This is a genomic window from Vibrio vulnificus NBRC 15645 = ATCC 27562 (assembly GCF_002224265.1).
GTDB lineage: Bacteria > Pseudomonadota > Gammaproteobacteria > Enterobacterales > Vibrionaceae > Vibrio > Vibrio vulnificus.
Map to the genome: position 1 here is coordinate 1038087 of NZ_CP012882.1, position 230686 is coordinate 1268772.

Annotated in this window: 174 protein-coding genes, 2 tRNA genes, 3 pseudogenes and 1 riboswitch (2 of these 180 only partly in view); of the genes and pseudogenes, 92 read left to right on the top strand and 87 right to left on the bottom strand. The window is 47.0% G+C overall.

Annotation, left to right across the window (positions count from 1 at the left end):
* Positions 1 to 385, bottom strand: partial view of an OmpA family protein gene (locus AOT11_RS20270; RefSeq protein WP_017419624.1) — the start only. The gene continues 689 nt to the left of window position 1, outside the view; only the first 385 of its 1074 coding nucleotides appear in the window; the start codon lies at positions 383 to 385; its stop codon lies off the left edge, out of view.
* A gap of 380 nt (positions 386 to 765) precedes the next feature.
* Here AOT11_RS20270 and aroG point away from each other — a divergent pair, with 380 nt between their 5' ends.
* Both aroG and AOT11_RS20280 read left to right on the top strand, forming a co-directional pair.
* Positions 766 to 1818, top strand: coding sequence for a 3-deoxy-7-phosphoheptulonate synthase AroG (gene aroG / locus AOT11_RS20275; RefSeq protein ID WP_017419625.1), 1053 nt, complete (start codon positions 766 to 768; stop codon positions 1816 to 1818).
* Between the two features lie 312 nt (positions 1819 to 2130).
* Positions 2131 to 3693, top strand: a complete 1563-nt coding sequence (locus tag AOT11_RS20280; RefSeq protein ID WP_017419626.1) for a methyl-accepting chemotaxis protein — start codon at positions 2131 to 2133, stop codon at positions 3691 to 3693.
* Positions 3694 to 3742: 49 nt separating this feature from the next.
* Here AOT11_RS20280 and AOT11_RS20285 read toward each other — a convergent pair whose 3' ends face one another.
* The 4 genes from AOT11_RS20285 to tal all read right to left on the bottom strand — a co-directional run bounded on the left by AOT11_RS20285 (position 3743) and on the right by tal (position 10038).
* Positions 3743 to 6136: a bifunctional diguanylate cyclase/phosphodiesterase gene (locus AOT11_RS20285; protein ID WP_017419627.1), complete on the bottom strand. Its 2394-nt coding sequence runs from the start codon at positions 6134 to 6136 to the stop codon at positions 3743 to 3745.
* On the bottom strand, positions 6133 to 6744 hold the full coding sequence (locus AOT11_RS20290) for a methylamine utilization protein (RefSeq protein ID WP_017419628.1): 612 nt from the start codon (positions 6742 to 6744) through the stop codon (positions 6133 to 6135). Before AOT11_RS20290 ends, AOT11_RS20285 begins: the two co-directional genes overlap by 4 nt.
* Before the next feature lie 270 nt (positions 6745 to 7014).
* Entirely contained in the window at positions 7015 to 9006 is a 1992-nt protein-coding gene (gene tkt, locus AOT11_RS20295) for a transketolase (protein ID WP_038939855.1), read from the bottom strand.
* Positions 9007 to 9087: 81 nt separating this feature from the next.
* Positions 9088 to 10038, bottom strand: a complete 951-nt coding sequence (gene tal, locus AOT11_RS20300; RefSeq protein ID WP_017422634.1) for a transaldolase — start codon at positions 10036 to 10038, stop codon at positions 9088 to 9090.
* Between the two features lie 463 nt (positions 10039 to 10501).
* Here tal and AOT11_RS20305 point away from each other — a divergent pair, with 463 nt between their 5' ends.
* Positions 10502 to 11494 carry a sugar-binding transcriptional regulator gene (locus AOT11_RS20305; RefSeq protein WP_026050802.1) on the top strand — a complete coding sequence of 331 codons (993 nt, stop codon included), beginning with the start codon at positions 10502 to 10504 and terminating at the stop codon, positions 11492 to 11494.
* A 136-nt stretch (positions 11495 to 11630) separates the two neighbouring features.
* Positions 11631 to 12929, top strand: coding sequence for a glycoside hydrolase family 18 protein (locus AOT11_RS20310; RefSeq protein ID WP_026050803.1), 1299 nt, complete (start codon positions 11631 to 11633; stop codon positions 12927 to 12929).
* A gap of 75 nt (positions 12930 to 13004) precedes the next feature.
* On the opposite strand, the gene AOT11_RS20315 is transcribed toward AOT11_RS20310, so the two are convergent.
* From AOT11_RS20315 to moeA, 5 genes are all read right to left on the bottom strand, one after another.
* The gene (locus tag AOT11_RS20315) at positions 13005 to 15281 is read right to left on the bottom strand and encodes a bifunctional diguanylate cyclase/phosphodiesterase (protein ID WP_017422637.1); all 2277 of its coding nucleotides are present in this window, start codon (positions 15279 to 15281) and stop codon (positions 13005 to 13007) included.
* Positions 15282 to 15310: 29 nt separating this feature from the next.
* Positions 15311 to 16141, bottom strand: a complete 831-nt coding sequence (locus AOT11_RS20320) for a sulfurtransferase (RefSeq protein ID WP_017422638.1) — start codon at positions 16139 to 16141, stop codon at positions 15311 to 15313.
* A gap of 12 nt (positions 16142 to 16153) precedes the next feature.
* Positions 16154 to 16465, bottom strand: coding sequence for a hypothetical protein (locus AOT11_RS20325; RefSeq protein ID WP_039560512.1), 312 nt, complete (start codon positions 16463 to 16465; stop codon positions 16154 to 16156).
* Between the two features lie 145 nt (positions 16466 to 16610).
* Positions 16611 to 17405 carry a molybdopterin-synthase adenylyltransferase MoeB gene (gene moeB, locus AOT11_RS20330; RefSeq protein ID WP_017422639.1) on the bottom strand — a complete coding sequence of 265 codons (795 nt, stop codon included), beginning with the start codon at positions 17403 to 17405 and terminating at the stop codon, positions 16611 to 16613.
* A 9-nt stretch (positions 17406 to 17414) separates the two neighbouring features.
* Positions 17415 to 18650: a molybdopterin molybdotransferase MoeA gene (moeA, locus tag AOT11_RS20335; protein WP_017422640.1), complete on the bottom strand. Its 1236-nt coding sequence runs from the start codon at positions 18648 to 18650 to the stop codon at positions 17415 to 17417.
* 175 nt (positions 18651 to 18825) lie between these two features.
* On the opposite strand from moeA, the gene folE reads away from it, so the two are divergent.
* Positions 18826 to 19479: a GTP cyclohydrolase I FolE gene (gene folE, locus AOT11_RS20340; RefSeq protein WP_011081489.1), complete on the top strand. Its 654-nt coding sequence runs from the start codon at positions 18826 to 18828 to the stop codon at positions 19477 to 19479.
* A gap of 98 nt (positions 19480 to 19577) precedes the next feature.
* Here the strand turns inward: folE and AOT11_RS20345 are convergent, their stop codons facing one another.
* Positions 19578 to 20540, bottom strand: a complete 963-nt coding sequence (locus AOT11_RS20345) for a TDT family transporter (protein WP_086016775.1) — start codon at positions 20538 to 20540, stop codon at positions 19578 to 19580.
* Between the two features lie 255 nt (positions 20541 to 20795).
* The gene (gene clcA, locus AOT11_RS20350; RefSeq protein ID WP_017422642.1) at positions 20796 to 22199 is read right to left on the bottom strand and encodes a H(+)/Cl(-) exchange transporter ClcA; all 1404 of its coding nucleotides are present in this window, start codon (positions 22197 to 22199) and stop codon (positions 20796 to 20798) included.
* A gap of 509 nt (positions 22200 to 22708) precedes the next feature.
* Between clcA and AOT11_RS20355 the strand changes: the two genes are divergently transcribed.
* On the top strand, positions 22709 to 23248 hold the full coding sequence (locus tag AOT11_RS20355; protein WP_017422643.1) for a hypothetical protein: 540 nt from the start codon (positions 22709 to 22711) through the stop codon (positions 23246 to 23248).
* Here the strand turns inward: AOT11_RS20355 and AOT11_RS20360 are convergent.
* Complete coding sequence (locus tag AOT11_RS20360; RefSeq protein ID WP_017422644.1) at positions 23211 to 23621, bottom strand: hypothetical protein; 411 nt, start codon at positions 23619 to 23621, stop codon at positions 23211 to 23213. The two genes, AOT11_RS20355 and AOT11_RS20360, sit on opposite strands and share 38 nt — an antisense overlap.
* A 93-nt stretch (positions 23622 to 23714) precedes the next feature.
* Here AOT11_RS20360 and AOT11_RS20365 point away from each other — a divergent pair, with 93 nt between their 5' ends.
* The 3 genes from AOT11_RS20365 (at position 23715) to pepT (ending at position 27045) form a co-directional block, all read left to right on the top strand.
* Positions 23715 to 24623 carry an aldo/keto reductase gene (locus AOT11_RS20365; RefSeq protein ID WP_017422645.1) on the top strand — a complete coding sequence of 303 codons (909 nt, stop codon included), beginning with the start codon at positions 23715 to 23717 and terminating at the stop codon, positions 24621 to 24623.
* A gap of 80 nt (positions 24624 to 24703) precedes the next feature.
* Entirely contained in the window at positions 24704 to 25591 is an 888-nt protein-coding gene (locus tag AOT11_RS20370; RefSeq protein WP_017422646.1) for a DUF6279 family lipoprotein, read from the top strand.
* Between the two features lie 224 nt (positions 25592 to 25815).
* Complete coding sequence (pepT, locus tag AOT11_RS20375) at positions 25816 to 27045, top strand: peptidase T (RefSeq protein ID WP_026050804.1); 1230 nt, start codon at positions 25816 to 25818, stop codon at positions 27043 to 27045.
* A gap of 90 nt (positions 27046 to 27135) precedes the next feature.
* Here pepT and AOT11_RS20380 read toward each other — a convergent pair whose 3' ends face one another.
* Positions 27136 to 27594: a dCMP deaminase family protein gene (locus AOT11_RS20380; RefSeq protein ID WP_015728084.1), complete on the bottom strand. Its 459-nt coding sequence runs from the start codon at positions 27592 to 27594 to the stop codon at positions 27136 to 27138.
* Positions 27595 to 27939: 345 nt separating this feature from the next.
* On the opposite strand from AOT11_RS20380, the gene AOT11_RS20385 reads away from it, so the two are divergent.
* Together AOT11_RS20385 and vmeZ are read left to right on the top strand one after the other, a co-directional pair.
* On the top strand, positions 27940 to 29067 hold the full coding sequence (locus AOT11_RS20385) for an efflux RND transporter periplasmic adaptor subunit (protein ID WP_017422648.1): 1128 nt from the start codon (positions 27940 to 27942) through the stop codon (positions 29065 to 29067).
* A gap of 9 nt (positions 29068 to 29076) precedes the next feature.
* The gene (gene vmeZ, locus AOT11_RS20390; RefSeq protein WP_017422649.1) at positions 29077 to 32229 is read left to right on the top strand and encodes a multidrug efflux RND transporter permease subunit VmeZ; all 3153 of its coding nucleotides are present in this window, start codon (positions 29077 to 29079) and stop codon (positions 32227 to 32229) included.
* A gap of 78 nt (positions 32230 to 32307) precedes the next feature.
* Here the strand turns inward: vmeZ and AOT11_RS20395 are convergent, their stop codons facing one another.
* Positions 32308 to 34080 (bottom strand): methyl-accepting chemotaxis protein, encoded by a 1773-nt coding sequence (locus AOT11_RS20395; protein ID WP_026050805.1) that lies wholly within the window; start codon positions 34078 to 34080, stop codon positions 32308 to 32310.
* 333 nt (positions 34081 to 34413) lie between these two features.
* Here AOT11_RS20395 and AOT11_RS20400 point away from each other — a divergent pair, with 333 nt between their 5' ends.
* Entirely contained in the window at positions 34414 to 35016 is a 603-nt protein-coding gene (locus AOT11_RS20400; protein WP_017422651.1) for a beta-phosphoglucomutase family hydrolase, read from the top strand.
* Between the two features lie 75 nt (positions 35017 to 35091).
* Here AOT11_RS20400 and AOT11_RS20405 read toward each other — a convergent pair whose 3' ends face one another.
* Both AOT11_RS20405 and AOT11_RS20410 read right to left on the bottom strand, forming a co-directional pair.
* On the bottom strand, positions 35092 to 35565 hold the full coding sequence (locus AOT11_RS20405; RefSeq protein ID WP_017422652.1) for an FKBP-type peptidyl-prolyl cis-trans isomerase: 474 nt from the start codon (positions 35563 to 35565) through the stop codon (positions 35092 to 35094).
* A gap of 17 nt (positions 35566 to 35582) precedes the next feature.
* Positions 35583 to 36209 carry a thiol:disulfide interchange protein DsbA/DsbL gene (locus tag AOT11_RS20410; protein ID WP_026050806.1) on the bottom strand — a complete coding sequence of 209 codons (627 nt, stop codon included), beginning with the start codon at positions 36207 to 36209 and terminating at the stop codon, positions 35583 to 35585.
* Positions 36210 to 36427: 218 nt separating this feature from the next.
* Between AOT11_RS20410 and AOT11_RS20415 the strand changes: the two genes are divergently transcribed.
* Entirely contained in the window at positions 36428 to 37030 is a 603-nt protein-coding gene (locus AOT11_RS20415; protein ID WP_017422654.1) for an OmpA family protein, read from the top strand.
* A 91-nt stretch (positions 37031 to 37121) separates the two neighbouring features.
* On the opposite strand, the gene AOT11_RS20420 is transcribed toward AOT11_RS20415, so the two are convergent.
* The 4 genes from AOT11_RS20420 to AOT11_RS20435 all read right to left on the bottom strand — a co-directional run bounded on the left by AOT11_RS20420 (position 37122) and on the right by AOT11_RS20435 (position 38905).
* Positions 37122 to 37481: a glutaredoxin family protein gene (locus AOT11_RS20420; protein WP_017422655.1), complete on the bottom strand. Its 360-nt coding sequence runs from the start codon at positions 37479 to 37481 to the stop codon at positions 37122 to 37124.
* A 68-nt stretch (positions 37482 to 37549) separates the two neighbouring features.
* The gene (locus AOT11_RS20425; RefSeq protein ID WP_017422656.1) at positions 37550 to 38089 is read right to left on the bottom strand and encodes a hypothetical protein; all 540 of its coding nucleotides are present in this window, start codon (positions 38087 to 38089) and stop codon (positions 37550 to 37552) included.
* Entirely contained in the window at positions 38082 to 38621 is a 540-nt protein-coding gene (locus AOT11_RS20430) for a YaeQ family protein (protein ID WP_017422657.1), read from the bottom strand. Before AOT11_RS20430 ends, AOT11_RS20425 begins: the two co-directional genes overlap by 8 nt.
* A 74-nt stretch (positions 38622 to 38695) precedes the next feature.
* Positions 38696 to 38905, bottom strand: a complete 210-nt coding sequence (locus AOT11_RS20435; RefSeq protein WP_017422658.1) for a cold-shock protein — start codon at positions 38903 to 38905, stop codon at positions 38696 to 38698.
* A gap of 457 nt (positions 38906 to 39362) precedes the next feature.
* Between AOT11_RS20435 and AOT11_RS20440 the strand changes: the two genes are divergently transcribed.
* On the top strand, positions 39363 to 39641 hold the full coding sequence (locus tag AOT11_RS20440) for an alternative ribosome-rescue factor A (protein WP_017422659.1): 279 nt from the start codon (positions 39363 to 39365) through the stop codon (positions 39639 to 39641).
* On the opposite strand, the gene AOT11_RS20445 is transcribed toward AOT11_RS20440, so the two are convergent.
* Entirely contained in the window at positions 39601 to 40764 is a 1164-nt protein-coding gene (locus AOT11_RS20445) for a threonine/serine exporter family protein (RefSeq protein WP_026050807.1), read from the bottom strand. The genes AOT11_RS20440 and AOT11_RS20445 overlap by 41 nt on opposite strands.
* A gap of 313 nt (positions 40765 to 41077) precedes the next feature.
* On the opposite strand from AOT11_RS20445, the gene AOT11_RS20450 reads away from it, so the two are divergent.
* A complete protein-coding gene (locus AOT11_RS20450) occupies positions 41078 to 42451 on the top strand; it encodes a transporter substrate-binding domain-containing diguanylate cyclase (RefSeq protein WP_017422660.1) in 1374 nt (457 codons plus the stop codon).
* Between the two features lie 114 nt (positions 42452 to 42565).
* Positions 42566 to 42640 (top strand) — tRNA-Gly (locus AOT11_RS20455).
* 266 nt (positions 42641 to 42906) lie between these two features.
* Here AOT11_RS20455 and manA read toward each other — a convergent pair.
* The 9 genes from manA to AOT11_RS20500 all read right to left on the bottom strand — a co-directional run bounded on the left by manA (position 42907) and on the right by AOT11_RS20500 (position 52187).
* A complete protein-coding gene (manA, locus tag AOT11_RS20460) occupies positions 42907 to 44115 on the bottom strand; it encodes a mannose-6-phosphate isomerase, class I (RefSeq protein WP_017422661.1) in 1209 nt (402 codons plus the stop codon).
* A gap of 104 nt (positions 44116 to 44219) precedes the next feature.
* Positions 44220 to 45560: an MFS transporter gene (gene uhpC / locus AOT11_RS20465; RefSeq protein WP_017422662.1), complete on the bottom strand. Its 1341-nt coding sequence runs from the start codon at positions 45558 to 45560 to the stop codon at positions 44220 to 44222.
* A 5-nt stretch (positions 45561 to 45565) separates the two neighbouring features.
* On the bottom strand, positions 45566 to 47065 hold the full coding sequence (gene uhpB, locus AOT11_RS20470; protein ID WP_017422663.1) for a signal transduction histidine-protein kinase/phosphatase UhpB: 1500 nt from the start codon (positions 47063 to 47065) through the stop codon (positions 45566 to 45568).
* A complete protein-coding gene (gene uhpA / locus AOT11_RS20475) occupies positions 47065 to 47673 on the bottom strand; it encodes a transcriptional regulator UhpA (RefSeq protein WP_026050808.1) in 609 nt (202 codons plus the stop codon). Before uhpA ends, uhpB begins: the two co-directional genes overlap by 1 nt.
* A gap of 136 nt (positions 47674 to 47809) precedes the next feature.
* Positions 47810 to 49207: a hexose-6-phosphate:phosphate antiporter gene (gene uhpT, locus AOT11_RS20480; protein ID WP_011152339.1), complete on the bottom strand. Its 1398-nt coding sequence runs from the start codon at positions 49205 to 49207 to the stop codon at positions 47810 to 47812.
* 232 nt (positions 49208 to 49439) lie between these two features.
* Positions 49440 to 49700 carry a DUF3012 domain-containing protein gene (locus tag AOT11_RS20485; RefSeq protein ID WP_017422665.1) on the bottom strand — a complete coding sequence of 87 codons (261 nt, stop codon included), beginning with the start codon at positions 49698 to 49700 and terminating at the stop codon, positions 49440 to 49442.
* A gap of 156 nt (positions 49701 to 49856) precedes the next feature.
* Positions 49857 to 50474, bottom strand: a complete 618-nt coding sequence (locus AOT11_RS20490) for a glutathione S-transferase family protein (protein WP_017422666.1) — start codon at positions 50472 to 50474, stop codon at positions 49857 to 49859.
* 9 nt (positions 50475 to 50483) lie between these two features.
* The gene (locus AOT11_RS20495; RefSeq protein WP_017422667.1) at positions 50484 to 51515 is read right to left on the bottom strand and encodes an NADP-dependent oxidoreductase; all 1032 of its coding nucleotides are present in this window, start codon (positions 51513 to 51515) and stop codon (positions 50484 to 50486) included.
* Positions 51516 to 51602: 87 nt separating this feature from the next.
* Positions 51603 to 52187, bottom strand: coding sequence for a TetR/AcrR family transcriptional regulator (locus AOT11_RS20500; protein WP_017422668.1), 585 nt, complete (start codon positions 52185 to 52187; stop codon positions 51603 to 51605).
* A 414-nt stretch (positions 52188 to 52601) separates the two neighbouring features.
* Here AOT11_RS20500 and AOT11_RS20505 point away from each other — a divergent pair, with 414 nt between their 5' ends.
* On the top strand, positions 52602 to 53570 hold the full coding sequence (locus tag AOT11_RS20505; protein WP_017422669.1) for a calcium/sodium antiporter: 969 nt from the start codon (positions 52602 to 52604) through the stop codon (positions 53568 to 53570).
* A gap of 94 nt (positions 53571 to 53664) precedes the next feature.
* Here AOT11_RS20505 and AOT11_RS23645 read toward each other — a convergent pair whose 3' ends face one another.
* The 9 genes from AOT11_RS23645 to AOT11_RS20550 form a co-directional block, all read right to left on the bottom strand.
* Positions 53665 to 53805 (bottom strand): hypothetical protein, encoded by a 141-nt coding sequence (locus AOT11_RS23645; RefSeq protein ID WP_017422670.1) that lies wholly within the window; start codon positions 53803 to 53805, stop codon positions 53665 to 53667.
* A 545-nt stretch (positions 53806 to 54350) separates the two neighbouring features.
* On the bottom strand, positions 54351 to 54563 hold the full coding sequence (cspE, locus tag AOT11_RS20515; protein WP_011081453.1) for a transcription antiterminator/RNA stability regulator CspE: 213 nt from the start codon (positions 54561 to 54563) through the stop codon (positions 54351 to 54353).
* Positions 54564 to 54867: 304 nt separating this feature from the next.
* A complete protein-coding gene (ahpF, locus tag AOT11_RS20520; protein ID WP_017422672.1) occupies positions 54868 to 56436 on the bottom strand; it encodes an alkyl hydroperoxide reductase subunit F in 1569 nt (522 codons plus the stop codon).
* Positions 56437 to 56572: 136 nt separating this feature from the next.
* Positions 56573 to 57130, bottom strand: a complete 558-nt coding sequence (ahpC, locus tag AOT11_RS20525; protein WP_011081451.1) for an alkyl hydroperoxide reductase subunit C — start codon at positions 57128 to 57130, stop codon at positions 56573 to 56575.
* A gap of 252 nt (positions 57131 to 57382) precedes the next feature.
* Complete coding sequence (locus AOT11_RS20530) at positions 57383 to 58300, bottom strand: hydroxymethylglutaryl-CoA lyase (protein ID WP_017422674.1); 918 nt, start codon at positions 58298 to 58300, stop codon at positions 57383 to 57385.
* A complete protein-coding gene (locus tag AOT11_RS20535; protein WP_017422675.1) occupies positions 58297 to 59106 on the bottom strand; it encodes an enoyl-CoA hydratase-related protein in 810 nt (269 codons plus the stop codon). Before AOT11_RS20535 ends, AOT11_RS20530 begins: the two co-directional genes overlap by 4 nt.
* 26 nt (positions 59107 to 59132) lie before the next feature.
* Positions 59133 to 60737 carry a carboxyl transferase domain-containing protein gene (locus tag AOT11_RS20540; protein ID WP_017422676.1) on the bottom strand — a complete coding sequence of 535 codons (1605 nt, stop codon included), beginning with the start codon at positions 60735 to 60737 and terminating at the stop codon, positions 59133 to 59135.
* 38 nt (positions 60738 to 60775) lie between these two features.
* On the bottom strand, positions 60776 to 61945 hold the full coding sequence (locus AOT11_RS20545; RefSeq protein ID WP_017422677.1) for an isovaleryl-CoA dehydrogenase: 1170 nt from the start codon (positions 61943 to 61945) through the stop codon (positions 60776 to 60778).
* A 65-nt stretch (positions 61946 to 62010) separates the two neighbouring features.
* A complete protein-coding gene (locus tag AOT11_RS20550; protein WP_015728056.1) occupies positions 62011 to 62400 on the bottom strand; it encodes a MerR family transcriptional regulator in 390 nt (129 codons plus the stop codon).
* 194 nt (positions 62401 to 62594) lie between these two features.
* Here AOT11_RS20550 and AOT11_RS20555 point away from each other — a divergent pair, with 194 nt between their 5' ends.
* The 7 genes from AOT11_RS20555 (at position 62595) to AOT11_RS20585 (ending at position 70344) form a co-directional block, all read left to right on the top strand.
* A complete protein-coding gene (locus AOT11_RS20555; RefSeq protein ID WP_026050809.1) occupies positions 62595 to 63809 on the top strand; it encodes a thiolase family protein in 1215 nt (404 codons plus the stop codon).
* A 43-nt stretch (positions 63810 to 63852) separates the two neighbouring features.
* Positions 63853 to 65346, top strand: a complete 1494-nt coding sequence (locus tag AOT11_RS20560) for a CoA-acylating methylmalonate-semialdehyde dehydrogenase (RefSeq protein ID WP_026050810.1) — start codon at positions 63853 to 63855, stop codon at positions 65344 to 65346.
* 37 nt (positions 65347 to 65383) lie between these two features.
* A complete protein-coding gene (locus AOT11_RS20565; protein ID WP_026050811.1) occupies positions 65384 to 66538 on the top strand; it encodes an acyl-CoA dehydrogenase family protein in 1155 nt (384 codons plus the stop codon).
* A gap of 26 nt (positions 66539 to 66564) precedes the next feature.
* Positions 66565 to 67362 (top strand): enoyl-CoA hydratase, encoded by a 798-nt coding sequence (locus AOT11_RS20570; RefSeq protein ID WP_017422681.1) that lies wholly within the window; start codon positions 66565 to 66567, stop codon positions 67360 to 67362.
* 21 nt (positions 67363 to 67383) lie between these two features.
* Positions 67384 to 68514 (top strand): enoyl-CoA hydratase/isomerase family protein, encoded by a 1131-nt coding sequence (locus AOT11_RS20575; RefSeq protein ID WP_017422682.1) that lies wholly within the window; start codon positions 67384 to 67386, stop codon positions 68512 to 68514.
* A 115-nt stretch (positions 68515 to 68629) separates the two neighbouring features.
* Positions 68630 to 69538, top strand: a complete 909-nt coding sequence (mmsB, locus tag AOT11_RS20580) for a 3-hydroxyisobutyrate dehydrogenase (protein WP_017422683.1) — start codon at positions 68630 to 68632, stop codon at positions 69536 to 69538.
* Positions 69539 to 69585: 47 nt separating this feature from the next.
* On the top strand, positions 69586 to 70344 hold the full coding sequence (locus tag AOT11_RS20585; protein WP_011081439.1) for an SDR family oxidoreductase: 759 nt from the start codon (positions 69586 to 69588) through the stop codon (positions 70342 to 70344).
* 19 nt (positions 70345 to 70363) lie between these two features.
* Here the strand turns inward: AOT11_RS20585 and AOT11_RS20590 are convergent, their stop codons facing one another.
* From AOT11_RS20590 to AOT11_RS20600, 3 genes are all read right to left on the bottom strand, one after another.
* Complete coding sequence (locus tag AOT11_RS20590; protein ID WP_017428883.1) at positions 70364 to 71047, bottom strand: RES family NAD+ phosphorylase; 684 nt, start codon at positions 71045 to 71047, stop codon at positions 70364 to 70366.
* Positions 71038 to 71439 (bottom strand): MbcA/ParS/Xre antitoxin family protein, encoded by a 402-nt coding sequence (locus tag AOT11_RS20595; RefSeq protein WP_017422685.1) that lies wholly within the window; start codon positions 71437 to 71439, stop codon positions 71038 to 71040. The genes AOT11_RS20590 and AOT11_RS20595 overlap by 10 nt, the downstream gene beginning before the upstream one ends.
* Positions 71440 to 71609: 170 nt before the next feature.
* On the bottom strand, positions 71610 to 72311 hold the full coding sequence (locus AOT11_RS20600; protein ID WP_225448807.1) for a substrate-binding periplasmic protein: 702 nt from the start codon (positions 72309 to 72311) through the stop codon (positions 71610 to 71612).
* Positions 72312 to 72681: 370 nt separating this feature from the next.
* On the opposite strand from AOT11_RS20600, the gene AOT11_RS20605 reads away from it, so the two are divergent.
* Positions 72682 to 73323, top strand: coding sequence for a substrate-binding periplasmic protein (locus AOT11_RS20605; RefSeq protein ID WP_017428884.1), 642 nt, complete (start codon positions 72682 to 72684; stop codon positions 73321 to 73323).
* An 80-nt stretch (positions 73324 to 73403) separates the two neighbouring features.
* Here AOT11_RS20605 and AOT11_RS20610 read toward each other — a convergent pair.
* The 3 genes and pseudogenes from AOT11_RS20610 to rtxB all read right to left on the bottom strand — a co-directional run.
* Positions 73404 to 75506: pseudogene (locus AOT11_RS20610) on the bottom strand (type I secretion system permease/ATPase); the annotation flags it as partial.
* Positions 75507 to 75574: 68 nt separating this feature from the next.
* A complete protein-coding gene (locus AOT11_RS20615) occupies positions 75575 to 76936 on the bottom strand; it encodes an HlyD family type I secretion periplasmic adaptor subunit (RefSeq protein ID WP_017422689.1) in 1362 nt (453 codons plus the stop codon).
* Positions 76933 to 79038: an RTX toxin T1SS ABC transporter subunit RtxB gene (gene rtxB / locus AOT11_RS20620; RefSeq protein ID WP_086016770.1), complete on the bottom strand. Its 2106-nt coding sequence runs from the start codon at positions 79036 to 79038 to the stop codon at positions 76933 to 76935. The genes AOT11_RS20615 and rtxB overlap by 4 nt, the downstream gene beginning before the upstream one ends.
* A gap of 439 nt (positions 79039 to 79477) precedes the next feature.
* On the opposite strand from rtxB, the gene rtxH reads away from it, so the two are divergent.
* The 3 genes from rtxH to rtxA are packed head-to-tail and all read left to right on the top strand — an operon-like array spanning position 79478 to position 94449.
* The gene (gene rtxH, locus AOT11_RS20625) at positions 79478 to 79837 is read left to right on the top strand and encodes a protein RtxH (RefSeq protein ID WP_011988329.1); all 360 of its coding nucleotides are present in this window, start codon (positions 79478 to 79480) and stop codon (positions 79835 to 79837) included.
* Positions 79838 to 79862: 25 nt separating this feature from the next.
* Positions 79863 to 80324, top strand: coding sequence for an RTX toxin-activating lysine-acyltransferase RtxC (gene rtxC, locus AOT11_RS20630; protein ID WP_011081431.1), 462 nt, complete (start codon positions 79863 to 79865; stop codon positions 80322 to 80324).
* A 22-nt stretch (positions 80325 to 80346) separates the two neighbouring features.
* Positions 80347 to 94449, top strand: a complete 14103-nt coding sequence (gene rtxA, locus AOT11_RS20635) for an MARTX multifunctional-autoprocessing repeats-in-toxin holotoxin RtxA (RefSeq protein WP_017422691.1) — start codon at positions 80347 to 80349, stop codon at positions 94447 to 94449.
* A gap of 148 nt (positions 94450 to 94597) precedes the next feature.
* Here the strand turns inward: rtxA and alr are convergent, their stop codons facing one another.
* The 3 genes from alr to AOT11_RS20650 all read right to left on the bottom strand — a co-directional run bounded on the left by alr (position 94598) and on the right by AOT11_RS20650 (position 99572).
* Positions 94598 to 95824 (bottom strand): alanine racemase, encoded by a 1227-nt coding sequence (gene alr, locus AOT11_RS20640; RefSeq protein ID WP_017422692.1) that lies wholly within the window; start codon positions 95822 to 95824, stop codon positions 94598 to 94600.
* A gap of 47 nt (positions 95825 to 95871) precedes the next feature.
* The gene (locus tag AOT11_RS20645) at positions 95872 to 97503 is read right to left on the bottom strand and encodes a methyl-accepting chemotaxis protein (protein WP_017422693.1); all 1632 of its coding nucleotides are present in this window, start codon (positions 97501 to 97503) and stop codon (positions 95872 to 95874) included.
* Between the two features lie 401 nt (positions 97504 to 97904).
* A complete protein-coding gene (locus AOT11_RS20650; RefSeq protein ID WP_017422695.1) occupies positions 97905 to 99572 on the bottom strand; it encodes an electron transfer flavoprotein-ubiquinone oxidoreductase in 1668 nt (555 codons plus the stop codon).
* Between the two features lie 206 nt (positions 99573 to 99778).
* On the opposite strand from AOT11_RS20650, the gene AOT11_RS20655 reads away from it, so the two are divergent.
* Together AOT11_RS20655 and AOT11_RS20660 are read left to right on the top strand one after the other, a co-directional pair.
* Complete coding sequence (locus tag AOT11_RS20655) at positions 99779 to 100555, top strand: electron transfer flavoprotein subunit beta/FixA family protein (RefSeq protein WP_017422696.1); 777 nt, start codon at positions 99779 to 99781, stop codon at positions 100553 to 100555.
* Positions 100556 to 100586: 31 nt separating this feature from the next.
* On the top strand, positions 100587 to 101552 hold the full coding sequence (locus AOT11_RS20660) for an electron transfer flavoprotein subunit alpha/FixB family protein (protein WP_026050814.1): 966 nt from the start codon (positions 100587 to 100589) through the stop codon (positions 101550 to 101552).
* Positions 101553 to 101734: 182 nt separating this feature from the next.
* Here the strand turns inward: AOT11_RS20660 and AOT11_RS20665 are convergent, their stop codons facing one another.
* The 4 genes from AOT11_RS20665 to add form a co-directional block, all read right to left on the bottom strand.
* Positions 101735 to 102880, bottom strand: coding sequence for a dihydrolipoamide acetyltransferase family protein (locus AOT11_RS20665; RefSeq protein WP_017422698.1), 1146 nt, complete (start codon positions 102878 to 102880; stop codon positions 101735 to 101737).
* Positions 102877 to 103860 carry an alpha-ketoacid dehydrogenase subunit beta gene (locus AOT11_RS20670; protein ID WP_017422699.1) on the bottom strand — a complete coding sequence of 328 codons (984 nt, stop codon included), beginning with the start codon at positions 103858 to 103860 and terminating at the stop codon, positions 102877 to 102879. Before AOT11_RS20670 ends, AOT11_RS20665 begins: the two co-directional genes overlap by 4 nt.
* Positions 103853 to 104947 carry a pyruvate dehydrogenase (acetyl-transferring) E1 component subunit alpha gene (gene pdhA / locus AOT11_RS20675; RefSeq protein ID WP_017422700.1) on the bottom strand — a complete coding sequence of 365 codons (1095 nt, stop codon included), beginning with the start codon at positions 104945 to 104947 and terminating at the stop codon, positions 103853 to 103855. Before pdhA ends, AOT11_RS20670 begins: the two co-directional genes overlap by 8 nt.
* A 725-nt stretch (positions 104948 to 105672) precedes the next feature.
* Positions 105673 to 106668, bottom strand: coding sequence for an adenosine deaminase (add, locus tag AOT11_RS20685; protein ID WP_017422701.1), 996 nt, complete (start codon positions 106666 to 106668; stop codon positions 105673 to 105675).
* A 23-nt stretch (positions 106669 to 106691) separates the two neighbouring features.
* Positions 106692 to 106791, bottom strand: a riboswitch (purine riboswitch).
* Between the two features lie 150 nt (positions 106792 to 106941).
* Here add and AOT11_RS20690 point away from each other — a divergent pair.
* Together AOT11_RS20690 and AOT11_RS20695 are read left to right on the top strand one after the other, a co-directional pair.
* Positions 106942 to 107262, top strand: a complete 321-nt coding sequence (locus AOT11_RS20690; protein WP_011152302.1) for a DOPA 4,5-dioxygenase family protein — start codon at positions 106942 to 106944, stop codon at positions 107260 to 107262.
* Between the two features lie 94 nt (positions 107263 to 107356).
* Complete coding sequence (locus AOT11_RS20695) at positions 107357 to 108898, top strand: DUF3369 domain-containing protein (protein ID WP_017422702.1); 1542 nt, start codon at positions 107357 to 107359, stop codon at positions 108896 to 108898.
* A gap of 89 nt (positions 108899 to 108987) precedes the next feature.
* Here the strand turns inward: AOT11_RS20695 and AOT11_RS20700 are convergent, their stop codons facing one another.
* Positions 108988 to 110985 (bottom strand): PAS domain-containing sensor histidine kinase, encoded by a 1998-nt coding sequence (locus AOT11_RS20700; protein ID WP_017422703.1) that lies wholly within the window; start codon positions 110983 to 110985, stop codon positions 108988 to 108990.
* 77 nt (positions 110986 to 111062) lie between these two features.
* Here AOT11_RS20700 and AOT11_RS20705 point away from each other — a divergent pair, with 77 nt between their 5' ends.
* Complete coding sequence (locus AOT11_RS20705) at positions 111063 to 112043, top strand: ABC transporter substrate-binding protein (protein WP_017422704.1); 981 nt, start codon at positions 111063 to 111065, stop codon at positions 112041 to 112043.
* Positions 112044 to 112063: 20 nt separating this feature from the next.
* Here AOT11_RS20705 and elbB read toward each other — a convergent pair whose 3' ends face one another.
* Both elbB and AOT11_RS23650 read right to left on the bottom strand, forming a co-directional pair.
* Positions 112064 to 112714 (bottom strand): isoprenoid biosynthesis glyoxalase ElbB, encoded by a 651-nt coding sequence (gene elbB / locus AOT11_RS20710; RefSeq protein ID WP_017422705.1) that lies wholly within the window; start codon positions 112712 to 112714, stop codon positions 112064 to 112066.
* 88 nt (positions 112715 to 112802) lie between these two features.
* Positions 112803 to 112964 (bottom strand): hypothetical protein, encoded by a 162-nt coding sequence (locus AOT11_RS23650; protein ID WP_017422706.1) that lies wholly within the window; start codon positions 112962 to 112964, stop codon positions 112803 to 112805.
* 126 nt (positions 112965 to 113090) lie between these two features.
* Here AOT11_RS23650 and yddG point away from each other — a divergent pair, with 126 nt between their 5' ends.
* The gene (gene yddG, locus AOT11_RS20715; RefSeq protein WP_017422707.1) at positions 113091 to 113987 is read left to right on the top strand and encodes an aromatic amino acid DMT transporter YddG; all 897 of its coding nucleotides are present in this window, start codon (positions 113091 to 113093) and stop codon (positions 113985 to 113987) included.
* A gap of 30 nt (positions 113988 to 114017) precedes the next feature.
* Here the strand turns inward: yddG and AOT11_RS20720 are convergent, their stop codons facing one another.
* Both AOT11_RS20720 and AOT11_RS20725 read right to left on the bottom strand, forming a co-directional pair.
* Complete coding sequence (locus AOT11_RS20720) at positions 114018 to 114911, bottom strand: cation diffusion facilitator family transporter (protein ID WP_017422708.1); 894 nt, start codon at positions 114909 to 114911, stop codon at positions 114018 to 114020.
* Between the two features lie 174 nt (positions 114912 to 115085).
* Positions 115086 to 115964 carry a LysR family transcriptional regulator gene (locus tag AOT11_RS20725; RefSeq protein WP_011081412.1) on the bottom strand — a complete coding sequence of 293 codons (879 nt, stop codon included), beginning with the start codon at positions 115962 to 115964 and terminating at the stop codon, positions 115086 to 115088.
* Between the two features lie 147 nt (positions 115965 to 116111).
* On the opposite strand from AOT11_RS20725, the gene AOT11_RS20730 reads away from it, so the two are divergent.
* The gene (locus tag AOT11_RS20730) at positions 116112 to 116705 is read left to right on the top strand and encodes a class I SAM-dependent DNA methyltransferase (protein WP_017422709.1); all 594 of its coding nucleotides are present in this window, start codon (positions 116112 to 116114) and stop codon (positions 116703 to 116705) included.
* Between the two features lie 115 nt (positions 116706 to 116820).
* On the opposite strand, the gene AOT11_RS20735 is transcribed toward AOT11_RS20730, so the two are convergent.
* A complete protein-coding gene (locus AOT11_RS20735) occupies positions 116821 to 118797 on the bottom strand; it encodes an acetoacetate--CoA ligase (protein WP_026050815.1) in 1977 nt (658 codons plus the stop codon).
* A 226-nt stretch (positions 118798 to 119023) separates the two neighbouring features.
* Here AOT11_RS20735 and phhA point away from each other — a divergent pair, with 226 nt between their 5' ends.
* Entirely contained in the window at positions 119024 to 119815 is a 792-nt protein-coding gene (gene phhA / locus AOT11_RS20740) for a phenylalanine 4-monooxygenase (RefSeq protein WP_011081409.1), read from the top strand.
* Positions 119808 to 120140: a 4a-hydroxytetrahydrobiopterin dehydratase gene (locus AOT11_RS20745; protein WP_011081408.1), complete on the top strand. Its 333-nt coding sequence runs from the start codon at positions 119808 to 119810 to the stop codon at positions 120138 to 120140. Before phhA ends, AOT11_RS20745 begins: the two co-directional genes overlap by 8 nt.
* Before the next feature lie 99 nt (positions 120141 to 120239).
* Here AOT11_RS20745 and AOT11_RS20750 read toward each other — a convergent pair whose 3' ends face one another.
* Entirely contained in the window at positions 120240 to 121838 is a 1599-nt protein-coding gene (locus AOT11_RS20750; RefSeq protein WP_225460600.1) for a putative bifunctional diguanylate cyclase/phosphodiesterase, read from the bottom strand.
* Between the two features lie 262 nt (positions 121839 to 122100).
* On the opposite strand from AOT11_RS20750, the gene AOT11_RS20755 reads away from it, so the two are divergent.
* Positions 122101 to 122445 carry a HopJ type III effector protein gene (locus tag AOT11_RS20755; RefSeq protein WP_017422713.1) on the top strand — a complete coding sequence of 115 codons (345 nt, stop codon included), beginning with the start codon at positions 122101 to 122103 and terminating at the stop codon, positions 122443 to 122445.
* A 19-nt stretch (positions 122446 to 122464) separates the two neighbouring features.
* Here AOT11_RS20755 and AOT11_RS20760 read toward each other — a convergent pair whose 3' ends face one another.
* On the bottom strand, positions 122465 to 122770 hold the full coding sequence (locus tag AOT11_RS20760) for a cysteine-rich CWC family protein (protein ID WP_017422714.1): 306 nt from the start codon (positions 122768 to 122770) through the stop codon (positions 122465 to 122467).
* A 71-nt stretch (positions 122771 to 122841) separates the two neighbouring features.
* On the opposite strand from AOT11_RS20760, the gene AOT11_RS20765 reads away from it, so the two are divergent.
* Complete coding sequence (locus AOT11_RS20765) at positions 122842 to 123066, top strand: DUF3820 family protein (protein WP_026050817.1); 225 nt, start codon at positions 122842 to 122844, stop codon at positions 123064 to 123066.
* A gap of 3 nt (positions 123067 to 123069) precedes the next feature.
* Here AOT11_RS20765 and AOT11_RS20770 read toward each other — a convergent pair whose 3' ends face one another.
* Positions 123070 to 123468 carry a PPC domain-containing DNA-binding protein gene (locus AOT11_RS20770; RefSeq protein WP_017422716.1) on the bottom strand — a complete coding sequence of 133 codons (399 nt, stop codon included), beginning with the start codon at positions 123466 to 123468 and terminating at the stop codon, positions 123070 to 123072.
* The gene (locus tag AOT11_RS20775; protein ID WP_017422717.1) at positions 123465 to 124052 is read right to left on the bottom strand and encodes a TetR/AcrR family transcriptional regulator; all 588 of its coding nucleotides are present in this window, start codon (positions 124050 to 124052) and stop codon (positions 123465 to 123467) included. The genes AOT11_RS20770 and AOT11_RS20775 overlap by 4 nt, the downstream gene beginning before the upstream one ends.
* Positions 124053 to 124152: 100 nt before the next feature.
* Here AOT11_RS20775 and AOT11_RS20780 point away from each other — a divergent pair, with 100 nt between their 5' ends.
* On the top strand, positions 124153 to 124770 hold the full coding sequence (locus AOT11_RS20780) for a glutathione S-transferase (protein ID WP_017422718.1): 618 nt from the start codon (positions 124153 to 124155) through the stop codon (positions 124768 to 124770).
* A 68-nt stretch (positions 124771 to 124838) separates the two neighbouring features.
* Here the strand turns inward: AOT11_RS20780 and AOT11_RS20785 are convergent, their stop codons facing one another.
* Positions 124839 to 127007 (bottom strand): serine/threonine-protein kinase, encoded by a 2169-nt coding sequence (locus AOT11_RS20785; RefSeq protein WP_017422719.1) that lies wholly within the window; start codon positions 127005 to 127007, stop codon positions 124839 to 124841.
* 316 nt (positions 127008 to 127323) lie between these two features.
* Between AOT11_RS20785 and tagH the strand changes: the two genes are divergently transcribed.
* The 26 genes and pseudogenes from tagH to AOT11_RS20915 all read left to right on the top strand — a co-directional run bounded on the left by tagH (position 127324) and on the right by AOT11_RS20915 (position 160004).
* Positions 127324 to 128541, top strand: coding sequence for a type VI secretion system-associated FHA domain protein TagH (gene tagH / locus AOT11_RS20790; RefSeq protein WP_026050818.1), 1218 nt, complete (start codon positions 127324 to 127326; stop codon positions 128539 to 128541).
* Complete coding sequence (tssJ, locus tag AOT11_RS20795) at positions 128542 to 128997, top strand: type VI secretion system lipoprotein TssJ (protein WP_017422721.1); 456 nt, start codon at positions 128542 to 128544, stop codon at positions 128995 to 128997. It abuts the gene before it with no gap.
* Positions 128998 to 129020: 23 nt separating this feature from the next.
* On the top strand, positions 129021 to 130343 hold the full coding sequence (gene tssK, locus AOT11_RS20800) for a type VI secretion system baseplate subunit TssK (RefSeq protein WP_017422722.1): 1323 nt from the start codon (positions 129021 to 129023) through the stop codon (positions 130341 to 130343).
* Positions 130344 to 130351: 8 nt separating this feature from the next.
* The gene (gene tssL, locus AOT11_RS20805) at positions 130352 to 131680 is read left to right on the top strand and encodes a type VI secretion system protein TssL, long form (RefSeq protein ID WP_017422723.1); all 1329 of its coding nucleotides are present in this window, start codon (positions 130352 to 130354) and stop codon (positions 131678 to 131680) included.
* Positions 131658 to 135182 carry a type VI secretion system membrane subunit TssM gene (gene tssM, locus AOT11_RS20810; RefSeq protein WP_017422724.1) on the top strand — a complete coding sequence of 1175 codons (3525 nt, stop codon included), beginning with the start codon at positions 131658 to 131660 and terminating at the stop codon, positions 135180 to 135182. Before tssL ends, tssM begins: the two co-directional genes overlap by 23 nt.
* A complete protein-coding gene (tagF, locus tag AOT11_RS20815) occupies positions 135164 to 135859 on the top strand; it encodes a type VI secretion system-associated protein TagF (RefSeq protein WP_017422725.1) in 696 nt (231 codons plus the stop codon). Before tssM ends, tagF begins: the two co-directional genes overlap by 19 nt.
* A 10-nt stretch (positions 135860 to 135869) precedes the next feature.
* Complete coding sequence (locus AOT11_RS20820; protein ID WP_026050819.1) at positions 135870 to 136664, top strand: PP2C family protein-serine/threonine phosphatase; 795 nt, start codon at positions 135870 to 135872, stop codon at positions 136662 to 136664.
* On the top strand, positions 136664 to 137797 hold the full coding sequence (gene tssA / locus AOT11_RS20825; protein WP_017422727.1) for a type VI secretion system protein TssA: 1134 nt from the start codon (positions 136664 to 136666) through the stop codon (positions 137795 to 137797). Before AOT11_RS20820 ends, tssA begins: the two co-directional genes overlap by 1 nt.
* A gap of 16 nt (positions 137798 to 137813) precedes the next feature.
* The gene (gene tssB, locus AOT11_RS20830) at positions 137814 to 138326 is read left to right on the top strand and encodes a type VI secretion system contractile sheath small subunit (RefSeq protein ID WP_011081391.1); all 513 of its coding nucleotides are present in this window, start codon (positions 137814 to 137816) and stop codon (positions 138324 to 138326) included.
* A gap of 11 nt (positions 138327 to 138337) precedes the next feature.
* Positions 138338 to 139831, top strand: a complete 1494-nt coding sequence (gene tssC, locus AOT11_RS20835) for a type VI secretion system contractile sheath large subunit (protein ID WP_038941142.1) — start codon at positions 138338 to 138340, stop codon at positions 139829 to 139831.
* Complete coding sequence (tssC, locus tag AOT11_RS20840) at positions 139762 to 141369, top strand: type VI secretion system contractile sheath large subunit (RefSeq protein ID WP_017422730.1); 1608 nt, start codon at positions 139762 to 139764, stop codon at positions 141367 to 141369. Before tssC (AOT11_RS20835) ends, tssC (AOT11_RS20840) begins: the two co-directional genes overlap by 70 nt.
* A 10-nt stretch (positions 141370 to 141379) precedes the next feature.
* On the top strand, positions 141380 to 142183 hold the full coding sequence (locus tag AOT11_RS20845) for a type VI secretion system accessory protein TagJ (protein ID WP_017422731.1): 804 nt from the start codon (positions 141380 to 141382) through the stop codon (positions 142181 to 142183).
* Entirely contained in the window at positions 142180 to 142653 is a 474-nt protein-coding gene (gene tssE / locus AOT11_RS20850) for a type VI secretion system baseplate subunit TssE (protein WP_017422732.1), read from the top strand. Before AOT11_RS20845 ends, tssE begins: the two co-directional genes overlap by 4 nt.
* Positions 142650 to 144476 (top strand): type VI secretion system baseplate subunit TssF, encoded by a 1827-nt coding sequence (gene tssF, locus AOT11_RS20855; protein WP_017422733.1) that lies wholly within the window; start codon positions 142650 to 142652, stop codon positions 144474 to 144476. The genes tssE and tssF overlap by 4 nt, the downstream gene beginning before the upstream one ends.
* Entirely contained in the window at positions 144473 to 145441 is a 969-nt protein-coding gene (gene tssG / locus AOT11_RS20860) for a type VI secretion system baseplate subunit TssG (RefSeq protein ID WP_017422734.1), read from the top strand. The genes tssF and tssG overlap by 4 nt, the downstream gene beginning before the upstream one ends.
* 13 nt (positions 145442 to 145454) lie before the next feature.
* Entirely contained in the window at positions 145455 to 148019 is a 2565-nt protein-coding gene (gene tssH / locus AOT11_RS20865) for a type VI secretion system ATPase TssH (protein ID WP_017422735.1), read from the top strand.
* A gap of 215 nt (positions 148020 to 148234) precedes the next feature.
* Positions 148235 to 148714, top strand: coding sequence for an Hcp family type VI secretion system effector (locus tag AOT11_RS20870; protein WP_011081383.1), 480 nt, complete (start codon positions 148235 to 148237; stop codon positions 148712 to 148714).
* Between the two features lie 54 nt (positions 148715 to 148768).
* Positions 148769 to 150604 carry a type VI secretion system Vgr family protein gene (locus AOT11_RS20875; protein WP_017422736.1) on the top strand — a complete coding sequence of 612 codons (1836 nt, stop codon included), beginning with the start codon at positions 148769 to 148771 and terminating at the stop codon, positions 150602 to 150604.
* Positions 150605 to 150613: 9 nt separating this feature from the next.
* A complete protein-coding gene (locus AOT11_RS20880; RefSeq protein ID WP_011081381.1) occupies positions 150614 to 150904 on the top strand; it encodes a PAAR domain-containing protein in 291 nt (96 codons plus the stop codon).
* On the top strand, positions 150905 to 151813 hold the full coding sequence (locus AOT11_RS20885) for a hypothetical protein (RefSeq protein ID WP_017422737.1): 909 nt from the start codon (positions 150905 to 150907) through the stop codon (positions 151811 to 151813).
* Positions 151814 to 156361, top strand: coding sequence for a Tle-like phospholipase domain-containing protein (locus AOT11_RS20890; protein WP_017422738.1), 4548 nt, complete (start codon positions 151814 to 151816; stop codon positions 156359 to 156361). It abuts the gene before it with no gap.
* Complete coding sequence (locus AOT11_RS20895) at positions 156354 to 157181, top strand: ankyrin repeat domain-containing protein (RefSeq protein WP_017422739.1); 828 nt, start codon at positions 156354 to 156356, stop codon at positions 157179 to 157181. The genes AOT11_RS20890 and AOT11_RS20895 overlap by 8 nt, the downstream gene beginning before the upstream one ends.
* A gap of 1 nt (position 157182) precedes the next feature.
* A pseudogene (locus AOT11_RS20900) lies at positions 157183 to 157809 on the top strand (RHS repeat-associated core domain-containing protein); the annotation flags it as partial.
* 124 nt (positions 157810 to 157933) lie between these two features.
* Positions 157934 to 158611 carry a DNA/RNA non-specific endonuclease gene (locus AOT11_RS20905; protein WP_223848384.1) on the top strand — a complete coding sequence of 226 codons (678 nt, stop codon included), beginning with the start codon at positions 157934 to 157936 and terminating at the stop codon, positions 158609 to 158611.
* A complete protein-coding gene (locus AOT11_RS20910) occupies positions 158601 to 158942 on the top strand; it encodes an immunity protein YezG family protein (protein ID WP_017422742.1) in 342 nt (113 codons plus the stop codon). The genes AOT11_RS20905 and AOT11_RS20910 overlap by 11 nt, the downstream gene beginning before the upstream one ends.
* 231 nt (positions 158943 to 159173) lie before the next feature.
* Entirely contained in the window at positions 159174 to 160004 is an 831-nt protein-coding gene (locus AOT11_RS20915; protein ID WP_017422743.1) for an ankyrin repeat domain-containing protein, read from the top strand.
* 180 nt (positions 160005 to 160184) lie between these two features.
* Here AOT11_RS20915 and AOT11_RS20920 read toward each other — a convergent pair whose 3' ends face one another.
* The 11 genes from AOT11_RS20920 to AOT11_RS20970 form a co-directional block, all read right to left on the bottom strand.
* Positions 160185 to 161549, bottom strand: a complete 1365-nt coding sequence (locus tag AOT11_RS20920) for an endonuclease/exonuclease/phosphatase family protein (protein WP_017422744.1) — start codon at positions 161547 to 161549, stop codon at positions 160185 to 160187.
* 342 nt (positions 161550 to 161891) lie between these two features.
* On the bottom strand, positions 161892 to 163745 hold the full coding sequence (locus AOT11_RS20925) for a M48 family metallopeptidase (RefSeq protein ID WP_017422745.1): 1854 nt from the start codon (positions 163743 to 163745) through the stop codon (positions 161892 to 161894).
* Positions 163745 to 164335 (bottom strand): LemA family protein, encoded by a 591-nt coding sequence (locus AOT11_RS20930; RefSeq protein ID WP_017422746.1) that lies wholly within the window; start codon positions 164333 to 164335, stop codon positions 163745 to 163747. Before AOT11_RS20930 ends, AOT11_RS20925 begins: the two co-directional genes overlap by 1 nt.
* Before the next feature lie 203 nt (positions 164336 to 164538).
* Positions 164539 to 165906, bottom strand: a complete 1368-nt coding sequence (gene dcuC, locus AOT11_RS20935; protein WP_026050821.1) for an anaerobic C4-dicarboxylate transporter DcuC — start codon at positions 165904 to 165906, stop codon at positions 164539 to 164541.
* A gap of 399 nt (positions 165907 to 166305) precedes the next feature.
* Positions 166306 to 166860 carry a type II secretion system protein gene (locus AOT11_RS20940; RefSeq protein WP_017422748.1) on the bottom strand — a complete coding sequence of 185 codons (555 nt, stop codon included), beginning with the start codon at positions 166858 to 166860 and terminating at the stop codon, positions 166306 to 166308.
* A 239-nt stretch (positions 166861 to 167099) separates the two neighbouring features.
* Positions 167100 to 168443, bottom strand: coding sequence for a TldD/PmbA family protein (locus AOT11_RS20945; protein WP_017422749.1), 1344 nt, complete (start codon positions 168441 to 168443; stop codon positions 167100 to 167102).
* Positions 168443 to 169828 carry a TldD/PmbA family protein gene (locus AOT11_RS20950; RefSeq protein ID WP_017422750.1) on the bottom strand — a complete coding sequence of 462 codons (1386 nt, stop codon included), beginning with the start codon at positions 169826 to 169828 and terminating at the stop codon, positions 168443 to 168445. The genes AOT11_RS20945 and AOT11_RS20950 overlap by 1 nt, the downstream gene beginning before the upstream one ends.
* Before the next feature lie 268 nt (positions 169829 to 170096).
* Positions 170097 to 171155: a glycerophosphodiester phosphodiesterase gene (glpQ, locus tag AOT11_RS20955; RefSeq protein WP_017422751.1), complete on the bottom strand. Its 1059-nt coding sequence runs from the start codon at positions 171153 to 171155 to the stop codon at positions 170097 to 170099.
* Between the two features lie 250 nt (positions 171156 to 171405).
* Positions 171406 to 172782 carry a glycerol-3-phosphate transporter gene (glpT, locus tag AOT11_RS20960; protein ID WP_017422752.1) on the bottom strand — a complete coding sequence of 459 codons (1377 nt, stop codon included), beginning with the start codon at positions 172780 to 172782 and terminating at the stop codon, positions 171406 to 171408.
* Positions 172783 to 173225: 443 nt separating this feature from the next.
* Positions 173226 to 174641 carry a leukocidin family pore-forming toxin gene (locus tag AOT11_RS20965; RefSeq protein ID WP_017422753.1) on the bottom strand — a complete coding sequence of 472 codons (1416 nt, stop codon included), beginning with the start codon at positions 174639 to 174641 and terminating at the stop codon, positions 173226 to 173228.
* Between the two features lies 1 nt (position 174642).
* On the bottom strand, positions 174643 to 175194 hold the full coding sequence (locus AOT11_RS20970; RefSeq protein WP_017422754.1) for a hypothetical protein: 552 nt from the start codon (positions 175192 to 175194) through the stop codon (positions 174643 to 174645).
* 729 nt (positions 175195 to 175923) lie between these two features.
* Here AOT11_RS20970 and AOT11_RS20975 point away from each other — a divergent pair.
* Together AOT11_RS20975 and AOT11_RS20980 are read left to right on the top strand one after the other, a co-directional pair.
* Positions 175924 to 177810 carry a methyl-accepting chemotaxis protein gene (locus AOT11_RS20975; protein ID WP_011152261.1) on the top strand — a complete coding sequence of 629 codons (1887 nt, stop codon included), beginning with the start codon at positions 175924 to 175926 and terminating at the stop codon, positions 177808 to 177810.
* Between the two features lie 196 nt (positions 177811 to 178006).
* Positions 178007 to 179896, top strand: a complete 1890-nt coding sequence (locus AOT11_RS20980; RefSeq protein ID WP_017422755.1) for a methyl-accepting chemotaxis protein — start codon at positions 178007 to 178009, stop codon at positions 179894 to 179896.
* A gap of 86 nt (positions 179897 to 179982) precedes the next feature.
* Here AOT11_RS20980 and AOT11_RS20985 read toward each other — a convergent pair whose 3' ends face one another.
* Positions 179983 to 181383 (bottom strand): alpha-amylase family protein, encoded by a 1401-nt coding sequence (locus AOT11_RS20985; RefSeq protein ID WP_017422756.1) that lies wholly within the window; start codon positions 181381 to 181383, stop codon positions 179983 to 179985.
* 367 nt (positions 181384 to 181750) lie between these two features.
* On the opposite strand from AOT11_RS20985, the gene AOT11_RS20990 reads away from it, so the two are divergent.
* The 11 genes and pseudogenes from AOT11_RS20990 to nirD (AOT11_RS21040) all read left to right on the top strand — a co-directional run bounded on the left by AOT11_RS20990 (position 181751) and on the right by nirD (AOT11_RS21040) (position 195169).
* Positions 181751 to 182221, top strand: a complete 471-nt coding sequence (locus tag AOT11_RS20990) for a GNAT family N-acetyltransferase (RefSeq protein ID WP_017422757.1) — start codon at positions 181751 to 181753, stop codon at positions 182219 to 182221.
* A 218-nt stretch (positions 182222 to 182439) separates the two neighbouring features.
* Positions 182440 to 185085: a nitrate reductase gene (locus AOT11_RS20995; protein WP_017422758.1), complete on the top strand. Its 2646-nt coding sequence runs from the start codon at positions 182440 to 182442 to the stop codon at positions 185083 to 185085.
* 26 nt (positions 185086 to 185111) lie between these two features.
* On the top strand, positions 185112 to 186005 hold the full coding sequence (cobA, locus tag AOT11_RS21000) for a uroporphyrinogen-III C-methyltransferase (protein WP_017422759.1): 894 nt from the start codon (positions 185112 to 185114) through the stop codon (positions 186003 to 186005).
* Positions 186006 to 186080: 75 nt separating this feature from the next.
* Positions 186081 to 187049, top strand: a pseudogene (locus AOT11_RS21005) (glycosyl transferase family protein); the annotation flags it as partial.
* Positions 187050 to 187179: 130 nt separating this feature from the next.
* Positions 187180 to 188088, top strand: a complete 909-nt coding sequence (locus AOT11_RS21010) for a dienelactone hydrolase family protein (protein ID WP_026050824.1) — start codon at positions 187180 to 187182, stop codon at positions 188086 to 188088.
* Between the two features lie 175 nt (positions 188089 to 188263).
* Complete coding sequence (locus tag AOT11_RS21015; RefSeq protein WP_026050825.1) at positions 188264 to 188842, top strand: ANTAR domain-containing response regulator; 579 nt, start codon at positions 188264 to 188266, stop codon at positions 188840 to 188842.
* A 294-nt stretch (positions 188843 to 189136) separates the two neighbouring features.
* Positions 189137 to 190498, top strand: a complete 1362-nt coding sequence (locus AOT11_RS21020) for a CmpA/NrtA family ABC transporter substrate-binding protein (RefSeq protein ID WP_237342686.1) — start codon at positions 189137 to 189139, stop codon at positions 190496 to 190498.
* A gap of 27 nt (positions 190499 to 190525) precedes the next feature.
* On the top strand, positions 190526 to 191494 hold the full coding sequence (locus tag AOT11_RS21025) for an ABC transporter permease (RefSeq protein WP_017422764.1): 969 nt from the start codon (positions 190526 to 190528) through the stop codon (positions 191492 to 191494).
* An 11-nt stretch (positions 191495 to 191505) separates the two neighbouring features.
* Positions 191506 to 192348, top strand: a complete 843-nt coding sequence (locus AOT11_RS21030; RefSeq protein WP_017422765.1) for an ABC transporter ATP-binding protein — start codon at positions 191506 to 191508, stop codon at positions 192346 to 192348.
* Positions 192349 to 192358: 10 nt separating this feature from the next.
* The gene (nirB, locus tag AOT11_RS21035) at positions 192359 to 194842 is read left to right on the top strand and encodes a nitrite reductase large subunit NirB (RefSeq protein ID WP_017422766.1); all 2484 of its coding nucleotides are present in this window, start codon (positions 192359 to 192361) and stop codon (positions 194840 to 194842) included.
* A 3-nt stretch (positions 194843 to 194845) separates the two neighbouring features.
* Positions 194846 to 195169, top strand: a complete 324-nt coding sequence (nirD, locus tag AOT11_RS21040) for a nitrite reductase small subunit NirD (protein WP_017422767.1) — start codon at positions 194846 to 194848, stop codon at positions 195167 to 195169.
* 92 nt (positions 195170 to 195261) lie between these two features.
* Here nirD (AOT11_RS21040) and AOT11_RS21045 read toward each other — a convergent pair whose 3' ends face one another.
* Positions 195262 to 198384: a thrombospondin type 3 repeat-containing protein gene (locus AOT11_RS21045; protein ID WP_017422768.1), complete on the bottom strand. Its 3123-nt coding sequence runs from the start codon at positions 198382 to 198384 to the stop codon at positions 195262 to 195264.
* A gap of 408 nt (positions 198385 to 198792) precedes the next feature.
* On the opposite strand from AOT11_RS21045, the gene AOT11_RS21050 reads away from it, so the two are divergent.
* Complete coding sequence (locus tag AOT11_RS21050; protein WP_017422769.1) at positions 198793 to 200757, top strand: tetratricopeptide repeat-containing diguanylate cyclase; 1965 nt, start codon at positions 198793 to 198795, stop codon at positions 200755 to 200757.
* A 32-nt stretch (positions 200758 to 200789) separates the two neighbouring features.
* Here AOT11_RS21050 and AOT11_RS21055 read toward each other — a convergent pair whose 3' ends face one another.
* Positions 200790 to 201467, bottom strand: a complete 678-nt coding sequence (locus tag AOT11_RS21055; protein WP_017422770.1) for a tRNA (adenine(22)-N(1))-methyltransferase — start codon at positions 201465 to 201467, stop codon at positions 200790 to 200792.
* A gap of 151 nt (positions 201468 to 201618) precedes the next feature.
* On the opposite strand from AOT11_RS21055, the gene AOT11_RS21060 reads away from it, so the two are divergent.
* Entirely contained in the window at positions 201619 to 202605 is a 987-nt protein-coding gene (locus AOT11_RS21060) for a CobW family GTP-binding protein (RefSeq protein ID WP_011152241.1), read from the top strand.
* A 56-nt stretch (positions 202606 to 202661) separates the two neighbouring features.
* Here the strand turns inward: AOT11_RS21060 and AOT11_RS21065 are convergent, their stop codons facing one another.
* A complete protein-coding gene (locus tag AOT11_RS21065; RefSeq protein ID WP_017422771.1) occupies positions 202662 to 205649 on the bottom strand; it encodes a DUF6701 domain-containing protein in 2988 nt (995 codons plus the stop codon).
* Between the two features lie 357 nt (positions 205650 to 206006).
* Between AOT11_RS21065 and AOT11_RS21070 the strand changes: the two genes are divergently transcribed.
* On the top strand, positions 206007 to 207290 hold the full coding sequence (locus AOT11_RS21070) for a DEAD/DEAH box helicase (protein WP_026050828.1): 1284 nt from the start codon (positions 206007 to 206009) through the stop codon (positions 207288 to 207290).
* A gap of 42 nt (positions 207291 to 207332) precedes the next feature.
* On the opposite strand, the gene AOT11_RS21075 is transcribed toward AOT11_RS21070, so the two are convergent.
* From AOT11_RS21075 to AOT11_RS21100, 6 genes are all read right to left on the bottom strand, one after another.
* Positions 207333 to 208169: an arginase family protein gene (locus AOT11_RS21075; protein WP_026050829.1), complete on the bottom strand. Its 837-nt coding sequence runs from the start codon at positions 208167 to 208169 to the stop codon at positions 207333 to 207335.
* A gap of 7 nt (positions 208170 to 208176) precedes the next feature.
* On the bottom strand, positions 208177 to 208911 hold the full coding sequence (locus AOT11_RS21080; RefSeq protein ID WP_026050830.1) for an IclR family transcriptional regulator: 735 nt from the start codon (positions 208909 to 208911) through the stop codon (positions 208177 to 208179).
* Between the two features lie 229 nt (positions 208912 to 209140).
* On the bottom strand, positions 209141 to 210157 hold the full coding sequence (locus AOT11_RS21085; protein WP_011081337.1) for a GGDEF domain-containing response regulator: 1017 nt from the start codon (positions 210155 to 210157) through the stop codon (positions 209141 to 209143).
* Between the two features lie 2 nt (positions 210158 to 210159).
* On the bottom strand, positions 210160 to 210741 hold the full coding sequence (locus AOT11_RS21090; RefSeq protein WP_017422775.1) for a chemotaxis protein CheB: 582 nt from the start codon (positions 210739 to 210741) through the stop codon (positions 210160 to 210162).
* A gap of 2 nt (positions 210742 to 210743) precedes the next feature.
* A complete protein-coding gene (locus AOT11_RS21095) occupies positions 210744 to 211583 on the bottom strand; it encodes a CheR family methyltransferase (RefSeq protein WP_011081335.1) in 840 nt (279 codons plus the stop codon).
* 1 nt (position 211584) lies between these two features.
* Entirely contained in the window at positions 211585 to 215697 is a 4113-nt protein-coding gene (locus tag AOT11_RS21100) for a response regulator (protein WP_017422776.1), read from the bottom strand.
* Between the two features lie 496 nt (positions 215698 to 216193).
* On the opposite strand from AOT11_RS21100, the gene AOT11_RS21105 reads away from it, so the two are divergent.
* The 3 genes from AOT11_RS21105 to AOT11_RS21120 all read left to right on the top strand — a co-directional run bounded on the left by AOT11_RS21105 (position 216194) and on the right by AOT11_RS21120 (position 220664).
* Positions 216194 to 216871, top strand: coding sequence for a MaoC family dehydratase (locus tag AOT11_RS21105; protein ID WP_017422777.1), 678 nt, complete (start codon positions 216194 to 216196; stop codon positions 216869 to 216871).
* 714 nt (positions 216872 to 217585) lie between these two features.
* Positions 217586 to 217659, top strand: a tRNA-Cys gene (locus AOT11_RS21115).
* Positions 217660 to 217829: 170 nt separating this feature from the next.
* On the top strand, positions 217830 to 220664 hold the full coding sequence (locus AOT11_RS21120; protein ID WP_223848386.1) for a hypothetical protein: 2835 nt from the start codon (positions 217830 to 217832) through the stop codon (positions 220662 to 220664).
* A 65-nt stretch (positions 220665 to 220729) separates the two neighbouring features.
* Here AOT11_RS21120 and AOT11_RS21125 read toward each other — a convergent pair whose 3' ends face one another.
* Positions 220730 to 222274 (bottom strand): methyl-accepting chemotaxis protein, encoded by a 1545-nt coding sequence (locus AOT11_RS21125; protein ID WP_017422781.1) that lies wholly within the window; start codon positions 222272 to 222274, stop codon positions 220730 to 220732.
* A 508-nt stretch (positions 222275 to 222782) separates the two neighbouring features.
* Here AOT11_RS21125 and nirB (AOT11_RS21130) point away from each other — a divergent pair.
* From nirB (AOT11_RS21130) to cobA (AOT11_RS21145), 4 genes are all read left to right on the top strand, one after another.
* Positions 222783 to 225344: a nitrite reductase large subunit NirB gene (gene nirB / locus AOT11_RS21130; protein WP_017422782.1), complete on the top strand. Its 2562-nt coding sequence runs from the start codon at positions 222783 to 222785 to the stop codon at positions 225342 to 225344.
* 14 nt (positions 225345 to 225358) lie between these two features.
* Complete coding sequence (nirD, locus tag AOT11_RS21135; RefSeq protein ID WP_011081328.1) at positions 225359 to 225682, top strand: nitrite reductase small subunit NirD; 324 nt, start codon at positions 225359 to 225361, stop codon at positions 225680 to 225682.
* Positions 225683 to 225834: 152 nt separating this feature from the next.
* Entirely contained in the window at positions 225835 to 226692 is an 858-nt protein-coding gene (locus AOT11_RS21140; RefSeq protein WP_017422783.1) for a formate/nitrite transporter family protein, read from the top strand.
* A 175-nt stretch (positions 226693 to 226867) separates the two neighbouring features.
* Positions 226868 to 227626, top strand: a complete 759-nt coding sequence (gene cobA / locus AOT11_RS21145) for a uroporphyrinogen-III C-methyltransferase (protein ID WP_026050831.1) — start codon at positions 226868 to 226870, stop codon at positions 227624 to 227626.
* 6 nt (positions 227627 to 227632) lie between these two features.
* On the opposite strand, the gene AOT11_RS21150 is transcribed toward cobA (AOT11_RS21145), so the two are convergent.
* Positions 227633 to 228064: a DUF4174 domain-containing protein gene (locus AOT11_RS21150; protein ID WP_017422785.1), complete on the bottom strand. Its 432-nt coding sequence runs from the start codon at positions 228062 to 228064 to the stop codon at positions 227633 to 227635.
* 125 nt (positions 228065 to 228189) lie between these two features.
* On the opposite strand from AOT11_RS21150, the gene AOT11_RS21155 reads away from it, so the two are divergent.
* The 3 genes from AOT11_RS21155 to AOT11_RS21165 form a co-directional block, all read left to right on the top strand.
* Positions 228190 to 228678: a LabA-like NYN domain-containing protein gene (locus AOT11_RS21155; protein WP_017422786.1), complete on the top strand. Its 489-nt coding sequence runs from the start codon at positions 228190 to 228192 to the stop codon at positions 228676 to 228678.
* A gap of 265 nt (positions 228679 to 228943) precedes the next feature.
* Positions 228944 to 229711, top strand: a complete 768-nt coding sequence (locus AOT11_RS21160) for a DUF3450 domain-containing protein (RefSeq protein ID WP_017422787.1) — start codon at positions 228944 to 228946, stop codon at positions 229709 to 229711.
* Positions 229712 to 230686: the 5' portion of a MotA/TolQ/ExbB proton channel family protein gene (locus tag AOT11_RS21165; protein WP_017422788.1), read on the top strand. 393 nt of this gene lie beyond the right edge of the window; only the first 975 of its 1368 coding nucleotides appear in the window; it begins with the start codon at positions 229712 to 229714; its stop codon lies beyond the right edge, outside the window. It abuts the gene before it with no gap.

Sequence of the window (230686 nt, forward strand, 5' to 3'; positions counted from 1 at the left end):
TATCATCGCCATAGATCATGTATGCCGCGCCAACTTTGGCAAAAGCATCGAGCTTTTCATTCAGTGGTAGGCTGAACTTCGGTGCCAGTGTGTAAGCGGCCAGTTTTGCTTCAGAGAAATAGCCGTTAGAGAAGTTCGTTTCATGCTCACCAAGAAGGTCGATCCCTAGCTCAGCAGAGACATGTTTGCTGAAGTTGTAGCCGTAATAAAGGCCAAAACCTGCGGACTCGTCGTCACACTTTGAGCTTACGTAACAAGCGTCGTCTAGATTTACATAGCCAATTTTGCCTCCGAAATAGAGATCTGACCAAGCTGCGTTCGCTGTTGCTGAGAAAAAACCACTGCTAGCGAGCACCGCAGATAGGGTGACGGCTAATTTTTTCATATATTTTCCTTAATTTATGCTTAAGTTCATCAATGTGCATATTGGTGCTGTTTAATATATTTTAAAAAATCACCAATTCCAATTTGATGTGTTTATTTTTTCTCATTCTAGTAACAAAATGTAATTGAAAAAATAGCATTCCAACCAATAGATTCGTACAAATGCTAATTTCTAAAGAATAAGACAACTATGTTTGGGTGTAATTATTTTTTTACATAGCATGTAAAGCGTAAAATTATTTAAAAATTTGCCTTCTTTTAAAAAAAGTGCTTGCGGTATTGTTTTTCTGCCGATAAGTTACTTGCCTATACCAAGAAGAAAGGGCGGTCGGTAGCCGTATCCCTAAAATTTTCGCCCAGAGATAGTGATAGGAAGAAGCAATGTTCCAAACAGATGATGTAAGAATTAATAACGTTAAAGAGTTACTTCCACCAGTAGCTGTTTTAGAGAAGTACCCAGCGACTGAAACCGCTTCTTCGACAACCTTCCAATCGAGAAATGACATTCACAACATTCTCATCGGCAAAGACGATCGCCTGCTGGTTATTGTCGGCCCTTGCTCTATCCACGATCCTGTAGCCGCGGTTGAATACGGCAAGCGTTTGAAAACGCTGCGTGACGAACTCAAAGGTGATCTTGAAATTGTTATGCGCGTTTACTTTGAAAAGCCACGTACCACGGTGGGCTGGAAAGGTTTGATTAATGACCCGTACCTCAACGATACCTACAAGTTGAATGATGGTTTACGAATGGGCCGAAAACTGTTGTTGGATCTTACCGATATGGGTCTTCCAACGGCGAGTGAGTTCCTTGACATGATCACACCACAGTATGTGGCAGATTTGATCAGTTGGGGTGCTATTGGTGCGCGTACCACGGAATCTCAGGTTCACCGTGAACTGGCCTCGGGTCTTTCTTGTCCGGTTGGTTTTAAAAATGGCACGGATGGCAACATTAAGATTGCAAGTGATGCGATTCGCTCAGCAAGTGCTTCTCACCATTTCCTATCGGTAACGAAATACGGCCATTCTGCTATCGTTGAAACCGCGGGTAATCCGGACTGCCACATTATTTTGCGTGGTGGTAAAGAGCCAAACTACAGTGCAGCGCATGTTTCAGCAGTAAAAGAAGAGCTAGCTACATCGGGTTTACCACAAAAAGTGATGATCGACTTCAGCCACGCCAACAGCTCCAAGCAGTATAAGCGTCAAATGTTGGTCGCAGACGATGTCTCTGAGCAGCTAGCGGCTGGTGAAGAAGCTATCTTTGGGGTGATGATCGAATCACATCTTGTGGAAGGTCGACAAGATCTTGTGGAAGGTAAAGCGGCGACTTATGGTCAGTCGATTACCGACGCTTGTATCGGTTGGGAAGATACTGAAACTGTGCTTCGCCAATTGGCAAATGCAGTGGCAGCTCGCCGAGCAAAATAGCCCTGTTTAGTCTCCCATTGTGTTATTGAGTAAGCCAGCGATTCGCTGGCTTTTCTTTTTCAATGTGATGCGTAGTGAAAAGAGCGATAAGAGTCCTGCTTTTGCGAGCCATAGAGAAGGTGCTAACTTCTGTCTATTTTAAAATCACTCATGTCTTTTGTTCTCATTTTAGCTCACACCATATTGATATTAAGAAACTGGATGTGTGTGAAATGTGTTGGTTAGTTTAAAATTTGATATCAACATTTTGTAATAAAGAGAAATATTGTGTATATATCTGCCCACAATTACTCTCCATAACAAAAGTTTATAATGTCAGCACTTATTTCTAATTCAGCTCATGAAACTCTCCTGAAAGAGCACGAACAGCTCGTTTCTACTACTGATTTAAAAGGTGTGATCACCTATTGTAACGAGGCATTTTGCCGAATCGCCGAATTCAGTGAACAAGAACTGTTGGGTGAAAACCACAATATTGTGCGTCACAGTGATATGCCCAAAGCGGCATTTGGCGATATGTGGCAAAACCTAAAGCAAGGGAAAGCTTGGCGAGGTATCGTGAAAAATCGAACCAAGTCAGGTGGTTTTTACTGGGTTGATGCCTATGTGACGCCCATTTATGAAAATGGTGTGATGTCTGGCTACCAATCAGTGCGTGTCAAGCCAAAACGCGAATGGGTCGAGATAGCTTCGAAAGCGTATCACTCTTTACTGGATGCGGAGCGAAATGGCCGGCGGTGGTCACTCAAACTGAATGATTCACTTCGATACGCGATCTTGCTGGGTTCTATCTCGGCACCGGTGCTTGCGCAAATGCTGAGTTTGGACGGCACGTATTCTGTTTTGGCCAACTTGATGCCTTTGACTACATTGGCACTGCTGTTTAGGCAAGAGTTAATTGATACACCTCAGCAGTTAAAGGCGCTACAAAGTAAATTTGATAGCGTGAGTCGTTTAATTTATTCCGGAAAAAACCAGTTCTCTATCGCTGATTTTCATTTAAAAATGGCGTCGGCTCGCATTCGCACGGTCCTGGGGCGGATGACGGATTCTGCTAGACCTTTACAGCAATTGGCAGATGATTTGAGTGCGACGACAGAGGAAGTGTCACAAGCGTTGGGTCAGCAGGCGTCGGATATTCGCCAAGTTCAACAAGCGACGGACTCGATGGAGGTGGCGGCTCAATCAGTAGTGAGCAGCACGCAAGACGCTGATCGCCTAATCGAAGAAACAGCTCAGCGCTGCGTTGCGGCAAAGCAAAGTATCGATCAAACCCATCGGAACTTAGAACAGTTGATGCTGCAGGCTGAAAAAGCGACGGCAACAACGTATCAGTTATCCGAACAGGCACAGAAAGTCAGTCAGTTTATGGAGGAAATTGGTGGCATTGCGGAACAAACGAACTTACTGGCTTTGAACGCTGCGATTGAAGCGGCTAGGGCCGGTGAGCAAGGTCGAGGTTTCGCGGTGGTCGCTGATGAAGTTCGTGCATTGTCGGGCAGAACGTCAAATGCCACACTGCAAATTAGAAGCAGTATCGACACCATGCTGGCTACCATTCAATCTTGGCAAAACGACATTCTAGAGAATAAACAGCAAACGGAATCGTGTTCAGAAGTCGCCGCAATCAGCGCTGAACGATTATTGGAGGTGGAGAAAATGATGTGCTCTATGAGTCAATTGATGGAGACAGTAGCAGCGTCGGCGGACAATCAAATGCAACTCTCCAGTCAGGTGAATCAACACATTCATTCGATTGTGACCACTTCGGAACAAAATCTTGCAGCGACCTATTCCGTGGAAGAAAACAGCCAGAAGCTGAAGTCTCGAGTGGACGATTTCTATCAGCTTGCCTATCGATTTGAAGAGAAATAGGTGCAGCGATGATAAAAGCAAACCCCGTCGCTGTTTGATTCGGCGGGTTCTAACCTTTTTTCTGCAAACTCTCCACCGTGTATGGGTTCGATTGCATCCACTCTTCTCGCCATGCAATAAATTCTTCCAAGGCTATTGGTTTGCTTACACAATAGCCTTGTATTTCATTACAGCCTAGCTCTTTAAGTGATTCAAATAAGGCGTAGGATTCCACGCCTTCTGCCACCACCTGTAACCCTAAACTATGCGCAAGGTGGATGGTGGAACTCACGATCACCTTATCATTTGGATTTTCCAGCATGTTTAAGACAAACGATTTGTCGACTTTCAATTCATTGACGGGTAACCGCTGTAGATAGCCAAGGGAAGAATAGCCAGTACCAAAGTCATCGATAGAGAGATGAAAGCCCATTTGAGACAACTGCAGCAACGTCAGTTCTGATGTTGCTGGATCATCCATGATGGCGCTTTCCGTGATTTCTAAACAGAGGCCACTGGCAGGAACATTGTATTCGCTGAGCCAGTGTTTTAAGTCATCGATTAGTTGCGGGTTAATCAAATCCCACGTCGAGAGATTGACCGAAATGGTCAGTTGACCGGAGAGTGGTTGTAACTCGCGCCAATGCTGAATTACTTGTTGTATCATCCAGCGCGTCAACTCCCTTACATAACCCGTTTGTTCAGCAAAAGGCACAAAGAAGAAGGGGGCAAGCAAGCCTCTTTCCGGATGCTGCCAGCGAATCAGCGCCTCTGCTGACGACACCACTTTGGTTGTGGCCGTGACTTTGGGTTGAAGATAGACGCGTAACTCGTTTTGTAATAGCGCCTTCCTCAATTCTGACAATAGCGAAAGGTTCTCGGGAATGGCGGTGACTAAGGCACTGTCGTAGAAAACCACTTGTTCTTTTTTGCGTTTGGCGCTGTACATGGCGATCTGGGAGGCGTTGATTAAGCTGTCAACATCCCCGCCATCGCTTGGCCAAGTGGCGACTCCGATAGAGACACTGATATCAATTGGGGTATCGTTGATATAGAAAGGGGTATCAAGACGTTGCTTGAGCGTTGCAACACTGTCAGCCAGCTCACCACTGTTGGTTTTAATTTCACACACAAACTCGTCACCACTGATTCGAGCCGCAAAAAGAGAAATGCTTTCCGAGGTTAACGTGAGTCTTTGCGCCATCTCTTGCAACACCGCATCGCCAACATGGTAACCCAGTACATCATTGATGTGTTTGAAGCGGTCTAGGTTGATGGTGATGACCGAAATTGACTTGAGCGATGGATGGGCCAGCGCTTGTTTCAAGTGTTGTCGGAAGTTTTCCCGGTTTGGGAGATGCGTCAAAGTATCGAAGTAAGCGAGTTGAGTGATGGTCTGTTTTTGCTCCTCAAGACGTCCGCGCATTTGATCAAATCCCCGTGTCAGTTGACCAATTTCATCAGGACGCTGTGTACCTTCAATCGTTGCCGTGTAGTTGCCGTCGGCGAGTGCTTTGGTTGCTTTGGTGAGTGTGATTAAAGGGCGGATAACGCGATGAGATAAGGCGAGAACGGCAAGAGTGAAGAGCACAATCGCCAATCCAGATACCCATAAATATTGAGACGCAAGCTTATCAAAGCGAAGGCTTGCCGCATCCAAAGATTCAAGGAAAACAACGTGAATCCAATGCTGGTTCGGCAGTTTTTCCGTCAGCGTTTCGGTGACGAAGATTCTGTCGGCGATGGAGCGATCCTGCATAGTTGAACTCGCGATGGTGCGAGGTTCAGGCAAGGAAGAGAAGTAGGCTTTTATTGGCGCTTCGTTTGATACCACGTAAATGTTCGATGAATCGCTGAGAGATGAAAGTAGCGCAATATCAACTCCAGCCAATTGGCTTGCAAGACTGATACGCTGGTGGGAGACCTCAAAACCAAACAGCACATAACCAATAATGCGCGGCGCTCTGATTGGCGCGAGGACAAACTGAGTCGGCTTACCTTTGTAGATCATGAGATGGTATGGCCTCGCGGTCGTAAACTGTTTAATGGCGGTGACGAGATCTTTGCGTGAGGCTTCGGAAATGTTGTCTTCAGACAGCGCCTGCAGTTCCCATTGGTGATCGATAAGCACAGCAATAGAGGCATCCACCCTGGCTGCGTTGTTTTGCAGTGCTGAGGTAATAGTTTGTTGATCTTGGGTGGCTACCGCGGTGCGAAAGCCAAAATCAGATGCCAGTAGGTCGGCGTTTTCTTGTAAACGGAAACTGGCTTGAGTCAATAACTGATCCCATACTCGCTTCGAGACCTCGAGCGTCTCTCGTATCTCTTCGCGAATGTGGGCTTCTACCGTCACTTGCACCAATGTGTAACTGACAAATTGGATCGAAATGAGAAAGGCAAGAACGAACGTGATAAACCGACGGGAAAGACTAGTCCGTAGGTAGTGGCCCAATAGCGAGTTCACAGATTCCCTCCTAACGCGGGCATCACCACTTCGACAGCAGTATTGTTTTCAGTTAAAACGGCGCTTTGAGTGACTAAGGGAGAGCCAAAGGGTAACGCAGAATGCCACACTTCAATCTGATAGGTATCGGCTTGTTGCTGTGTGAAATACACTTCACCTTGATTGTTTGTTTTGGCAAAGAGTGGCGTGTCGGAGACTAGAATCCATGCCAGCATGCTATCGTGAATATTGCAGCCAATCTCAACAACCCCCGCCTTATCAAACACGACGGGTTTTTCAGGCCGACCTGAATAGAGTTTGAGTTCAAATGTTTTTGCGTTTGAGAACGAGTAAACATGGTGTCGAACTCTATCACGATTAGGAAATTCAACAGCACTGCCTTTAGTGATCACCAATACATTCGGGGTAAAAGTTCGGTGGTTTTGGCTTAATTCAGTGACAGGCATCGGCTGGAGAGATTGAAGAAGCGCTTCTGACTTGAGAAGCACGACCGCGTTTTCAAGCGGTTCCCGTTGTTGAGTGAGTACCCTTACCGTCAAATCCGCTGCGAAGCAGGGCAAGGAAACTAGAGACAACCACAGTATGTGAATAGTTCGTTTGCTCACCATGTTACTTCCTCAATAGCTTAGGGGTGTTTTTGGATCGGGCATCGCTTCTTGTGACGGCTTGATAGCGGTGATGTTTTAACTATAGATGAAAGATGGCAAACAGAATGCTTGATGCAAGAAGAAAGCGGTTTGTGCGTTTGTGCAGCCAGTGGAAGGTGGGCAAAATCGACGGGTGTGTTAGCCTCGCTCGACATGGCAAGATTGTAAGGATAATAAAAAGCCCCGCTAAATAAAGCAGGGCTTTGAATTCGATTTGGTCTGAAATCGTGATTACGCGAGAAGTTCTTTCGCTGTGTTCACCACGTTTTCTACCGTGAAACCGAACATTTCGAACAGCTGGTCAGCAGGTGCTGATTCACCGAAAGTCGTCATACCGATGATGCGACCGTCGAAACCAACGTACTTGTACCAGAAATCCGCAATGCCCGCTTCGATAGCGATACGTGCCGTTACGTCTGATGGCAATACAGATTCACGGTAAGCCGCGTCTTGCTTGTCGAAAGTATCAGTAGCAGGCATTGAAACCACACGTACTTTCTTACCTTCAGCCGTTAGTTGTTCAGCCGCTTTCACTGCTAGCTCAACTTCTGAACCCGTCGCGATTAGGATCAGCTCAGGCTTACCATCGCTGTCTTTCAGGATGTAACCACCTTTGGCGATGTCTGCCACTTGCTCAGCACTGCGTGGTTGCTGTGCTAGGTTTTGACGAGAGAAAATCAGTGCCGATGGACCATCTTTACGTTCAATCGCCAGTTTCCATGCAACTGCCGATTCCACTTGGTCACATGGACGCCATGTGCTCATGTTTGGCGTTAGACGCAGCGATGCGATTTGCTCAACCGGTTGGTGAGTTGGGCCATCTTCGCCAAGACCGATAGAATCGTGTGTGTAAACTTGGATGTTTTGCACTTTCATCAGAGCGGCCATACGCATTGCGTTACGTGCGTATTCCATGAACATCAGGAAGGTTGCGCCGTAAGGAACGAAACCGCCGTGTAGCGCGATACCGTTCATGATCGCAGTCATACCAAATTCACGTACACCGTAGTGGATGTAGTTACCAGAGAAGTCGTTTGCTTCTAGCGATTTAGAACCCGACCACATGGTGAGGTTAGAAGGCGCTAGGTCAGCAGAGCCGCCCATGAATTCTGGCAGCATTTTACCAAACGCTTCTAGCGCGTTTTGCGATGCTTTACGTGATGCGATGTTCGCTGGGTTTGCTTGAAGATCTGCAATGATTTGGTTTGCTTTCTCTTCCCACTGAGCTGGCAGTTCGCCATTTACGCGGCGTTTAAACTCCGCAGCTTCGACTGGGTACGCTGCTGCGTACGCATCAAACTTCGCATTCCAAGCGGCTTCTTTTGCCGCGCCAGCTGCTTTTGCATCCCACTCTGCGTATACGTCAGCAGGGATTTCAAATGCTGGGTGTTCCCAACCTAGGAACTCACGAGCTGCGGCAATTTCTTCCGCACCTAGTGGTGCACCGTGACAGTCGTGTGAACCTGATTTGTTTGGTGAACCAAAACCGATGATAGTTTTAGTACAGATTAGAGTTGGGCGAGGATCCGCTTTAGCAGCTTCAATTGCTGCGTTGATCGCTTCAGCATTGTGACCATCCACAGCTGGGATAACGTGCCAGCCGTACGCTTCGAAACGCTTAGGCGTATCGTCAGAGAACCAACCTTCAACGTGGCCGTCGATAGAGATGCCGTTGTCATCCCAGAATGCAATCAGTTTACCAAGGCCTAGCGTACCCGCTAGAGAACATGCCTCGTGCGAGATACCTTCCATCAGACAGCCATCACCCATGAACACGTAAGTGAAGTGGTCAACGATGTCGTGGCCTTCTTTGTTGAACTGCGCTGCGAGCGCTTTCTCAGCCATTGCCATACCAACCGCGTTGGTGATGCCTTGACCTAGAGGGCCTGTGGTTGTTTCGATACCAGGCGCGTAGCCGTATTCTGGGTGGCCCGGAGTCTTAGAATGCAATTGACGGAAGTTTTTCAGATCATCGATAGAAAGCTCGTAACCGCTTAGGTGCAGTAGCGAGTAAATCAGCATCGAGCCGTGGCCGTTAGAGAGTACGAAACGGTCGCGATCAGCCCACTCTGGGTTTGATGGGTTGTGGTTTAGGTGGCCACGCCAAAGAACTTCAGCGATGTCCGCCATACCCATAGGTGCGCCTGGGTGGCCTGAGTTTGCTTTTTGTACGCCGTCCATGCTGAGTGCGCGGATTGCATTAGCTAAATGTTTACGATCCATAATAAATACCGAATATTATTTGAGTCTAAAGAGGAAATAAGTAGGGGAACGTTTGCGTTCCCCTAGTTTGATTCTGTGTGATTACAGTTTCGCTGCAATCATCGCTTCTAGTTTGCCTTGGTCAACGGCGAAGTTACGGATACCCTCTGCCAGTTTCTCAACCGCCATTGGGTCTTGGTTGTGCTCCCATAGGAATTCCGCGTGCGTCATTGGTGCTGGACGCTCTGCTGTGCCTTTAGAGTCAACCAGTTTCTCAACCACTTCACCTTCAGCCGCTTCAAGTTCTGCAAGTAGAGCAGGCGCGATAGTCAGACGGTCACAACCAGCCAGTTCTAGGATCTCACCGATGTTACGGAAGCTTGCACCCATAACGACGGTTTTGTAGCCGTACTCTTTGTAGTAGTTGTAGATCTTAGTCACAGACAGTACGCCTGGATCTTCTTGAGCTTCGAAAGAGCGACCTTCTTTCGCTTTGTACCAGTCCATGATACGACCAACGAATGGAGAGATCAGGAATACGCCCGCTTCAGCACAAGCACGCGCTTGAGCGAAAGAGAATAGTAGAGTCAGGTTACAGTTGATGCCTTCTTTCTCTAGGATTTCCGCTGCGCGGATACCTTCCCAAGTTGACGCTAGTTTGATAAGGATGCGATCGTTTGTGATGCCAGCATCGTTGTACATTTTTACTAGCTGACGAGCTTTCGCTACGCTGCCTTCCATGTCGTAAGAAAGACGTGCGTCCACTTCTGTAGAAATACGACCAGGGATTGTTTTTAGGATTTCTTTACCGATGTTTACTGCAAGCATGTCGCAAGTGTCTTGAACCTGCTGTGCTTTGTCATCGCTTTGAGTTTTTGCATACTCGATAGAAGCATCGATCAGAGGCGCATACTCAGCGATTTGAGCAGCTTTAAGAATCAGAGAAGGGTTTGTTGTTGCATCTTCTGGTTGGTATTTTTTGATTGCATCAATTTCACCAGTGTCTGCTACGACAGTTGTTAGCTTGCGAAGTTGCTCTAACTTGTTGCTCATAATCGATCATCCTATATAACGGGCTATCGCTCGGTGTACACACCTAAGCCAATACATTTGTAAACTGACTAGCGAATAGTTTAGTGCGATTTTTACAATGCACGCTCTATTCATCAGAAAAAATTTAGCGACCGAACATTTGTTTTGAACATTTGCTCGATGGCTGAGTAAATGATGTGTCCATATTTATCCTAACGTGTAGGAAAGTCAATGGTTGAATGAGCTTTAAGGTGATGCTCATCAACGTTTTTTTTCGCGTAAAATCGAACAAACAACAATTAAACGTTTGCCCTTACTCAGTAAGGTTTAGTGAGCAAAAGTCATTAACAAAATCTTTACTGAGAAAATGTCATTTCAATGAGCAAAAGTTGCGGTTAGAATCGTGTGTAACATATGCTAAGTCAATGAGCATACGCTCAATGACAGATTAAAATAGCACTCTGAAATGAGGGTGAGAGTAAATATGAGCAGTTCAAACCAAGATATATCGATTGAAAGCACGGATCTTCTGACGGAGATCTCGGTCGCTTACTATCAGGATGGCGCTACTCAGGAAGAGATTTCAAAGAAGTTTTCGGTTTCTCGCGCCAAAGTGGGCCGAATGCTTAAGCAAGCAAGGGACGAAGGGATCGTCGAAATCACCGTGAAGTATCACCCGGTGTTCAGTGCCAAAATTGAGCAGCGTTTAATTGAACGCTTTGGTGTGAAGCGAGCATTAGTCGCGCTTGACCAACACCACGAAGAAGCACAGCGCCAGCAAGTGGCTGGTTTGGTGTCAAACTACCTAACGAGCACATTAAAAAATGGCATGGTGGTGTCGGTTGGGCAAGGGCGAAATGTCTCTGCGGTTGCGCACCACGTTGGTGTCATTACCCCGCGTGACTGCAAATTTGTCTGTGGGATTGGTGGCATTCACCCTCGCGGCGGTATGTTTAACGCTGACCATATTTGCCGCCAGTTGGCGAAAAAATATGGTGGCACATCAGAAACACTCTATGCGCCGGCGTACGCCGAAAACCGCGAGCAGAAGATGGCCTTCATGCAAAACGCGACAGTGAAACAGACCCTCGATCTTGCGCGTAAAGCCGACATCGCCCTGATTGGCATCGGTGACATGAGTGAAAACAGCTATATGGTCGATCTAGGGTGGTTTACCCCCGATGAAGTGGTGCAGTCTCGCTTACAGCAAGGGGTTGTGGGGGATTTTGCGGGTTATGACTTTTTCGATATTTATGGCAACGTCGCGAATACGGTGATGAGTGATCGTGTGATTGGTCTAGGTATTGAAGAGTTTAGGCCGATCTCCCAAGTCATCGCTATCGCTGCCGAGAACAGTAAGCCATTAGCACTGCTTGGCGCACTGAGAACGGGAGCCATTGACGTTATTGCTACGAGCGTGAGTAATGCGCTCACCGTACTGAACCTTGACGAGCAGATGCAAGGAAAAGCGCAATAGCAATTCAGGTGGCATATTTTTATGCAACTTGTGCAATCAGGCTGCGAGAGTTTATAAATGACTCGCAGCCTGATTTGATTTCTAAGCTGAAAATAATCCCGAGGAGTACTTTTAAAACAGTTACTTGGAGGGACTTATGAAAAAAACACTGATAACCGCTGCTTTACTCAGCACGTTTGCTGGCAGCGTAATGGCACAAGAAAAAGTAGTTGCGGGTTATTTTGCTGACTGGCAGTACGCGAATGCATCTAATCCATATACAGTAAAAGACATACCTGCAGAAAAGCTGACTCATGTTATCTACGCCTTTTTAAGCATGTGTGGTCCTCACACTGGAGCATCAGAGACGGTACAAAAGTTGGTAGCCAAACAGTGTGAAGGCAAAGAGCCATTCAGTGCGATTGTCGTTGATACCGAAGCCGCCTTAGAAAAAGACTTCGGCAACGTCTCGGTGAAGGTACCATTCAAAGGCCATTTTGCCCAGCTTGCAGAACTGAAAAAGCAGCACCCAGATCTTAAAATTCTCCCTTCTTTTGGTGGCTGGACCATGTCCGAGCCTTTCCATGCAATGGCCAAGGATCCTAAAGCAATGGCGCAGTTCTCGAAAACCGCCGTTGAACTTATCAAACAATATGACTTCTTTGATGGTATTGACTTGGATTGGGAATACCCTGGTGGTGGTGGCTTAACCACGTCCCCTTGGAATCCTGCGACGAAACTGTCTGATGAACAGAAAGTGGCAGAGCGTGATGCTTTTACTTACCTAGTCAAAACGTTGCGTGCCGATCTTGACGCGTTAGAAAAGAAAACCAATCGAGAGTATGAACTATCAACAGCGGTTGGTGTGGGCGCGAAAGCGGCACAAATCGATTGGAAAGCCGCACAGCCTTATCTCACCAACATGTTTGCAATGACCTACGATTTCCTCGGTGGGTGGGGGCAGCAGACCGGACACACTACCAATTTGCATGCAACAGAACGCAGTTGGTGGGGTATGGGCGCAGATGTTTTCATCAACCAAATGATTGAACTTGGTATTCCAAGTGAGAAGCTCGTGATTGGCGCAGCGTTCTATGGTCGTGGATGGCAGGGAACACAAGATTATGACGGTCAAGCGCCGAAAGGGGACTTGCTCTCTGAACAAGGCGCGCAATTTGGCACTGGCGAGAATGGTTACTTCATGTTCTGGGATCTGGTAAAGAACTATGGAGAGAAACAAGGCTATCAGTACAACTACGACGAACAGTCTCAAGCACCTTATTTGTGGAACCCAGAGAAAAAAGTCTTTATCTCATTTGAAGATCAGCGCTCGATTAAAGCGAAAGCACAGTGGGCGAAGCAATCGAATCTTGGAGGTATCTTTACGTGGGAACTTTCTGGCGATCCAAGCGGTAAATTGGTTGATACCATGCACGCTGAAATGACGAGCAAGTAAGTTCAATCATTGGCTTTTATATAAAAACCCGCTGTTTTAGCGGGTTTTTGTTTCGCCGTAATTGGGTATGAGCGTCTATTTTTCCGTCTGTTCGTCCAGATAGCTTTGCAGTTGCTCGACATTGAGCGGTTTCGCGTAGTAATAGCCTTGTAACAAGTCGCAACCACATTCCGCCAGCTTGTTCGCTTGCAACTCCGTTTCTACCCCTTCAGCTAACACTGCCATGCCAAAGTTTTTCCCGATAGCGATGATGTTTTTGACCATGTTGAAAGACTTTGCGTCATTCTCAATGTGATCAACAAAGCTCTTGTCGATCTTCAGCTCATCAATGGGTAGATCTTTCAGCATGCTTAACGAGGAATAGCCGGTGCCAAAATCATCCAGAGAGATTTTAAGCCCTTGGTGGTTCATCTCGTTACAAATGGGTTTGAACTGCTCAAGATCTTCAATAAACAGGTTTTCTGTAATTTCGAGCGTAATGCGTTTTCTATCGAGTCTTGCTGTGTCGATGGTGGTGAGAAGGTGCTCAGCAAAATCCTGCTGAATAAACTGTTTCACAGATATGTTGATTGAGAGATTCAAGTCTTGACGTTGTGGTAATACATAAGTCGCAATATCACTGACACTGCGTTCAATGATGAATTTACCTAGTTTAACCATGAGTCCTGAGCTTTCGGCGACAGGAATAAACAGATCGGGTGGGACAAAACCGAGCTCTTCGTCCTGCCAGCGAACCAAGGCTTCGACACCATGCAGCTTGCCATCCATATCAACCTGAGGTTGGTAAACCATAAAGAGCTTTTGTTGTTCAATCGCAAATCTTAAACGTTGTTCAACTTTCGTTTTGTATAAATGCTGCTCTTGCATTTCAGTGGTGAAAATATTGAACGAGTTACGCTCTTGTTTGGCACGATACATCGAGATATCGGCGGCGCGAAGTAACGCGTCGAGGTCATTGCCGTGAGTGGGATAAACGGCGATGCCTACGCTACAGCTTAATAGGAACTGAACGTCGTTAATCACATACGGCTCGGCCATTTTAGCGATCATGGTAGTGGCCAATGACTTAAGTAACGCAGGATCGCTCTCTTTTACCAATAAAATGAATTCATCGCTGGCTTCACGCACCAGCAAGCGTTGGTCGTTGTTGAATGAACCTAATCGTTGCGTGATTTGTTTTAGAACATGGTCACCAAAATCGTGACCATGAGTGTCGTTGACACTTTTAAAGTTATCCATATCGATGAACAGCAGTGAAAAAGGCGACGTTTTATTTTTGAGCCAACTGTTTACGTTATTGCGCAAATAGAGTCTGTTTGGCAGGCCAGTTAAGGTGTCGTGTGTCGCTTGCTTATTTAAGCGTTCAATGGTTTGTTGTTCGTTGTTGGCGATCGAGCGCACTAAGCCGTAAAACGCGAGCTGTAAGATAGTGAAGATCAGCAAGTAGAAGCCGAGTTGGCTGTAAAACTGTTGACGAATAAAATGCATTTCAGTAGCAGAAACGGCCCAAACTTTATAATCCGACAGGTATTTCACTGTCATTAGATAGGAGACTTGGGGGCCATTTGTCGTCACTGTGACGGCTTTTTGAGAAGCTTTGAGTTCCGGTTCGGAAAGCGATAACTGAGAAGCCGCCGCGGCGATGACCTCTTTGTAACGATGATCATCAATGGGTGCATCGTAACGATTGACGAGGGAGGCGTCGGCAGAAACAAAAGTGCGGTACAAGTCTTCTCGTATCAGGCTCACAATATTGTAGGGGTTAGCATGAATATTGTTGCGAAAAACCAGTGTCGACTCGACTTTTAGTCCCGCGGTCATGACGGCTTCCACTTCACCGCGCTGATTGCGAATGGACTTGCGAATGGGAATCACCAAGGAATCGATGGCATCAAAATAGTAGGTATGCCCCAATACCATACGATTGGAATTGAGTGCTTCGGTGAAACCAACTTTTGTCGCGGGGTTGGCGATTAAGTTTTCTGCTCGCGCTAAATCGACATTGCTGCTGACCGCGATAAAGTCACCGTTAGGATTGGCAAGGCCAAAACCAGCAATAATAGGATGAATACGCATCAAGTTATCGAGTAGCGGCCGTATCTGCATGGCTGCCGTCCGAGTGAAATCGCTTTGCTCGACTAATTGATGCCCAACCACTTCGAGTAGGGATTCTTGGCTTTTGAACAGTGAGTCGACGGAAGCCGCAAAAAGCTCAAGTTGCAGCAGTTGCTTATCTTGGTATTTCTGTAGGTTGGAATGATAGAAATTATGGCCAAAAAGGATAAAAAGCCCCATGGTAACCACCACGAGGACCCAATATAGCAGCCAAATATTTTTCTTCATTCCAGCCATTCTTTGCCTTCTGTTTGACGCTGTCTTCGTTAAGGTTCAATAGGTAATTGAGGGTTGGCTCCCCATTCCGTCCATGAACCGTCGTAGACAGACAAATTTTTGTAACCGATTAGGTATGCGCCTAATAGCAAAATGCATGCAGTGACCCCCGAGCCACAACTGAAAATGATCGGTTTACTCTGGTCTAATGGTAGCGACTCGAAAGCCTCTTGCAAACCAGACAAAGGTTTAATATGGCCTTTGTCCATCAGTTGTGAAAACGGCAAACACAGGGAACCCGGAATGTGGCCACTGCGTATACCTTCTCTGGGCTCTGGGACCTGAGCTAAAAACCGTTCCATAGATCGTGCATCGACAATTGAGGCGGAGCGCAAATTACTGTGCTTCAGAACAATATCGGCATTTAAGAAATAATCTGGATCGATTTGTCCGTTGAATACGCCAATCTGTGATGCTGCTTCAAAGTTGTCTTGGGTTTCAAAGCCTGCGTCAATCCACGCTTTCAGGCCACCATTGAGCACTTGAACGTTATGATGTCCCATCGCTTTTAGCATCCACCAAGCTCTTGGCGAGGCGTAAGTGCCCGCGTTATCGTAGACCACGATATGGCTATCATTGTTTAAACCGATCTGCTGTGCTTTCTCATTGAAGGTTGCTTGATCGGGCATCATATGAGGCAAAGCACTGGAAAGATCGCAGAACTCGTGGTCGTAATCGAATCGACGAGCACCAGGGATGACCTTGCCGAAAATTTTGGGCTCAGCATTGGGAATCGTGAACTCCATGCTGGCATCTAAAATGACCAAATTTTGTTGTTGTTTAATCTCATTCAGTTCACTGGCAGAAATAAGCGGGGACATAGAGTGATTTCCTTATGGTTTCTGACATTCAATAAAGTGATAGCGAGGTTGCTTGGTGAGCGCGTTTGTTCCTTTCGCTAAAAGTACTTGCGCAGGTGGCAGACAATCATTGTCGGGTTTGACTGTCAATCTCAGCACGCTGGAGTCTGGGAGCTTGACCGTTAAATAACGTCGATGCCCATCTAAAGATTGAGTTAACGTATTGCTAAGCAGTATTGCGTGAATCCTCTCATTATCCGGCTTATCTCTTAGCAGGTGTTGCAGCGAGATAAGCAAAGCGATGCCTGACAACAGTAATCCAAATCCTTTTATGAGTGGTCTCATCGAATGCTCGTCAAAACAATTGGTTATTAGCGTTTAGGGCCAAGATAAAACAATTTCCTTCCGTTGTAACCATGTCCTTTTATCGCAACCACGGCAGAAGTGGATCGTTAAAAAAAGCCCTCCACAATATAGGAGGGCGTTTCAATCAACTCTCGCTTGTATGTTGTGAATCACAGTTGCGTTGTGAATCATCGTTGCACACTGGGCAAGCGGGCAGTTTCATGAGATTCATTTCTCGCCAAGACATCGACATGGCGTCAAGGATCAAAATTTTACCGCTTTTTGGGGTACCAAATTGAGCCAACACTTTGATCGCTTCCATCGCTTGAACGGCACCTATGATGCCAACGACCGGTGCCATGACCCCTGCTTCGACACAACTTAGCGCATTTGCACCAAATAGTGCACTAAGACATTGATAGCAAGGCTCATTAGCGTTTTGGTAGGTGAAAACGCTCACCTGGCCTTCCATGCGAATCGCAGCGCCAGATACCAATGGTGTCTTGGTCGCAAAGCAGAGGCGATTCAATTGATTGCGCGTCTCAACGTTGTCACTGGCATCCAACACTAAGCTGTGGTTTTTGATCAAAGTTTCAAGCTCAGAGTCGCTAAGACGCTGCGCCACCGTTAACACTTCGATGTGAGGATTCAGCTCTCGCAGCGACTGTGCTGCCGACTCGACTTTTTTACGCCCAATATCCGCATCGTGATGCAGGACTTGGCGCTGCAAATTGGACAACTCAACAATATCGTCGTCAATCAATGTCAGCCTGCCGACCCCCGCAGTCGCCAGATATTGACTCGCAGCACAGCCAAGGCCACCGGCACCCAAAATTAAGATGGAACTCTGTTTGAGAGCTTCTTGGCCTTCAAAATCAAACTGACGTAGGATGATTTGGCGGTTGTAGCGCAGCATTTCCTGATCGGAAAGAATCTCCACCTTCAGCTCCTAAAATAGGGTTGAGTTAAACAATTCGATATTGACGGTTTCACCCACTTCAACACGTCCACGCTCTCGTTCTAAAACCACAAAACAATTTGCCAAGCTCATTGAACGAAACGCGCCAGAGCTTTGATTCCCAGTTGTTTCGACAAAGAACTGACCATTCTCAATGGTGTAGATGCCGCGTTGGTAGTCGGTACGACCGGGGGCCTTTTTAAACGCCGTTCGTGTTGTGGCAGGTATGGACTCTGGAGCCTTCCATTGTGAATGGCCTGCCAATTTGGCCAGCATTGGCTGAACCAAAACATACATCGTTAAAACGGCAGAAACGGGGTTACCTGGCAGACCGCAGAACCACGCGGTGCTGAGTTTGCCAAAAGCAAAGGGTTTACCCGGTTTGATCGCCAATTTCCAAAATCCGATTTCGCCTAGCTGCTCCAAAATGTCTTTGGTGTAGTCGGCTTCGCCCACGCTGACGCCACCAGAAGTCACCACCACATCCGCTAGTGATTGGGCTTTTTCGAAGGTGTTTTTTAATGTTTCAGGGCAATCAGGAATGATGCCGAGATCGATGGCTTCGCAGCCAAAGTTCTCAATCAGCGGCTTAATGCCGTAGCGGTTGCTATCGTAGATCTGACCTTCCAGTAGTGGTTCACCCAGCGATTTGAGCTCATCACCAGTAGAAAAGAAGGCGACACGGGGTTTTCTGACCACCGTAACGTGGCTGATGCCTAAAGAGGCAATCATTGGAATATCGCGAGGCGTGAGGCGAGCCCCTTGGGCCAAGACTAAGTCGCCCGCTTGGATATCGTCGCCTGTTGGTCGAATGTTTTCGTTCGGCTTAATCTGGCACTGTTGGATGACAATACCTTCGTCGCTCGCTTCGGTGTTTTCCTGCATGATGACGGCGTCACATCCCTCTGGGATTTTTGCGCCCGTCATGATGCGAATACAACTGTTTTGCGGCCATTCCCCGTCAAAAGGCTGGCCTGCAAATGACTTGCCCGCAAGCGGTAGTGGTTGGTTGTGCTCTAAATCGGCAAGGCGAATCGCGTATCCATCCATTGCAGAGTTATCAAAAGGAGGCACATTAATGGGGGAAAGAATATCTTCAGCTAAGACATAACCAAGCGCTTCAGCAAGCGGTAGTTTTAACGTTGTTTGAATCGGTTTAATGCGGGAAAGCATCTTTTCCATCGCATCTTCAATTGGCATTAAGCCAGGTGCATCACAACAGCCCATATTGAATTTCCGTTGAATTATGGTTTTAGCGCACTTTAGCACAAATCGATGAGTGGCACGAATGACCCTCAGTAAAATATGGGTGTAATTATTCAAAAATCCGAGTATCCTTGTCAGCCATCCTAAAGGGGTATTCTTCCCTTTATGAGAGTCTTGAGATGTAAGAGGAAGTGGAATGTCAGGTCTTAGCGAATCCGCCCAACTGGTTAAACAAGCGTTAGAAAAGCGCGGTTTGGAAACGCCGATGGTGCCGAACCAGTTCAGTCGTGAAGAAAAGAAAGAGAAAATCGAACACCACATGCGTGAGATCCTTTCTTTGCTCGAATTGGATCTGACCGACGATAGTTTGGAAGAAACGCCAAGACGCATTGCTAAAATGTACGTCGACGAAGTTTTTTCCGGCCTTGATTATCAGAACTTCCCTAAGATTACAGTGATTGAAAACAAGATGAACGTCAGCGAGATGGTTCGAGTGAAAGAGATCACCTTAACCAGTACTTGCGAGCATCATTTGGTGACCATCGATGGCAAAGCAGCGGTGGCCTATATTCCTCGTGGCAAAATCATTGGTTTGTCTAAGATCAACCGCATTGTTCGTTTCTTTGCGCAGCGTCCTCAGGTGCAAGAGCGTATGACACAACAGATTCTAGTGGCGTTGCAAACCTTACTCGAATCGGATGACGTTGCGGTAACCATCGACGCAACACACTATTGCGTGAAGTCTCGCGGCGTGATGGACGCGACCAGTGAGACGACCACAACCGCATTGGGTGGCATTTTTAAGAGTAACCCAGCGACACGGGCCGAGTTTCTGCATGGTCTGCGTTAATCAACAGTCTATTTAATACAAAAAACGCCCAACTTATGAGTTGGGCGTTTTTTATGCCTGACAAAATCTTTGAACCCCAGCATCCATGTCAACGGATGCTAAACGACTTGTTTGGTTTTGAACACTTCAGGCCAATACATCTTAACGTAGCCAGCAGATACCCACACAACAAGCACGGTGGCAATACTCAGTTCAAGAAAACCAAAATCATGCAGCCATGCCCATTGAGGGTGGGATTCAGCAAAAAATGCGGTTAAGCGATGCATCGCAATGGCACTGATCACCGATGGGAATGTAACGGCCGCGATGGAAGGTTGGAACTTCAATCTCAGTAATCGAATGTAGCATAGGTAAATCAGCAGCGTCATGGTAATGGCGATGCCCGCTAACGCGCCAGTGAGGATAGGGTCTGGCTCTTTGAAGTTCACCAAATATGCAGCGAGCGAAAGGTTAACCGGAGCGGCCATGATGGCTAATGTTGGCCTTGCTCGCTTAGGTAGAGAACCAAAAAACACCAATCGGTAGAGAACCAGAGGCAGTAGGAAAAAATAGATCCCAATACAGACCATAGCCAGCGTTTCTGAAAAGACATTGTGACCAAATTGAGAACCGGCCAATGAGCTGCTGATCAATCCAACTGGGTAGAGGAACCAGCTTGGCACAATATTGGACATCTTAAAATTCATGATTTGGAAACTGAAAAACAGCACCATCATGGTAAAGTGCAGCAAAACCGCCATAAACCAAAGAGGGTAGGCGATCAACGGCGATACGACGGCCAAATAATCGCACAACACCAACAGCGCCATACTCATTGGAGCCATCAAACTTCCACTCAGAGGATGACGAATATCGTTGAGAAAGGTTTTGCCGTTGGTGGCATATTTGGCCAATACAGGTAAGAGTAATATCGCACCAAAAGCCGCAAGGAAAGGACGAATAGGTACGCCAACTTCTGGTAAATAGAGAGCCCAAGCTTGGCCTAAACCAATCATGCCCAACGCTAATGCAGCTTGAGAAGGAGGAACACTTTGGACTTGAACCAGCCTTCTCCAATTCAGCGAAAATTCCATTTGCGAATTTAACCTCAATTCGACGCACTACTTTTCTAGAGTGGGGATCCGTTCCCACTTAACCATGACTTAATAGAAGAATCAGCACCATTTAACCGCACATTCAAGAAATCAGATACGCATGAGAAAAATGGGCTCAGGGATGGTATCAACTTTGTGTGGTTGTTGCTTGGAAAAAATCGAATTCAGCGCAAAAAATCGGGATAAAGTCGTTTATCCCGATGCATTATTAGTGAGGAATTTTTACGAGTTTTGCTGCTCTGGTAGATCTTGCTGACGTAACTTGTCGTTCTTGATGGTTCTATGTAAAAGCTGGCTGTAGATGGGCTTACCGCCACAAACTTGCGCACAAATCACCGCACCAAGACTGGTAATGATCAGTGGCAAAATAAGGTAATAGTTGTTGGTCATTTCAATCACGAGCAGAATTCCTGTAATTGGTGCGCGGACCGTAGCGGCGAACAAAGCCCCCATGCCTGCAATGGCGAACATGCCCGGCTCGATGGGAAGATCGGGAAGTAGGATTTTCGCGGTGGCACCAAAGGCATAGCCGAACAGTGTGCCCAATGCCAACATAGGCGCAAAAATCCCGCCGGGTGCTCCTGAGCCAAAACAGATTAAAGTGGTCAAAACTCGTCCGACAAAGAGCATCACCAGAAGAGAAACGCTGTAGTTGCCGTTAGTGACGTCTGGAATAAGATGAATGCCGCCGCCCGTCAGCTCGGGAACATACAGCAATAGCAAACCAAAGATGCCACCGAGACAGGTTCCGGTGATCAAATAGCGTTTGCGATCGTTTTTGTGCAAGGCAACAAAGGCGTCTTGTGCGACAGTAACCAGTTTATTAAACAGCACACCGAATACGCCAAATAGCGCGCCCAATAACAAAAAGAGCCACAAAGCTTTTAGCTCGGGTGGTTGATATTGCGGCATGGTGATGACCGCATCTTGGCCGTTGATGGCACGAAACACGATATTGGCCATGACAGCAGAAATAATCACAGCTCGAATAGAGATCAGCGAGTAGCGAAATTGTGGACGCATCTCTTCGACCACGAACATGATCCCCGCAAGCGGAGCATTAAACGCGGCTGCCAAACCACCTGCCGCCCCTGAGGCGAGCAAAGAGTGGCGAGTGTCATCATCTTTTACTCGGAAAATGTCAGTGACCATGCGACCAACGGCGCCACCCATCTGAACGGTAGGCCCTTCTCGGCCCAGTACCATTCCAGAACCCAGTGCCCCCATGCCGCCAAAAAACTTCACGGGAATGACTCGCCACCATCTGACAGGGCGGATATTATCCATCGCCCCCTCAATTTCTGGTATACCTGAGCCAGCGGCCTCTGGCGCAAAGCGATGAACCAGAAAGTACCCCACAAATGCAAGCGCAGCACTGATCAAAATTGCAGCAAGCCAAAGGGGCAACAAATGACCAATTTCACTCTTTAACCACTCCGTCCGAGTCTCAGAAACAAAATGCACGGCGATTTCGAAATAGGTTCCAACCAGCCCAGCCAATACGCCAACCAGTGCCGCAAGGAAGAGCACAGAAATAGGGGTTGATCCGTGTGAGAGAAACTGATTGATCGCATCCTTGGGTACTTTTACTAATACGGACTGAATGATTCTCTCACGTTTGGTCATTTACCTTCTCCGACACAAATAGCTGAAGCACGAATTATAAGCTTGACCACTGTTACGCCTTAATCAGTAAAGATGCAAATTAGCTTTGCAGAAATCGTATTTAACGATGTACTAAATGTGATGGAGGTATCATTAATAAACGGGTGTGTCACTTGCAAATTCACCAATCTGAACCACACTTAAATTGTAAAGCAACATGCTGCTCGATAAGGAGGGATGTGAGGTTTTACACACAATTTGGATGGAATCAAAACTCTACTGTAGTTCCTCGTTTTTTGTTAGGGATGCATCTATAGTAATCCCAAATCGCAGACTCACGATTGAGTAACGAGGTAAAGGCGCACTGCTAGGTGCGCCTTATTAATTTGCGCTGTCCATGATTGATTTCCTGACATCTTGCTCTATGCTGTCTCTCCTCTGTTGCCTCAAAAATCAATCAAATGCGTCGTTATTTAAGCTCGTTGTCCCTTTACATTTTTGCTATCGCTTCTCTATTGATGAGTGGGGTTGTGATTGCGCAATCTTGGTCCGTCGTTGGTCAAATAACACAAGCTGCTCTCCCTCTTTCCAGTGCAGAAGTAGAACAAGAATCAGATAGTTATCGCTGTGAACAACAAGATGGAGAAGCTGTCTATTGTTATGATGCGCTTAATTATTATCAGCAAACATTCATAGGTGAAGTGACGTTTGAGACAAATTTCGTCACCATGAAGTTAATGACGCCTTTCAACATGGCGGATTGGTCGCAACTGCAGTTGAACCTAAGAAAAGATTTGATGCAGATTGCGGAGGTTTCCGCGTTGGGTGACTCATTCGATGTGCAAGCACAATTAGCCAAAGCCAAGACTCAAAAGGAAAGAAACCTTGTTGATAAAAATTTGGTCATTTTTATCAATAAATACCGAACGCATTCACAAACACAGCGTTGGCTTCCAGCTTCGCAGTATCACCTTCAACAGCCCAGCGTGTTAGCCGAAATCAGCCATGATAGTGAGTGGATAACCTTGGTGATTACTCGTTTTCTGCCGCCAAAGAAGAACGAGAAATGAACGCTGCCATACCTTCTTGATCTAAAAAACCATCTGCTTTCTTGTGCGCACGCAGGTACTGATAGCCAGCAATTATTTGTTGTTGGTTTGGCCATTCTTGTTCGTTGAGCTTTTGCCCCGTTACGTATTGATAAGCCATTTTAAATGCCTGCTCATCGACGACTTCTGCTTGTCGGTAAAGATAGCCGCAGCCAGTGGCTAACCACTCCAATGAACAGTTAGCTCGCATCGCAATTTGATTGGCCTTGGATAGACTAGGCTCAGTGCCTTTTAAGTACTTGCGAATCAGGGCTTCCGACAGGTCTACACGGCGAGCGAAACCACTGACGCTCTCTTGGCCAATTAAGCTGGCTAATCTTTGGGCAAAACTCATCAATTCGTACTCCAGTTCGAATTCCTTGGGTTTACGCGTTGAGTCGACGGCAAAACAAGTCTAGGATTTAACAAGATAAATAAGGAGTACGCAATGGTAGCGAAAGTTGTAACAGCGCCACAAGGGCCAGAGTTTTCGGCGCTGGTTCAAGGTTATTGGCGTTTGGCTGAATGGAACATGACCCCTCAGCAACGTTTAACATTTCTAAAGCAACATATCGAAATGGGCATCACGACGGTTGACCATGCAGACATTTATGGACAATACGAGTGTGAACACTTATTCGGTGAGGCGTTGGCGTTAGACAAAAGCTTACGTAGCGATATTCAAATCGTGACGAAATGCGACATTAACTTATGTGGGGCAAAGCACCCAGATCGTAAGGTTAACCATTACGATACCAGTGCCGCGCATATTTATCAGTCAGTGAACAACTCGTTGGAACGTTTAGGGGTGGATGAGCTGGATGTGCTACTTATCCATCGTCCTGATGCTTTAATGGATGCCGACGAGGTAGCGGAAGCCTTCAGCGAGCTGCACAAAGTGGGCAAGGTGAAGCACTTCGGTGTGTCGAACTTCTCTCCCCGTCAATTTGAGTTGCTTCAATCTCGATTGAGTAAGCCACTGGTGACTAACCAAGTGGAAATCAATCCTCTTCAATTTGACGTAGTACACGATGGCACTCTGGACCAACTGCAGATGTTACGTGTTCGCCCAATGGCTTGGTCGTGTTTAGGTGGTGGCGCGCTGTTTTCCGGCCAAGGCGAGCAGGAGAGTCGTGTGCGTAAAGAGTTAGAGGCGATTCGCGAAGAAGTTGGTGCGCAGAGCATCGATGAAGTGGTTTACGCTTGGGTGAGAAAGCTGCCATCGCTACCGATTCCTATCATTGGTTCAGGCAAAATAGAGCGAGTTCAAAGTGCCGTGAATGCATTGCAAATTGAGCTAAGCCGTGAACAGTGGTATCGAGTGTGGGTGGCTTCAAAAGGCCATGGTGTGCCATAGAAAAAAAGAATCAGTGACGGGTGAACCGTCACTGATTCACACGCGTATAACGCATCACTTGGGCGAGAAAAGGATGTTTGATGACACTAGGATGTGGAAGTTTGGGGCGAAATAAAGCCACTTGGCGGACGTTGAGTTATCTTGCTTTGGCCTTTATTTTATTAGGCTGTTCCAATAAATTTCTATACACCAACCTCGATTGGGTGGTGCTCGAATATGTCGATGACTATGTGACATTGGAAAACGAGCAAGAAGCAATGTTGGACGAACGCTTGCAGCAATTGCTGCGCTGGCATCAAGAAGAAGAGTTACCGCTTTACGCCAAACAACTACAACAGTTGGAAACGATCACCTCTGCACAAGTGTCCGCTGAATTTGTTATCGAGCAGCGAGAAGCCATTAAGCAGCACACAGCAAGGCTCGCCACGCGGGCCGCTCCAGATATCTACGCTTTAACACTTTCCCTTAGTGCCAAACAAGAACAAGAGTTGTTGAATAATTTGGCAAAAAAATATCAAGAGTTGGATGAAAAATACGGTGGCTGGTCGGAGCAAGAGCGTCGGCGTCGTTATGTTGAACGCATCGAAGAGAGCCTAGAGAAGTGGGTTGGCCGTTTAAACACAGAGCAAAAAGCGCTGGTGGTTCGTTGGGCCGATGAACTGCAAATCACTACACCACATTGGAAAGAGCATAGAAATAAAATGTTGGAAGTTGCCCGCCAACTGTTAAACAACAAGCATGATCCCCATTATCTACATGAAAATTTGATGCGCCTTCTGTTGCAACCAGAGAGTTACTATAGTCCTGAGTTAAGCGAGAAAGTGAATTTCAATATTGCGTTAGCCAACCAGTACATTCCCCAAATCAGCCAAACCATGAGCGATAAACAGTGGCGACATTTTCGTGCTGAAGTAAAAAACTGGCGTGATTTAGCGAGTGAGTTGAACAATCAAATAGTCGGGCGCTAACAGACATACACTATGGAATGGTTTGCGTAATATTCCTCGTCAATGACAGAAAAACTGATTCAAAGCAATTTCTCATCTTTTCAAGTGCGTAAGATAGTTGCGTCGGGTTGTTCATACCACACTAACTTGTGCCTTCATTCTATGCCCGACAACTCGTAGAGCAGGTGTCTTCACCATAATGACTATATTCACCACTCTCGTTGGCTAAGAAGAAGAGAATTGCCATGAAACATTTAGTACAAAGATTTATTCGCTATGTGACGTTTGATACTCAATCAAACCCTAAAAAGAAATGCTGCCCAAGCACGTCTGGACAAATGAAGTTTGCAGAGCATCTCAAACAAGAGCTGCTTGACCTTGGTCTCAGTCAAGTTGAGTTGGATGAGCATGGTTACTTGATGGCAAAGCTGCCAAGTAATGTGGCGTACCCAGTTCCAGCGATTGGCTTTATCGCACACATGGATACCGCGCCAGACGCCTCTGGCAAAAATGTGAAACCGCAGATCATAGAAGATTATCATGGCGGTGACATCGCGCTCGGCATTGGAGACGAAGTGCTTTCTCCAGTGCAGTATCCTGAGCTGCATGCGCTACATGGTCACAATTTAATTACCACAGATGGCACTACTTTGCTGGGTGCCGACAACAAAGCTGGTATTGCGGAAATCTTATCGGCCATTGAGATGCTTATGGAAAATCCAAGCATTCCACATGGCGATATTTGTATTGGCTTTACGCCTGATGAAGAGATTGGCCGCGGTGCGGATTTGTTCAATGTGGAACGCTTTGGCGCAGAATGGGCCTACACCATTGATGGTGGGCCACAAGGCGAGTTGGAATATGAAAACTTCAATGCATCCAGTGCAGACGTTATTTTTCATGGTGTGAGTGTTCACCCTGGCACAGCAAAAGACAAAATGGTGAACGCAATGACATTGGCATCGCAATTCCATTGCCGAATGCCAGCAGATGAAACGCCGGAAACCACCGAAGGCTACCAAGGTTTTTATCACCTCAAATCTGCCGAAATGGGTGTGGCGCGATCAGAGCTGGGCTACATTCTTCGAGACTTCGAGCGCGACGGCATTGCTCGCCGTAAGGCGCTTATGCAGTCCCTCGTGGACGATATGAACACACAACTTAAGCATGGCTCGGTTGAGATCTGCTTCACCGACAGCTACTACAACATGAAAGAAAAAGTTGAGCCTTTCCCACATGTGATTGAGTTGGCGAAGCAAGCAATGGAAGTGTGCGATGTTGAACCTATCATTAAGCCTATCCGTGGTGGAACGGATGGAGCTCGTTTATCCTTCATGGGATTGCCTTGTCCAAACATTTTTACGGGCGGCTACAATTTCCACGGTATTCATGAATTTGCGTCAATAGAACAGATGGAAAAATCGGTTCAGGTGATCGTGAAAATTGCGGAATTAACAGCGAAAAAGTACGCTTAACGCTTCTATATGCATCAAAAAATAGCCCAGCATTGCTGGGCTATTTCCTTAATAATTTCCTCAATAACGTGCCGTTTAATGGCGGAGAGATCAGCGTACGCCTTCTTCGCCTAGTTCATCGACAGGAAGCCAATTTACTTCGACACCTGCTTGATTGAACATATCTTGGCTTACGGCAATTTTGTCACCCCACCGGGAAAGAAAATCTTCCGATTGTTCAGGGCAGTGCACGCGCGAAATGCCCGTTTGAATAATCTTTGCGGCACAATTTGGGCAAGGAAAATGGGTGACCCAAATTTCACATCCGTCTAAATCACGTTTAGAAAATAGAATGGCATTCTCTTCGGCGTGCAGTGTTTTGAGGTATTTCAGTTCACGCTCGTCGGTGTCGACGCTATCGGAAACACCGTGTGGATATCCGTTGAAGCCAACAGAAACGATACGGTTCTGTTTGGTGATCACCGCACCCACTTGAGTGGATGGGTCTTTACTCCAAGAGGCGACTAATTCTGCCATTTGATAGAAGCGTTTTGCCCATTTAGAAATCATTCATTACCCTCTCTTCATTAGGCTGTTGGCTGAATAATAACGTATTTTATTTAAAAACATAGTCATCACTGATGATATCTGCTGAAAAGCCTTCTCTGCACTCATCAATCCGATGGAAAAACCGCTTCTTTAGCCGGTGAATCTTGCTCATGTCCCTCGTGCTTCAAGGGATTCGGTGTTACATCAGTTCAACAACTCGATGCAGTTGATAACCTTCTTTTCTGCTCGTTTCAGACCTTTACAGTTTGAAACAGTTTTGAGTTTTTATCTGATAGTTCTCGGACAATTCTTGTAGCAAGCTTGCGTATTTTAAACAAAACTTCGTTTTATAAGTATGGTAAATGTATGAAATTAAAACCAATTGTCGGACTTATTGTGGCTTCGGCTCTGTTGGCAGGATGCGAGGACAAAGCTCTTCAGCAGCATAATACGATGGCGCCACTGGTCGTGACGCAAGAGATACTGATGTTAGATTATCAACCTAGCAACGCCTATATCGGGCGTGTGGAAGCGGTTGAAGATACCAACATTACTGCACAAGTCTCTGGCTATCTGAAAGCTCGCCATTTTGAGGAAGGCCAATTGGTTGAAAAGGGTGCGCTACTTTACACCATTGAACCATCGTCGTTTGAAGCTCAGGTTGCCAGTGCGAAGGCGTCGCTGGCTCAAGCGAAAGCCTCATTGAAGAAAGCGGAGTTAGATCATCAACGTGGTAAGAACTTGCTACCACGTGGCAGTATTTCGCAGTCGGAATTTGATGCTTTGACTGCTGGTCTACTGGGCGCACAAGCGCAACTTGAAGCGGCAAACGCACAGTTGAAATTGGCGGACGTTAACCTTTCTTATACTCAAATTCGAGCGCCATTTTCAGGCCGCATTAGCGATTCCAAAGTCAGTACGGGAGATCTGGTTTCTCCTTCTTCAGGCATCTTAACCACCTTAGTCAGTCTCGATCCCATTCATACTGCATTCAGCATTAGCGAGCGTGAGCGTTTGGCTCTCGGTATCGAAAGAATAAAGGGAGATGGCTCTACACCATCGGCTGGTGTGGAAGTCCAGCTGCAACTGGAAAATGGTAAAGAATATCCCCATTTAGGGCGCTTGGATTACTTGGGTAATCGCATTGATACCAAAACGGGCACCATTGCATTGAGAGCGGTAGTGGAAAATCCCGATCATCAATTGCTGCCGGGTCAACACATCAAAGTCAATTTGCGAGAGAAACAAGCTAAGTCGGTGGTGGTGGTTCCGCGTCGTGCAGTGCAGACGGATCTTGAAGGGCATTTCGTAATGGTTATGACACCGGGGGAGGTGGCAGAGCGTCGAAATGTCTCTTTAGGCGCACAAGTTGAACAAGGTGTGGTGATTCGCCAAGGCTTGACGCTGGATGACGTTGTTATCACCCAAGGATTGCAGCGTGTGAGAAACGGCATGCAAGTGCGTGTGCAAACGCCAGCCGAATCGAAGCAGTAAGGAGGCGTTATGTTAAGTCGTTTCTTTATTCAGAGACCCAAGTTTGCACTGGTGATCTCAATTATTCTCACGCTGGCTGGTGCCATTGCTCTGGCGGTTTTACCCGTTGCGGAATACCCCAAAATTAGCCCACCGTCGGTGAGCGTGACCGCGTATTACACCGGCGCGAGTGCCGAGGTAGTGGAGCAGGCGATTGCGGATCCGATCGAAACCTCGGTCAACGGCGTAGAAAACATGATCTACATGTCGTCCAAGAGTGCCAACGATGGATCGTACAGCCTAAATGTGACCTTTGATGTCGGCACCGATCCAGACATGGCACAGGTGAACGTGCAAAACCGTGTTGCCCAAATTGAGTCAAAGCTGCCGCAAGAAGTACGTATGGTCGGCGTGACAGTGAAAAAACGCTCTCCGGATTTGTTGATGGTACTGAACTTCTATTCGCCCGATGGCAAATATGACGATCAATTCTTAATCAACTACATCAACCTCAACGTTAAAGACCAACTTGCGCGCGTTAAAGGCATTAGTGAAGTTAACGTGATTGGTGGTGGTGAGTATGCGATGCGCGTTTGGCTTGATCCTGAAAAAATGGCTAACCTCAAGCTTACCACCTCGGATGTCTATTCTGCATTAAGCCAGCAAAACGTCCAAGTTGCCGCCGGGCGTATTGGTGCTGCGCCCTACAATAACCCTCAGGAAGTTCAGTTCAACCTAGTAACAAAAGGGCGTTTGGAGGGCGTTAGCGAGTTTGAGAATGTGGTATTGCGAGCCAACCCAGATGGTTCAAGCGTTTACTTAAAAGATGTCGCCAGAGTGGAACTGGGGAAAAAGTTCTACGATGGTAACGGTAAGTTCCGTGGGCGCGATGCGTCGATCGTGGCACTGTCGCTGCAATCTGATGCCAATGCGCTAGAAAGCGGGCAAGCAGTGATGGCGCTGCTAGAACGTTTAAGTGGCAATTTCCCTGAAGGGATGGTGTATGAAACCAGCTATGACACAACGGTGTTTGTGGCGGAATCCATTAAAGGGGTAGTGAAGACTCTGATTGAAGCGATTCTACTGGTGATTGCTGTGACTTACTTGTTCTTGGGGAGTGCACGTGCAACGTTGATACCGGTTGTGGCGATCCCTGTCTCTCTGATCGGTACCTTTGCGGTTATGCTCGCCACGGGCTTTACCATCAACACCGTCACGCTGTTTGGTTTGATCTTGGCCATTGGTATCGTGGTTGATGATGCAATTTTGGTGATCGAAAACGTCGATACGACGATGGCGAAGGATCCAAGTATCTCACCACGCAAAGCTACTTTAATGGCGATGAAAGAAGTGACCGGGCCAATCATTACCTCTACGTTAGTACTGTTGGCGGTTTTCTTGCCAGTGGCGATGCTACCGGGTATTACCGGCATCATGTACCGCCAGTTCGCGTTGACTATCTGTATCTCGGTGGTGATCTCGTCGATTAACGCCTTGACCTTAGCGCCCGCACTTTGTTCGTTGGTGCTTAAACAGGGTGGTGAAAACACCGCAAATTGGTTTAAAACCTTCAACCGTGGTCTCGAGCGCGTCACTGAACGTTATGGCCAGGTGGCGGGATTCTTAGTGAAAAAATCACTGTTACTGGTGGCTTTTTTCATGGTTGCTGTTGCTGCGGTTGTGTTCTTTGCCAAAACCACGTCTACCGCTTTTGTACCGCAAGAAGATAAAGGCATCTTGCTGGTCAATGTGCAACTGCCAGACTCTGCTTCTTTGTCTCGCACCGAAGAAGTGACCAATCATCTTCTTAACATGGTAGAGCAAGAGCCGGGAGTGGATGGTGTGACGGTGGCCAATGGCTTCTCGTTTATGACGGGAGCTGCCGCTTCGAATGGCGCTTCACTGTTTATCAAGTTGCACGATTGGGAAATGCGCAATGGGCTAAATGGCAACCACTCGGCGAATGCGATTGCTCAGCGTATTAATGGCAGAGCAGCAATGGAACTGCCACAGGCCGTTGTGTTTGCTATGGGGCCGCCGGCAGTGCCGGGAATGGGCGCCGCTTCAGGTTTTGAGTTTGTACTAGAAGATACGCTGGGCCGAAGCCGAACCGATTTAGCGATGGTGATGGGAGAAATGATCCAAGCGGCGAATCAAGCGCCTGAAATTGCCTATACCTTTAGCACGTTTCGAGCGAATGTACCGCATTACTATGTCGATATTGATCGTGAGAAAGCGCAGCAACTAGGCATTCCGTTGTCGTCGATCTTCCAAACGTTACAGGGCAATCTTGGTTCGATGTACGTGAATGATTTCACTATGTTTGGCAAAAACTTCCGTGTGACGATGCAGGCCGATAGTGAACATCGCAGCAGTATGGACGATCTGTCACGTTTCCACGTTCGTACCTCCTCCGGTGACATGGTGCCACTTAGCACACTGCTGAGTTATGAACAGGTGTTTGAACCGGATGTGGCATGGCGTTACAACATGTATCGCAGCGCCATTATTCAAGGCCAACCTGCGCCCGGTTATTCCAGTGGTGATGCCATTGCGGCGATGGAACGCATTGCGGCAGAGCTGCTTCCTCAAGGGTACACTTACGAGTGGACTGGTATGGCGTATCAAGAAGTATTGGCAGGAAACCAAGCGATTTACGCTTTTGCGCTGGCGTTAATTTTCATCTACCTGTTCATGGTGGCTCAGTATGAAAGTTGGACCATTCCGTTGGCGATTATTTTGGTGGTACCCGTGGCGACGTTAGGATCATTCCTTGCGCTGAACTTAACCGGGACACCACTGAATCTCTATGCTCAGATAGGTTTGGTTCTTCTCATCGCCCTGGCGGCCAAGAATGCCATCTTGATTGTGGAATTTGCCAAGCAGCAAAGGGAAGAGAAAGAGGTGGCCATTGATGAGGCTGCCGTTCAAGGTGGTAAACTGCGCTTCAGGGCCGTAAACATGACATCTTGGTCGTTTATTCTCGGGATTTTCCCGCTGATTTTCGCTGCAGGCGCTGGTCATGTGAGTCAAAACTCACTGGGCATCTCTCTTGTTGGCGGCTTGCTGTGCGTGTTATTGGCCGGTACCTTCCTGATCCCTGGTTTCTATGCGTTGGTACAAAGAAAGCGAGAGCAAGCGCACGGAGGCAGTACCAAGCTCATTCCATTGGATGATGAATAGTGAGAAGAACCTCTTCTTCTGACCGATAAAAAAATGCCCCAACTGAGTTGGGGCATTTTTTATAAGCATTGAATGCTATTAACGTTGACGAGTTTTAAACTGAGCGACCGCGTTGTCCATCGAATGCGCTTGTTCGGAGACAAGGTCTACTTCTCTCAAACACTCTTGTGCTGAGTGCATGTTGTTTTCCGAAATGGTGTTCAGCTCGGTAATGGAGCCGCTTACTTGGCCCATAACCACACCTTGCTCTTCAATGGCTGAAGCGATGCGTTCAGAGTTGGCCTGAATATTGGTCATGTCATTGATGATCTGGCGCAGGCTTGAATCCAACTGTTCAGAAGCATGTAGGGTTTCTTGGCCTTGTTCATTACATTGGTCGATATCTGATACCACTTTAGCCATTTGCGATTGGATCGCTGAGACCACCTTTGTGATCTCTTCTGTTGACTGATGGGTGCGGCTGGCTAGAGCACGAACTTCATCCGCAACCACGGCAAAGCCTCGGCCTTGTTCTCCGGCACGTGCTGCTTCAATTGCCGCATTGAGCGCCAATAGGTTAGTTTGCTCTGCGATGCCTTGAATGATCTCGACCGCGCCGCCAATTTTTTCAACATGGCCATTCAGTGAACCAATCGACTGCTGACTGTTGGCTAAGATCCCTGTCAATTGATCGATGTTTTTCACGGTCGACTCAACGACGTTACGGCCAGATTCCGCATTCTTCGCCGCTTGTTGTACACCTTCCACCGCAATATTGGTGCTTTCAGAAATCTCACCAATAGTTGCCACCATTTCTTGAACAGAAGTGGCCATCGTGCTGGTGTGATCCGCTTGAACGTGGAACTGCTCGATCACGCCTTCAAGCTCAGTGTGCATATTATTAGTGCTACTGGTGAGCTGGGACGATTTTTCTTGAGAGCTGAAAATCAGTTGCTCGATTTTTTCCAACAAAGTATTCAGTTGCTGGCCAATCATCGTCAACTCATCGTTCCCTTTTAGCTCACATCGTAAACCAATGTTGTTGGTTTCAGAAATGGCTTTAATCGTGGTGGCAAGGGCATGGACTTGATTGTTAATCGAGCGAGAAATTTGCAAGATAACAACCACCAGCAGCGCCAGCAAACCGATCGTGATGATCTGTTTTACCACACCCATTTCTTCTTCTTGAGTGGCATTGGCTTCATTCAGCGCTTTAGAAAACGATTTAAACTGCTCTTCAACTTGGTGGGAGAGATTACGCACATCGCCTAGTAAGCCCTTGTTGTAAGCAACGCCAATAACCACACGCTGATTCACCACCTCTTTAGCGGCGCGAGTCAATGTTTGTGTGTTGCTAATACCAGCAAGTAAGTCCTCTTGCAGATCACCTTTGAGCGTCGCACTATTAAACTCGATGAGTTTCAATAATTGGTTCGCATCGGCATTCTGTTTCACGGCGTCCAGAGCAGTAAAATAGCTGGCAAGCAAGCCTTGTTCGTTAGAAAGCCCTAAGGTTTGAGAAGCGGCGACAAGAGTCTGGAAGCCTTTTTGATACTTGAGCAAGTCTTGTCGAAACTGGGCGCTGGATGGAAGGTCATTGGCGTCCAAAATGGCTTCCAACTGCTTCTCGGTTGCCACAAATATGTCGACGTTTTTATCAAACGTGCTGAGGTATTTCGCATCGCTTCGCAATAAGAAATCTTTTTCGTTTCGACGTAGGTTGAGGAGACGAATTTCCAAGTCACCGACCAATTTAATGGCCTGCTGTAATTGGTTGGATTTATCCACAAAGTGGTTTGAGGTGAATAGAAGGGTAATGATACCGAGAATGGCTATTGCACCTAACGCATAGAGCTTCTGCTTGATAGTCATACTTAACACCTTTGATATGTAAGCAGTATATAATTTGGCGAGATTATACAGCGCCCACTTAAATTGACTAAATTATTAATAACTTTTATTGCACCTAGCTCTAGTTTTTTATCTTTATAACCCACTGTTAAATGGTTAGTTTTAATTTTGAGACAGTTCCAATACAGCGCCATTACCAAATACTAACCTTAATAGTGCATTTTTCCTTTTTGTTCACTTTTGTCTCTTTCAAAGGCCAATTTTTCATTAACTTTCTACGTATTGATTCCTAAAGACTCTTATAAGTGTAGAATCGTTTAATCAAAAATCACGAAATAAGACAGAATTAACCTCATGACTGAAATCCCTTTTAACGGCTACACCGGCTTTATTTTTGATATGGATGGCACCTTAATTGACACTATGCCGGCACATCTTATCGCTTGGGAAAAAACAGCAGAGCATTTTCAGTTCCCGTTTGAACAGCGATGGATCCACAGCTTGGGAGGCATGCCGAGTTTTAAAATAGCCGCAGAGATTAATAAAAAGTACGGTTTATCGCTGGTACCAATGGATGTTTCGCAATTCAAAATGGCAGCCTTTGCGGCATTGGATGAGCACGGAGATGTGATCGAATGTACACACCGAGTCTTAGAAAAGTATTTGGGTCAAAAGAAAATGGCAGTGGGAACAGGCAGCCAGAGAGAGAGTGCGATTCGCCTGCTGACCAAAGCCAACTTACTCGATAAATTGGATGCGCTCGTCAGTGCCACAGAGGTGCAGAATCACAAACCGCATCCAGACACGTTTTTGTTGGCAGCGCAGCAATTGAGGCTGCCTGCAAATGAGTGTGTCGTTTTCGAAGATACCGAGCTTGGAAAGCAAGCCGCTCATGCCGCGAAAATGGACTGCGTGATGGTGGAAAATGGTGAGCTGGTGTTCTATCCGGTGAACTAAAAGTGCTTTGCAGCGAAAAGCCACAATGCCACCTGTTGGTGGCATTGTGGTTGATGGTTTTGTATGCGTTTGGTGTTATTGGATTTCCAATAACTCAACATCAAAGATCAACACACTGGCTGGTGGAATTGGACCAGAGCCGCCTTTGCCATAACCTAAAGTGCTAGGGATAAAGAGGCGGACTTTCTCACCTTCAACCATATATTGAAGGCCTTCTTGCCAGCCTTTGATGACTTGGTTGAGATTAAAACTGATTGGCGAACCGCGCTCAACAGAGCTGTCGAATACGGTTCCATCCGTAAGCATGCCATGATAATGGACTTTAACTTTACTGCTCGCGGTAGGGTGCTTGTCGCCGTGACCTTTTTCTAATACTTGGTACTGCAGGCCACTTTCGGTGGTAATCACACCTTCTTTCTTACTGTTTTCTAGCAAGAAGGCTTGGCCTTTTTCAAAGTTCACTTCTGCTGCTTTATGATTGTTCCAAGTGCGATAAATCATAAAAATCGCAAGCACTAGAATGATCAGGGGTAGGATTAATTTAGACACGTAATACCTCTATTCCGTTAAGGTTTGCTAAGCAAGAATTTGATGGTGTTACCAATTTCTTCCGCATTTTGGTGTGCAGAAGTGATGACTTGGTATTTACCGTTGACGATGAAAGTCGGTACCGAGTTGATTTGTGCGACCTGTGAAATCTCATCTGCGTTTTGGAACAACTCAAACATTTTTTCTTGCTGTGCTTTTTCAAGTTGGTATGGGCTTACCAAACCACGTTTCTCAAAAGCGGCTTCGAGCGCTTGCTGTTTTTCAACCCCCGACACTTCCGGCCCCATTTGGACTGCGGCAAAAAGCTCATTCATAAAGTCATGATCTGGGATGTCATTTAGCTGCATCATCGCGGTATAGAAGATGAAGGCACTGATTTGAGCGCTGTCATTGAAGGTAACATGCAGTTTGCCAAACGTTTTGCCCGTTTGTTCTTGCAACTGGGGAATCACACTTTCCATTGTGCGGCAGTGGCCACAAGTCAGTGCGAAGACTTCGGTAACCTCAGGTAGCTGGTAACTTGTTAAAGATTTCGCCAAGGTTTTGTACTGAACGCCTTCAGTGGGTTGGTTATTGTCACTACAAGCGGTTAACGCCAGTGCAGCAAGCAAAAGAAGTGAGATGTGCTTAATTCGGTTTAGCATAATCAACTCAAAATAGTAGAAAATAGACCTAAGTTTAACGGCTTAGCGGCAAGGCGAAAACCGATAATTTTTGATAACTTGCACTTTGAAACAATATCTCAAAGCGCTGACAACGCTTTGGCAAGCAATCGTGATGAAAACCGAAGAAAAACCTAAAGATTTTGCTAACTGGTCGATACTATACAAGAGGACTAGTTAGAGCTTTTTGGGTTGCGCTGATGAAAAAACAAAGTTTGTTTGCATGTGTGTTGTTGTCGGGGTGTGCGAATTTGATCGTACCGCCAAACATGCTCGATGTCGCACCGAAAACCAATGAGGAGTTGGTTTATCCTGAATGGGGTGGTGAAGAGGTTTCTCCTCCACCTCCACCGCCTCAAATGATGCAAGCTCAGAAGCCTCAGGCACAGTCAGACTCTTTACAATCGTTTCTTCAACGTAATGCGATTCAATACCAAGTCTTACCCGGTGACCACATCATGATTCATCTTACAGAGACGATTCATTTCAAAACTGGTTCTGCGGAAGTCTCCCCTGTATCCGCTCGATGGATAGGGCTGTTAGGCAACTATCTGAATCAGAGAAGCGATGTGGATATTGTGATTGATGGCCATGCCGATAGCACTGGGACGGCTGGCTTCAACAATTCTCTTTCTGAACGTAGAGCAGAAGAGGTGAAAAAGCAGTTGTTGATGTCGAGAGTACCGGAATCCAGAGTCTATACTCGGGGTTATGGTGAATATCTTCCAGCCTGCAGTAACACCTCAATCAATGGACGAAAGTGTAACAGACGTGTCGAACTGATGCTGATTGTAACCAAATAACGCAGCTGCAACACGAGCAAAAATAAAACGGAATAAATGGCAAAAGGCACTTAACGTGCCTTTTTAATATGCGCCTTGGGCAAAAAAACGCTTAAGGGAATGTTTTCTCTATGTACGCCACGATATCACTCGATTCATACATCCAACGTGTTTGACCGTTCTCCTCAATTCTTAAACAAGGCACTTTGATTTTTCCGCCGCCTTGCTCCAGTTCATGACGATGCTGTGCATCGTTTTTGGCATCACGTAGCTCGATAGTAACGGATTGTCGCTTCATCGCTCTGCGAACTTTGACGCAAAAAGGGCAGGCGGCAAATTGATAAAGTGCGTAGTGCGTTGCCTGCTCATCGACTTTGTTTTGTGCTTCAGGTGAGCGTTTGAGGCCTTTTGGCGAGAAGAGCGTGTCCACTAAAAGAATGAGTTTACCGAGAAACCAACGAATTAACTGCATGATAGACTTCCGTAATGTTTAAGTGGCGAAAGTCTATCAGGCTTTAAGATGTTATAAAACCGGGTGTTTTATGAGGATAAATGGTTAAGAAATCGCTGCCATAGGCTCGGTTTACCCTGTTGGCGCTGATAGATCGCTTTGCCTTGGTAGAAACACTGCATCAACTCACTACGAATCACATCGGCGTCTACGGCGAGAAAAGGCGCCGCGTGTTGTGCCGTTTCCGCTGCGTGATCATTTGCAAGGCTGAAATCCATCTTGAGACGGCCTTGAACAAAAATCCACAAAGTGGAAATCATCAGCAGGTCTTGCAACACCACATCGTTAAACTTATCGCTGGATTGTGCGCCTAATGAAGTTTGCAAAACGTCTTTCATGGCCAAACGACTCTCCTTGTCAGAAACAAATTGAGCCAGTATCTCAATATGGCTTTTAGTGAGAAGCCCGAGTAAATGGAGCGTGGCTGGCGTTTCGGGTTTGTTTTCACATACTCGTTGAAACAAGGCATTCTGCGCATCACAAAATCGTGCCAATGCATCCGGGTTGTTGTTGACGTACTCCAACGTGAACACGCCAACCTCTGCCAGTGCGTCCTTTAACTCACTCATTGCTTTGTAGTACCTGCCAATCGACTTGTTGATGGAACGAGTCGCCATCTATAAACACAGAGTTCCCGCTGATCATAACAGACAGTGAGCTGCCTCGTTGTAACTGATTGGCGAGTTGTTCAATGGCATCGGCATCAAATTGGCAAACAGAAACGGGTAACTGCTGAAATTTGCCTTTGTGCTTTTCCCACCAAACGGAAGACTTCTGATTAAAGCTATAAACAAACACAGATTTAGCTTGGCGAGTGGCTTTTTTAATTCTGTCGGCCTCTGGCTCACCGACGTCAATCCACACGGCGATCGAATCGTCGAGCTCTTTTTTCCAAACGTCTGGTTCCTCAATTGTGGATAGGCCTTTGGTGAAAACAAGCTCTGGTTGGGCATGCAGACAAAACGCGAGCAATCGGGCTGCGAGGCGATCAACTTTTTCTGATGGATGCAGCGCGGTGGTGATAGACAAGGTATCGAAGTGATCGCGATTGATATCAGTGAGATTGATGCGGAATTTGTAGATGGTGGGTTTAAGAGCCATGGTTTCAGTTACTTATCTCTAGCCATAAAAATAGCCAGCACTATGGCTGGCTACCGTAAAAATGTCCAGTCTAATTAAAGCAGTGTGATCTCTTCTGCTTGAGGACCTTTTTGGCCTTGAGAGATGACGAAAGAAACTTTCTGACCTTCAGCAAGAGTGCGGAAGCCATCACCTTTGATAGCAGAGAAGTGTGCAAAAACGTCCGGGCCGCTTTCTTGCTTGATGAAGCCAAAGCCTTTAGTTTCGTTAAACCATTTTACGGTGCCGGTTACTGTGTTAGACATGTGTAAATCCTATCTCTTTAAAAAACTATTGAGTCGGGTTAGCGACTAGTATTGCTTGTAGAAAAAACTCTGTTGTGTCGCACACCGAGGCTTTATATGTAATCCAGCGAAATGTGTAAAACAAAGACTTTCTTTCCAACCAGACAAGAGTCTAGGAGATCGGTTGCAGGAGTCAACGACTCACGCTAGGGAAAGTTAGAATCTTTGTAGCGAATCACTGTTTTGTTTCCAATTAATTAGTCTTTTTACAAAATAACGCAGCATAAAACAGAGGCTTATTATATTTGTTAGGTCGGTTTGCGATATTTTGCAAAATCTTTGCCTGTCTCATCGGGCCAGTAAATGAAAATTTGGCCCCTGTTTAAGTGTGTTTTTTTAGCGGGTAATTGACAGTGATGATATTTTGCCTTTCAATAGCGCGACTTTATAAAAGTCTCACCATTTATTTGAGGTAACGATGAAAAAGAAACAAGAATACCTCGCAGAAGTCAGTGGAGACACTGAAATCGGGCGAGGAACCATTAACGATAATGCATTAAAAGCATTAGTGACCAGCCAGCTATTTCGAACCCGTGTGGTCAAAGCGAAAAAAGGCAAAGGCAGCTTCCAACGAAAAGCGAAGCACAGAGGCAAAGAGCCCTACTCAAAGTTGATAAGAGAATCAGTTTTGAATAGGGCTCTTTCTTTATCGGCGCTTAGTGTTCAATTTTTGGTGAGTAAATCGCGTACGCGGTGATTTGTCCGGCCACAATCGCAGAAAACATGAACAGCGCTGAGAGGCCAATACTTGGGATTGGTAGAATTGACTGCTCAAACACCGATTGGCTGGCGCTGATTAATACTCGGCTGCCAGGGACCAAAATAATAATGCCTTGTACGATATAGATAGAGCCAGTCAGCTCCATTTTCTTTGCCAACCAAGTGCCGTAAAGGGTAATCAGCACCGTAGTTACCCAAGTGCCTACCACCCAGCCACTTTCAAAACCAAGGTAGAATGGTCCCCACATGCCCAGCATAGCAACAGGTAAACCAAGTAAGATGTCTATTGGGCGCGCATTAAACAAAATGCCGAGTGAAATAGACAGCAAAAATAGACCGAGGATATGCATCCAAAACGGCACTTCATTGGTGTAGGAAATCGACTCCGCTTGTCCCCATATTGCTTCACCGATATTCAGCCCCATAACAATGCCCACAAACAGCTTAATTAAGGTGAGCGCACTTTGACCAAGTAAACTGGTGCCGGAAATTAAATCGTTAAAAGCCAGACATTCCAAAGAGTTAGCTATGGATAGGCCGGGAACAAACAAGATAACCGAGGCCACACACAGCGCCCAGACGGGGATAGGCAATCCACTGTTAGCTAAGTACGCGACACAAATACCCGTAAGCAGGGCAGAGAAAAATTCGACCGCAATAGAACGACGAGAATGGAACACTTGCTGGCAAAACCATACCATTAGCCCTAGCAAAAACGCGATACCCACCGCTTCTAATGTGCTGCCCACCAACATCAAGTAGGCTGGCGGTATGCCCATGTTTGCCATCGCAATCACCCATTTGGAATAGCCAACAGGCTCAGGAACAGGTTCATGGCTGGGTTGGTTAATGCGAATAATGGTATTTGCCAGCAAACTTAAGTTGATGGATGCTGGTTTTAGGCGTTTCATAACGACGGTGTTGTTTTCATCTGAAAACTGGTAGTTAATTGCGGTTGGTGTCGCCTGAATCATGACATCCACATCGTGTTTTTGCGCATAATACTGAGCGTACTTTTCTACTTTGTAAGGCGCACAGCCACTACGATGCAGAGTATCTCCAATTTCAACGATTTTATTAATTCGGTACTGCGTTGGCATGTTAAATTGTGAAACGATCAAAAGTGGCGATAAAGTAGCAGGAACGTTAACACTTAGCGAGATCTTTAGCTCGTTTTTGTCATAAAATAATTTATAAAAATCTCTATTGCTTAGAGTTATTATTCTATCAATAATTAAAAATTCTTACGTTAACGATATCACTACAAACGCTAGAACAATGCTTATAATTAACATGTCGCTTAATTATTTTAATGGCTTCGTTGTACTGACCATATGAATTTGGCGTGTTCATCAATGAAAAAAATAGCGGACGAGAATCTCTCCTCCTGACAAGGCGCACTCACTTAAAACAATGATGAAGAAATCCGCAATATTACTGCTTGCGTTCAGCTTAACTGGCCTGTTTTCCACTTTTGTTAGCGCTGAAGAGCAAGAAAGAAAAACGCTTCGAGTCGCCAATTCTAAGGCTTGGAAGCCATTCTCTTATCTAGCAGAAGATGGGAGCCCTAGAGGCATCTTGATTGATCTCTGGAAGTTGTACGGCGAGCAAAACGGTGTCGACATTAAGTTTGTGCTTGTGGATTGGAATGACTCGTTAACCGCGGTGGAAGAAGGCAAGGCAGACGTGCATGCTGGGATGTTGTGGTCTGAGCCAAGAGAGCTAAGGTTTGATTTTGCTGAACCTATTATGACGATCAATACTCAGCTCTATCTAAGTCAAAGGATCATCACTACTGATCTCAATTTTTTTCTATCTGGAGACGGTAATCGAGGTGTGGGTGTGGTGGAAGGGGGTTATGAAGAGTACTTTGTCCAAACTCATTTCCCTAAGTTACCGCTGGTTAGGTTCAAGAACAATCGCTTGATGATGGAGGCGGCGTTTCGAGAAGAAATCGATGCTTTTGTTGCCGATCTCCAAGTCGCTAATTTTTATATCTACACCACTGCTCAAACCGTCACTTTTATTCCCGCGCTTTATCTCTATTCCGGTGAGATTCGCCCTGCGGTAGCAGAGGGGAGTTCGCTACTTTCGACCATTAACGCCGGATTTAAGACGGTGGGGGAAGAATTGATAGAGCGAACGATCACCAGTTGGATCACGGTACAAACCGTCTACCCGAAATTTTTGTTTCCTTCGATACTTGCTCTTTTTGGGCTGACTTCCCTTGCTTACATCATCGTGCTGAAGCGAACCGTCAAAGCAAAAACCCGCGAGTTGCAGTTGGCAAATGAAAACTTGCTGCAACTCTCACAGCAAGACTACTTAACCCAAATTAGTAATCGCCGTCACTTCATGGAGCAATTGAAAAACCTTACACCTGAGGCTGTATCGGTTTCAGTACTGATTTTTGATATTGATGACTTTAAACGAATCAACGACAGCTATGGTCATGCGACGGGCGATCTGGTGATTCAAAATGTGGCGACGCAGGTGGATGAAACGTTGCCGAGTGACGCGCTTTACGCTCGTATCGGTGGTGAAGAGTTTGCCATTGTCGCGTTTGGTTTGGCGTTTACTGATGCACAAGCGCTGGCTAAAAAGGTGTGTCATGTGGTCGAGAAGCTCACATTTAATAACGTTCCCGAAGGCGTGACCATCAGTTTGGGTTGTGCGTATTACCCGTTTTCCAATGGCCATATCGACTTAGGGATGGCCGATAAGTTGATGTATCAAGCTAAGCGGCTTGGCAAAAATCAGGCGTGCGTTGCTCGATTATTTGACTGAGTGCACGCAATTTGAGCATCTAGTAGAGAAGTTGGTGGTGAATTAACCGATTGAACTTATTAGGGCTTTTCTTTTATCTACGTTGTGGCATAGTAGAACCCGTCCTCACGATGCGCGGGCATCGTATAATGGCTATTACCTCAGCCTTCCAAGCTGATGATGCGGGTTCGATTCCCGCTGCCCGCTCCAATTCTCCAATTCTCCAATTCTCTGATTCTCTGATTCAAAATCAACAACTTAATCTGAATTTTCTTAGCTAAGCTAACAGTGTTACTGTTCGATTTTACGATCTCATCTTGCTACAGAATTTTTCTCATCTGTTTCGTCTCGTCACGTTATTTCTACTCTTTTGCTTATTGGTTTGCTATTTCTGGCTGCGATTTGTTTGCTTGGAAGTTGTGTGTCAGAAAAAGTGACAGAAACACAGCTCTGCCACTTTTAAATGCAATTACTAGTTAACCATTAAATGCACGAGCGATACGCCCAGAGCTTGAGATGGCGTAAGTCTTGACGTAAGCCGGAATAAAGGCCGATTGCCCCTTGCTCAATGTTAGGGTTTCACCGTTCGAGGCCACTAAGGTCAAATCGGCATCAATGGCCATGAGTATCTCTGCGCTCGACGTTGTAATGGGCTGACTCTCTGGCTTTGACAGTATCGAAAACTGAAAGTCCTTTACTGGCACGGGGAAGTGATGCTCACATCCCACAACGTGCGCGTGGGTGAGTAAGCTTTCTACTGGCTTGGAGACAAAATCGGTGCATTTCACCAACTCTTCCACATCCATATGCTTGGACGTCAGGCCAGCGCGCAAAACGTTGTCGGAGTTTGCCATGATCTCAAGCCCAGTGCCTTTAATGTAGGCATGAGGTGTCCTTGCGTTTAAGAACATAGCCTCTCCGGGCTTGAGTGTTATCACGTTCAGAAGCAATGGCGCGAACAAGCCCACATCATTGGGATATTGCTCGGCCAGTTCAATGATCAACTGGCAAGTTGGTTGTTGTTGATTGAGTGAGGCATAAGTAACCAGCTGATCGAGCGCGTTTTGTTTACGAAGCTCGCTCATCGAGAGCAGCTCGATAAAAAAGCGTCGTAAGCCAGCTTCATTGGTGTTTTGCTCAAACTGCTCGAGATACGTGTTGATCTCCGGGATGTGACATTGGCGAAATCCCACAAGGATCTCCTCGAAAGGTCGGAAGCCGTTCATCGCTTGATAGTCGGTGAGGGCGTAGACCAACTCGGGCTTGTGGTTGGCGTCTTTGTAGTTGCGCCAAGCGGCATCCAGTGGAATGCCCAATTGCTCTTCTCTTGCAAAACCAGTTTGCGCATCGCGTTTACTCGGATGAACTTGAATGGAGAGGGCGCGCTCTGCTGAAAGGATCTTAAACAGAAACGGCAAATCCCCATATTGCTTCGCGGTTGGCTCAGACAGAAAGGCGACTTGGTCGTGCTGGATCAACTCGGCGAGCGAAAGTGAAACATTGCTTCCTTTAATGCTCGAGCAGCCATTGGGGTGCGTGCCCATCCAAACTTCGGCTTGCGGGCGATGATCGTCGTTGGCAAAGCCAAACAAATCGTGAATAGCAGAGCGGCTTCCCCAGTCGTAGTTTTGGATCTTATTGTCCATTTTGAAGAAGCATTTTGATGAAATTATGTTCAAATTCATGAATTTTACCCGTAGAAAACCCTCCGAACTGAATCGGAAGCAAAAAATTGTGGTGGAAGCGTCGGTGAGCGTTTAGCTCACCTTAAGCAAGAAAGAGGTTGTCTCTATAAGCGCAGTTTGGGTGCCAGTGGTTTACGAGATGGTTGAGCTTGAAGAAAAGGCAGCAACAGTAAGCCGATCACCGCCGCACAGATAGAGATGGTGACGAAGAAACCGGTCCAGCTGTATTCTTCCAAAATCAGTGCAAGCGGGTAGCCAGACAACGCGGCGCCCATGTAGGCAAACAGACCAACAAAACCAGTCGCTGCGCCAGCAGAATCTTTGTGAGAACACTCAGCGGCTGCCATGCCGATAAGCATTTGTGGCCCAAACACGAAGAAGCCAATTGAGAATAAACCCGCAGCTTGAAAGGCAAAGTTCGTTAACGGCATTAACCACAGAGCAGCAACAGACAAGAAAATACCGGCGGCAAATAACAGATTCATCGGACCCCGGTTACCGCCGAACAGTTTATCCGAGCCCCAACCTGCTACGAGAGAACCAACAAAGCCACCGATCTCAAACATCGACAACGCTGCGTTGGCGTTGATAAGAGAGTAATGGTGTTGCTCGGTAAGGTAGAGATTGCCCCAGTCATTGATTGCGGTGCGCACGATGTAAACCAGTACATAGCTAAAAGCGAGCAACCAAATGTATTTGTTGTTGAAAACATAGTGCGTGAGAATTTCACGATAGCTGAGTCCTTGGCCATGTTTCTCTTGAGCCAGTTCGAGCGGGTCATGACGCCACTGACCGACGGTTGGTAGCCCCTGAGTGGTGGGTTTGTCTCTTAACCGCCAGCAAACAATAAGGCCAAGCAACACGCCGATAATGCCAGGGACAATAAAGCCTTCACGCCAACTGAAATGAAAAGTGAGGTAGCCGACTAACAGTGGGATCAGTGCGCCACCCACGTTGTGGGCGGTGTTCCAAATTGCCCACAAAAAGCCGCGTTCTGAGCGCGAATACCAGGTGGTGAGGAGTTTGGAACAAGAAGGCCATCCCCAACCTTGGAACCAAGCGTTGAGCACCCACAAGATGGAAAGGGCAATCAGCGAGCTGGAAAAACCAAACACGATATTGATAATTCCAGAGGCGATCAGGCCCACACCCATAAAATAACGTGGATTTGAGCGGTCAGAAATGGTCCCTGAGATAAACTTGGATAGGCCATAGGTGATGTAGAAAAGCGTGCCGATTAAACCGAGATCGCCTTTGTCTAAGCCCAAATCAACAATCATGGCAGGCGCGGCGTAGTTGAAGGTTTTGCGAGTGAAATAAAAGCCCGCGTACCCAATGTACATGCCGATCATGATATGCAGCCGCCAGTAACGATAACGTTCATCAACTTGGCTTTTGTCCAAGGGAGCTTGTGTGTAGCTCGGAGATGGAAACAGTCCAAACATACGCTTTACACCTTCGGCAATGTGATGGCAATTTGCGCGCCAGTCACTTGGTCGTTAAGAGAATAGATATACATTTTTCCGCCCAAAGCTTGCACGCGCTCTTGCATGCCGCGAATGCCCATGCCTTTCATGCACTCTTCGGTTTTAAAGCCGATACCGTTGTCTGCAATATTGAGGGAGAGTTCGTCCCTGATGGACAACTCGATAACGATGGACGTGGCTTCCGCGTATTTGGCGGCATTGTTCAGCGCCTCTTGGCACAAACGAAAGAGGGTGACTTTCAAAGTGTCACTGAGTGAGTGGTAATCACCTTGCCAATCGAGTTGAACGCGCGTGCCGTGGTTATCAAACTCCAGCTCACGAGTCAGTTGTTCAACGGATTCTTTCAAATCCAAATCATCCAACATCTTTGGTCTCAACTTGCTTAAGAGGCGCTTAGTGGTGTCGTAGACATTGAGAGAAAGTTGCTCAATGGTGTCGGCGCAACGAATGTTCATTTCAAGATTGTCGATACGTTTGATGATGCTCGCTTGCGTTCGAATCGCGGTAATGTTTTGGCCAATTTCATCATGAAGCTCTCGCGCCACATCTCGACGTACCGATTCTTCCGCTTGAATCAACTGACGGGAGAGCGTTTGGTTACGCGATAGCTCTCCGCGCAGTTGTTGGTTGAGATCTTTCTGTTTTTGCACCGCCAACCCGAGCATGATGCCGGTTAAGGTTTGTGCTGAAAGTGACAGCAACAAGTCGGTGATTTCTAAATTGGAAACACCACTGCGCGCAGCAATCAGCGCCACACTGTTCAGCATGGTGGCCAATAGCGCGCCTTGCCAGCCGTAGCGTAAGGCCAACACGATGATCGGAATCGCCATGCAAAACGGTGCGAATCGTTTCAATTCATCCGGTAAACTGGTTTGAATCAAAATGCTGGTGACGAGTAGCACCGTATACAAAATGATATGGCGCACCTTAAATTCCACGCTATTGGCGAGCAGGTTTGAAGTGAGTGGAGACCATGGACTTTGAAACAAATAGTTCCAGAGCAAATAACACATTGGCAAGAGCAATAAACCGCCAGTGACGCTGGCAAGCCACACCATGTAGACCGATTGAGCATGAAAACCCACAGCCAGTACGTTGATGGACGCGGTGATGACAATAATGACCGCCATGATTGCCAAATGTTGATTGTGATCGCCTCGGTAGTACTTCTTCGCTAGGCAGACAACAGGGATGCTTAAAACGCTCGCGACCAACACCATTAACCACTGCGGTTGTTCAAGCAATAAGGCCAGCGCCACGGTTAATCCCCATTCCGCCAAGTAGATGGTTGGCCAAAATCGGCTGTGAGTGTGTAGAGTGATGCCGAGTCGCAGTGCAAACGGGAACAGTAAAATAGCCAGTTCTGCGTCATTGACAAAGTAGTAGGCGATCACCCACAGACAAAACCAAGCACAAGCGGTCATGAAAAAGCCGCACAGTGATGTGATGGTGTAACTGCGCATCAAAACGACTCTTGAGAGAACAGTTTTGCCAGCTCGACGTTGTTTTTTACGCCCAGCTTGTCGATGGCGTTAGCACGATGAACATGAACCGTTTTGTGGCTTAGCCCCAGTTCGGCAGCGATTGCCTTCACATCCAACCCTCTTGCCAGCAACTGACACACTTCGTTTTCTCGGCGCGTGAGTTGGGTGAGACTGGTGGCTTTGTCGTTCGGTGTGGCAAGCTTCATTGCGATGTCTGGAGTAAGGTAGCAACCGCCTGCCGCGCTTGTTCTCACCGCTTGAACCAGTTCATCAGGGCTGCAACGTTTGCTTAAATAACCTTTCGCACCCAGTTTGAGCGATTTTTCCACCATGGCAGGGGAGTCGTGCACGCTCAACATGATGCAGGCAATGCCGGATGGAATTTCACTGAGTAACGTTAGGCCGCTTTCATCTGCCATTGAGATATCAAGAATCACCACATCTGGCTTGCACGCAGGTAAGCCGATTCGCGCTTCCGCGACGGAACCAAATTCCCCGACAACGCAAATGTCCGCCTCAAGATTTAATAGTTGGGCAAAACCAGAACGAACAATGACATGGTCATCCACTAGCGCTACGTTAATCATCATAACAACCACATTTCAGCAATACACAAACGACAGCGAGCTCATACGAGCTCAAGTAAAAACGGACTATGATACTAAATCGACACCTTGGTTTTAATGATCTAGCGCGCTTTGCAGGACAAAGCGCGCTGATGAATTAAGACTGGCTGGCCGCGAGTTCAAGTTTCTTCTTGTTATGTCGAATCTTTTTCTCTTCTGCGATAGCAACGAAGGCAAGAAGGACAATACAAATCATCGCTGAGGTATCCAGTGCCGCGAAGGTGCCTTTCCAGCCGGTCAAACCGAAGATAGGAGTACCGTCTGCAATCATGCCGAGACCAAGCTTGGCAAAGCTGTCACCGATTAGGTAAGCGAAGGTGCCTTTTACGCCATCCGCCACACTGATGGCTTTCTTCGGAACAAAGCCAACCGCAGCAACACCGATAAGCAGTTGAGGACCAAACACGAGGAAACCAAGAACAAATAGCGATGCTAGGTACATGAACTCGCTTGTCGCGTGTTGGTAGAACTCAAGGGATACGATGATCAATGCAAGAGACACACACGCTACTAAAGCACGACGACCGTTCGCCAAGTCAGAAAGGTAACCCCACATTAGCGTACCGACGAGTGCGCCCACTTCGAATAGGGTAAAACCAGAGATTGCCGCTTCTTTTGATAGACCAAGTTCTTGGTAAGCGTAAACCGTTGACCATTGGTCGATACCGATACGCACGATGTAAAGGAAGATGTTGGCAAAGCAAAGTAGCCAGATCACTTTGTTTTTCAGTACATACTCAACAAAGATCTCTTTTTTGGTCATTTGATTTTCTTCCGCCGCAGTATCTTCTTCGCTGACGGCTTCATCAAAAAGTTCTTCAACTTTACCTAGGCCATAAGCCTCTGGTGAATCACTACCAAAGCGCATGCCGATGAAACCAACGATGATGGCGATGATAGAAGGGAAGACAAACATACCAATGACGTGGCCATCGAACAGGTAGTTAGCACCGAACAGGGCAACACCAGCCGCACCGGCACCACCCACGTTGTGCGACATGTTCCACAGACCTAGGTAAGAACCACGTTTGTTGCGTGGTGTCCACTTCGTGATGGTTGAGTAACTAGAAGGGCCACCTGTACTTTGGAAGAAACCACTGAGTGCGTAGAACGCCACCATCAAGAACAAGCTGGCACTGCCGCCACCCATGCTGAAGCTGAAACCAAGCATGGCAAGACCAGAAAGGATCAGCATGAAAGGGAGAAACTGCTTGGTGTTTTTGCCGTCAGCGTAGTAGGAAACGACGGTTTTACCGATACCGTAAGTAATCGAAAAACCAAGACCAATCAGGCCCAAATCGGTCATGCTTAAACCGTAAGTGGAGATCATGTCGTTTTGCGCGACGTTGAAGTTTTTACGGATCAAATACATGGTCAAGTAACCAATAAATACCACAAGGTAAGATTGGATAAACGGCTTAAACCACATTTTACGTCTTACTTCGACTGGAAGGTCGAGGGTCGGCTTCCGCACTTGTTCAAGGAATTTTAACATTGTGAACTCTCTTGTCATTGTGTCGTACACAGGTGAACTTTTGTCATTAACTGGCGACGATTCTAGAGAGCGAAAGAGCAAACCACATGAGAGGAGGGCTTAGATCGCCTAGGAAAAATTCCTAGAAACAGTGAAGTTGGAGAGAAAGCGTGAAAAGAGTCACATTGAAGATAAGAGAGGGATTTGAGAATCAAAGTAAATCAGAGCCAAAGAAGGCTCTGATACTTAAAAACTAAAGTACGCAATATTTAGCGTAAGAGGTGGCTTCTTTAGCGGTCCAATCGCCTTTGGATTTCTCATCCATATCTTCACACCAGCTCTTGCTACCAATCTCGTTGTTGAGTAGGCAGTGTTTGGCAAAGTCTAGCGTGTTTTGTCCATTCCATTCGCTTTTAGGCTTATCGCGCATGTTGTTGCACCAGCTTTCACTGCCTACTTCACTGCAGGCTGAAAGGGTGAGTACGCTTAGCAGGGCCAATAATGTTGTTCTCATTACTTCCTCATTTTCGAGTTAATTTCTTTGGTCGCTACTATACAGAATGGATTGGGGTTTGTGTTAAATCATCGCGAAAATAGGTTTTTTATTCGCATTGGAGCAATAAAAAGGCCAGCCGTATCATCGGCTGGCAAAGGCAGTGTTTAAAAGGGATTAATTGTATTGTTGTTCCAGCGCTTGCGCTTTAACAAAGCTTGGGTGACTGGCGAGTGTATCCGCGTAACGGGCAAGGTTCGGATACTGCTCAAGCAAACCAAATTGCTGCACAATCTCGACAATGAACGAGTTCATGATGTCGGCGCCAGAGAGTGCCTCACCAACAAGGTAGTTTTTGCCTTGCAAGCTTTGGTCGAGATAACCCACCACTTTGTTGATCTCCGCATCTGCGTACTGAGCAAGAAACTGCGTTTGTGTGCCATCTTTGATTAAAAAGACTTTAAGCAGCAGAGGCAAAATGCCGGAGCTTTCCGCAAAATGCAGCCATTGCAGATATTCCACGTACTCATCGCTCTCTTGGGCTGGGGCCAATCGCTGCGGTGCGTATTTGGCAATCAAGTATTCGGTGATCGCACCGGACTCGGCAATCACTTTGCCATCGGCTTCGATGACCGGTGATTTGCCTAGTGGGTGGATCGCTTTCAGTTCTGGTGGCGCTAAAAAGGTCACACTGTCGCGCTGGTAAGCGACAACGTGATAATCAACGCCCAGCTCCTCCAACAACCAAATGATACGCTTTGAACGGGATTTGTTGAGATGATGTAGAGTTATCATACCTAGCTCCTAGCGTGGTTGATTGGTTTGGACGACCATTTTGCCGAAGTTTTTCCCTTCAAGCAGGCCAATAAAGGCGTCAGGCGCGTTTTCCAGCCCTTGGACAAGATGTTCACGATAGTGAATTTTTCCTTGTGCTAGCCATTGGCTCATATCAGCAGCAAACTCGCCATAGCGATGGCCGTAATCATCAAAGATGATGAAACCTTGCATCTTGATGCGTTTGATCAACAGTTGCGCCATCAGCATAGACATGCGATCTGGACCTTCTGGCAGTGAAGTGGCGTTGTATTGGGAAATCAAACCACACAGTGGAATACGCGCGCCGGTATTAAGCAAAGGCATCACAGCATCAAAGACTTTTCCGCCGACGTTTTCAAAATAAATGTCGATTCCGTTGTGGCAAACTTTCGCTAATTGCTCAGCAAAGTCAGTCGCTTTGTGGTCGATACATTCATCAAAGCCCAGTGTTTCTTTAGCAAATTGGCATTTTTCTTCGCCACCGGCGATACCAATGACGCGACAGCCTTTAAGTTTGCCAATTTGTCCCACCATAGAGCCGACCGCACCTGTGGCTGCGGCAACCACCAATGTGTCACCTTCTTTTGGCTGGCCAATATCCAATAGCCCCATATAGGCCGTAAATCCAGGCATGCCCATTACACCAAGTGCATAAGAAGGGTGGCTAGGCTGTTTGCCTAGTTTGATCAAGCCTTCGCCGTTGGAGATCGTGTAATCTTGCCAACCAGTGTAAGCCAATACCCATTCACCCACTTCAAACTCGGCGTGGTTGGATACTTCTACTTGGCAAACCGTGCCACCAACCATGACCTCATCGATGCCAACGGGTTCGGCGTACGATTTGGCATCGCTCATGCGGCCACGCATATAGGGATCGAGTGACAAATAAACAGAACGTAGCAACATTTCACCTTGGGCTGGCGTTGGGATGTCACTCTGTTTAAGCGCAAAGTTTTCAGCGGTTGGTGCCCCAACTGGGCGAGACGCGAGTACGATTTGACGGTTTGTAGGTTGAGTCATCTATTCTTCCTTTATTAGACCGGTCGTCTAGTGTTTGTTTCAAAAAATCCCGCCAGTAAGGCGGGGTGTCTGTAACGTATTTGAACGTTACCCTTTGAGTATCTGTTTGGTGCTGACTAAGCACTGCTCTAAATGCGTTTGATCTTGCATTAACTTGTTCAACAAGCTGGCACCTAGCCATTGTTGGTAAAGCTGCTGTGCGGTAGCCGTGGCATTGTTTACCGTGATCGAACCATCATCAATGCCAGTTTGTACTGCGCTTGCCAACGCCAGAATAATGCGTTGTGCACCTTGCGAAAGGGTATTCCGCATCGCTTCAGAGAGGTCCGATACCTCTGCACTGAGCTTTACCACAAGACAGCGGTTGGCATTACACACGCCATTTTCAATCGAAAGCCAACGAGAAAAATACGAGACAAGGTTGTCAAAGCCAGAGTCATTTCGCTGGTTAAAATGTGCCTCTAAGCGAGCAAGGTATTGTTGAAAATAATCTTCAATCAATGCTTGGCCAAATTGCTCTTTCGACTTGAAGTAGTGATAAAACGAGCCTTTCGGCACGCCTGCTTCTTTCAACAATTGCGACAATCCCACGGCAGTAAAGCCCTGGTTGACGACGAGTTGATAGCCAACGTCAAGAATGTGTTGGCGAGTGTCATTGGTTTTCGTATTCATGAGCGGCACTATAAATTATATTAGACCAGTCGTCTAGTTTTTAAATTGGTGTTTGATCTCATGACGATCAATTTGTTTTCTTTTCTCGTGATTTGGTAATAGAATAGCGCCGCTTAAGGGAGTAGCCTTCCTCATGGTTTGAGGAGTGAATATCAACAGTCTCCGAGCTTAACGCTTGTGGTATTCACGTTCATCTGTTCTGGCAAGACTTAAGCAAAGTTTGAATTTGGGTAGCATTTCAAACTTTGCTTCGGTTAAAGCCTACCCGAGATACGAGTAGGCATGCGTTATTACATGTACTTGGTATCGGAGAACAGACGTAAGATTCCCTTCATTTCTACACTACTTCTCTGAACTGCCATTACACGTTTATCAATTTTACTCATAAAGTGATTTTCTTTTCAGGATACAAACATGTTACTGGCAATTGTTGCAATTATTTTAGGTTTTGCGCTTCTGGTTTGGAGCGCGGATAAATTTGTCGAAGGGGCCGCTGCGAGTGCCAAATACGCGGGAATGCCAGCGTTACTGATCGGTATGCTGGTGGTTGGTTTTGGTACTTCAGCGCCAGAAATGGTGGTCTCGGCGATGGCGGCATTGGATGGTAATCCTGCATTGGCGTTGGGTAACGCGTTGGGCTCAAACATCGTCAATATCAGCTTGATTCTTGGTACCACAGCGCTGATTGCACCGATTGTGGTGCATTCCAACATCATTCGTAAAGAGATTCCGTTGTTACTGCTCATTACCCTATTACTAGGGGGCATGCTGTGGAACCAAACCATTAGCTTGATGGAAGCGTTTGTGTTGCTGGCGGGTTTCTTTGCTGTGATCGGTTGGTCTATCTGGAGTGCCATGAGGGCGAAAAAAGACACTCTAGCCACGGAATTTGAGCAAGAACTCGACGTACCGCAGCTTTCCAAAGGGATGGCTATTTTTTGGTTGATTGCCGGTTTAGTTCTACTGATCGTCAGCTCAAGAATGCTGGTGTGGGGCGCGGTGAACATTGCTCAGCAGCTGGGTATTAGTGACCTACTGATTGGCTTAACTATTGTGGCATTGGGAACATCGTTGCCAGAGCTCGCCGCATCGATTGTGGCAGCAAGAAAAGGGGAACATGATATTGCCGTGGGCAACGTTGTCGGCTCAAACATGTTTAACTCATTGGCAGTGGTGGGCATCGCAGCCAGTATTGAGCCAATCGAAAATATTGGTTTAGAAGTGTTTTGGCGAGATTGGTCAACCATGCTGTTTGTTACGCTGCTTTTACTAGTGACCGCAGTGCGCTTTGGTAAAAAACAGACCATCACCCGAATGGAAGGCGCGGTGCTATTAGGTTGCTATGTGGTTTATAACGGTTACTTGGTTTACGGTGCGTTGTAGGATTTCAACGGTAGATTAACAGCTAGAGCAAGTTGAACAATCCAGTTACCAATCAGAGTTGTGCATCGCAGGGCATGGTTGGTAACTGGAACACTTAAAGCGCATACTGTTTCTCGAATTCTTTCTGTTCCAAAATGTCTTCGATTCGCTTTCGAGTTTGGTGTTGCGTGAGCGGTTTTTTCTCGTCAGCATCCAATGTCTCTTTCTTGCTGGTTTTTTCTTTTTTCTTATCCATTTTCGCTCTCTTCCAGTGTTTTTCTTTGATGTTATCTATTGATGAAATACACCTAAAAGACCGAGAATGCACCTATTTTATTTCCACTGAGTGAAAAAATACTGCCTTGGTTCGATTTTTCACAAAAATCAAAGTTTAAATCGAAAACGCCGAGCTGAGTTTTGAGTGCAACATGTCGCGTTAATATATCACTGTTAAGTTGATGTATTTCTGCTGACCAATTTAAATTATCTTTGTAAATATTAAAGTTTATTTTGAACATGCTTTAAATTTTCTTCCTTTAAGTGTTTTTCACGTAATAGTTGATACCAATGACGTTGGCGAGTTGTTCTACGAGACATAAGTCCTCCGATGAATTTGATTAAATGAATATACAAAACCAATATGACACAGTTGTGTCTACTCCTATTCTGTTGGCAACAAAAAGTCTTTAAAACTGTCGACAAACAGGTCAGAGGTGTTTGATGAAGGTGATTGATTTTAAATGGATTATACGATGGGGCAGAGCAGGAGATGGCGTGGCCGTGGTGACCACGCCATTAAAATTATAGCGCAGTTACGTTTGCAGCTTGTGGGCCTTTTTTGCCCTGTTCAACTTCAAATGTTACGCGTTGGCCTTCTGCCAAAGTTTTAAAACCTGTTGAAACGATAGAGTTGAAGTGAACAAACACATCGTTACCACCGTTGTCTTGAGAAATAAAACCGAAACCTTTCGTTTCGTTAAACCATTTTACAGAACCAGTTACTTTATTAGACATAGATACCTCTAAGTATTAAATTTTTCGATTAATTAATTGCTGATAACAAAAGCTATTATGGGTATAAAGGAAAAGCTGTCGCAGAGGCTAAACGAAGGGTATCGAAAGATAACTGAGATTGAACTTGAACTAAATCTATCATGAATAGCTCATTTGGTAAGAGCTGATGATTACTATACACACTTTTTATTTATTAGATAGCTTTATTTTGTTTTTAAGCAAATTATTTTTTACCATGATTAAAAAATAAAAGAGAGAGGCTTTTAAACCTCTCTCTTTTGTGACAAGTCTTTGATAGCGGGTTTTAGCCTTGCTTACGAATCAAGTAATCAAAGGCGCCCAAGCTCGCTTTTGCCCCTTCGCCCATGGCAATAATGATTTGCTTGTAAGGCACGGTTGTCGCATCACCAGCCGCAAATACACCTTCCAGGCTAGTTTCACCACGGCTACCGATCTCGATTTCGCCGCGAGCAGAAAGCTCAACGTCAGAATCTTTTAGCCACTCGGTATTCGGCACAAGACCAATTTGAACAAAGATACCAGCAAGATCTAACTGCTTGATCTCATCAGTGTTGCGATCTTTGTATTTCAAGCCAGTCACACGTTTACCATCACCAACCACTTCAGTGGTTTGAGCCATGGTGATGATATCGACGTTAGGCAGTGAATTTGCTTTGTTGATCAGCACTTGGTCAGCGCGCAATGTGTCAGCAAACTCTAAAACCGTCACATGTTCTACGATACCTGCAAGGTCAATGGCCGCTTCGATGCCGGAGTTACCACCACCAATAACAGCTGTTTTCTTGCCTTTGAACAACGGGCCATCACAGTGTGGGCAGTACGCCACGCCTTTATTGCGATACTCTTGTTCACCAGGAACGTTCATTTCACGCCAACGAGCACCAGGGCTGAGGATAACGCTGTTACTTTTAAGCGTTGCGCCACTTTGTAGATTGACATGAATTTTGCCATCTTCAGTGTATTGCGCGCCCATCAGCTTTTCTGCTTGCTGCTCTGTGATGATATCAACACCGTATTCTTTTAAGTGCTCACCAAGGTTAGCCGCCAGTTTTGGACCTTCCGTGTGTTTGACTGAAATAAAGTTTTCAATCGCCATGGTATCCATCACCTGACCACCCAAACGCTGAGCAACAATACCGGTGCGAATGCCTTTACGCGCTGCGTAAATCGCGGCGGCTGCACCTGCAGGGCCACCCCCGACAACGAGAACGTCATACGGATCTTTTTCATTAAGGCTTGCCGCCGCTTTTTCTGCAGCGCCATCGTCCAATTTGTTAAGAATTTCTGTCAATGACATGCGGCCTTGACCAAACAACTCACCATTCACAAAGACGCTCGGCACCGCGAGGATGTCACGCTGCTTCACTTCTTTTTGGAACAGTGCACCATCAATCATGGTTGCGCGAATTTTTGGGTTAATCGCCGCCATCATGTTGAACGCTTGCACCACATCCGGACAGTTTTGACAAGAAAGGGAAATAAAGACTTCCACATCCAATTCTTTGTCTAGCTGTGCAATCTGTTCGATGGTTTCTGCATCCAGTTTGATCGGATGACCACCTGAATGCAGCAGCGCAAGAACCAAAGAGGTGAACTCATGACCCATTGGCAAACCTGCAAAGCGAAGCGCAGTGCTTTTCTCTGGGTTAGTCACCGTCATAACGGGCTTGCGTGTGCTCGCAGCATCATCACGGACGACAGAGATCAGCGGGCTTAGCTCTGCGATTTCATTGGCGAGTGCCAGAATATCTTGTGAGCCTTTACTGTCATCTAGGCTGACCACTAAACGGACGTCTTGTTTTAGATTTGTTAGATACTGGGTTAACTGTTGCTTGATCGCTTGGTCTAGCATACTCGAATACCTTTATAGTTTTTTTAAATTGGAGAGCGGTCACTCTGGATATCAGGGGAGAGCGGACCGAGCATTTAGGTCGTCAAGTAAAACGCCCGGCCCACTCTTTAACTTAAGGGGTAATCAACGCAAATGGTTAGATTTTGCCAACTAGGTCTAGTGAAGGTGCTAGAGTTTGTTCGCCTTCTTTCCATTTAGCAGGACATACTTCGCCTGGGTGTGCAGCAACGTACTGAGCTGCTTTGATTTTGCGTAGTAGATCTTCTGCGTCACGGCCGATACCTTCTGCTGTAATTTCAACCGCTTGGATAACACCTTGTGGGTCGATAACGAAGGTTGCACGGTCTGCAAGACCTTGACCTGGGCGCATTACACCAAAGTTGTTGGTGATGTTGCCGGTTTGGTCGCCTACCATGAAATATTTGATTTTGCCGATAGTGTCAGAGCTGTCGTGCCACGCTTTGTGAGTGAAATGTGTGTCAGTTGACACTGAGTACACTTCAACACCGCGAGATTGAAGCTCTTCGTAGTGGTCTGCTAGGTCACCAAGCTCAGTCGGACATACGAAAGTGAAGTCCGCTGGGTAGAAGAAAAATACCGACCATTTGCCCAATACGTCTTGTTCAGTGATGTCAACGAATTTGCCATCTTTGTATGCTGTTGCGCTAAATGGTTTGATAGTAGTGTTAATCATATTCTTGATTTCCTTTAAGTTTGTTAGGTTTGGCATCGCTTGCCTTCGGGAGGTATATTCCCATTCTGACCCATGAAAGGAAAATTGCTTGTGGCTATTCTATTGATAGGCGTTTTCTATTTTACCTAGGGGAACAAAGGCGTTATTTGAAAAGTATTGCCTATTGATGGTGGTTTTTTAATAGGTGATATTTTGCGTGATAGGAACCATTCTCTAAAGCGCTTGTACTCTGCTGGCTTAGGGCTTTCCGGGCTAAGGCTTTCTGGCGAATGAGACTTTTGAGTTCGGTTGCTTGTTGAGCTGCCGGCTGATTTGCCAACCAGTTTGGATGAGTAAATCAAGATCGACACCGGTTTCAACGCCCAATCCTTGACACAGATAGACCACATCTTCACTGGCGACATTACCCGATGCCCCCGGTGCATAAGGGCATCCACCGAGGCCTGCCACACTGCTGTCTACCGTATTGATGCCCATCAGTAGCGATTGATAGATATTGGCAATCGCTTGGCCGTAGGTATCGTGAAAATGCACGGCGAGGTGTTCACATGGCACTTGTTTCATGACTGCATCGAGCATGGTGGCGACTTTACGTGGCGTGCCTGTGCCAACGGTATCGCCAAGTGAGATCTCAAAGCAGCCCAACTGATATAGCGCAGAAGCAATCGAAGCCACTTGGCTGGGCGCGGTTGCGCCATCGTAAGGGCAATCAATGACGGTAGAAAGATAACCCCGCACGGGGATGTTGAGCTGCTTGGCTTGTGTTACTACAGGTTGAAAGCGCGCGAGACTTTCGGCAATGGAGCAATGAATATTGTGCTGGCTAAACCCTTCACTGCAAGAGGCGAAGATGGCGACGTGATCCACTTGGGCTGAGACAGCGGCTTGAAAACCCTGCAAGTTAGGCGTGAGAGCACTGTATTGAACTCCTAGGTTGCGGTGAATTTGATCAAACACGGCGAGAGAATCTGCCATTTGTGGCACACGTTTCGCAGAAACAAACGCGCCCGCTTCGATGCGTGTTAATCCGGTTTGGGATAGGGCGTTGATCAGCGCCACCTTAGTGTCGGTGGAAACAGCGTGCTCGTTTTGTAAGCCGTCACGAGGGCCGACTTCAACAATCGTGACGTCTTTGGGCAGGGTTAGGTTCTCTGCAGAGAAGCGGCTCATTCAAGCTCCCTTTTGGCCGGACACCAACTGGGTAACCTTTTGCTGAAAAATGCATTGAGCCCTTCTTGGCCTTCTTCACTGCAACGAATATTGGCGATCATAGCACTGGTTTTGTCGATTAACGCCGATTCGATGGACATGGATGCGCAATCTTGGCAGAGCTGTTTGACTTGCAGCATGGCTTTTGGACTGTTGTGCAAAAGGCGATGTGCCATCGATTGTGTGGTCTGGGGCAGTTGTGTCTCGTCGTTGACCACAATGTGTACCAAGCCCATTTCCAATGCGTTATGGGCATCAAAGGTTTCGGCACTGATCATGTAACGTCGAGCATGTCGTTGTCCCAAACTTCGGCAGACATACGGCCCAATGGTGGCAGGAATCAACCCCAATTTTACTTCACTCAAACAGAAGCGGCTTTCCGCGGTGGCGATGGCGATATCGCAACAACAAATCAACCCAAGCGCACCACCAAAAGCCGCACCTTGAACACTGGCGATGGTAGGAGCAGGGAAGTGGTCGAGGGTTTGCATCAACTTGGCCAAGCGTTTTGCATCTTCAAGATTAGTTGCTTCGTTTTGCTCTGCCATGGCACGCATCCAGTTGAGATCGGCTCCTGCTGAAAAGTGTGGCCCGTTGGCGTTGAGAATCAAAACCCGCAATTGAGCGTTTGAAGCGAAGGTCTCCAGAGCTTCAATCAATGCGCGGATTAGCTCGGCATCAAAGGCATTGTGCTTTTCAAGCCGATTAAGGGTTAACGTGGCAACCCCTTGCTCATCCATACTGGCCAATAACGCCTGACTAACCATGGGTTAACTCTCCAATTTGTTACTATTTACATGCGGAAAATACCAAACTCACTGTCACCAATCGGCGCATTCAAGCTTGCGCGTAATGCACGACCAACGATGGCGCGAGTCTCGACGGGATCGATGATGCCGTCATCCCACAATCGCGCACTGGCGTAATAGGGATTACCTTGGCTTTCGTAGAGTTCAAGAATCGACTGACGATAATCGTGTTCATCTTGCTCTGGCCAGTGTTCCCCTTGGCGTGCTTTTACGTCACGACGCACTTGTGTGAGCACCCCTGCCGCTTGCTCGCCGCCCATGACTGAAATACGGGCGTTGGGCCACATCCACAACATAGTGGGGTCATAAGCCCTACCACACATGCCGTAATTGCCTGCACCATAGGAGCCACCGATGATCACGGTAAACTTAGGCACATCGGCGCACGCCACCGCCATCACGAGTTTGGCACCGTGCTTCGCAATGCCCTCTGCTTCGACTTTTTTTCCCACCATAAAGCCAGTGATGTTCTGTAAAAAGAGTAGTGGAATTTTGCGTTTTGCGCACAATTCGATGAAATGTGCGCCTTTTTGCGCCGATTCAGAGAAAAGAATGCCGTTGTTGGCCACAATTCCGATCGGGAAACCCAGTAAGTTCGCAAAACCACACACTAAAGAAGGACCGTACATCGCTTTAAATTCGTCAAAGTCGGAGTCATCAACCATTCTGGCAATCACTTCACGAACATCAAAGGAGAGCCGCAAGTTCGCATTGACGATGCCGTAGATCTCATCGGCAGGGTAACGTGGTTCAAGAGCGGGTTTCGGCGCGCGTGGTAGAGAGGGGGCGTTGCAACTCTCGATGGCTTGGCGAGCCAGTTGCAGGGCGTGTAGCTCATCCAGCGCGTAATAATCCGCCACGCCCGATTTTTTGCAATGCACGTCTGCGCCGCCCAGCTCTTCTTCGCTGACAATTTCACCTGTTGCGGCTTTGACCAGCGGTGGGCCACCTAAAAATATCGTGCCTTGTTGGCGAACAATGATGGACACATCGGCCATGGCGGGAATGTAAGCGCCACCCGCGGTGCATGGGCCAAGGACAACGGCAATTTGAGGAATGCCAGCGGCCGACATGCGAGCTTGATTGTAGAAAATTCGCCCAAAGTGATCTTTGTCGGGAAAGACTTCCGCTTGGTGAGGCAGGTTCGCCCCGCCGGAGTCCACCAGATAGACGCAAGGCAGCTGACATTTCATCGCGATCTCTTGCGCTCGGAGGTGTTTTTTTACCGTGAGTGGGAAATAGGTGCCGCCTTTGACCGATGGATCGTTGGCGATCACCATGCATTCGATGCCCTGAATCTGACCAATGCCCGCCACCACGCCCGCACAGGCGATGGGTTCGTCATAGACATTCCACGCGGCAAATTGGCCGATTTCAAGTAGTGAGGTGTTCTCGTCAAGCAGCGTTACGATCCGCTCACGAACCGGTAACTTGCCTTTTTCTCGCTGACGCTGCTGCGCTTTGCTGCCCCCTCCTTGCTTCACTAAATTGATATTCGCCTTCATCCGATGCACAAGCTCGGCAAGGGTTTTGTAGTTCGACTGGTAGAGCGCATCTTCTTTGCGAGCTTTGGTTGGTAAAACAGCCATCTTCTTTCCTTAGCGGGCGTCACTTCGCCTCGCTGAAATTAGCGAGATTCGTTAAACAGCTCTCTGCCGATGAGCATGCGGCGGATTTCCGAAGTCCCGGCGCCGATTTCGTACAGCTTGGCGTCGCGCAGCAGGCGGCCGGTGGGGAATTCGTTGACGTAACCATTGCCGCCAAGCAGTTGAATGGCATCCAGCGCCATTCGAGTGGCCAGTTCGGCGCTGTACAGGATCACGCCGGCAGCGTCTTTGCGTGTCACTTCTCCGCGATCGCATGCGGCCGCGACGGTATAGACGTAACTGCGCGCCGCGTTCATTTGGGTATACATGTCCGCCAATTTGCCTTGCACTAATTGGAACTCGCCAATCGGCTGGCCAAACTGCTTACGATCGTGAATATATGGAATCACCGCATCCAAACAGCTGCGCATAATACCGAGAGGCCCTCCGGCCAACACCACGCGTTCGTAGTCTAAACCACTCATTAATACCTGCACGCCGTGGTTCAGTTCACCCAACACGTTCTCTTTGGGAACAAGGCAATCTTCAAACACCAATTCGCTGGTGTTTGAGCCGCGCATGCCCAATTTGTCGAGCTTCTGAGCGGAGTGAAACCCCGGGAAAGCGCGTTCAATAATAAACGCAGTAATGCCATGAGCCTCCGCTTTGGGATTGGTTTTGGCGTACACCACCAATGTGTGCGCGTCGGGACCGTTGGTGATCCACATTTTGCTGCCGTTGAGCACGAAATGATCGCCTTTCTCTTTTGCTTTCAACTGCATGCTCACCACATCTGAGCCTGAGTTGGCCTCGCTCATGGCGAGCGCGCCAATGTGCTCGCCACTGATCAATGCGGGAAGGTATTTGGCTTTTTGCTGCGCGTTGCCGTTACGGTAGATTTGGTTAATGCACAAGTTGGAGTGGGCACCGTAGCTGAGTGCGACTGAAGCGGAGGTGCGACTGATCTCTTCCATCGCAACGACGTGAGCGAGATAACCCATCTCTGCGCCGCCATATTCTTCACTGACTGTGACGCCGTGCAATCCCATTGCACCCAGCTTAGTCCACAAATGCTCGGGGAAGTGGTTGGCGCGGTCGATGTCTGCCGCCAGTGGCGCAATATGTTCGTTAGCAAAGGCATTGACCTGCTCTCTGAGCAGATCGATGGTTTCGCCAAGTCCGAAATTGAGGGGTTGAAACCTATCTTTCATAGCGCCTCCTGAGCAGCCATGTGGGCGTTCCTACAACTTAATTTCTGTTTGGTTGGGGCATATCGTCATGCCCGCTTAGCGTTTTGCTCGATCTCAATCAGGGCTTGTTGGCAGCGCTGTTTGGCTGCATCAAGCTCGCTCATAACCACGCTAATGTCATCGAGCTGACGCTGCAAAATTGCTTGTTTCTCATCAATAATATTGAGCATTTTGACCAATTGAGTTTCGCTTTGGCGTAAATCATACAGTTCAAACAGTTCACGTATTTCCGCCAATGAAAAGCCGAGTCTTTTCCCTCGCAAAATCAATTTCAGCCGCGTTTTATCACGGCGCTGATAGATTCGGGTGTTGCCTTTGCGCTCTGGTTGCAACAAGCCAACGTCTTCATAGAAACGGATACTGCGCGTCGTGATGTCGAACTCTTTTGCCAGTTCGCTGATTTTAAACGTTTCCATTTCAGACCCCCTTAGAGGTATTTACGCGATGTTGAGGAGCCACTGTAGGCACGCGAGGTGTTCATGAAACTTGCCAATGTTAAAAAAAAGCTTCTTTACGTTTACGTAAATGTTAGTGCTATGCTTACGTAAACGTCAAGAAAGCCGCCAGAGCGAATTTGAGTAAAACGTGTTTCTCGCGGCAGGGAGCAAATATGGCGAAATCGATTTGGATAGTGGCAGCAAAACGTACCCCGATAGGGCGATTCCAAGGGGCGTTGTCCGTGCTGAGTGCACCACAATTAGGCGCTGTCGCGATTCACGCGGCAATGGATGCCGTTTCGTTGTCCGCGCAACAAGTGGATGAAGTGTATATGGGGTGCGTATTGCCCGCAGGGTGTGGTCAAGCCCCTGCACGGCAAGCGGCACTGAAAGCCGAATTGGGTTATTCCACCCCTTGTACCACAGTCAATAAAGTGTGTGGCTCTGGGATGAAAGCGGTGATGTTGGCCTATGATCAGCTCAAAGCGGGTGATAAGTGCTGCATGATTGCTGGGGGAATGGAGAGTATGACCAACGCCCCTTACCTATTGAAAGAGTCGCGCAGCGGTATGCGAATGGGGCATAAAACCACCTTCGACCATATGTTTCTGGATGGATTGCAAGATGCCTATGACGGTCATTTGATGGGCGTTTATGCGCAGCAAATCGCTGACAAACTCAATTACACGAGAGAGCAGATGGATGTTTGGGCCATTCAATCGGCTCAGCGTGCGATTAAGGCGCAGCAAGAGGCGCAGTTCAAAGAGGAAATTACCCCAATTTTTCTCGAAGGGCGCAGCAGCATGACGCTGGATCATGATGAGCATCCAACCACCATTCTGCTCGACAAAATTCCCAAACTAAAACCCGCGTTTGCCGAAGCCGGTACGGTGACGGCCGCCAATTCCAGCGCGATTGCGGATGGCGCAGCGGCGCTGATATTGGCCGATGGTGATTGGGCCGAGAAGCAAGGCTTAACACCGCTGGCGATCATTCGCGGCCACGCAAGCCATGCTCGCTTGCCTGCCGAGTTTACCGTTGCGCCTGTTTACGCGATTGAGCAACTGCTAAGCCAGCTCGATTGGGGAATCGACGAGGTGGATTTGTGGGAGATCAACGAAGCGTTTGCCGTCGTGACACAAATTGCCATCCAGCAGCTCGGCTTGGCCGAAGACAAAGTCAACATCAAAGGGGGCGCCTGTGCGTTAGGCCACCCTATTGGTGCCAGTGGTGCCCGAATTTTAGTCACTTTGATTCACAGCTTGCGTCAGTTACAAGCGTTGGGTACCAATGGTGACGCTAAGTGCCGTCGCAGCGTCAAAGGTGTGGCTGCACTGTGCATTGGTGGCGGAGAGGCCACCGCGATTGGCATCGAAATTCCGGTTTAGTAAAGCGCTAAGCAGCGATGAAAAAGTGAGAAGGAAAGCCAACATGACCCAATCAGTACCTCTTTTTATCCAAGGTTCGTTTGTTGAATCTCAGAGCAACGAATGGATTGATGTGACCAACCCCGCCACCGGCGAGGTGATTGCGCGTCTTCCTTGCGCCACGCCAGCAGAAATGACCAGAGCAATTGCCTCTGCCAGTGAAGCATTCCAATCATGGAAAGAGGTCGCGGTTTCAGAGCGGGCCAGATTGATGTTGCGTTATCAGCATTTGCTCAAAGAAAACCACGAGGCACTGGCGCAATTGCTTTCTCAAGAAACGGGCAAAACCCTTGCCGATGCCAAAGGCGATGTGTGGCGAGGGATAGAAGTGGTGGAACAAGCGGTCAATATTGCCAGCAATATGATGGGAGAGACGGTGGAAAATGTGGCCACTGATATCGACAGCTACTCCCTCATCCAGCCGTTGGGCGTGTGCTGTGGTATTACGCCGTTTAATTTTCCTGCCATGATCCCGTTGTGGATGTTTCCAATTGCGATTGCCAGTGGCAATACGTTTGTACTGAAACCTTCTGAACAGGTGCCGCTGACGTCGGTGCGCTTAGCGCAACTGTTTGCCGACGCTGGTGCGCCGGATGGGGTGTTGCAGATCGTGCATGGGGGTAAAGCGCAGGTCGACTTTCTTCTCACGCATCCTGATGTTCGCGCCGTTTCGTTTGTTGGCTCGGTGCCAACCGCGCAATACATCTACCAAACCGCCACACAAAACTTCAAGCGTGTGCAGGCGTTTGCTGGGGCGAAAAACCATATGGTGGTGATGCCTGACGCCAATAAAGCACAAGTGCTCAGTAACTTAGTTGGTGCCTCAGTCGGGGCGGCAGGGCAACGCTGTATGGCGATCTCCGTGGCGGTGTTGGTCGGCGATGCCAAACATTGGGTGGCGGATCTCAAAGCTGAGTTGGCCAAAGTCAAACCCGGTGCGTGGGACGATGCCAACGCCGGTTACGGACCGTTGATCAGCGCTGCCGCTAAGCAGCGAGTATTGGGCTTGATTGCGGAAGGCAAAGCGCAAGGCGCGGTGTGTGAGCTTGATGGCAGTCAGTGCCAAGTCGCGGGATACCCCAACGGCAACTGGGTTGGCCCAACGTTGTTTAGTGGCGTTACCACCGAGATGAGCATCTATCAGCAAGAGATCTTTGGTCCGGTGCTGGTGTGTCTGGAAGTGGATAGCTTGGAAGAGGCGATTGCACTGATTAATCGCAATCCGTATGGCAATGGCACCTCGATTTTCACCGCCAATGGCGCGGCGGCGAGAAAATTCCAACATCAGATTCAAGTGGGGCAAGTGGGCATCAATGTGCCAATCCCAGTACCACTGCCTTTCTTCTCATTTACCGGCTGGCGTGGCAGTTTTTACGGTGATTTGCATGCTTACGGCAAGCAGGCGGTGCGTTTTTATACCGAGACCAAAACGGTGACCGCGCGTTGGTTTGAAGAAGATCTGCCTAGCGGGCCAAACATGACCATTCAACTGCGTTAACGCCCAATGAACGCCTTGAGGAATGAGGAAAAGAAAGATGGATTTTGAACTCAATGAAGACCAACGCGCCTTTGCTGACACCGCAGCGCAGTTTGCCCAAGAGAAATTAATGCCCAATGCGGCAGTATGGGATGAGACGCAGTTTTTCCCTGTTGAAGTGCTTAAAGAGGCCGGAGAGCTTGGCTTTCTCAGCCTATATGCACCGGAAGAACAGGGTGGATTGGGCATGAGTCGGTTAGATGCGGCGGTCATTTTTGAACAATTGTCGATGGGTTGCACCTCCACCACCGCCTTTATGACCATTCATAACATGGTCAACTGGATGGTAGGCAGTTTTGCCACGCAGGAAGTGAAATCGCTTTACTGCCAAGGGCTTAACTCAGGTGCCTTACTTGGCTCCTATTGTCTGACCGAGCCCAACTCGGGCTCTGACGCCGCATCATTGAAAACCACCGCCGTGCGCCAAGGAGATGAATATCGGATTAATGGCGCGAAAGCGTTTATTTCAGGGGCAGGTGAAACGCAAGTGCTGGTTGTGATGGCGCGCACAGGAGGGGAAGGGGCAAAAGGGGTCTCAGCGTTTGTGGTTCCGGCGGATGCACAAGGAGTCAGCTATGGACGAAAAGAACCGAAAATGGGCTGGAATAGTCAGCCAACCCGTTCTATTACTTTTGATAACGTGCGAATTCCGCTCAATCACCGTTTAGGCGAAGAAGGCGAAGGTTTTCACTTCGCCATGAAAGGGCTTGATGGCGGTCGTATTAACATCGCGACCTGCTCGGTAGGGACCGCGCAACAGGCGCTGAACTTGGCCACGCAATATGTTCAAGAGCGAAAACAATTTGGCCACACGCTCGCCGAGTTCCAGACAGTGCAATTTCGTTTGGCCGATATGGCGACAGAGTTGGTTGCCGCAAGACAACTGGTGCGTTTTGCAGCCAGCAAACTGGATAAGGGCGACCCGGATGCGACAGCGTATTGTGCGATGGCCAAACGCTTTGCCACGGATGTCGGATTTAAGGTCTGCGATGACGCGCTGCAACTGCATGGCGGCTATGGCTACATCAAGGAGTACCCTTTGGAGCGATTTTTCCGCGATGTACGCGTGCACCAAATTTTGGAAGGCACCAATGAAATTATGCGTTTGATTGTGGCTCGTCGTTTGTTGTCACAGCAATCCAATCTGCTCTAGCGGCTAGGAATCTAAGGAGAAAAGGAATGTCTGAGATAATTCCACCGAGTGAAAATGGGATTTCACTCTCCCTCAATGGCCATGTGGCGACGATCACCATGGTCAATCCTCCTGCCAATACATGGACGGCAAACTCTCTGATAGAGCTAAAAAAGACGGTGTTAGCACTGAATGATAACAAGGCGATTTACGCCTTAGTGCTAACAGGGGACGGTGAAAAGTTTTTCTCAGCAGGGGCCGATCTTAAATTATTCGCTTCGGGAGACAAGGGCGTCGCGGTGGACATGGCGCGTATTTTCGGTGAAGCGTTCGAGACACTTTCTGCTTTTCGCGGCGTTTCTATTGCGGCCATTAACGGTTATGCCATGGGCGGTGGGCTAGAAGTTGCGCTGGCTTGCGACATTCGCTTTGCCGAATCGCAGGCGGTGCTCGCTTTACCAGAGGCGAAAGTGGGGCTGCTGCCTTGTGCGGGGGGCACACAAAATTTAACGGCCTTGGTCGGCGAAGGGTGGGCCAAGCGCATCATCTTATGTGGTGAGCAAGTGAGTGCGGAAAAAGCGCTGAGCATCGGATTGGTCGAAGAGGTGGTGGCCAAAGGGGAAGCGCTGAGCGCAGCGCAAGCGTTGGCGCAGCAAGTGGCCAATCAGTCCCCCAGTTCGGTAGCGGCTTGTAAAAAGCTGATTCAGAATACGCGCCAAGCGCCACTGTCGATGGGGCTGATACGTGAGCGCGAACTGTTCATTCAGTTGTTCGATACGCAAGATCAGCAAGAAGGGGTGCAAGCGTTCCTCGAGAAACGCGCACCACAATGGAAGAATCAGTAGTCACGCTGAATAGGAGGCACTATGACAGGCCGAGTCAGCTTTGAAGAATACCCTTGTAGCGAAGGCGATTATCGCATCGCCGTTGCCACACTCGAAAATCCATCAGCCCTCAATGCACTGAGCGAAGAGATGTTGGCTGCATTAAAAACCTCACTGGAAAAATGGCACGAAGACGAGCAAATCATTTGTGTGATCCTCAAAGGGGCGGGTGAAAAAGCATTCTGTGCGGGTGGCGATGTAAGAGCCATGCATCACGTGATGAGCAGCGAAAGCAAAGCGACGGCTCGCGCCTTTCTGACCGACTATTTCACGTTGGAATACCAGTGTGACTACCTTATCCATACGTACACCAAGCCAATCATCGGCTGGGGGGCGGGCATTGTGATGGGGGGTGGCATGGGGCTGTATATGGGCACTAGCCACAAAGTCGTGACACCGCACTCGCGTTTGGCGATGCCGGAAATCAGCATCGGCCTATACCCTGATGTGGGTGGTACTTGGTTCCTCAATCGTCTCGATCCGGGGATTGGCCTGTTTCTCGCGTTGACGGGCGTCATGGTTAACGCCAGCGATGCGTTGAAGATTCACTTTGCCGATCATTTACTGCTGCCAGAAGAATTGGATGTGTTGATGGATCAACTGCAACACGCGCATTGGTCGAGCGCAGAGGATCACTACGAAGTGGTGACCGAGCTTTTGGAAAACTTGGCGGAGCACGCGTTGAAGCATCGCCCTGCGTATCAATTGATGCCTTTTTTCGATCAGATCCAACATGCGATGGAAGGAGAAAGTATTACGCAAGTGGTAGAGAACCTCCTCGCCTTGGAAAGCGACAGTGATTGGTTGAAAAAAGCGCAAGATAACTTGGCGCAAGGTAGCCCAATTACCGCGCACATTTGCTATCGCCAAGCGCGAGACTATCACGAGTTATCACTGGCGGATTGCTTTCGCCTTGAGCTTGGCATCTCGGTACAGTGTGGCTTGTTGGGAGAGTTCCAAGAAGGCGTTCGAGCGCGTCTGGTCGACAAAGATGGCCAACCGAATTGGCTTTACCCCACCGTGGCCGATGTGGACAGCAGCGTCATTGACGCGCTGTTTACCTCATTGTGGTCGGAAGACGCTCACCCACTGGCGCGACTGGGGAAATATTAGTCGCTCGTAGCGCACAAAGCACCTCACTCAAAGCCTTGCTAATCAGGCATTGTAAACAGGCTGAGAATGCAGCACGCGTAGAGTGAAAGCCAAGGGCAAGAACATGGAGAACGTTATGCAAAACATCGGCTTTATCGGACTAGGTAATATGGGCGCGCCAATGGCGGAAAATTTGCTTAAAGCAGGCCATCAGGTCAAGGTGTTTGATCTCAATAAAGCCGCTTGTGAGAAGCTGGCAAAGCAAGGAGCGAGCGTGTGCGCAAACCTTGAAGAGCTTGCCCAAGGCGTGAGTTGCATCATCACCATGTTGCCCGCAGGTGAGCATGTTCGCAGTGTCTATCTTGGTACCCACCAAGGCGACAAAGGACTGTTGGATCTGGTGGCCGAAAACAGCTTACTCATCGACTCATCGACCATTGATCCGCAATCGGCTCGTTTGGTTGGGGAAGAGGCGGCCAAACGAGGTTTGGATTTTGTGGATGCACCAGTTTCCGGTGGTGTCGCAGGTGCTCATGCGGCCACGTTGACCTTTATCGTTGGCGGCTCTGACAACGCGTTTGCTCGCGCCGAAACCATTCTCAAAAATATGGGTAAAAATATCTTCCACGCAGGCCAAGCGGGTGATGGGCAGATGGGCAAAATCTGCAACAACCTGATGCTGGGCATCCTCATGTCTGGGACGTGTGAGGCGTTAAACCTCGGCATCGATAACGGTCTCGATCCGACTGTGCTTTCCAACATCATGCTGCAAAGCTCTGGGCGAAACTGGGCCTTGGAGCTTTACAATCCGTGTCCGGGCGTGATGGAAAACGCCCCCGCCAGCCGCGGTTATCAGCCCGGCTTTATGAGTAAACTGATGCTCAAAGATCTCGGTTTGGGGTTGGATGCCGCAGCGAAGAGCCAATCTTCGGTGCCGATGGGGGCGTTGGCACGCAATCTCTACGCGTTTCACAACGCCGCAGGAAATGAGGAGTTGGATTTCTCGAGCCTATTTGAATTTTATGCCAAGAATAACAATGAGTAAGTGGGTTAAAAGAACGGTGATTTGTTTTATCGATTGAGGGAATCAAAATGCATCTAAAAGAGAGTGTGATTGCGATTACAGGGGCAGGGCAAGGGTTAGGACAAATGATGGCGGTGACCCTTGCACACGCAGGCGCTGAGCTGGCGTTGCTGGATTTAAACGAAGAAGGGCTACGTCATACTCAGGATCAATGCCACATGCTCGGCACCAAAGCGCTGATTTATCCAATGAACGTGACGGATGAAGGGGAAGTGGAACGTACCTTTGAGCAGATCGTCGAAGATTTTGGACAGCTTGATGGGCTGGTCAACAACGCGGGAATATTGCGCGATGGCATGCTAGTTAAAGTGCAAGACGGCAACATCAGCAAAATGTCACTGGAGCAGTTTAACTCGGTGATCAAAGTCAACCTCACTGGCACGTTTTTGTGCGGGCGTGAAGCGGCGGTCAAAATGATTGAAACCGGACGCAAAGGGGTCATCATCAACATTTCCAGCGTGTCCCGCGCGGGCAATATTGGTCAAACCAACTATTCGGCATCAAAAGCCGCGGTGGCGACGTTGGCCACCACTTGGGCCAAAGAGCTAGCACGTTACGGCATACGCGCTGCGGCCATCGCGCCCGGTGTGATTCACACCGCAATGGCGGATCAGATGAAACCCGAGGCGATCGCCAGACTAGAGAAAATGATCCCCGTGGGGCGAATGGGTGAAGCCAGCGAAATTGCACACACGGTGAAGTTCATTTTCGAAAACGAATACATTACAGGACGAGTGCTGGAAGTGGATGGCGGAATTCGGATGTAGCCAAAGTCGAGCGTTATGGCTAAATATCGATATGATTCACTTCGTTAACTTCGGCGATTTTCTCTCCGTCCCAGATCATTTCCAATAAATAGCTCTGGACGATGTCGTCGATAGGCTTCGGAGTGAACAGTGCCCAGCAGGTGCCATCGGCTCGAACGGAAGGGTATTCCACTGCGGCTACTCGCTTCTTTTTCAGTTTTCTGGCTAACTGTTGAGAAGCCACATAACTGTGGGGATCCAAGATTTCGGTTTCGCTGGCACGTACTTTATGAATCGGAGTGGCTGAGTGAGTGACGACGAGTCCGCGAAATAAAAAGCGATCGTAGGCGAGCCCTTCGACATTCGCCCAATATTGCTGTTGATGGTGTTTTACTTCTAATGCAGCCGTTTGTTCACTGGAAGCAAGGTAAAATGCGCCAAACAATCCATCATTGAAACGCCCGCCTTTGGGGGTGATGTGGGTAAATGGCGCCACCGCGTAACTTCGACCTCGTTTGCATTGATAAGGAATTTCATCAGGGTGAATCAACGAGATGTTGCCCAGTTCATCGCGCAACCTCGGATTGGTGAGTGCTTGAATGGCGTAGAGCATTTCAAACTCTTCGGCGCTGGCGACGTCGTCAAATAGGTTGATTGCTGGGTACTTGGTATTGACTAAGCGATGCCCTTGCTGCCTTTTCACTGGACTCTTTTTTACCCCCACAAGCCACCTCTTAACGCATCAATGCGTCGTGCCACTTCGTACAAGTCGGAAAATTTGCCCGATTCAATCACTTCCAACGGTGTGCGACCTGCAAAGTAGTCATTGTTGTTTTTCATGCTCATGAAACCACTGACGTTGGCAGGGTTGCTAAACACAATTCGCAACGCTTGGTGCATGTTCAAAATGTAACTGACCCGCTCAAGTTGATCGTCGCTGAGTTTGGTTGTCTCTGGGTTTGCCTTAAATTTATGATACGAAGACTTCGACAGCTTGAGGATGTTTTGACTTTGTTGAGCCGAGCATCCCCATGAGGAGAGTATTTTTTCTGCCGCTTTGAACCCCACCATCGCGAGGGCTTTGGGATCGTAGCAGTTGTCTTTCGCTAGGCTCATAATGGTGTCTCAATTTGGATTTATTAATAAAAGTAGTCCCAAAATGGAGTTTTGTAAAGCGCGAAGTGCGTGATAGAGAACAGTGCCTAAGCATTAGGTGGCGATAACGATCGCGGTCATGACGAAACGCAACAAAAAGAGTGGAGGAGATGGGGGCTGATTGGCACGATTTAAGGCTCAGATTTTTGGATTCTATCCAAAAAAGCAGCTTCTGATTTCATGATGTCGATATACTCGCCACTATCGAACAGTTGTTGTAGGCCCGCGTTAAAGTCCTGGAGAAGTTGCTTACTGCGTTGCTCATCAAATTTGCTGAAAATGACGTACATTTCGTCTTTTAGGAGATATTTGGGATCGAGTCTTATGTATTCTTGCAACTCTTCTGGGACATAATTTTCAAGGATGTACCAACCGCGTTCGACGCCTGTCGCGTAGGCATCCAGTCTGCCCTTGGCAATTTTCACAAAATTGTCTTCTTCGGCGTTGCTCACTTCGATGTCGATACCGTGTTTTTGTAGAAAAAAAGTGGCGTGATATCCTTGAGTTGCCCCTAAGCGATAAGCATCAAGATCGGAGATCGACTGCCAACTGAACTCACTATCTTTGTGGTAAAAAAACTGTATGCGTTGACTGAAAATAGGATTGGAGTAATAGAAATGCTTTATTCTTTCTTCGTTTTTCATCCATGGAAACGAAGCGTCAAATCGGCCTTCGATAGCATATTGATATGATCGAACCCAAGGAAAATACTCCAACTCAATGGTGTATCCGCGGAGCTCGAATGCTCTTCGAACCAATGTCTCAGATATCTTTAATTCTTGTTGGGGAATAGAACTGGTGTAAGGCTCCCAATCACCGATAGCAAACTTCACCACTTTGTCATTTGGGTCAGCCAGCAAGTGGCAGGGTAAGGCCATTAAAAAGAGTAAGAGTATATAACGCATAATCAATTATGAGTGGATTCTAATGTTCTAAGTTTAGTCGCCTTCTTTGAAGATACCATTATGAGCCCCCTCCTGGGTGGCGAAAACCTCGATAGCAATGAGCTAAATATGAAATGGACGAGTCGGCTTCATTTTTGGGGGAAGTGACTATACTTTGAGATATTCCAACAACACATAGAGGGAACAAACGATGCGCTTATTAAGGGAATTTTTATCGGCTCTTTGGTTGAGCGTTCTATTGGTGGGAATGGCACACGCCGACACAGTCAGACTCGCAAACGGAGAATGGGCTCCTTACATGTCAAAATCGCTCAAAGAGGGCGGTTTTATGACCCAGTTTATTAAAGAGGTGTTCGAAAGCGAAGGTTACCAAGTTGAGTTTGAGTATCTTCCTTGGAAGAGAGGGTATGAAGAAACCAAAGCAGGCAACTTTGATGCAACGTTCATTTGGGGAAGGAGTGATGAAAGAGCGCAAGATTTCTACTTTTCAGATACCGTTATTACGCTGAGCACTGCGCTGTTTCAACAAAAAAGTAAACCCATTATGTGGAACAGTCGCGAAGAACTGGGTAAATACCGCATCGGTGGGGTGACGGGATATGCGTATGGGATAGAAGATTTGGAAGAGCAAGGCAAAATCACCGTACAGAGAATCTCTGACGCAGACAATAACTATAAAAAGCTTAGCGCTGGTCGATTGGATATCGTCCTTGAGGATATGGATGTGGGCATGGAATTTCTCAACAACCTAAAGCTTACAGATAAACTGGAGCCCAACAGCAAGGCGCTGGCAGCCCGAGAGTATGTGGTGTTATTTTCGAAAAGCTCGCCGAAGGCAAAAGAGTTAAAAGAGGCGTTCAACCGAGGTCTAAATAAGTTGATAAGTGAAGGGCGTCTGGACGCGTATCGCGAAGCATCAACGCGTGGTGAGTATAAATAGTACTGTTGAGAGTGAAAACGCGTTTCTAGCGTTTCCACTCTCGGATTTGTTATCAGTGCCTAATGTACGGTATCAAAGAACTATTCGCCCACTTGCTGCTTCCAAAGCTTAGCGTATAAGCCTTGTTGGGCAACTAACTCATCGTGTGTGCCACTTTCGGCAACTTGGCCTTTATCGAGCACAAAAATGTTGTCGGCATGACGAATGGTGTTGAGTCGATGCGCAATACTGATCACCGTTCGGCCACGGCAAATTTCATCCATATGGCTCATGATTGCCGCTTCAGAATTGTAGTCTAGCGCGGAGGTTGCTTCATCGAGCAACAAGATTCTCGGGTCCACCAGTAGGGCTCTTGCCAAAGCAATACGCTGTCTTTGACCACCAGACAGTGCCGCGCCTTTTTCACCCACTGGCTGGTTAAATCCGTGAGGAAGCCCTTCAATAAATTCTAACGCGCCTGCTAACTGAGCGGCGTGGCGAATATCTTCGTCGCTGGCTTGTGGTTTACACAAACGAATGTTGTCCGCCACACTGCCAGAAAAGAGGATACTCTCTTGCAATACCACGCTCATGTTGCGACGCAGAGAAACGGGGTCGGCAATCGCGAGATCCATTCCATCGACCAAAACTTGTCCATGTTGTGGAACGTATAAGCGCTGTAGCAAACGAGTGAGCGTGCTTTTTCCTGAGCCCGAAGGTCCAGTGACGCCGATAAACTGCCCAGGTTGAATCTTGAGGGACAAATTGGCCAGCACTTCTGGTGCATCCTCGTGATAGCGAAAACGAATGTTACTAAACTCAATGCCGCCTTCAAGCTCGGGGACTGAGGCTAAACCTTGTTTACTGTTCTCTCTTGGTTCATCGAGAATATCGCCCACGCGTCTTAAGGCGATGAGCGTGTGCTGAAAATCTTGCCAAATTTGTGCCAGTCGTAAGACAGGTTGCGTCACATGGCCAGCAAGCATGTTGAATGCGACTAATTGACCGGGTGTGATCTCCCCTTTAAGTACTGCGCTCACGCCCCACCAAAGCAGTAGCGCGGCGGTGAGTTTCTGCACCAAAGCGATGGCTTGCCCGGCAACCAACCCCAATTTTTGCGCGTCAAAGCTTCGGTTTAATTGTTGGCTCAGAATACGTTGCCACTGTTCAAGAAAGCGATGTTCTGTGGCCGTGGTTTTGATGGTTTCAATGCCAGTCACAGCCTCGGTCAAAAACGTGGTTGCGTTAGCGTCGGACTCGTACTCCGATTCCACTTTTTTGCGGATCAGCGGCCCTGCAATGAGCCACAGTACAAAGTAAATCACCAAGGAGCCAATCACCAACCAAGTGAGTGTGCTGGCGTAATGAAACATCACGGCAAGGAAGATGGTGACAAAAATCAGATCAAGCAGCAGCATCAATGTCGAACCCGTCAAAAACTGACGGATCTGCGCCATTTCACGTACCCGGGCAATGATTTGGCCGGTTTGACGTTGCTTAAAATAGGTTAATGGCAGGCCGACTAAGTGGCGATAAAGCCGACCTGAAAGCTCGGCATTTACTTGGCTGGCAAGGTGGCCAAACACCGTGTTTCGCAAGTAGCTGTATGCTGGCTCGGCAACGGCCAATGCCAACATCGCCAGCGCCAGCACGTGCAAGCTGGATAAACTGCGCCCAACCAGCACCTTATCGATGACATTTTCAAACAACATTGGGCTAACGAGTGCAAACACCTGTAACGCGATGGCGTAAAGAAACACATCACGCAGTTGGCTCTTTTGCCGTAGAATCGAAGGCGCAAACCAGCTCAGACCAAATTTGACCTCTTTGCTAGTGAGCTGCTCATCGGCGAGCAGCATAACTTTGTGCTCTCGCTGAGATGGGTTTGTCGATACAGGTTGTGCTTGCAGCTGTTGCGTCGAGGGATCATAAAATGTCCAACCCCCTTCGCTGACTTGGGTAATCACTTTCCAGCCATGGTCATGCTCGATAAGGGCGGGAAGTGGCAAAGTATCGAGCGCTTGAGTATACAGCGTGGTGAGTTGGCTTTTGAGGCCAAGATAGTCTGCCGCTTCTCTCATCTCCATGTCACTCAGGTAGGCATGACTTACCCCTAATGCATGCCTAAGCTGCGAGCTGGACGATTTTTTGTGGAACTGTTGGCCAGCGTAAACCACGGCTTCGATTCCCCAGTTATTACGTATGGTTTCTTCTGTTCGCGCTTGCCCTATGGTGTCGATATGCTCATTGGCTGATAACGTAGCAGTCATCTCTATCTCTCCCTCAACGCTTCAGCTTGGTACTCGCGAATTGGGCTGAGTAGGTAGTCGATAACGCGTCGTTTATCGGTCTTAATTTCAGCGACTACTGACATACCGGGAGTGAGCTCAACCGTTTGACCATCGATGATGATATTGTTTTTCTTCAGTTGTACTTGAGCCGGGAAAACCAGGCCAAGCTGTTCGTCGGTGGTGGAATCGCGTGAAACACTCAGCAGTTCAGCGTCGATTGTTCCGTATCGAGTGTAGGGAAAAGCATCCACTTTCACGGTCACGGATTGGCCGGGGTAAATAAACCCCACGTCTTTATTGAGGATCTGAACTTCTGCCAGCTGTACGCTGTTTTCCGGTACGATGATCATTAAATTTTGCGCTGGTTGCAGCACTGCTCCAAGGGTATAGACGCTGAGTTGCTGCACGGTGCCATCCACTGGTGAGCGAATGATTTCCAACTGCTCACGCTCACGTACTTTAGAGAGCTCTTGGTTCAACGCGGCCAGCTGCAATTTAGCTTGTCGGCGTTTTTCCAACCACTCTCTTTGCTTTTGTGCTTTAAAGCCGCTTAGTCTCTCTTCAAGGCTGCGATATTGGGATTTCAGAACCTGTAACTCAGCGCGTTGCTGGCTAACTTGTCGCTGTGCTTCGAGCAGTTCTTTCTCTTGTTCTAGATACTCTACGTGGCCAATGACTTTAACCTGATTGAGCGTTTTGCGCGCTTCGAGCCTTTGACTGATGTTTTCTGTCAACTGAACCAAGGCGTTGATGTCACTTTGGCGAGCGGCTTGAGAGGTTTTATTCACCTGCATTTCCGCGTGAATACTGGCTAGTGTGGAATTAAATTCGCGCTGTTCGCTGAGATAGTTTTCAGTGATCAACGCTTGTTGCTCTGCTGGTAAGGCCGTAAACATTGGGTCCTGAACCAAAGGTTGGTCGTTGAGTAAAGTGCGGTAACGAATCAGTTCATTGGTTTGAAACTCGGATTGAGTGATCAAACGCGTGATGTCTTGATTCACCCCAAGCGTATCCAAGGTCAGCAAGGGTGCGCCTTTTTCCACACGCTGGCCATCCTTCACATGAATGCTCATGACGCGGCTTTGCTCGTAAGATTGGATAACTTGTGAGCGACCAGAAACCACAAGACGGCCTGTGGCGGTGGCTTGTACATCCAGTTTCCCCCAATACGCCCAAAGCAGCGCAGCCAGTACGCCAATACTCAGTGTTATAGCGGTTAACCGTGCAAAGGGTGATGGCGGTTTTTGAGCCAAAGCAAGATGCGCAGGCAGAAATTCATAATGGTGTTCGGCGCTTTGGCGAGGTTGCCCTTTGCCCAAGAAACGCTTAATGATGCTGATCATGCGGTGGTTTCCTCTTGTTTGAGCTCTTGCTGAAGCTGCCATAACTGTTTGTATTGTTTGCCATGGGTAAGTAATTGCTGATGCGAACCTTGTTCAACAATTGCGCCTTGATGAAGCACAATGATGCGATCGCAATCTCGCACGGTAGACAAGCGATGAGCGATAGTGATCACGGTGCGGCCTTGGGCGATGTTGGCCATGTTGGATTGAATTAACGCCTGAGATTCATCGTCCAGGGCGCTGGTGGCTTCGTCCAAAATCAATACTTTTGGATCCGACAGCAGTGTGCGTGCAATCGCGAGTCGCTGCCTTTGGCCGCCAGAGAGAGATTGCCCGCCTTCTGCTAAAATGGTGTCGTAACCCATTGGCAACTTTAAGATAAATTCGTGCGCGCCAGAGAGCTTCGCCGCTTCAATAATCTCTTCTAAGCTTGCTTCCGGCTTCGATTGGGCGATGTTCTCACTCACACTTTTGTTAAATAAGAAGTTTTCTTGTAGTACTACACCCACTTGTTGCCTCAACTGTTGAATGTGGATGTGGTTAAGTGGGATGCCATCAATCGTGATGCTGCCTTGCTCAGGACTATAAAGTCGCAATAGCAAGCGAGCCAAGGTGCTTTTTCCTGAACCTGACGTGCCGACGACGCCCAATGTCTCACCCGCTCGTATCTCCAACGACAAATCGTTGATGGTGGGGGGAATATCCGGTTGGTAACGAAAGAGGATATTTTTAAAAGAAACGGCCCCTTGAAGTGTGACGATGTCACTTCCGGTGTGTTGTTCTACTGGCAGGTTGAGCATATCCCCGAGTTTTTCGACGGCGACGCGGGTTTGGATAAATTGCCCCCACAATTCGACCATGCGCGCTAGCGGCTGGGCGATGTGATTGGTCATCATATTGAAAGCGATCAATTGACCGATGGTCATCTCAAGAGAGAGCACTTCCGTCGCCCCAAGCCACAAGATCGCGACACTGGTGATTTTTTGCAACAACTGAACTAGGTGGTTTGAGCGATTATTGAGCTGTTGGACATCGTAACCGGTTGAGACCATTTTTTCGGTTTGTTCATCCCAGCGACGAATAAAGCGCGGCTCAACCGCCAAACTTTTCAGGGTTTCACTGCCTGCCACCGTTTCGGTAAGAAAGGATGTGTTTGCCGCTGCATGTGAAAACTGCTTTTCAATCGCCGCCTGCATTCTTGGTGTTAACCACCAAGCAAGAAGGGCGTAACACGGTATTGTGGCGATGAAAAGCCAAGTGAGCGGGCCGGAAAGTAAACTCATGACATACAGGAAGACGAACATAAACAGCAGTTCGACCGTTAGAGTAAACATGGAGCCCGTTAAAAACTCACGCACGGTGTCGAGTTCTCGCACACGTGTGACAATCGCCCCGACTTGACGTGACTTGAAAAACATCAACGGTAGGCCAAACAGATGCTTAACCAGTTTTAGTCCGAGTTGTATGTCAATGCGATTGGCCGTGTGGGCATACTGATATTCACGTAGACCACGAAGGACCACTTCGATCACCCCAGTAACGACGAGGCCAAACACCAGCACATCCAGTGTTGACCAAGCTTGGTGAACCAGTACTTTGTCCATCACCACTTGGAAAAAAAGAGGCGAAATAAGCGCGAGGATCTGCAGAACAAAAGAGAACAACAGAATCTCACTCAAGACTCGTTTATGTTGCAGAAACTCGGGAATGAACCAAGTGATGTCAAAGCGAGATTGTGCTTGTTTTATTTCTAGAGATTTTTTGTTCCAAGTCGAGTTAAGTTCGTGATAAGAGACCACTTCCGGACTTTCTTTATTAGGTCTTTGTACTAAACACTTACCTTTATTAGCTTTTGCTAGAATAAATGGCGTGCCTTGTAAATCAAATAAAATGGCAGGTGTTTTTATTTTATCTATGTTTTTAAATTGTGAATGTTTTGTGGTTATTTTTACTTTGTTCTCTTTTTTTATTTTTTCGAGTTCTTCTTTGTAATTATTAGTTTTTGTTAAATTAGCATTTTCTTTAAATTGTTCTCTATTGCCGCTGATGATACTTAAATAAAAGTGAATACATATCAGCGTCAACCCTTCATTGTTGGACATAATTAAATTACTTAGCCGATGTTTATTGCAGCGTTTTTGAAGGGGCGGAATCCTATCACCGCTTGTTAACACGATCAATCATCAATTGCGGACGATTTTGCTCGTTTATTGGCCTTTGATGTGTGTTTATTGCACAGATTTGATTCAAATGAATGATGCATATCACGTTAATAGGTAATCACGGTGATTGTTACATGAATATGGTATTGAGTGAATAATGGACGATAAAAATAGAATAATTGCTCTAATATAATCAATTTAAGTCTATTGATGACCACTGTTTTACGATGTAATATTTCGACACAAAATAAACATTACAATAATTATTTATGGCTGAATTCTTATATTCTGCCTTTTAATTGAGCTTGCAGGCGGAGAGTGATTCCTTTTAAAAGGAACGATTTTCGTCTTATCTATATAAAATAAGTAGGGGAAATTTATGACTGAGAAGTTTGTTCAAACAGTATCTAGCGTTAACTACAATAAAGGTGTTTTTTCTCTTTATTTCGTCGGTCAGGATCAAAAAAACATGGCGAACGGCGTCATGGCTGAAAGCGATAATGATCTTGAACTTAAACAAGTTGTCCATATGCCTGCCTCTGGTTTTATGTATATGGTATCGATGATTAAGAACATGCTAGAAGATCCAAGAATGGAAGCTGAATTCGACAAGCTTGTTGCAGCCGGTTTTCTACCAGCAGGTGATGCTGCGGTAAACCAAGCGGAAGAATCACCAGCGGAAACTCTCGTGGAAGAGAAAGCCGCTCCGAAAAAACGCACTTCCCAAGCAAAAAAATAACAGCATATTGGTTGATATAGGGCAGATGTCTATTACACATCAACCAGCAAATCTCACATTAGCGCAAATGCAACAGATGATAGGTGGTGTCATGCTGCTCAGCCAGCACTCGCCCCTTCATCGCCGATACGTGGTTGCAGAATGGCAGCAGCGTATTTTGCCAGCTTTTGAGCTAAACCAGTTTTGCTACTACGAAGATGAGCACGGACGCCCAATTGCATTTTGTAATTGGGCGTTTGTCTCTGAGCAGATCCGAGATGAGCTGTTATCTGGAGTGCGTGAAATATCTCCATCCGACTGGCGTTCAGGCCAGCATATCTACATTCCAGAGATGATTGCTCCATTCGGGCATGGCAGAGAGGTCGTTAACGATCTTCGTCGCCGTGTATTTTTACCGTGGAAAGGGCAGAAGGTCTGCACTGTCCGCGGCAAAGTGGATGCTCAAAATGATCGCTGTATCAGAAAGATACAGTGGTTTTCTATTTAACTCCTAAAGAAGAGTTTGGCTTATGGGAAAACCATTTTGGAGAAGTGTTGAATACTTCTTCACAGGGAACTATTCCGCCGACGATGGCAACAACAGTATTGTTGCCATCGGTTTTGGTGGAGAAATCCATGCCTACGGTGGTGATGATCATGTCACTGTCGGATCGATTGGTGCAACGGTTTATACCGGCAGCGGCAACGATACGGTCGTAGGCGGTTCGGCATATCTAAGAGTGGAAGACACCAGTGGGCACCTTTCTGTCAAAGGTGCTGCTGGGTATGCAGACATTAACAAAAGTGGCGATGGCAATGTGTCATTTGCCGGCGCCGCTGGCGGTGTGTCGATTGATCACCTAGGTAATCATGGTGATGTCAATTATGGCGGCGCAGCGGCTTATAATGGCATTACCCGCAAAGGTTTGAGCGGCAACGTCACCTTTAAAGGCGCTGGCGGTTATAATGCCCTTTGGCATGAAACCAACCAAGGTAATCTCTCTTTTGCTGGTGCAGGTGCGGGCAATAAACTAGACCGTACTTGGTTTAACCGCTATCAAGATTCTCGTGGTGATGTGACGTTTGATGGCGCTGGCGCGGCAAACAGCATCAGTTCACGTGTTGAAACCGGCAACATTACTTTCCGTGGTGCTGGTGCTGACAACCATTTGGTCCGTAAAGGCAAAGTAGGCGATGTTACCTTGCAAGGTGCGGGGGCATCAAACCGCATTGAGCGTACACGCCAAGCGGAAGATGTTTACGCGCAAACACGCGGCAATATTCGCTTTGAAGGTGTCGGTGGTTACAACAGTCTTTACTCTGATGTGGCTCATGGTGACATTCATTTCTCGGGTGGCGGTGCGTACAACACCATTATTCGTAAAGGTTCTGGAAATGACTTTGCGAAAGAAGGCATGACCAATGCTAAGGCTGATGAGATTGTATTAACTAAGGCCGTGATGAGTGGCTCATGGATAGGGCAAGATCATCATGTCACAGCGGTGAAATCGGCTAGCGAGCCTAATACATATCTTTTTGCTTTCGCAGACTCTACGTATACCAAAATTAACAAAGTACAGTTACGCAATGATCCTCAAACTGGAGAACTGAAATATTACTCTACGGCTTGGTATAAAGAGGGTAACCATCTAAGCAACTTAGCGAATCAAGACATTTCCGACAACGGTGGTTTCACAGCCGTTAATATCAATGGCGCCTACACGCTATCTGACCTCAAAGTTGAACATCAGCAATCGTTAACCGTTCACGCGGTTGAGAAAGACCTGACCGAATATGAGTGGGTGACCTACGCTAATGGTGCACTGATTGATGCGAAAGATGTGGCATTGTCAGAGGCGAAAATGGGCGGCACTGCCATCTCGACAGATGGGACGACAGTTGATGTTCAAGCGGTGAAATCAAACCGCAAACCAAACACTTATGTTTACGCAAAAGTGCTTGGACCTTACACAAAAATTGTGGTGGTTGAACTTGCTAATGATCCCAAAACAGGGGCGCTTAAGTATCAAGCTCGCTCTTGGTACAAAGAAGGCAATCATACCGCAGACCTCGCCAATGAAGATATTTCGTCTGCAAACGGATATCACTCGATGGGCAAAGGTGGCTATTCACTCAGCGATCTGCATTACAGCGTAAACGCGGTAAGAAGCACCAGTGAAACCGTGGCCGATATCGACGAGTACACCGATCAAACCTTGTTTAAGCCAGCGACCGATAGCGGTGAAAGCTCTGGTGATGTGTATTTCAATGGTGCGGGTGGCGGCAACGTCATTAAGTCCAATGTGACTCGCGGCAATGTCTACTTTAATGGTGGCGGTATCGCTAACGTCATCCTCCACAGTTCGCAATTCGGTAATACCGAGTTCAACGGTGGTGGCGCAGCAAACGTGATTGTCAAAAGTGGCGAGGAAGGGGATCTTACCTTCCGCGGTGCGGGTTTGGCGAACGTGTTGGTTCACCAAAGTAAGCAAGGCAAGATGGATGTTTACGCGGGCGGAGCGGTAAACGTATTGGTTCGTATTGGCGATGGTCAATACCTTGCGCATTTGCTGGCTTACGGCAACATTTCCGTGCACAAAGGCAATGGTAACAGCCGTGTCGTCATGCTCGGGGGTTACAACACCCATACCCAAATTGGCTCTGGCAACGGCTTGTGGTTAGCGGCGGGCGGCTTCAACGTGATGACGCAAGTGGGTAAAGGTGATGTAGCATCGGTACTGGCTGGCGGCGCAAACGTGCTCACCAAAGTGGGTGACGGCGATCTAACCGCAGGTATGCTGGGCGGCGCAAACGTGATTACCCACATCAGCGGCGACAACGAAACCTCGAACACCACAGCGGTAGCCCTAGGCGGAGCCAACATTCTCACCAAAAAAGGCAAAGGGAATGCCCTTGCGGTGATGGGCGGTGGCGCAAACGTGCTGACGCATGTGGGCGATGGCACAACAACAGGCGTAATGGTCGGCGGTGCGAATATCCTCACCAAAGTGGGTAACGGTGACACAACAGGCATTATGCTTGGTGTGGGTAACGTACTAACGCATGTTGGTGATGGCCAAACTCTTGGTGTAATGGGCGCGGCGGGTAACATCTTCACCAAAGTGGGTGATGGAACCTCTATTGCGGTCATGATTGGTGCCGGCAACATCTTTACCCATGTGGGCGAAGGGAATGCTTGGGCGCTGATGGGCGGTTTGGGTAACGTCTTTACAAAAGTCGGCAACGGTGATGCGCTAGCCTTAATGGTGGCAGAAGCCAACGTCTTCACTCACATTGGTGATGGCATGTCGGTCGCACTGATGTTAGCCAAAGGCAACGTTGCGACAAAAGTGGGTAACGGAACCACACTGGCTGCAATGGTTGGTAACGCCAATATCTTCACTCACGTAGGCAGTGGCAGCACGTTTGCTGCAATGATCGGTCAAGCCAACATCATGACCAAAGTGGGCGATGATCTCACTGCGGCTCTGATGGTCGGTAAAGCCAACATCTACACCCATGTCGGTGATGGAACCAGCCTAGGAATATTCGCAGGCGAAGTGAACGTGATGACTAAGGTCGGTAACGGCACAACCTTAGCGGCGATGTTCGGTAAAGCCAACATCATGACACACGTCGGCGATGGTCTAACGGGCGTTTTAGCGCTGGGCGAAGCCAATATTGTCACCAAAGTGGGTGATGATTTCATGGGCGTTGTAGCGGCAGCAAAAGCCAACGTCGTGACTCATGTGGGCGATGCAACAACCGCGGCTGTCTTGGCTGGTAAAGGCAATATCCTAACCAAAGTGGGCGAAGGCACCACGGTAGGGTTGTTGATTTCCGATATTGGCAACGTGATGACTCATGTCGGAGATGGCACGACCATTGGTATTGCCAAGGGCAAGGCAAACATCATTACCAAAGTCGGTGATGGTTTGGGCGTCAATGTCGCTTGGGGGCAAGCAAACGTGTTTACCCAAGTGGGCGACGGTGATCGCTATAACTTTGCCAAAGGTGAAGCCAACGTCATCACCAAAGTGGGGGATGGCCAAGAAGTCTCCGTGGTGCAAGGTAAAGCCAACATCATTACTCATGTGGGCAATGGCGACGACTACACCGGAGCTTGGGGCAAAGCGAACGTCATTACTAAAGTGGGTAATGGCCGTAACGTGGTGCTGGCAAAAGGTGAAGCCAATATCGTGACCCAAGTAGGTGATGGTGACAGCTTTAACGCACTTTGGAGCAAAGGCAACATTGTCACCAAAGTGGGTGATGGTATGCAGGTGACGGCAGCAAAAGGCAAAGCCAATATCACCACCACCGTCGGTGATGGCTTGAGCGTGACAGCCGCCTATGGTGATGCCAACATCAATACCAAAGTCGGTGATGGTGTATCTGTTAACGTTGCTTGGGGCAAATATAACATCAACACCAAAGTGGGTGATGGCTTGAATGTTGCCGTGATGAAAGGCAAAGCGAACGCCAATATTCATATTGGTGATGGCCTAGGCATTAACGCTTCTTACGCACAAAATAACGTCGCAATCAAAATCGGCAACGGTGATTTCTACAGCTTGGCCGTTGCGTCAAGCAACACCAGCAGCAACAAGCTCTCGGCACTGTTTGATAATATCAAGCAAACCGTACTTGGTGTCGGTGGTAGCCAAGCGATCAACTACTTGGTTCAAGGTGATGAAGCATCGTCATCCGGTACGCAAAAAGGCCGTGGTGCGATTGCAACACCTGAAATCACTAAGTTGGATGGTTTCCAAATGGATGCCATTGAAGAAGTGGGCTCGGACTTGGGTGATAGCCTTACAGGCAGTGTCACTAAGGTAGATACCCCAGATCTCAACAAGATGCAAAATGCGCTCGACGTTGACGGCTCTTCTGATCAAACTCAAGCCCCGAATCTCATTGTGAATGGTGATTTTGAGCAAGGTGATCAAGGGTGGAAATCGACACACGGTGTTGAAGCTTCCTATTCGGGCAACGTCTATGGCGTGAATGGTGAAGGGCATGGCGCACGTGTGACGGAACTGGATACCTACACCAACACCAGTCTCTATCAAGATCTGACCGATCTAACGGAAGGCGAAGTCATTGCTGTGAGCTTTGATTTTGCAAAACGTGCAGGTCTATCGAATAACGAAGGTATTGAAGTTCTTTGGAACGGCGAAGTCGTCTTCTCATCGTCTGGTGACGCCTCTGCTTGGCAGCAAAAAACCTTAAAACTGACCGCACATGCCGGCAGTAACCGAATCGAATTCAAAGGCACAGGCCAAAATGATGGACTGGGCTATATCCTAGATAATGTCGTGGCGAAATCGGAATCGTCGCAACAAGCCAATGCAGTGAGTGAGCACGCGACACAAAATCAAGCGTCGCAGAATGCCCTATCAGATAAAGAGCGCGCAGAAGCGGATCGCCAACGTCTTGAACAAGAAAAGCAGAAACAGCTTGATGCTGTCGCGGGTTCACAAAGTCAGTTGGAGTCGACCGACCAACAAGCGTTAGAAAATAACGGTCAAGCTCAACGTGATGCGGTGAAAGAAGAGTCGGAAGCCGTGACCGCTGAGTTGACAAAACTGGCGCAAGGTCTCGACGTGCTTGATGGCCAAGCAACGCATACTGGTGAGTCAGGCGACCAATGGCGCAACGATTTTGCCGGTGGTCTGCTCGATGGCGTTCAACGCCAGCTCGACGATGCCAAGCAGCTCGCCAATGACAAGATTGCTGCAGCGAAGCAGACGCAGTCTGACAATAACAGCAAAGTTAAAGAGTCCGTTGCGAAGTCTGAAGCGGGTGTCGCAAAAGGTGAGCAAAATCGAGCAGGCGCAGAGCAAGACATTGCTGATGCTAAAGCCGATGCAGAAACACGCCAAGCCGATGCTATGGCGAAAAGTAACGATGCGAAACAGGCCGAATCCGACGCACACAGCGCAGCAAACGACGCGCAATCGCGTGGTGATCGTGATGCGATGAATGCCGAAAATAAAGCCAACCAAGCGCAAAAAGATGCAAAAGGGACGAAGCAGAATGAAGGCGATCGCCCTGACCGCGAAGGCGTGACTGGCAGCGGCCTTTCGGGTAACGCTCATCGCGTAGAAGGCGCTGGCGAAACGGGCAGTCATGTCACCAATGACAGCCAAACAAACGCCGATGGTCGATTCAGTGAAGGTCTAAGCGAACAAGAGCAAGAAGCGCTGGAAGGTGCGACAAACGCAGTGAACCGTCTGCAAATTAACGCAGGTATTCGCGGAAAGAACAGCAGTAGCACAATCAGCTCAATGTTCACCGAAACAAACTCCGACAGCATTGTGGTGCCAACCGCTGCGTCTCAGGATGTGGTCCGAAAAGAGATCCGCATTTCAGGGGTGAACCTAGAAGGGCTTGGTGAAGCTTCGCATGACACTGCTGAATCGCTTGTGTCTGCTCGCGCAGAAAAAGTGGCGAATCTTTATCGCTGGCTAGACACCGATAATGATGCGGCGACAGATAAGTATGTACCAGTTCCAGGTTTTGAGCGCGTCGATGCCGATGTCTCTGATGAAGCCAAGGAGCGCATGATTCAATTTGTTGGTGGCTACATCGAACACACTGACAACCAAGTACCGAAAGATCAAGCGCAAGCATTAGCCACTTTGTTTGTTGAAGCGACGCTCGATTATGACTGGGACAAACGCGTTGAATTTCTCACCAAGCTTGAGAGCTATGGTTATAGTTTTGAAGCGCCACACGGTGAGAAAAGCATTGTTTCGTTCTGGTCTGGTAGAAACTTTAAGGAATACCGAAACGTACTCGACAATGCGCAAGCTGATGGCAAAAAGGTAGTGTACGACATTGATGTTAAGGGCAATGCGTTTGCAATCGACCTAAACAAGCAATTAATGCGTTGGGGGGGCATGTTCCTTGACCCAGATAACGCAGAGCAAAATCAATTGAAATCGTCAATTGATGCAGCAACGTTCAGCAATACAGGTTTTTGGAGTTCAGTCTATGCGACGGGCGCACAAAATGATGTTTATGTCATCGCGGAAGGCGGCATGCGTCTTGGTAACTATTTCTGGAATGTTGAGCTTCCTGCGCTGCGTCAATTGCAACGCGAAGGACTAGTGGGTGAAATTCGACTGCTGGATAAGCCAGTCTCAGCATACAAAGATATTCCTGTCGAAGATATTGGGCGCAGACTTACTGATGCAGGTGTTGCCGTTAAAGTACGCTTTGATGCGTTGAGTCACGAAAAACAAGCTGATCTTTTGGCCGACAATCCAGATGGTTACAAAGCCGATACGCTGGTTGAGCTGGATGTGAAGCTAAGTGCGATCGATAGCATGTTGCGTGAATCTCTACCATTCTATTCACTTCGTACTGAGCGCAACCTGTTAGTGCAAGAAGGCGAAGAAGGTTTTGAAGTTCGTTCGTGGCCGGGAACCGATGGAAAGAGCAAGACCATTCTGCTTGATAATCCAGAAGATGCAGCTCAACAAAAATCCATTGAGCGCTTTATCTTGGCAAACTTTGACAACTTCGAGCAGATGCCAGATGAGCTGTTCTTAGTGGATAACAAGGTGCTCTCGCATCACGATGGCCGCACGCGAATTTTAGCGCAAAAAGAAGACGGTGCTTGGACGTACAATGCCAATGTAGAACTGATGTCTGTGACTGAGCTGCTCGATGCTGCTCATGTAAGCGGTAAAGTTCGCGGTGAAAGTTACCAACAAGTGATCGACGCTCTGACTGAGTATCATGCGAGTACGGCTGAACACGCAGACTATGAACTGACATCTGTGGAAAAACTGCTCAACCTACGTAAACAGGTTGAAGGCTATGTGCTTGGGCATCCGGATTCTGGCCGTGTGCAAGCAATGAACGCACTGTTAAATCAGGTGAATTCCCGTCTAGAAGCCGTCTCTGTGCTTGTGGTCTCTGAGCAAAGCATCAAAGCTCATGATAGCTTTAGCCATCTGTATGACCAGCTTGATAACGCCAACTTGAAAGAGAGTAAACATCTGTATCTGGATGGAAACGGCGATTTTGTCACTAAGGGTAAAGGCAATCTTGCCAATATCGACAAGCTAGGCGGTAGCGATGCTGTACTTGAAAAAGTAAAAGCAGCCGTAAGTCATGAATATGGTCAAGTCGTTGCCGATACGATCTTCGCAGGGCTTTCTGCAAACGATCTGGCAAAAGATGGTAAAGGTATTGATATCGCTGGTTTAAACAAAGTACACCAAGCGATTGAACAGCACATGTCGCCAGTGAGCGCAACCATGTACATCTGGAAGCCGAGTGATCACAGCGCACTAGGTCATGCCGCATTGCAAATTGGCCAAGGTCGCACGCAGCTTGAAGGTCAAGCCGCGGCAGACTTCAACAAGCAGAATTATGTGAGTTGGTGGCCACTAGGTAGCAAGTCATCCAATATTCGCAATATCTTCAACGTTGCAACAGAAGATCAGCCTGATCTTAAATTGCGTTGGAGCGATTTCAGCCAACCAGCTCATCAAAATGACACACTTGAGCACGATATGGCATCGGAAGAAAACGACGGCTTTGGTTTGAATGATGGTGAAACTAAGCTGAAACGCTTTGTCGAGAAGCTCAACGCCGCGAAAGGTATCGATGCTTCATACAAAGACGCTTCTGAAGGTTATGCGAGTGTACTATTGGGCAATCCGGATATGCTTGCATCGACAGGCATTCCAGCGCATGTTTTCCAGCCATTCGTCGACCAATGGAATGACACCAGCTACGACATGATGGACGTAGCAAACCGTTTTGCTGAAGAGCTACAGAAACAAGCTCAGGCAAGCGGTGACCCAGCCCTTGTGGAAAAACGTATCGACAACGTGGTTCGTCTGTTTGCTGAAAGAGCGCTAGAAGAAATTGAAGCCTTTAAGGCCAGCCAAGCAGATGAAGGCCGAGTGTTCCGCATTAACCTAGAAGGGTTGGATGTGGCGGCGATGCAAGCTGAATGGAACCGTCTAAGTAACGATCCGGATGCTCGCTATCAGTTGTTGACCAAAAACTGCTCAAGTACAGTCGCAAAAGTGTTGAAAGCGGGTGGCGCTGACAAACTTATTGGCCACACATGGCGACCTAAGTTTGGCGTTTGGACGCCGACAGAGCTTTTCAACTTTGGTCAGGCGCTGCAGGAAGCTCAGCTTGAAATTGCCGCGAAGAAGCAAAGTCATCAAGCCACTGATCTACTCGATGCCTTGTCAGGAAATGAGAAGCGCAAAGAAAACGTGGCGATTGAAAATGATGGCACACCACCGCGCGATAAAGAATCTCTTAGCCCGTTGACTCGATTCCTCAACAATGAGCTATACGGTGAGAAAGACGCGCGTCGTAAGATAGGTGAGATCACGCAAACCCTACTTGACCATGCGGTAGAAAATGGTGAATCGCAGAAAGTCACCCTCAAAGGGGAAGCTGGCCGTCTAACGGGGTATTACCATCAGGGAGCGGCTTCAAGCAAAGGTGAAACAAGCGCGACCAGCGGCAAAGTCGTATTGTTCCTGCACGGTTCTGGTTCTTCTGCTGAAGAGCAAGCGAGCGCAATTCGCAACCACTACCAGAAGCAAGGTATCGACATGCTCGCAGTCAACCTGCGTGGCTATGGTGAAAGCGACGGCGGACCAAGCGAAAAAGGCTTGTACCAAGATGCTCGCACCATGTTCAACTACCTAGTGAATGACAAGGGTATTGACCCAAGCAACATCATCATTCACGGCTACTCAATGGGTGGTCCAATTGCCGCAGATCTAGCCCGTTATGCAGCGCAAAATGGCCAAGCGGTTTCTGGCTTATTGCTTGATCGTCCTATGCCAAGTATGACCAAAGCGATCACCGCTCATGAAGTGGCGAATCCAGCGGGCATTGTGGGGGCTATCGCGAAAGCGGTTAACGGCCAGTTCTCAGTGGAGAAGAACCTAAAAGGCTTGCCAAAAGAGACGCCGATTCTGCTGCTAACGGACAACGAAGGCTTAGGCGAAGAAGGCGAGAAGCTACGAGCTAAACTCGCGATTGCTGGCTACAACGTCACGGGTGAACAAACCTTCTATGGCCACGAAGCGAGCAACCGCTTGATGGGTCAGTACGCGGATCAAATTGTCTCCGGTCTGTTCAATGCAGAGCAAGCAGCGGTAGAAGCGGGCGAAGTGCTGAAAGGGCTAGAGAAAGACTTTAAACGCTATGGCGACGCGCTGAAACCAGATACGAGCGTACCGGGTAAAGCGAAAGACATTCGCACTACCAAAGATTTCCTAAATGGTTACAAAAACGACCATGCGAAGGACATCGTTGACGGCTTCCGCTCAGATATGAGCATCAAGCAACTGGTGGATTTGTTTGTTAAAGGCAACTGGAGTGAAGAGCAAAAAGGTGCGCTTGCTTGGGAAATTGAAAGTCGTGCACTGAAAGTGACGTTCCAGAACAAGTCTGAGAAGTACAACCGATTGTTCCGTGAGATTGCTTCTGCTGGTGTTGTGGATGCGAAAGCAACTGAACAACTCGCGCCACAGTTAATGCTGTTGAATCTAGCGAATGACGGTTTTGGAGGACGTTGTGACCCACTTTCTAAACTCGTTTTGGTTGCGAAACAGCTGGAAAACGATGGTCAAGTTGGTGTGGCAAGACAACTGTTGGAGAAGATGTACTCAGCGGCAGCGGTGCTGAGCAATCCAACGCTTTACTCAGACAGTGAAAAAGCCAATGCAAGCAAGTTGCTCAGCAGCTTGGCGGCCATTCATGCGAAGAACCCAATGCATGATACGTCGATGAAAGTGTGGCAGGAAAAGCTGGAAGGCAAGCAAGCGCTGACCGTAAACGGTGTGGTTGAGAAAATCACGGATGCATCAGCTAACGGTAAACCTGTTTTGTTGGAACTTGATGCACCGAAACACGCAATGGCGGCTTGGGCGAAAGGCTCTGGTGACGAGCGGGTTTACGGCTTCTATGATCCAAATGCTGGCATCGTAGAGTTCTCATCAGCAGAGAAGTTTAGCGCCTACCTAACGCGTTTCTTCGGCAAGTCCGATCTGGACATGGCTCAACGCTACGAATTGGGTAAAAACGCCGCAGGGGAGCCGATCTTCAACCGTGTGGTGGTAATGGATGGCAACACATTAGCGAGTTATAAGCCAACATTTGGCGATAAGACCACTATGCAGGGAATCCTCGATTTGCCTGTGTTTGACGCGACACCGATTAAAAAAACTGGTACTTCAGATGTCGATGGCAATGCAAAAATCGTAGATGTCACGAAAGAAGCATTGGCTGATGGAAAAATACTTCACAATCAAAATGTGAATGATTGGGAACGTGTTGTCGTGACTCCGACAGCAGACGGTGGCGAAACCCGTTTTGATGGTCAAATCATCGTGCAAATGGAGAACGATGCTGTTGCTGCAAAAGCGGCTGCGAACCTTGCGGGCAAGCACCCAGAAAGCAGTGTGGTGGTGCAGCTCGATTCTGATGGTAACTATCGCGTGGTGTATGGCGATCCATCAAAACTGGATGGAAAGCTACGCTGGCAGTTAGTGGGTCATGGTCGTGACCACTCAGAAAGTAACAACACACGTTTAAGTGGTTACAGTGCTGATGAGCTGGCTGTGAAATTGGCCAAGTTCCAGCAGTCGTTTAATCAAGCGGAAAATGTCAGCAGTAAGCCAGATCATATCAGTATTGTTGGCTGCTCTTTGGTGAGTGACGACAAGCAAAAAGGCTTTGGTCATCAGTTTATTAACGCGATGGATGTGAATGGTCTTCGTGTCGATGTTTCTGTTCGCAGTGCCAAAGTTTACATCAATGAAATGGGACGAAAACTTTATTTTGATGGAAAGGATTCTTGGGTTAACAAGGCTATAAACAGCAAAGTTTTGCTAAGTTGGAATGGTCAAGGTGAAGTTGTTGCCAAGGATGAGCGTATTCGCAATGGTATTGCGGAAGGCGACATCGATTTATCTCGTATTGGTATCAGCGACGTTGACGAGCCAGCTCGTGGTGCGATTGGTGACAACAACGATGTGTTTGATGCGCCAGAAAAACGCAAAGCGGAGACAGAGACCTCATCTTCTTCTGCAAACAACAAGCTCAGCTACTCAGGTAATATTCAAGTCAACGTGGGTGATGGTGAGTTTACCGCAGTGAACTGGGGCACATCGAATGTGGGTATCAAAGTCGGCACGGGTGGCTTTAAGTCGTTGGCCTTTGGTGACAATAACGTCATGATTCACATCGGCAATGGTGAGAGTAAGCACAGCTTCGATATTGGTGGTTATCAGGCACTAGAAGGTGCGCAAATGTTCATCGGTAATCGCAACGTGAGCTTCAACAAAGGTCGAAGCAATGATCTGATTGTGATGATGGATAAGTCAATTCCGACTCCGCCATTGGTCAACCCGTTTGACGGTGCCGCTCGTATTTCGGGTGTGCTACAAAGCATTGCCACTTCGGGTGAGGGCAAAGATTGGCTTGCGGCTCAAGAACAGCAATGGACATTGTCTGGTGCGAAAAAGTTCGTCAAAGATATGTCTGGTTTGGATCAGAGCAGCAGTGTTGATTACACCAGCTTGGTTGAACTGGACTCGCAGAATGAGCGCAGTAGCCGTGGCTTGAAGCACGATGCAGAAGCAGCTCTGAACAAGCAGTACAACCAATGGCTAAGCGGCAACGGTAACAATGACACCAGCAAGCTCAGCCGTGCAGATAAGCTGCGTCAAGCCAATGAGAAGCTTGCGTTTAACTTTGCCGTGGGTGGTCAAGGTGCGGATATCCAAGTGACGACAGGTAACTGGAACTTCATGTTTGGTGACAACATCCAGTCTATTTTGGATACCAACCTAGGTTCACTATTTGGCCTCATGACACAGCAGTTCTCTGCCACGGGTCAGGCCAAAACAACCTTCACCTACACGCCAGAAGATTTGCCTCGTCAGCTTAAGAATAAGCTATTAGGTCAGTTAGCTGGCGTGGGTGCAGAGACCACGCTGGCGGATATTTTTGGCGTGGATTACACCGCGTCAGGTCACATTGTTTCGCGTAATGGTGAAGCCGTTGATGGCGTGGCGATTCTCAAAGAGATGTTGGAGGTCATTGGTGAGTTCAGTGGTGACCAACTGCAAGCCTTTGTTGATCCTACCAAGCTAGTAAATAGCCTAGAGGCGGGTATCAACATGGGGGCAGATGGCATTAAGTCTTTTGCTGAAACTCATGGACTGAAAGAGAAAGCGCCAGAAGAGGAAGAGAGTAAGCCTTCGGTTTCTCTCAATGGTGAGACCTTAAACAGTACGCAAGGTGCGACTGTGGCTGATGGCAGCACTGAAACAACAGAAACGCCAGATCGTGCCTTCGGCTTTAACTCACTTAACCTGCCTAACTTGTTTGCCACTATTTTTAGTCAAGACAAGCAGAAAGAGATGAAATCGCTGGTGGCAAATCTCAAAGAGAATCTCACCGCTGATCTGCTGAACATGAAAGAGAAAACGTTTGATTTCCTTCGTAACAGTGGTCATCTCCAAGGTGATGGCGATATCAACCTCTCCCTAGGAAACTACAACTTCAACTGGGGTGGTGATGGTAAAGATCTCGGTGCGTATCTAGGAGACAACAACAACTTCTGGGGTGGACGAGGCGATGATGTGTTCTACGCAACAGGCACGTCAAACATCTTCACGGGCGGCGAAGGCAATGACATGGGCGTTCTGATGGGACGTGAAAACATGATGTTTGGTGGTGATGGCAACGACACGGCAGTGGTTGCAGGACGCATTAACCATGTCTTCCTTGGTGCCGGTGATGACCAGTCGTTTGTCTTTGGTGAGGGCGGTGAGATTGACACCGGCTCAGGCCGTGACTACGTGGTGACGTCTGGCAACTTCAACCGTGTGGATACGGGTGACGATCAAGACTACTCCGTGACGATTGGCAACAACAACCAAGTAGAGCTAGGCGCTGGCGATGACTTTGCCAATGTCTTCGGTAACTACAACCGTATCAATGCAAGCGCTGGCAACGATGTTGTGAAGCTAATGGGCTATCACGCGGTGTTGAATGGCGGTGAGGGCGAGGATCATCTTATCGCAGCGGCCATTTCTAAGTTCAGTCAATTCAACGGTGGCGAAGGGCGCGATCTGATGGTGTTGGGTGGTTATCAAAATACGTTCAAAGGTGGCACGGATGTGGACAGCTTTGTGGTGAGCGGTGATGTTATCGACAACCTTGTTGAAGACATTCGCAGCGAAGATAACATTGTCTTCAATGGTATTGATTGGCAGAAGCTGTGGTTCGAACGCAGCGGATACGACCTGAAGTTGTCTATTCTTCGTGACCCGGCAAGTGACAGTGACCAAGCGAAGTTTGAGCATATTGGTTCGGTGACGTTCAGTGATTACTTTAACGGTAATCGAGCGCAGGTGATCATCGCAATGGGTGAGAAAGACGCGACGGGTGAACGTGAGTACACCACCTTGTCTGAGAGTGCAATTGATGCGCTGGTACAAGCCATGAGTGGCTTTGACCCTCAGGCGGGTGACAATGGATTCATCGATAACCTAGACAGCAAATCTCGCGTGGCGATTACCACTGCGTGGGCAGACGTTGTTCATAAAAAGGGTATAACGGTGTAATATTCACCTTCCATTAATATCAAAGCCGCCTGAATAAAGGCGGCTTTTTTATGGTAGCAACGTTATCTCATTTGTGGTGTTCAACGAGAAACTAGCATAGAGTTTTAGTTGTTATACCGTTCTCGCTAATCAATCCTTTTTACCTGTGTCATTTCACATAGAAACGCGGATTGCTGGTGCCCCAAATGGTGTAAAGCTCCGGAAAAATCACCTCGGCGTTTTCTTCCATTTCACCGACAGAGATGTGCTGATTTTTTTCAGCGCCAAAGAGCGTCACCTCGTCGCCGGGCAGTACGCCTTTGATATTGGACACATCCACCATCGTAGTATTCATTGAAGCAACGCCCACCACATTGGCGCGTTGGCCGTTGATCAGCACTTGCGCTTTATTGCCCATTTTTCGTGGGTAGCCATCGGAATAGCCGACTGTGAGGTTTGCCATCACCGCATCATTTGCTGTGGTAAATGTGCTGTCGTAACCCACGGTGCTGCCTGCCGGAAGCGAATGAAGTGAAGCAATGCGAGTCTTAAACGCCACAATAGAAGGGTACTCAGGGTTGGTCGGGAGATCACCATAGAGCACGCCACCTGGACGAACCATATCCAACTGCGCTTCAGGGACATTTAACGCGGTGTAGGAATTGGCCACATGTAGGGTGATCTCTTCGCGTTTTAGCCCGGCGCTTTCCATTAACCATTGTGCATGTTGGTTAAAGCTCTTTAGCTTTGTTCGGACGTCTTCTGCATTGTAATTCGGGAAATGGGTCATGATACCAACCACGGCAACGGAAGGGTGCGTTGCAATGGCGACCGCTTCTTTTTGTCCACGTTCGGTACTCATATCAATACCATTACGGCCCATGCCACCGTCATTGAGCGCAAGATGAACTTTAATGGTTTTGTTGTACTTTTCTGCCAAGCTTGCCAACTCACGAGCTTGTTGCTCACTGCCAATCAACTCTTCGATATCAAGAGAGATAGCCTGTTCAATTTCACTCGTGCTAGCGGAGCGCACGCGGATTAACTCACCTTCAAATCCACTTTCTCGGACTAATTTCGCCTCCGCATTACTGGCGATAGCCACGCAGGGAATTTGTTGTTCAAGAATGGTTGGCATCAAACCACGAATTCCGTTGCCATACGCGTCGGCTTTCATCACCGCGCAAATTTTGGTTTGTGGGGCAATGTGCGATTTAAATTGTTCAATGTTGCTTTTAAATTGGCCGAGGCTGATTTCGAGCCAAGCATTGGACCCGGCGATTTGGCTGGTTTGGTGAACCGTGTTGTCGAGTAAGAGAGGTGCGCTGTAAGAGAAAGCCGGAGTGAGACTGGCGCTAGCGATGGCAATGGATAGAAGGGTCTTTTTAAAGTTCATGTTATTTCCCTAAGAAAAACCCCAGCACTCAGGCCGGGGTGGTTGTATTAATTCAATTTGAAACGACTCATGACGTCTTGCAGCGAGACAGAAAGTTGAGTCAATTCACGGCACGCTTGCGCGGTTTGCTGCGACCCTTGCGCGACTTCTTGCGAAGCCATGTGAATGTTCTCTATATTGCGGCTGAGTTCTTCCGCAACGGAATCTTGTTGTCCACATGCGGTGGCAATTTGCGCGCCCATGTCTGCGATGTTCGCGATGGACTTTTCAATCGAGCCCATTAACTCTTGTGCGTTGTTACCTTGCTCAACACAAGCGCCAATACTGGTTCTTGAATCTTCGGTTGCGTGTTTGGCTTGTTTTGCCAAATCCTGCAGTTTCTCGATGATCGACGTGATTTCACCGGTTGAATCTTGAGTACGGCCTGCCAAGGTTCTCACTTCATCGGCAACAACCGCAAAGCCACGACCAGATTCGCCAGCACGCGCTGCTTCAATGGCTGCGTTCAGTGCCAAGAGGTTGGTTTGGTCAGCAATACCACGAATCACATCCACCACAACGTTGATCTGGTTCGATTGCGCTTCAAGCTCGGCCACCGTGTCACCCGCTTTGGCAATGATGTCGGCCACCTCTTCGATCGACACCACCATTTGATGCGTCTCTTTCGCGCCATCTTGAGTACGGCGATTCGCATCGTACGCTTGCGATGCAGAGTCTTCGGTATTGCGAGCTACGTCTGCCACTGCCGCTTTCATTTCAGTCATGGCGGTTGCAACTAACGTCACCTGCATTTGTTGATCTTTCATGCCAGAAGCGGACATTTCAGAAATCTGTGTCATTTCTTCTACTGCACTGCTCAATTGGGTTACAGCGGCAATCACGTTGTCGATCACTTGGCGCAAATCCTCTTGCATCTTAATGGTGGCGTCTGCCAGCTCGCCCAACTCATCGTTACCGATCGCGTTGCGGTCAAGATCTTGTGACAGATCACCACGTGCAATGGCGTTCGCCTGACGAACAACGATATTCAGTGGCCCACAAATGATACGAGTTAATAGCAGCGTCATGATCACCATCACAGCAAAGATAGCGATGTTGCTGATAACCGCAGTGGTGTTTAGGCCGTTAACAGACGACAGAATTTGATTCTTGTTGCTGTCCATTGCGCCTTTGAGAATCATCACCAACTTGTTCACTTCCGTCTCGATCGATTCAAAGGTCGACAGTGAGTTGGTGAGAATTGGATAAGCGGCGTCTTTGTCGCCAGCCAGCAATGCGTCGTTAAACTTATCCATGGTGTTGAGGTAACCATTCCAAAGTGACATTAAACGGTTGTAGGTTTGCTCTTCTTCACCTGGCCAGATGCTTTTTCCATACGCGGCGAGTTCCGTTTCGATCTCTCGACGGATGCTTTCGTTACGTGTAATAGTCTGTCTGATTTGGTTCTCGTCGTTCATTGCGAACACAGCAAATTGAGTACGACGCCAATATGAGATTTTATCTCGTACAGCATCCACTTTTTCCATCGCGGGTAGTGTATCTTCGGTGTAGTTTAATAGCTCGGACTTTACCGTATTGAGCTCTGTAGATAAAAAGATCCCGAACGCGATATTGATGACGGCTATGATTGAAAATGCTGCTGCGATTTTCTTGCCGATTGATAGATTTTTAATAAACATGAATGAGTTACCTTCTATGCTTGGTATCAATTATTGCCATTGCAATCTACATCCATATATTTAAAAGTGTGATTTCCTACCAAAATTTCGCGTAATTTATCATTTTTATCATTAGTTGGCGATATTTATTTTGAGCTCTAAATGAAATTTGGTGTTTATCACTTAATATTTGAATGATTGCTAGAGAAATCGGTTTGATTTCACATACCGCTTTAGCTTCAGTTTGACTTATTGACATAAGCATAGAAAGCAAAGTGCGCTTCATCCAATCGAAGTGTGTTTAATTTTTGATTCGAAGCGGCTTCCGCTTCGAGCTTGGTACTTTCTAAGCAGGTATTTTCCAAGCAAGGCATTTTCCACCGATGCAATTTTTTAAGCCGAGTATTGTGTGGCAACTCAATTTACATGTTTTGGTAGTTCGGTCCACCACCGCCTTCTGGCGGTGTCCACGTAATATTCCCTGACGGATCTTTGATGTCGCAGGTTTTACAGTGTAAACAGTTGGCGGCATTTATTTGCAAATAGGGGCCGCTTTCGCCTTCAATAATCTCATACACACCAGCGGGGCAATAACGTTGTGCAGGCTCATCGTACAAATTCAGATGGCGCTTGAGTGCCGTGTAGAGATCGTTCACCATCAGGTGGCAGGGCTGATTTTCCTCATGTTGAGTGGCGGAAAGATAAAGTGATGAGGGTTTGTCAAAGCTCAATACACCATCCGCTTTTGGGTACGCAATGGGAGTGACAACAGCGCACTCATCCAAACAAAGGTGATCGGCTCTATCATCCACAATACACCAACTGGGGGCTTGGCCGGTGAGAGGATACCAAAGATTTTGTTCAAAGGTATTCAGAGCCCCACCAACGAGCGGCCCATAGCGATGTAGGGCGGCAGAGAAGTTTTTCGTCTGCGCGAGCTCATCATAGAGCCAAGAGTGTTCAAATTCACTTTGATAGTCCGCTTCAGTATTTTGCTCGGGCGATTGCCACGCTTTGAAAATGGCCTCAGCGGCGAGCATGCCCGATTTCATCGCGGTATGGCAGCCCTTAATTTTGCCACTATTGAGGGTGCCTGCATCGCAGCCAATCAGTAACCCTCCGGCAAACTGCTGTTTGGGCAGTGAATGCAGCCCACCCTTGGTGATGGCTCTAGCACCGTAAGCGACGCGCTCCGCGCCTTGCAATAGCGGGGCGATAGCGGGGTGATGCTTCATACGTTGAAACTCTTCAAATGGACTGAGGTAGGGGTTGCTGTAGTTCAGGTCGGTGATCAAACCAACGCAAACTTGATGGTTATCCATATGGTATAGAAACCCACCCCCTTGGCTATCAGTGTCACTTAAAGGCCAGCCAGCGAAGTGGGTGACGTTGCCTGCTTGATAGGCTGGGTTCTCTTGAGGCAGTTGCCAAATTTCCTTGATCCCCAAAGCGTAGTGTTGTGGTGGCTTACCTTGGTCGAGAGCAAAGTGCTCAATCAACTGTTTGCCCAAATGACCACGCGCACCTTCAGCAAATACGGTAAAGCGCGCTCTTAGCTCGATGCCTGCTTCAAATCCTGCTTTAGGCTGAGATTGCTTGTCCAGACCCATGTCGGTGGTAATGACTCCCGTGACAATGTCACTTTCATTGATCACCACCTCTTTGGCAGGAAAGCCAGCAAAGACCTCTACACCAAGAGCTTCTGCTTGTTTGGCCAACCAGCGGCAGAGATTACCCAAACTGATCACATAGTTGTCACTGCTGTTGTGAAGTGATTTAGGCACCAGAAAGGCAGGCACTTCAATGTGGTTATGCGCGGTAGTGAGATAAAGCAAGCGATCTTGTGTGATGGGCGTGTCGACTGGCGCGGCTTGATCCTGCCAATCGGGAAAGAGCTCTGCCAATGCACGAGTTTCAAACAAGGCACCAGAGAGGATATGCGCGCCCACTTCTGAGCCCTTTTCTAACACACAAATGGAGAGGGTTTGATTGGAGGCTTGGGCGAGTTGCGCCAAGCGACAAGCGGCTGACAGACCTGCTGGCCCCGCTCCAACAATCACGACATCGAATTCCATGCATTCTCTTTCCATAATGTAAACCTGCCGCTACAGAGTCGTTCATTGGCTTAAATATAGTCCAGTTGACGTAAACGTAAACTTTACTAAGCTGAAATTACCATGTTGCACAAATGTTAATTCAATAAATCTTCGGACAGTTATTTGACGATGTTGAAGTAAAGAGGTTAGCTAAATCGCTTTTATTTCAAATGGTTGGTGATGTCCGTTAAGGAGGCTGCGTGAAAGTATTGGTGGGTATCAAACGCGTGATCGACCCTTATCTCAAAGCGCGTGTAAAAGCGGACGGTTCTGGCGTTGAAATGGCCAATGTGAAAATGACGCTCAATCCGTTTTGCGAAATCGCGGTAGAAGAGGCCGTGCGCCTCAAAGAAGCGGGTCATGCAGAGGAAGTGATCGTTGTCTCCATCGGCGACGAAAGCTGCCAAGAGCAATTAAGAGCCGCGCTGGCGCTGGGGGCGGATAGAGCGATTCATGTCGATCTCTCTTCTGTGGTGGAGAATCCGCAAAATGTGTTGGCGGTAGAACCGCTCACGGTGGCAAAAATTCTCCATCGTCTGATGGAGCAAGAATCGGTTGGATTAGTGCTGCTGGGAAAACAGTCTGTCGACAGTGATAACAACCAAGTGCCGCAAATGCTGGCGGCATTGAGCCAAAGACCTTGCGCAACGTTTGCTTCCAAAGTCGTTGTTTCGGGTGAGCAGGTCAACGTGACGCGAGAAGTCGATGGCGGGTTGGAGGCGTTGCGATTAGTACTTCCTGCCATCATCAGTACGGATCTGCGCCTTAATGAGCCAAGATATGCTTCTTTACCCAACATTATGAAAGCTAAGAAAAAACCGCTGGATGTGATCACTTCGCAGCAGCTCTCCATTGAGATTAAATCGCATCAGCAATTACTGACGGTGAGCACGCCAACAGAGCGCAAAGCCGGAGAGCGGGTGGCGAGTGTGGATCAGCTCATCGAAAAATTGAGAAACGACGCCAAGGTGCTGTAATGCCAGCCGTGACAATGGAGAGAGTAAAGTGATGGAAATAAATGACGTAAAAGTGCTGTTTCTGACTGAGCATAATGACCGGAATATTTGTCCTGAAAGCTTACGAGCCATGAGCGCGGCGTTGCAACTGCAACCTGAGGGCATTACGGCGCTGATCATCGGCCATCAATGCGATGCCGTGGTCGAACATGCGCAGCGTATCCAAGGAATCGCAGAGATCATAGTGCTGGATTCGCCAGCTTATCAACATCCTTTGGCAGAGAACATTGTGCCTGTGATGGCGCAGTTGAGTGAGCCTTATACGCACGTGCTCGCAGCGGCAACCACCTTTGGTAAAAATATACTGCCCGGTGTCGCGGCACTGCGTGATGTTGGTCAGTTGTCCGATGTGGTTGCGATTGAATCGGACGATACCTTTGTTCGGCCAATTTATGCGGGGAATGCGTTAGCCACGGTTAAATCACTCGATGCAGTCAAAATGGTTTCCATTAGAAGCTCTGCGTTTGAAGCCTTATCTGACAATGGCTTAGGTGAAAATGGCAGCAATCAGGTGCCAGTTGTGCGACTCGACAAGGTCGTGGCCGCCGAAAACAGCGAATTTGTCGGTTTGGAGAAGGTAGAAAGTGAGCGGCCAGATTTGCCCAACGCGAGAGTTGTGGTGTCTGGCGGCCGTGGCTTAGGCAGCAAAGAGCAGTTTGCTATGGTGGAGCAATTGGCCGATAAGTTAGGCGCTGCGGTGGGGGCTTCGCGCGCAGCGGTCGATGCGGGTTATGTGTCGAATGATCTGCAAGTGGGGCAAACTGGGAAAATCGTTGCACCGGAGCTGTATATTGCGATTGGCATTTCAGGCGCGATACAGCATCTTGCTGGCATGAAGGAGTCGAAAGTCATTGTCGCGATAAATAAAGACCCAGACGCACCAATATTTCAAGTGGCGGACTACGGTTTGGTGGGCGATCTGTTTGACATCCTGCCGGAACTGTTAGAAAAGGTGTAGAAAGACGCCGAGGTTTTTGAGATGCCCAGTTTGTCGAAACGTAGGGTATTTGTCAGGCTTTGTCGCCGATTCTTGCGTGCTTAACTTTGCATTTTCATCATCGATTCTCACCAAGCAATCTTAAGGGCTTCCTAGTGGAAGCCCTTAGTTCATTAGCCTTTATGCACTGCCTGAGCAACAAGCTACACACTGGGCTTTCTTAAATGCTCTGCCAACGCCTTAGTAAAGCGCGCCGCTTCACCACCCGTACAAGCACGATGGTCAAAGGTGATCGACAAAGGCATTGCTTTGACGGCTACGGCTTTTCCTTCCCGAAGCACCACTTTCTCAATGATTCGACCGGCCCCCACAATCGCCACTTGCGGTGGTGACACCACAGGCGTGGCATAAATTCCGGCGATGGCACCAAAATTCGATAGGGTGATCGTAGCGTGTTGCAACTGCTCACGGCCAATTTTACGCTCGCGAATTCCCGAAACGGTTTGATTGATCCAAGTACGAATGTCGTCGGGTGAAAACTCATCGGCATGTCGCATCACAGGCACATACAAACCGTGGGCACTGTCCACGGCCACACCAATATTCACGGTATGATGCACACAGCGAGTGACGGTATCAGCATCAAACCATGCGTTTAATGCTGGTTCTTGCTGGCAGGCGTAAACGACCGCTTGAACCAAACGAACGGTAATGTCTTCTTGACTGCTCCAATGTTCTAATAGTGCTTCCTCGGTAATGGTGACTGCAGCCACTTGCAGATGAGATTCGGTCATCGTGGTCATCATGGTGCGTCGTGCGCCTTTGAGCACTTCCGTACCGGGGCGTTGTTTACCCGCTTCGTCGTAGACATCGTGATCCATAATCAACCCGGATGGGCCAGTACCAGACACCATATCCAAATTCACCCCGAGTTTTTGCGCCAGCAAACGAGCCGATGGTAAGGCAGTCACCCGTTTCTCTGTGGTGTGGTTTTGGTTGCCACTGATCCAAAAATCGTCCACTTTCACCTGATGCATCTGATTGGACACATGACCCACCACCGTGGCGGCATCTTCGCGTTGTTGCACTTTTTTGTCTTGGCTAGTGGCGGCTTCGCCGTCTTCGATTTCCAGCAACGGCGCACCTATGTTAACGACATCGCCTTCGTTACCATGCCGAGTGACAATAGTTCCGGCCCAGGGGGCTGGCACATCAACCGTTGCCTTGGCGGTTTCCACGGTGAGGATCACTTGGTCGACTTCCACTTTGTCACCGACGCTGACGTGCCACTTAATAATTTCTGACTCAGCGAGCCCTTCGCCAAGATCCGGTAGGATAAAGGTTTTCATTTCCAGCCCTCCATAAGCTCACGAGCGGCGAGCACAATATCTTGCTCTTGAATCATGAAGTAATCCTCATTGCGGTAGTAAGGCATGATGGTATCCATACCTGTTACGCGTTTAGGCGGTGCTTTCAGCAAGCACATTGCCTGCTCAGCGACGCGGGCAATGATCTCACCACCCACGCCACCGCTGCGACTGGCCTCGTGCACCACCAATAAACGTCCGGTTTTTTCTAAAGATTGGAAAATGGTTGCCATATCAAGTGGCTTGATACTGGCCAAATCGATCACTTCCGCCTCAATGCCTTGTGAGGAGAGCGTTTGAGCGGCTTGCAGAGATTCCACCACGCACGCGCCCCATGTCACTAAGGTTACATCGCGGCCTTTACGCAAGGTGAAACAGCTATCAAGTGGTAGAGCTTCGCCGTTATCCACCACCTCCGATTTAACGGTGCGGTAAATGCGTTTGGGTTCAAAGAACATCACAGGATCATCACTGCGGATGGCGGCGAGCAAAAGTCCGTAAGCGCGCTGAGGCGAAGAAGGAATCACCACCTTAAAGCCGGGAATATGGGCAAAGAGCGCTTCGATACTTTCAGAGTGGTGCTCTGGGGCGTGAATACCGCCGCCAAAAGGGGCGCGAAACACCGCAGGGCAGGTGAGTCGTCCTCGAGTGCGATTTCGCATTCTCGCCGCATGACAAATCAGGTGTTCCATCGCTGGAAACACAAAGCCTTGAAACTGAAATTCGGCAACTGGCCTCATTCCTTGTGTCGCCATACCGACCGCTACGCCACCAATTAACGCTTCGGCCAGCGGCGAGTCCATCACTCGCTTTAGGCCAAATTTTTGTTTGAGACCAACTGTTGCGCGAAACACGCCGCCGTTGTCCCCCACATCTTCACCAAGCACCACGACGTTTGCATCGCGCTCCATCTCGTGATGAAGGGCGAGGTTGACTGCTTCAACTAGGGTAAGTTCAGCCATGCTTGCCTCCCTGCATGCGCATTACTTTATTAATTAACATGTCTCGTTGAGCATGGAGCTCGGTCGGCAACGAGGCGTAGAGATAATCAAAGGCACTTTCGGGGGCTTGTGGCGGAAGCGAAAGATAATGTGCGACGGCTTGCTCCACTTGTTGTTTGCAATGGGCTAACCATTGTTGCTCGAGCTCTTCATTCCACAGCCCTTGAGCGGTTAAATAGGCTTGAAGACGTTTGATGGGTTCATACTGCCATGCTTGTTTTAGCTCATCGGCGCTGCGATATCGGCTTGCATCGTCGGCAGTGGTGTGATCACTCAGACGATAGCTGATGGCTTCAATCAATGTCGCGCCTTTGCCTTTCCTTGCTCTGCCCAAAGCGTTGCTAACGGCATCGTAAACAGCGACCACGTCATTGCCATCCACGGTGATTCCGGGAATGCCAGCTCCTTTAGCTTTCTCTGACAGCAAATCTGCCGCACATTGCAACTGACGAGGAACGGAGATCGCCCACTGGTTGTTGTTAACGACAAACACTAAAGGTAAATGCCACACGCCCGCGCAGTTGATGGATTCCAAAAAATCGCCTTTGGAGGTTGCCCCATCGCCACAGGTCACCAAAGCGGCGTCATGATTACCTTGAATTTTGAGTGCGGAGGCAACACCAACGGCGTGCGTGCATTGGGTGGCAATGGGAACACAGAAGGGTAAATCAGCGCAGTGTAAGTGACTTTCCTCGGGACAAAAATCGCTGCCGCGTTCATCTCCGCCCCAATATTGCAGGTTTTTCTCCATGCCAATACCACGAACCCACATGGCGGGCATGTCTCGATAGTAAGGAATGAATACGTCAGAAGGTTTGAGCGCGTGACCAATGCCAACCCCAAATGCTTCAGAGCCAAGGTGGGATGGGTAGGTGCCAAGTTTCCCCGTTCTTTGTAGCGCCACCGCTTTATTGTCGTACGCTCTGGTGATGAGCATGTCGCGGTAAAATTGGACAAGACGCTCCCCGCTAGCCCAAGAAGGGAGCGGGCTTTGCACATTCCCTTCATAGTCGAGGAATCGGTGCATTGGCAGTGCCTGAATATTCATCTCAAGCTCCTTTTGATTAGCCTACCGCCATAGGAGATAAGCTGACACAAGAATGAAAGAGAATGTCCAATTCACATCACATGAGATGCGCTAGATATGCGCAATTTCTTAAAATTGTCTCCTGTGAAAACGAAAGTGGCTATTTGATGCTTCTGCATTTACCAACTTCCACAGTGATCCATCTTGGGACATCCGATTTACTGTAAGTGTAATCAAAATGTTAAATTTCGCTAAGATTAGATTGTTTTCAAGCAGTAAACTCTGCCTTACACCGCTGAGAATTAGGACAATGTTTCAGCTTTGGCATTTGGGCTTGTTAAAATTTGAAGGAAATAACTAGGGTCTGTTGACCTTTTGCGGTTAAATTTTGTTCGAGAAAAAAGTGTTTTAATCGCGGCGAGAGGTTTGTCGCCTAGTCATTCTAAGCAAAACACCTCTCAACAAAGAGTAAAACGCTTTTATCCGAACCCTTCGGGCAGCGTTTGTGACTCCTTTTTGCTGCGTTATCGGCTTATCAGGTAGGGCAGCTACATTTCAAAGCCTCTGCCTTGCACAAAGAACCCACAAACTGCTGCAAAAATCAGCTCAAAAGGTCAACAGACCCTATGGTTGACAGAAAACATCTCAGAATATTCGTGAAAAAAGATGAGCGTTATTTATCTGTGGAAGAAAGAAAAACGCCTTCCGTTGGGAAGGCGCATTATCGATATCGGCTTGTGTAATGCTTACTGAGCGAAGCTCAATAGATGCTGTTTAACGGCATCAGATGTGAAGGCATTGTTGACACTGATGGTGTAGATATCAAAGTATTCCGCTTCTGTCAGCTTAAAGGCCTCAACGACTTTACGCACTTCGTCGGTCATCGTGGTGTTCGACACGGTACGGTTGTCAGTGTTGATCGTCACGGCAATACCGTCTTTGTAGAACGCTTTAATTGGATGTTCACTCAAGCTGTTGACAGCCTTGGTCTGAACGTTACTGCTAGGGCAGGTTTCCAGAGCCACTTCTTCCCCTTTAACAAGCTGGTAAGCTTCTGGGTGGTTGTGGATGAAGATGCCGTGGCCAACACGCTCTGCGCCAAGCAAAGAAATCGCGTCATAGACGTTTTGTCCTGCACCTTGCTCACCTGCGTGAATAGTGATGCGGTAACCCAACTCTTTTGCGTATTGTGCGTAAGGAACAAACTCGTGACAGAATCCAGGAACTTCAGAGCCAGCGAGGTCAAAAGCCACAATACCATCATTAAGGTGTTTTGCGCCTGCTTCTAAAACCGCTTTAATTTGGTCTTTTGGCATGGTGCGTAGAATAGACAAAATGTAGTTACCGTGGATGTCGTATTGCGCTTCTGCACGTTTCATTCCACGAACCACGCTGTCCATGATCTCTTCAAGGCTCAAGCCTTTTACTTGGTGTAAAAGTGGGCCAAAGCGAACTTCTAAATATTTGACGTTCTCGTTTGCAGCGTCTTCGAATAGCTCAAATGAAATTCTCTCTAGCGCTTCTGCCGTTTGCATGACCATACCTGGCAACTCAAAGCGTTTCAGATACTCATCCAAACTTGGGCAAGTTTCTGGTGCAACCATCATCTCTTTGATCACGTTGATGTCACGTGATGGCAGGGTGAGGTTCTGTTCGTCAGCAAGGTCAATAATTGTCTGCGGGCGTACGCTACCATCTAGGTGGCAGTGCAAATCGATCTTCGGCAGGTCAAAGTAATTCATGAGTCTTCTCTTTATAAAATTTCGGATAAAGCGACAGACTTCATAATCAAGAGTTTAAGGCTCTTGGTAGAAACTCCCAAACCATATCATTAGGATTATATGAAGCGTTGATCGCCGAAAGTCTAGCACCTGTTTTTCGCCTCAGCAATGTGACAAAAGGGGCTTTTTCATAGGGAAGTTCGATTTTTTTGATAGACTCTATCGATATCTGTTGATTGGAAACGCTCAACAAACCGCTAGAATGAAACAAATTATTTCAAAAGGTTACTCTGTATGTTTCACGCCCATGTTTATTACCCCCTGATTCGTCGTCAAGATGCGTTGAAGATCCATCAGCAGATCCGCAATGAACGCCAAGATGTCACAGCGATATTTCCGCTGGTCGATCGTCTCGTTGGCCCGCATAAGATGCCGATGTTTGAACTGCACTTTCACGATAATCAACAAGGGCTGATTGAATGGTTAGATGCACATCGCGGCGATCTGTCCGTATTGATTCATCCGGTCAGTGACGAGCATTTACTCGACCACACTGAACGCGCTCACTGGCTAGGCAAAGAACTTGGCATTTTTGAAGAAACGCTAAGCGATTGAAACTCATCAGGCTGTTTTTATGCTTTTGCTCCTCTTTCTCTGCTGGATTTGTGCTAAACCTAGAAGGTGAGTAATAAAAATGAAAGGGTGACAAATGGACTTGTTTGCAGACCATCGTGCAGAAAATCAACCTCAAGAGCCTACACAGAGCCTTCGCCTATGTAAGCCATGGAAAGTTTTGCTGGTGGATGATGATGAACAAATGCATCAGGTCACTCGATTAGCGCTTAGTGGTTTTCAGTTCCAAGAGAGAAAGTTGGAACTTATTTCCGCGCTATCAGGACAAGAGGCTCGGCAGATTTTACAGCAGCAAACGGATATTGCCGTTGCTTTTGTCGATGTGGTGATGGAAACCGAACATGCGGGCCTCGAGTTGGTTAAGTTCATTCGTGAGCAACTAAAGAACCGCTTGATTCGCCTCGTGCTCAGGACGGGGCAAGCAGGGCAGGCACCGGAAGATATCGTCATCAAGGAATATGAGATTGATGATTATAAAGAAAAAACCGAGCTCACCACGCAAAAATTGAAAACGGTTCTCTATTCCATGTTGCGCGCCTATCGCGACCTTTGCTTGATTGAAGAACAAAAAGAGGGCTTGAGTAAGGTGATTCAAGCCTCTGCATATGTACAAAATACCACCTCTCTGCAGAATTACGCTTCAGCCGTGCTAGAACAGCTCACTTCACTGCTCAAGTTAGAAAAATCCGCTTTTTATTGCATTGTTAAACCCGACCCTAACGGCGAGGTTTGCCGAGCCATGACGCTGGCAGCAACGGGTTCTTATGTCGATCTCTACTCTGAGTGTGCGTTTGAAAAATTGCCAGAGTTGGTGGCAGAACGCTGTCAACAAGTGTTGGAGAGCCATCAAACCACACACTTTGGTGATGCGTTTGTATTGTATAGCCACGATGAACAGGGCGTGGACAATTTACTCTATGTAAATCTCAACAAGCAGTTGTCTGAGTTAGATCGACAACTGCTTGAAATCTATATGCAAAATATTGGGCTCACCTTTGAAAATCTTAATTTGTTGCTTGATGTCCGAGAGACCTCCAAGGAACTGGTCTACAACCTTGCCAATGCGGTGGAAGCGCGCAGTAAAGAAACTGGTGCGCACGTACAACGCGTTTCGTTGATTTCAGAGAAACTGGCGCAGTTGTACGGACTCAGTGATTTCGAAGTCAATTTGATCAAGCACGCCTCACCGTTGCATGATGTGGGCAAAGTGGCGATTCCTGACAGCATTCTTCACAAGCCCGGTAAGCTGGATGCGCAAGAGTGGGAAATCATGAAAAAGCACGTCGAATATGGCGTCAACATCTTGAGTAAATCCAAACGACGCCTCTTCGCCATTGCGAAAGAAATCGCTGGGACACATCACGAAAAGTGGGACGGTTCAGGGTATCCGATGGGGCTGAAAGGAGAGTCGATCCCGATCAGTGGCCGAATTACGGGCTTGGCGGATGTGTTTGATGCGTTAGGGGCAAAACGCAGCTACAAAGAACCGTGGTCTGACGAACAAATTCGCCAAGAAATCGAAGCGCAAAAAGGCAAACATTTCGATCCCCGATTAGTGGATTTGTTGTTCGAAAATTGGCAAGCGTTTATCGATATTCGTATTCAGCACCCTGACTAGCGAGTCCTTTGGGTATCCTTTCTTATTTCTCCGCTCTTGTTTTTTTTGCGAACTCCGTGCTATTTAGCACGGGGTTCTTGTTATTGAAATCAGGCACTTTTCTGAGCAAGCTCTATTTGCATTGGCAGTTCTTTGGGCAGTGTAATCACAAAATGCACACCTTGGTTTGGCTCTGAATGAAAAGAGAGGTCACCTTTGAGCTTTTGTTTGACTAAATTAAACACCAGATTTAAGCCTAATCCAGAACCACCTTTTCCTCGTTTACTGGTATAAAACGGCTCGAAAATCTTTTGATGTAACGACTCTTCAACGCCGGAGCCGTTGTCTTGATACTCCAATATGACGTTTTGTTCTTGTTCAGAAATGCGGACAAGAATCTCGGGGTTTGGTTGAGTACTGAAGGCGTGATTGACACTGTTGAGGACAAGATTTGAGACGATTTGAGTGAGAACACCGGGCAAACTGTTCATGACCACATCCTCTGGCGACTCCACGATGGGAGCCACAGGCACCTTGCGTGTTTCGGGATGCAGGCTGGCCATTAACGCATCAAGCACTTGTTTGACATTGAACTCACTGCGGCTTTCGGAGATTTGATCGACCGCCGTTTGTTTGAAATCTCGGATCAGTTTCGCTGCACGGTTAAGGTTGTTTTCCAGCATTTGGCTGCTGTCAGAAATTCTCTGCATGACGTCGGCAAATTGCGTGCTGGTTAAAGTTTGATTGGAAAAGGCTTGATTGAGCTCAATGGAGGCATCTCGAATAATCGAAGAGGCGGTCACGGCGATACCAAGTGGGGTGTTGACTTCGTGTGCAACACCAGCAACAAGCCCGCCCAATGCTGCCAGTTTTTCTGATTCCACTAGCTGTTCTTGTGTGGCTTTGAGCTGTTCCATGCTTTGCTTTAAGTCGAGGGTTCTTACCGCCACTTCATGCTCAAGGTTTTGGTTGAGTTGTTGCAGTTCGATCTGCGTGAGCTTGAGGTCCGTAATATTAATCGTGGTGCCACGAAAACCGAGAAATTTGTTTTCTTCATATTTCGCTATGGCTTGAAAAAGAAAATGGTAAGTAATGCAGTTTAAGGTGATGCTCTCTTCACACATGGAAAAGTCGTTACGTTTAAGCATGTAACTGGTGAGATTTTTGGCATCAGATAAGGCTTCAATTTCAATCAGTAACGGCTTTTCTAAAGGCTCGATGCCCAACTGTTCCATCATGGCTTCTGAACAATATGTCAGCCTGCCCAGCTCGTCGGTTTCCCATAACCAATCTGAGGAGACGTGGGTGAAATCCGCCAGCCGCTCTTGTTCCTGTTTGATATTGCGATACAAGGTGGTGACATTGCCAGTGATTCGGTTGGTCTCTTCGCCTAACCAATCGAGCTCGTCATCGTTCTCCATGATCCATTGGTAATGCGCAAGTTGAAGCGGTTCTGAAGGATGACGTGGATTGTAACGACGGAGATACTGAGCGATTTCGAAGATCCGACGATTCACGCTGGCGTGAAAGATCATCAATATGATGTAGCAAACAAAGGCCGTTTTTAACGCGTTGAGTGTGAGGGTCACGAGGAATTGTTTCAGCAAATAGTGATAAATTTCTTGCGCGTCAGATTCAACATAGATGGTACCTATGGTCTCCATATTGCCGTCCATGGCATTGTGGTAGGTCAGTGGGTAGGTATCGGCAATGGCTCCCTGTTCTGCACGTTTTCCTGCGCTGAAGGTGTAGTCTTCCGATTTGATTTCAAGGTAGTCAATTTTCGGTAGGTTCACTAAACCATCGAGTCGTTCTTGCAAGAGCACCAAATCGAATGACCACAACGACGCCGACAGCAGCCCTGCATGAACATTTTGAATTTCGTAGTGACGTTGTTCAACATCATTAAACTCCTTGTCGTAATCCCAGTAGAGCTGGAGCAGGGTGGTAAGCAAGGTAAAAAGACCACTCAACAATATCATGATGAGAATGATTCGACGGCCTATTCGGCTAAACAGCGGATTATTGATACTTTCTTCATAATTGTGTTTACGGCTCATAGCATCCCAGCTTTTCTTGGTTCTAATAGCTTCATTATAGACACCCATGCTGAACTCGATTGAAATAAGCGTAATTCGAGGAGTTTGACTACACTCAGTTCATGACGTCATCGAGAGGCCGTCACATGAGAGCCGTTTTAGCGTTGATAATACTAAGTTGGACCTGTGTTCCTTCTTTCGCTTATAGTGCAAAAGTGCTGATCATTGAGAGCTATCATGCTCAGTATGAGTGGGATGAAAGCTATTTGTATGGGATTCGGCAAGAGGTCGGTGAGCGCGCTCAGATAGCCACTTTTGAAATGAACACTAAGCGAGTCCCCAAAGAGCAATACGCCGCAATGGCGGAAAAAGCGTTTGCGAAGTACCAGGCTATGAAGCCAGATGTTGTCGTACTGGGTGACGATAATGCGCTGAGTTATCTCTATCCGTATCTGTACGATGAACCTATTTCCATGGTGTTTCTTGGTATTAATTCCAACCCTCGTAAGCTGTTTGCGGACTATCCTGGACAAGCCAAAGTGACCGGCATTTTAGAGTTGCCTCTGTTTGTGAAAAACGTTGGGGAAATCAAGCGGATTCTTGGCCGCTCACCATTGAAAATTTGGGTATTGTTTGACTCTGGCGTGACCTCTGCCATTGCAGGGGAATATATTGAAAGCCAATATCAGATGATTAAAAAGAGTTTGGGGGTCGAAGTGGCGATTTATCTTGTCGATACTCAGGCTCATTGGCAAGAGATGGTAAGACGAGCGAAAGAGGAAAGCGTCGACGCGATTTTAGTTGGGCTGTATCACACGCTCGTGGATGAGGAGGGGAACAGTGTTCCTTCCGATGAGATCTTATTTTGGACCAATCAACATTCGGAAGTGCCTTTGTTTGGTTTTTGGGACTTTTCGGTTGGCAAAGGAAAAACGGCAGGTGGCGTAGTATTGTTTGGTGAAGTTCAAGGTCGACATGTTGGTCGAATTATCAATCAACTGATTGATGGTAAATCGGCTGACGCGATTCCCATCCAAATCGGTAATCAGGGAAGGCCTCTTTACAGTGATTCGGAAATGCGACGCTGGAATTTACTCCCCCCCAAAGGATGGGAGGGAATTGAGTAGTTAAATCGCGAGATGGTTGTTTAGGCGATTTCGATCAATTTGTTAACCAGTTTCTCGATCCCTGATGCAGCTTCGACAATGGAACCTGCAAGCATATAAGCTGGGGTGGAAAGCACCTTATGTTGCGGATCGAAATGCATCTCTTCGACTGAGCACTCGACGTGCTTACCTCCCATTTGACTAAATGCCGCCGCGGTTGCGACATCGTTGCCAATGGTGCCTTCAACGCCTGAAGCGTAGACCATAGGGATAATGGTTGGTGCAATGCACAAGTAACCTGCTGGTTTGCCTGCTTGGGCAAAGTCGCGACAGGCTTTGGCGACACTTTCATTTACTTGGCATTCAGCGCCAGAAATAGCGAAATTGGTTAAGTTTTTTGCTGCGCCAAATCCGCCCGGCAAAAGCAGCGCATCGTAATCATCGACCCTTAGTTTACTGACATCGTCGATATTGCCACGTGCGATACGGGCAGACTCCACCAAAACGTTTCTGGATTCGTCCATCTCTTCACCGGTTTTATGATTGATCACATGCAGTTGTTGGATGTTTGGCGCATAGCAGTGCCAACTTGCACCTGCTTTCTCAATTGCATAGAGAGCTAGAACTGCCTCGTGAATTTCGCTGCCATCAAACACACCACAGCCACTGAGTATCACCGCTACTTTTTTCATTTCTTACCTTCCTTTTGACGGAGTTCCGTTTGCTCAGCTTAACCAACTTTGCCTGTGAGTGGAAAAGTGCGATACCGATTCTGTGCGGCTATTCAATGTCGACCTTGCGACTTTCGTGATCGCTTTCTTGGCGAGGTTCGTCACTGTGCTGCAGGGAGGTTTCTTGTTCTTGATGCTCCGACTCCTCTTCTTGGTAATGACGGACAACGAAGGGGGTAAGCATGACACTAGACGGAAGAAAACGTTTCATAGTAACTCCTAACTGACGGGATCGTTTTGTTTATATCGAGTTTGGTGGTGTTTGTTTTTGAACTAGGTCAGTTTTGCAGTAAGCTCTTCGTTTGATATGCCGTTGCTGCGCTAGGGATCACAGATAATGACAACAACCCATCGTTACACCTTATTTGGTTTGCTCGCCATTTTATTTTGGAGCTGTTTACTGGCCATGACGCGTATGGTTGCGGAATATTTTGGCCCGTTGGGTGGGGCGGCTCTTCTCTACAGCTTGAGTGCGATTTTGTTGGTGATGGTGCTTGGCATTCCAAAGTTGAGCTATTTCCCCAAACGCTACCTTTTGGTTGGTGGCGCCTTGTTTGTCAGCTATGAAATTCTCCTAGCACTGGCGTTGGGTTATGCCGATAGTCGAATGCAATCTATTCAAGTTTCAATCGTCAATTATCTTTGGCCAGCTTTGACGGTGTTGTTTGCGGTGTGGGGGAGCGCTAAGAAAACCAGCTTGTGGCTTTATCCTGCGGTTCTACTAGCCTTTATTGGCGTAGCGTGGACGGTCAGCGGTGATGATGGTGTATCACTGACAATGATTCAGGCGAATGTGATGGCCAATCCTTTGGTGTTTATCATGGCTTTTGCTGGGGCAATCATCTGGGCGATTTATTGCAATGTGACGCAAAGAGCGCGCTGCAAACATAACGCAATCACGCTGTTTTTTATCGCCACGGCAATAACCTTATGGGTGAAATGGTGGCTCTCTGGTTCTGTTCCCTCTTTGCATTTTGAGTGGCAAGGTGTCGGGGTTCTGTTTGTTGCCTCGGCATTGATGGCGGGAGGATATGCGTTGTGGAATGTCGCGATCGTTGGCGGGAATATGGTTCTGCTTGCGACAATGTCTTACTTTACGCCAATTCTTTCTTCTTTATTGTCTTCGATGATTCTTGCCGTGAGTTTACCCAGTACATTTTGGCAGGGTGTCGCTATGGTAACCATTGGTTCACTGACATGTTGGTGGCTTACCAGAAATAAAAACGCCGTCTAGTAAGACGGCGTCATGTGGAAGAGCTTTGAATTAGAAAGCGACGTTCACATTGAGCTGCAATTTGAACGGATGCTTAGAGAGCTGCTTCTTCAGTTTATTTCGAGTACTTTCCAGTTCTGCCAGGGCCAACGTCTTGTTCTTGACATGCAAGTCAACGTTAACGCGTAATTCTTGCCCGACTTTAGCAACACCTGCAAGTTTAAGATGTTGGGAAGTTTGTTTCTCGATGAACTCGATATCACTGCCGACACTTCGACAAAGTTCTTCGTCTGGGGACATCATGAGCAGCTCGCGCAAAGCTTCTTTCAACATTCCCATTGGTACTTTGATGAAGTAAAACGACATTGCCAGCATCATGACTGGATCCGCATAGGCTGCAAATTCAGCATATGGGCTATACGTCACGGCGATGGACATGATAAATCCAATCGTAACAACGGCACTAAGCAACGCATCCATTTGCCACTGTTTTACTTCAGCAGCAATGAGGCCAGAGGAGTATTGGCGACTTTTTCTCGAGATATACCACCAGACATAAGCACAACCAATCACACACGAAGTCTCAAAGAAAATCGCCACAGAGGCATTGACTTCACGACCACCGTTGAATAAATCAAACACGGCGGAATAAAGCGAGTAAGCAACCACCATTAAAATCACTATTGCCTTGATTGCGATAACAATCGGCTCTAAGACAGCTTTACCAAAAGGAAACAAACGTTGAGAAGGTGTGTTGATATAGTAAGACGCTGCCAGCGACAATAAAGTTAACAGTAGGCTGACGAGGGAATACACCCCATCAAACATAATTACCAGTGACCCTGCGAACATGCCAAGTACCAATCCCGCTACTGCAAAGCCCGATGCTGCAAGGGCTGAGAAAGTCAGAATACGGTTTTCGTTCTTAGTTGTCCTGTCACACATAAAATATTCCGGTTGCTAAACACTCTGTTATTGTTTGCGTAACGGCAAAATTTTACAAATGAAAAGTCAGTGAATGAAATGTGTCAACTTGATGTGTTTTGATTTTTGTCTTTTAAATTAATTGGTTAGCCATGAAAGTGAGCGTCATAAATATTGACGCTCACTGTGCTCGAGTTAGAAATCGAACAAATAGTCGTTGATTTTGTCTGCCAACCACGACATTGCAGGGTGTTCACTCATGCCGCTGTGGGTCAACATACAGTAATCCTCTTGTGTCAAACCATAAGTGTGTTTGATCACGGCCAGTTTTTGTTCACGTAAATAGAGCCTGATGAGAGGTTCAGGCAAAACGCCCCAAGCATCTTCTTGCAAAATCATGTTCAACATATAGTCAAAGCAGGAGAAGCCGATGTGTTTAAGTGAAAAAGGGCGCAATTCGGGATTGTCTTTCTCGTTAAGATAAACCATGAGTGCTTGCATTTGCGCACGGAGATCTTCGTCCGAGACTCGGCGCATTTTGGTCAATGGATGATCAATGCGACACACTGACATCATGCGTATTTTGCCTAAAGGGCTGTAGGTGATTTTAGGGCTATCAACGCGTTCATAGTCAACACCAAATGCAAAGTCGACTTGGCCTGTTTCAACCAAGTTTGCTAAATCTCCGCTTGAAGCCAGCACAATATTAAAAGCCGTTGACGGGTACTGTTTACTCAGTTGGTGCGAAAACTCCTGCCAAATTTCATCGGGTAATGAATCGTCTCTGGCAATCCACATCTCGGCATTAAAGACCCCAGAGACATCTGCGCAGGTTTGCTTGATGCGCTGTGCGGTAACGAGCAAGTTTTCACAGTCTTTGAAGATAGCTTTACCGGCTTCAGAGAGGGTAAGTTGGTTGCCTGAGCGTACAAAGAGATCAATATCTAGTTCTTTTTCCAGCGATTTTATCGACATACTCAGCTTGGTTCTGTTGCAGTCGAGATGCCTAGCGGCTTCGGAGACGGAGCCCAATTCAGCAATGCTGCAAAATGCTTCGATTTGTGAAAGATTCATGCTCTACTCGAAAAAATGTACTTGGCGATAGCATAGCGAAAATTCATCCTGCATGCTAAGTCACTTTCGGCATAGAGGAATTTCAATAATAACTCTATGACGTAAGGAATATTTTGAGTTAATCTATCCACGTTGCAAGAAGTAATTATGGAGGCCGTGATGGCACACAATTGGGACGAAGCCGCGAAGGAGTGGGAGAGCAATCCAGCAACGGAACAGTTTTCACAATCTGTGTTCAATCAGTTAAAGGATTTAGTGAGTTTAAATGGCGCTAGAGTCCTTGACTTAGGATGTGGTACTGGCTTGTTAAGCCAAAAAATATCACCATTAGCAAAAGATATTGTCGCTTTGGATTCTTCTGAAGAGATGATTGAAGAGCTTGATAAAAAGCAGTTGCCCAATGTCGAACCCGTGGTCGACGGTTTAACTCGGGGATTGGTGGCGCAACATCCTGCATTCAGAGGGCAATTTGATGTGGTGGTGGCGTCTTCGGTTTGCGCATTCATTGATGATCTAGAAACTGCTTTAGAGGTTTCACATAGCCTACTCAATATTGGCGGTACGTTTATCCATTGGGATTGGGTTGCGCAATCGGATGAGGAAGGCTTAACGATGCAAAGAGCAGAAATGCTTTTAAAGCAGGCTGGCTTTGCAGACGTTTCCGTGACGCCCGCTTTCGAAATGCAGTTTGAAGGGGAGACACATTCTGTCTTTGTTGGTCAGGGGAAACGCTTAAGTTAGCCCACCAAGCTCCAAGGCGCGACACCAAACTTAATATGCGAATGATGAAAGGCGAGCCAATAGTAGGGCTCGCCTTTTTCTGTTGCCGAGTTGGCGGCTTAATGCAAAGAAAAGCTTAGCGATAAGCTTGCGTAACGCGTTTGATTTCTTCTAGAGCCTCTGGGTTGGCGATCGCTCCGAGGTTTTTCACTTCTTCCCCATTCACCACTTGTTTTACCGCTAATTCGACCAACTTCCCTGAGCGCGTTTTGGGAATCTCCGAAATAGCAAAAATTTGGCTGGGAACGTGGCGTGGTGAACAGTGGTTTCTCAGCGTTGAACGGATTTGTTCTGCAATGCTATCGTTTAAGTCGAAGCCCGTCGCTGGTTTAACAAACAGCCAGATCTCTTCGCTACGGTTTTTCACTTTCCCCACGGCAATCGAATCGTCAATGCTGTTCAGTGCGTTCACTTGTTGATAGAGCTCCGCAGTGCCGATTCGAACGCCACCGGGGTTGAGTGTGGTGTCACTTCGCCCGTAAAAAACAAATCCACCATGATTTGTCATGATCACATCATCACCGTGATGCCACACATTGGGGTACTTGCTCCAGTATGATTGGTGATAACGCTCTCCATCATCGTGCCAAAAGCCCAACGGGTAGTTAGGCAGAGAGTTGGTACACACCAGTTCACCTCGTTGTTCAACGACTGGCTGTCCGGAGGTGTCGTAAACGGCGATAGAGACTCCTAAGCCTGCGTACTGTACTTCTCCACGGTAGACTGGCGAGATGGGATTACCTAGTACAAAACAGCCACAAATGTCGGTGCCACCAGAGATAGATGCAAGGTGAACGTCGGATTTGATAGACGAATAGACAAAATCAAATTGCTCCGGATAGAGCACGGAACCCGTCGAACAGATCGTTTTTAACGTACTGAATTCATGGAATAGTGCTGGCTCGTAATGCGCGTGTTGAATCGCTTCTAAGTATTTGGCTGAGGTGCCAAACAGTGTTACTTGGCAATCATCCACCATATCCCACAAAACCGATTGCTCTGGGTAAACGGGGCTACCGTCGTAGATCACCAGCGTTGCGCCACTGGCTAGTGTGGACACATGCCAGTTCCACATCATCCATCCACAGGTTGTGTAGTAAAAAACGCGATCATCCGGCTGAATATCGCAATGCAATTGATGTTCTTTTAGGTGATTGATAATGGTTCCGCCCACCGTGTGAATGATGCACTTTGGTTTGCCAGTGGTCCCGGAAGAGTAGAGGATAAACAAGGGCGAATTAAAAGGTACACGTTCGTAGATGATACCTTTGGCATCATAGTTTTCTATTATGGCAGCCCAAGTGGAGTAGTTGGTGTTGTAGTCCGTCTCGGGAGATTCCAAATACTCGATTTCACAAATATTGAGTAAGTCTGGTAGCTGTTCGGCGATTTTTCGGTTCTTTTCTGACATATCGAACGTTTTGCCATTGAACGAGTAACCATCGCAGCAAAACAGAATTTTTGGGTTCACTTGTCCTAATCGCTCGATAACGCTATCTGTACCAAAGTCGGGAGAAGTGGAGGTCCAAACCGCACCAAGACTGGTTGTTGCCAGCATAGCAATGACTGTTTCTGGCAAATAGGGAAGATAGCCAGCCACCACATCGCCTTTACCGACACCATTGCGAATTAACCATTGCTGCAAGATTGAAACTTGATCACACAGTTCTTGCCAAGAAAGACTGGATTCTTCATTCCGTTCATTCCGGAAGATAATGGATGGCTCTTGCGGTTTTTGGTAGGCGGAAGAAAGTAAGTTTTCAGCGTAGTTGAGTTCTGCTTGAGGGAACCAAAGGTTGTCTCTTTGCGAAAAATAATTTCCCCATTTGGGCTTCCCTTCACCGACGATACAGTCACCCTGGTAACCAATCACATCGCAGAAGGTCCAGATTTCCATCCAAAACTTTTTATTTTCGACAATCGACCACTGATGCAACTGTGCATAGTTTTCGATGGCTTCACCTTGCATGTTGATGTGTTCTATGAACTTTTTGAGGTTGCTGGTTGCAATTCTCTCTGGAGAAGGGGACCAGATAGGGCTTGATGTTGGCATTGTTATTCTCATTGTTAACCATTCATTAACACAAATAAGTTTTATTCTATTTTGCTCAAAAGTCAAACAGTGAACGAGGATACATTTATTTGATATGTAAGGGTTTGAAATGAGTTTGTAAAGAAAATGTTACACCTAATTTTGCTGGCAAAAGCGTCAGTAGGATTGGAAGTGTTCGGTGCAAAAGATAGGCTTATTGTAAATGGATTGTTAAATTGAGGTTGTGATGAGTCATTATCATTCAAAGCCCGTCGACTCCGAAGGATTCGTTGAGTGGACGGAAGAAGAAGATGCGATTTGGCAGGATCTGATCACCCGACAACTGAGTATGATTCAGGGACGTGCCTGTTCTGCCTATATTGATGGATTAGCGCTACTCGATCTCCCAACCGATCGCGTTCCCCAGTTGCCGGAAATTAATCAAGTGCTTGCAGAGAGTACGGGTTGGAGTGTGGAGCCAGTCCCTGCTTTGATCAATTTCGACCGTTTTTTTAATCTGTTGGCTAACAAAAAGTTTCCAGTCGCGACGTTTTTACGAACCAGAGAAGAATTTGATTATTTGCAAGAGCCCGATTTTTTTCATGAAATCTTTGGTCACTGCGCGATGTTGACGAATCCTGATTTTGCCGCTTTTACGGAAACCTATGGCAAATTAGGCGAGCAGGCGACACCTAAGCAAAGAGCCTACCTCGCTCGTCTCTATTGGTTTACGGTCGAATTTGGTCTATTGAGAGAAGAGGGAGAGTTGAGGATTTATGGTGGCGGTGTTCTCTCATCTCCAGGTGAAACCGTGTATGCGCTGGAAGATGAACGCCCAGAACGAGCAAAGTTTGATATCCAAACGGTGCTTAGAACTCCCTATAGAATCGATATCATGCAACCCAAGTATTTTGTACTGGATGAAATTAACGCTCTTTTCAAATTGAGCAAAATTGATTTAATGAAAGAAGTCGAGTTTGCAATGAGTGCGGGCTTGCTTCCACCGCTGTTTGAACCAAAGGAAACTGTAGATGCTTGATGAGTTAAAATGCGAAGCTTGTAGTATCGACGCGATAGCGTTAACGACACAACAACAGCAAGAATTACTGCTAGAGTTGGAAGGGTGGCACCTGATGGAAAGAGAAGGTATTCCTCAACTTGAAAAAGTGTATAAATTTAAAAACTTTATGCAGGCTTGGCAGTTCAGTAATCAGGTGGCTGAGCTCGCTGAACAAGAGTTCCACCATCCTTCCATTTTACTTGAGTGGGGTAAAGTAACGGTGACATGGTGGAGCCATTCTATTAAAGGCTTACACAAGAATGATTTTATCTGTGCCGCGAAATGTGATCAGATCATTCGTTAACTGGTTGTTGATTTGAGGGTAACGTTTGTGTCCCAACCCTCACCAGCTTGATAGAGTATCCCTTCTCAGTAATCACAAACGTGTGACTACTTTTCTCTATCAAGCTATTTTTTTTAGGGTAATCGTGCCAAACAATTGCTCTAACTCTTCCAAATTCATAGGCTTTGCAGTGAGGTAGCCTTGGATGTAATCACAATGGAACGTTTTGAGAATTTTTAACTGTTCAAGTGTTTCAACACCTTCTGCTACCACTGAAAGATCAATCGTATGAGCCATGTTGATGATCGCAAAACAGAGTTGGGCAGAGCGGTGATGGACATCATCAACGTGCTTTACAAAACTGCGATCCATTTTGACTACGTCGATGGGGTATTGATTCAGCATCGCAAGTGATGAATAGCCCGTGCCGAAGTCATCCAGTGAGATGGTAATGCCGAGTGCTTTGATCTTGTTCAGCACGTCGATTGTGGCTTTGCTATCGGATAATAAACTGGTTTCGGTGATCTCAATCCCTATCAACTCAGCGGGACAAGCAAAGCGCGCTAAATGGCTGTTAAGGCTGTATAAAACTTGTCCGTTGATAAACTGTTTCGCAGAAACGTTAATATTAAAACGTGGCAATTCTTGAGCGCAGTAACGCTCACTAAGCTGAGCGACGACATGGCAGGTACGTTCAATCACCCAGTCACCAATTTTGTTGATCAAACCTGCTTCTTCGGCAATCGGTACAAAGTCTGCGGGTGAAATCCAACCATTGTCTGGATGATACCAACGCAATAATACTTCAACGCTGATCAACTCTTCGCCATCATTGCTAAAAATGGGTTGGTATTTGAGGTGTAACTGTTCACGTTCAATCGCAAAAGAGAGCTCTTGCTCAAAAGTGAATCGTTTTGTGGCTTGAACAAACATATCGTTGTCGAAGAAGACCACTTTACTGTCTTCCGATTTTTTCGCTCGATACATCGCTGTATCGGCTTCACGCAAAATTTTTGCCAAGGTGTATGAGGAATCCGAAACCGTGGCAATTCCAACACTGACGCCGATTTGGCAAATTTTTTCTTCAATATTATAAGGTTCACAGATCAACTCTGCGTATCGGCGAGCAATGCGCGCGAGTGTTTCTTGGTTATGCAGGCCAGGTAAGCAGATGACAAACTCATCTCCGCCAAATCGATAACAGGAATCTTGTTTTCGGGCATTGAGAAGCAGTCTACTGGCGACTTGCTTTAAGACCAAATCCCCAATCAAATGTCCCATGGAATCATTGATGACTTTGAAGCGATCCAAATCAATAAAGAGAACGGAAAAGGCCTCGTCAGGGTCTTTGGCCAGTTTTTCCAGCTTCTTGTTGATATAAGTATTGAGCGCATGTCGATTGTAAAGGCGGGTTAGGTTGTCTTCCACCGCTTGCTTTGCCAATGTACGGTTTTTTTCTTTAGCTAATCGTTTTGAAATCACCGTCCATTGTTGGTAGCGGTGCAACCATAGACTAACCACAAGAGTCAGTAGAGTAACCAGAATAAAGGCACTGCCACCATAAAGTATGGGAGGTGATATAAGGTGCTGGGTGAGCTCTACTCGTTCCCATTCCCTATGAGATTCTATATGCCAAATGGCTAAGACACTGCAAGAGGCAAGGAGTATTCCTAATAGCCAAATACCAAAATAGACGTGACTAAATCGAGGTTTTTTCAAAAGAGCAGAACCTAATTAATAAATATATAAACAGCGTGAATGGTAAACGTAACGCTTAAGGTTGTAAATGATAGTCGTTATTAATAAAAAAAGCTGAGGTTTTAACGGGTTAGCTTGTGTTGGAATTGGTTTGAAACAATTTTCTATCTTCAACTCGATAGCATGGTTGCTGATAAGTATACTCACTGGGATAAATGGCTTGAAAAGGGACGACAAAGCGATTAGTTTTTTGACTCTTTAATCACGCTGTACAGGAAGGATAATGAGTTTAAAGGATTTACTGGCTAAGTTAGCTGAAACGCCCGAAGCAGTGGAGTTTCAAGAGGTTATTGATGTTATTGATAGCCATTATGTATTTGTGCCTGCGGCATTTCAAAATGGCGACACACATAACGAAGCGGGCCAAAACAATGGCTCATGTAAGATATTTTCTTTCGCACAATTGAATGAGCTAAACGAAGAACAAACGCTTGCGTGTTTTGGCCGCTATTACCGTCATGATGTATTGTTGCATCCCAAGAATGATGACCATCAAAATATTCGCAATTTCATACGTTTTGGTTGGTCAGGTGTTCAGTTTGACACGCCGGCACTAACAGAAAAGTAGCGACATGAGCGCCGATTGTTTAGGCAATCGGTGCTTTCTCTAAACAGCGTCGACAAAGGCATAGACCTTTGCTAGACACGCTCACTTCTCTTTCTTCTAAGTCAAAACACCAACAGTGTGTTTTTCCCTGGGCAATATCACATTGCGTTGGTTTCGTACAGTTTGGGCACTCGTGGGTAGCAGTACGGCCATCGAGCTGAGCCATAATCTCTTCTCTTTGCAGATCGTTGAATCGAGACCAGTTGGCTATCTCGGTGACTGTGCGCAGGCAACCTTCGCAGATGCCATCATTGTTTTTACAGGCTGCAACACAGGGGGTCTTCATGAATTTCTGTCCTTGGTGGTCATTGCCAGCTAATGGTAAGCTTGTCGCGCAATAAATTAAAGGACCAGAACATGCTTGCCAAAGAAAATCTCATCAAGTTAGCGCGAATTCAAATGCCATTTGGGAAATATGCGGGAAGGGTGTTGATTGATTTGCCTGAAGAGTACTTACTTTGGTTTGCACGCAAAGACGAGTTCCCGAAAGGAGAACTCGGTGAGTTAATGCAGCTCTGTCTTGCGCTCAAAATTGAAGGATTGGATAGTGTTGTTAAACCCCTCAAGCGCGAATTTGATTGACGTTTATTGCTTAATTACAAGCTCGGTGTAACCGGTCTTTTCGTCCCAAGCTCGCTCAAAATACAACGCAGGGTAGGCGTGAACAATCAGCTCAACGGTGGTATCAACGAGGCAACCTTCGAGTAGGTGTCCACCGTACACACGACCGTGTTCATCCGCAATAGCAAGATGAACATGCTGATGCTCAGGGGTCAAGGTGGCAGTAATGGCGACAATTTCAAAACATGCTTGCTGTTGGAACTCACTTTTCGCGCCAGCCAACCTCAGTTTCACTTCGCTTAGGCAGCCAGTACAGGCCGCTATACTTCCCGCAGTGATGTTATGCTCTATAACGATATTGGCAATCTCGCGTTTTAAGTCTGCGCCATATTCTAAGCGTTTTCCGATGACGTTGATGCTCATTGACGTGAATCCAACTTGATGAGCGCGAGCAGCGTCTGCAGCGCGATTTCTAAATCATCATAGCGTTTCGTTTTGCCCATAACGCGCATTCCTTGCATTTGGTTAAGGACCAGTTTTGCCAGAGAGTCTGCCGGAACATTGTTCGTAATTTGTTGACTTTTTTGACCATTCTCTATGGCATTCGTCAATACTTCAAGCAGGTGATCAAACAAGCGGTGGCCTTTCTTTAGTACTTCATCGTCATCACCAGCGTGCTCAACCAGCGCATTTTGCATAAAGCAACCGCAGCTTCTTTCCCTTTGAATTTGAGCAAAATGATTTAAGAAAGCTTCAAGCTCAGCAAGCGAAGCATTAGGCTGGCTTACATCACTTAAAGAAGGAAAGGAGATCGATGTTAAGTACATCTCAAGCGCTTCGTAATACAGCTGCTGCTTATCACCAAATGTGTTGTATAAACTGAATCGGTTTATTTTGAGCTCATCAACCAAATCTGAAATGGCGGTGCTGGCGTAGCCTTTCCTCCAGAAGAGATCCATAGCTTCTAGTAGCTTATCGTCTCGATTGAAATTTGCCTTTCGTGCCATAACAAAACCTTATTGAATAAAAATTATTCTTGACTGAACGTTTATAAAACACGTACATTCTAACCTAAACGATCGTTCTGGAAAAGAGAAAGGACTAAAAATGAAACTGTATGAAACAGAAATGACCCCGAGTTGTCGCCGAGTAACGTTCTTTTTGGCTGAAATTGGTGCAAGTGTTGAACGTGTTCAGCTCAACGTAAGAGAAGGTGATAACCTCAAACCCGAATTTTTGCAGAAAAGCGTCAATGGTAAAGTGCCGATGCTTGAGCTGGACGATGGCACTACGCTGTGTGAAAGCGTGGCGATTTGTCGTTATTTTGATGAGATTCATCCGAATGAAATGGCGCTGTTTGGGCGTGACGCTTTAGAAAAAGCACAAGTCGAAATGTGGCACCGTGTTGTCGAGTTTCAAGGTCTCTACGCTGCATTCCAAGCTTTTCGCAATATTACGGCTATATATCAAGACAGAGAAACGTGCGTGGAAGCATGGGGCGTAGAATCTAAAAAACGTGTTGAGGCATTTTTGCCAGTATTGGAAAAGCGCCTTTCTGAAAGCACTTATGTTGCGACCGAACACTTTACGATTGTTGATATCACCGCGTTCATTTTTGTTACGTTTGCTGTAAAAGGGCTTGAGCTTGCGGTTTTTGAACAGTTCAGCCACATTCAGAAGTGGTATGAGCAAGTCTCCAACAGAGCGGCATTCCAGCCTTTGTAATTCGGTGTACTTGTACGAAACCTAAAACGGCCAAAGCGTCACCCGCTTTGGCCGTTTTTGTCGGCATATTAGCCTCTAAAGTCGGTACTGTCGACTTGCTGCAGCAGTTCGTTTGCCTTTTTCATCGCGTTGCGTGCACTGACTGATTGGCGTTTTCTCAACAGCATATCTGAAAACTTCAGATATTTGTTGGCAGTTTGAAAACGCAGATCAGAGATGTTTGGGAAATTTGGTGGGAAATCCTTGGCGAGGTTATCGATATCGGCCACCAACTGATCGAGAGAGTTAACGGTTGTGGCGCTTTCAAGCTTTTCATGTAATGTGGAAAACTTGTGCCCATAAAGAACCTGCGCTGCATCATAGGGGTATATAGCCTGCTCTCCATTTTCTTCCGCTTGTTTCCACTTCTCCATGGCAATGACGGCTGAATTCACTTCTTTAGCACGTAACAATCTCTGCTGTGAAGCTTCATGAGTACTAAAAAACGTCTCGCCTATCGCCAGCAGTTCTGTGAGTGAAATAGAGTTACGCTGCTCAATAGCGTCAATAAGATTTTGCTCAAATACTTCCAAGGCCAGTGATGATGGAGTGAGCGGATAGTTCTTTTGAATGGAATTCAAATCATTGTTGAGATCAACGATCGACTTTCCATCCTGCTTCGCATCGTATTGACCTTTTTCGAGCACAGCGTTGATGTGTCTTTCAATTGACAACAACGTTGAACGCTTACTCGAGCGCATATCAAGGTTGAGTAATTCAAGCTTGTGGGAATCTGGGTAGTAGATGGCTGCGTGCTTTAGGACAGATTCGACTTGATCGTAATCGGGATATTCGTTATTGCTTTGGTTAAGAATTTCATCGATCTGTTGCTCAAATTTCGCGAGAAGCGTTTGCTTGTGATGCCGCAGTAATCCGGCTCTTAAAACCGGATGGATGGTATCGGATGCGCTGAGCTCAAAGACGGATTCAGGCTGGCTATTAATGATCTGTTGCTGCGTTTGTAGCGAATGAGTCAATTGGCGATTGGCCTCTTCCAACTGGACGATCTGCGAGTTTAAGTGATACGCAACACCAAAAGAGGTGGATAAACCGAGAACAATCAATGCAGCTATTGCATATTTTGAGCGATTATTTTGGTTGAGTCTCTGTTTCAGCGACTCGGCAGTGAGTTTGTACTGACCACTAGTGTCGGTGAGAATCGTTTTAATATCGGGCCATAGGGCATTTGGAAAACCAGAGGGTTTCTTTAGTGGAATCGCATTTTTCTTAGCCAAATCGATAGGGGTACGATTATAGGGGTGCTTGCAAGAAAGGAGTTCGTATGCAATGCACGCAAACGCAAACAGATCGTCCTGCCTGCATGGCTTATTGCCACTAATGATGTTGAGGGACGCATAATTTGGGGTATATCCCAATACTTGATGATCATCGACTTTACGCTTGGCGGCGTACTGATCTTGTTTGAGGCGCTCAGTTTTTGACACACCAAAGTCGAGTAATTTCACAGTACCGGCTGAATCGATCATGATGTTAGCCGGTTTTAGATCTGCGTGTACGATATCAAGCGAATGAGCATATATCAGAGCGTCGAGTATTTGGTTTAGTAGGACTTTGGCATTAGGAAACGCCAAGCCATTGGGTCTGGAACGCTGGATCAATTGTTCGATGGTCTCTCCATCTAAGTATTCCATCACAATAAAATAAATTTTGTTATCGACGCCAAAATCAAAAACGCGAATGATGTTGGGGTGACTCAAGGTTTGAGTATGCTGCGCCTCTCGGATAAGCATTCGTGCAGTCTCTGGCTGGTCGATGTATTCGTGTTGCAATACTTTGAGTGCAACAAAAGGACTAGCGACTCCAGATGATTCAAGAACTTTATCTTTGGCTCTGTAGACGTCACATAGGCCACCATGCCCAATTAGGCTATCAATCACGTAACGATTTTTAACTAAATGGCCTTTCTCTAGAGTTTGATAGCTGGGCGAACTGTTTTCTCCCGTCACAGCGATGTTTACCTCTGTTCTTGTTGAGGGGGGAGCTGTGTTTGATTCGGGTCTTTTAGTGTGAGATTTGTCGTTAATATTGTCTTCTTTACTTATTTCTTTAACACTAACTGGTTCTATTTTACTTTTTTCTACATTCTTTTCCGGACCAATTTTTTGTGAACGCGCAATAAATTTAGTCTTGTCATTTTTCTCTTCTTGCGTGTTTTTATTCTCATTATCAACTGACATATACAACCCCTAAAACGGTAAAGAGTGACATCATATACTCAAAAAAGTTTGATTTGTCTGCGAATTAAAAGCTTTCGTACTAATTAACAGAGGACTAATTCTTTGTAACATTAGTTCTCACTAAAAATTTGAACTGTGTTCTATATTTGTTTTGTTGCATGATTTTGGCTTTGTGTTAAATCAGCAAAATGCTCATTATCGCAAGCAATAAATATATCTAAAGTAGTAGTGCATTCTAATATCGAAAACAAAATTGAGTTTTAATTTTTGGTTTTTGTTGATAAATGCATTATTAATAAAGTGGCTAGAGGATGTTATGGGAATAGTGCTTTCGATTACTAGTTTCCACCGTTTTACACCAGAAATAAAAAGTGTGTATTCAATACCAACAAACGAAGAACACTTTTGTATGAAATTTGGGCGCTCTGAGAGCTGTGATTGGGTATTACCTGATCCTGAAAGAATTATTTCTGGTGTTCATGGTGAAATAACTAAGTTTGGTAATGATTATCTACTTAGAGATCTCTCTACAAATGGCATTTTTGTTAATAAGTCAGTTAGCCCAGTAGGAAATGGTGTCGAGGTGGCTTTAAGTGATAAAGATATTATTAATTTTGGAGAGTATGAAATCGAAGTATCGTTTAAAAATAGCGAAAACCATAACGTAACTCGAAGCCAAATCCACACGAATACTCTATCACCACGTGAAGTCAATAAAGAGCCAGTCAGTGGTAATGATAATTTTATGGATTTTGGTTTTGATGCAAACCTATTTTTGGCCGAAGAAGAAAAGCAGCATCAAAATCTATCGCCAGAGTTAGGTGATTTGGATGATTTTCTCGATGCTCCCATATTACGCCCCCACATAGAGCCGACTCAGAAAGAAGAGAGAGCGAACGACTATCCTCGTGATGATAAAGTGGCTAAGCGATGTGAACGTGTTGATTCGGATTTGAATGCTTTTCTCAAGGGGGCTGGTATCGATTTAAGCTTAGTTCCAGAACAGGAAAGAGAGCAATGGTTTAATCGATTAGGTCGCTCTTACTCTCTCATGTTAGAAGGTTTAATGCAGACACTGCATAATCGTGCAGAGTTCAAACAGGCGAACAAATTAAACCATACCTCTTTTCAGAAAAAGGAAAATAATCCTCTTAAGTTTTCGGCGAATTTAGAAGACGCAATTCACAATCTATATAACAGACGCAGTGCGAGTTTTCTCTCACCGGAAGCCGCAATTCAATCTGCATTTAATGATATAGAAGCTCATGAAAAAGCAATGATAGAAGGTGTTCATGGCGCTGTATCTGGGGTGTTACGTCTGCTTGAACCGAATACCATATCTGGACACCTCTCTCAAAGTGAACAAAATGGATTGACATCAATATTTTCGCAACTCGATAAAAAACGATGGAAGAAGTATGAAGATATCTATTTTCAAATAAGAAATGAGATTGACGTTGATGAAAAAGGATTTTATTTGGAAGACTTTTCCAAATCTTATGAATCGGCAATAAGAAAAGTGGGGAGAGAATAAATGAAAGCCATAGCAAAAGTAATTACCACAATAATAGTGTTTTTATTAATGGGTTGCAGTGCGGCCAATATGGTTGTTTCTCCCTATTCAAATTTGGAAATAAAGACAGGATTCAATGTCAATCCAGATATGAATGGCAGACCTTCACCCGTCGTGGTTTATGTCCTTGAACTCACCTCTGATACCTTATTTACGAGTCAAGACTTCTTCTCTCTCTATGAAAATACAGCTCAAACGCTAGGCCCGGATCTGGTGAACAAAACAGAATTGTATCTTTCCCCAGGCCAAAACACACTTTATGAATCTACGATGAAACCAAGTGTTGAATATATTGGCATTGTAGTGGCATATCGAGACATCGAAAATGCAAATTGGCGCAAGGTGATAAAGGTCGATCGCAAGGGCTATAACACCTACGAGCTTTCACTAGATGAATTGTCTTTGGCTATAAAATAATAACAACGTTGGCAGGATATTAAATGAGTGTTTATTCACCGATTGTTTGGAGTGAAGGGATGTTTCTGCGTCCTCAACACTTTCAGCAACAAGAGCGAGCGTTGTCTCATGAATACAAAGGTCTAACGCGTTTAGTGGGTTGTTATTCCCGAGGAATTGAATCGTTTTCTCTCGACAAAGAACAGCTGAAAGAAGGGGTTGTATTGCTAACGGAGTGTGTTGGAATTTTCTCCGATATGACATTCGTCAACATGCCGACTAAAGAGCAGATTCCTGAGCCACTCAAAATTGAGCCAGGGATTGAAAATACTTTGGTTCAGCTTGTGATACCTGCAGAAAAATCCCAAGGTCAAAACGTTTCCCATTCCGAGACTTCAACGGTAACGCGCTATAAGGTGGTTGATCACACCTTAACCGACAGCGTGTCTGGTGATGAAGAAGTACTTCAACTCGCTGCGCTTAAGTGCGAGTTAAAGGCAACTAATGACAATTTGCCCGGCTATGTCTCTTTGCCACTGGTGAAAATTCGTCATGTTGGTAGCGAAGGTCAAGTCATTCTTGATGAAGAGTTCGTACCACCTTTCCTTAATGTACACCATAGTTCGCTGCTTACCCGTTATCTGAATAACGTTTTAGCCATGATCAAAATTAGGGCAGATGCCATTGCAGGTCGTCTCGGACAAGGCAAGTCAGCCTCTTCCTCAGCAGTGGATTTCATTATGTTACAGATGCTGAATCGCTATGAGGCTAACTTAAGACATTTATCAAAAGGGAGTGAGCTTCATCCATATGAGTTAGCGACGGCCTTATTGAGCTTAATTGGCGAGCTGTCCACTTTTTCGAGTAAAAATAAGCGAGTCCCTAAGCTTCCCGAATACCAACACAGTAATTTGGGGCCTGTCTTTTCAGAGATGAATCAAATCCTAAGCCAATATCTGAGTGTGGTGTTGGAGCAAACTGCGACCAAGATGCCCTTGGATATTCGCCAGTTTGGGATTCGCGTTACACCATTACCAGATAAAAGTTTGCTTTCACTTTGTCAATTTGTATTGGCCGTTAAAGCCGATATCTCAGCCGATGAAATTAGAAAAAAGTTACCAGGACAAATCAAAGTTGGACCCGCAGAGAATATTCGCGACCTTATCAATAATCAGATCAATGGTATTGCCGTTTCGCCACTGAATGTGGTGCCAAGACAGATGCCTTACGCAGCAGGCTACGTCTATTTTGAGCTGGTTAAACAAGGTGCTTATTGGGCCCGTTTAAATGAAAGCGGGGGAATGGCATTTCATGTCTCTGGTAATTACCCAGGGTTAGAAATGGAGCTTTGGAGTATTAACCAATAAGTGAAGCTATGGACGAAACGATTGTAAAACCAACCCCTGGGCGTAAAAAAGCACCGCAGTCGGCACCTGTTGCATCGCTTGAAAGCGATAACACGGTTCTTTTTACGCAAAATAGTAAAGAAACACGTGAAACGAGTATCGTCGCGTTTGGCAATAACGTACTGCTGGCAGAAGCGAATGTCATTGTTTCTTTGCTTGGTCAAATCAGAGCGACGGCCACGCACAGTGATGTCAAACAGTTACGTGAAGCATTTGTGCAAAAAATGCGTGACTATGAAAACCGGTTGAGGTTACAAGGCGCAAATAGTAAGCAGATCGATATTGCACGCTACTGTTTATGTTGTGCTATCGATGAAGCAGTCCTGAATACAGAATGGGGAAGTCAATCCGTTTGGGGACACAACTCGTTATTGTCGACATTCTATTCCAATACTCAAGGCGGTGAGCAGTTCTTCATACATCTCGATGAAAGCCTCGCTGAACCCAATAAGCACTTAGATCTGCTAGAAGTCATGTATATCTGCATGAGCTTAGGTTTTTTGGGGCAATTTCGAGTTCGAGAAAATGGAATCGAGCAACATCGTTCCTTAAAAAACCGCGTAATGGATGTCCTTAAATCGCACGGTCGGGACTACAGTCCTTCACTCAACGATGATGCGTTAGCTAAAGTATTGGTTGGTGAGCAGATCGCAGAAAAAGCACCATTGTGGGTAGTTTTATCAATTACCGCAGCTGTGTTAGTCAGCGTGTACATGTACTTGAGTTATAGCCTAAACGAAAAATCCGATCAGACCTTTAGTCAGTTACTGAATTTAGTGCCGAGCAAAGAGATAGAGAACCAAAGTGCGGATTATATTTCGTCTCTTGCCGTAGCAAATCAAATCCAACGTTCGTTGGCAACGGAAATAGAAATGGGTTTGCTAAAAGTCGATGCATTACCTGATAGAGTGCGTATTACTTTTCAGTCCAATGATCTGTTTGAATCGGGCAGTGCGGAGCTCGTCGCGCATATATTCCCTGTGGTTTCAAAAGTGGCCAGAGCACTCGAGGCGACCAATGGAAAAATATTGGTTGTCGGGCATACCGATAACAACCCCATTTTTACCAGTAAATTCCCTTCGAATTGGCATTTATCTCTCGCAAGAGCGACAGCGCTTACCGATCGCTTAGCATCAGCAGGCAAATTGAGTGGGCGTGTCATTCCAGAAGGTATGGGAGATGCGAGACCTTTGGTATCAAATGAAAGCGCAGAAGGAAAAAGCATCAACCGTAGAGTCGAAATCGATCTCCTAGTACAAACCCAATCAAAAATGGATGCAAACAATGGCAAAGATTAAACGTTTATTGGGGCAAAAATGGCTGATTCGCTTGATTGGGCTTGGGGCAATTTCAATTTTTATTTGGTTTGTCGGACCATTGATCGCGATAGCAGGCATAGAGCCACTGAAATCAGACTTTAACCGTTTGTTGGTTATTGTCGTTTTAGTCTTTATCTGGGGCGTGACGAACGTTGTCCGTCAACAGAAGGAGCGAAAGGAACAAGACGAAAGCATCCAAAGCCTATTAGAGGTGGATGCTCTCACCGACAAAGAAGCGGCGGCAGAAATAGACGTCATGCGCGAAAGAATCGAGAAGGCGATTCAAGTCGTGACGAAAGGTGGAAAGCGTAAGAGCCATCTCTACCAGTTGCCTTGGTACGTACTTATTGGACCTCCTGGAACAGGTAAAACGACGGCATTAAAAGAATCGGGTCTCGAGTTTCCTCTGTCAGACTCAATGGGCGTTGACTCGGTTTCTGGTATTGGCGGTACGAGAAATTGTGATTGGTGGTTTACCAATAAAGCGGTGTTGATTGATACGGCTGGCCGGTACACCACTCAAGATAGCCAAGCACATGTCGATTCAAAAGCATGGTATGGATTCTTAGGCTTATTAAAGCAATACCGTAAACAGCGTCCCATTAATGGTGCGATTGTTACAGTCAGCATCGCCAGTATGCTCACACAAACTCGCACCGAACGAGGCATGCATGCAAGAGCGATAAAAAATCGGCTACAAGAGCTGAAAAATCAATTGGGTATGCAATTCCCAATCTACGTTGTGTTGACTAAGGCTGATCTCATTGCGGGTTTTAGTGAGTTTTTTACGGAGCTGACCAAGGAAGAGCGTGAGCAGTTATTAGGCTTTATGTTTCCGCCCTCAACAGAAGACGAACGAGGCGTCATCTCTCTATTTAACAAAGAGTTTCATGACTTACTGGAGAGACTTGATCGTCGCATGATGCAAAGGCTTGAAACGGAACATGACCTTGACAAGCGATCGTTAATTTTTGAATTTCCAAAACAATTGCGTTGCCTTCAAGCGAATCTAGACGAGTTTCTTAACGACATTTTTGCCCAAAACAAGTTTGAAGAATCTTCAATGATTCGCGGCGTCTTTATTGTGAGTTCATTGCAAGAAGGTATGCCGGTTGATCGTATCATGTCTGAAACATCCCAAGGGCTGGGGTTGGGCAAACCTCTACTGCGGTTAAGTTCCAAAGAATCAAGCAGCTATTTTGTAAAAAACTTGTTTGAAAACGTGATCTTTAAAGAGCAGTTTTTAGGGACGGTCAATCGTCATCATCAAAAGCAAAGTGGTTGGATCCGAAAAGGCGTCTACTGCTCGTGCCTAGCGCTGTCTGGAGCTGCGATCACTCTGTGGATGATGAGTTATCAGTGGAACAATCAACTTATTGATGAAACGGATCGTCAAGTGGCTGTGGTGAATGACTTGCTCGTTAAGTCTGGCCTGGACTTCGAAAATGACTTGATCCCCTCGATAAACATTCTCAATCACATTATGCGTTTTCCTATGGGTTATGGACAGCAAGACGAAGAGAGAGATCGTGTGACATCATTTGGTTTGTTTCAAGGTGAGAAAATCGGCCAATCAGCTAAGAGTGCTTATCACCAAGCACTGACAAATTACTATTCATCCTATGTTGAATCGGTACTTCTCAGTGAAATGAAGAACAATGAACAACACCGAGAATATCTGTACGAAACACTCAAAACATATTTGATGCTCTTCAACGATGACAAATTTGAGCGTGAACATGTTCTTGGTTGGTTCAATTATTTCTTTGAAAGGCAGTATCCCGGCGAACTGAATCAAGAGTTAAGAGAGCAACTCTACGCTCATACCGAAAACTTTTTGTCGCAGGCAGACAGAGGCTTATATATCAACAGCGATTCAGTAACCGCAGCCAGATTGGTTCTAACAGAAATGTCGTTGTCGGAAAGGGCCTACCAAAGAATGAAACTCCAGTTCCTTAAAAGTCATGTGCCTTCATTCCGTTTAACGGACGTTCTAGGGGCAAGAGGAGTTGAGCAATTTGAGCGAAAAAGTGGTAAGCCATTGTCCATGGGGATTTCCGGTTTCTACACGTACAACGGTTTCCATAGCATCTTCCAATTACAACTGGGTCGTATGGTAAAGGCCTTGATGGAAGAAAACTGGGTGTATGGGGATGAGATTGACGCGCAGAACATCGACCATGATCTCGCTTTGCAAGGCGTGAGAGAGCGCTACTATCGTGACTATGTCTATGAATGGAAGACGCTGCTCAATGACATCCAACTCAAAGCGGCACCAAGTTTGAAATTAAGTTTAGAACAGAGTATGGCATTAGCGGGCTCTGAGCGACCAATTGAATCGCTGCTTAAAGCGGTACAAAAAGAGGTGGCATTAACGAAAGTTTCGCTAAGCAACAACGAAAAAGCGGCCGCTGAAGTCGCTGGTAAAGTCGGCAAAGTAAAATTTTCAAATACGGCGGACAAACTTGATTTGTATCGTCCGGAAGAGGGGAGTTCGTTTGATATTGCGCTTCCCGGGAAAGAAGTGGAAGCCGAGTTTGACGATCTTGTCAGGATGACAGACCAAGACTTCGACGATATTCACCTCGCATTGAGCGGTTTAAAAAGTTATTTGGCCGATCTCTCTAGCTCAGGAAACAATCAGAAAGTCGCCTACAAGAGTATCTTAAATGGCACTGTGACAGGAGAAGTTGCCGCGTCAATTGAACATGCTAAACAGCTTTTACCCGCTCCGTTCAACAACTGGCTAGGCGAACTTTCCGAGGAATCGGTCAAGTTGGCGGAAAAAGGATCGCGATCTCACCTTAACACGCTATGGGTTAACAAGGTTCTTAAACCTTATGAGCGCAGCATCAAAGGCAGGTATCCGTTTGAGCCAAGAGCGAAAACAGAAGTGACGTTAAAGGACTTCAGTCGATTCTTTGGCTACGGCGGAACACTTGATGCGTTCTTTGTCGAGTACTTGGAACCGTTTGTCGATACGTCGAGAAGCGTGTGGCGCTTCGAGAAGGAAATCGGTGTTAGTCAAGAAACACTCGCCGTATTCCAACGAGCAGATCGCATCCGACAGTCATTTTTTGAACTCGACAATACACTAAAAGTCGATTTTGCAATGAAACCGATATACCTAGACCAACATATAACCAGCTTTGTTCTGGAAGTTGGGGGGCAGAATCTTGCATACCGACATGGGCCAGCAAGAGTAAAAAATCTGTCTTGGCCAGCGAAGCGTTCAGCAACAAGAGTGGTTTTCACACCACCCGATTCGATTCGTGAAATTGCTTATACCTATGAAGGTGAATGGGGCATTTTTAAGTTGCTTGATCAATCTCTGAAAGCAAGGCCGCAATCTCGCAAAGACAACATCGTCATGATTGATTTGAAAGGCAACAAAGTTCAACTGGAGTTGATTCCTAAAAGTACGATGAACCCATTTTGGTCGAGTGATATGGAGAGTTTCCGATGTCCGCAAACGCTATAACACCAAGCTGGGGCTTTATAGGCAAAATTCCTGCAAAAGGGGATTTTATCAAGCAAGACTTGCCAAAACCTTTTGCGGATCTTTTCCACGACTGGCAGCAGGCGATTATCGCCGTGAGCAAAGAACAGCTACAGGAAACATGGCAAAGCCATTTTCTAAACGCCCCAATTTGGCATTTCGCATTGGACAGTGGTGTTACCAATGACGCCACTATCATCGGAACGATGATTCCTAGCGTAGATGCCGCTGGACGGTACTTCTTCTTTACATTAGCCAGGCCCGTTCTTGGTGATGCCGTGAGCTATTGGAGCTGTCGAGATTGGGCCACCGAATCGCAAGAGCTAGCGTTAACCGTGCTGGACGACCATTTTACCTTCGACGTTTGGCGTCAGAATCTACAGTCCGGTACAGAGTTAATCAACGCTATTTCGGCAGAAACGTTACCGGTTTCCCAAAAGAAACTGAATGGGGAAAACCTCTTTATTAAGGAACATACAGAAACCAATGTGATGAGCTTGCTCTCTCATGTTGTTCGACAGCAATTCCCTAAGCCGTGCTACTGGTGGACGGATGGTAATGATGCCATCGAGCCGATGATGCTCGTTATGGATGGTTTACCACAAATTGGCAAATTTGCCGCAATGTTGGATGGACAATGGCAGAAATGGAATTGGTAACGGTGATCGAATGAGTTGGAGTTTCTTTACATTTTCCAAGACACACGCAGGTAAAGTCCGCCCTTACAACGAGGATGCGTTGTTGGATATGACCGCAAGGCGTGTATGGGTTGTTGCAGATGGCATGGGTGGGCACTCAGCCGGTGATGTTGCGAGCCAAATGCTTGTCGATCGCATTGAAAGATTCGTTCTCGACACGCCGGATTTTGGTATCGATGAATTGCGTCAGATGATCGACGTGGCCAATAGGGAAATTTTCCAGTACGCCCAAGTCCACCTAGATGGCAAAACCATGGGTTCAACTGTTGTGCTGTTGTTCTTACAGGAAGGTTATTTCCATTGTTTGTGGGTTGGTGATAGTCGCATTTACCTACTCAGAGACAATCATTTGGTACAAAAGACACGAGATCACAGCCAAGTGATGGAGTTAGTTGAGCAGGGACTGCTCGCGGAAGAAGACGCAGAAAATCATCCTTTAGCCAACGTGATAACAAGGGCGGTTGGCGTTGAAGAGACAGTGAGAATTGACCAACAGTCGGGGCAGCTACTTCATGGCGATCAGTTTTTACTTTGCAGTGACGGTTTGACCAAAGAGCTTAGTAATAGCGAAATACATCAGATTATGTGTGCAGACTCGGTTAATCAGTCTGGTCTTGCTCTTCTTCACGCTGCGTTAGTGCGGGGGGCAAATGACAATGTTACGTGTGCATTGATCAAAGTGGCCAAAGAAAAGCAATTGGTTCAAGAGGGCGTGTCTCATTCCTCTGATGCAACGGTGCCCGTCTATGCAAGAAGGAGGGTGTAATGAGTCATCACGATGAAGACTTCACTTGGTTTGAGCCAGCCTTACTGCCAATTTCTGACGAGCAGCCAGCAGGTGTGGATCCAAGAAGTGATATTACGCCTCAGTCACTCTATTACCGACTGAAAGATCAGAGAATGCAGGCACGAAATATTGAGCGAAATGCCATTATTGAAGAAGAGCCTATTCTTAACTATGCCAACCTCTGGCAAGTGTTTCTTGATGAAGTTCCGCAGGCGCTGACGTCACAAACCAAAGATCTAGAATACGTGGCATGGCTTATCGAAGCGTTAACTCGCCTTGATGGTTTCAAAGGAATGGCGGTGGGCTATGAACTGGCCACGTACTACTTAGAAAATTATTGGGCAGTGCTGTATCCAATGCCGGATGAAGATGGCCTAGAGACAAGAATTTCGCCCATCATCGGCTTGAATGGCATTGATAATGAGGGGACGCTTATTTTCCCGTTATCGTGCATACCCTTGACCGAAGGGCTGTCAGAACAACCGTATGCGTATTGGGAGTATCAACAAGCTTTGGACTTGGAGCGCTGTGATGAGGATAAGAAACGAGCCAAACGCGATCAGGGTGTCCCCGAGTTATCTGACATTACCCAAGCCGTCAAATCATCGAGCAGTCAGTTCTACCAAAGACTGATAGAGGATCTAAATAGAGCGATAAGTTCTTTTGAGCGATTTTCGCAAGCTTTGGATAGTGCGTGTGAAGAAGTTACCCCCAGTTCCTACATTTCTCGAAAATTAGATGCAATACACTCGGCAATTATGCATTTGGCGAGTGACAAAATGATCAAGGTTTCAAACGAAACGAATTCAGATGAACCATCGAACTCTACCTCCAGTCACGAAGGCGAGAACGATGGACGAGGGCAGGGCGAAGCCAACTTTCAGTTATTGGCCGCCAATATGCACTCTCGTGAACAGGCCATAGTGCAGTTGCAGCGAGTGGCTGATTTTTTTCGTGAAACAGAACCACATTCACCCGTTTCATACACGATTGAACAAGTGATTCGATGGTGTGGAATGCCTTTGCCAGAACTCCTGGCAGAGCTTATTTCCGATGGAGATGCTAAGAAAGGCTATTTCCGTTTGGTTGGCATAGCAGACAAAAATGAGTAATTAAAGGGAGAACGATATGACTAGTATCCACTCGAAATTATCGCGAGTACGGAAGCCACGTGTTCATATTACCTATGATGTTGAAACAGAAGGCACATCACTGAAGAAAGAACTTCCGTTTGTAGTGGGTGTGATGGGGGATTTTGCTGGCCAAAATACTGAAGCCCTCAAACCACTAAAAGACCGTCGTTTTATTCAAATTGATCGAGACAACTTTGATGATGTTCTCAAGAAAATGAGCCCATCAGTGGAGTTTAAAGTGAAAAACACGATGGTGGATGACGGAACGGAATTTGCGGTCAATCTACAGTTCCAATCGATGAAGGATTTCGAACCCGCCTCGATTGTTAGACAAGTTGATCCGCTGCGTCAATTGATGGACACGCGCAATAAATTGCGTGACCTAATGACGAAAGTTGACCGTTCAGAAGAGCTAGAAAATGTGCTTGAAGCGGTTTTGAACAACACCGACAACCTATCTAAATTGGCTGATGAACTCAAGTTAGGCCAAGAAGAGAAAGCGGAGTAAGGGACAGCACAATGACAACACAGCTTGAAACCCAATTAGACCCTACCGTTGAAGGCCAGAGTTATTCCTTCTTAGAACAAGCGATTGGCGCGACCAAACAAACGGAAGCTTCGAGAGCGGAAGAGTTAATCAAAACATTAACGGAAGAAGCTTTAAAAGGTACGGTAACGTGGAACAAAAACCTAACCGTGACGTTTCGTGAAGCCATTACCGCTTTGGACAAAAAGATTTCTGAGCAGCTGTCTGCGGTGATGCATCACCCTGAGTTGCAAAAGTTGGAAGGTACGTGGCGTGGTTTGAATTATCTGGTGATGAATTCGGAAACGAGCTCCACGTTAAAGATTCGTATGGTGAGTATGACCAAGAAAGAACTGCACAAAGATTTGAGTAAAGCAGTGGAGTTCGATCAAAGCCAGGTCTTCAAGAAAGTCTACGAATCAGAATTTGGTAGTGCTGGTGGTGAGCCATATGGTGCGATCATTGGTGACTATGAATTTACGAATCATCCAGAAGATATTGAAACGCTGCGTCTTATGTCGAATGTTGCGGCCGCCGGTTTTTCTCCGTTCCTTTCTGCCGCCTCACCTGCGTTATTTGGTTTTGACGAATGGACGGAATTGTCGAAGCCTAGAGATTTAGAGAAAGTCTTTGAGTCGCTCGAATACACTCAGTGGCGCGCATTCCGTGAAAGCCAAGACTCACGTTTTGTCAGCTTGACGATGCCTAAAGTCCTTGCTCGACTTCCTTATGGACAAGCGACATCACCCGTTGAAGAGTTTGGTTTTGAAGAGTTTTCTGTAGACGAAACCACTGGAATTGCGGTGAATGCACTGCACAACGACTACTGCTGGATGAACTCGTCGTATGTACTAGGAGCGAAGCTCACTGATGCATTTGCCAAGTATGGGTTCTGCACGGCAATTCGTGGCGCAGAGGGTGGTGGCCGTGTCGACAATCTGCCAACGCACTTCTTTATGAGTGACGATGGTGATCCGGATATGAAATGTCCGACCGAAATCGGCATTACCGACCGTCGTGAATCAGAGTTAGGTAAGCTGGGCTTCCTGCCTTTATGTCACTATAAGAACACCAACTATGCTGTATTTTTTGGTGCGCAAACCTGCCAAAAACCAGCCAAATATGATTCGCCAGATGCAACAGCGAATGCTGCGATTTCTGCGCGCTTGCCTTACATGATGGCGACCTCTCGTTTTGCACATTATCTCAAGGTCATGGCGCGAGATAAGATTGGTAGCTTCATGGAAGCAGAAGACGTTGAGTCATGGCTAAATCGATGGATCCTTGGTTACGTCAACGCGTCGGAAGGTGGAGGTCAAGAGATCCGTGCGAAATACCCGTTGGCGGATGCGCGAGTGCAGGTCAGAGAAGTTCCTGGAGCGCCGGGCGCTTACAACGCTGTCGCGTGGCTTAAACCTTGGCTGCAAATGGAAGAGCTTACAACGTCTCTGCGTTTGGTAGCGAAAATTCCTCAGTCTGGCGGATAAGAGAGGCTAGGGACTGGCATCAAAAGCCAGTCCCTCATATCGATATGAATTTCATCGAAATAGAGCAACTTTCTCACGATTTACCGACACCAGAGTCTGCTTTGGAAAATGGTATTTGGATGGCGCATTTTCTTGATGCCAAGACATTTACGCAAATGGTGAGCTATTGGGTTGAGATTTCTGGAGCGAAAACGAAACAAGAGTTTGTTCATAGCATCATCAGTGCCATTGAATCTATTGATAGGGAAGTGAGTGTTCAACTGGATGAGATTCTGCATCACCGACAAATGCAAAAGCTTGAAGCGACGTGGCGAGGGTTAAATTACCTTGTGCAGCAGAAAGATCACAATGCTGGGGATCTCGTAAAGGTCAAAGTTTTGTCTTGTACGTGGGAAGAGCTGAAGAAAGACAGTGAGCGTGCGATAGAGTTCGATCAATCAGCACTGTTTAAATTGGTCTATCAAAACGAATACTCGATGCCAGGGGGAGAGCCGTTTGGTTTATTGATTGGCGACTATTATCTCTGTGGCGGTCAAAACGCAATGGTGGTTGAAAGAGAAATCAACATATTAAGGAAAATTGCGCAGTCGGCAGCGGCGGCGTTTAGCCCTTTCATCATGTCGGTCGAGCCGAGTGTTTTTGGTTCGGATTACTTTGAAAACATCGCGTCGATGACGAACGTGTATGCCCAATTTGAGCAAAACGAATATGTGAGTTGGAAACGACTACGAGCTGAAGAGGATGTTCGGTTTATTGGTTTAACGCTACCCAACCTTTTGTATCGTCAGCCATATCAAAGTGATGGTTCGAGATCGGATTCTTTTGTTTATAACGAACGAATTCGAGATTCGCACCAAGATTTGTTGTGGGGAAATGCCGCCTATTCCTTTGCCGCGGTCATTGTTAGAGCATTTCAAGAGCATGGTTGGTTTACACACATACGTGGACATAAAACAGGGGACTACTCTCAAGGCATTATCCAGCCTCCTTCTTTATGTCAGGTTGATTTACCAGGAAAAGGAGGGCGATATCGCGCACCTCTCAACTTAAAAATAACGGAAAAAAGAGAGCAAGAGTTGGCAGATTGTGGATTTATCCCTCTGTCTCCCGTCGCTGAAACGCCTTTTGTTAGCTTTACCTCGAACATCTCTTTGCACAAACCTCAGCAGTTTGCTTCCAAGGGAGCCAGTGTAAATGCACGTTTGTCTTCGATGTTGCAATACACCTTATGTGTTTCAAGAATTGCTCACTATTTAAAAGTGATGGGAAGAGATCGGATTGGCAGCTATCAAGATGCCCAATCGATAGAACGAGATTTTCAGGCGTGGCTTCATAAATATACCACTGCGTCTGATGAGGCATCGGATGAACTGAGAGCAAAATATCCGCTCAACGAAGCCAAAATAAAAGTCACTGAAAAGCTAGGTAGCCCAGGAAAATATTATTCGGTGATCCACCTACGGCCCCATTTTCAACTGGATCAAATGGTTTCATCGATCAAGTTGATTACGGAGCTGTCTCCTGAGCATATTGTATAAGGAAATAAACATGTTAGATTGGCAAGACCACCTCAGTCGAAGCGAGCTCGAACTCGCCAAAGAAGCGCTGATTAAAGAAATCAAATTGGCGCCCAAAAACGCCACTATTCGCAGCAAGTTTATTGAACTGCTATGCATCATGGGCGAGTTTGAGCGCGCGGATGAACAGTTAATGCAGTCCATTAAGTTGTTCCCTGAGTATTTACCCGGTGCAAGCCAAATTCGTCATCTGGTTAAAGCCGCTCAAGCAAGAAAGGACTTTTTTGCAGGCGCCGCATCAGCGCAATTCATAGAGGGTACCGAAAAACTGGGTGAAACGATTGTTCAGTTCATTTTGGCGCAAAAAGAGAACAACCATGAAGAACTGCTCTCGGTGTGTGAGCGTGCAGAGCAATCCCGTCAAGCACTCCAATTTGAAATTAATGGTGTGCGCTATGATGATGTGAGAGATCTCGATGATCGATTAGGGGGCTTCATTGAGCTCTTTTCTTCCGCAGGTAACTATTTCTTAGTTCCGATGAACCATATCCATTACTTGGAGCTCAAACCAGCAACCAACATGTTGGAAACACTATGGCGACCATGCGAGTTCGATATTCAAGGACTTGGCGAAGGTGAAGCTCATTTCCCAATGACGTACGTAGATTCCGAAAGTGGCAACCAAAAACTGGGCAGAGAAACGGACTGGAAAAATGTTCTAGGTACGGATCACTGTATCGGTCAAGGGCAAAAGATGTGGCTGCTTGGTGACAATGCGCTTGCTTTGAGCCAATTAGAACGAGTCGCCTTAGCTGTGGAAACCATGATTGAATGAGTGAAACAGGTCTAGTCCCATCCCTCATGGATAAATTGACGGACAGTGATCCTCTGAGCAGCATTGATAGAGACTTTCCATTAACGCGACATGCGTTGATGGATTCACTAAGACGAGATCTTGAATCATTGTTGAACAGCCGTATCAACTGGATGACGTTGTCAGATGAGTTACGTGAAATACAGACGTCTATCTTGCGATATGGTTTGCCAGATTTCTCGTCAATGCCATTTAGCAGTACGGATGGGCAACAGGTTCTGTGCCAACGAGTGAAAGAAACCATTCAACAGTATGAACCTAGGCTCAACTATGTGTCGGTCGTCATTGCAGAAGACAAAAATCCGTTAGATCGAATTTTAAAACTCAGAATCAAGGCGACCTGCATGATTGACAATAACGAGCAGGAGTTGGTTATGGATTCGGAAGTTGAGCCCGTCAGTCTAGGGATAAAACTGAGTAGAGCGAAATGAGTGAAGATTTTCTGAAATACTACAATCGAGAACTCGCGTATTTGCGTCATAAAGGCCATGAATTTGGGGAACAATACCCTAAGATTGCCGCTCGATTGCGAATGAATGATGAAGTCGTTGAAGACCCTCATGTGTCAAGGCTTCTCGAAGGGTGTGCTTTTCTCTCTGCTCGTATTCGACAAAGCTTGGATAACGCGTTTCCACAGCTAACCGAAGCGTTAATAGGGCAGCTATTTCCCGATTTTCACGCCCCAATTCCGTCAATGTCGATTGTGCAGTTGAAAGGAACGACTTCGTCGTCGTCGGCGTTTACGGTGGCCAAAGGGGAACGCGTCACGATCACGGCACCGGGATACCAAGTGTGTGACTTCAAAACGTGCTGTGCCACACAAGTTCATCCTTTTGATGTCACTGACGCCCAGTTTGAAAATGCCCCTTTTAGTGGCACAGAGTGTCGTACGGAGCTCGCCGCCAAATCAGTGCTCAAACTCGAAATTCAATCGAACAATGCTGAGTTGAGCCTATCCACTCTGGATGATTCATGCCTGCGATTCTATCTGAGTGGTCAACGACAAGCCGCTCTGCAGCTTTATCAACAAATATTTCAATCCTGCATTGGCCTAAGCTTGGTACAAGGAGGTCGATGCAAAAAAGAGCTCACGCCACGTCACATACGTTCATTGGGCTTCGACGACCAAATACAAGCGGTTCCATACAGTAAGCGTAGCTTTTCTGGCACGCGTCTATTGATCGAGTACTTGCACTTCCCCGAAAAATTTCTCTTTTTTGAGATGACAGACTTAGATCTCTCAGTCCTCGCTAGCGAACAAGGGAAAGCGGAAATCTGGCTCTATTTTGCAGAGGGCAACGACTGGCTGGAGAAACAAGTCTCTGTCGAAAATATCGCTTTAGGTGCGGTTCCGGTTGTTAATCTTTATCAAGCGAAAATGAAGCCAATGAGGGTGCAAGCCTCTGAATATGAATATCAACTGCATCCAGAGCACTGCGATCCAGAGTCGAGTGAAGTGGTCAGCATTGATGACGTCACGTTAAGAAATTGGAATAAGGTCTTCGAAAACTTGCCTCCTTACTACGCAGGGACGCATACCCACTATCAAACGCAATATGATCTGTTCTGGTTAATGCGTAGAGAAGATAGAAACTGGGCTGGTGGTTTTGATGAACCTGGGCGGGAAGTGTTCGTATCACTGGTTGACCGCAAGCATCAATTATTTGCCCCTGATGCAAAAGAAAGTTGGTTGATGTCGATCGACACGTGGTGTTGCAATCGTAATCTCCCCGCCAAAATTCCGTTTGGTGGAGGGCTTCCTCTGGTCACAGTGCCCGAGAGTCAGGACAATTTTAGTCGCGTTCGTTGCTTGACCACGCCAACCGAAACTATTCGCGCGGAAATGGATGAGACGACTCGATGGCAGTTTGCCAAACTCATTACATTGGATCATTTCTGTAATCAACAAGGAGCGGAAACGCTCAAGCAAATCTTGAACTTGCTGGCTTTTAGAGGTTCGCCAGAAACCAAAGCATTGATCGATTCAATTAAAGGGATGTCGACACAGATGACGACTGGGCGCGTGGTACAAAATGGCCGAGTAGGTTTTTGCCACGGCAGCGAAATCGCCTTAACAATTTCCGATCAGATTTTGTCTCGCGAACAGATCTTTTTGTTAGGAAACGTGCTATCGAGTTATTTCTCACAATTCGCTGAAGTGAACACGTTCACGCGGCTGCTTATCAAGCTTTCCTCCACTGGGGAATTATTCCATAAATGGCCATCGATGGCGGGAGAGAGAGAGCTGTTATGAAAAGTGAAGATTTTCTCGCTGAGATTGAATCGCTACCTCTCTTTACCGCGATACATTTGATAGAGACTCATCTACTGCAGGCAGATAGTCATCTGGGTTCTGATGTGTTGCCAAAGAATGAAAAAATCCAACTTACAGTTTCTCAACGTTTAGGCTATGAAGCGAGAGAGCTGATAAATGTCGTACCAAATAGCCAGAGCAAAAAATTAACCTTACATACCAACATCATCGGTTTAACTGGCGAGCAGGGGGTACTGCCGAGTCATTACAGCGAACTGGTTATGCAAAGAGCGCGTGAAAATGACACGGCTATGAAGGATTTCTTCGACATTTTTAACCACAGATTGCTCTCTCTCTACTACCGGTGTTGGCTGTCATATCAATTGCCTGCACAACTGCGAACGCAAGATAAGAAATCGGCCTCGTCGCCAATTCAGATCGTCCTATCCTCTCTGACAGGCAACCAGGACGATGAAGCGATTTTCTTCGGAGGTATGTTTACGTCAAAGCGTCGAAGCCGTGCATACATCAAAAGCGTCATTGAGTTTTATACCGGATGTGATGTGCGTTTGCATGAGTTCAAAGGTCGCTGGTTTGACATTAGTGAAGCAGAGCAAACTCGCCTTTGCAGCCATGATAGGCCGGAAGGGCAGCACGCACAACTGGGGTTGGGAGCCATGCTTGGTAAGCAAAGCTGGAATATGAGTTCCGGCTTTGATGTTGAGTTGATTGCAAAAGACCCTGATTCATTGGCGGCGCTGCTCCACACCGAACGATTGAGTGAGACCAAGCGTTTGATGTGCCGCATGTTAGGGACGAGTAAGCGTATTCGTTGGACTTTAACCGCTCGTAGAGCACAACTTCCTAGCGCTAATTTAGCAAAAGGGAGAGGTCGATTAGGTAAAGGCAGTATCTTAATGCCGAGCCTGTCGAATGCAAATAAACATATAACGATAACAATTTAAAAAGGATTTAAGAATGGCATCTCTTTCACTATCCGCGTTAGTTGACAAGTTAACCCCTGAAGCGAAAAGAGCATTAGAGCAAGCCGCCGCTTTGGCGAGCTCAAGAACCCACCACAGCATCGAAATGACACACTGGCTGCTGACGCTAGTGCAAAGCGCTGGGCCTGATGAAATCGAACTGTATCGTTCGTTTAAGGTTGATCTGCACCAATTGCAGACGGATCTCTCTTTACAATTAGAGAAGTACAAAACGGGCTACCAAACAGTGCCTGGGTTGTCATCTCATACGGTCACCATATTACAGAATGCGTGGATGACAGCGACGATCGCGTTTGAAGCAGAAAAAATTGCTGCCGTTCACCTGCTTCATGCCTTCCTCTCTGACGACACGTTGTTTGCTCTATCTTCGACTGTGAGCAAAGAGCTAAGCAAAATTCAACCTAGTGCGCTAATCGAATACGCACAGACTCATGTTGAAATGGCTAATGATCTACCCAACCACAAGGCTTCTACACAAGCGTTGGACCAATTTACGATAGATCTGACAGAGCAAGCGGAGCTGGGGCAAATTGATCCGGTGATTGGCCGAGATGATGAAATTCGGTTGATGACGGATATTCTGCTGCGACGTCGTCAAAATAACCCTATCCTGACGGGCGAGGCGGGAGTCGGTAAAACTGCCGTTGTCGAAGGACTTGCGCTAAAAATCGCTCAAGGAGATGTGCCACCCGCGCTTAAAGCGGTGAGAATTAAATCGCTCGATTTGGCGCTACTTCAGGCCGGTGCTGGCATGAAGGGCGAGTTTGAAAATCGATTGAAGAACGTGGTCAAAGAAGTCAAAGAGTCTGCGGTACCTATCGTACTGTTTATCGATGAAGCGCACGGTTTGATTGGTGGAGGGGCGCAGGCTGGTCAAGGTGATGCAGCGAATATTCTTAAGCCTGCTTTAGCCAGAGGGGAGCTACGTACGATCGCCGCAACCACGTGGGCTGAATACAAAAAATATGTTGAGAAAGACGCGGCTCTGACCCGTCGTTTTCAAGTGGTTAAAATAGAGGAGCCATCACCTGAATTGGCGATAGAGATGCTGCGTGGCCTCGTTCCTGTCATGGAAAAACATCATGGTGTCCACATTACTACCGAAGCACTCAAGGCCGCTGTCTTTCTTTCTTCTCGCTACATTAGCGGTCGTCAGTTGCCAGACAAGGCGGTATCGGTTTTAGATACCGCGTGCTCTCGTGTTGCTTTGAGTCAAAACTCGATACCAGGGCTGCTTGATCAGAAATACAAAAAACGTCTAATGATAGAAGCTCAACAACTTCAGCTCACCAATGAACTTGCATTTGGTCATTCTCATCAAACAACCCTTGATGAACTAGAAAGTAAGTTGTCGCACCTTCGAAGTGAAATCAACCAACTAGAGACAACGTGGCGAGATGAAGAAGGCGCAGTCAAACAGGCCAAAGCGCTCCGTGATTCCATTTTGGCAGAACCATCGGCAGAGAAAGCCAATCAGCTGCAATCCATTGAACAGCAGTTATCGTCTAACCCGATGCCTTTGGTGTTTTCGCATGTTAACGAAGCCCTAATTGCTGAAATTATTGCAGGCTGGACAGGCATACCGTTAGGCAAACTAAAAAGCGATGAAATAAAAGCGATTCTAGACTTACAGCAACATCTGCAAGAGCGAGTGGTCGGCCAAGATCACGCGTTGAGTAAAATGGCGGAAGTGATCAAAACCGCGAGAGCGCAGCTCAATGAAGAATCAAAACCTAACGGTATTTTTTTCTTGGTAGGCCCAAGTGGTGTCGGTAAAACGGAATCTGCATTGGCCATTGCTGAGCAAGTTTATGGTAGTGAAGAGAACATCACCGTCATTAACATGTCTGAATTTAAAGAAGAGCATAAAGTCTCATTACTGCTGGGCTCTCCTCCGGGCTACGTTGGGTATGGCGAAGGGGGGGTGCTAACGGAAGCCGTAAGAAGAAAACCTTACAGCGTCATATTGCTTGATGAAATGGAGAAAGCCCATCCGGGTGTACAGGATATTTTCTATCAGGTGTTTGATAAGGGGATGATTAAAGACGGTGAAGGGCGAGACATCGATTTCAAAAACACCATCATTATCATGACTTCCAACTCTGGGACGGAAACAACAATGGAGTTATTCCAAGATCCAGAGCTTGCTCCGGATCCGGAGGCACTCAAAGAAGCGCTACGAGACGATTTGTTACAGGATTTCAAGCCCGCTTTTTTAGGTCGAGTGAATGTCATTCCTTATATCCCTTTGCACCGTGATGTTTTGGAGAAAATCACCGCGTTGAAACTCTCCAAAATTCAGAAGAGGATAAAGACAAACTATAAAGCAGAAGCAGTGATCAACGAACGCTTAATTAATAGTATTGTTGACAGCTGCAATGAAACGGGCAGTGGCGCGCGTGCTCTTCAAAATGTGATTGAAAATAAGGTGTTGCCTAAAATATCTGAATCCGTATTAAATGCCATTCTTAATGATATAAGAATTAATAGAATTGAGATAGAAGGTGAAGTTAATGACTTGTCTATCTCAATCGTCTAATACTTTTTTATGATTTTTAGTTATTTGAGAATTGCATCTAACATGTTTAACAGATGTTCGTTATTCACTACTAAATAGCGAGCATCTCAGTTATAAAAGTGTGTATTTAATTTTACCTATTTAATACATTTATTATTAATTCTAAAGTTCTTATTCTAGTAAGAAAATCTGACTCTTTTTTGAGTTTTATTAATCAAATGCTATAGGAGACTAGCATGCAGTCAAATACCTACCTGAAATATGCTGATATTAAAGGTGAAGCTACCGCAGAACAGTACAAGGATATGATTACTCTTCTTTCAGTTGATTGGAGTGTAGGTCGTGAAATTTCTTCTTATACTGGTACCGCAATGGATCGTGAAGCAAGCTCTACTCGTCTTTACGATATGACCATTACCAAACTTCAAGACAAAGCATCCCCAGATCTGTTCAAAGAAGCCACGATTGGTAAGGGCAAACCCGCTGTATTCCATATCACTAAGCAGGGTGAGAAAATCGAAGAAATCATGAAAATTCAACTAACGGATGCCATGATTTCTAACTATGCAGTGTCAATTCAAGATGACCGTCCAATTGAAACAATCACGATCTCTTACACAGAGATGATGATGACTGTGACGCCTACTGATGACAAAAACAACACATCTGCTCCGTTGGTATACGGTTACAGCGGTGTTAAAGGTCAACAAATGTAAATCATTTGGAGGGTTCGAAAGTGCCCTCCTTATTTGTTTATAAAGAAGTTTGTAATGAAAAAAGCAACTCAAGATAATAAATTTATAAATATTTCCACGCCTTATGGGAAAGATGCGATTATTCTCAATTCTTTTGAATATAGAGAAGAAATGTCAGAGCTATTTTCATTGCGAGTTTATGCTTATTTTAATGGTCAAAAAGGCGAATTGAATCAAATCGTGGGTCAGCCAGTTATTATCAAAATGGATAATAATAGCCAAGTCATGTTGGAACCGAGATACTTCCATGGGTTTGTTGCAAAGGCAACACTAGCAGGAAGCCGAGTGACCAAATTTGAAGATGGTGAAAACTACAAAAAAATTGAGCTTGTTGTTGTGCCAAAATTGAATTTTGCGGACTACAAAATCAACAGCCGAATCTTTCAAAATAAAGATATAAAAGAAATCATTTCATTAATTCTTGGTGAGCATGGCGTCGACTTTTCTTTTTCTCTGACCAAAAGCTATGCCAAGTATAACTACAAAGTTCAGTACGAAGAATCGGATCTACAGTTTGTTAAAAGACTCTTATCTGAGGAAGGGCTATCGTTCTGTTTCAGCCATACTAAATCTTCACATGTGATCGAGATATTTGATGATGCCAGCTATTACAAGCCAGGTGCTGAGTTTTTAATTGATTTCAATTCAGGTACCGCAGAGTTGGGCCATATCTCTTCGTGGCATGAAGCTCAATCGATGGTGATCATGCGTAGTCACAAAAGTGGTTATGACATGAAAAAGCCAGCTTCACACCCCAACAATATAGCAAAAGGGAGCGAGTCCTTATTTACCGTTCCGAGCAGCGAGCATTATGAATATCTGGGTGAAGCGGAGTCAGGTGATCAGTACAAAACGAGAAATACTCACACGATCGAATCATTACAGCAAAACGCATACGTTTGTTCTGGAGAGTCGAGTTGCCGTTCCTTTGCGGTCGGCAGAAGTTTCAAATTTGGCAAGCATGAAGACCCTAGCCGAATCGGCAAAGAGTTTGTGCTCTCATCGATTGTGATCAACGCTGCTGTTTTCAACCAAGTAGGTCATGGTGGCCCTTCAAATCAAGGTGTTAGGACTTACTTTACCTGCATTGAGTCAGGGAAAGTGCATCGTCCGGCGGTTAACTTTGTGAGGCCCGTTATTCGCGGAATCCAAACTGCGGTTGTGACAGGTAATAAGCAAGGTGAAATCTACGTCGATAAATATGGGCGGATAAAAGTTCAATTTCACTGGGATCGTGAAGGTAAGTTTGATACGACGAGTTCGTGCTGGATACGTGTCGCACAACAAATTGCAGGGAATGGCTGGGGAAGCTCGTTCCTACCAAGAGTGGGGCAAGAGGTCATCGTTGAATTTATCAATGGGGATCCGGATCAGCCAGTGGTGACAGGGTCGCTTTACAATGGGACGCAAGCGCCACCTTTTTCGTTGCCAGAGAAGAAGACCCAAAGTGGTTACCGTAGCCAGTCTGTAGAAAAAGGGGCGAGCAACTTCAACGAATTACGCTTTGAAGACAAACCGGGTGAGGAGCATGTCTATCTTCATGCGGAAAAGAACTTTCAAATGGTCATCGAAGATTCCGCTGATGTCCTAGTTGAGAACAATAAGACCCAGAAAATTACCAACAACCTGACGGAGGAGGTTGGACAAAACGTCTCTGGGAAGATTGGGAAAAACTATTCACTCGACATTGGCGAAGTCCTCTCTCTCACCGCAGGCAAAAGCATCGAAATTAAAGTGGGCGGCGCTTCGATTCAGATGTCGAGTTCGGGGGAGATCAATATTAAAGGCAACAAAATAGCCATTAATGGTGCCTCGATTGCCTTAAAAGCTGGCCAGATTTCACTGAACTAGGAAGAACACATGGGTAAACCTGCATCTGTCATTGGTTGTTTTCACGTCTGTCCGAAAAAGACAGGGAAGATTCCCCATGTTGGAGGCCCTGTCGTCACGGGCTCACCGAATGTAAAAATAGGAGGTATACCTGCCGCGAGAGAAGGAGACAAGCTGATATGCGTTGGTCCTCCCGACAGTATTTCAAGCGGTTCATCGTCAGTAAAAATTAACGGCAAGCCAGCCGCTCGGATGGGTGATAGCACTTCTCACGGTGGCAAAATATTGGTTGGTGTCCCTACAGTGTTGATTGGAGATTAGATGGCGCTCGAACTCAATCCACACGCGGTTTATGTTGGTTCTCACAATCTGGCGACTCAAGAAAATTTAGGAACGATTGAGCCACCTCAGTGGTGCGATGATCTGTTTTATTCTGGAAATAGCTATAAAACATTCGCACATCAATCAGCGTCTCTATTGGTTCGTTTGCAGGAGCTGATTGCGCATTATTCAGCAGACATTTCTAGGATCCCTACACAAGCGACGATTTTCTTCTTGTTACCTGAACTAGCGACGCAAGATGAGGTACTAAAGCTGGTGAAGAAACTCAACAAGGTACTGGGTGACACGTCTAGCGGTCAGCGTTCTATATTTTGTTACCCCTATGGGAATGCCTCTTTTTTGGTTGCCTTCGAGCGAATCATGCATTGTCTCGAGCGCCATGAGTGCTGGGTGTTGTCCGTGGATACCTCGTCTCTATTTTGTGTAGGCAGTGAATATCAACTTTTTGAAGACATAAAAACGGATTCATTACTCTTGGTGCACATTGCACGTTCTACATACGGTCTAGAACCTTCGAAAGTTCAGTTTGACCGTTATTCCAGTCACTACGAAAGTGGCACTCCCAGAGTGATGGCGTCGTTGTCTCAAATGTGTCAGAGAGAATTAACGGAACTCATGTTACCTCTAGACGGTGCTGATATGCCTATTTGGCATTCCCAACTACACCGTTTTTCGCCTTGGGTAACAGAAAACACAAGCTATTTGTTCTCCAGCACATTGGTGGGGCAACTTGGTGCTGGAACCGGGTTATATAAGGCGCTTCATGCCTATCAAAAACAGTTGCAAGATCCACATAAGCCCTTTCATGTCTTACAGATTGATGCTGAAGAGCAGGGGTTAGCTGTGGGTATTTTGTATCGTTGGAGCAGTCGTTCGGAAGATAAGTAAATGAATGGACAACGGATAGTCAAAATCTCTGCCTACGATGGATCGTTACACTATTTCTCAGACCAGCCAATCGCTGAAGGGAAGACACTGCACTTCTCGACAGAATTGGTTGCTCAACAGTTTGTCGAAAAATTTAAGCTTGCTTCGTTAGAAGACATCGCCGAGGTAAGCGGTTGGTTGGGCGATCATATACCCCAAAGTCCCTTTCGCGATGAAAAAGTCTTCGAAGATTACGTCGCGTCGCTGAGTGCGGCACTGGCAGCAAGAAGGCTGCATGTCGTTCAGTTTGAAAGCGTGACGCCAGCATCATTAAAACCAACGATTTTAACACCACCACCTCAAAACCAAGAGTCAAAACCCGCGTCAGATGGGAAAACAGAGAGCCAAACCAGTGATGACAAAACTTGTGACGAAGCGCAAGCCGAAAGCAGTAAACATCATGAAAAAGCCGGCGATCCGGTTTCTATGGTGACGGGTGAAGAAATCCTAACACTGTGTGACTTAACACTTCATCATCGCTTGAGTTTTTCTCGCACCTATCGTTCCTCATTTTGTCTTTTAGACACTGGCTTAGGACATGGTTGGCGACATAGTTTCGACTACCAGATGCACGACGTACACTCTGAAAAAGGATCGCTTACGGGGTGGTATTTTTGCGATGAGATGGGCGACGTCATTGAGTTTCCCGCCGTGAATCAAGGTGCGGTGAGTTATCAAACTTACGTAGGAGCAAGTTGCTTCCATCACGAAAATGGTTATTTGTTGGTCACGTTGGCGAATGGTACCCAGTACAAGTTTGAACGGAAGAATGATACTTGGTTAATTAAACAAATCAGAACGACAGCGATTGATTTAATTGATCTGGATTATTCCTCAAAACAGCGTTTGGTAGGCATTCGCTATAACAAACAGCACTGTGCAGAGCTTCAATATGATCGAAGAGGCCATCTGGTTGAAGTCCGGCTCCCCGATTCCGGGAAGGTGTTGGCGAGCTATCAATATGACGCGCAAGACAATTTAACGGCGGCAACCAATCAGCATGGTCAAACAGAAAGCTACTTCTACTCAGAGAGTCATTTGCTCAAACGAAGGCAGCGTCAATCGGGATTTAGTCACTATTTCGAGTGGTCAACAGAAGGGCCGGAAGCCAAATGTCTTCGTAATTATGGCGATGACGGTACTTACGATTATCAATTTCACTACCAAGATGAAACATCAAGTTATCGCGATACCTTGGGGCATCAATGGTCATTTGAACACAATGCCCATGGCAAACTAAGCTCAAAACGCAGCCCAGAAGGCCGAGAGTGGCGCTGGGAATACGATGACAACGGACGACTCGTGCGCGCGATACAACCCAGCGGTGAGACAGTGTGCTACCAATACAATGCGTATGGTCAGAAAACAAAAGCGCGTCATTCCAGTGGGGCCACGACAGGTTATCAATACAACGCACTCGGCCAGCAAACAGCCATTCGTTATCCAAACGGCTCATTAGAGCAACGCCAGTACAATATATTAGGTTTACTGACGGCTTTGTGCGATTCAAACGGTAAACGGACGGATTGTCGTTATGACAAGTTTGGCCGTGTTATCGAACGTAAAGCATCGGATGGTGAAAGCCATCAATGGTGGTGGAATGATGCCCATCAGATGATCGCTCATCAAGCCAATCAAACATTGCTACGCTACAGTTACAACCAAGAACATCGGCTCGATGGCATTGCATATCCCAACGGAATGGTGACCGCATTTGAGCATGATACCAATGGCCATCTGACCAAAACCGTTACCTACAGTGAAGAGGATGACCTACAGCATGAAGTCCGTTACCGATATGATGAATGCGGGCGAGTAACACACCTTATTACCCCTGCAGGAACGAGCACGATTGAGTGGGGTTTGCTGGCACAGCCTAATGCAATCATTCGCCCTGATGGGGGAGAGCTTGCTTTTCGGTATGATGGAGAAAGGAACCTCGTTGGAATTTCTCGCAGTGACGCATGTGATTTTCTGTTTACGCTGTCACCAGACGACTATGTCACTGAAACGCAGAATTTTGATGGTGTCACTACTCAGTATCACTATGATTTAGCCGGAAGACTCTCCCGTTTAGAAAGTGGCGAACGTCAAGTCGTCTATTCCTATGACGCAGAAGGTAATCTTTGTCTGGTCAAGGCGGGGGCGACACATGGTGTGTCGGAAAACCGATACCAGTTTACTCACGGGTCGCAACTACGTTTGGCAACCAACCATGCGTGTACAATTCAGTACCAATACTCATCTGGTGGTCAGCTATCTCAGCAAATTCAGGGGCAGCACAGGATTGATTATCACCATAACGCATCAGGGCAACTTAGCCAGTTGCTTCTAGCAGATGGCAGCCAAGTGACTTATGCCTATACCGCCTACGGTCAGTTGGCGGCTATTTCAATGGGTGAGAAGCAGCCTTGTGTGCATTTTGACTATGACTCCATGGGGCGAATCTGCTCGGTTTACTATGGACAAGATCAAGAACAGAAAAGGTTTGATGGTATTGGCCGGCTGTCTCAACAGCAGTGGAACAACCGAAGCAGAAAATACCACTATGATACCGCTCATCAGCTCGCCATTATTATCGACAGTGTACAGGGTACATCGCATTACCAATACGACAGCCTAGGCCAGCTCACTCGCGCCAAAACCGCGCATCAGGAAGAAATCTACCGATTCGACAGCTTTGGCAATCCAAGTGAAGCGGATTGTCTGCTAATGGGTGACAGATTGGTTGAACACAACGGCTGGCGCTTCCAGTATGACGCTCATGGCAATCAGATTTGTGCAGAGGGAGAGGGGAACGCGCAGTATCGATGCTTCAACGCACTCAATCAGCTCGTACAAGTCGACAGTGATGGGGTACTTTCTCATTTTGACTACGATGCGCTGGGGCGTCGTAGTCGCAAAGTGACAGAAACTGGCACCACCGAGTTTATCTGGCAGGGAAGCCAGTTAATTGGCGAGTATCACAACGGAAAGTACCGTTGGTATTTTTATCTGCCCAACAGTCACACGCCAATCATGCTGGTGGAAGATGAGCAATGCTACTTCTACCAATGTGACCAAATTGGCACACCTTTGGCTTTGGTGGATGAACAAGGCTCCGTTGTTTGGCAAGCCCGTTACGACACATACGGACGTGCGCACATTGAGGTGGAGAGCGTTGGCAACCCGCTCCGTTTTCAAGGGCAATATCACGATGTGGAAACAGGGCTTCACTACAACCTTGCCCGTTACTACGACCCAAAAAACGGGCGCTTTATTCAGCCAGACCCGATTGGGCTTTTAGGCGGCGTAAACCATTATCAATATGCTCCCAATCCGGTGATGTGGGTAGACCCGCATGGTTTATGTGCCAAAGAGGACACTCCTGCAATAAAAGCTGGCGTGAACGATACCCAACCGCAACAGCCGATGTTTTACGCGATGGGCTCAGGCAATTACGCCAGTGCGGTGAAAACAGCAAGCCCAACTTATCAGTTACATGCTGAAATATCTGACGTCCAAGATGTAACCCAGCATAGTGGCCTAGCTGATAAAATTGCACATCCTCAGCTTCCAAACGTCGAGCAAGGTGCAGGTGCGGTTGGCTTAGATAAGGTCCAGCAACGACAGTTGCGTTACCAACAAAGGATTCAATTGCTAAAAAATACGTCTGGCATACCTGAAATCAAACAAGCACATGAGCGTCTTAGTTTTAATAACGATAATATTATTCGGGCAGAAGCGGCACAATATGTTTATAGGGTCGACGAATATAATCGTGGTGCTATTGCTGTGTTGCCAGAGCCTCCTATAGGATTGGAGATAATTAATCCCGTAGATATCGGGTTGACTCAGGATGATTTTACCAATAAAAAATCGGGCTTTGGCGCAGCATTATTCAAGTCTAAAATAAACGGTGAGACTATGCTAACTTACCGCGGTACAAACAATAAGCATACTGGCTTTGCGGACTGGTCCACTAACATTAAACAAGGTGTGGGATTTGAAACAGACCAATATAATCAGGCGATGCGTTTAGCTATCAGAACGCAGCAAGCTATAGGTGATGACTATGCAATTGTAGGTCATTCGTTGGGTGGAGGACTAGCTTCTTCAGGAGTTGCGGTAACAGGCCAGTCAGGATTTACTTTTAACTCCGCAGGTTTACATCCGAATACTGCCCTACGAAAGGGTGGCGGCTCGTTGGCTGAAATCAATAAGCTGATCACAACCCAAGCTGTTAAGGGAGAGGTTTTAACAATGGTACAAAGCTCTGGAGCAAAAGCAGTTTTAGCTGGAGCCGCTGGTGCTTTAGGTGGAACAAAAGTAGCTATGCTAGCGGCCATTGGTATCAATGCGTTAGATGTGTTGCCCAAAGCAGTTGGTACGATGCGTGATCTTCCTAGTGTTCAAGGAGGAAATCCAGTGACCCGACATGGTATGGAGCAAGTTGTAGAGGGGATTGAGGCGCAAAAAGCAAAGGATTTAGCAACGCTAAACAGTTACTCAAAGGCATACTATGGTTAATTGGAAACGATTATTTTCAGCAACAAACAAAATATTGTCAGTGTTAATGATCGCGCTTCTTAGCCTGTTAAGCGGCTGCAAGTTTGAAGGAAAAGACATGAAAGCAGATTTATTTTTTGACGCGAAGATGGTTAGCCTGTTACACGCTATACAGCGTAAGGATTCCGCAGCGGCAAAGGCAATGTTAGCGCAAGGGGTTGAGCTGAACGTGCGTGGTGAAGAGGGCATTACACCATTACTGTGGCTGATTATGCAAAAAGACCTCAGTGCCGTTGAACTGGCATTGCAACTGGGGGCGGATCCTAACTTCCCTGCCATGATTGAGATCAACCGCACAGGGCCCAAACCCGCGCAGCCGTTGGCAATTATTGCAGGTGATGGTGACAATAAGTTGTTTCGCTTGTTGTTGAACTATGGCGCTAGCCCCAATTCTCGTGATGATTCTACCGGGCATCCCGCGCTATTTCGTTGCATCGGGCATGACAATTGGCAACAGTTTACTTGGCTACTGGAAAAAGGTGTCGATATCAATGCTACGGATAATTCGAACGACAATGCTGCACTCTATGCCTCAACTTTATTGAAATACGATTTTGTCGTTAAGTTACTTGAACTTGGAATTGATTATAACAGGCCAAATAGTATTGGGATTACACTCGCACATGCAGTAGAGACTAATTTTGCAAATAATCGCAAGAATCCAGGTTTTAGGTTGAGTGAAGATATGCATAAGGCGAAAGCCATGCTCGAAGAGAGAGGCGTTGTGTTTCCGCCGCCCACGCCTAGAGAGGTTCGAGAGGCGTTAAAGCAAGGGCAATAAAGATGCATTAGCGCGTCGTAGTCGCAAAGTGACAGAAACTGGCACCACTGAGTTTATCTGGCAGGGGAGCCAGTTAATTGGCGAGTATCACAACGGAAAGTACCGTTGGTATTTTTATCTGCCCAACAGTCACACGCCAATCATGCTGGTGGAAGATGAACAATGCTACTTCTACCAATGTGACCAAATTGGCACACCTTTGGCTCTGGTGGATGAACAAGGCTACGTTGTTTGGCAAGCCCGTTACGATACATACGGACGTGCGCACATTGAGGTGGAGAGCGTTGGCAACCCGCTCCGTTTTCAAGGGCAATATCACGATGTGGAAACAGGGCTTCACTACAACCTTGCCCGTTACTACGACCCAAGAACCGGGCGCTTTATTCAGCCAGACCCGATTGGGCTTTTAGGCGGCATAAACCATTATCAATATGCTCCCAATCCGGTGATGTGGGTAGACCCGCATGGCTTATGTGCCAAAGAGGACACTCCTGCAATAAACGCCGGCGTGAACGATACCCAGCCGCAACAGCCAATGTTTTACGCGATGGGCTCAGGCAATTACGCCAGTGCGGTGAAAACAGCCAGCCCGACTTATCAGTTACATGCCATAGCGCCAGATGAATACAAAGGTGCTGCACTTGAGGCGATACACTTGGCGCTTGATGGTGCCGGTATGGCTCCTGGAATTGGCATTGTAGCGGATTTAATTAATGCGGGGCTGTATGCGCTGCGACTTTTTGAATAGTGGTTTGTCTTTATTATCTGGCTTGCCAATCGTTGGGCAGGGAGTGACAGCAGCAAAATATGGCAATAAAGCACTAAATGTAGCTACGGAGACAGTAGCAAAGGGAAGTGATAGCCTAACATCAGTTGCCAAACAACTGGACGCACCGAAAGGGAGTGAGTTGCCGGGGGCAACTTCGCATACAATTGAATTAGATCAAGGAAGTAAAGGTGGATGGAACAAGGCTCTCAATGGCAAACTTGAAGCAAACGCAACGTATAAAGTGGGCTCTTACTCATATAAAACGGATGAACTTGGCAGAGTGAAGTCCGTTTCTGGTAAACTCGAACTCAACAAAGTAGATAGAAACACTTATCAGCAAAGCAAAGCTGGGAAAACAGATGGTATTAAGGATGGCCTAGTTGATGATGAAGGCGGTCACCTTATCGCATCAATCTTTAAAGGTCCTGGTGAGCAAATAAACTATGCAGCGATGAATGGCAACTTAAACAAAGGTGCTTGGAAACGGATGGAAAATAAATGGGTGGAAGCACTTAGTGGAAACCCACCTAAAGAAGTTAAAGTTGAGATAAACTCTATTTTTAAAGGCGAAAGCAAAAGGCCCACTGCATTTGAAATAATATATGAAATTGATGGTAAAAAAGTGAAGCGTTTTTTAAGGAATATGCCCAATGGAAAATAGCGTAGAAAATTTGTACTTAACCATAGCTCAATCAATGGTCAATTCTATAGATGATGATTGGTCAATCTCAATAATTCGAGCAGAACATACAGAGGGTTCTATCGAATTTCAAAGTGAATACATTCCAACCTTATCACCTGAACAGCCAAAATATTTCGATGTTCCTTTTGAAATATTTGAAGCATTTGAAGAGCTTCATGCAGTAACAAGTGGAACTGATAACAATTGGAACAGAGCTACATTTAGCCTCGAACCCTCAGGAAGTTTCAATATTGACTTCGAGTGGGATCAAGCCCTTGCTGATGAAATCGAAAGCTTGAACAACGAATAATGACTTATTTGTTAATATCTAATAACTTCTACTCTCAAACAACATGAATGCCGCAAAGTCTGCTAAGTCGGTTGGCGGGCTTAGCTTTAACGTTTGTCATCCAACCTCAAAAGTCCCCCCAATAGTTAGCTTTTGGGATGAGTACTCTGCGTTACTGTCAATGGCATCGTTGTTTGGTTAGGACGCTACAATACTGCGGATGCGCGATCATCTATATTTCAAAGGCATACCATGGTTAATTGGAAACAACTATTTTCAGCAACAAGCAAAGTATTGTCAGTGTTAATGATTGCGCTTCTTAGCCTGTTAAGCGGCTGCAAGTTTGAAGGAAAAGACATGAAAGCGGATCTGTTTTTTGATGCGAAGATGGTTAGCCTGTTACACGCTATACAGCGGAAGGATTCCGCAGCGGCAAAGGCAATGTTAGCACAAGGGGTTGAGCTGAACGTGCGTGGTGAAGAGGGCATTACACCATTACTGTGGTTGATTATGCAAAAAGACCTCAGTGCCGTTGAACTGGCATTGCAATTGGGCGCAGACGCCAACTTTCCTGCCATGGTCACCATAAACCGTGAAGGACCAAAACCAGCACAACCATTGGCGATTATTGCCGGTGATGGAGACAATCAACTATTTAGTTTATTACTAAAATACGGCGCTAGCCCGGACTCCCGAGACGAATCTACTGGCAGACCCGCTATCTTTGGCACCATTGGACATGATAATTGGCAGCAATTCAGCCTACTTTTAGAGTACGGTGTCGATATCAATGCGAAAGATAGAAGCAACAGCAATAGCGCCCTGTATGCTGCCGATTTAGGTAAGTATGACTTTGTTTACAAACTTATTAATGAAGGCGCATCAGCAACAGAACCATCGACAACAGGTGCTTCAGTGGCATGGCGTGTACATTTAGCACTCGAAAAGAACGCTAAAAATCCAGCTTTTAGGGTGAGTGAAGATACCCACAAAACGAAAGCCTTGCTCGAAGAGAGAGGCGTTGTGTTTCCGCCACCCACTCCCCAAGAGGTACGAGAGGCGTTAAAGCAAGGGCAGTCATGAGGTGCATTCTAGGCTTGCTGCAGAAAATTAAATCAACGTATAACTCCTGTTAGTAAAAAGGGGTAAGAAGATTTTTGAGACCTTGGTGAAAGTACAATTAAAATATGCCAGCTGTATTCGCTGGCATATTACTGCCGCACATTGATGGTGCAGTGTGCCACTATCGAGATTTAAATCGGATTAGAACTGAGCTTGAATCCAAATCATTCGGTGGTCTGAAGAGACGTCTTTACCATTGCCGAATTTACCAATTCTCGGGTCATTAAAGAGCTTGCGACCTTCTTCGTATGATGCCGCCCAGTAGACACCCGAATTGACCACATTCAGGTTGGCAGATGGCAGAACATAGTCAACGGCAAGACCAAATGTTGATGTGATGCGGTTTGGAATAGGGTGGGTGGATTTACTATCAACCGCATGTTCTGCAGCACCATAGCTAGTTGGGTATAGGTTACCGTTCATGACATTCTGGTTGACTAATGGATCACTATGTAATGCCTGCATAATGTCGCTAAATCCATCACCGGCTAAGGGATCAAGGTTTTGATCTCCCATCATGACGAATTTAGCGCCTGTTGGGAGACCACCTGTTTTCCCAGAATCGTCGTAGAAGTACGCTTTGCCTTGAATATAGTGATGCCAGAACTGCACTTCGGCACCATTTTGCGCTTTGTTCTTGCCTGGATCAAACACAGGTGGCGTCGGGTGAGACATTAGTAGGTGAACCACTTCATCCCCTTTTTCAGTTGGAATGATGATAGGGGCATCAACGTGGTTTTTCGATGACAGACGGACTTCTTGCCACTCTTCTGTCGTGTACCAAGTATCGCCACATTGCATGCCATCTGGAATTTTCTGAGAGCCGTCGCAAATGGTTATAGTTGGTATTTGAGCGCCTTCCATATCTTTCCACTTAAACGTTTGGAATGTTCTTGTGTTTTCTGTATCAATTTTGTACTTCGACATTAAGGCAAAGGCGTATTGGCCATGATAGAAGCCAAAGCCCCATGCGTCGCCGGGAAGTTGGCCAGCAGTACCATTATTGTCTAGGTCGAAGGAGCTGGCTAAGCCAGTATTCGTCGAGTAGGATTCAGCATAAGGGTATTCAATCGGCTCTAAATTTGCGTTACCACCAGCGCCATCAATGCTTTGGGCCACAGAAAGATAGTTGTTTTGGAAGCCCACCAGTGCAGCTTTATTTTCACCAATGCCATCGTTGTTGTATTCAGCCATTAGCAATACATCAGGTCGATTTTTTTGGATGATTGCAGCAACATTTCGTATTTGGATGACTTTTTCTGCTCTCACTTTGTCTTGTTCCGCGATGCTGCCATCTAAGTATGACGTGACTAACAGATGTTGCTGTTCTGGCGTTACTTGCATTTCATCCACGAGATCTTTAAAGGTGTTTCTATCAAACGAGAGATTGAAAGTGGCAATTTTTACCTCTTTAGGATGCACATCAATGTAATCGGTATCGTTGCTACAGCCTCCAAGTAATGCGGTGCTAATGAGGAAAGCGAGGGTCGTTTTAGAGTGTTTCATTCTTCTGTTATACCTTATTGTGATTTCGGGCAAATACTAAGGTTATCAATAAGTTCTGTAAGCGATTTGCGTCACATAAGTATTTTCAATGTTGCAGTCAAATACATATTTTGTGTGATTGCTGCAAATAAATGCATCACTTTCAACAGTAAAAGGTTATATCCAAATAGTGGAAGCGCTTTTATCGTGGTTTGAGCGTTGGGTGTGTCTGGATGACAAACGGCATCTAGAATCTGAATTATGAGCAACGCGCTAGAGGAATACAGGATGAATTAGGAGGATCAGGGGTTATCTCAGGTATAAAAATAGGATGCTCATGAGCATCCTATTTTTATGAAGAGGCTAAGATGACATGCTTAACGGTGGGACCGGAACTTCAAGAAAGCACGCAATGACTCGATATAACTCGCCTTCAGCGACGCTAACTTGGCCGTCGGACTCAATGGCTAATCGGCATGCCTTAACAAACGTTCTTCTATCTGTAATCTTGAGTTGCAAGAGTAACTCTAACGCCGCACGGCTTAGCTTCCAGTTATGATGGGCGGGCTCAAGAGGGTGAGATGCTAGCCCTAATAGTGCAAGTGATTGATTATAGGCGCTTTGTGCACTCACTGAATCGGTGTGGCACACCCACGCTAATTCTCTAAGCAGCCACACCACACTCTCTTGGAGTTGCTTGATTGATTTACGTTGAGGCGCTTTACCAAAAGTGGTGAGGAGCTGTTTCTCCAACAAATTGACGACGCACCATTCTGCGAGCGAGTAGTGATCATCCGCAAGGGCAAGGTCACGCAACACTTGGCAGAATCGCGCTCTTTGTCCCTCACTGAGCGCTTTCAGGGCAGGAATTGAAAGCTCAAGAAGAGGTAAGCGCAAATGAGCGGGAATGTCATGATCCAACCAAGGGAGCAATTGAGGCTGAGAGGCCGGTGGTACATGGCATTTTATCATCTCTCTTTGACGATCACTTCCATCATGAATTAAAGCAAAGGCAATAAAACGTGCGCTGTAGGGTTCACGAGCGATGTCGATCAACGGTTGGGGCAATTGACCAATGAGTTGTTGACCAACTTCGCTGAGTTGATCGGAAGTTGGTGCTTCTTCTACGTATTGCGAATGTTGTTGAGACGAAAATCCACTCGACATTTGGTTGTCAAAGGCGGGGGCCTGTTGCGATGATGCCCTTTTAAAACGGCCGTCCCACTGAGGTTCGATACGTCGAATTCTTTCTTCTAGAGGTGGGTGAGTTGCAAAAAATCCCGACAGTCCAGAAAGTTGGGCTTGCCCAAACATCATATGGCTAAATTCACTCGTGGCGCGAGCATCGAGTGTTGAGCCGTACGAATAGCTGCCAATTTTTTTGAGCGCACCAGCGATCCCTTGATCGTTGCGAGTAAATTGCACGGCACTGGCATCGGCAAGAAATTCACGCTGCCTAGAAATTGCGGCTTTGATCATTGAGCCAAACAGAGTGCCAAGCCAACCTAAAACCAAACAGACCAGTGCGATCATAAAAATGATGGCAAAGCCTTTGTCTGAATCGGATGAACGACGTGATACCCGGCTTGAGCGAGGCATGTTGTCGAGAACCAGATGACCAAAGTGCGCGATACAAGTGATGCCAAATAATATCCCGATTAGACGTGTGTTCAGGCGCATGTCACCGTTTAATATATGACTAAACTCATGAGCGATAACGCCTTGTAGTTCATCTCGGCTAAAGCTGTCTAATGCCCCCTGAGTGATACCAATTACGGCGTCATCAATACTCATTCCAGCAGCAAAGGCATTGATTCCCCGTTCGTGTTCCATCAAATAAACTGGTGGCACAGGCACACCTGCGGCAATCGCCATCTCTTCAACGACGTTCAAAAGTTGGCGATGTTTACGACTTGTGGTGTCGGTGGAAACAAGTTTCCCGCCCATACTCTCGGCGACACCACGGCCTCCATTGGATTTGAGATCGGAGAGGCGAATTAAGGAGCTCATACCGATAACAAAAGCGACACCGGCAAAGCAAATAAGACTATAGCTTACCGCCGTGTGCGGATCGAAAGGGGTTTCTGTTACCCCAAAATAGATCGCGATCGACAAAGTACTCACCAAAGCGGTGATGGTGAGCACGGCAAAGGTAAACAGAAAAACCAAGAGTCCAGTTCGCTGCCGAGCGGCATCTTGATGCTGAAAAAAATCCATTAGAAGGTCACCTTAGGTGCTTCTTGAATCGCTTCACTGTCGGCAAATTCAAGGAGTTTTCCATCAAGGAAACCAAACATATTTGCAAATAGCACAGGGGGGAAGGTTTGCTTGTATGTGTTGTAACTGGTGACGGAGTCATTAAAAGCTTGGCGAGCAAAGGCGACTTTATTTTCGGTGCTGGTGAGCTCTTCTTGGAGTTGAGCCATGGTTTCATTCGCTTTCAGTTCTGGATAGGCTTCCACGACGACATTGAGTTTGCTTAGTGCATTTTGTAATACCCCTTCCGCTTGGCTGAGTAAGCTGATCGCAGAGTCGCTGTCTGGCGCAGCGCTTGCCGCTTTTAAACCTGACAGCGCTTGGTTACGAGCTTGAATCACACGTTCAAACGTCTCTTTCTCATGCTCCATATACCCTTTAGCGGTGTTCACGAGATTCGGGATAAGGTCGTAACGTCGTTTGAGCTGCACTTCGATTTGGGCGAAGCTGTTTTTAAAACGGTTTCGCAAAGTCACTAACTTGTTGTAGATGCTGATCGCGTATACAACGATCAGCAATACGAGAACAATAAAAACGATGAATGTAGTCATGATAAATCCTATTTTCCTATACTTTGGTTTTTTATATAACCAATTGACATGAAAGGCAAATTTCGAATTTTATACCGTATTGCAACCGCGACTGATTGCACATTTATTTCTATGAGTCAGTCGATATTTTCCCAACATGAAAAAGGCCAAGCAGTAGAGCTTGGCCTCGAATATACAGAAGTAGGATGAAGAATATGAGGCGATTAGGCGCTCATTGGTACCAATATCATTGTGCCAAGGATGACGGTAATCAAGCCCGCTAGCACAGGAACCGAAGTACGTTTGACGACTTCAAATGGACTGATGTGTGCCATACCAGAGGTAGCAACCACCACGCCAGAAACGGGAGAAATGGTGCGGCCAAGGTTAGAGGCTTGTAACATTGGAATAATCAAGAATGCTGGATTCAGTCCCATTTTCGCCGCCAGAGATGGGGCGAGTTCTACAAACGCGTAGAAAGGCGCATTACCCGATCCTGTTGCGATAGCGGCTGCAACCGTAAGACCAGTCAAAATCAGCATGAGTGCGATACCACCTGCACCTGCGGTTTCTGCAAGATGAAGAAGGTTGTCAATCGCGCCAATAGACATAAGGCCTTGGGCAAATACGCCAGCGGCAACCAATAACATCACAACGCCTTTGAAGGCATCTGCCATGCCGTCGTAACACGCATCGAGATCGTCGAGTGATTTCTTACCATCAAATTTGTTCACCACGTAATGGACCAATGCACCGATAAAGATCGACAGTACAACAATGGTATAGATATCGAGGCTTAATCCAGGAATGGTGCGGCCATTAAATAGGAAAACACCAATGATCGGTAGGAATGGCAGCAGCGCATAGAATGCAGGTGCATCGGCTTTGATTTCCGAAACGTCGATCTTTTCCATTGGGGTGTTGTCTTTCTTATCAAGGTATTTGTTCCAGAAGAAAGCGGCGACCGACATAACAATAATGGCGCAAATAGAAACAGGCAGAACGGTTTGCACTGCAAACACATCCAGCGCTAGACCCGATTTTTCCGCAGCAATTACAACGTCACCTGAGGTCGGGGACAAAATGATCGCTGCTGGAGATGCACAGACTGCCGCGGCAGCAGGGCGAGAAATGCCCATTGCGGTCATCATTGGGAAAAGGGTTGCCATCAAAAGCACGCCCAAACCAGTTGCAGAGCTTACGGCAAGAGACATTAAGCACGCAACAATATAGGCCGCTACCAACAAAACGTAAGGCGATTTAATAACGGAAAGAGGTTTAGAAAACTGTTTTACAACCACATTATTGGCGCCGATATGTGTCATGTAAGCGGCGAAACCACAAAGTAACATGATTTGCATACCCAAGCCGCCGCCACGGTTTTGTAGCATAAATTTTACGTATTCTAATGAGTCAGTCACCATGTTACCCGTTGAGGTAATTTTTGCAGGTAGAACCGTGTGGCCCAGTACACCGGTAAGAATAAGTAGCAGAATGCCTGCAGTCAGTAGCACACCTGCCGCTTTGTAACCCTTGACGATGAAGTAACCAACCGCAACGGTCACTACCAGTCCAATTAAGAGCTCTAGCATAGAAATCTCCATGAAATATTAAAAAATGAGGAAGAACTGTTTCAATATGTGTCAATGAATGTACAGAAAAGCGTTCTGTAGCACGAGGGCTAGTTGAGCATTGAATGATCTAAAGCAAGTTTTGTATCAATAAAAATTACTAGTTGGATATAATGTGCAACTAGCGTTTTAGTGGTGTTATATCCTGGTAATTATATTGTATTAGACATAATTGAAACCTAGGTAACATGAAGAGGAATCGTCTCGTTAGAGAAATGTGAGTGAAATTTGCTGTTGATTATTTAAGCGAGCTGTAAGGGGCTTAAAGATAAGAATAGGGCTGATTTTTAATCAGATGGAAGTAACCCCAGTGAAGGTATGGTGGAGTGGTCACTTCCATTTTGTTGGTGAGTCAATGTTCTAAGGGCAGGGCAGCACTTCTAACTCATACTGGGTATTTTCTGTGATAGGTGGTGCATAGCGGACGCCACATTGTGTCATGCTGGCATTGGCATCACCGCGTACAGCCACCACCACTTCTCGTGGTTTAGGGTTGTTCTGATCATAAGGGTGGCGAAGTACTTGCCAGTCCGAGCCTTCCCCTTTGAGATTCGCGACCACAATGGTTAAGCCAGTGTCATCGGCATCAGGATAGCCATATAGAAATGTACAATGCTCAGAGCCACCAATTTGGCAACCCGTAAAAGGTAAGCTGGTTTTTGGGGTTGGCGGTGTGATATCTGGGTCAGTTGCACTGTTCGAGATGAAACGATAATGCTCTAAACCCGTCATGGCCATTTTGCCATATCCTATCGCCAAACCGGCAGCGATGGCACCTCGCATGCCTTCTAGCCGTGCCACTTTGGCATCGTCTTGAAGGTTTAAGAATCTTGGTGCCACAGTCACGGCAAGTATGCCTAATATGACGATGACGACCACTAGTTCGATCAGAGTGAAACCCGCGTGTTTTTTCATCCGTACTCCACTACTCAGATAAAATGTCGCCTTAAACAAGCTCAAAGCGAACGGCGCAGCGATTATATTCCTCTGATAGAAATAAACATAGAGTTACAACTCTAAGTTGAATGTTTGTAAGTGTATTGTTTTGATGACAAGTGGAGATGAGCAGAAACGAAAACGGAGGGAATCCCCTCCGTGAATTCAAATGACCACACTAGGAAAGTGCGAGGTCGACAATAATGGCGTGTTTCGCGCTATTTCCCACCTATGCTCAAGCGAGAGAAACGTACCTTTGGTGCGAAGAATGAGCCGCCGTCGTTAGATTCAAGTACCGACCCTAACGCATCAACCTCTTTCAACATTTGATAGAAATTACCTGCGACCGTAATGCCACGAACGGGCTGGATTCTTTGGCCATCTCGACAAAGGAATCCGCTTGCGCCGAATGAGAAATCACCGCTAATAAAATCTGCGCCAGAGTGTACACCTTGCAGCTCAACAAGCTCGAGATACTCGCCAGCAGTGACGTCTGAGAAGCTACTTGTGCCAGCGTTAATCACTTTATGGTGTGCTGAAATTTCCAAGCCTTCTTTTGGTCCACGTGATGCATGTCCAGTGTTTTCAACACCAAAGAAAGAGGCCGTTTGACTGTTGTGCAGCAGTGAGTTCAGTTCACCCTCGCCGATCAAGACCAAATCACGCGCGGCAAAACCTTCGCTGTCAAAGCTATGGATACGGAACCCACCTTCTACATAGGCTTTACTGGAGAAAGAAATAAGTGGACTGGCGATCACGCTGCCAACCTTATCGCGCAGAGGGCTCAAGCCTTTCATCGCCACAGAGGCAGAAAAACAAGCTGAAAACGCGCCAAACAACTCGCTTAGGGCATCAATGTCGAAAATGACCGCATAGTTACCCGTCGTAACCGCTTCGCCATCGAGCAGATCTTTGGCGAGTTGGTAACCTGCTTCAATACAATACTCAGGATCGAGATCGATATAACGTCGGCCAATGCTCATCGCCCCCGCCATAGATTGCTTGCCCTCTTTTTCAAACAGCGTGTAAGCGTAAGCCGAGTGATAACGCTCCGCCTGCTCGCAAAGTGTCCCTTGGCTGTTTGCAATCAAAATCTGCGATCGGTTATCGCTGTAGCCGTTGTACGGCGAGCTTGTTGCGTGTGGACGGCTTACGACACCTTGTTCCAAGCGCAAGCTCAAAGCGATTTTGTCATCCACAGTGGCATCACATTCTTGATTAAGCTCCGCGTAGTCGCTGATGATTTGACTGCCGACCACACTGATTTTTTGGTGAGGGTCAATCTTGGCGTATTTGGCACTTTCTAACGCATTATTAAGCATCATGTCGAGGCTTTCTGTTGCGAGAGACTCAGAGTAACTGGTTGCTACGCGGTCATCTTTGACCACCCGAATGCCGATAACCTGCGAGGCGCTGACTTTGTATTCGTCTAGCTGGCCTTTATTGGCTTTGAGCGAAAAGTTGTCATTGGCTTGTGCGATGATGTCCGCTTGTGCGCCACGCTTTTGGGTTTCCGCCAAAAGATGATCGATGGCGTTAAGCAGTGATTGTTTCTGGCTCATTAGTTACCACCTCCAACGAGAATCTTATCCACTTTCAACGAGGGCTGACCGACGGTGGTCGGAACTGAGCCACTGACCGAACCACACATACCGGGTGCAAGAGCCATGTCTTTGCCCACCATGCTGATCTCTTTGAGAACTTTAGGCCCGGTGCTAATGAGGGTCGCGGTTTTTAATGGTTTGGTGATTTTGCCATTTTCGATGAGGTACGCTTCACGTACGGCGAAGTTAAATTCGCCCGTGCCCGGTTGAACCGAACCTCCGCCCAATTTCTTGGCGTAAATACCTTTCTCAATGCTTGAGATCATCTCATCAAAAGAACTTTCACCTTCTTCAATAAAGGTATTTCTCATGCGAGAGGTTGGCGCGAATTTATAGTTTTGGCGGCGGCCTGAGCCCGTTGGCGCGTAACCGGTTTTTAGGCCGCCCATTTTGTCGACCATGAAACTGGTAAGCTTGCCATCTTTAATAAGCTGAGTGCGTTGAGTCTCCATGCCTTCATCGTCAATATGAATCGAGCCCCATTCGTTGGTCATGGTGCCATCGTCGACGGCACTCACGGCAGAATGTGCGATCATTTCGCCCATTTTGTCATGGAAAACAGACGCTTTTTTAGCAACTGAGGTGGTTTCTAGCAAGTGACCACAGGCTTCATGGAAAATAACGCCACCAAAACCGTTGCCAATCACGACGGGCATTTCGCCAGAAGGGCAGACATCGGCATTCAATTTCACCAGTGCTTGCTCTGCGACTTCTTGCCCTAGCGCTTTGGCGTCCAATTGCTGGCTAAATTCCCAGCCCATTAATGCACCAGGGCCTTCCATACCAACGCTTTGCTCGCTGCCATCTTGAGCTACAGCGTTTGTTGCCACACGAACGTAGTGTCGTGTATCACCGATATGCAAACCTTCTGAGTTAAAGATCTCAATTTGCTGCTCACGTTGTAACACTGAGCCCATGAACTGCGTAATCTTTTCACTTTGCGCTCGAGCGGCGAGATCTGCTTGATGCAAGAAGGCAATTTTTGAATCCAAATACGGGTCTTTGCTGAGTGGTTGATGTGAGACGTGTTGCATTGGGTGTCGAATAAGATTCAATGAGCCAGCTTGAGCGATTTGATCGCGCTTGTCTTTTGCCGCGAGGAGGCTAGTCACGCGTTTCAACTCACTTTCTTCGGTGCTGTTGGTAAAACCATACAGGACTTTATGGCCGAAAAAGAGTCGGATACCAATACCAAAATCGATACCAGAGTTTATTTTGTCGACTTCCTGAGAGTTGAATTGAATGCTGTTTGTCTGATGATGTTCGACAAACAACTCCGCAAAGTCGGCCCCTAGAAATAGGGCATGATCAATAACCGCTTTCGCGGTAACGGGGTTAAGCATGAAATCTCCTTGCTAGATTATCCGGAATGTCATTTCTCCGGAGCAAATAATGTTTTGACTTCAGCGTAGTCAATCTGCCAGAGAATCTTAACATTTTATTAAAGTATTTTTGTCCTGAAGCTAAGTGTTTTACTCTAATGCGATCTGGATCTTACGCCATAAAGTGACGATTAGTAAGAAAAAAGCTCGGCAAAACAGCATCCTAAAAAAATAAAGGCTGGCAAAAGGCCAGCCTTAAAGGATTAAGTCATTATAGACTGTAGGGGGATTACTGCTGCTTTTCTAGGAAAGCAACCGCTTTATCTGGAAAGTCGGTGAATAAGCCATCCACTTTGACTTGGTTGTAAAAGACGTCGAGCATGCCCTCGAAATCGGTCGCATAAGGGGCAATTCGACCAGGATCGGCGCGGAAGGTGTAAGGATGAACCGCTAATCCCGCTTGTTTAGCTTCATTCATCAGTGGTAACACAATGATGTTCTCTTTCGTGGATTTGTCATCGACCAGCATCGGTTTCCAAGGGCCAATGCCTTCTGCGTATGTCGCCACTTCTTGCATCGCACCGGGTTTAAACATCCAATCGTAGTCATAAGGTGTTGCTTGGTTACCGTTGTACACCATGGTTTCGTTCCAATCCGTGTAGGCCATGAGCTGAACCAATTTTAGGTCCATTTTCATTGCTGGCATTAACTCATCGTTAATGCGTTTTAGTTCAATCGGATCGAAACATTGCAAATAGACTTTGCTGTTCTTATCGGTATAGCCATACGCTTTCAACGTATTAAGAACCGCTTTACTGATGTCTTTACCTTCGTGACGATGGAACCAAGGTGCTTTGATCTCAGGATAAATGCCGATGTCATAGCCTAGGGTTTTGTTTAAGCCTTGAATCAGCTCAATTTCTTCAGCCAGTGTTGGGACAGTGAAATCAGACTTCCACATGGGAAAGCGAGTCGGGTAGCCCTGAACTTTGTTGCCTTTATCATCGATGTTGAAGCCTTCGGTCACTTTCAGCGTTTTGATCTCAGCCAAAGTAAAGTCGATGGCGTAGTAGCGGCCATCTGCACGTGCGCGATTGGGGAATTTCTCAGCTACATCGGTCACGCGATCCAGGTAGTGGTCGTGCAATACAACCAGTTGGTCGTCTTTGGTCATGACGACATCTTGCTCGATGTAATCGGGCTTCATGGCATAAGCCAAGGTTTTCGCCTCCAGTGTGTGCTCAGGCAAATAGCCAGAGGCACCTCGATGAGCAATAACAAGAGGTTCGGCAAAAACAGAAGTGGTTAACAGGCCAGCAAGGGAAAGAAAAAGGGGGGTAAGTTTCATGATGAGTTCCTTGTTCTGATAGCGATATTTTGGTTGGGTATATATCAGAGGCGCTTATGGTGACGGAGGAATATGAATACTCCATGACACTCGCGCTTATTTCTTTTCTACTAGAAGAGGTTGAGGTTTTGGTTTGCTTACGCTCGTGGGCGTCACTCACTTTCCACCTACCTGTCACTCCGAGTAGTCTGGACATAAAAAATGGCCCATCAGTTCGACTAAGCAAAAAGATGGGCCTGAGGAAGTTCAGTTACGCGATGGCTTCTTGTTCTTTTTCCTTCTCTTTTTGTTTGGCATCATGATGGGCTTTTTCTCCCAGTAATGCGTAAGTCAAACAAACGATAGAAGTGATACAAGAACCAACCAGAATAATGAAGCCGCCATCCCAGCCGAAATGGTCTACGGTGTAACCTAATACCGCGTTGGCTGCCACGGCACCACCTAGGTAACCAAACAGACCAGTCAAACCTGCTGCTGTACCTGCCGCTTTCTTCGGGGCAAGCTCAAGCGCATAAAGGCCGATAAGCATTACAGGACCGTAGATCAGGAAGCCGATTGCTACCAGCGCCGCCATATCAATACCTGGATTACCCGCTGGGTTGAACCAGTAAACAAGAACCGCCAGAGTGACAAGGAACATAAATAGGATGCCAGCTGGTGCGCGGCGGCCTTTGAACAGTTTATCTGAAATCCAACCACACAATAGCGTGCCAGGAATACCCGCCCATTCGTATAGGAAGTAAGCCCAAGATGATTTATCTACCGTGAACTCTTTCGCTTCTTTTAAGTACACAGGCGCCCAGTCCAACACGCCGTAACGAATCAAATAGACGAAAGCATTAGCAATAGCTATTGACCACAAAAGTTTGTTTGAAAATACATACTTAAAGAAAATTTCTTTTGCGGTCATCTCTGTTTCATGAGATGTGTTGTAATCATCTGGGTAGTCGTTTTTGTACTCTTCAATTGGCGGTAGGCCACAGGATTGCGGGGTATCACGCACGGTGAACCAAATGAATACCGCGACTATCATGGCGAAAAATGCAGGCACATAAAACGCGGTGCGCCAATCATCATTAAACATCCACAAACCAAATAGGAAGATAGGACCAATCAAGCCACCACCGACGTTGTGTGCAACGTTCCAAACTGACACGATCTCACCACGTTCTTTACGTGACCACCAATGCACCATGGTGCGCCCACACGCAGGCCAACCCATACCTTGGAACCATCCGTTGAGGAACAGTAAGATAAACATTGCCGTGATGCTGCCAGTTGCCCATGGCATAAAGCCGAAGCAGAACATGACCAAGGAGGACATCACCAAACCCGCACTTAAGAAATAGCGAGGATCAGAACGGTCAGAGACGCTGCCCATTAAAAACTTAGACAGGCCATAAGCAATGGAGACGGCGGCCAAAGCCACGCCAAGATCGCCACGGCTAAAGCCTTGTTCAATCAGGTAGGGCATTGCCAAACTGAAGTTCTTGCGGACAAGGTAGTAGCCAGCGTAGCCGACGAAAATACCGATGAACAATTGCCAGCGTAGACGGGAGTAGGTGCTGTCGAGCGAGTCGCTGGATACGCGATCGATATGCGCCTTAGGTTTGAATATACCAAACATGGAAAGCCTCTTATTGTATTTTGCGATGGTATCGAAAAGAGTCCGAAGTAAGGTGTAGGGTAATCAGGAACTCATTTCGTTAGTGTGCGAACGAGCAAACGGTTTCGTTCGAAAGCGTGGGAATTTTCGTATTCTATGAAAGTAATTTCTGTGAGAAATGTTACATTTCAATTAATTAATTTACAAAATAGAGTATTAACTTAAGGTTATGGATTGCTGATCTCACTTTCAACAAAGTTCGAAAATCCAAAAAAGAGGCGAATCGATTGATAAATGAGCAAACGAAAGTAAAAGGTCACTGGCAAGACCTTAGAGAAGGAAACAAACTCAATCACGTAGCTCGGGATAAAAAGAAGGAAAGTCGATGACGAATAGATGGCGAGTAAAGAAAAACGCTCCCGAATACACTGGGAGCGTTTGGGTATCGCTAAGGTCAACAAACCCTAGAGTTTGACTTGTTGTAATGTGGGTTTCCAACGCGCCTGAGTTGCTTCATTTTCAGGGGTTACTTGAACATTACGGCCACCGACAATGTTTAGAAGGTAGCGAGTATTGTTGCCATCAACATAGCGGCTGATGAGCTTATCGCCTTCCCAATACCATTTCTGTGCTAAGTTCGCACCACACTGTTCGACTGTGAGCGTTTTGTCTGCGTTTACGGTCAAACAACGATCGGATGCCACTCGGCTACGGTAACGTTCTTCTTTATCTAGGCCCCAAACTTGGTTCCAACTGCCGTGACAGCTCCAGCCGTTAACCGAACCACCCGCAACCGTTTTGTCACCGTTCTCACCATAAACATCTAGGCAGAGATCGTTGTTGCTCAGTGATTGTAGTGTAACGTGTGCTTCCGCTTCAAACAGTGGATGATTCCAGTCGATGCGAATACGTTGTTTCACGGTACTGCTGTTGGTTGACGAGCCCGCAGAACCATAAACTGAGAAGAGTGCTGAAGGGATTACCGTACCAAAGCGTGCACGATAGTTGAGTTTCACGCCCATCTCGAAATCCGTTACGCCGGTTTCAGACACAGGCGCTTCGTACAAAACGTCATAGTTCGGTTTGAAGTTGGAATAAGAGATTGGGTTGAACTTCGTCTTATCAAATACCCAGCCACTGCCCCAGTGAGCGGCGGTGAAATAGCATCCAAGCTCTTGGCGGCGCAGTTCATCACACTCACCAAACTCACGCTCGAATGAAATATCAAAATCACTCAGTGATGAGCGGTTGTTGATGCGATAGTCTTTTGTATCAAACACCAAGGTTTTCGAGTAGTTGTAAGTAAATGAGCCACTGACTTCGCCACCTACTTTCGGGCCGTCTTTGTTCACTTCCGCGCCTACTTTACCGTTAATACCGATGGAGTAACCGTAAGTATCACGGTGTTGGTAGTTTTTGTTCTCATTCTGCGGTAGGTCACGCGCTTTTTTCGGTGTGTAACCCGAAACCGGTTTCACCCAAAGGTCATAACTGCTGGCGAATGGGCCAATGTAAGTGCGGCGGTTTGCCCAACTCTGGAACCAACTGTGATCTTGCTGTAGCTCGTTAACCAAATGGATACCCGTGCCAGGCTTGTCGGCATCGACGGTAAAGCGGACAATTTTGGCGTCAGGAGTAAAACCATCTGACGTTGCCGATTGCACCGAGCGCATCTGTGCCACATTGACGCGAACATCGATGGAAGCGCCCGCATTACACCAGTCTCGTGTGGCGTTGAAATCACCACTTGTGTGTAGCACGCACTTAATTTTTGAGCTGGTGATATAAATAGGTTTCTCAACAATCGGCACATATTCTTGTGCGCCAACCTGTACCGCGGTAGCTAAAAGAGAAAGGGTAAACAGAGTTATTTTTTTCATCTTATTTTCCCTCAGATTGGAAGCGGTCTAGGGCATGAGTAAGAGAAAGTTTAACGCTCTCTAACTCGGCTTGGGGATCGTTGATGGGATTATCATTCTCGTCGGTGACATCACTGACGATCGCATTGACTAAGGCGTCGCCTTGATAAACCCCAGTGACAACAACGGGTGCTGACAGTCCTAAACCAGTGAGTTTCTGGCTCCAATCAAGCCTTGCGTCGTCACCTGCAATTTGAGTCAAATCGATCACCACGGTGCTACCGGAGATGATATGACTTTTTGCTTGAGTGATTTCATCATCTGTTGCTGTTCCTACATTGACATACAACACATCATTACTGTTTAACTGGCCGTTAAACAGCGTGACATTTTGTTGGTACTGCTCGGCAATGGTTTGTGAAAGCTCACTTTCGCTGCCCAAAATTTGAACATCAGCAAAAGCATTCGCCGCAAACAAACAGCAGAGTAGGGTAAGGCGTCCTACATTTCTATTTTTGTTATTAAGCATAGATTCCTCATTACGAGTAAGGGTTATTATTGTTATTTTCTCCATAACATTAATATTTTTATGGAGATTGTTTGGTTCGTCCTTGAGAATAGATATGCACCAAAATCCTGTTGGCTATTTATTAATAATCCTGAAAATATTTCATATAAATAAAATAAAAGTATTTTTTGGCTCATTGTCACAAAATCAACAGATTAATATCTGATCTATTATTGTTTTAAAAGTGATCTAATATAAGTGTATTCTAAATTTAACTTATTGATTAATGTGGGTGTTGTTATTTTATCTTTTTGTTTTTAAGTGGTTTTTATTTTGTCTTTTAATTTGTAAGATTTAACTAAAAAAGAGAGTGGTTAATTAGTTGTTTTTAATTTAACTATTTCTTAATTATTGGGTTGTATTTTTAAATTGATAAAAATGAAATCTATTTATTCATATTTGTCATCACTAAATTATTTAATGCAGAAATTCATTTTTAGAATTATTGCTCTAAAATAAGTTTGTTTTTATTCAATGAAAAAGCGAAATAGGTTTTGATTGTGATTTCGCTATTTTTGGTATGTTTTAACTCTCTTAAGTCCTCAGGAAAAATTTACGGTTTTAGTGATGAGATACTGAACGTTGGATGTTGAAAGTTAAGAGCTTGGTCATGATTTATTTTTAGCTTCGAATTTATAATGTGCGGGAACACTGGCATCGAGGATGCCCAAGCACTTTTGTGTGAGGGCGGTGGCAGGTGTTGAGCTAAATCAATAACAAAAGAGCAGGATTACAATGCTTAGAAAACTTTCTTTAAAAAACAAACTCGCTGTTTCAGCGAGCGCTGCCATTATTGTCGGGGGACTTTTGGTTGAAGCGCTATCATTTAACGCTTCACTAAATCGGTTGGAAGTCGAGGTGCAACAGCGCCTGACCAGTACCACCGCGTCATACAATCAATATGTTACGGACTGGCTACTTTCAAAAGAGCGAGCGTTAACGGCGCTATCCTCTGAAGTCGACAAACAGTCCATTGTGACTCATTTAAAACAGGTGAAAGATTCGGCCAGTTTTGATAATGTCTTTCTCGCCTACCCAGATGGTGCTCAAGACAACGCGAATGGTGTGGTTTTACCGCCGGGGAACGATGATCCTCGCCAATGGGGTTGGTATAAAAACGCCATGGCGAATCCAGCTAAAGTCTTTATGGATAACCCAACTGTCGCCGCGGCGACCGGGGCAAACGTGGTCTCATTGGGTAAAGCTCTTTCGTTGCATGGCCAGCAAGTGGTGTTGGGGGCGGATGTCGAAATCACCGACATTCTCAACAGTATGGCTAAGGTAATCTTACCCGGTGAAGGTTATATGTTTATTGCCAACCAGCAAGGCAATGTGTTTACCCACTCTGACACCAAGTTGCTGAATCAACCGGTCAGTCAACTTGGCTTGAAGTTTAATGACATCACCCAAGCTGCGCGAGACGGCAAAGATATCTATGTGGATGTCTTTGGTGAAAAATCCGTGGTGTATGCAAAAGCGATAGAAGGCACGCAACTGACGACCGTGAGTGTTATCAATTACAACTCGCTGGTTGAGCCGTTGTTTGATGCTGTCATCGGCCAAATTCTGGTCACCGCGGTGGTGGTGATTGTGTGTACGCTACTGTTCAATATGTTATGTAACTTGCTGTTCCGTCCGCTAAATAACGTTTCTGTGGCGCTTGAACAGATTGCAAACGGCAGTGGTGATTTGACGCAACGCATTGTGGTTGAAAGCGATGATGAAGTGGGTAAATTGGCTCATAATTTCAATACATTTGTCGCGAGTCTGCAGCAACTGATCGGTCACATTCGAGAGCAGTCTCATCAACTTACTCAACAGTCGGATAAAAGTACTTACCGCGCGAACAGTGCAGTGAATGAAATTCATCACCAACAACAAGAAATCACCATGGTTGCGACGGCGGTAACTGAACTGGCCAGTGCCACGCAAGAAATCGCATCGCATGCGGAGCAAACCGCCCGCGCAGCACAGGATTCTGCTGCCAGCACCAACGATGGTCATGCCTTGGTGCTTCATACCAAGTCTTCGATCAATAGCCTTGCAAGCGAACTGGACCAAGCGAGCAACGTGATTTCGGATCTTAATCGTCATGCTCAAGAAATTTCGACCGTACTTGCTACTATTCAAGGCATTGCGGAACAAACCAACTTGTTGGCATTGAACGCGGCGATTGAAGCGGCTCGCGCCGGGGAGCAAGGGCGTGGCTTTGCGGTTGTGGCGGATGAAGTGCGTGTTTTGTCACAGCGTACTCACTCTTCGACAGAAGAGATCAAATCCACCATCGATGCCTTACAACAAATTACGCATCGTGCGGTGAACTTGATGGAAAACAGCTCGAAGTTAGCTGGCAACTCGGTTGCTGATGCGGATAAAGCGACGCAAGCATTGGAAGAAATCAACACAGCGGTGACGCTCATTAGCGATATGGCGACGCAAATCGCCACAGCAGCTGAAGAGCAAACCCATGTGACCAGCGAGATCACCCAAAACATCACGTCGATCAAAGATGTGGCCGATCAGTTGGTGGTCAGCTCACAAGACAGCTCCGTGGAGTCGAACCAGCTAAAAGAGCAAGCAGAGGAACTCAGCGCGAAAGTGGCCACGTTTAAGTTGTCATAACTATTTGTTCTTAAAAGAGTATGTTTAAGAAATAAAACGGCGTCTTCGGACGCCGTTATTTTGAAGCAAGATCACACAGTGATAAATCAATCAAACTGGTTGAGTATAAATTTAGAGTTAAAACCCAGAAATTTGTAAAGCGAAACGTATATTCTCAGTTATTCAACAATGTTTATAACTACAATGAGAGTCAACTATGCAATTTAGTTTGAAGAGGAAGATGGTTTCCTCGGTTGTTTTGGCTATTGCAATCACATCTGCCACTTTACTGTTCGTCGGATACAAAACGTTTAACACTCACAGCTGGCGTGCGATTGAAAGTGAGAGTCGCAACACGCTTGAAGCGCATGCCAAAGGCATTGCCGATTGGTTTCATGATAAGCAATTGGCGGTGAAGGGGTTAAGAGAAGAGATTGAACGTAACCCTGATCTCGACATTGTGCCTCACCTGCGTCAAACCCTTATTGCTGGTGGCTTTGGCTTAAGCTACTACGGTAACGAGCAAGGTGACATGTTCCGTCATGATCCTTCACTAAACAAACCCGGTTACGACCCGCGTGCTCGTGGCTGGTACAAAGAAGCCAAAGCGGAAGATCGCGCGATTACCACTGCGCCTTATGTCAGTGTGACCATGCAAACCTTGGTGGTGACTTTAACGGATCCAGTGCGTCAAAACGGCAAGTTAATTGGTGTTGCGGCATCCAATCTTGCGTTGGATAAACTGATTAAAGACGTTTTAGCGATTCAAGTGCCAGGGAATGGTCAAGCCATTCTGGTCAACCGTAAAGGGGCTATCGTGGCACACCCAAATAAAGATGTGCTGCTGAAACCCATCCATGAGATCGCTTCTGAGCTGAATATTACCCAACTGATTCAAGCGGCAGACAGCGATACCGCCATCTACGCGACGGTAAATGGGGCTGAGAAAGTGATCATGGCGCAACCGATCGAGTACACCGACTGGTTACTTGTGATGGAGATGGACAAAGCCACACTTGAAGAACCGATTACGGACATGCTGTTTAGTCAGGCGTTAATCGGTTTGTTGGTCTTGGTGATCATGGCCGCAGCAACCTCTTGGTTTGTTGCAAGACAGTTGATCGAACTGGGCCGTGTTAGCGAAGCGTTGGCGGATATTGCCGAAGGTGATGGCGACTTAACCCGCCGTTTGCAAGTGACCAGCCAAGACGAAGTGGGCCAACTGGCTGAGAAGTTCAACAAGTTCGTCGACCGCTTACATGTGATGGTGAAAAATGTGCGCGACGTTTCTGGCGCATTGAACCTCGGAGCTGACGAAGCAGCGCGTACTGCAACCCAGCGCAGCAACAGCATTCGCCAGCAGCAAGATGAAATTACGATGGTGGCCACCGCGGTAACGGAAATGGCGTCAGCGACGGCAGAAATTGCAGGCAACGCTGACAACACAGCGAAGAATGCCAACCAGTCGGTGGAGCTGAGTCAGCATGGTTTCCAACAAATGACCAAGAGCCAAGACTCTATTCATTCGCTGGCGAGTGAGCTCAACAATGCCGTAGAAATTATTGGCGAGCTGGAAGCGCATGGTCAGCAAATCTCGACCATTCTCGCAACGATTAGAGACATTGCAGAACAAACCAACTTACTGGCGTTGAATGCAGCAATTGAAGCCGCGCGTGCAGGTGAACAAGGCCGCGGTTTTGCGGTGGTTGCGGATGAAGTTCGTGTTCTGTCTCAACGTACTCATGCTTCAACAGAAGAGATCCAAAGTAAGATTCAAGGGCTGCAAAAAGCCACAAACGATGCGGTGTCTGTGATGAAGCAAAGCCATCAATTAGCCGAGACCAGTGTTGCGGATGTGAATCTAACGGGCGAGAGTTTGACAGCGATTGGTGAAGCAATTCAAACCATCAGCGATATGGCGACGCAAATTGCGTCGGCGGCTGAAGAGCAATCGCTGGTGACCGCCGATATCAATGGTAATACGGAATCGGTGCGTGAAGTGAGTGATCGACTTGCACACGATGCCATCGACGCGGTTGAACAAGCCAAACGTCTGCATGCGCTTGCGGGCGACTTGGATAGAGAGATTTCTCGCTTTAAGTTGTAACGTCGAGCTTCTAGAACCATTGATTGGTACAGTACTCATAAAATCGGCACCTCAGGTGCCGATTTTTTTGGTGTCATACTTGCTTTTTAGAGCATGTACATGCGCGCACTGCGGGCTGGAATTCGGAAGGTGTGGTAACGCGAACTCACGGTTTCATTCGCGCCAGTGAGTGTATCGGTGTAAGGCTGATACCAGTTGAACTCATGCTGATAGGTGTCAACGGTATGAGAACGCTCTTCACCACATTTATTAATGCCGACCACCCCTTGTTTACCACGCTTAAACATCAGCAGACACTGATCGCTGTATAGCATCGTCATCTCTTGCCCTTGCATTTGGTTATGGAAGCGCAACATGTTCTTCATCAGGTCACGGTTCCAAACGCCTTCCCAACGGCGATTATCACGATCCTCGTTATCAGGTAAGTTGTCGCTGTAAATCAGAGGTGTGCCGCCATCTTTACCGAGGATATAAGCGTAAGCCAACTCTTCATCTTTCGGATCCATGATTTGATATCGGAAACCGTCGTTCGTTGGGATGTCGTGCGTGATGGTAAAGGTAATTGAACGTGCGTTTTCAAGCCCTTGGCCATAGGCTTGTGGATCATGAAGCATGTTCATGCCACCGCTGTAGGAGAAGGCGTTGCGAATAGAGGCAAACAGTGGGAAATCGTAAGCCGAATGGTTGGTGGCGTTGAGATAAGGCGCTAAGAAGTTCTCATAGCTGGAGTCGCCTTTGCCACCGCTGGTGATCACTTCACCAAATACGTGCATTCCGGCGGTAATCTCTGGAGTGAAAATCTGGTCGATTTGATATTGGCTCATGTGTTTAACCGCATCAATGCGGAAGCCTTTCACACCTAAACCTTTTAGCGCATTCAAATACAAACGTTGTTGCGACACCACCCAGTTGTTCGGGTCTAAGTCTGGCAGCCCTCGGTCACCTGCGCCGCCACAAAGACGCCAGTATTGCACATTGCCGGCATCATTCCAGTCGCTAATACAGCCTTCTGGGTGGAAGTCAAAGCCCGAGAATAGGTTTTCTGTTAAATTGCCAAAAAGCGTTTGGTCCGCATAATAACTGGTGTTAGCAGCGTATTGTTGCAGCACTTCACTGCCAGGGTAATTTAAGTCTTCACGCTTCCATGTTTCATTAGCCATATGGTTCAGTACCACATCGGCATACACATCAACGCCAACCGCCTTCAGCGCATCAATCATGGATTTTAAGTCACTTTTGTTGCCAAGTGGCGAATCGATCACGCGCAGATCTTGCGGTTGATAACGTGCCCACCATTCATTGCCACTCGATTTCAGTGCTGGCGAAATCAGCACTTTTTTATAACCCGCCGCCGCGATTTGCGAGGCGTTTTGCGTGACGTCGGAGTACTTCCAGTTAAACGCATGCAAAATGGCGTCAGCATTGGCGGTACCGGACAGGCTACAAGCGATGGCAGCAGAGAGAAAAACGAATTTTGACGGTTTCATAGGGTATGTCTCTTATTATCGGTATGACTTCAAAAGGGTTTGCCTGCGTGAAGCGTTGTCGCTTTAACTGAATGACGTTAAGCACCACGCTTAGCCGCTTGGCGACATCAATCATAAAAAAACCATCAATAATATGAATGTCATTAATGGGGGGGCGGAAGGTAAATCACACTGTGTAGGGGTGAGATTTATAAAATTGTGCGCTTGAATTTATTTTGCACGCTTTGCCAAATGTACAATTTATGTTAATGCAAGTTGTTGTATTTAAACGAATTGATTAACATCACTTTTTGTATGCATCTAGGGCTAGTCATCGCTTGCGCTCTCGGTTAAGGTTACGGCCATTAACCCTTTCTAGGCGAACGAGATGAGTCTTTCTTTTTCAAATATCCAACGTTCACAATTGCCCGATATAGAGGCGATGGAAAAACAGTTATTCGCTCAACACGGTTATCCGGCGTTTTTTTTACGCCAAGCTTATGATTGCTGGCGTAGTGGTTTTATGGTAGCTGAGTGTGAGCATCAGATTGCGGGGTATGTGCTGATTGTGCCTAAGGCAGACAACAGCAATGAAGCTTGGATGCTGTCGTTGGCAGTATCGCCAGCTTACCAAGGGCAAGGAATTGCCAAACAATTGGTGAAGTATGCGCTGGCGCGTCAGTCGCATTACCAAAAAATCTATTTGACGGTTGCGCCAGACAACCTGCCAGCGCGCGCCATCTATCAATCCTGTGGCTTTGAAATCCTCACCGAGGAAGAGAACTATTTTGATGATGGTGAAAGCCGTTTGGTGATGTGTCGTACTGCGTTTAACCCCGCCTTTACAGGTGCACAATAAGGCAACATTGTGCACCGCCATTGTGCATTATCAGCATGGGTATGGCGATAACAGTAAGCTAATTGATTGAAATTATTGCACTGTTTGGTTTGGCACTTGCTTTGCTATTACTTTTTAAAGTCACTCGCGCTGAACAATAAAACAAACTAAGCAACGTCACGGCAACGAAGCCTCTTCTGGAAACAGAAGGGGCTTTTTTCATTTTAAAGGAGTTATCTATGCATGGATGCAGCAAAACAACGTGTCCTTACTGTGGGGTCGGTTGTGGTGTGGAGGCAAAGCCAGATGGGCTGGTAGGAGACAAAGAACATCCTGCCAATCATGGCGCATTGTGCGTCAAAGGCGCGGCGTTGGCGGAGAGTTTAAACATGCCGAGCCGTTTGCTTTATCCCAAGCTTGCCGATGAGCAAGTCAGTTGGGAGCAGGCGAGCGATTGGATTGCGCAGCGAATTCATCAGGCGATGGAACAATATGGACCAGAATCAGTGGCAATGTATGTGTCGGGGCAACTGCTTACCGAAGATTACTACGTCGCCAATAAGTTGATGAAGGGCTATGTGGGCAGCGCAAACATCGACACCAACTCGCGCTTATGTATGTCCTCGGCGGTTGCTGCTCATGTGCGAGCTTTTGGCGAAGATGTCGTCCCCGTGAGTTATGACGATCTCGAACATGCGGAGCTGATCGTGATCAGTGGTGCCAACACGGCGTGGACCCATCCCGTGTTGTTTCGCCGCATTCAGCAAATCCGTGACCGCAATCCAAACGTCAAGTTGGTGGTGATTGATCCACGCAAAACCGTCACCGCTGAGCAAGCGGACCTGCATTTGCCCATCGCCAATGACAGCGATGTCAGTTTGTTTAATGGTTTGCTTGCATATTTGCTCGAGCAGCAAGGCAGTGACAAGGGCGTCGATACCGAGTTTATTGAGCAACACACCCAAGGGTTTGCTGCACTACAGGCGTTGATCTCGAGTGGGGCATATCAATTGGAGCAAGTGGCGTTTCACTGTGGCATCGACGTTCAAGCGCTGCGCACTTTCTATCAATGGTTTTCACGCAGCAACGCGACGATGACGCTGTTTTGCCAAGGGGTCAATCAAGCGCAAAACGGGGTCGATAAAGCCAATGCCATCATCAATGCACATCTCGCCACTGGGCAAATTGGTAAGCGCGGTGCAGGGCCATTTTCGTTGACGGGTCAGCCCAATGCCATGGGCGGCAGAGAAGTGGGTGGGCTAGCGAATCAGTTGGCGGCTCACCGAGGTTTTGATCCTGATTCCATCCGCGCTGTGCAGCGGGTTTGGCAATCGCCTCGCATTGCAGAACAACCCGGTTTAAAAGCGCTGGATCTGTTTAAGGCCGTCGAGAGAGGGGAGATCAAAGTGTTGTGGATCATGGCCACCAATCCGGTGGTTTCAATGCCTGATAACCGATGGATACGCCAAGCACTTGAACGATGCCCGTGTGTGATTGTGTCAGACATCACCGCCGATTCAGATGTTGCACACTACGCTGATTTGTTGCTACCCGCCGCTGGATGGGGAGAAAAGCAAGGAATGGTCACCAATTCTGAGCGGCGAATGTCGCGTCAGCGTCGATTTATCTCCCCTCCTGGAGAAGCCAAACCTGATTGGCAAGCCATCTGTGAAGTGGGCGCACGTTTATCGCAAAAGTTGCAGGTGAAAAATGGCTTCGCCTTTGAATCTGAAGCGGCGATTTTTCGTGAGTTTGCAAGGCTCACGGCCATTAATAGCGACAGTCACTACAAGTTGGATCTCTCTCAGTATCAGAACCTCAGTGACGAAGCCTACGAGCAGTGGCGACCAACGCAATGGGGAGGAGAGTCACCCTATGCAGATCGTTGTTTCTCTCATCCCGATGGCAAAGCCAGATTCGTCGCCGTGACGGAGTTGGCAAACAGCAGCGATGAGCCTATAGGCAGAGGGCTCTGGCGCTTAAATAGCGGACGCCAGCGTGATCAATGGCATACCATGACGCGTACGGGTCACATTGAGAAACTGGCCGCAAGTGAGCTTGAGCCTTCCGTCTATTTGAATAGTCTGTCGGCTGAAAAGCTTGAACTGCAAGCAGGAGAGCTGGCAAACATCACCAACCCCGACACGCTGCAATCTCTGTTAGCTAAGGTGGTCATCGATGAGTCAATGGCGTTTGGTGAACTGTTTATGTCCATGCATTGGGCTGGACGCTATGGCGGTCAGAGCCAAGTTAACGCAGTAGTCAGCGCCATGGGCGACCCTATATCGGGCCAGCCTGCGTTTAAATCCGGCTTTGTTAAGGTAGAAAAAGCACCGGTCGCTAGCTTTGGCGTGATGATCAGCAAGTTCTCGCCTGCGATAGCGACAGACTATTGCGCGTACCAACATCAAGAACAGTCCGGTGTATGGCGCATTGCAAGCTTAACCCTGCCTCCACAGCAGCTGGCGGAGAGAAATCTACCGGCGGCCAGCAAGGTTCGCCGCGTGAGTTGGCAGCATGAACTCGGTTGGATCACGCTACAACTGCAAAGTCACACACATGAGGTAAGCCAAGCCAAGTTACAAGCGATCTTCATCGCCTCGTCACAGCCACTCAAAGCGGACTATCAACAGTTACAAACGCTCATTGGTGAACCCATCAACTGGCAAGCACTGATGCAAGCGGGCTTTGCCACACGTGTGAGCCAGCTTGTGTGCAGTTGTCTACGTGTAACGGACACCCAGATAGAACAAGCGATTGAGCAAAAGGGCGTGACCACGCTGACGCAATTGCAAAACCAGCTCCAGTGTGGAACCAATTGCCGGTCGTGCATTCCGCAACTCAAACAGTATTTTACCGCCGCCATCGCGCAGGCAAGCCGTTAATCCACTCGGCTACTAAGGAAAGCATTATGGATACAAGCATCAGCACTCAATTACGTGATCGCAGCTATAGCGAACATGCGATTTGTTACCACTCATCACGCGGTTTGCAAGCCAAGAATCGGCCAACGTCAACTGGGGCGGCGGCATCAGGTTTTGTCTACTTAGTCGGCGCAGGGCCGGGCGATCCAGAACTGCTGACAGTAAAGGCGGTCAACGCGCTGCAACAGTGCGATCTGTTGGTTTATGACCGCTTGGTCAGCAAAGAAATTCTGGCACTGGTGCCAGAGCACGTTGACAAAATTTATGTGGGCAAACGCTGTGGCGAGCCGAGTCTAAAGCAAGAGGAGATCAATCAGATCCTCGTCAGCTTTGCGCAACTTGGGCGCAAAATCGTTCGGCTCAAAGGGGGCGATCCCTTCATCTTTGGCCGTGGCGGCGAAGAGGCGTTAGCGCTGGTAGAGCACAACATTCGTTACTGTGTGGTTCCCGGCATCACAGCCGCCATAGGCTGTGCGGCGAGCTGCGCTATTCCGCTCACGCACCGAGAAGTAGCTCGCAGTGTCACGCTCGTGACTGGTACTGTAGTGACGGGGTCACTTCCTGCTTGGTCTGCTATTGTTGAAGCGGGGCAAACATTGGTGTTTTACATGGGGTTGGAATCGGCACGCGCGATCGAGCAAGGCTTGCTCGGGCAGGGGGTTCGTGCAGATTTTCCCGTCGCGATCGTGACGCAAGGTTCGACACCTGATCAGAAAACGTACGTGACAACCTTGGCCACGTTGGAAAAAACAGCAGTAGCGCTAAAAGGGGTGAGTCCGGCATTGATCATTATGGGGGAAGTCGTCAAACTGCGGGATAGATTAAAGACCACCCTTGCGGCAGTCGCGCCCATGGCTAACGCCTCATTTGTTGACGAGTGATTAATGAGAGGTTGATGAATGATCATCACCAGCCAGAAGGACGACCGAAGCTAAGCAGCAAAAGAACAACGAGGAAGTATGAGCACAATTTTGGAATGTATCCGCACGGTTGGACGCGGTGAGCGTGGGCGTAAACCCCTGACGTTTGAACAAGCCTATCAAGTTATGGATGAGTATCTCGATGGTCAAGTGGGTGATGATCAAATGGCGATGCTGCTGATGCTGATCCGAGTGCAAAATGAGACCCGTCAAGAGATCGCGGGATTTGTTAAAGCTTTCCAAAGTCGAGTACCTAACTTTGGCGCAGACATTGATTGGCCTTGTTATGCGGGAAAACGCGCCTCAGCGGGTAAGCCTTGGCATCTTCTTGCGGCAAAAATTTTTGCCGATAATGGCTACAAAGTTCTGCTCCACGGATACAACGACAAACCCGCTGGGCGTGAACATGCAGAGCATTATTTAGCGGCGTTAGGCTTGCGTGAGGCGGGCTCTACGCAAGAAGCCCAAACCGTGCTTGAGCAAGATGGCATCGTTTATCTGCCACTGCGCAATTTTGCGCCAATGGCGGAGAAAATGATTGGTTGGAAAAGTCGTTATGGTCTGAGAACTCCGATCAACACTGTCGTTCGGGCGCTTAACCCTGGCGGGGCGAAAATCGGCCTGCGTGGCAGTTTCCACCCTGGTTTCCAGCAGTTGCACGCGGAAGTGGAAGATGAAATCGGCTATACCGAGCATGGCGTGATCTCATTTAAAGGCCAGTCGGGAGAGTCGGAGTTTAATCCCAAAGTGAGCCAAACCGTGTGGTTCAGTGGTCCGGAAGGGGTCACCTCCCATTATTGGACTGAGCAAATGTGTTCAGACATCGCGATTGTGCAGAACTGTCCGTTTGCAACGCCGGACGAAGAGAAGAACTTGATGGCCAACACCATCGTGGCAACCTTAGCCGCGCTGCTGTTTACCGAACTGCAAGATCGAGAAGCGGCACTGGAAAAGGCGCATGATTTCTGGCGTCAATACTGCGCGGCGGTCAATATATCGGCCTAGTATCGCAGCCTAGCTCGCGGCAACTTACCGTGCGGGGATATTTGTCGAACACAAAGGTGTTAACTATCTTTAAAGCCAAACGTGTGCCTATTTCACCCGTTTGGCTTTTCTATTTTTAGGAGTGAACACCATGGTTGGCAAAACATCGAATTCAGCAACAAAGCAACCCATCCCACAAGAAGCCTTTGATTGGTATGACGAGTATGCACACGGCAAGATCGACCGCCGAGAGTTTTTAAATCGCCTAGCCGGGTTGGCGGTGCTTGGCTTTAGCGTTGCAACGTTAACCGAGGCACTGCTGCCGGATTACGCAAAGGCGGAGCAAGTGTCGTTTAATGATCCCCATATCAAAGCCAGTTATCAAACCTTCCCCTCACCAAAAGGCCATGGCGAAGGCAAAGGCTATTTAGTGGTGCCAACGCAACTGACCGCGCCGCTACCAGTCGTGCTCGTGGTGCATGAGAATCGTGGTCTCAACCCTTACATCCAAGATGTCGCACGCCGCTTAGCCAAGCAGGGTTTTGTCGCTTTTGCACCGGATGCATTAGCGCCTGTCGGCGGTTATCCGGGTAATGACGACCAAGGCCGTGAGCTGCAAAAGAACCTCGATAGAGCAAAAATAGAGCAAGATTTCATCGCAGCGGCGCAATATCTCAAAACGCATACTTTGAGCAATGGCAAGCTAGGAGCAGTGGGTTTTTGCTTTGGCGGCTATGTGGTGAACATGCTGGCGGCCGTCATGGGTGAACAGCTCAATGCTGGGGTACCGTTTTATGGCACACCCGCAGAAAAGTCGTTACGAGCGGACATAAAAGCGCCCCTTCAACTCCATTTCGCCGAACTCGACCAACGAGTGAATGCGACTTGGCCTGACTATGAGCAAGACTTAAAAGCCATGAATGCTCGCTACAACGCTTTCCTCTATCCGAAGGTCAATCATGGCTTTCATAACGACTCCACCGCCCGTTACGCGCCAGAAGAGGCAGAGTTGGCTTGGCAAAGAACCGTGGAGTTTTTCCGTCGCGAGCTCAAATCCTAATAGCGCATCTCCACGAATCCATTAATCCATACCGCCCGTTAATCCGCACAGCCAAGGTCAGCCAGCCTTGGCTGTTCTTTTTGCGCTATTTGTGCGCTATCGATGGGCGCATTCTCCAAGGTGGCACATTCCTTGTTATGTCATAGTGAAATAACGAAAACGACAAGGAATGTCTATGACGAAAAAGCCTTATCAAAGGACGATGATTGTTTGCTGCGATTCATTAACACAACAAGCGCATTTAGCCGAGCGATTGGCAAAAGAGTATGACCAAGTACTGGGGTGTCAGCTTGGGCAATTGGAACACATCCTGCGGCGAGAACCTGAAAGCTGCGTTGTCGTCGGGTGGTCCGCCCCTTGCGCCGAAGTGCGGTTGATCATTGAGTATTGCCGTCAACAAAAGCGGCCGGTGTTGGTCTTGTTTCGCCAAGTTTTTGCTCAACAATTCAATCAGTTAAAAGATTGCCACGACTGTGTGTTTTTACCAGAAGAAAGCACCTTGCCCTTAGCGCCTTGGATCGACTACGCCGCGCAACTGAGAGAAAGTTACTTACTGGTGGAGGAGAAAGTGGCGCTTTTAAATGACAAATTGCAAGAGCGAAAAGTGATTGAAAAAGCGAAAGGTCTACTGATGAAATTTCAACAAGTGGATGAAGAAACCGCCTATCAAGCGATGCGTCGTTCCGCGATGCAAACCAGCCAACCCATGTTGCAAGTTGCGAAGAACGTGATTGCGACGTTAAGCACACTGTAAGGTTGTCCTACTACTTTGGGGGTAAGAGAAAAAAGTGCAATTGGTGCGAGGTGCACTAAATGAAAGCAGCATTGTGGTAAGTCGCCAAGAATACAACGATAACATGCTGATTTATGGTGAGTATTTCGTTGGCACACTAATTGAATAGTTCTAATGGAATAGTTTTAGTTAGACACATTTTTAGTTAGACACATTGTTGAATGGCGAATCTCAATTATCAACGGCGGTAATTGCAGAGAAAGCAACGGCGCTACGACTCCTTGGAGTCGTAGCGCTTTTTTTTGGAGAAAATCGATGAAAAAGAGATGGACAGTTGGCGTATTAACAAGTTGGTTGGCGTTTGCTCCACCAGTTGTACTCGCAGACGTTGGCGAGGCTGAAAAAGAGGACTTAAAGTTTGGCTTTATCAAATTGACCGACATGGCACCGTTGGCGATCGCTTATGAAAAAGGATTTTTTGAGGATGAAGGGCTGTATGTGACGTTAGAAGCGCAGGCCAACTGGAAGGTGCTGCTCGATCGCGTGATTGATGGTGAACTGGATGGCGCGCACATGCTGGCAGGCCGACCGCTGGGTGCTACCATCGGTATCGGCACGCAAGCCAAAGTGATCACTGCATTCAGTATGGATCTCAATGGTAACGCGATCACCGTGTCGAACGATGTTTGGCAGCAAATGAAGCCCAATTTGGCCAAAGGCAGCGACGGTAAACCCGTTCACCCAATCAAAGCTGATGCGCTTAAGCCTGTCGTAACAAGCTATCGCGACCAAGGTAAAGCGTTCAATATGGGTATGGTGTTTCCAGTATCCACTCACAATTATGAACTGCGCTACTGGCTCGCAGCTGGGGGTATTCATCCCGGCTACTATGCGCCGCATAAAGGCGACAATAGTGGCCAAATTAATGCCGAGGTGCTGCTTAGCGTCACGCCGCCACCGCAAATGCCAGCCACCATGGAAGCGGGCACCATCAAAGGCTATTGCGTTGGCGAACCTTGGAACCAGCAAGCCGTGTTCAAAGGCATTGGAGTGCCAGTGGTGACCGACTATGAGATCTGGAAAAACAACCCGGAGAAGGTCTTTGGCGTTGCACAAGATTGGGCGGAAAAGTACCCCAATACCCATATCCGCGTGGTTAAAGCACTGATCCGTGCGGCGCATTGGTTAGATGAAAATGATAACCGCAATCGCGCCGAAGCCGTGAAGTTGCTTTCACGCAGCGAGTACGTCGGCGCTGATGCGGAAGTGATCGCCAATTCCATGACTGGCACGTTTGAATACGAAAAAGGCGATAAGCGACAAGTGCCTGATTTTAATGTGTTCTTCCGCTACAACGCCACCTATCCCTACTACAGCGATGCCATTTGGTATCTCACACAAATGCGCCGTTGGGGACAAATCGAAAACCAGAAACCGGACTCATGGTACATGGACATCGCCAAGCAGGTGTATCGCCCAGAGATTTATCAACGTGCCGCAGAAGCGCTAATCGAAGAAGGGACATTGAGTGCCAGCGATTTTCCTGACTTTGCCCAAGAAAGCGGTTTTCGCCCACCGCAAACCCACTTTATTGATCAGATCCGCTATGACGGCCGTAGCCCCAATGCGTATCTGCAGCAGTTCGCTATTGGCCTGAAAGGCTCTGAGTCACTTTAACGCATCAATGATTAACAAGGAGTCGTTATGTCAGGAAATGTTATTTCACTTATTCCCAGTTCACAGGCAGTGGCGGACAAAAGCCGGCTGATTCTACTGCCCATGATTGGCTTACTGGTGTTTTTGTTGGCGTGGCACTTAAGTGCACGCCAAGTTGAAACGTCGCTGGGCACATTGCCAGGTCCGGTGGATACCTTTCAACAGTTTTCTAATTTGCTCACAGAGCACCACAATGAGCGCGAAAAGGAGCAACGCTTCATTGAGCGACAGGAGCAACGCAACGCAGCCAAGCTGGCAAAAGATCCTACAGCCGAGTTGAAAATTCGCCCATATACCGGCAAACCGACCTTTTTCGACCAAATCATTACCAGTTTGGTGACGGTGGCTTGTGGGTTTATGTTGGCCAGTCTTATTGCTATTCCACTTGGCATTGTTCTTGGGCTCAACCAAGGGCTCTACATGGCGTTCAACCCGATTATCCAATTGTTAAAGCCGGTGTCGCCCTTGGCATGGTTGCCGATTGTCACCATGGTGGTCAGTGCAACCTACGTCAGTGATGACCCGCTTTTTGCCAAGTCTTTTGTCAACTCGCTGTTTACTGTGGCGTTATGCAGCGTGTGGCCAACCTTGATCAACACCGCTGTGGGTGTGACCAGCGTCGATAAAGATCTCCTCAACGTGAGCAAAGTATTGAGGCTTTCATGGTGGCGACACATTCGCATCATCGTGCTTCCGTCGGCAATTCCGATGATGTTTACCGGATTACGCCTTTCGTTAGGCATTGCGTGGATGGTGTTGATCGCCGCAGAAATGTTGGCGCAAAACCCAGGGCTAGGAAAGTTTGTTTGGGATGAGTTTCAAAACGGCAGCTCTGATTCACTTGGCCGCATCATGGTGGCGGTGATTGTGATTGGCTTGATTGGCCTTCTGCTCGATCGCGGTATGTTGCAATGCCAGCGTTGGTTGTCGTGGAACAAACAGATGTCGTTAAGATAGGAGCCGGCACTATGTCAAAATCGTTTTTAGAACTGACGCAACTTGGAATGCGTTTTCCCACCCCACAAGGGGAGTTTATCGCCTTGAAAAACGTCGATCTGCAGATCCAAAAAGGCGAGTTCATTTCACTGATTGGCCATTCAGGCTGCGGAAAATCGACCGTGTTGAACTTAGTCGCTGGGCTGCATCTGCCGACCGATGGTGGTGTCATTGTCGATGGTAGAGAAGTCAGTGGCCCAGGGCCAGAGCGTGCGGTGGTGTTCCAAAACCATTCGCTGTTGCCTTGGTTAACCGTTTATCAAAACGTCGAGTTGGCCGTTAAGCAGATTGCCCAAGGCCAGAGCAAAGCGTGGGTGAAGGAGCAAGTGCGCCACTATTTGGATTTGATTCAAATGGCCCACGCCGCCGATAAAAAACCGGATGAAATCTCAGGCGGTATGAAGCAGCGGGTGGGCATTGCTCGAGCGTTGGCCTTACAACCTAAAGTGCTGCTGATGGATGAGCCGTTTGGTGCTTTGGATGCGTTGACTCGCGCGCGTTTGCAAGATGCACTGATGGGCATTCAAGCCGAGCTCAACAACACGGTGATCATGATTACGCACGATGTCGATGAAGCGGTTTTGCTTTCCGACAAAATTGTCATGATGACCAATGGACCCGCGGCGACGATTGGCGAAATTCTCCCGATTGAGCTGCCAAGACCACGTGATCGCGTCGCCTTGGCGGACGACCCGCAATACCAACACTATCGCCAAGCTGTGTTGAGATTCTTATATGAGAAGCAAAGTAAAGGCGAAGCGGCAACGGCGCGCACCGTTCAACACTCGCAAGCAAAACCGATAAAAACAGCCTGAGGGAAAACGCATGGAAAGCATAGTGATCATTGGCAATGGCATGGTAGGTCATCAACTGGTGGAACAGCTCGTCGCCAGTGGCAGCCATTTGGAAAAAAGAATTATCGTGATTGGCGAAGAGCGATTCGTCGCCTATGACCGTGTTCACCTCTCGGCGATGTTTTCAGGACAAAGCCAGCACGACTTATTACTCAGCAGTGAAGAGTGGTATCAGAAGCATGGCATTGAACTGATATTGGGCGTTGCGGTGGTGGGCATTGACCGACAAAGCAAAAGAGTCACATTGGAAGATGAAAGCCAACTGAGTTATGACCAATTGGTGTTTGCCACCGGCTCTTACCCATTTGTGCCCCCAATGGCAGGGAGTGAGCGCAGCAAGGTGTTTGTCTATCGAACCTTGGATGATTTGTCGCAGATTAAACAAGCGTGTCTCGGTGCGAAGAAAGGTGCCGTGATTGGCGGAGGGTTACTCGGTTTGGAAGCGGCGAATGCTTTAAGGCTGCTTGGTTTAGAAACGCATGTCGTCGAATTTGCGCCACGCTTAATGCCAGTCCAACTTGATGAGGGTGCAGGCGAGGTGCTGAAAAGCAAAATCGAGCAACTTGGCTTAACGGTGCATACCTCAACCGCCACCGAAAAAATCATTGACGGTGAAACCGCTTACCATCGCATGGTGTTTAAAGACGCTCCGCCGCTGGAGGTGGATGTGATTGTGTTCTCGGCAGGCATTCGACCACGAGATCAACTGGCTTGTGATTGTGGCCTTGAGCTGGGTGAGCGCGGTGGCATCGTGGTCAATAACGCTTGTCAAACCAGTGATACTGCGATTTACGCCATTGGCGAGTGTGCACTGTGGCAAGGAAAAATCTTCGGCTTGGTGGCACCTGGATATGCGATGGCGCGAGTAGTGGCGCAGCAACTGAGAGGGGGCAGCGAGGCTGAGTTTAGCGGAGCAGACATGAGCACCAAGCTCAAATTATTGGGGGTGGATGTGGCGTCGATAGGTGATGCGCATAAAGCCACACCGAAGGCGACGGAAATGGTACTGCACGATGCGGCTGCGGGCATCTACAAAAAATTGGTGGTGGATCAAAGTGGCACCACCTTGCTGGGGGCGATCTTAATCGGCGACAACCAAGATTATGATGTGCTGTTGCAAAGCTACTTGAACAAAACCCCACTGCCGCAGCCTGCGGTCAGTTTGCTGTTTGACACCAGTGCGCTGAAAGGGGATGTCAGTGACAACACGGTGATCTGTTCATGCCACAACGTCACCAAAGGTGATCTGATCAGCGCGATTCAGGCGGGAGCGCATGAGCTTGGCGAGTTAAAAGCGAAGACCAAAGCCGGTAGCGGGTGTGGCGGGTGCAGTGCCATGGTCAAATCGGTGCTTGATCAGCAACTGAGCGTCATGGGCTTAGAAGTCAATACCCAGCTTTGTGAGCACTTTAGCCAAACGCGGCAGGCGCTTTATCACATATGCCAAGTGGAGAAAATTCGCGATTTCGATACTTTGTTGGCGAAGCACGGTAAGGGTCATGGCTGCGACATATGCAAGCCCACCGCAGGGTCAATTTTCTCGTCATTATGGAATGAGCACATCATGGAGCCGGAACATTCACCTTTGCAGGATTCCAACGATGCGTTTATGGCCAATCTGCAAAAAGACGGTTCTTACTCTATTGTTCCCCGCATCTCTGGCGGCGAGATCACCCCAGAGAAGCTTATCGTGTTAGGGGAGGTGGCTCGCCAGTACGATCTCTACACCAAAATCACCGGAGGTCAACGCGTTGACCTGTTTGGTGCTCAGGTGGAGCAGTTACCGGAGATTTGGCAAACCTTGATCGATGCTGGATTTGAAACCGGCCATGCTTACGGCAAATCCGTGCGCACGGTGAAATCTTGTGTCGGTTCAACCTGGTGTCGTTATGGCGTGGATGACTCAGTGGGTCTAGCCATTGAACTTGAGAATCGTTACAAAGGACTGCGAGCGCCGCATAAACTGAAGTTTGCTGTATCAGGGTGTACGCGTGAATGTGCTGAAGCGCAAAGCAAAGACATTGGCGTGATCGCGACAGAAAAAGGCTGGAACTTGTATGTTTGTGGTAACGGTGGCATGCGCCCAAGACATGCCGACCTGTTAGCGGCTGATTTGAGTAAAGCAGAGCTGATTACGCTGATCGACCGTGTGTTGATGTTTTACGTGCGCACGGCGGATCGTCTACAACGCACCTCCGTGTGGTTGGAGAATCTTGATGGTGGATTGGATTATCTCAAAAGCGTCGTTCTGGGCGATTCGCTCCATCTGTGTGAGCAACTTGAGCAGCAAATGGCGCATGTCGTGGACACCTATCACTGTGAGTGGCAGCAAACCTTAACCAATCCTGAAAAATTGATGCGTTTCAGACCGTTCATTAACTCAACCCAGCAGAGCACGCTATTGGGCTACCAACGTACGCGTGGCCAACGTATCCCTGTCAAACTGGAGGAATAAGCGATGCAAAGTAAACAATTTATCTGCCATCTCAATGAACTGAAAAGTGACCATGGCCATCCAGTGTTACTGAATGATGAGCAATTGGCGATGTTTTATGTGCCTAAGGAGGGGGTGTTTGCGATACAAAACTGGGACCCGATTGGCAAAGCTTTTGTGTTAAGCCGCGGCATTGTCGGGGATATCCAAGGTGAGCTCTGCGTTGCCTCTCCGCTGTATAAACAGCATTTTTGCTTAAAAACAGGTAAGTGCTTTGAAGATGAATCGGTCACGTTAACGACATGGCCAGTGTTGGTGGAAAACGACGCGGTTTACGTTCTAGGCTAGTGCTCGAGCGGTCTAAAACGACAACAAAAAAAGACAATAAAAAGGCCAAGTGAAAACTTGGCCTTGGTTTATATCTGCTGTACAACGTTCAACTACGGTGTTGGAGCCTCAATAAAACCGTAGTCAATCAAGGCTTGCTCAGATTCAGGGTGGATAAAGAGCCCATCCCAAATCTCACCTTGAGAACCAATGGTGTTGCTATTCCATTCTGTCGAGACAGTAAAACCTTTGACGTTAAACTGAATACCATTGCTGTAGGCAAAGCCCATGTAGGTGGTATTGTTTTGCGTCACTTGGTTATCGTCAACGAAGGAGTAGCTCAAGGCTATGATGCCATTTTCAGCGTCATGTTCTGTCCAAGTAAACTGGATATTTTCATCCGTGCTGACAAACGTACCGGTTTTATTGGCTAAGAACGTGAGTGTGCCATCTTCATCTTTCATCACCAATTGTTCACCAATGAAAGTGGAGGTGAATTTAGCCGTGCGATAGGCGGTATCATCCACACAACCTTTCAGCGCATCAGCGTAGGTGTCAAAGGAGAAGAAGGTGGTTGGCACTTCGTTCACATCATCCCAGTCACTATTGGAGGTTTCGCAATAGGTAAATGGTTGGCTGAGATCCACTTCTTGATAGAGACCAAGTGAGATTTCACCCGTTTCTGGATCAAACGTTGCCATGGAGAGAATGCCATCTTCATCCACATCCATGATAGCGCGTTTGTAATCCCAGATATTCTGAGCGTCTTCGCCAAACTCAAGCGTGCCTTCTTGGTTTACCATCCAATATTTCGTGCTTGGCGTACCATTTTTGAAGCGTAATGCTTCGTTGTTGGCGGCATACGCTTGGACTCGGGTTTCCCCACTGCTATTGACGCGATAAAGTACCGCACCTTCAGGATCCATCACGGGTAACTGACAGTCGGCGATTTGCGCTTGGAAATCTGCAAGGGTTGCACCAGAGGCGACTTCGGTGATTGGACACCAACCGGGTAGATTAACCGCTCCAAGCAAGGCTTCTTTCGCGGTTTCGTTCAGTAGGTAGCCCTCATCATCGTCTTCACTTTGTCCGGCAAGTAGATAGTCGCCGCTATGAACAATTCCACCGTACACAGAGAGAATGAGTTGTTGTGAGTCGTTATCCCAAACGTCGCCCCATGCTTCAACCACACTATCCGGCACGCTATAGCGAATGATGGTTTCACCGTTGACAACCACTTGACTCCACGTGCCAGTGCCGTTGATGGTGACTGTTCCAGGGGCTTGAGTACTTTCGTTCCACCAATCAAGCGTCATAAAACGCGTCGTACCATCAGTCACAAACTGGACACCAACGTGCATGCCAATTGAAATGCCTTTCGCGGTATGTACATCGTCACCCGTTTGAGAAATGTCCGCTGGTGCGACTTGAATTTCCGTTAGGTTGGTGGCGTTATGACCATCGTCACTTGTGTTGCCGGATGCTCGCCAGAACCAAGGTTTGAACCAGAGGAAGTATTGGTCAACGTCAGCAGTGAGTTTAACGATGCCCCCTTCCGCTCCTTCTGGGAACACAGCGTCTGCGTCTACGTAATCACCGAGTTCACCAGAGTGCTCAGCCATGTTGAGGCCACTTAGGTCTTTAACGTAACCATAAGCAGTGTTTGTTAGGCTTGGAACCTCTTCCGGATACACCGAAACCGCATCACTGTTGATGGCGATAGCGTAAGTGTCGTTGAATGTTTGCCATCCATCTGGACCCAATACAATATCGTCTTCATCGTTGGCATCAGGCTCGTCGGCCACTTTACGACCATCAGGCAGCATTTGATATGCTTCGGTTACCGTACCTATGTTGTTGGATAAGGTGAATTTTTCTACATAAATTTCAACGCTTTCAGTGCCAGTAGCATCGTTGTACTCATGATCAGCCCATAGTGCATAGAACATAGAGTTGTTTTGCATAAACTGAATAACTTGTTCTATTGGGTTGAGATCAGGCACGGTTGGGTTGCTATCATCGACGTCCAAGATACCGTCGTTGTCATCGTCGGTGTCCGCATTATTACCGATGCCATCTTTATCTGTATCGGTCGTTTCCTCAGGGTTGAGCGGGAACGCGTCGTCACCATCAAGTGCACCGTCGTTATCATCGTCAGTATCGGCGTTATTACCAATGCCATCTTTATCGGTGTCGAGAGTTTCTTCGGGGTCTAACGGGAACGCATCGTCAGTATCGAGGGTGCCATCGTTGTCATCGTCGGTATCGGCATTGTTACCAATACCATCTTCATCAGTGTCTTTTGTTTCGTTTGGATTAAATGGAAAATCGTCATCCGTATCGAGGGTGCCATCGTTATCGTCATCGGTGTCGGCGTTATCGCCAATAGTATCACCATCACTGTCTAACCATTCTTCGCTATTGTCTGGTGCCCAGTCTTGACTGTTGGCAACGCCGTCACCATCGCTATCCTCTTCGAACGTGACCTCGCCCGTTTCTGGGTCAAAAGTGCCCACTTTGTCATTGAGGTTGAGCTCTTCGCCTTCGCCCAGTGCTGATTTCTCGGTTTCAATGTGGTCTTTTGTTTCGGTATTGACGGTTTGCGCTTCGGTTAGAAACGTACTTGTGGTTGTGGTCTCTTCATCCGCTTCTGATGCAAGCTCCTCTGGGGTTTCCGGTAATACGCCAGAAGAAACCAATGTTTTCGCGCCAAACGCGGCTTCGACATCGTTATCCTCAATATAGTCACCAAGTACTTCATCGCTCGTGATGCCAAGTTGAGTGGCGACGGTCTGTACTGCATCTTCTTTACTGAGGTTTGTATCTCGTTCGAGAAGAACGTGAACCATTGTAGAAAGAGGGGTGATATCTTGTTCACCAGCTGGGGCAGACATGACGTAATCTGTAGCGATCGTGTTACCGGTGTCTTCGTCTACGGTTTTCCCTTTGATTGCTTTTACCACGATCGGGTAGCTTTCAGGGTTATCTATTCCTGTAACATCTAGGGTTGCCTTACCTCCGGCGCCAGTGGTCGCTTTTGGTTCACCAGTGTCCCAAATGAAGTTCTTGTTTAAGTCCAACCAAACCTGTGCATTTTGTAAGTAGCCATCGATTGCTGTTACGGAGTAGGAGCTGGAAGAGCTTCCTCCAGAGGAGCTTGAGCTTCCTCCGCCACAGCCCAATAGGCTAACGCTGACACTGAGTCCTAGTGCCATAACGATTTTGTTTTTATTCATAAGCCACCCTTAGCTTTACTGTTTAGCCATATAAACCGTAGGAATGCTTTTAAAAGGCGTCAAACCCAAAATGGCTTAGAAAGTATGAGAGGTGACTTGGGGTTGTTGAAATAAAATGTATTTTAAAACAGTGGGTTATGGATTTGTTAGAGTCTTTGCTTTTTTAGTAAATGATTGATAAGTCAATCATTGGTTTATTTTGACCGGGTAACCAATTTAGGCAAAAGTTTGAGATTTATCACTAAATGTATGCTACTTTCGCCGTAATTTTCAGCAACCACGATATCGTTTTCCTGAATGAATATGATAAGTGTTTGAAGTTTTAGGCAAATGAATCTACGCCATTCGATCTGATGAAAAACAAATCGAGGTTGTTGCGGTGGACCGACAAAGAGAGTCGACATTGGTATGCACAAAAAGCTCGCTTTTTCTCTATTAATTTTACTTCTTCTCGCTTTGTCTATCGTGACTTGGGACGTGTTTGTTGATCAAGATACGGCTTCATATCCCCAAACCCGCTCGGTAAAAACGTTAGCCTCCCCCGAAGAGCAGCTCAAAACCTTTTCTGCTCATCATCCATTACTCGCCATCATGCCATTGGTTCAGATAGAACCCGATAAAGCGCAAGCGTTACTCGCTGAATGGGAGAAGGGGACAAAGTGGGAAACTCAGCATCACAATGCAAGAGCGGGTCTAGAGCATATTTATACCTTGCTGATTAAACGTGAAATCGCCAAAACACAACAATCTCAAGAGCGAATTGACCATTTAACTGGCCAGTTAGAGCAGTTTGCGTCTCAACGAAAAATTGCTTGGTTGAGTGCCCAGTTGATTATCGAAAAAGCGGGACGAGAGTTGAAGCAAGGTCAGTTTGATGAGGGGTTAAAGCACGTCGAGCTCGGTATGGCGATGGCAAATGAAAACGGTGCCGATTTCTTGTTACTGGAAGGTTTTAACACCTTGGGTATCTTGTACAATGCCACCAATCAACTAAAGCGCTCACAATTGGCGTTTTACCAAGGGTTAGAGCTAAGTGAAAGGTTTCCTAACAACGCGTTTATTGGCCGTTATCTTAACAACTTAGGGCTGCTTTATGTTCATTTAGAACAGTGGGATAAGGCATTGGATTTTCTCCAACGGGCCGAAACATTCTATGAATCGATCGGTGTGACTCAGCCCAATCGTCAACTGGTGATATTGCTTAATCAGTCGTTTGTTTACCAACAGCTTAAACAAAAGGAGCGAGCCAAAGCTGCGTATCATAGGGCCTTACGTTATTTTGGCGAGAACACCTCGACGTATTATCGGATTTTGAAACTCAAAAGTGAGGCTCGGCTGTATTTGCTTGATGAAGATTTCAAACGTGCAATTGATGTCGCCGTCGCCTGTATCAAGCTCGATGCAAACAATACCTATCCTTTGCAAAATGGCATTTGCACTTATATTCAGGCGGAAGGGTATTTAGCGGGTAAACAGTTGGATGCGGCGCAAAGTGCAGTGGATAGTGCTATCGCCACATTTGAACATTTACAACATGCTCGTTGGACCATTCGTGCCCATTTATTACGGGCCAACATTCTCGAAGCAAAAGGGCAATATGCAGAAGCGTTAAGCCTCTATAAGAAGTATTACGCCCAAGAGAAACAGCAAATTATTGGCGAAGTTCACGCTCTACAAACCTCCTTTGAAGTACAAGAAGTCGCGAAAGAGCGCGATCTATACGAAGCGCAAAATCAGCTGCGCGAATTAGAGCGTAGTTTGAATGAGCAACGTCAGCGTATTCTAATGATTTGGATTGTGATTGTCGGGCTGCTCTTGCTTTTGGGAGTGCGCAGAATGGCCATTATTCGCAAGCACAACCTTCATTTGCAAACGCTGTCTTATGTGGACCCGCTGACAGGGGCCAACAATAGACGTTTCTTCCAAAGTGAAATTGAAACACCAAATCTGCTCAATCGAGCCCATCTCTATCGAATTGTTCTTGTTGATCTTGACTGGTTTAAATCGATCAACGATACGCATGGCCATGAGATTGGGGATTTTGTCCTCGTCGAAACCGCCAAACGCATCAAACAACAGTTGGCATCCGATGAGTTGTTTGTGCGTTGGGGTGGTGAAGAATTTCTTCTGGTACTCAAAAATGACGATGATCTTCCTTTACGTTTGCAAAAGCTGGTGGAGTCGATTCGTACTTCCGCTTATCAATTGAAAGGAAAAAATTACAACATCACTATTTCAGTAGGGGCGAGTGAACCGTGCGGCCTCAATGAGTTGAAAAACAGCTCTGACGCTTTTGTTACCGCAGATATGTGCCTTTACCAAGCGAAAAGTTTGGGACGTGATCGCGCGATTACACCTGAACAAATTAAGTGAGCGCAACAAATCGTGACGCGCTCTCTTTGGGCCTAATCGAGCTCGGCAAGTTTAACTTGTTGATACGCCTGAATGATGCGCTCAACCTCTTTGCCGTGGCCACGCTTTAATCGTTCGTAATGAGCAATGGTTTTCTGTTGGTAGCGTAATGCCAAGCGCGAATCGGCCTCATGCCATAACTGTTCACCAGTGATACTGATTGGTGTGGTAACAGCCAGAGCATTACTGATGTGTAAGATTTCGTAGCAGCGTCGATTGTCTTCGACCAGTCGCTCCGAGATAAGCCGGAAGTTCATACCGTGCAATGCGTCTCGCAAGGTGTAAAGGTGATGGACAGGGCAGAGCAGAAACTCCAACTCTGAGTGTGGGTGGTTATCCTGAATACGCTTAACCAGATCTAAAGCCAGATCCCCACCAACGCCTGCTATGATGATCAAATGTTTACCAGTGTGCTTGGCGAGAGGCAGATCGCCCACGTCCATGCAGTGCACTTGCCAATTCACGGCCTGTACATCGCCAAATTTCGCAAGAGTGTGAGAGATTTTGTCGGTAAGTGTAGGAACGATGTCAACGAAATGCACGGTAGTGTTTGGAGAGCGTCGTAGCAGTTCAAAACCAAGGTAGCCATGATCACAACAGCAATCCCAAATATGCTGGTACTTTTGGTTCACCATTTCCGCGATAGCTTGAATGCGTTTGCTCAGTTTCAAATGGGCTCTCCAGTGTGCTGCTTAATCGTTGGGACGCGGATTGTAAAATGATTTTAGAAAGAGACGAAGAGAAATCGCAATGTCAGTTGAGCTTTAGTCATGGCAAAGTACAATACAGACAGCAAGTAGCCATCGCAGAGCGGAGATAACGATGAACAACAAGGTTCCGGCGAATATCATTACGGGTTTTCTCGGTGTAGGAAAAACCACCACCATTCTAAACTTACTGAAAGAAAAGCCAGCCAATGAAAAGTGGGCGGTTTTGGTGAATGAGTTTGGCGAGATTGGCATTGACGGTGCAATGATGACCGACAGCGGCGCGCTGATCAAAGAAGTACCGGGCGGCTGTATGTGCTGCACCGCAGGCGTGCCGATGAGTGTTGGCATCAACACATTGTTGCGTCAAAAGCCCGATCGTCTGCTTATCGAACCCACAGGGCTTGGTCACCCGAAACAAGTGATTGCCACATTGACGTCTGCGCAATATGAACCGTATGTCGATCTCAAAGCGACCATTGCGCTGGTGGACCCACGCAACCTCAGCGATGAAAAGTACCTGAACAACCAGAACTTTAACGACCAACTCGACAGTGCAGATGTGGTGATTGGCAGTAAAGTGGACCTTTGTACTTCGCATGACATTGATGTTTTCAATGATTGGGTGACAGACCAATCGCCTTCCAAAGTCTTTAGTAAGTTGATTCATGATGGTCAGTTGCCGGTAGAAGTGCTGGATATTGAACGTGTTTACGGCAGTGCTTCAACGCATATTGAACCGCATCACCACCATCATGCGGAGATGGAGCCACAGTTTGAATTGCCACCTGGTCGTGCTTTTGTGCGCAAAGAGAATAAAGGCCAAGGGTATTACAGTTGTGGTTGGCTAATTGGTGCTGAATATCGCTTTGAGTTTGAGGCGCTTTTTTCAATGTTCTCAGCATTAACTGCAGAGCGAGTGAAAGCGGTAGTGAACACAGATCAAGGCTGTTACGCCTTTAACGTCGCCAATGGCGTTGTGTCGGTGAATCAAATGAGCTTGGAAGGATTCGAGTCCAGAATCGAAGTTATCGATTCACAGCTAATGCCATGGGATGAGCTTGAAACGATCCTGCTGAAATTGGCGAATATTCACGGATAGAAAGTGAATGAATCGTGCGAAAAGCCAGTGATTTTCATCACTGGCTTTTTTAATCGCTAGAGAACACCCGTCAAATTCGGCTCACCACGGAAGATGATTTTGTCGTGACCACGATGAATGCCGAAAGTGACAACGGTTGAAGGATCTTCTTCTCCGTCACTTGTTTTATCCCAATCGTATTGCAGCCAAGGTAGATTGTTTTGATTGGCAGTCAAATCCAACCAAAAGCGAATCTGTTCGCGAGCAGGGACTTTTTGTGTTGCTTTGATGCCTTCAGTACTTCCGTACAGCATCTTGCCGATACCAGTGAGATAGGCGTTGTTCTCAAGGCTGTGTGACCAAATGGGTTGTTGGTAGTGTTTTGCGCCATCAGCGAGAGTGAAATGGTCATGTTTGTTGTTAACAAACTCACCCGATCGCCAATATTCCACATCCAAAGGTACGACGATGGTTTGTCCCTGATATCCACCCACATCTTCAAAATTGAGTCGGCCAAATCGTACATCGGGTTGAACGGGCAAAATATGCTTGTCGTCGTAAAAAGCCACAGGGTCCGCGTTTTCAAGATAGACGAGGCCAATTTTGCTTACTGCAGAGTCAGAGTAGGTGTTAAAAGGCCCATCAGGGTAATTTTGGCCAATCTCGTCCTTCAGCCAACAGGCGCTGTTGGCGCAATGATCCTGCTTCATGATGCGAATGCGGCCTACGCTGCTGCCTTGCTCTTCGCGCCATTGAGTAGGCGCAAGAGAAGGCGTGACAAACCGTTCTAGGTGATCGCCGAGTTCTGCCAGTTCAAAGTGCGCCGTGGATGAGAAATAATGGTAGTTGGCGACGGGTTCTTTAAGGCTATTTAACGCGTCGATATCGACGATTACCTGATCAAATGGCTGATTCATATAAGCAAAGGTTTGGCTATTTGGATAATCCCACTGCTGGTTGTGTACCTTAAAAAACTTGGGATAGAAACGCCCAATGTGGCGATAACCTTGGTTTACCTGCATACCAAGATAAGGATCAACGAGGTCGGATTGCACTCTGAGGCTGCCAACTTCTCGCCATTGCAATCCATCAAACCAATACGCACCATTGGTGACGTCATCATGCGCTCTCTCCATTCCAGAGTCACTTTCCAGCCGTTGAGTCTGCATTGTCGCCGTTTCGACTGGCGTTGCCTGCTGACTGCTTAGTTTTACCCTCGCCGCAGGGGCGCTGGACAGATAAAAGTTGTGCGTTACTGGTGTAGAGCAGAGCGCTTGCGTGTTGACTGCCTGAGTAATACTACCGTTAGCGACCCATTGAATAGGCATGAGATTGAGAGAAAAACGTTCGCCAGCGGCAAGAAAAGGCGAACCACCTAACGCATCGCCAGACTCTAGGGGGCGATCACCTTCGCAAATAGCGAGGGTCCAAGGGCGAACTTTGAGTGATAAACGGCCAGACACTTTGTTTTTTCCAGATGGCGGGCATTGGTCGAAGCCTGCACAGTCAAAAGTATCATGGATGTTTAACGCAAATAGCCCAGACTCAGAAAGTGAAATCGTACTTTCACTTATGCCGCTGGTAAATATAGGTTTATAGACGCGTTCACCATCACGACCTCCTTGTTGTTTTGAAGGCGTAGTCACGGTGTGAGTGATGGTCGGGCTGCCGTGATAGCTGCTCGCAACAACAGGCTTCCCTTTGTCATTGCAGGCCAACAGTCGAACGCCTAAAGGCTCTGGTTTTGCCGCAACCAGAGCGAGCTCATTGATGGCTTGGCCAGAACTAGGATCATACGTTTCAAACATATAAGGCGTGAACAAGAAGCGCACGGTCTTACGTTTTTGGGGCTCACCATTTGGGTACACGCTTAAGGTGTAATGCCGATCCAACTTGATGGCGCTGATGTTTTTAGGTCGCACGACAAGGCGAAGTTGCCCCTGACTGGAGGAAACAAAATTCGGGTAAGCGCCGGAACCGATGCCATTGGCGATCACGACATCAAATAATGCGGGATCAGAGACCTCTGCAAACATGCTGACGCTGGCTAACTCTCCATTATTGGAGGTTGTTATATTGAACTGAGGAAGGTTTTCTCCACACATCAGCGCCATGACGTTATCTGGGCTAATGACAAACTCGTAATCGTGATCAACCGGGGGCTTGATCTCACACAAAGGGATGTTTTCTGGCACAGGGCACGCCGTGTTAGCCCCTTGGTTGGAATAATCACAACCGAGATCGCCGATACCACAGTAGTTTTTTACGTTGTGAATCTTGGATTCGTGAGTCGTGATTTCACCACAAACAACGCCGTTTTTTACCGTGCCATCTTGGTGCAATTTCAAGGCAACTTTTTGGGCATAAACTGCGCTGCCAGAAAGGTCGAGTCGGCCGCTGGCTCCCGGAGAGTGTATTTGACCATAAACATCGACGTTTCTTAGATCAAGCTTGTTTAGCGACGTGATATTTCCGACAACGTAGTGGGTAGCTTTGTTCGACATGAGTTGAATTTCATGACCTTGAGACTCAACATTGCCGCAGACGTTGGTGTTTCTCAAAAACACTTTGTGGTGGCCAAAAACATTGCCATTGATGATGTTATGGTCACCTTCCGCCATAACCTCCAGACCTTTTGTTGTGACATCACCATCCACCTCAGCGTTGTGCATGTGAATGAAGTTTTGTGAAGTTAGATCACCGAATATCTGGCTGCGATGATACGTCGAAGGTGGAAGTCCGCCATTGGGCTGCAAAATTGAAATGCCGGTCGACAACGCCTCTAACGAAATGCGCCTATCCGGACTTCCGACTTGGTTATTGCCATGAAGCTTGATGCCACTATGAGCAGAAAGCTTGACGCCTTGGTTAGGTGCGTTTGAAGCGACAAGTTTTGCGCCTGCTGGCAAAGAAAATGCACCATTACAGCGGAAGGTATCTCCGGTTTGTGAAGTACTTTGGTTACACAGTTGGTTAAAGTGTTCTGCATTATAAAGATCATACTCGAGCGCATCGCTGGTAAAAGGCAGTGAAATAGACAACGCAAGTAAATGCCATTTGGACATCTAAAATTTCCTACAAACTTAATGGAAACAATGGCAGTAAGCGAAAAAGAGTTTTTATATTTTGTGTTTTGTATTGTTTTTATGGGCCGAATTTAACCATGAGGTCAGACCAATAATCAATACCATACCGTTTGGTGTTCTGTACTTTTGCAGCGATTAATTGTTGAAGAATGTGTCTACGGTGCTGAATTGCGCTAAATTTGACCCATTTGCCGCGCAACCATTTAGAATCAGGGAAGAGTATTTTTCAAAATCCTAAAATATTTTCACTAGATTGAGATATATCACTCATTTTCATGTAGAATGTGCGGCCATTTGTATCGGCGAACCATTATTGTCTGTTTAAGGAAACGCTCAATGTCATTTGCATCTCAAGGTTTTGCTCCGGAAGTCGTGAAAGCGCTCGAAGAGTGCGGTTACGAAAAGCTAACCCCAATTCAGCAAAAAGCCATTCCTGTTGCACGTCGCGGGCACGATATTTTTGCTACCGCCCAAACAGGAACGGGTAAAACAGCGGCTTTTTCTCTTCCACTGATCCAACAATTGCTCGATAGCGGAAAGTCTGCTTCGCGTAAAACGGCGAGAGCACTGATTTTTGCGCCAACTCGAGAACTGGCAGAGCAGATAGCGGATAACATCAAAGCCTATACCAAGTACACGAGTCTCTCTGTAGCGGCGATCTTCGGAGGTCGAAAAATGTCGAGCCAAGAGCGTATGCTTGAGAATGGCGTCGATATCCTCGTTGCGACGCCTGGTCGTCTAGAAGAGCACATCGAGTCAGGCAATGTGTCAGTGGCGAACATCGAATTCCTTGTCTTTGATGAAGCTGACCGTATTCTCGATATGGGCTTCATCAACGCGGTGCGTAAGATCATGTTGGATGTTGAAACCAACCCACAAATCATGATGTTCTCAGCAACGACTTCAAGCCAATTGAACGAACTGTCCAAAGACATTCTGCGCAAGCCAAAACGTATTGCGGTCGAGCGCGAAAACACCACGGCGCATACGGTAGCGCACGTGTTGTATCCTGTTGATCAAGAACGTAAAACAGAACTGCTTTCTGAGTTGATCGGTCGTAAAAACTGGCAACAAGTGTTGGTCTTTGTTAACTACAAAGAAACGGCGAACGACATTGTCAAAGAGTTGAAGCTCGACGGCATCAAAGCAAATGTGTGTCATGGTGATAAAGCGCAGAGTGCGCGTCGCCGTGCGCTTGAAGAGTTCAAAGAAGGAAAAGTTCGTGTGATGGTTGCGACCGACGTGGCGGCACGCGGTTTGGATATTGAAGATCTACCACACGTGGTCAACTACGACATGCCGTTCTTGGCAGAAGACTACGTTCACCGCATTGGTCGTACTGGTCGTGCTGGAAAACAAGGTCATGCGGTCTCTTTTGTCAATCGTGAAGAAGAGCTAACGGTGGTTCAAGTTGAAAATCTGATTCAACAACGTATTCGCCGTATTGAATTGGCGGGTTACGAGCCTAAGAGCCGTGAGGCTTACATTGATAAGCTCAACAGCAAGCCTTCATATAAGAATCGTCAAGGCCGTCGTAACAACGCGAATGAGCCAACGGATCAAGCGGCAGCGGAACGTCGCTTAGCGATGATGAAGCGAATCAAAGCTCGTCGTAACTGACGAGAGAACAGAAATAAAAAATCACCCGCGAGGGTGATTTTTTTAGGCTGCATGATGGGCAAACTCGGTAAGTTGCTCCAACTCTTCTAAGATCGCTTTGCACTCTCTTGAGAAAATCAAGCCATCGCGAGAGCCAATCAACTGAATGAGTGACACTTTGCCAGATACAATACATTGGCGCAGCGTTCTCAGTACCATTTGAATATCAAGAGTATGGTGATTATCGATGTTGGCTTTGGTGACAAGAGAAGCCAAATCGATAGAAAGAACGAGCTTGTCACAATGGTCGATAAAGTTACCAATTTGCTCTTTTACATCATAACGATGACGGAACGAAAACTCTTTTTCCGTAAGCCAATTGGACCCAAGATCTTCCGCGTACTCAAACAGCTCGTTTGCGGTTGATTCTTGACTGACGCCAACAAAAAACGCCCGGCTGTTTGGATAGCGAGTGAGCGCAAAATGGTAGGCGGAACCTAACTTCACATTCAGCGTCGATTTCAGTCCCATATTGTGGTTGATGTTCATTAAACCAACTTCTTCATGTCCTGCCAGTACGACGGGTAGGGCAGAGAGCAGGGTTTCATGGCAATTGGTCAATACGACAGGGATCGCATGGCGTGAGACCATTTGGCTCAACGTTTCTTGATAATGACCGTTTTCAATATCGTGATGGCTAAAATGTGCGCACAACGCAATGTTGCGCTTTTGATGGCTCTGATATAACCATTCGCTTGCGCTTTCTAAGCTCTGTTGGGCAGATTCAAACTCTACTACTGTCATCGGTTTGATGTACTCGCTGACGGTGATAAACGAGTACGGATAGTGATGATGTTGAACAGTATGGTTCTTTTGATTGCGTTTGAAAAAGCCTAACATGACTGCATTACCTTTCTGGTGGAAGCGCTCTCGCTGCCTGCAAAACATGTAAAATGATACGCTGCTTATCCGCTTCAACTCGATGAGCTGGAGCCATGACGGAAACCGCTCCGATCAATTTACTTCCTTTCATTACCGGGGCGCTGATGCCAGACACGCCGGGATCGATTTCTGATGTGCTGACGGCATAACCGTTTTTACGAATTATCTCTAATTCGGTTTGCCACTGATTTAAACGAGCTTCTTGACCGAAGTAGCGTAAAATCCTTTCACATCGTTCAGGTGGCATGAAGGCCAACATGACTTTCGATGAGGCGCCACGCAGTAGAGGTTGACTTTGACCCTGGACGTAGCTACAGCGTAGCGCCTGCATACTCTCTTTTTGACGAACGCACAAAGCGCGATAACCCACGGGCACCATGTACGCCGCCAACTCGCCGGTTTGATGCTGCAAACGCGCCAAAATTGTCTCGACAGATTCAAGACTGTGCTGAGACGTTTGGTAACTACGCATCAAAAGTAACGCGGCGGGTCCCACGATAAAGGTTTTTTCATGGGCACTTTCTTCAATCAGGTTCCACTCTTTTAGGAGCTTTAAATGGCGATACAAGCTGCTGAGCGGAACAGCAAGCTGTTCACTTAAGGTCTTGGCTGAAACGGGCTCGTCGTTCACCGCGACCTGCATCAGCAGTTGTAGGGTTTTCTCATTAACCTGATTGGCGTTCATCTTGTTGTCTTTCATCATTTTTTATCGTGTACAAATCTATAACACAAATATAATTCTTATTAGATAGGAAAAGGAATGAAATAAATCTATCTTTTTCTCGAATGGTGAGAATTTATTATAAGGAAGTAAGTTAAGGCAAAAAGCGGGAGTGACCAGAGTTGCGATGGATAGACAAAGAAATGAGAAGAGAAAGAAGGGTAGAAAAGGGGCCGCAGCCCCTAATGTACACCGTTGAAAACGCGAGTTAGATCTGCTCGTACAACTCGTCAAACTGCGCTTCGGCAATGCGATTTCGGCCAGTACGTTTGGCGCGATATAACGCTTCGTCGGCTTTTTTCAGAAGCAACCTTGGGTTGGTGTCTATTTCTGGCACGATGGAGCAAACGCCGAGACTCGCCGTTACGTATGGCAATGTTGCATGATGGCTATGGGTGATACTTAACTCTTCTATCGTGGTGCGAATGCGGTTGGCAACGTGTTTTGCGCCTTCCATTTCTGTTTCAGGCAATATAACGGCAAACTCTTCACCACCAATACGCGCGATTTTGTCGAGGCAGCGAAGCTTCATGCTACGAATGGCTTCAGCAATCATACGTAAGCACTCATCGCCTTGTTGATGACCAAAGGTGTCGTTGTATTTCTTAAAGTGGTCTATGTCAAAAATGATCATCGAAATAGGGACACTTGAACGTTGTGAGCGGTGCCATTCGTCTTGGAATATTTCTTCAAAACGACGACGGTTATTCAGGCCGGTTAAACTGTCAGTGGTTGACAGCAACAATAGTTGTTCGTTGGTCTCTTCAAGTTGCTGCTGCAACTCTTCCAATTCGGCCAATTTCTGATCGAACTCTAAGGTTTTTTTCTTAAGTGCATGTCGCTGCTCGTAAAGCTCGAGAAAAACCCGCACCTTACTTTGAAACACCAGGGTATTCAGCGGCTTTAATAAGTAATCAACAGCGCCATGCTCATACCCTTTAAAAATGTGTTCATCGGCCTTGGATGCCGCAGTGACAAAGATAATTGGGATATTGCGCGTCTTACGATTCCCACGCATTAACTCGGCGACTTCAAAGCCATTCATGTTTGGCATTTGTACATCAAGCAAGACCAGGGCAAAGTCGTGATCTAAGGTGTGGGCAAGCGCTTCTTCGCCTGACGTGGCACGCACCAAATTGACATCAAAGCATTCTAGTAAACCTTCTAAAGTCAGTAGGTTTTCGATTTTGTCATCAACGATGAGTAGGGTTGGTTTATCAGGCATGTTCAGCAATCACATAAAGTATTTAAGTAATGACCAATCTCTTCCAAAGAAAGGACGTGGTCGACATCAACGGCAGCCATGGCCGCGGCAGGCATGGCTTTCGCTTCTGCACTATCAATGGATTGGACTAGGGTTAGTCCACCCAGTGTTTTGATTTTTTTGAGACCTAAGGCACCGTCGGAATTGGCCCCCGTCAGTACGATACCGATCAACGCGTTTCTATAGTAATCAGCCGCCGTTTCGAACAGCACGTCGATGGAGGGTCGTGAAAAATTGACGGGCGGGTCGACCGACAGTGCGATACAACCATCGGTCTCAATCATCATATGGTAATTGGGTGGTGCGATGTACATATTGCCATTTTTGATTGGCTGCTTGTCTTCTGCTTCATGGACCGACAAATGGCTCTTGCTATCAAAGTGGGCGGCAATGTAACTCTCCGGAGAGGCACTGATATGCTGAACCAACAAAATAGGGATACAAAATGAATCCTTAAGTTGCTGTAATACCGTTGCAACGGCTGCCAATCCTCCAGCGGATGCCCCGATTACAACAGCTTCATATTTGTGCCTGCAACAATCCATGCTTACCTTATCCGTTTCTTGCGATAGATCTTTTCTTTTTCGGAGACCAGATCAAACTTGTCCGCGATCGAAGAAAAACGCATCGATTCTTTAGAGCCAAGACATAAGAAGCCCCCCGGCATCAAACTGTCGTAAAACAGACGAAAAACGCGGTCTTGAAGCTCACGATTAAAGTAGATCAATACATTTCGGCAGAATATAACATTCATTTCCCCAAAAACGCCATCGGTCGCCAAATTGTGAGGGGTAAACAAAGTTTTCTCTCTCAGGGCTGTCTTCATGATTACGCTGTCGTAATCAGCCGTGTAGTAGTCGGAAAACGAAGCGCTTCCCCCTGCAGCTTGGTAGTTGGCCGTGTACTGACGAATCAGGTCCATCGGGTAAATGCCTTGCTTGGCTTTCTCTAAAATCGCTTCGTTGAAATCAGTCGCGTAGACTTGCGCGCGATCCTTCATGCCTTCTTCTTCCAACAAAATGCCCATGGAGTACACTTCTTGCCCAGCAGAGCAGCCGGCATGCCACACTTTGACAAAAGGGTAGGTTTGCAAGTGCGGGATGATCACCTCACGCACACGTCGATAGAACCAAGGGTCTCGGAACATTTCGGTGACGTTGATGGATAAGTCCAACAGCATTTGGTCGAAGAAGCGCGGCTCATTGATCACTTTGTGCTGCATTTGCGAATAATTCGACATGCCCTCGATGGCGCGTCGATACTCTAATCGACGCTTGGTATGGGCCAGCGAATACTCACGGAAATCGTAGCCATATTTGCGGTATATCGCTTCAAGTAACAACTGAATTTCCAGTTGTTCGTTTGACAATTCAGTGACGCTTTCCATATCAGTACAACCAGACTCTTAACATTGAAAGTAACTTATCGGTATTTACCGGTTTCGCTAAATAATCACTTGCGCCCGCTTCGATGCACTTGCTTCTGTCGCCTTTCATGGCTTTCGCCGTTAAAGCAATGACAGGCAGCTTTTCATACACTTTTTGTTTGCGGATCTCTTCCATTGCTTCGTAACCGTCCATCTTCGGCATCATGATGTCCATGAGCACCACATCGATGTCTGGGTTTTCTTTGAGCTTGTCTAGGCTCTCTACGCCATCGCGTGCAATGACGATGTCCATCCCTTTGTCTTCAAGAATGCTCGATAGCGCGAAGACGTTTCTCATATCATCGTCCACCAGCAAGACTTTCTTGCCCGTTAAGACGGACTCTTTGTTGTGCACGGCTCTTAAAATACCGCGTTGCTCACTAGGCAAGTTGGCTTCTACACGGTGCAGGAAGAGGGCTGACTCATCCAAAAGACGCTCTGGCGACTTCACTCCTTTGATAATAATGCTCTCTGCATAGCGATTGAGTTCGCGCTCTTCTTCTTTACTTAGTTCGCGTCCGGTGTAGACGATAATCGGTACTCGAGCCGCGGTTTCACTTCGACGAATACGTTCAAGTAGCTCAAATCCGGTCATGTCTTCCAAGCCCAGATCCAACACCATGCAGTCGTAGCGATTGGACTCCAATTCTTCGAGTGCTTTTTCCCCGGTTGGAACCGCCACGATATGAATGTCGTTTTCACCGATTAGCTGGCGAATAGACTCTTGTTGGATGGCGTCATCTTCAACCACCAACAAACGTTTTACGGGTTTAGAGAGAATATCTTCGATATTACCAAACGCTTTTTCGAGCTTTTTCATATCGACTGGTTTGGTTAGGTAGCCAATTGCTCCCATGCGCAGCGCATCGAGGTTTGCGTCATTGGCAGACATAAAATGAACCGGGATATGGCGCGTCTCAGGGTTTTCTTTGAGTCGCTCCATGACGGTCCAGCCATCGATGCCGGGGAGGCCAATATCAAGAATGATGGCGCTGGGCTTGTAGTACTGAGCAAAGTGCAGGCCTGTTTCTCCGGTTTCCGCCACAATGCATTTGAAGCCACGTTCGCGGCCAAAATCACGCATAACGCTGGCGAAGGCGCGATCATCTTCAATGATCAACAAAGTACGATCTTCTGGCACCACGGTTTGTCGGTCATCTTCGACATAGCTATCGTTGTCCTGTTTGATGCTGTCCACCTTTTTGAATCCATTCAATTGGGGAATGGGCTCTTTTTCAACAGAGGGAACATCTTGAGCGGGAGGCGTTGGCTCTTGACGTTCAACAACGTCCATTGGCTCCATTGGGGCTAAGCTAATCGGTGATAGACTCGGTTGCGATTCAGGCTCTTTGACTTCATAACGCGTAGGGAAGATCACCGTAAAGATGCTGCCTTTTCCTTCTTCGCTCTTGAGGTGAATACGTCCGCCAAGTAAATGCGTCAACTCTTTCGAAATCGACAGACCTAGCCCTGTACCACCATATTTACGACTGGTACTGCCATCGGCTTGCTGGAAGGCTTGGAAGATAGCCAACTGCTGCTCTTTTTTAATGCCAATGCCGTCGTCTTTGACAGAGAACGCGATCAACGATTCACGAGGTTTATCGAGCAGTTTCGCTTGTTCAGGAGAAGGCAAAGCCATATTCAATGTCACGGCACCTTCGTGTGTGAACTTGAAGGCGTTAGTCAGTAAGTTACGCAAGATTTGTTGTAAACGCTGGGCATCTGTTTCGAGCGTTTGGGGCAAGTTAGGTGCACAAATCACTTGGAAGTCCAAATCTTTATCATCGGCGATGTCTTGGTAAAGTCTCAGAAGATCTTGTTCCACCGTTTGTAGGGGCACATCTTCAATGTGCAGATCGATCTTGCCTGCCTCGACCTTTGATAAGTCTAGAATTTCATTGATTAGCGAGAGAAGGTCTGAGCCCGATGAGTTAATGGCTTTGGCCGATTCAATCTGCTTCGCTGTTAAGTTGCCGTCTTTGTTATTGGCAAACAACTGAGACAAAATAAGGATGCTGTTTAACGGAGTACGAAGTTCATGAGACATGTTGGCCAAAAACTCGGACTTATATTTGCTGGCAATTTCCAACTCTTTGGCTTTCTCTTCGACAACAAGTTGCGCCTGATGCAGAGCCTCGTTTTTCTCCTTCATTTCTACTTGTTGTGATTCTAGCGCTTTAGTGCGCTCTTCCAACTCTTCGTTGGTCACGCGCAGTTCTTCTTGTTGCGCTTGCAGCTCTGCTTCAGAGGCACGCAGAACTTTGGTTTGCTCTTCTAGCTCTTCGTTGGTGACGCGAAGTTCTTCTTGCTGCGCTTGCAGTTCTTCTTCCGAGACGCGCAGTGCCTGTGTTTGCGCCTCGAGATCTTCATTCGCTTTGCTGAGATGTGCCTTTTGCTGCTGTGTCTCTTCAAGCAGGGATTTAATCACCAAACGCGCTTTTGTGGCGTTGAAAACGATAGCCAAATTGCCTACGACTTCATTAATAAAGCGTCTCTGAATAGGGGAGAATTCATGGAAAGCGCCGAGTAAGACTGTACCGATCAGTTGCTTATCCACACACAGTGGAATGGCCAAGAAATGCGTTGGCACGCTATCGCCTGCTGCGAAGTTGTAAACGGGTGCCTCGTCTGTAACGTGGTTAAACGCAATCACTTGTTGCTCTAAGCTGGCTTGGCCAACCATTCCTTCGCCAATTTGAATGCGATTGAAGTTACCGGAGCGATCAGAAAACGCGTAAGAAGCATTCAACTCAAGCTGCCCGTTCTCGAAGAGATAGAAGGCACCCAATTGTGCATTTAGATGACGTGTGAAAAAACGAATAAATCGGTTAGAAAGCTCGCTCAACTCAATATCGCCACGAAGTTCATTATCTAGCGTTTCTTTCCCTGATTTTAGCCAATCAAGATCACGCAACTGTGAGGCCATGTTATTAAGTGAGCGACCTAACTCGCCGAGTTCATCTTTTCTATCAATGGTCAGCGAGGAGTCGAGCTTTCCTTTGGCAATATGCTGCGCGAAATCCATACTAGCCAACAAGGGTGAAGTCACGGAGTTGGAGAATTTGATCGCAACAAAGCAGATCAGTACAAAAATCATCGCAGTAATAATGGTCAGCGCTTGATAGATGCGAGTAATCGGCGTGGTGACTTCATCTTGGTTAATCTTTGAGATCAAATACCAATCGTAACCAGGTACTTGAATGCGGTTAAATGTGACCAAAACAGGGCGGCCAGCACTGTCGATGTATGTGCCTTGGCCTCCAGTGTCACCTGCTGAACGCGCATCTGTCCAATAGTCGAGATCGTAGCCAAGTCTAAAGCCGACCACATAGCGGCCATTGCCCATGGTAACGATGTCAGAGCGCAGGGTAAATTGATTGCTGGTGGCGTCGAGACCCAAAAGGTACGATTCGCCCGTTTCACCCATACCGACTCGTGAGTCGACAATTTTCGTCACCAACTGTGGGGAAACCTGCATGGCTGCAATGGCAATCAAATTGCCGTCGTGATCGAGGATTGGGGCAGAAAAGTAGGCAACATATTGCCCTTGTGCCGCTTTGCTTTTTACAAAATCAGTAAAATACGTTGTGCTCTTTGCCACGGTTTTGGCCCACACTTTCGCCAGTGACGGATCGGTGTTTTCGTAGCTTAAGCTGTTTGCGTTGATGCGGCTCTTATCGTGCAGAGCGTAGAGGATCTTTCCTTTGTCTGGAGAGAGTACGAAAAATTCATTGTAATCGTAGGCGCTGGTGAAAGAGCTGATCACAGAGTCTTCGACTTCTTCAATCGAGTAGTTGACGCTAACGCCTGTTGTTAACCCCGTAGCGAAATCGCGCAGCTCGTCTGTGCCAGCCAACGTACCAATATCGAGTAATCGTTTTTCAAAAAAGGTATCAATCGAGGCGCTTCTTAGTGTCTGAATGGCAAGCAGCTCTTGGAAGGATTTTTTTATCAGGGCTTCCGATGCCATGCGGCCACTGAAAAGGGTGACGCAAACCATGGGTAAAATGCCAAAAATTATTAAGAGGGTAATCAATTTAGGACGAATACGTAAGTCCGCAAAGCTAATCATTTCAACATCACTATAATTACTGTTATACAACAAGTTTCTCTTATCTTGGACATCCGTTCAATTACGCATGCAACGAGGCTTGATAAGGATCTGGTTTTCTGCATCTCAAATCAATAACTACTTGATAAAATTCTCAATATATGAACTCGAATGTGCGAGTAATATTGGGTTAATCAAAGCGGTTTTTACCTTGTTTACAGGATGAAAGCAGCCCGCTCGCTGATTGGCACGTTATTTGAAGGCAATTATTTGGTGATGAAAGGGGCTTGGCATACTTGTGACCGCACAAAAATACGCAAAATAGTAAATAAAACTAGAGTTTTTACTCGTATTGTCTAATGACAATAAAATAGTGTTTTATTTGTATCGTTATGTTTTTAATAGGTTATTTGACTTTGAGATAACAGTTGTGCGCCCGAAAGTATTTGCAAGGTTATGTGAAGTAATTCAAAATTAACTGGTATAGCCAGTTTGAAGATTATGAACCAAGGTTTTTATGAAAGTCACAAATCTATTTAAAGACAAAGTCGACGCATTCTCTGCGCATCATTCTGAGTTTATTAATTGGATGTCTCCAACTCTACGTGAGTACTGGGGTGATTTTCTAGGAAAGGCGCAAGGAAGTTTTCTTTTCTCGAAAGTACGCGATCATCAGCAGCCTGCGGTGAATGAAGAAGTGTCATTGCCTGAGCCGATCGTACTCAAACCAGAAGCGCAGCTTGTTTACAACGAGTTAAGTGAAAAAATAGGTCAAGTGATTCATGTTGGTGATTGGATTCATGTTGATCAAGAGCGAATCAATCAATTTGGATTGGTGACAGAAGACATGCAATGGATTCATACGGATCCTGAGCGTGCAGCAGTAGAGTCGCCATTCAAAACCACCATCGCTCATGGCTTTTTAACATTAGCTCTATTGCCGAAGTTGACCGATTCAGTTAATCCTGACAATAACCTCTTCCCGACGGCGAAGATGGTTGTGAATATTGGCTTGAACCAAGTGCGTTTCCCATACCCGGTGAAATCGGGTAATAACTTACGCGCTTCAAGCACACTAACCAAAGTGACCCCAATTAAAAAAGGGTTAGAGATAGAGCGGGAAATCAAAGTGGAGATCGAGGGTGTTCGTCGTCCTGCTGCCGTTGTGGTTTCTGTTATTCAGCTCCATTTTTAAATCTTTGGTTCTATCGATTCTATAAAGAGCGCTCAAAGCGCTCTTTTTTGTTGTCGTTTTTCTCGGCTTCCGATTTCTCGTTACGTCAACCTGATGTCCCCATACTGAGAATGCATTAAATTAGTGCGTCTTTTACTCAGTCTTTGTTCGTAACTGCCTGCAAGTTACAAAATTTCCAAATTTCAAACTGATACGCTCCAAAGCAGTGACTTATATCAAGGAGTACATATGATTGGTTTGGAACCCATGGCTATTTCGTCCCACCTGGGATGGTTGCTACTGTTGATCCTAAGTTACCCTTTCATACTTGTGGGCATACAATTGGCCGTATTCGATATACGGGTGAGAGCGAAAGTGAATCGCTATTTCAATTGGGGATTTCTGGTCGTGGTGGGCGCGTTGCTGTTTTTTCACATGCAAACGGAAGTGGTTTACGGAAAATATTTTTTAGATCGTTGGCAATCGAAGTGATGAACTGCGTATGGAATGGAGGAAAATCATGATTGCTAGAGACTAGAGACTAGAGACTAGAGACTAGAGACTAGAGACTAGATAAGAGAGAGCTGGCTGCTTAAAAACCACTTTGTATGACAAAGCAACAAATCGATCCGATATTGTCCAATCAACACAAAGAAACGAAATTATTAGTTGATCTCTCATGAGAATACGTTAAAGTGCACCCCGTTCCCGAGACAAGCACGGGCAACACAGTAAGGCGCGTTGGCAGAGGGGCTATGCAGCGGATTGCAAATCCGTGGACCTCGGTTCGACTCCGGGACGCGCCTCCATTATTTAGAAAAGCCGACACTGAGTGTCGGCTTTTTGCATTTCAGCACTTTTCATCTTTTTGATTGCTCTATACATTCCCATACAAATAGGGACGTGAATAATCAATAAAACAGTGTACATTAACTTGGTTCTATTCATTTTATCTATGTGCACTGATGGAAAATTATCTATGAAATATACGCCGCTCGCACTTTCACTTGCCGCGCTATTCGCTTTTGGGGTAGGGACTCCTTCGCAAGCCTATGCTCAATCTGTCGCTTGGGATCAAGCAAACGAGACATGGTTAACTCAATCGACAGATCATTTTGTTATCCACTTTAGAAATGGTCATGAAAAGCAAGCCGCAAGAGCGCTTGATCTCGCCGAACAATCACATAAAGAGTTGGTGCCATACTTTGGTTACGAGCCGAAAGAAAAAACAGAATTGGTGTTGGTCGATGAGGTGGACTATTCAAACGGTTGGGCGACGGTGGTGCCATATCCACAAATTCGTTTGATTATGAGTCCACCAGATGAAGCAAATGGCTTGGAAAATAACGATGAGTGGATGCATCTACTTATTAAGCATGAGTACGCGCATATCATGCACATGGAAATGGGCGGCGGCGCGGTCAACGTTTTTCGTAAAATATTTGGTCGCAACCCATTTCTTTATCCTCATCTCATGACGCCTTCTTTTATGCTGGAAGGGTTGGCGGTTTATCTGGAAACCAATGAACAAGCTGGCTATGGACGCTTGCAAGGCTCTGGTTATGACATGGAAATGAGAATGGAAGTCGCCTCTGGTGACGTGAAAGATCTCAACCAAGTTGCCGTGGCGGCAAGAGAATGGCCGCTAGGCTATAACTATTTGTACGGAGCCTATTTCGTACAATACCTAGCTGATACCTATGGTGATGCGAAGGTGCAAGAGTTTTTGCAGGGTTACAGCCGCAAGCTTATCCCGTTCTTTTTGCTCAACAGCACGGCGAGAAAAACCTTTGGGAAGGATTTTGAACAGCTTTGGTCTGATTTCCAAGCTCATATTTATGAGAAATACCAAGGCGATCTTGCCACCATGATGGAGCAAGCCGTCATTGGTGAGGGGAAATACACCGCCCCATTTATGCAAGTGTTTACCGCAACGGACAATGGTGTTTTGGTTAACGTCGACAATGGTGAGGATGCGAGTGAACTGAGGTTGTTGGACGATGGCAGTGATGAGCGCGTGGGAGCCTCTCTGACTAAAACGAAAAACATCAACTCGCTCGATTTCCATCCTCAAAGTGGGGTGCTGGCGACGCGTTCTATCGCTTATGCCGATGGCAGAGTGCTGAGCGATGTTTATCTTTATCAAGATGATCGTTGGCAAGCGTTGACAGAGAAGCAGCGTTTTCGCAGCGCTAAATGGCTCCCTGATGGCCAGCGTTACTTAGCTACACGTAAGGTGAATGGTCTCAGTGAACTGTGGTTAATGACTGCGCGACAAGCAGAAAGCGGTCAGCAAATTTGGCAAGGCACGATTGGTGACGTATTGGGTGGATTTGCAGTGTCTCATGATGGTCGTTTTATCGTGGCGAGTGTTAAACGATCGAGTGAAGGTTGGAACCTTGAAAAATTTGACTTAACCGCGTTGCAATGGACTCCGCTAACGCAATCCCGTGCTGTCGAAAATTCACCGGCGTTTACCCCAGAAGGTGAAGTGCTGTTTAGTGCCGATTATGATGGGGTGTTTAACATCTACTCGCTCGACATAGAATCTGGCGAAATAAAGCAGTTGACTCGTGAAGTGGGTGGCGCATTTACACCACAAACTCACCGTGATTCAGGTTTTGTTTATCAATCGTATGATGCCGACGGCTATACCTTGAAAGAAAAATCAGACAGGGTTGCAGTGACCACTTTCACGGTTGCCGACAAAGATGGTCAATATCAGTATGCCGATCCTGTTGAGCAGGTAGCGGAAAAAAGCGAGATCAGTGACTACTCTCCTTGGTCCAGCTTGCGCCCAAGAACGTGGTTGCCGATTGCTGCACAAGATGAGAATCAAAAATTAGCCGGTTTCATCATTAATGGTGCTGATGCATTAAGTCGTCATCAATATCAATTGGGTTTGTCATGGGATTTTGAAAACGATCTTGCACAGTTCAATCTGGGCTATTTGTATGATTCGCGTTGGCTCGTTCAAGCATCGCGTACACACGATTTCACTACGTTCAAGCAAGGTACGACAGAGACCTATCGAATAGAACAAAGTGACAGTGCGTTGCTCCAACGCAATCACATCTTTACGGCTTTTGAAGACCAACTCAGTGTTGCCGCAGGTATTTATTGGGATAAAGATTCAGAAGCAAAAGCGCCATCTTTTGGTGCGATCACTCCGTATCGAGATCAAGAAGAAAGCTTGGTGGGTTTGGCCGTTACTTTTGATAATCGCGAAAGCTATCTTAATGTGCCAGGAGTAGGTTGGGGGCATTACCTCGATGCGGTTGTGGAAACTAACGACTGGCTAAGCAGTGACTACCAAGGGGAGAAATTTCAGGCGCAGTGGCAGATGACATTCGATTTGCCGGGAAGAAGCACGCTGTCACTTCGCCTTGCGGGTGGCTATGCGGACGAAAAAGCCAAGCCTTTCCGTTTGGGTGGCTCTGATCAAAGTGACGAACATGCTCTGTTTGGCCGCGAGTCACAGTCTCTAAGAGGTTATGATGAAAACGTTCAACGAGGCGATCGTTATTTCACACAGCGACTCACAGCAACCACGTGGTTAGCGCGCGTTGAGCGCAACTGGGGGCTTTACCCAATTGGTTTGGGTGATATTTCAGCTTCGGTGTTCGCCGACTCAGGGACGGCTTGGAGTGAACAAACAAGTCGAAATCAGCTGAGTGGAGCGGGTTTGTCGGTCACGGTTGAAACGCGTCTGGGATACAATCTCGTGCTACCGATCACCTTAGGATATGCTCATGGCTTTGATTCGGAACTGGGTAAAGATCAGTTCTTCTTCTCGGTGGCGGGGCAGTTTTAAATCGCCACTAGAACCAATAAACAAGGCAGCGTTACGCTGCCTTGTTTGCTGTTTCACCAAAGAGGTTAGACAAATTGTTTCATTAAACGCTGTAAGTCTTCAATGCTGTCCACTAAGTGGCTAGTGCGTTGCACAGAGCTGTGGGACGACTGAGACGTATCGTCGGCGAGCTGCTTAATGTTGACGATGTTGCGATTGATCTCTTGCGTTACGCTGGCTTGTTGCTCTACCGCAGTGGCGATTTGATGGCTGCTGTCTGTTACCGCGTCCAACTTATCGCGAATAACGGAAAGAACATCGCCTGTTGCATCGGCTTGTTTCTTACAATCCTGAGATAAATCAAACCCTGTATTCATCGCTTCCACCGCCTGTTTGGCCGTTGTTTGAAGCTGATTGATCATTGCATGGATCTCATTGGCACTGCTGCCCGTTTTAGAGGCCAAATTCCGGACTTCATCGGCGACTACGGCAAAGCCACGGCCAGCCTCTCCAGCGCGTGCGGCTTCAATCGCAGCATTTAACGCCAGCAAATTAGTCTGTTCAGAGATGGTGGTGATCACTTCTAAAATACTGTCGATTTTCTGAGTATGGTTCGATAACTGCTCAATCACGGCTTTAGAGTGTTCCAGCTCTTTGGCCATGGCATCCACCACTCGTATGGTGGTTCCAATACTCTCCAAGCCTGTTTGAGACGCCTCATTGGCTTCTTCCGTAAGCATGGACGCAGCAGACGCCGCATTCGCCACCTCATTGATCGAGTGAGTCAGCTCCTCAACGGCGGCGGCCACTTGCTGCGTTTCGTGGCATTGTTGATCCAAGCTGGCACCTATGGACTGAATGGTGGCAAATTCCTCTTCTGCTGAGATCAGAATTCCGCCAGAAGTTTCAGTGGCACGAGCCGTCACCGCGCGCAATTCCGCCTTTTTCATCATTAACGCCAACTCGATTTGTGAGTAATCGTCAAAATGATTGGTATAAGGCTTCTCCATGAGGGGATTATGATAGGCATCGTGAGCTAGGGTTCGAAGATTGCCAAATCGTTTCGCTTGGTAGAGAGCATTAACACCTAGTAGCAAAGCGCAACCACCGCTTAGAGTGAGCAAAGCGCTAGAAGCGGTGAGTGTGCCAGCCAAAATTAAGCCCGCAGTGGCAAAAGAACCAAGAGTAGAAAGGTGGTGGAAAGTGAGCCTTGGTTTTGCACGATGTTTATTTGCTCGCAGCTGATCGTAAAGCATCTGTGCTCGTTCTACTTGCTCTGCGCTTGGTTTAGAACGGACGGATTGAAATTCAATGATGTCGCCATCCGCACTTTTGATCGGCGTAACGAATGCTGAAACCCAGTAATGCTTGTCATCGCTGCATTGGTTTTTTACTAACCCCATCCAGCTTTTTCCTGAGCGTAAGTATTGCCACAGCTGAGCAAACGCTTGTTTTGGCATATCAGGGTGACGAACCATGTTATGAGGATTGCCAACTAACTCCTGCTGTGAGAACCCGGCAATATCACAAAACTCGTTGTTAGCGTAAGTAATGATGCTGTCTGGGTTGGTGGTTGAGATCAAATTGGCACGTTCTGAATAGTGTTTGTTGAGCGTAGATTGGGTGGTCATTTTGATTATTATTTCTCTTAGAATGTGTGATAGAGCAAGTCGTGAAAAGGTGCTTATGAATACACCAGTGCATATGATACAGCTCGAATAATCGTTGCATTTATGACCTGAATCAAAGCTTTAGAAATATTAACAAAATGATTATTAAAAGGTGATTCGCTTCAACTTGGTGTGAAAAATAGAACACTTGAAACAAATTGTTACATTGGTATCGTGATGTCGATCGTATCAATTGTTCGTTTTTGATCACTGACGGCCAATAAGTTGGGGTAAATTGTGAAAAAATATTACACAAAGTTTGCTTTAAAACGATCTTCTTTTCTAAATATCGTTGTACATCTTGGTATAAAAAGTGTCCAACCCCACATTTTCAAGGGTTTATTCATCTAACCCTAAAGTATCTACCCCTTTAGGGTAGTTTAATTTCGTAATTGATTTACATCATATTTTCATTTTCTTTCATAATTAACAATGCGCTCAGATAAGAACCTAACCCTTAGGAAGTATTATGAGCAAGTTGAAGCTAGTGATTGTCGGTAACGGGATGGTCGGCCACCGTTATATCGAAGATCTGGTTGATAAAACGGATGTTTCTCAATACGACATTACCGTATTTTGTGAAGAGCCACGCGTCGCGTACGATCGCGTCCATCTCTCTTCTTATTTCTCACATCACACTGCAGATGAACTCTCATTGGTGAAAACGGGCTTTTATGAAAAGCACGCGATCAAAGTGTTGTTAGGTGAGCGCGCGATCAATATTAACCGTGAAAAACAAACGGTGTATTCGAGTTCGGGCCGTGAAATTCAATACGATAAGCTGATTCTTGCAACAGGTTCTTACCCATTTGTACCACCAATCAAAGGTAATGAGAGCAAAGATTGCTTTGTTTACCGTACCATCGAAGATCTTAAAGCCATCGAAGCATGTGCGAAGAAGAGCAAAAGCGGTGTGGTGATTGGCGGCGGTTTGCTTGGTTTGGAAGCGGCTGGTGCGCTGAAAGCACTCGGTATGGAAACACACGTTGTCGAGTTTGCCCCTAAACTGATGGCTGAACAGCTTGATCAAGCGGGTGGTGATCAACTTCGTCAAAAAATCGAACGTATGGGCGTGAAAGTTCATACCAGCAAAAACACCTTGGAAATCGCAGCAGAAGGCGAACAAGCACGCAATGTGATGCGCTTTGCTGATGGCACTGAGCTTGAGACTGACTTCATCGTGTTCTCTGCGGGTATCCGTCCTCAAGACAAATTGGCTCGCCAAATGGGCCTGGGTATCGCACCTCGTGGCGGTATTGAAATTAACGATCACTGTCAAACCACAGACAGCAATATCTACGCCATTGGTGAATGTGCGTCATGGAATAAGATGTTCTACGGGCTGGTTGCGCCGGGCTATAAAATGGCCACCGTTGCCGTGGATCACCTGCTAGGCAACGTTGACAGCAAGTTTGAAGGGGCGGATATGTCTGCCAAGCTCAAACTGCTGGGTGTCAAAGTAGGGTCGATTGGCGATGCGAATGGTCGTACACCTGGTTGTAAGAGCTACGTTTATCAAAACGAAGAGCTTGAAGTCTACAAGCGTTTGATCGTTTCAGCAGACAACAAGAAATTACTCGGCGCAGTAATGGTAGGTGACACGTCGGATTACGGTGACTTACTGCAACTGATGTTGAATGAAATTGAGCTACCACAGCATCCAGATACTTTGATCCTGCCAGCGCACGCTGATGCTGAGAAGCCAAAACTCGGTGCGGATTCACTGCCAGATTCTGCGGTGATCTGTTCGTGTTTCGATGTGACTAAAGGCAAAATCGCGCAAGCGGTGGCTGACGGCCATCACACCATCGGCGACATCAAAGCAGTGACCGGTGCAGGCACTGGCTGTGGCGGTTGTATTCCGCTGGTCACGTCAGTACTAAACGCTGAGCTTGCAAAAGCGGGCGTTGAAGTGAAAAGCGATATCTGTGAGCACTTCGCATACTCTCGCCAAGAGCTGTTCCACCTCATTCGCATCGAAGAGATCAAAACCTTTGATGAACTGTTGGCAAAACATGGCAAAGGCTATGGCTGTGAAGTGTGTAAGCCAGCGGTGGGGTCAATTTTGGCGTCATGCTGGGGTGAGCACATCCTGAAGCCTCAGTTAGTGAAGCTGCACGACACCAACGATAACTTCCTTGGCAACATGCAAAAAGACGGCACTTATTCGGTGATCCCACGTATGGCGGGTGGTGAAGTGACGCCACAGGCACTAAAAGTGTTGGCTGAAGTGGCGGCGGAATACAATCTCTACACCAAAGTAACGGGTGCACAACGTATTGGTCTGTTTGGTGCGCAAAAAGATGACCTTCCAGCTATCTGGAAAAAACTGATTGCCGCTGGCTATGAAACTGGTCAAGCGTATGCCAAAGCACTGCGTATGGCGAAGACCTGTGTTGGTTCAACCTGGTGTCGTTACGGTGTTCAAGATTCAGTCGGTCTTGGCGTGTTTATTGAGAACCGTTACAAAGGCATCCGCACTCCGCACAAGATGAAATTTGGCGTATCAGGCTGTACGCGTGAATGTGCTGAAGCACAGGGTAAAGACCTCGGTATTATCGCCACAGATGCAGGCTGGAACATGTACGTGTGTGGCAATGGCGGTATGAAGCCTCGCCACGCCGATTTGCTGGCTAGCGACCTAGACCAAGAAACGCTGATCAAATACATCGACCGTTTCATGATGTTCTACATCCGTACTTCTGGGCCACTGCAACGCACCTCTGTGTGGCTAGGCAACATGGAAGGTGGTGTGGACTACCTACGCCAAGTGATTGTTGAAGACAAATTAGGCATCAATGAACAGTTGGAAGCGGACATCGCGAAATTGGTGGAAGCGTATCGCTGTGAATGGAATGAAACCATTAACGACGAAGCTCAGCTAACACGCTTTGCGCACTTTATTAACTCAGACAAGCGTGATGAAAACGTCGTGTTTGTTTCAGAGCGTCAACAACATCGCCCAGCAACGTTTGCAGAGAAACACCCAGAGTTGAAAGGTGACATCTTGCACGTAGCGGTAACGGAATAATAGGAGAAGCAAACATGGCTTTTGAACAAGTATGCGACATTAACGACATTATTCCTGGTACCGGTGTTTGTGCCTTGGTCAATGGGCAGCAAATTGCGCTGTTCAGACCAAGTGAAGAAGAGCAGGTGTTTGCGATCAGTAACATGGATCCATTCGCACGCTCAAACGTGCTGTCTCGTGGTTTGATTGCTGAGCACAAAGGTGAACTTTGGGTAGCGAGTCCACTGAAAAAGCAGCGTTTTAACTTGGCAACCGGTGCGTGTATGGAAGATGAACGCTTTAACATCAAAGCGTATCAAGCACGCGTCAATAACGGCATTGTCGAAATCTCTGCTTAGCTAGGCGTTAGGTAAGCTGATACGAGATTCAATAGTACAAAGGTTTCTTGTTCCCTTAACGGATTTTTGTAGGGAAAAGACGATATAGAACAGGAAGCCTTTCTCTATTCAATCTTTCACTTTTAATTTTAACTTTTATAAAGGGACGCATTATGTCTGACTTAAGACCTGCAGAATTCGTACAAACCATGATTGATGTTGGTGAAGCGAAAGTAAAAACCTCGACCCGCGATTTGGTTTTACGCGGTATGATGGCAGGCATCATTCTGTCGTTGGCGGTTGTGGTGGCGATTACAGCCATTACGCAAACAGGCATCGGCATTGTGGGCGCGTTAGTGTTCCCTGTGGGTTTCTGTATCCTGAGCTTGATGGGTTACGACTTGGTGACAGGTGTTTTTGGCCTTGCACCGTTAGCGAAATTTGAAAACCGTCCGGGTATTACATGGGGCCGTATTTTACGTTGTTGGGGCCTTGTTGGTCTGGGTAACTTGCTTGGTTCACTACTTGTGGCGTTTTTGATTGCGCTGTCGCTAACCATGAACTTCAGTGTTGAACCAAATGCTGTCGGTCAAACCTTTATCAAGGCAGCGACTGCTCGTACAGTCGGTTTTGAAAACCTTGGTGCTGATGGTTGGATCACCTGTTTTGTACGCGGTATTCTATGTAACTTGATGGTGTGTCTAGGTGTGATTGGCAACCTTTCTGCACGTACCGTTGCAGGTAAAATTGCGGCAATGTGGCTACCTATCTTTATCTTCTTTGCGTTGGTTTTCGAGCACGCGGTGGTGAACATGTTCCTGTTCCCGCTAGGTATGATGCTGGGTGCGGATTTTGGTATCGCGACTTGGTTGAACTTCAACCTGATCCCAACCATTCTTGGTAACATCGTAGGTGGCTTGCTGTTCACTTGTATTCCTCTGTACCTGACTCATGCGAAAACAGCCCCAGCAATTGATGTGACTGAAAAGCAAACTGAAATCAATGCAGAACCTGCACTGAGCATCAAATAATCAATTTCGCCCTGAGGTGTTCCCTCAGGGCGACGATTCACCTGATTCAGTACTGAGAAAATCTCGAAACAGCAACCATCATTCACTCGTTTTGCTGATAAAAAGTAAACATTTCCCTCACAGAGAGGCGCTGAGTGGTACTCTTTATCATCAAATTTATTCAATAGGCTCAACCATGACGCTAACTTCTTTATCCTCATTGCAAAATCAAGGTTTTGTTTCTCTTGTCGGCGCGGGCCCCGGTGATCCGGATTTGCTCACGGTCAAGGGCTACCGAGTGATTCAACAAGCGGAAGTGGTGGTATACGACCGTTTGGTTTCACCGGAAATTCTCGCGTTAGCCAACGAAAAGGCGGAAATGATCTACGTAGGCAAAAAACTCGATTTTCATTGTGTTCCGCAAGAAGAGATCAACCAAATTCTGGTGACAAAAGCATTGGAAGGAAAACGCGTGGTTCGCTTGAAAGGGGGCGACTCGTTCATCTTCGGCCGTGGTGGGGAAGAGCTTGAAGAGTTAGCGGAACATGGCGTGCGTTTTGAAGTGGTACCGGGCATCACCGCAGCAGCGGGGGCAACGGCTTATGCTGGCATTCCGCTTACCCACAGAGATCACGCGCAAAGTGTGCAGTTTATTACTGGGCACATCCAAAAAGATGGCAAAGAGATAGAGTGGCCATCATTGGCGCAAGCCAACAACACTTTGGTGTTTTATATGGGGTTAAAGCAGTGCCGTTATATCGCGGAGAAACTGCTTGAAAACGGGTTGGATGCGTCAACGTCGTGCGCGATTATTGAAAATGGCACCCGTCGCGAACAGCGTGTATTGACGGGCAGCCTAACACAACTCCCTGAATTGGCAACTCAAGCAATCAGTCCCGCTTTGATCGTGGTTGGCAGCGTGACTTCGCTGCACGACAAACTCAAGTGGTTTTAAACCCATTTATATTGCACAGCGGCTTGGGTTCCGCTGCATTTCTTGCTGGCGAAGAGGCATTTGGTCAATCACCTTTTTCAACAAGGTCCAATCTGTCTTTTCGCCCCAACGCAACTTCTCCCGTCCATCTTTGCCGACCAATACCCCCGTGTGTTGACCTTTCGGGATATCATAAAACGCATTGAGTACACTGAAATCAAAGGCGTCTTGTGCCCAAGTGGGGACGGTGCTGCCATCTTCTTTGATGACCAAGGTAACGATGTCGCGCTCTTGCAAGGTGCACTCCTCCATCAGTGTTTCCAGCAAAAATTGTTGAACATACTGATCATGAGACGGTGCGAAAAACAGAATGCTCCTGTGCTGCCATTTTTCGGAATCAGCCGGATACGAATGAGCCAGAGCACTGAATAAAATGAAGACGATCGACCAATAACGCATACCGCTCCCTCGTAAGATGTTTTACTTACTATACGTAAGCATAGCTAAATGGATTAATTTCGTTTTTCGCCTCGCTTTTTCACCGGCTATCGAATAGGGTTAGGGCTACATTTTTTAGAGAGTAAATGCGTGTTATGACCAGTAAAGTGGCGATTTTTGTCGACGTTCAAAATATTTATTACACCTGCAAAGAAAAGTACCGCAAACATTTCGATTACAACCGTTTTTGGCAGTCGGCTACTCAGGATAAACAAGTGGTGGTCGCTCATGCTTATGCGATTTCAAGTAAGGATCCGGGTCAACGTCAGTTTCACCATATTTTGCGGGGTATTGGTTTCGACGTAAAACTGAAGCCTTTTATTCAACGCTGGGATGGCAGTGCAAAAGGGGATTGGGATGTGGGTCTCGCGTTGGACGCTTTTGAGCATGCGCCAATGGTGGATGAGGTCATTTTATTATCTGGCGACGGCGATTTTGAAATCCTTGTTGAGCGCATTCAGCAAAAGTTTGGTAAAAAGGTCACGGTTTATGGCGTGCCGGGCTTAACAGCGCAAAACCTCCAAGCGGTCGTAGACAGATATATCCCAATCGAAGATGAGTTACTTTTGCCTTAAAATAGGGACAAGCCACTTTTAGGTCAGGTTTGTAGCGGCTGTTTTTTGATACTGCTTCTCCAGGATTAGCGCGGCACTGTTTTCGCGTCACTCACGCTTCTAAAGCCGATCAGCCGACCATGCTCAGGAGATGGCAAAATAAACACAGATTTACTATTCATACGATTTGGTATTGCGAGAAAATTCCGTTACAATGCGGCGCACTGATAATGCGAATAAATATCATTTATTGTTTTGGTAGTCACTTTAGGTAACAAAAACGTCTATGTCTGGATATAAAGCAGGTGCTGCGTTACTTCTTTGGGTCGTAAGTTCTGGCGCGATGAGTAACGACCTTGAACAAGCACAGAAAATTCAAAATCGTACTCATACCGCGGCCAGTAAGAGCCAAAGCGTCATTAACGCGAGCGCCGATAAAAGTCAGTTACTGCAAGCAGAGATTGAAATCCTAAAGGAAGAAGTTCGTAACCTAGAGCTCTATCAGCGTCACTTGACCAGCATGATTGCCAATCAAGAACAAGAAAAGAGCAGCCTAGCAAAACAGATTCAAGACATTCAAGTGACTCGTCAGGGCATTGTACCGCTAATGTATGACATGCTGGACACGCTCAAAACAGCCATCAATCAAGACATGCCGATCAAATGGCAGCAACGCCAAGAGCGTATTGAAAAACTGGAACAGGTGATGGTCCGCGCTGATGTGGCGGATGCAGAGAAGTTTCGCCGCATTCTAGAGGCGTATCAAATTGAACTGGATTACGGCAACAAGTTGTCTGCCTACCAAGCTCCTATTACGCTCGCCGATGGTAAGCAGATAGAGGTGGAGCAACTGCATCTGGGCCGCCTGTCGCTTATTGCTCGCACTCTCAATGCCAATCAGTTCTGGTATTGGGATCAAACCCAACGTCACTGGTTATCGCTAACGACCATTCCTAGCACAGATATCAATCGTGCGTTTAACATTGCCGCTCAAAAAGTCGCGCCCGCGATGTTGAATATGCCCGTTGCTTTAGCGACAGCGGAGGCTAAGTAAATGAACAAATGTCGATTACTCTCACTCGCTTTACTCGTTTCGTTGAGCCTCCCATCATTTGCTCAAACACAACTAGTGCCAAAAGCAACGCAAGAAAGCCGCCAACAACAGGCAGAAAACCAACAACGTGAAAATGCGTTTCTCAGCCAAGAGCAGCAATTGGCTGAGTTAAAGCGCCAACTCGAACAACAAAAATCGACGTTGGAAGAGAAAAACGCGCAGCTTTCTAGCCAGTTTAGTGATAACGAAGTGACCTTGTCACACTTAGAGGAAGAGCTTCGTGTCGAAACGGGTTCTCTTGGCGAGTTATTTGGTGTTGTTCGACAGCATACGAAAGAACTAAAAGCCGATCTCAATGACGCAGTCACCGCGATTGGACAAACAGAGCAAGTTGAAACGGTCAATCAAATTGTCGCGGCACAATCGCTGCCCGATATCGCACAACTTAAAACGCTTTGGCATGTGATGCAGCAACAAATTGTGGCAAGCGGTGAAATGCGAGCGCTTCAAGTTAACCTTATCAATACTGAAGGTGCGGTTGAACCCACTGACGTTATAGCGTTAGGGAATTTCGCTTTGCTTGCACCGCAAGGTTACGTCAACTGGAAGAGCGACAAAGGTTTCGCGATTCCTTATGCCAAACTGCCTGAAGGCACGCCGACACTCGACACGCTTCGTTCACAGCACGCGATTTCAATGGTACCTGTGTTGATTGATCCCACTCGCGGGGTGCTGCTCGAGCAATACGCACATTCGCCAAGCCTTGCCGATCGCTTCGCTGCGGGTGGCGTGGTTGGCAAAGTGATCTTTGCCTTGCTTGCGGTGGGGCTCATTATTGCCTTGTATCGTGGTATTTTGCTGCTGACCACAAAGAGCAAAATTCGTCTTCAACTCAAACAGCCGAACCAGTTAGGTAATAATCCGCTAGGCCGTGTGCTGGCGGTGTATGACAAAGACAAGCCACGCAGTGTCGAA

Bases quoted from the DNA above. Each gene is read 5' to 3' on its own strand.
- tssJ (WP_017422721.1), top strand. From the start codon at position 128,542: ATGAAAGCCATAGCAAAAGTAATTACCACAATAATAGTGTTTTTATTA.
- AOT11_RS21065 (WP_017422771.1), bottom strand. From the start codon at position 205,649: ATGTCCAAATGGCATTTACTTGCGTTGTCTATTTCACTGCCTTTTACC.
- AOT11_RS20745 (WP_011081408.1), top strand. From the start codon at position 119,808: ATGCTTGATGAGTTAAAATGCGAAGCTTGTAGTATCGACGCGATAGCG.
- AOT11_RS20780 (WP_017422718.1), top strand. From the start codon at position 124,153: ATGAAACTGTATGAAACAGAAATGACCCCGAGTTGTCGCCGAGTAACG.
- AOT11_RS20380 (WP_015728084.1), bottom strand. From the start codon at position 27,594: ATGATTTCTAAATGGGCAAAACGCTTCTATCAAATGGCAGAATTAGTC.
- AOT11_RS20395 (WP_026050805.1), bottom strand. From the start codon at position 34,080: ATGACTATCAAGCAGAAGCTCTATGCGTTAGGTGCAATAGCCATTCTC.
- ahpF (WP_017422672.1), bottom strand. From the start codon at position 56,436: ATGCTAGACCAAGCGATCAAGCAACAGTTAACCCAGTATCTAACAAAT.
- AOT11_RS20695 (WP_017422702.1), top strand. From the start codon at position 107,357: ATGGACTTGTTTGCAGACCATCGTGCAGAAAATCAACCTCAAGAGCCT.
- AOT11_RS20360 (WP_017422644.1), bottom strand. From the start codon at position 23,621: ATGAGTTTTGCCCAAAGATTAGCCAGCTTAATTGGCCAAGAGAGCGTC.
- tssM (WP_017422724.1), top strand. From the start codon at position 131,658: ATGCAAACAATGGCAAAGATTAAACGTTTATTGGGGCAAAAATGGCTG.
- AOT11_RS20665 (WP_017422698.1), bottom strand. From the start codon at position 102,880: ATGAAAACCTTTATCCTACCGGATCTTGGCGAAGGGCTCGCTGAGTCA.
- AOT11_RS21125 (WP_017422781.1), bottom strand. From the start codon at position 222,274: ATGACCACCCAATCTACGCTCAACAAACACTATTCAGAACGTGCCAAT.
- AOT11_RS20730 (WP_017422709.1), top strand. From the start codon at position 116,112: ATGGAGGCCGTGATGGCACACAATTGGGACGAAGCCGCGAAGGAGTGG.
- AOT11_RS20435 (WP_017422658.1), bottom strand. From the start codon at position 38,905: ATGTCTAACACAGTAACCGGCACCGTAAAATGGTTTAACGAAACTAAA.
- nirD (WP_017422767.1), top strand. From the start codon at position 194,846: ATGCAAAGTAAACAATTTATCTGCCATCTCAATGAACTGAAAAGTGAC.
- AOT11_RS20765 (WP_026050817.1), top strand. From the start codon at position 122,842: ATGCTTGCCAAAGAAAATCTCATCAAGTTAGCGCGAATTCAAATGCCA.
- cobA (WP_017422759.1), top strand. From the start codon at position 185,112: ATGGATACAAGCATCAGCACTCAATTACGTGATCGCAGCTATAGCGAA.
- AOT11_RS20450 (WP_017422660.1), top strand. From the start codon at position 41,078: ATGATGAAGAAATCCGCAATATTACTGCTTGCGTTCAGCTTAACTGGC.
- nirB (WP_017422782.1), top strand. From the start codon at position 222,783: ATGAGCAAGTTGAAGCTAGTGATTGTCGGTAACGGGATGGTCGGCCAC.
- tssE (WP_017422732.1), top strand. From the start codon at position 142,180: ATGAGTGAAACAGGTCTAGTCCCATCCCTCATGGATAAATTGACGGAC.
- AOT11_RS20890 (WP_017422738.1), top strand. From the start codon at position 151,814: ATGAATGGACAACGGATAGTCAAAATCTCTGCCTACGATGGATCGTTA.
- AOT11_RS20725 (WP_011081412.1), bottom strand. From the start codon at position 115,964: ATGAATCTTTCACAAATCGAAGCATTTTGCAGCATTGCTGAATTGGGC.
- vmeZ (WP_017422649.1), top strand. From the start codon at position 29,077: ATGTTAAGTCGTTTCTTTATTCAGAGACCCAAGTTTGCACTGGTGATC.
- mmsB (WP_017422683.1), top strand. From the start codon at position 68,630: ATGCAAAACATCGGCTTTATCGGACTAGGTAATATGGGCGCGCCAATG.
- AOT11_RS20910 (WP_017422742.1), top strand. From the start codon at position 158,601: ATGGAAAATAGCGTAGAAAATTTGTACTTAACCATAGCTCAATCAATG.
- rtxA (WP_017422691.1), top strand. From the start codon at position 80,347: ATGGGAAAACCATTTTGGAGAAGTGTTGAATACTTCTTCACAGGGAAC.
- AOT11_RS20995 (WP_017422758.1), top strand. From the start codon at position 182,440: ATGCATGGATGCAGCAAAACAACGTGTCCTTACTGTGGGGTCGGTTGT.
- AOT11_RS20555 (WP_026050809.1), top strand. From the start codon at position 62,595: ATGGCGAAATCGATTTGGATAGTGGCAGCAAAACGTACCCCGATAGGG.
- AOT11_RS21050 (WP_017422769.1), top strand. From the start codon at position 198,793: ATGCACAAAAAGCTCGCTTTTTCTCTATTAATTTTACTTCTTCTCGCT.
- nirD (WP_011081328.1), top strand. From the start codon at position 225,359: ATGGCTTTTGAACAAGTATGCGACATTAACGACATTATTCCTGGTACC.
- tagF (WP_017422725.1), top strand. From the start codon at position 135,164: ATGTCCGCAAACGCTATAACACCAAGCTGGGGCTTTATAGGCAAAATT.
- pdhA (WP_017422700.1), bottom strand. From the start codon at position 104,947: ATGAATATTCAGGCACTGCCAATGCACCGATTCCTCGACTATGAAGGG.
- AOT11_RS20430 (WP_017422657.1), bottom strand. From the start codon at position 38,621: ATGGCTCTTAAACCCACCATCTACAAATTCCGCATCAATCTCACTGAT.
- AOT11_RS20545 (WP_017422677.1), bottom strand. From the start codon at position 61,945: ATGAAAGATAGGTTTCAACCCCTCAATTTCGGACTTGGCGAAACCATC.
- AOT11_RS20875 (WP_017422736.1), top strand. From the start codon at position 148,769: ATGAAAAAAGCAACTCAAGATAATAAATTTATAAATATTTCCACGCCT.
- AOT11_RS20705 (WP_017422704.1), top strand. From the start codon at position 111,063: ATGAGAGCCGTTTTAGCGTTGATAATACTAAGTTGGACCTGTGTTCCT.
- AOT11_RS20845 (WP_017422731.1), top strand. From the start codon at position 141,380: ATGTTAGATTGGCAAGACCACCTCAGTCGAAGCGAGCTCGAACTCGCC.
- AOT11_RS20660 (WP_026050814.1), top strand. From the start codon at position 100,587: ATGGAAATAAATGACGTAAAAGTGCTGTTTCTGACTGAGCATAATGAC.
- AOT11_RS20315 (WP_017422637.1), bottom strand. From the start codon at position 15,281: ATGGCTGGAATGAAGAAAAATATTTGGCTGCTATATTGGGTCCTCGTG.
- clcA (WP_017422642.1), bottom strand. From the start codon at position 22,199: ATGACCAAACGTGAGAGAATCATTCAGTCCGTATTAGTAAAAGTACCC.
- AOT11_RS21045 (WP_017422768.1), bottom strand. From the start codon at position 198,384: ATGAATAAAAACAAAATCGTTATGGCACTAGGACTCAGTGTCAGCGTT.
- tssA (WP_017422727.1), top strand. From the start codon at position 136,664: ATGAGTCATCACGATGAAGACTTCACTTGGTTTGAGCCAGCCTTACTG.
- tal (WP_017422634.1), bottom strand. From the start codon at position 10,038: ATGAGCAACAAGTTAGAGCAACTTCGCAAGCTAACAACTGTCGTAGCA.
- AOT11_RS21020 (WP_237342686.1), top strand. From the start codon at position 189,137: ATGAAAAAGAGATGGACAGTTGGCGTATTAACAAGTTGGTTGGCGTTT.
- tssB (WP_011081391.1), top strand. From the start codon at position 137,814: ATGACTAGTATCCACTCGAAATTATCGCGAGTACGGAAGCCACGTGTT.
- AOT11_RS21015 (WP_026050825.1), top strand. From the start codon at position 188,264: ATGACGAAAAAGCCTTATCAAAGGACGATGATTGTTTGCTGCGATTCA.
- AOT11_RS20645 (WP_017422693.1), bottom strand. From the start codon at position 97,503: ATGTTTATTAAAAATCTATCAATCGGCAAGAAAATCGCAGCAGCATTT.
- AOT11_RS20415 (WP_017422654.1), top strand. From the start codon at position 36,428: ATGAAAAAACAAAGTTTGTTTGCATGTGTGTTGTTGTCGGGGTGTGCG.
- AOT11_RS20385 (WP_017422648.1), top strand. From the start codon at position 27,940: ATGAAATTAAAACCAATTGTCGGACTTATTGTGGCTTCGGCTCTGTTG.
- AOT11_RS20925 (WP_017422745.1), bottom strand. From the start codon at position 163,745: ATGGATTTTTTTCAGCATCAAGATGCCGCTCGGCAGCGAACTGGACTC.
- AOT11_RS21155 (WP_017422786.1), top strand. From the start codon at position 228,190: ATGCGTGTTATGACCAGTAAAGTGGCGATTTTTGTCGACGTTCAAAAT.
- AOT11_RS21100 (WP_017422776.1), bottom strand. From the start codon at position 215,697: ATGATTAGCTTTGCGGACTTACGTATTCGTCCTAAATTGATTACCCTC.
- AOT11_RS20820 (WP_026050819.1), top strand. From the start codon at position 135,870: ATGAGTTGGAGTTTCTTTACATTTTCCAAGACACACGCAGGTAAAGTC.
- dcuC (WP_026050821.1), bottom strand. From the start codon at position 165,906: ATGCTAGAGCTCTTAATTGGACTGGTAGTGACCGTTGCGGTTGGTTAC.
- tssK (WP_017422722.1), top strand. From the start codon at position 129,021: ATGAGTGTTTATTCACCGATTGTTTGGAGTGAAGGGATGTTTCTGCGT.
- AOT11_RS20440 (WP_017422659.1), top strand. From the start codon at position 39,363: ATGAAAAAGAAACAAGAATACCTCGCAGAAGTCAGTGGAGACACTGAA.
- AOT11_RS21150 (WP_017422785.1), bottom strand. From the start codon at position 228,064: ATGCGTTATTGGTCGATCGTCTTCATTTTATTCAGTGCTCTGGCTCAT.
- tssH (WP_017422735.1), top strand. From the start codon at position 145,455: ATGGCATCTCTTTCACTATCCGCGTTAGTTGACAAGTTAACCCCTGAA.
- AOT11_RS20370 (WP_017422646.1), top strand. From the start codon at position 24,704: ATGACACTAGGATGTGGAAGTTTGGGGCGAAATAAAGCCACTTGGCGG.
- phhA (WP_011081409.1), top strand. From the start codon at position 119,024: ATGAGTCATTATCATTCAAAGCCCGTCGACTCCGAAGGATTCGTTGAG.
- AOT11_RS20560 (WP_026050810.1), top strand. From the start codon at position 63,853: ATGACCCAATCAGTACCTCTTTTTATCCAAGGTTCGTTTGTTGAATCT.
- AOT11_RS20485 (WP_017422665.1), bottom strand. From the start codon at position 49,700: ATGAGAACAACATTATTGGCCCTGCTAAGCGTACTCACCCTTTCAGCC.
- AOT11_RS20775 (WP_017422717.1), bottom strand. From the start codon at position 124,052: ATGGCACGAAAGGCAAATTTCAATCGAGACGATAAGCTACTAGAAGCT.
- tagH (WP_026050818.1), top strand. From the start codon at position 127,324: ATGGGAATAGTGCTTTCGATTACTAGTTTCCACCGTTTTACACCAGAA.
- AOT11_RS20595 (WP_017422685.1), bottom strand. From the start codon at position 71,439: ATGAGCCTAGCGAAAGACAACTGCTACGATCCCAAAGCCCTCGCGATG.
- yddG (WP_017422707.1), top strand. From the start codon at position 113,091: ATGACAACAACCCATCGTTACACCTTATTTGGTTTGCTCGCCATTTTA.
- AOT11_RS20760 (WP_017422714.1), bottom strand. From the start codon at position 122,770: ATGAAGACCCCCTGTGTTGCAGCCTGTAAAAACAATGATGGCATCTGC.
- AOT11_RS20785 (WP_017422719.1), bottom strand. From the start codon at position 127,007: ATGTCAGTTGATAATGAGAATAAAAACACGCAAGAAGAGAAAAATGAC.
- AOT11_RS20720 (WP_017422708.1), bottom strand. From the start codon at position 114,911: ATGTGTGACAGGACAACTAAGAACGAAAACCGTATTCTGACTTTCTCA.
- tkt (WP_038939855.1), bottom strand. From the start codon at position 9,006: ATGGATCGTAAACATTTAGCTAATGCAATCCGCGCACTCAGCATGGAC.
- AOT11_RS21030 (WP_017422765.1), top strand. From the start codon at position 191,506: ATGTCAAAATCGTTTTTAGAACTGACGCAACTTGGAATGCGTTTTCCC.
- AOT11_RS21120 (WP_223848386.1), top strand. From the start codon at position 217,830: ATGAAATATACGCCGCTCGCACTTTCACTTGCCGCGCTATTCGCTTTT.
- AOT11_RS20980 (WP_017422755.1), top strand. From the start codon at position 178,007: ATGCAATTTAGTTTGAAGAGGAAGATGGTTTCCTCGGTTGTTTTGGCT.
- elbB (WP_017422705.1), bottom strand. From the start codon at position 112,714: ATGAAAAAAGTAGCGGTGATACTCAGTGGCTGTGGTGTGTTTGATGGC.
- alr (WP_017422692.1), bottom strand. From the start codon at position 95,824: ATGAACTTTAAAAAGACCCTTCTATCCATTGCCATCGCTAGCGCCAGT.
- AOT11_RS20690 (WP_011152302.1), top strand. From the start codon at position 106,942: ATGTTTCACGCCCATGTTTATTACCCCCTGATTCGTCGTCAAGATGCG.
- AOT11_RS20895 (WP_017422739.1), top strand. From the start codon at position 156,354: ATGGTTAATTGGAAACGATTATTTTCAGCAACAAACAAAATATTGTCA.
- AOT11_RS20305 (WP_026050802.1), top strand. From the start codon at position 10,502: ATGAGCAGTTCAAACCAAGATATATCGATTGAAAGCACGGATCTTCTG.
- AOT11_RS20755 (WP_017422713.1), top strand. From the start codon at position 122,101: ATGAGTTTAAAGGATTTACTGGCTAAGTTAGCTGAAACGCCCGAAGCA.
- AOT11_RS20985 (WP_017422756.1), bottom strand. From the start codon at position 181,383: ATGAAACCGTCAAAATTCGTTTTTCTCTCTGCTGCCATCGCTTGTAGC.
- AOT11_RS20700 (WP_017422703.1), bottom strand. From the start codon at position 110,985: ATGGGTGTCTATAATGAAGCTATTAGAACCAAGAAAAGCTGGGATGCT.
- glpQ (WP_017422751.1), bottom strand. From the start codon at position 171,155: ATGAAACTTACCCCCCTTTTTCTTTCCCTTGCTGGCCTGTTAACCACT.
- AOT11_RS20425 (WP_017422656.1), bottom strand. From the start codon at position 38,089: ATGAGTGAGTTAAAGGACGCACTGGCAGAGGTTGGCGTGTTCACGTTG.
- glpT (WP_017422752.1), bottom strand. From the start codon at position 172,782: ATGTTTGGTATATTCAAACCTAAGGCGCATATCGATCGCGTATCCAGC.
- AOT11_RS20940 (WP_017422748.1), bottom strand. From the start codon at position 166,860: ATGAAAAAACACGCGGGTTTCACTCTGATCGAACTAGTGGTCGTCATC.
- AOT11_RS20950 (WP_017422750.1), bottom strand. From the start codon at position 169,828: ATGCTTAACCCCGTTACCGCGAAAGCGGTTATTGATCATGCCCTATTT.
- AOT11_RS20445 (WP_026050807.1), bottom strand. From the start codon at position 40,764: ATGCCAACGCAGTACCGAATTAATAAAATCGTTGAAATTGGAGATACT.
- tssC (WP_038941142.1), top strand. From the start codon at position 138,338: ATGACAACACAGCTTGAAACCCAATTAGACCCTACCGTTGAAGGCCAG.
- rtxC (WP_011081431.1), top strand. From the start codon at position 79,863: ATGTCTATTACACATCAACCAGCAAATCTCACATTAGCGCAAATGCAA.
- AOT11_RS20575 (WP_017422682.1), top strand. From the start codon at position 67,384: ATGACAGGCCGAGTCAGCTTTGAAGAATACCCTTGTAGCGAAGGCGAT.
- AOT11_RS21060 (WP_011152241.1), top strand. From the start codon at position 201,619: ATGAACAACAAGGTTCCGGCGAATATCATTACGGGTTTTCTCGGTGTA.
- AOT11_RS20550 (WP_015728056.1), bottom strand. From the start codon at position 62,400: ATGGAAACGTTTAAAATCAGCGAACTGGCAAAAGAGTTCGACATCACG.
- aroG (WP_017419625.1), top strand. From the start codon at position 766: ATGTTCCAAACAGATGATGTAAGAATTAATAACGTTAAAGAGTTACTT.
- AOT11_RS21010 (WP_026050824.1), top strand. From the start codon at position 187,180: ATGGTTGGCAAAACATCGAATTCAGCAACAAAGCAACCCATCCCACAA.
- AOT11_RS20945 (WP_017422749.1), bottom strand. From the start codon at position 168,443: ATGAGCCAGAAACAATCACTGCTTAACGCCATCGATCATCTTTTGGCG.
- AOT11_RS20505 (WP_017422669.1), top strand. From the start codon at position 52,602: ATGTTACTGGCAATTGTTGCAATTATTTTAGGTTTTGCGCTTCTGGTT.
- AOT11_RS20570 (WP_017422681.1), top strand. From the start codon at position 66,565: ATGTCTGAGATAATTCCACCGAGTGAAAATGGGATTTCACTCTCCCTC.
- tssL (WP_017422723.1), top strand. From the start codon at position 130,352: ATGGACGAAACGATTGTAAAACCAACCCCTGGGCGTAAAAAAGCACCG.
- AOT11_RS23645 (WP_017422670.1), bottom strand. From the start codon at position 53,805: ATGGATAAGAAAAAAGAAAAAACCAGCAAGAAAGAGACATTGGATGCT.
- AOT11_RS20920 (WP_017422744.1), bottom strand. From the start codon at position 161,549: ATGAAACACTCTAAAACGACCCTCGCTTTCCTCATTAGCACCGCATTA.
- AOT11_RS20970 (WP_017422754.1), bottom strand. From the start codon at position 175,194: ATGGAGAAAATAACAATAATAACCCTTACTCGTAATGAGGAATCTATG.
- AOT11_RS21105 (WP_017422777.1), top strand. From the start codon at position 216,194: ATGAAAGTCACAAATCTATTTAAAGACAAAGTCGACGCATTCTCTGCG.
- folE (WP_011081489.1), top strand. From the start codon at position 18,826: ATGTCAGGTCTTAGCGAATCCGCCCAACTGGTTAAACAAGCGTTAGAA.
- uhpA (WP_026050808.1), bottom strand. From the start codon at position 47,673: ATGATTAACGTAGCGCTAGTGGATGACCATGTCATTGTTCGTTCTGGT.
- AOT11_RS20500 (WP_017422668.1), bottom strand. From the start codon at position 52,187: ATGAATACGAAAACCAATGACACTCGCCAACACATTCTTGACGTTGGC.
- AOT11_RS21140 (WP_017422783.1), top strand. From the start codon at position 225,835: ATGTCTGACTTAAGACCTGCAGAATTCGTACAAACCATGATTGATGTT.
- AOT11_RS20365 (WP_017422645.1), top strand. From the start codon at position 23,715: ATGGTAGCGAAAGTTGTAACAGCGCCACAAGGGCCAGAGTTTTCGGCG.
- AOT11_RS20565 (WP_026050811.1), top strand. From the start codon at position 65,384: ATGGATTTTGAACTCAATGAAGACCAACGCGCCTTTGCTGACACCGCA.
- AOT11_RS21090 (WP_017422775.1), bottom strand. From the start codon at position 210,741: ATGGATTGTTGCAGGCACAAATATGAAGCTGTTGTAATCGGGGCATCC.
- AOT11_RS20400 (WP_017422651.1), top strand. From the start codon at position 34,414: ATGACTGAAATCCCTTTTAACGGCTACACCGGCTTTATTTTTGATATG.
- AOT11_RS20930 (WP_017422746.1), bottom strand. From the start codon at position 164,335: ATGACTACATTCATCGTTTTTATTGTTCTCGTATTGCTGATCGTTGTA.
- AOT11_RS21085 (WP_011081337.1), bottom strand. From the start codon at position 210,157: ATGCCTGATAAACCAACCCTACTCATCGTTGATGACAAAATCGAAAAC.
- AOT11_RS20735 (WP_026050815.1), bottom strand. From the start codon at position 118,797: ATGCCAACATCAAGCCCTATCTGGTCCCCTTCTCCAGAGAGAATTGCA.
- AOT11_RS20310 (WP_026050803.1), top strand. From the start codon at position 11,631: ATGAAAAAAACACTGATAACCGCTGCTTTACTCAGCACGTTTGCTGGC.
- AOT11_RS20885 (WP_017422737.1), top strand. From the start codon at position 150,905: ATGGCGCTCGAACTCAATCCACACGCGGTTTATGTTGGTTCTCACAAT.
- AOT11_RS20530 (WP_017422674.1), bottom strand. From the start codon at position 58,300: ATGAGCCGCTTCTCTGCAGAGAACCTAACCCTGCCCAAAGACGTCACG.
- moeA (WP_017422640.1), bottom strand. From the start codon at position 18,650: ATGGGCTGTTGTGATGCACCTGGCTTAATGCCAATTGAAGATGCGATG.
- uhpB (WP_017422663.1), bottom strand. From the start codon at position 47,065: ATGCGCAGTTACACCATCACATCACTGTGCGGCTTTTTCATGACCGCT.
- AOT11_RS20410 (WP_026050806.1), bottom strand. From the start codon at position 36,209: ATGCTAAACCGAATTAAGCACATCTCACTTCTTTTGCTTGCTGCACTG.
- AOT11_RS20975 (WP_011152261.1), top strand. From the start codon at position 175,924: ATGCTTAGAAAACTTTCTTTAAAAAACAAACTCGCTGTTTCAGCGAGC.
- AOT11_RS21070 (WP_026050828.1), top strand. From the start codon at position 206,007: ATGTCATTTGCATCTCAAGGTTTTGCTCCGGAAGTCGTGAAAGCGCTC.
- AOT11_RS20290 (WP_017419628.1), bottom strand. From the start codon at position 6,744: ATGGTGAGCAAACGAACTATTCACATACTGTGGTTGTCTCTAGTTTCC.
- AOT11_RS21025 (WP_017422764.1), top strand. From the start codon at position 190,526: ATGTCAGGAAATGTTATTTCACTTATTCCCAGTTCACAGGCAGTGGCG.
- AOT11_RS20990 (WP_017422757.1), top strand. From the start codon at position 181,751: ATGAGTCTTTCTTTTTCAAATATCCAACGTTCACAATTGCCCGATATA.
- manA (WP_017422661.1), bottom strand. From the start codon at position 44,115: ATGAATTTGAACATAATTTCATCAAAATGCTTCTTCAAAATGGACAAT.
- uhpT (WP_011152339.1), bottom strand. From the start codon at position 49,207: ATGTTAAAATTCCTTGAACAAGTGCGGAAGCCGACCCTCGACCTTCCA.
- AOT11_RS23650 (WP_017422706.1), bottom strand. From the start codon at position 112,964: ATGAAACGTTTTCTTCCGTCTAGTGTCATGCTTACCCCCTTCGTTGTC.
- AOT11_RS20495 (WP_017422667.1), bottom strand. From the start codon at position 51,515: ATGACTCAACCTACAAACCGTCAAATCGTACTCGCGTCTCGCCCAGTT.
- rtxH (WP_011988329.1), top strand. From the start codon at position 79,478: ATGACTGAGAAGTTTGTTCAAACAGTATCTAGCGTTAACTACAATAAA.
- tssF (WP_017422733.1), top strand. From the start codon at position 142,650: ATGAGTGAAGATTTTCTGAAATACTACAATCGAGAACTCGCGTATTTG.
- AOT11_RS20540 (WP_017422676.1), bottom strand. From the start codon at position 60,737: ATGGCTGTTTTACCAACCAAAGCTCGCAAAGAAGATGCGCTCTACCAG.
- AOT11_RS21080 (WP_026050830.1), bottom strand. From the start codon at position 208,911: ATGAAAGACAACAAGATGAACGCCAATCAGGTTAATGAGAAAACCCTA.
- AOT11_RS21075 (WP_026050829.1), bottom strand. From the start codon at position 208,169: ATGTTAGGCTTTTTCAAACGCAATCAAAAGAACCATACTGTTCAACAT.
- AOT11_RS20280 (WP_017419626.1), top strand. From the start codon at position 2,131: ATGTCAGCACTTATTTCTAATTCAGCTCATGAAACTCTCCTGAAAGAG.
- AOT11_RS20420 (WP_017422655.1), bottom strand. From the start codon at position 37,481: ATGCAGTTAATTCGTTGGTTTCTCGGTAAACTCATTCTTTTAGTGGAC.
- pepT (WP_026050804.1), top strand. From the start codon at position 25,816: ATGAAACATTTAGTACAAAGATTTATTCGCTATGTGACGTTTGATACT.
- AOT11_RS20490 (WP_017422666.1), bottom strand. From the start codon at position 50,474: ATGATAACTCTACATCATCTCAACAAATCCCGTTCAAAGCGTATCATT.
- cobA (WP_026050831.1), top strand. From the start codon at position 226,868: ATGACGCTAACTTCTTTATCCTCATTGCAAAATCAAGGTTTTGTTTCT.
- AOT11_RS20670 (WP_017422699.1), bottom strand. From the start codon at position 103,860: ATGGCTGAACTTACCCTAGTTGAAGCAGTCAACCTCGCCCTTCATCAC.
- AOT11_RS20605 (WP_017428884.1), top strand. From the start codon at position 72,682: ATGTCAAAATCGCTCAAAGAGGGCGGTTTTATGACCCAGTTTATTAAA.
- add (WP_017422701.1), bottom strand. From the start codon at position 106,668: ATGAATTACTTTGACCTGCCGAAGATCGATTTGCACTGCCACCTAGAT.
- AOT11_RS20770 (WP_017422716.1), bottom strand. From the start codon at position 123,468: ATGAGCATCAACGTCATCGGAAAACGCTTAGAATATGGCGCAGACTTA.
- AOT11_RS20650 (WP_017422695.1), bottom strand. From the start codon at position 99,572: ATGGAAAGAGAATGCATGGAATTCGATGTCGTGATTGTTGGAGCGGGG.
- AOT11_RS20615 (WP_017422689.1), bottom strand. From the start codon at position 76,936: ATGATCAGCATCATTAAGCGTTTCTTGGGCAAAGGGCAACCTCGCCAA.
- AOT11_RS20325 (WP_039560512.1), bottom strand. From the start codon at position 16,465: ATGAGACCACTCATAAAAGGATTTGGATTACTGTTGTCAGGCATCGCT.
- AOT11_RS20320 (WP_017422638.1), bottom strand. From the start codon at position 16,141: ATGTCCCCGCTTATTTCTGCCAGTGAACTGAATGAGATTAAACAACAA.
- AOT11_RS20870 (WP_011081383.1), top strand. From the start codon at position 148,235: ATGCAGTCAAATACCTACCTGAAATATGCTGATATTAAAGGTGAAGCT.
- AOT11_RS20585 (WP_011081439.1), top strand. From the start codon at position 69,586: ATGCATCTAAAAGAGAGTGTGATTGCGATTACAGGGGCAGGGCAAGGG.
- ahpC (WP_011081451.1), bottom strand. From the start codon at position 57,130: ATGATTAACACTACTATCAAACCATTTAGCGCAACAGCATACAAAGAT.
- uhpC (WP_017422662.1), bottom strand. From the start codon at position 45,560: ATGTTTGGACTGTTTCCATCTCCGAGCTACACACAAGCTCCCTTGGAC.
- rtxB (WP_086016770.1), bottom strand. From the start codon at position 79,038: ATGTCCAACAATGAAGGGTTGACGCTGATATGTATTCACTTTTATTTA.
- cspE (WP_011081453.1), bottom strand. From the start codon at position 54,563: ATGTCTAATAAAGTAACTGGTTCTGTAAAATGGTTTAACGAAACGAAA.
- tssG (WP_017422734.1), top strand. From the start codon at position 144,473: ATGAAAAGTGAAGATTTTCTCGCTGAGATTGAATCGCTACCTCTCTTT.
- AOT11_RS21095 (WP_011081335.1), bottom strand. From the start codon at position 211,583: ATGGAAAGCGTCACTGAATTGTCAAACGAACAACTGGAAATTCAGTTG.
- AOT11_RS20915 (WP_017422743.1), top strand. From the start codon at position 159,174: ATGGTTAATTGGAAACAACTATTTTCAGCAACAAGCAAAGTATTGTCA.
- AOT11_RS20965 (WP_017422753.1), bottom strand. From the start codon at position 174,641: ATGAAAAAAATAACTCTGTTTACCCTTTCTCTTTTAGCTACCGCGGTA.
- nirB (WP_017422766.1), top strand. From the start codon at position 192,359: ATGGAAAGCATAGTGATCATTGGCAATGGCATGGTAGGTCATCAACTG.
- AOT11_RS20535 (WP_017422675.1), bottom strand. From the start codon at position 59,106: ATGGTTAGTCAGGCGTTATTGGCCAGTATGGATGAGCAAGGGGTTGCC.
- AOT11_RS21160 (WP_017422787.1), top strand. From the start codon at position 228,944: ATGTCTGGATATAAAGCAGGTGCTGCGTTACTTCTTTGGGTCGTAAGT.
- AOT11_RS20880 (WP_011081381.1), top strand. From the start codon at position 150,614: ATGGGTAAACCTGCATCTGTCATTGGTTGTTTTCACGTCTGTCCGAAA.